The organism is Porphyromonas sp. COT-052 OH4946 (genome assembly GCF_000765965.1).
GTDB classification, from domain to species: domain Bacteria; phylum Bacteroidota; class Bacteroidia; order Bacteroidales; family Porphyromonadaceae; genus Porphyromonas; species Porphyromonas gulae.
In genome coordinates, this window is record NZ_JQZY01000009.1 from 57,672 (window position 1) to 288,357 (window position 230,686).

Below are 230,686 nucleotides of genomic sequence, written 5' to 3' on the forward strand. Positions count from 1 at the left end.
GATGCCGGCTATCCGGACGGTAGCCTTCCTGCCGCTGGAGGATGGCATCGGTATGCACCGACACATCGTGATGGGCATAAGACAGGATCTCGCGAAAAGAGCCGGCCGCCGACTCGCTCCGCTTCTGCACCGTCAGCATCGGCCACAAGAGCAGACAGGTGCGTCTGTCCCAGCCGGCAATCTCTCTCAGCACCCAAATGCTGTCGAAGCCCTCAGGATGAGCATGTCGGTAGAGTAGGAAACGGCGGATCTGAAATTCATTGAGAAAGGGGAACTGCTCCAAGTCCTCCCGAGTAAGCGTATTGATGTCCAGCGGATGCTGCTTCTGCACCATCCACCGCTCCAGAAATTCGGCACCCTCGTCTTCCCCGATTGCACCGGATTCTATCTGCTCTGCTATATATTCATCCCATTCGGGTACGACCGTCTGCCCACCGAGAGGCAAGTAGAGGAGGATAGCGCAAACGACCGTCAGTAGAGGCTTCATACCTTCCGGTAAATCCTACGCTGCTTCTGCTACCACATCAATGCAAGGCCGCCGCGCACGATGTCGGATGTCCCGGTATCGATAAAGACGGCGAAATTGTCTCTCAATGAGCAACTCAGTCCGACCCTAAGGCTAACGTTAAATCCGCCCTTTAGTTCTCTCGATGATGAACCGTTGTTTTCCGGGAAAAAGCTCGCCCCTACTGCACCTCTTGCATAGAGTTCGATATTCGGGTTGAGCCGCTTGTGCACGCCTGCTCCGGCTAAAAATCGAAACCGATTCTGCGCAGAATCATCAGAAAAAGGCAGGGATCTTTTGTCTGATACAGATCTGAATGCCGCCCAATCCAATTCCGCATAGATGGATAGCAGAAGCCCTTCTGCGAGTTGTTTTACGCCTCGTTCGTAGCCGACGGCAAAAGAAGCCGAAGCCCCTTCTACGTTATAATTATCCAGAGAGGGCAATCCGATTCCTGCCGGATAGCCGATGGCAACGTACACCATCTCCTTTTGGGGCGAGAAGATGAAATCCTTCGTCTCGGATTGCTCGGGTGCAGACTGTGCCTCGGCCCGAAGAGCCAAAACGGCAGTAAGAAATAAGAAAACAAGGGTTCGTTTCATAAGATCATTTGTGTGATTTTTCATTCAAAACGGGACAAAAATACGGAGAAACAGGCACTTTTTCCGCCAAATCCCTCGGCCAATCGGGCGACTCCCCCCTCTTTCCTTTTTCGCCGGAGGTTTCATGCTTATACTGCTCCGATCGATAACTTTTTTGGGGCGAATCCTTTCTGAGAAAAAGAAAGCCTGAATTGATATAGTCTGTATCTATGAAGCCATAAAAACATTCGATGATTTTTTCTTTGCCATGAAAAAAGCTGCACATATTTTTGCGGCCGGAATAAACCCAACGGTATCAAATCACTCTTTCATAAAACGCTCCCCAACGGATACCACTGTTGACAGGTAAGTGAGAGCATTCAAATAACAATATAATTTCCTCAGACCATATATTCTTGGATATATAGGGCGGCAATTCTCTACAATTGCCGCCCATGATATTTTTGTACGAGCCTGTTCCTCCCGAAAACGACCGAATTTCCCTTTTCGGACAACCTCCCATTCCAAAGTTCACAGACCGGAAATGCTGCGATCGCGGCGCATCCTGAAAAATTGGCACTCGGAGCAGTCAAAGAAAAACAGTAATGATGTTGAAGCATTTGACCGATTCCGAGCGTTTTTCACATTGTGGAAGAATACTTCGGCAGCACCCGGAGCAAGCATGCCGGCGAAAAGAAGTACAGCATCGCCGGGAAGAAAATTTCCGTTCCGGCCGGAAAAAGTTTTTTCTACAGTCAGGAAAAATCAGAAAGCCGTCCGGCAATTTTTTGTTTCAAGGCTTCGGATATATGAATGAAGGTTTTAGATATATATCCGAAGCTTTTGTTTTTATATCCGATGGCTTCGGATAGAGATTTTCCGGCCGGATTATTTATTTTTGTCGGCTGTCGGGGAGATTTTTCCCGACCTGAAAGAAAACAATCGACCGACGTCGAGTAAACCGATATAGCTGTACAGAAGAAATGGCCAAGTTTGTGATGCGAGAAATGCCTGATATGCAAGGCACGGGCAAGCGGACGATGTACCCGAAAATGATCAGCCGCGGCACGATGGGGCCGGACGAGATAGCCGAACTGATTTCTTCCCAATCGACATTCTCCCCGGGCGAAGTCAAGGGGTTGGTCGCGGCTTTGGCTCGGACGATAGCCTACGGCGTGGCTTCGGGATATACGGTGAAGATTGAGGAGATCGGTTCTTTCTCCGCTTCGCTCGCCCTGCGCAAAGGGGTGGAATCTGAGGAGGCCGAAGGCGGTACGCGCCGCAATGCAGCCAGCGTGACGATAGGAGGGGTCAATTTCCGGCCCGACAAGGCGTTGATTCGCGAAGCCCGCACGCGCGCTCATCTGGAGCGAACGACGGTACGCCGCTCCCGTCGGCCGGATTTGACCCGCGAAGAGCGGTTGGCTCTGGCCCTGCGTCATATCGACGGCAATAGCCTGCTCCGGGTGGCCGATTATTGTAGCCTCACGGGGTTGGGGCGTACAGCTGCCGCGGAAGAATTGCGTGCTTTCGATCGCGAGGGGCGGATCGGCTCCACGGGGCACGGCACGCATAAGGTATATATCAGAAACAAAGCTGAAGATTGACCGGACGGGTGGCACTGTGAGCGACCGCTACGGGCGTTTTGCGTTCTTAAGAATTGCGCTATTTTTGTGTGTACAAAGTAAGATGTATCGGATAGGCGAACCTTGCTCCTGCTCTATTGAGAGTCCGAGTCGTTGCCGGGAGACGAAAAAGGTGTACGCCGATTTTTTTGTGCAGTCTAACCTCATAATATAGATTTAATGGGTATTATCTTTACCGCCATTGTCGTATTTCTTTTCGTCCTTGCTGTATTCGATTTGATCGTGGGTGTCAGCAACGATGCGGTCAACTTCCTCAATTCTGCCATTGGAGCCAAGGCTGCTCCGTTCAAGATTATCATCGGTGTGGCAGCGTTGGGGATTTTTTGTGGCGCGGCCATGAACAACGGTATGATGGAGATCGCCCGACACGGGATCTTCAGGCCGGAACATTACACTTTCAGCGAATTGATGGTCGTATTCCTGTCGGTGGTGATCACCGACGTCGTCCTTATGGATATGTTCAATTCGCTCGGCATGCCTACCTCTACGACCGTCTCGCTCATTTTCGAGCTCTTAGGCGGTTCTTTTTTTATGGCCATGACCAAGGTGGGCGGTACGGTCGGCTTTCAGGATCTTCTCAATACGGAGAAAGCACTTTCCGTCATACTGGGTATCTTCCTTTCGGTGGGTATCGCTTTCTTCTTCGGGATGGTCGTTCAGTATCTGAGTCGATTGCTCTTTACCTTTAATTATAGGAGAAATCTCCGATGGTTGGCCGGCCTTTTCGGTGGGGTAGCGGTTACATCCATTATTTACTTCATGCTCATCAAGGGACTGAAGGGCGTGTCCTTTATGTCCGAGGAGTCCACCGCTTGGGTGGCTGCCAATACGGGACGGCTGGTACTGTACTGTCTGGCTGTCTCCATCGTGCTGATGCAGGTGCTCTACTGGTTGCGGGTCAATGTCTTCAAGGTGATCGTTCTCTTGGGTACCTTCGCTTTGGCAATGGCTTTTGCCGGCAATGACTTGGTGAACTTCATCGGTGTGCCGCTGGCCGGCTATTCCTCTTATCTGGACTTTAATGCCAACGGAAACGGGCAGTACGATACTTATCTGATGGGGGCTTTGAACGAACCGGCTTCTACTCCGGTATATTTCCTCGTGGCTGCTGGTATCGTAATGGTTTATGCGCTGATTACATCGAAGAAGGCTCACAACGTGATCAAGACTTCGGTGGATCTGGCGCGTCAGGAGGAGGGCGAGGAGATGTTCGGCTCCTCCGGTTTGGCTCGGAGTATCGTGCGTTTCAGCACCACGACAGCCAATGCCGTGTCCCGTATAATTCCTCGTCCTGTAGGCCGGTGGATAGACAGCCGCTTCAATCAGGACGAACTGATCATGGCCAAGGGGGCGGCTTTCGATTTGGTGCGCGCTTCGGTCAATCTGGTTCTTGCCGGTCTGCTCATTGCCTTCGGTACTTCGCTCAGGCTTCCCCTCTCCACCACCTATGTGGCATTTATGGTGGCGATGGGTAGTTCTTTGGCGGACAGGGCATGGAGCCGGGAGAGCGCGGTATTCCGTATCACGGGTGTATTCAGTGTGATAGGCGGTTGGTTTATCACTGCCGGTGCAGCCTTTATCCTCTGTTTCCTCGTTACGATGGTGAATCATTTCGGAGGCTATCCGGCGATGGCGGGGATGATCACTCTGGCGATATTCCTGCTTGTCCGTAGTCATATTCGTTTCGATAAGAAGAAAAAGAGCGAAACGAAGGATACCGTCTTTATCGACATGATGGCTTCGCACGACAAAGAAGAGATTTGGCAGCTGCTGGCCAAGCATATTCGTCAGAAGCAGTTGGCTTTGCTCGACTTTGCCGAGAACAACTATATGCAGATGACCGATGGCTTCATCAACGAAGACCTGAAGAAGCTCCGCCGCTCGATCAACGACCAGAACGCAGAACGGCAGATGCTCAAGGTGAACCGCCGAAAAGAAACCCTCGGCATCCGTCGGATCGAAGAGGCCAAGTCCGTGGTCAAGAATACATGGTTCCATCTCGGCTGTAATAGTTGTGAGCAAATCGTATTTTGCCTCAAGCGTATTGCCGAGCCATGCAAGGAGCATGTGGACAACAACTTCAATCCGCTGCCCAAGGTCTGTGTGTCCGAATTTCTTGCTGCACGCGAAAAGCTCATACTCTATATCAAAGAGGCCAAGCTGATCGTATCCAACGAAACGGATGAAATCTTGGATCCGATGACTTACCGCGGCAAGGACATCAAGAAAGAGCTTAAGCAGCTTCGCAAGACGCAGCTCAGCCGTATTCAGCAGGGGGCGAGCAGTCTGAAGATTTCCCTCGTCTATCTCAATCTCTTGCAGGAATCGCAGCAGTTGGTGAACATATTGGACGATCTGATCCACGCCACGGAGAAGCTGTTCGACCCCGTAGCCCAGATCGGCACGGACGAAGAATTCTTCAACTGACGGCAGTCCTCACCGTTTTTTTCTCCTGCACATTCTATCTCGAAATCGCTTGTCGAATACATTTATAAGATGTAATAACGGCGATTTCGGGATAAATAATTCGTAAAAGCTTGTGGGAGAGAAAAAAAATACCTTACTTTGCAACCCGATTATGACCGCTTTATGATGCTACAAGCAGTCCTAAACGAACTGGAACGATAAATAACTAATAACGAAATAGCAATGTCAAAGATTTGTCAGATTACCGGCAAAAAGGCAATGGTTGGCAACAACGTTTCTCACTCCAAGAGAAGGACAAAACGAGTATTCGATGTCAACTTGTTCAGAAAGAAGTTCTATTGGGTAGAACAGGATTGCTGGGTTGTTTTGAGGATATCGGCTGCCGGGCTGCGCCTCATCAACAAAATCGGTCTCGACGCTGCCATCAAGCGCGCAGCCGAGAAGGGCTTCTTAAACGCATAATCAAGGGAGATATTCTGTCATGGCAAAGAAAGTAAAAGGCAATCGGGTGCAGGTTATCCTTGAATGCACCGAGCATAAGGAAAGTGGTATGCCGGGTATTTCTCGTTACATCACCACCAAGAATAGAAAAAATACGACTCAGCGTCTGGAACTCAAGAAGTACAACCCCATCCTGAGACGTATGACCCTTCATAAGGAAATCAAATAATAAAGAGGAGATCAGACAATGGCAAAAAAATCGGTTGCAACATTTAAGAAAGGTGATGGCCGTACCTACTCCAAGGTAATCAAGATGGTCAAGTCTCCTAAGACGGGTGCCTATATCTTCCAGGAAGAGATGGTCCCGAACGAAGCTGTAAAAGACTTCTTTAAGTAAGGATTTTCCTTTTGAATAACATAGAGTGCGATAAGCATTCTCTCTGTGAAGCCCCTTCTATTACACTGTAGGGGCTTTATTTTTTTCTATTGATCAATCAAGATTGACAATGAAAACAAACACTTATTCCCTGCTATTTGTCTCTATCTCTCTTGTCTTTTTGTCTTTCTTTTCAGCAAAGGCACAGACCGTACACCCGAGGATTGAAGCAGGTCTGGGTGGGCATGATCTTCTCCAACTCAACACTTCTTTCGGACTCTATCAGCATCCTCGCCTTTTGCTTGCAGCCGGAGTGGGCTTCCTTCGCATCAAAAATACTGTCGATAAGCCGGGTTTTATTCCTGAGGGAGACAAGCCCAGTGGAGGTGGAGTACAAATATTTGCTGAGGTCTATGGCACTTTCCTCCCGGGCAATATAGCACCGTCATATTCTCTTAAGGGCGGCTTTTTGTTGAAGGAAGGGCTACCTCTTTTCTCTATACCTTCCATAGGCTGTCTTTTTCGAATGACGAGAAAATTCAGTATCGAACCATCGGTCGGCTATTATCTGTGGGTAGCTCCAAAGCATCAGATGTCGGGCGGAACGTGGATGGCAAATTTGGCCTTTCATTTCTGAGCGTTCTTGTTCTTCGCTCTTTTGAGTCGTCCCAAAAGATGTTGTAGAAAGACTTAACATAGCGGGAAAAAGTTATTTTTGTTCCCACTTGAGTGGATTTACCTCTCACCTATCATCCTTTTTAATAAAAATCATTTGTAAGAATATTACTACTATGCAATGGCAAGAACTTTATCGCCGGCGTGTCTGCTCGGCAGACGAGGCTGTCGTGAACTCTCTTAAACCGGGAACGAAAGTCGTATTCGGTCATGCTGCTGCGGCACCCGTCCGTTTCTCTCAGGCTATGTACCGCCAGCGTGAAAAGCTGGAGAATATCACTGTTTTCCACATGTTGTATTTCGGTGATGCACCGCACCTCACTCCGGAAATGCGTCCGCATGTACATCCGACGCTCAACTTCCTTGAGGGCAACTCCCGTCCGGCAAGCCGTGACCGTCGTGTCGATTTCATTCCCTGCCACTTCCACGAGGTGCCGGAACTGTTTCGTCAGGGATTCTTTCCATTGGATGTAGCCGTAGTACAGGTATCTACTCCTAACGAAGAGGGTTATTGCTCTTTCGGAGTTTCCTGCGACTACACAAAGGCTGCCGCCGAGTGCGCTCCGGTAGTCGTAGCCGAGGTGAACAAGCAAATGCCATTCATCGGTGGAGAGAATCTGATTCACGTCTCCAAGCTGACCCATATCATCGAAGTGGACGAGCCGATTGCAGAAGTATTGCCTCCTGCTATCAGCGACCTCGAACTGAGGATAGGTCAGAATTGTGCCTCACTGATCAAAGACGGTGACACCCTCCAGTTGGGTATCGGCGGCATCCCCGATGCTGTGTTGCGTGCGTTGGAAGGGCATAAAGACCTCGGTATTCACACGGAAATGTTTACCGACGGAGTGATGCGTATGATTCGCAAAGGGATTATCAACGGGAAGAAAAAAACATTGCACCCCGAGAAAGTCGTTACCTCGCTGATCTTCGGATCGAAAGAATTGTACGACTTTGTCAATAACAATCCGATGATAGAATGCTATCCGGTGGATTATACCAACAATCCCGATGTTATCGGCAAGAATGATCGCATGGTTTCTATCAATTCCTGCTTGGAGATGGATCTTATGGGGCAGGCAGCTTCTGAGTCGATCGGGTACGAGCAGTTCAGCGGATCCGGAGGACAAGTCGATTTCCTTCGTGGGGCCAAGCGTTCCAAGGGAGGTATCTCCATTATGGCTTTCCCCAGTACGGCCAAGAAAGGGACTGAGAGTCGCATCGTTCCCATCCTGAAAGAAGGTGCTTGTGTCACGACCGGTCGTAACGAAGTGGACTATGTGGTGACGGAATATGGCGTAGCGCGTCTGCGTGGTGCCACGCTTCGTCAGCGTGCTGAAGCCTTGACCGCGATAGCGCATCCTGATTTCCGCCCGGCCCTTGAGGAGGAAATCCGCCGACGTTTCGAGTAATTGGAAAGATCATAAAGGCCTGTAATAGGCTGTTTCGGAGCCATGTACACAGCGTTGTACATGGCTCCGTTGTGTTTAAGTCTAATGGTTGTAGGAAGGACCCCGGGAAGTTGGATTGGATGGATAGCGATAATATCCGATACAACCGGCAGAAGGAACCAGGGCGTCTAACGGCGAATTTTGCCGGTGGCGCGTGCCCAACGAATGGTCTCGGCCAAACCCTGCTCCAGATTATAGCGAGGAGAAAAACCGATTGCCCTGATCGGAGAAGAGTCGCACCGCCAGTTGCGTTGGGCTATGATGGCGTATTTATCAAGGTTGAGCGGTGTCAATGTGCCGCTGAGGTCTGCCCATTTTTGACCGATGTAGCAGGCGGTTTTTACTAAAGGCAGGGGAATGCGCAAATGGCATACGTTTTTTCGGCCGAGCAGGCGTTGGATCATCCGTCCGAACTCTATATCTGTGTATTCTTTTCCGTCCGAAACAATGTACTTCTGCCCTGCTGCATCGGGGTGTTCGGCTGCGGTGAAAACCGCTGAAGCCAGATCCTCTGCGTAAATAAAAGTGAGTGTCTGCGGCGTACTGCCCGTGGAGAAATCGAATCCCTGATCGACGCTGCGGATTGCCATCAGATAGTCTTGGTCGTGAGGACCGTAAACTCCTGTGGGTTGTATTATGGTATAGGGTATTTTGGCAAAGGTTTGCACATATTGCTCTGCCAGCAACTTGCTCTCTCCATAGGCAGTCGTAGGATCGGGGACGGAAGAGGAGGAAAGAGGTTGGCAGTCATCGGGAGGAGCTCCATAGCTGCCCATACTGCTCATCAGGACAAAGCGTTCGGGACAGTGCTTTGCCCCCTGTAATCCTATCAGAAAACGCTTGGTCTGCTCTGCATTGATCTCTCTGAAAAGAGAGGTGTCCCGAGCTTTGGTTATACCCGCATTGTGGATAACCAAGTGCCATGCGGATTCACCTTCGGGAGCCGTCTCGTCAGCCAAGCGAGCAATATCGGACGGATCGTGGTAGTTGATCTCTACAAACCGGATCCGGCTGTCTGTCAGGCGTGAGCGATCGCTGTGGGGACGCACAGCCGCCCACACTTCATATTGACGGCGCAGGGCTTCTTCGACCAAATAGCCGCCGATAAAGCCCGTTGCCCCCGTGATGAGAACTCGCTTGTCCCCCACGTTGTTATTTCCTTATTGCTTGGAATCCTTCCCCATATACCCCTCTCACTACGGATTCGGATACAAAGGCTTTGGGGTCGATCTCCTGAATGATTCTGTGGATGGATAGGCTTTGTGTCTTGCGTGCAACGACCACAAGGACTTTACAAGGTTGGCCGGAATAGCCTCCTGTAGCATCCAGCAGGGTGCACCCCCTTTTAATACGCTCCTGAATGGCATTGCTGAGCTCTTCGTTTTTGAGACTGAAGATGAGGAATTGCACGGACTGTCTATTCGAATTGAGATACCAATCCAAGGCCGTAGATACGAGGATAACCTCTACGGCAGAATAGATAAGCAGGTTGAAAGCGTCGGAAGGTGACTTGCCGGCGATGTAGACATTGACCAGATACGAGCACAAAATAATGGTACAGTCCACCAGTAGAATGGCGCGCCCGAACGACATGTTCTTGTACTTGTTCATGATGGCTACGATAATATCGGTACCGCCCGTACTGGAGTTCACGGAGAACACTACCGCAATCCCCAGACCGCTAAGAATGGAGCCGATCACCAGTGCTAAGGCCGGTTCGTCCGGCAGTAGAAGAGGCGTAAAAACTTTTGCGCCATTGACGATCTCCGTGACGACCAGATACTCTTCACCGATCGGGATGATAATGGCCAGTACGAAAACGCTTATGACCGTCTTGACCATGAAACGCCATCCCAAGAAGATCAGAGCGAGTACTGCTAATCCCACATTGATGATATTGTACGGTATCGCAGCCGGAATACCCGTGGCTATTTTGATCAGAGTGGAGATACCGGCCAATCCTCCCGTGGTGATTCCTTGGGAAAGGATGAAGCCCGTCCACGCAAAAGCATAGATGGAGCATCCCAGAATAATAAGGATGTAGTCGTGGACTTTGTAATAGAGTTTTGAAGTTTTTGTAAGAGCCATAGCGATGATTATTTTCTTGTCTGTATCTTCTATTGGTTGAATCCTGAGTGGAGCGAAGAAGGAGTTCAGTTCCCTTTCCGTGCCGAACGTCGTTTTTTCTTGTAGAACATTATCAGGAGCACTACGACAACGACTCCCATTATGGAGAACCCGATTTCGTGGCTGTATTTATTGACTTTCTCCAAAAGTTGCTCCTGCGTTTCTATGCCGGGCACCTTGGCCAGATTATAGCCTATCGCCGCCAATATACAGTTCCAAATGCCGGCTCCGAGCATGGTGTAAGAGATGAAGGGGAGAAACTTCATGCGTGCCAGCCCTGCCGGTATGGAAATCAACTGTCTGACGGCAGGAATCAGTCGGCCTACCAGCGTGGAGACAGCTCCGTTCTTGTCGAAGTATTGCTCTGCATACCGTACTTTCTCCTCGTTGATCAGACACAAATGCCCGAACTTACTGTTGGCAAATGCGTAGACGATAGGACGGCCGAGCCATAGAGCCAGTACATAGTTCACGGCAGCTCCTATTCCGGCACCGATGGTGGCGAACAGGATCACGAGGAAAACGTTCAGCCCATTCTGCCCCGTGGCGGCCATCCATGCAGCCGGGGGCACAATAATCTCTGACGGGAACGGAATAAACGAACTCTCGATGGCCATCAAAAACATGATAGTCCAATAGTTCAGGTGCGCGAGGCACCACTGAATAAATCCCATAGGTGCGAGTGAGATAAAAGTTCTTTATGCGTTCTTTTGGGCTTTCTGCCAAGAATCTTTCAGCGAAACCGTGCGGTTGAAAACCAATGCCCCCGGACGGCTATCCGGATCCACCGTGAAGTAACCTATGCGCTGGAATTGGAAGTGCGATCCCGGAGCGGCATCTGCGAGGAAAGGCTCCACGCGACAGTTTTTCAGCACCTTGAGAGAATCCGGATTCAGCATCTCGGCCAGAGTCTTGTCTTTGATGTCCGATGGGTTTTCGTCAGTGAAGAGCCGATCGTACAGTCGTACCTCTGCCGGCAGACTGTGCTGTGCCGATACCCAATGGATGGTGCCCTTTACCTTGCGGTTGCTCTCAGGCATACCGGAGAGCGTCAGCGGATCGTACTCGGCATATACTTCCACGACATTTCCTTCCTCGTCCTTTTTGCATCCTGTACAACGAACTATATAAGAGCTCTTCAAGCGTACTTCCTGCCCGGGCGTCATTCGGAAGTATTTCTTGGGAGCATCCTCCATGAAATCCTCCCTCTCTATGTACAGTTCGCGAGCGAAAGTAATCGTATGTACGCCGGCAGACTCATCTTCCGGATTGTTCACTGCCACCATCTCTTCTGTCTTTCCCTCGGGATAGTTCGTGATCACCAGTTTGATTGGATCTATTACACCGGAAACCCTTGTGGCACGCTTATTCAAGTCCTCCCGGACAGCATGCTCCAGAAGGGCTACGTCTATAATACCATCGTATTTGGTATAGCCTATTTTGTCTATGAAGTTGCGGATCGACTCCGGTGTATAGCCCCGGCGGCGATAGCCGCACAAAGTAGGCATACGGGGATCGTCCCAGCCCGATACCAGCCCGTCTTTGACGAGCTGGAGCAGCTTGCGCTTGCTCATCATCGTATAGGTCAGATTCAGGCGGTTGAACTCTATCTGACGCGGAGCATAGCTGTCTTTTCTGAGCAGCTCGATAAAGTAATTGTAAAGGGGACGATGCACCTCGAATTCGAGGGTGCAGATCGAATGCGTGACTCCTTCGAAATAATCGCTCTGGCCATGAGCAAAGTCGTACATCGGGTAGACATTCCATTCGTTGCCCGTACGATGATGTGGATGCTTGATGATGCGATAGATAATCGGATCTCGGAAGTGCATATTGGACGAAGCCATATCGATCTTGGCACGCAGGGTCATGGCACCTTCTTCGAACTCTCCGGCATTCATTCGACGGAAGAGGTCGAGGCTCTCTTCTGCCGGACGATCGCGGAACGGACTGGCCGTGCCGGGCACAGTCGGGCTACCCTTCTGTGCGGCGATCTGCTCGGCAGTCTGCTCATCCACATAAGCGTGTCCCTCGCGAATCAATCGCTCGGCGAAGTCGTACAATTCCTGAAAATAGTCGGAAGCATAGTAGATATTGCCCCAGTGGAAGCCAAGCCATTCTATATCTTCTCTGATGGCATCCACGTACTCCACGTCCTCTTTCACCGGATTGGTGTCGTCGAAGCGCAGGTTGCAGACGCCTCCGTATCGCTGAGCTATACCGAAGTCTATGCAGATAGCTTTGGCATGGCCGATATGGAGATAGCCGTTGGGTTCCGGAGGGAAACGTGTCTGGATTCGACCGTCATTCTTCCCTTCGGACAGGTCCGATTCCACAATTTGTTCGATGAAGTTGAGACTCTTCTTTTCCTCTATGCCACTGTTCTTATTTTCGTTCATATCAATCCGTCTTGCTTGTCCTTATTTACATTAGTGAACAAAGGTAATGATATTGGGACATAAAATAATCACGAGGCAATCCGCAAAGGGGCTGCGCTAAAACCGAATTCTGACACAGCCCCAAACGAATCGGCGTTCAGCGGAGAGAAACTTTTGTGCCCGTGCTAAATCATTTTTCCGCCTTTCGGCTATGCTTTCTAAACAGTCCTTTCCTGGGCACAACCTCTTCATCTTCCTCTCGGATGAACTTGGGATCCTGGATCACATAGCGTTTGTACACGGAGTAAAGCGACATGGTGAGCGGCAGGGCAATGAACAGCCCGAAAAAACCGAGCAGGCTCCCCCAAATGGAAATCGAAAGCAAAATCATCGCTGGAGACATGCCCATCCTTTTGCCCATGATGTTGGGGGTCAGAATCGTGTCTTGAATTACTTGAACGATCATCATCACACCTATACCGAGGGCAAGAACGACGAAGAAATTCTGTCCCGTCTGTGCCGCCTTGAGCACCGACAAGAAAACAATCGGGACCAAACCTACTATCTGCAAGTATGGAATCAGATTCAGCATACCGATAAAGAGACCGAGCGTAACTCCCAGAGGAAAGTCGATAATCTTGTAACCGATGGAAAGAAGGATGCCCACACAAAGGGCGATCAGGGCCTGTCCGCGGAAGTAGCTGTTCATATTCTTGTCCACTTCTTTGAGTATGCTCCTAACACGAATACGGTGTCCGACCGGGAAAAGATTGACAAACCCTTTGCCCAGCTTTTCGAAATCGAACAAGATGAAAATGAAGTATAAGACGCCGATGAAGAAGATAGTGGTGTAGCTGAACAAGCTGATCGTCCCGGAGACGAGCTTATTGAGCTGTCCGAATATCTCCTTGCTATTCTCCATCAACTTCTCGTAAGAGATGCCTTTGAACAGATCCTTCATGCTGCCACTCTCTGACAGGAACTTGCGGATCGGAGCCGGCAGCATCTGTAGCAAATTCTCATCGATGCGGTACTGCTGGAGCAGGGATATTGTTTTGTTTACCTCTTCTTCTACAGCAGGAACCAAAGAGAGAACGGCAAAAAAGATCAATGCCGATATGAGAACCAGCACCGTGATCACCGACAGAAAGCGAAAGCGAAAATGGAGCCGGTACTGGACAAAACGAACCAGAGGCATCAGCACATAGGCAAGAATCCAAGCCATACAAAAAGGTATGAGGATACCTCTCAGACCGATGGCGATGGCCATAATGCCTCCAACCAGCAGGATGATAAATAACAGGCGTGCGGTACGGTCGAACGTAAACTCCCGGTCAAAAAAGCTTTGCATAGGCAGGATCGATTAGAATGTGAGTGAGTTTGGATACCGAAGATAGTCGTTTTTCCTGTTTTCTTTTGCAATTTTCACTATCATCCATGTAGATCGCTTTTTTGAACCGAGGCTTATCCTCCCTGCATGCTCGAGCCGGTAGGCGAGTGTCAGCTGATCTGCTGTCTCGAAAATGCGAATGGGAAATGCTCGGATTGCGGTCTGAGAATCCTGAAAAACAGGCGCGAGAATTTTTTCGTTGTGGCGCGAGAATTTTTTGCTTCCCGAACCAAAACGAAAAATTTCTCGAGCCACGTTTTGCGGACTGTAGAGTGGCTGATTTTTGGCGCGTAAACAGTTTTAATCCGGTCTACAGGATATTGTTCGGAAACTCTTATATTTGTCTGATAGATATGTCGGGAAAGTCGAAGAAGAGTCGCTATCCCCGAATTACGTTTTCCCAATCTTTTAATAACGGAACAGTTATGAGCTACTTAACAGAAGAAAAATTGACCATTGTCGGTGCAGCCGGTATGATTGGTTCCAACATGGCTCAGACGGCTGCAATGATGCGTCTGACCCCTAATTTGTGTTTGTACGATCCCTTCGCAGTAGGCTTGGAGGGTGTGGCAGAGGAAATCCGTCACTGCGGATTCGAAGGCCTGAATCTGACCTTTACATCCGACATCAAAGAGGCTCTTACGGATGCCAAATATATAGTTTCGTCGGGCGGTGCTCCGCGCAAAGAGGGTATGACCCGTGAGGATCTGCTCAAAGGCAATGCCGAAATCGCTGCACAGCTGGGCAAGGACATCAAGAGCTATTGTCCTGACTGTAAGCATGTGATCATCATCTTCAATCCGGCTGACATCACCGGTCTTGTTACGCTTATCTACTCCGGGCTGAAGCCTTCGCAGGTGACTACGTTGGCCGGTCTGGACAGCACACGTCTGCAAAGCGAACTGGCTAAGCACTTCGGCATCAAACAAAGTCTCGTGACCAATACGCGTACTTATGGAGGTCATGGCGAGCAGATGGCTGTTTTCGCCAGCACAGCCAAGGTAAACGGAACGCCTCTGACCGATCTGATCGGTACCGACAAGCTGACCAATGAGCAGTGGGCAGAACTGAAACAGCGCGTCGTGAAAGGTGGGGCCAACATTATCAAACTACGCGGTCGCTCGTCTTTCCAAAGCCCTTCTTACGTGTCTATCGAAATGATTCGTGCTGCCATGGGTGGCGAAGCTTTCCGTTGGCCGGCCGGCTGCTATGTGAACGAGCCGGGCTTCGAGCACATCATGATGGCTATGGAGACTACTCTCACGAAAGATGGCGTGAAGCACAGCGATATCAGCAAACTCGGCAACGAAGCTGAGCGCGCTGAACTCAAGGAAAGCTATAGCCACCTGGCTAAGCTGCGCGACGAAGTGATCGCCATGGGCATCATTCCTGCGATCGCTGACTGGAAGACGGTGAATCCGAATCTGTAAGGTTCATCCTTTTGAATGATAATACTCTTGAGAGAGAGGGTGCATCCGAACGATAGGCGTTTCGGTGCTCCCTCTCTCTTTCTTTTTTCGGCTCATTTGGCTTTTTGGGGCTTGTTGGCGATGTTGGTCAGTCGGTAGCATAAGCCGCTCTCCGCTGCCGGACCTTTCCTTCGCTTGAGCATTTGGACATAAAGGAAAAAGCCGAAACTCTCTTGCATTGAAGAGGGCTTCGGCTTTTCTGTTGTAGGGGGATGACTATCAGAGACTGTCCAGGAAGGAGCAGACTACATCCATAAGCTCCGTGTCCACTGTCCTGTCGAGGAAAGCATACTCATCGGGCGTGCCGAATTCGGCCGTCTGCATGATGTGGTTTACCATAGGCAGGTACACTACCTTGTTGGGCGTATTGCCCGTATCTGTACCGAGGAGGAACTTCATCTTGGACATATTCACCTCCTGCAATACCTGCTTATCCATACCACCATATATAGCCATTGTAGGAGGAAGGGGATGGCTGCCCACTCCGGATGCTACGTCCAGTAGCGGTGCGGGATCGTAGCTAAGGAAGTGCCTCATCCATGGATTGGACAGCTGCTCTGTCATGAGCTTGATACCTTGTTCTTTCATCTCATCGGTCATTGCCTGAGGGAAGAGCACGGAAGCGTTGGAGCGACAGTAGGATTCGATCCGAGCGCGAATATCCGATGCAGTACCGGGAGCAGTGGCCAAGCGGATCAGCTCTTCCATGGCTGCCCGCTTCGCTGCGTTCTGCGGTTGCCCCGTTGCGATTTCATCAATCGCGGCATTTTGCGAAAGCAGTATCTCCGCACCTTTTACAGAGGGTGCCCCTACAAGAACGAGACCCGCAACTCCTCCTACACGGCGAGCGACCATCGGAGCGATGATACCGCCTTCGCTATGACCGAAGAGGAATACTTTGTTGGTTAGTCGGGGATAGTGATGGCGCAGATAGGCCAGTTCACTCTCGATATCGCCGGCCAACGTGTCTGTCGTGGCCTGCGAAGCATCGCCGGCACTCTCACCGAATCCGCGATCATCGCAGCGAAGCACGGCATAGCCATGGCGGGTAAGCTGATCGGCGAGCACAGCGAAAGGTTTGTGGTCGAATATGGTTTCATCCCTGTCCTGCAAGCCACTCCCACTGATCAGGATCACTGTCCCTTTGGTTTGGGCTGCATCTTTGGGGGCAGTGAGTGTACCTGCAATCGTGAAACCATCGGTTTTATGCGGGATCTTCACCTCTATTACATCGTATGGGAAGGGCGGTTGAGGCGTCTGAGGGCGATAAGACTTGGCGGCATCCAGTCCGCGATAGAGGGACATCATCGTGCCGAAACGTCCTTGTCTGAATTCTCCTTGGATAGAGTCGCTCTTGAGCTTGCCTCTGTAGGAGAGAAGGAGATCCTTGACAGCGATGTTGAGGCTGTCGCCGGCGATCGTAACAGAAGAAAGCGGTATGCCGAATGCTTTCTGGTCAGGGCTGTCCATCGTGCCCTGCCAAGTGTCGCCCGTCTGTTTGAGGTGAAAAACCAATGCCAAGGATCCGTTCCCACGAGGAATACGTCCACTCCAGTCGCCGGCAAATTTTTGCGACTTGCAGCTCATTGTAGTCATAAGAAGTACTACTGCATAGATGATAATAATGACTTTATGCTTCATAACGATTGAGAATAATAGTTTTCCTTATAGGGTCCCTCCACCGGCTTTTTTCTGTCCGGCTTTCCTTTTCTGTTCGCGTTCTTTCGCTCGCTCTTTACGTTCTCGCTCGCGCTGACGAAGTTTCTCTTTCCGCTCACGTTCTTTTTCTTTGAGCTTCTGCTTGCGTTCCTTCTGCTTGAGACGTTGCTCCTTGAGCTTGTCACGACGGGCTTTGTCTCGTTCTTTTTCCCGTGCTTTCAGCTCTCGCTTGCGATCGCGCTCCTTCTCACGCTTGGCCTTTTCGAGTGCTTTCTTTTCGTCCTTCTCGTTTTGTGCACGCTCTTTGGCCAGCCGCTGAATCTGCTCTACCGAGACGTCTTTGCCTTCTTGCTGCTTGAGCGATGGCAAAGCAGCAGCATCTGAGATCGTATCGGTTGTGGAAGAATCGGCTGCCACAGGCTTGGCTCCGGAGAGGATCTGCTCTCTATCGATGTCGAAGGTAATGGGAGTAGCAGTCATGATGCTGTCCTTGCGCGGTTTGATGGGGACGAGTGGTTTCCCATCTGTGTGGGTCGTACTATCGCGAGCGGTATCCTCGGTCTCGTCCTTTTCGGACAGGATAGGAGCAGGAGTAGCAGCAGGTTCTATATCCTCCTCCTCTTTGCCGACAGCTTGCGCTCGTCCGGTCATCTGCTGCCAGCGATCGAGGACGAAAGCCGTCTCGGGCACTTCTTCTTTTGCAAGGAAGGTCATGTATTGACCTACGCTTTTACCCTTGACAAGCAGCTGGTAATTGTTCTCCGATATGGGGAACAACAGGCTGCTCTCGCCCATCGCACTCATAAATCCGTTCGGAGCGAAAGCATCTTTGATATACTGCCAGCCCATCCGAGGGGTTGGGAGAGCAGTCATCAGCCACTGGTCGAATGCAGCCACCGTGCTGTGCTCTATTTCCAGCGTTTGCTCCGTGTAGCGGGAGAAATTGAATGAGGCAAGGGCAAAGAGCACCCTGTTTTTGTTCAATACACCGGCCGGAGCAAGAAGGATCAGACGGGTACGCTCGAATGATTTGGGCTTTTCAAAAGGAGGCAAAGAGTCCGGCGATATGCTGGCAGTATCCGAACCGCCCCAACGAATGTCCCAGTCGATACCCGTATAGCCGCCCTGTACGATGGAGCGACCACGGAGCAACTCGGTAAGCATCGAGGAAGCTAATTCGGTGACGTCTGCTTTCGGATAATCCTTCACGAGCTGTTTCAGGGCAGAGGTGAAGCCCTTGGAGTCTGCCTCCAGCACATAACAGAGTGCGTTGAGGAAGTCGAATTTCGGTGCCAGTTCCGATAGGGGGAATCGCTCGCGGCATTCATTTCTGCTCTTCCTGACCGAACCGACCGCTCCTTTGAGGTAAGAGTCGAATGCTTGCTCGTAAAGTTCGTTTTGGCGACGATCCATTGCGGCCAATTCCTTCAGGTAATCGGGGTTGCTCAGGGCCTTTGCCAGATTGTCTTCGGGATAGTATTGTAGAATCAAGGTGCGGCAACGTTCCGCTTCCGGCTTGTTGTTCATTCGGGTGTAGAGCATGAAGAGACGATAGAGCACGTCCATCTTCTTCTCATAGTTCGGATAGCGACGAAGCAGGGTCTCGTAAGTGTCGGCCGATTCGTCGAACTTCTCCATCCGCTCATTGAAGACCGCTCCCATGCCGAACAAACCTTCTGCAATGAGTTTGCCGGCAGCTTCCTTGGCTTCTTCCGTCATTGGCAATTGCGCCAGATAGTATTCGCGGTTCAATGGATCGGAGGATGCGGAATCGGCAGCTGCCGCCTGTAGCTCCTCTTCGGTCATCAAAGCTCCGGGCTGCGTCTCATCCGTCTCTTCTGCAGCAGCAGTATTGTCGGAGGGGATGTCGAAATTGGCCTGTTTGCGGCGACGTCTCCAATCATCCTCCAGTACACGCTTTCCCCATTTGCGTTCGAAAGCCGCTTTGCCCTGAGCAATCAGTTGAGGATTATAGAAGTAGAATTCTCCCGAAGTGCCGCTCATCTGCATGCCGGGCGGAGGATTCTGTGTCTTTCCCATGGGAGAGGGAGCCAATCCATCGCTCTCGGAATTGAAAAGTTCTTGGTTCTGCTGGAGTTTCGCCATCTCCTCCTCTTCGAGTCGTTTCTTCTCCGCTAAGGCATATGCATTGATAACGCTGTCGATAATGGCCAGCCGCTGTTCTTCCGGCATGGCAGCAAGAGTAAGAAGGCTATCCTGTTCGTGCACGACCTTGGCATGACCGACCAATTCATCGAGCTGGGAGGAAAGTTCGGCTACACGTTTGTAGTCGGGATTGAGTCTGTTCAGCACACCGGCTGCAGCAGAGAAGCACGGCTGAGCTTTCAGGTACTGCTTCCTTTGCATATAGATGTCGCCCAAACGAATCTGACAGAGGGCAAAATCGGCTCCACGTGCCGTGCTCTTTTCTATTCCGGTCGTATATGCTTCGATCGCCGCCAGTGTATCGGGAATATCCATGTATATATTGCCTGTTGCATAGAAGATCTGATCCAGTACATCCTTGTATTTGCCTTTCTTGGCCATTCGTTCCAATCGAGCGGCTACTGTACGGGGATTCCGTTCGCTCTCCAGTTCCATCTTCCTGATCCGTGCGGCAAAGTCCAAAGCGAAAGGCGGAGAAGTCCGCAACACTTTGGAATAGGCCTTGCGAGCCTCCTCTGTCCGATTGTTTTCCTGCAAAAGCTGTCCGAGCAGATAATACATGCGAGCACGTTGTCGCTTGTTTTTCTCTTGTCTTGCTGCCTGTTGGAGATAAGGTATGGCTGCGTGCTTGTCTCCCGACAGGATCGAACGCTCTGCCACAGCCAAAGAGTACAAGCCTCTGCGATCGACATGCGGAAGATCCTTGGGAATGCGCTCGAGCAAACGCTCCCCTTCATGCAACCACCCCATCTCACTGTAGCAGCGTACCTGCCAAAGACGAGCTTCATCGCGGATTATCGGTTCATTGCTGTACAAGCGTGCGATATAAGAAAATGTAGCTTGCGCCTGCAGGAAGTCCGCATTATAGAACTGCGATTTGCCCACGAGCATCCATGCATTGTGGAGGAAACGGTTGTATTCTCTTTTGTTCTGGAAAGCCACGGCCTTGGGATCGCTCTGCCAACCTTGCTTGCGCTCCGGTTTGGTACGAATACTATGCAGGTGGATAGCCTTTCTCCCTTTGACAATGGCCTGATCGAAAGCCCCTCCCTCTTTGGTCTTTTGCTGTCCGGACTGAGCCGTGATGGGATCGAGGAATATCTCCTCCGAATAACCCTCCGTGTGGCTTTCGAGCAGTCTGTCATAGGCATCGTTATAAGCATTCTGTCCGTTGTAGAATACATTATAGCGCGTAGTGAAATTGTGATAGAATCGGGATGCCGCCGTATTCTTCGATGTGGAGCAGGACAGCATACCGAATACGACAGCTACCGGGATGAGCAGATAGAATGCGAGGAGGTATAGAAATCTATGGCTACGCATGGACAAAGGACTTAATCGTTTTGGCTAAAAGGAACAAGGCCACCAGCACCAGAATGATGAAGGCTCCGGAAGGGATCCCCAGACTATAACTGCCCCAGAGACCCGTGAAGGCTGCCAAAGTCGCCAAGATTACAGAACCGAACAGGATCGAAGAGAAGCGCGAAGTGAAGAGATTCATGATACTCTGAGGAAGGGTCAGGAGCGACATCAGCAGCATGATGCCCACCAAACGGATGCTGAGTACAATACCCAAAGCCACAGCCACGGACATAAGCATCTCCACGAGGTGAACCCTGACCCCTCGTGTACTGGCAAAATCAGGATCGAAAGCCGTATAGAGGATCGTACGATAGCCGAACACGAATACGGCGATCATCGCCAACGCCATAAGCGCGAGGAGCAACAAATCCGTATGTGAAACGAGCAGGATATTGCCGAAGAGGAAAGAGGATAGTCCCGTACTGTACCCCGGTGTAAGCGCAATGAAAAGGGTACCCAGTGCCATACCCAAAGACCAAAAAGCCGCGATGGCCGAATCCTCTCGCAGCAGCCCGATTCGCGTCACCCCTTGTACACCCAAAGCAGAGAGCACGGCGAAGACGGCAGCTGACAAGAAAGGATTGATCCCCAGATAAAGCCCCATCCCGATGCCACCGAAAGAAGCATGCGTAATCCCCCCACTGACGAATACCATCCGCCGAGCCACCACATAAGAGCCGAGCAGGCCGCACACAATGGCTGTGAGCAGACTGCCCGCAATAGCGTTGCGAAAGAATCCGTACTGTAGTGCTTCAATCATCGTGTCTGTGCTGGATGCGGTGTTCGGATACGATAAAGAGGGCTTGTTCCTTGATGGATACGGGCATTTGTATCTGTCGCATCTGGAGGCTTCGAATCCAAGACGGTACCTCTTCCTCTTGCAGCGTGGAGAGCACCTCTTCGAATTCTTCGACGGCTTCGGTGCTATACTCCTCCGGAAGTACGCCGGCATAGCGATCCAGCTCCTCATCGTCATAGTAGACGATGCCCTTGCTCACGGCTGTCAGCAGGCTGTCCTTCTCGCAAGTGATATGCATACCGCAACACCCCTGCGGCACCACTCGTACAGGCTCCTCCGGAAGCGACTCACCCTTGGCCTCGGCAGCTCTTCGCTTGTACGAATGGCGGATCTCGGTCAGGGCGGCTATAAGCCCCAATACGAGTACGCCGATTATCAATATCAAGATGTTGCTCATCCCTTCTATCCGCTTCTTACTTATATTTCCTCTCCGTCGAATCCCAAAAGGCGGCTCACGCTAAAGAATCCGGGAAAACTCTTGCCGACTACGCCGGCATCCTCTATCATCACACCCTGCTCCGACAATGCGGCAGCCGCTGCAAAGGCCATGGCCATACGGTGATCGTCGTAGACCCTGATGACAGGCAGCTCTTCCGGCATACACCGTTCTCCATCCCAAAGGAGAGTATCCTCATCCGATCGAACAACGTAGCCCAGCTTGCGTGCTTCGGTACAGATAGCCGCCAAGCGGTCGCATTCTTTCAGCCTCAAATGTCCTACACCCTCCAGGCAGAACGGTACCCCCTTCAGCAAACAACATACAGCTAAAGTCGGCACCAGGTCGGGACAATCTCGGACATCTTCCGTACCGAAATCATCAGTACACCTCACCGGCGAATAACTGAGGACTATGCCGCTATCGGTCTTCTCTGTGACGACACCCAGCCGTCCGAACAGAGCTGCTGCGCGACTATCAGCCTGCATACTCTCGTCCGGCGGAAGCAAGTCCGGAAGGCTTACTCTACCGGAAAGCTCTCCCACCGCTACCATATTATATATATAGCCGGCAGCAGACCAATCGGCCGACGGATACCATTCCATCGGAGCAGTGAAAGGCCGTTCTCCAACCGTTATGCTGTCTTCGCTGCGCTCGACTTCTATGCCGAAAGCCGTGAGGAGACGGCAAGTCATACCGGTGTAGGGAGCCGATACCTCCCTGTTCTCCAGCTTGATCGACAGCCCCCCACTGAGCGTAGGAGCGATCAGCAAGAGAGCACTGACGAACTGCGAGCTGACACCTGCATCCACACAGACAGTGCCTCCGCACATAGCAGCCGGCCGTATCAGCAGAGGAGGGAAACCCTCTACTCCTTCGTAGGTGACATCCGCGCCCAAAGAGCGAAGAGCCTCCACCAAAGGACGGATCGGACGTGCATACATCCGCTCCGTACCATACAACCGTACAGGCCGGGAGACAAAGCGCGCCATGTAGGCTGTCAGAAAGCGCATAGCAGTACCCGCATCCCTTACGTTCACCTCATCGGATATATCCGAAGTCAAAATCCGGTGCACCGTCTGTACATCGGAGGGAGCATCTCCTCCCAAAGGAGGCAGCACCTCTCCCGACATGGCACGGAGCAGCAACAGCCGGATCCATTCGCTCTTGGAGAGTGGCAGCCGAAGACTGACATCAGTGGTCCGGCCTTTGGGATTAAACGTACAGTGAAGTCTTTTCATTGCATGAAAGCATTAGTCCGCAGAGAAAAGCTGTGCATTCACTGTCGTACTAACGTACTATTCGTAGCAACAAAGTTAGCAAAAAGCCTTTCGCTCTTATCAATCGCACTCGTGGGGCAACCTGCCGGTAAGCAACCGAACCGAGTGGGCTACGCCCTCCATTTGTCATAACTATATTTGTACACAAGTAAGTGAAATTCGGATGATGCAAACGAACAGCAAAACGAAGAAAGAAACGGAAGGTTCGCACGATAGTGCTTCGAAGAAACAGAAAAACGGGGAGCATGGGCATTCGTCGGATAGAAAGATGGCCAACCCATTGCAGATCCTCATGCTTGCATTGCTCCTATGGTTGGCAATAGAAGATTTGGCTACCTCGGGGCAATGGGGGATGTCTGCCATTGCCGGGCTGGTCTTTTGGGCAATCCTGCGGAAGCGCAGACTACTGCCAAGAAAGATCGACCGGCGGCTGCAATCGCTGCTCTTTCCCCTTCGGATACGAATCCGCGCATTAGAGTTGAGGCTGATACGTGGCAGAGCCACTCCACCGGCAGACCCCTGCGTACATACATGCCAAAACTGCGGAGACGGATATACGGGCAATTTCTGCAATCGCTGCGGACAAACCTCTCGCACCGGACGCTATCACTTCCGGCAGATGGTCCGAAACGTGATAGGCGGCTTCACCAATATCGACAACGGTTTCGGACGTACCATCGTGGAACTACTCTACCGCCCGGGTTATTTGATACGGGACTTTATCGGTGGCAAGAGGGTTGTCTACTTCCGTCCCTTTCAGACCCTTTTCGTGCTGGCCTCTCTGTACATCATCTTTGCACAACTGATCGGACCTGATCCCTCGCAGAAAAAGTCGGCTGGCGAGGAGCTTACACGTCAAGAGTATCGGATGGATCAAAGAGAAATATCCTCCTTGCAAAAGGAGAATGAGGCAGTCGGCAGTGATAGCAGAGAAATGATCGCCGAGCGATACACGGGGAGAAGAGCCTTTTTTTACAAGCAAATGAAGTTCGTCACCGAGCAGAAAAATAAGTTGAACTCCCTCCCTTTCTTTTCAAGAATATGGAGTCTGCTGGTGGAATGGTTTCAAAGCAACAAAGCCGTCAGGATTATCACTATTCTCCCCATCCTTGCCGTTTGTACCAAAGTCGCGTTCGGCCACAAAGGGGCGGCGGCATATAACCTGACCGAGCACATTATCACTCAGGCATACATAGCCTGCCAGCTGTTATTGCTGAACATTCTCGCCCTGCCTTTCTACGGCGATGCCCGGATGGGGTCGCTATACGGGCTGCCTGCATTGCTCCTATTCCTTTTGTTTTGGTGGGACTACAAGCAGCTATTCCTCTGCTCTTGGTGGCGGAGCTTCTGGCGTACACTTCTCGTTATGCTCTATTGCTTGCTCTTCTTGGCTCTGACGGCTTCCCTGATCGCGGTCGTTATTATGGCGATCGAGGCTATCGGTAGAGCTGCATAGAAGCCCCACTCACTCTTGGGCGGATATATTCCGATCGGATTTTCTCGAACCGTAATTGCTCCGATTGCGGCGCGTCTTTTCGGGAAAAGCGGCGCGAGATTTTTTTTTCGCTGTGGCGCGAGAATTTTTTACTTCCCGAGCCACAGCGAAAAATTTTACGCGCCACGTTTTTCGGAGCATGGAGATAGAAAATTATGGCGCGTAAACGCTTTGCAGGGCAGCTGTCCTTTTTCCGTTCCGGTTTCTCTCTTTGGTCTGAATCGTGCTACCTTCGGTATCTCGCGCGTGCGTACATTATTATATGCGGTGCGTTCCTTTTCTGTGGCTGCGCGCTGTATCTCTCTTTTTCGGGCTATTTTTGTATTCTCTTTCTTTTCGGTGCTGACATTCCTCTTTCGATGCGCATCCGCCTTTTCGGATCTCTCGCTTGGGAAGAACCGTTCGGTCTATGGATGTCGGTTGATGCTATTGAGTATTAGAGCGTTGCCGTGAAAAAAAAGCTGTGGGGCTGTTGCGGATTGGGAAAATATATGTACCTTTGCGCCGCTGCTCGTATAGTTGGCAGTGTAATAGATTAGGAAAGAGATAATTATAATCATAGTTTTAAAGAAAGAAGAAATGCCTACAATTCAACAGTTGGTTAGAAAGGGTCGTGAATCTTTCGCGGATAAGAGCAAATCGCCGGCATTGAATTCGTGCCCGCAGCGTCGCGGCGTTTGTGTGCGCGTTTATACGACTACGCCCAAGAAGCCGAATTCGGCTATGCGTAAGGTGGCACGTGTGCGTCTGACGAATTCTAAAGAGGTCAATGCCTACATCCCGGGAGAAGGTCACAACTTGCAGGAGCACAGCATCGTGCTGGTTCGTGGAGGTCGTGTGAAGGACTTGCCCGGTGTGCGCTATCACATTGTCCGTGGTACGCTCGATACAGCAGGTGTGAATGGCCGTACGCAGCGTCGCTCCAAATACGGTGCCAAGCGTCCGAAGCCCGGACAGGCTCCTGCCGCTAAAGGTAAGAAGTAAGAGCCGCTAAGCGGATTCGTCGGCTTCGATGAGCGAGGCCGCAGACCGATAAGGACGAATCACTTCCCCAATCTACAATCGCGCTACGATCAAGGGCGCAACCAACAAATTATTTAAGAACCGGTTTTGAGTTCAATTGGATAGGCTTAAACAGGGTTGAGTAAATGCTCCGGCGGGAGCGTTGAAGACAAAAATGAAACGGCAACCAATCGACAAAAACGAAATTTTTTGAGACAATGAGAAAAGCAAAACCTAAAAAAAGACAGATCCTGCCGGATCCCGTCTATGGTGATGTGAAGGTGACTAAGTTCGTTAATCACCTAATGTATGATGGAAAGAAGAGCACAGCTTTCAGTATCTTCTACGGTGCTTTGGACATCGTGAAGACGAAGCTCTCAAACGAAGAGAAGTCTGCCCTCGAGATTTGGAAGGCGGCCCTCGATAATATCACTCCTCAGGTAGAAGTAAAGAGCCGCCGTATCGGTGGTGCTACCTTTCAGGTGCCGACGGAAATCCGTCCCGAGCGCAAGGAGTCGATCTCTATGAAGAATCTTATCCTTTATGCCCGTAAGCGTGGTGGAAAGACTATGGCCGATAAATTGGCTGCTGAGATAGTAGACGCATTTAACAACCAAGGCGCAGCTTTCAAACGTAAGGAAGATATGCACCGCATGGCCGAGGCTAACCGCGCATTCGCCCACTTCAGATTCTAAAGGAAGACCCCAATGGCAATTGATAAGGAATTACAGTTTACAAGAAATATCGGCATCATGGCTCACATCGATGCCGGAAAGACTACTACATCCGAGCGTATCCTGTTCTATACGGGTCTGACGCACAAGATCGGCGAGGTGCACGATGGTGCAGCTACCATGGACTGGATGGAGCAGGAACAGGAGAGGGGGATCACAATCACTTCTGCTGCTACGACTGCGTTCTGGAACTACAACAACCAAAAGTACAAGATCAACCTGATCGACACTCCGGGGCACGTGGACTTCACGGTGGAAGTGGAGCGTTCTCTCCGTATCTTGGACGGAGCCGTTGCCGCTTTCTGCGCCGTAGGTGGTGTGGAGCCTCAGAGCGAGACCGTGTGGCGTCAGGCTGAGAAATATAATGTACCCCGTATCGGCTATGTGAACAAGATGGACCGTTCGGGTGCTAACTTCTTTGAAGTGGTACGTCAGCTTCGCGAAGTGTTGGGTGCCAATCCTTGCCCCATTCAGATTCCTATCGGAGCAGAGGAGACATTCAAGGGAGTTGTGGACTTGGTGACTATGAAGGCTCTCGTATGGAACGATGAGACCATGGGCTCCAAGTACGATGTAGAGAACATCCCCGCCGAACTTGTGGCTGAGGCCGAAGAGTGGCGCGACAAGATGCTCGAGACATTGGCCGACTGCGATGATACGCTGATGGAAAAGTATTTCGATGATCCTTCTACCATTACGGAGGACGAAATCCTGGCAGCTCTTCGCAAGGGTACACTCGCCATGCAGATCAACCCTATGCTCTGCGGTTCTTCATTCAAGAACAAGGGCGTGCAGACATTGCTCGATGCCGTATGTAAGTTCCTCCCCAGCCCGGTGGATACGCCCACAGTGGAAGGTACGGATCCTTCGGACCCGAACAAGGTGATAGAGCGCAAGACATCTCCGAGCGAGCCTCTCTGTGCTTTGGCTTTTAAGATCGCTACCGACCCGTACGTAGGTCGTCTTTGCTTCTTCCGCGTATATTCCGGTGAATTGCCCGCCGGCTCATACGTTTACAACACGCGTTCTGGCAAGAAGGAGCGTATCTCTCGCCTCTTCCAGATGCACTCGAACAAGCAAAATCCGAAAGATGTGATCGGTTGCGGTGACATCGGTGCCGGTGTAGGCTTCAAGGATATTCGTACGGGCGATACGCTCTGTGATGAGAATCATCCTATCGTTCTCGAATCTATGGACTTCCCCGATCCTGTGATCGGTATCGCCGTAGAACCGAAGACGCAGAAGGACCTCGATCGTTTGGGCGTAGGCTTGGCCAAGTTGGCCGAAGAAGACCCCACATTCCGCGTTCAGACGAACGAAGAGTCCGGACAGACGGTTATCAGTGGTATGGGTGAGCTTCACCTCGATATTATCATAGACCGTCTGCGTCGTGAGTTCAAGGTGGAATGCAACCAGGGACGTCCTCAGGTTTCTTACAAAGAGGCTATCAACGATCCTGTGGAGCTTCGCGAAGTGTACAAGAAGCAGACCGGTGGTCGTGGTAAGTTTGCCGACATTATCTGTCGTGTGGAGCCTGCCGATGCCGACTTCGAAGGCGAATTGCAGTTCGTGGATGAGGTGAAGGGTGGTAATATCCCCAAGGAATTCATCCCTTCTATTCAAAAGGGTTTCCAGCGTGCCATGAAGAATGGTGTATTGGCCGGCTATCCGCTCGATCAGCTGAAGGTAACCGTAATCGACGGTTCTTTCCACCCGGTGGACTCCGACCAGTTGTCATTCGAAATCTGTGCCCTTCAGGCGTTCAAGAATGCTTGTGAAAAAGCCCGTCCTACTCTGATGGAGCCTATCATGAAACTGGAAGTGGTGACCCCCGAAGAGAGTATGGGTGATGTGATCGGCGACTTGAACAAGCGTCGCGGTCAGGTGGAAGGTATGGAAAGCAGCCGTACCGGTGCACGTATCGTAAAGGCTAAGGTGCCTCTGGCTGAGATGTTCGGCTATGTGACGGCTCTCCGTACGATAACGAGCGGTCGTGCTACGAGTACAATGACCTTCTCTCACTATTCAGAAGTGCCCTCTACCATCGCTAAGCAGGTGCTTACCGAAGCTCAGGGTCGCGTTGATTTGATCAAATAAAAGAACAACATAGATATGAGCCAAAAGATTAGAATTAAGCTGAAGTCTTACGATTATATGCTGGTGGACAAGTCTGCCGAGAAGATCGTAAAGACGGTGAAAGCAGCCGGTGCGATGGTTAGCGGTCCTATACCTCTGCCCACGCATAAGCGGATTTTCACAGTGAACCGCTCTACGTTCGTAAACAAGAAGAGCCGTGAGCAGTTCGAACTCTCTTCATACAAGAGATTGATTGATATTTACAACTCTACTGCCAAGACTGTGGATGCTCTGATGAAATTGGAACTCCCCAGCGGTGTGGAAGTGGAAATCAAAGTTTGAGAAACGTTTAATAAAAACTGAAATGCCAGGTTTATTAGGAAAGAAAATCGGAATGACATCCGTATTCAGTGCCGAGGGCAAGAATCTGCCATGCACTGTTATCGAAGTTGGTCCTTGTGTGGTTACGCAAGTAAAGACTTTGGAGAAAGACGGCTATAGCGCATTGCAGCTTGGTTTTGTGGATGCAAAAGAAAAGCATACGACAAAACCTTTGGCCGGCCATTTCAAGAAAGCCAATGTAACCCCCAAGAGACACTTGGCCGAGTTCAAGAATTTCGAAGGCGAGCACAAGCTCGGCGACGTATTGAACGTAGAGTTCTTTAGCGATGCCGACTTTGTCGATGTAGTGGGAACTTCTAAAGGAAAAGGTTTCCAAGGTGTAGTAAAACGCCACGGTTTCGGTGGTGTGGGTCAGGCTACACACGGTCAGCACAATCGTTTGCGTGCTCCCGGTGCAGTCGGAGCCTGTTCGTATCCAGCCAAAGTGTTCAAGGGAACGCGTATGGCCGGTCAGATGGGTAACGAGCGCGTGACCGTGCAGAATCTGGAAGTTATTAAGGTGATGCCCGAGCACAATCTGCTCCTTGTGAAAGGTAGCGTGCCCGGTGCTAAAGGTTCAATCTTGTTAATTGAAAAGTAATGGAACTGAGCGTATATAATATCAAAGGAGAAGATACGGGTAAGAAAGTCGTTCTGGACGACTCGATCTTCGCGATAGAGCCTAACGACCATGCTATCTACTTGGATGTAAAGCAGTACATGGCCAACCAGCGCCAAGGTACGCACAAGGCCAAAGAACGTAGCGAACTTTCCGGTAGTACGCGCAAGCTGATCCGTCAGAAGGGTAGCGGTGGAGCACGTCGTGGTGATATCAACTCACCCCTCCTCAGTGGTGGTGCTCGTGTTTTCGGTCCGCGTCCTCGTAACTACAGCTTCAAGCTGAACAAGAAGCTGAAGGCTTTGGCTCGTCGTTCGGCTCTGAGCTACAAAGCGAAGAACAATGAGATCATCGTAGTGGAGGACTTCAACTTCGATGCTCCCAAGACAAAGGCTTTCAAGGCTATTTCTGCTGCATTGAAGGTGGACGAAAAGAAAGTGCTCTACGTCCTTCCCGAGATGAATAAGAATGTGCACTTGTCTGCTCGCAACCTGCCGAATACGAATTTGATTCTTGCCAATCTGATCAATACTTACGCAGTGTTGGCTTCCAAGAATCTCGTGCTGACAGAGCGTTCTGTTGCCGTTGTTAATGAACTATTTAAAGCATAAGGAGGATTTGGTATATGGGAATCATCATTAAGCCGATTATTTCGGAAAAGATGACCGCTGTTACGGAAAAGATGTCGGAGCGTTATGGCTTCCGCGTTTCTCCTAACGCGAATAAAATAGAGATTAAGAAGGCTGTAGAGGCTATGTATAATGTGAAAGTCGAAGACGTGAACACGATGAGATATGACGGTAAGCGCAAAAACCGCTATACCAAGAGTGGACTGATTCGCGGCAAAGAGGCTTCTTTCAAAAAGGCGATTGTGACGCTTAAGAAAGGAGATACGATCGACTTCTTCAGCAATATCTAAGAAAAAATGGGAATACGTAAACTCAAGCCCACAACCCCGGGGCAAAGACACAAGGTTATTGGTGCGTTTGATAAGATCACTGCAAGCACACCAGAAAAGTCTCTTGTAGTTGGTAAGAAGAAAACGGGTGGCCGTAACAATACCGGTAAGATGACAATGCGTTACATCGGTGGTGGTCACAAGCAAAAGTATCGTTTCATCGACTTCAAGAGAACGAAAGATGGCATTCCTGCTACAGTAAAGACCATCGAGTACGATCCTAATCGTTCGTCTCGTATCGCACTGCTTTACTATGCGGACGGAGCAAAGGCTTATATCATCGCTCCGGACGGCTTGGAAGTCGGCCATACAGTGATGTCAGGAAGCGAAGCTGCTCCAGAAGTCGGCAACGCTCTTCCTCTGGCGAATATACCCGTCGGTACGATTATTCACAACATCGAGCTTCGCCCGGGTCAGGGTGCCAAGATGGTTCGCTCTGCCGGATCATTTGCCCAGCTGACTTCTCGCGAAGGAACCTATGTGGTGATCAAGATGCCTTCAGGCGAAGTTCGTCGTATTTTGTCTACTTGTAAGGCTACGATCGGTAGCGTGGGCAACTCAGACCATGCTCTGGAAAAATCAGGAAAGGCCGGTCGTTCTCGCTGGTTGGGTCGCAGACCTCACAACCGAGGCGTGGTGATGAACCCTGTGGATCACCCCATGGGTGGTGGTGAAGGTCGCCAGTCAGGAGGTCATCCCCGTTCACGCAAGGGCTTGTATGCTAAGGGCTTGAAGACAAGAGCTCCGAAGAAGCATTCTTCTAAGTACATCATTGAGAGAAGGAAAAAGTAATCTGATTTAATCAAAGAAAATTATGAGTCGTTCACTTAAGAAAGGTCCATATATTAATCTCAAGCTGGAAAAGAAGGTCTTGGCGATGAACGAGAGCGGCAAGAAAGCTGTCATTAAGACGTGGGCTCGTGCCTCAATGATTTCTCCCGACTTCGTGGGACATACCATTGCAGTGCATAACGGAAATAAGTTTATTCCTGTTTTTGTTACCGAAAACATGGTGGGTCATAAGTTAGGGGAGTTCTCTCCTACACGTACTTTCCGTGGTCATGCCGGCAACAAGAAGAAGTAATTCGGTTGAATACAAACACTTCAGGAATCTGAACAATTAAAAGTATTAAGAACAATGGGTGCAAGAAAACATAATTCAGCCGAAGCAAGAAAGGAAGCCCTCAAGCAGATGTACTTTGCCAAGCTTCGTAACGTGCCTACTTCTCCCCGCAAGATGAGATTGGTGGCCGATATGATCCGTGGTATGGAAGTGAATCGCGCCTTGGGTGTGCTGAAGTTCTCTAACAAAGAAGCTTCGGCACGTGTAGAGAAGCTGCTGCGTTCTGCAGTGGCAAACTGGGAAGAGAAGAACGAGCGTAAAGCCGAAGAGGGTGAGTTGTTCGTGTCTCGTATTTGTGTAGACGGTGCTTCTACGCTCAAACGCCTTCGCCCTGCACCACAGGGTCGTGGCTATCGGATTCGTAAACGCTCGAATCACGTGACCATTTATGTAGATACGCTTAATAACGATAATAACTAACGAAGGATGGGACAGAAAATAAATCCGGTAAGTAATCGTTTGGGAATCATCCGTGGATGGGATTCCAATTGGTATGGTGGTCGTAAATATGGTGAGACGCTATTGGAAGATAGTCGTATTCGTCAGTATTTGAACGCTCGCCTTGCCAAAGCCAGTGTATCGCGTATCGTTATTGAACGTGCATTGAAGTTGGTAACCATTACCATCTGTACCGCTCGCCCGGGTATGATCATCGGCAAGGCTGGTCAGGAAGTCGATAAGCTGAAAGAAGAGTTGAAGCGCATCACGAAAAAGGATGTCCAGATCAATATCTATGAGATCCGGAAGCCTGAGTTGGATGCTGCTATTGTGGCTGAGAATATCGCTCGCCAGCTGGAAGGAAAGATCGCTTATCGTCGTGCCGTAAAGATGGCTATTGCGTCGGCTATGCGTATGGGTGCAGAAGGCATCAAGATTCAAGTATCCGGCCGTCTGAACGGTGCGGAAATGGCACGTTCTGAAATGTTCAAGGAAGGGCGTACCCCTCTGCATACCCTCCGTGCAGACATTGACTATGCTTTGGCAGAGGCTCTGACCAAGGTCGGCTTGCTCGGAATTAAGGTTTGGATTTGCAAAGGGGAGGTTTATGAGAAACGCGACCTCGCTCCCAATTTTGCAGTGGCCAAAAACCAAAGCCGTCGTCCCAATGCACAAGGCGGCAACAACCGTGGCGGTGATCGCAACCGTAGAAGAAAAGGTAATCGCTAACATTTAGAAAGACAGACAAAATGTTACAACCAAAAAAAACAAAGTTTAGAAGACAGCAGAAAGGTCGCATGAAGGGTTTTGCCCAGAGAGGCAACCAGTTGTCTTTCGGTTCTTTTGGAATCAAGTCTTTGCAGAGCAAGTGGATAACCGGTCGTCAGATTGAGGCCGCTCGTATTGCAGTGACTCGCTATATGCAGCGTCAAGGACAAGTGTGGGTTCGTATTTTCCCTGACAAACCTATTACCAAGAAGGGAGAAGGTGTTCGTATGGGTAAGGGTAAGGGTGCTCCGGAAGGTTTCGTCGCTCCTATTACTCCCGGTCGAATCATTTTCGAAGTGGAAGGTGTGTCTTACGAAATAGCTAAGGAAGCTCTTCGTTTGGCTGCTCAGAAGCTCCCCGTAACGACTAAGTTCGTGGTCCGTCACGACTATGATATCCAAAATCAAAATGCGTAATTGTCATGAAGATTGCCGAAATTAAAGAGCTTGCAACGAAAGAGCTCCAGGAGCGATTGGATGCCGAAGTGGCTGCTTATGACCAAATGCGAATCAACCATGCGGTTTCGCCTTTGGATAGTCCTGCTAAACTAAAGCATCAACGTCGTATGATTGCGCAGATGAAGACAGTGCTGCGCCAACGCGAACTCAATAAATAAATAGAGTGCACACATGGAAAGAAATCTTAGAAAAGAACGTGTGGGTGTTGTCTCAAGCAACAAAATGGATAAGACTATCACGGTTGCTGTGAAGTGGAAAGAGAAGCATCCTATATATGGTAAGTTTGTCAATAAGACAAAAAAATACCACGCACATGACGAGAAGAATGAATGCGGTATCGGCGATACGGTACGTATCATGGAAACGCGTCCTCTGAGTCGTACAAAGAGATGGAGACTAACTGAAATAATCGAAAGGGCAAAATAAGATGATACAACAAGAATCAAGACTCGTTGTCGCTGACAATAGCGGAGCAAAAGAAGCTCTCTGTATTCGTGTTTTGGGCGGCACGCGCAGACGTTATGCCTCTGTGGGTGATATCATCGTGGTTTCGGTCAAGAGTGTTATCCCTTCAAGCGACATCAAGAAAGGTGCTGTCTCCAAAGCAGTAATCGTACGAACGAAGAAAGAGGTTCGTCGCCCCGATGGATCGTACATTCGTTTTGACGACAATGCTTGTGTCTTGCTGAATGCAGCCGGTGATATTCGTGGCAGCCGTATCTTCGGACCGGTCGCACGCGAACTGCGTGGAACAAATATGAAAATTGTTTCTCTCGCTCCCGAAGTATTATAACTTTATAATTAAGCAAGCAGAAATGAGTAAATTACATATAAAGAAAGGTGATACCGTCATGGTGATCAGTGGCGAAGACAAGGGCCACTCTGGTCGCGTTTTGGAGGTATTAGTAAAGGAACAGCGTGCGATCGTCGAAGGGCTGAATATGATCAAAAAGCATGCTAAACCTAGTGCCAAGAATCCTCAGGGTGGAATCATATCAAAGGAAGCTCCTATACATATTTCCAACCTGAATGTTGTTGATCCCAAAACAGGAAAGGCAACTCGCATTGGCCGTCGTCTCAATGAGAATGGCAAATTAGTTCGTTACGCTAAAAAATCAGGAGAGGAGATTAAATAATGAGTGCCACTGCCAATCTGAAGAAAGACTATCAGGAAAGAATCGTTCCTGCCCTGATGAAACAATTCGGTTATACGAGCGTGATGCAAGTCCCTGTGTTGAAGAAAATCGTGATCAACCAAGGTCTTGGTATGGCTACTGGTGACAAGAAGATTATCGATGTTGCAGTAAGCGAATTGACGGCTATTACCGGACAGAAAGCTGTGCCGACAGTATCAAAGAAAGACATCTCGAACTTTAAGTTGAGAAAGAAGATGCCAATCGGTGTTATGGTTACTCTGCGTCGCGAGCAAATGTATGAATTCTTGGAGCGTCTGGTGCGCATCGCTTTGCCTCGAATCCGCGACTTTAAGGGTATCGAAAGCAAGCTCGATGGAAGAGGTAACTATACGTTGGGAATCAATGAACAAATCATTTTCCCCGAGATAAATATCGATGCGATTACGAAGATTCTCGGAATGAATATTACCTTTGTGACTTCGGCGCAATCCGATGAAGAAGGTTATGCCCTTCTGAAAGAATTTGGTTTACCGTTCAAGAACGCTAAAAAACAAAATTGATATGGCTAAAGAATCAATGAAAGCCCGCGAGGTGAAGCGTGCCAAGCTTGTGGCGAAATATGCTGCAAAGAGAGCGGCACTCAAGGCTGAAGGAAATTATGAAGCCTTGCAGTTGCTCCCTAAGAATGCTTCTCCTGTTCGTTTGCACAATCGTTGCTCGATGACTGGGCGTCCGAAGGGCTATATGCGCCAATTTGGTATTTCCCGTATTCAATTTCGTGAAATGGCTTCTGCCGGTCTTATCCCCGGCGTAAAAAAAGCGAGTTGGTAAGAGTTTTAAATATTGTCCGGCTTTCCGGATCAATTTAATTGTAATTCAAAATGACAGATCCTATTGCAGATTATTTGACGCGGTTGCGTAATGCAATTATGGCTGGCCATCGTGTGGTAAGTGTGCCGGCGTCAAATATTAAGAAAGAGATCACAAAGATCCTTTTCGACAAAGGGTATATCCTGAACTATAAGTTTGAGGAGAATGACTCTCAAGGCATAATAAAAGTTGCCTTAAAGTATGATTTGGCACATAAAGTAAATGCCATCAAGAAGTTGAAGCGTGTGTCTCGTCCCGGTCTTCGAAAGTATGTGGGCTATCGTGATATGCCCCGCGTATTGAATGGCCTTGGTATTGCTATTGTTTCTACCCCACGAGGAGTGATGACTGATAAAGAAGCTCGTGAGTTGAAAGTTGGGGGAGAAGTATTGTGTTACGTTTATTGATAAAGGAGGTACAGAATTATGTCAAGAATTGGTAAGTTGCCCATCAGCATACCCGCTGGTGTGACGGTATCTCATAAGGAAGAAATCGTAACAGTAAAAGGTCCTAAGGGCGAGTTGTCACAATATGTAGATCCTCGAATCGCTGTTGTGATAGAAGATGGTGTGATCCATTTAGAGCGTAAGACCGATGACCGTATCGAACGCTCTTTGCATGGTCTCTATCGTTCCTTGATTAATAATATGGTGCAGGGTGTTTCTGCCGGTTTTAAGCGTGAACTCGAACTCGTTGGGGTAGGCTATAGGGCTTCTAATCAAGGGCAGCTCCTTGAGCTTTCCTTGGGCTTTACGCATAGCATTTTCATGCAGCTGCCTAAAGAGGTGACAGTTGAAACCAAGAGCGAGAGAAACAAAAACCCTTTGATTATCCTCGAAAGTGCTGACAAGCAGCTTCTCGGTCAAGTGTGTATGAAGATCCGATCGTTCAGAAAACCTGAACCTTACAAGGGTAAGGGTGTCAAGTTTGTCGGTGAGCAAATTCGCAGGAAGTCTGGTAAATCTGCTGGAAAATAATCGTAACTAAGTATTATCATGGTAACGAAAGAACAAAGAAGACAAAAAATAAAGGCTCGTGTACGCGGCAAGATTAGCGGAACAAAGGAAAGACCACGCTTGACTGTTTTCCGCAGCAATAAGCAGATATATGCGCAATTGGTTGATGATATTGCCGGTAGAACTCTTGCTTCTGCATCATCTTTGAAATTAGAGATGACAGGATCTAAAAAGGAAATTGCGGCCAAGGTTGGTGACGAAATAGCGAAAGCAGCCACTGAGGCAGGTATATCCACTGTAGTGTTTGATCGTAACGGCTATCTTTTCCATGGCCGTATTAAGGAATTGGCTGATGCAGCCCGTAAAGGCGGCCTCAAATTTTAATCGATATGGCTATTGTATATAATCGAGTAAAATCGACAAACGATCTGGAATTGAAGGATCGCTTGGTTGCAATCAATCGTGTGACCAAGGTTACAAAAGGTGGGCGCACCTTTACTTTTGCTGCTATTGTTGTCGTAGGTAATGAAGACGGTGTTATCGGCTGGGGCCTTGGAAAAGCCGGTGAAGTCCCTGCCGCTATAGCAAAAGGGGTTGAGGCTGCTAAAAAGAATTTAATCCGGGTTCCGGTGCATAATGGTACAATCCCTCACGAACAAGCTGCTTCTTATGGTGGAGCCAGCGTGTTTTTGAAGCCCGCGACCACTGGTACCGGAGTAAAGGCTGGGGGTGCCATGCGTGCTGTCTTGGATAGCGTTGGCGTTACTGATGTCCTTGCAAAAAGCAAAGGCTCTTCTAATCCTCACAATCTTGTAAAAGCAACGATTCAAGCCCTCGCAGAGATGCGTAGCCCTTTGATGGTTGCTCAGAATCGCGGTATCTCTGTTGAAAAAGTTTTCAAAGGTTAATTGAGGAGGAAGATTAGTGATGGCTAAAATTAAGATACAACAAGTTCGTAGTAGAATTAGGTGTCCTAAGGATCAGAAGAGAACTTTAGATGCCCTTGGATTAAGAAAATTGAATCAAATTGTCGAGCATGAAGCTACTCCCAGTATATTGGGTATGGTTAATAAGGTGAGACACCTGGTTTTGATCGTTGAATGATTAACGCTAAAAACAAGAAGAACATATGAATTTGTCTAGTTTAAAGCCTGCAGAGGGGGCGGTCAAGTCTCGCAAGAGAATTGGTCGTGGTCCGGGTTCAGGCCTGGGAGGAACCTCTACAAGAGGACATAAAGGAGCGAAATCACGTTCTGGCTATTCTAAGAAGATCGGTTTTGAAGGAGGTCAAATGCCTATTCAGCGCCGTTTGCCTAAGTTTGGCTTCAAGAATATAAATCGAGTAGAATACAAGCCAATCAATCTGTCTGTGCTTCAGGCTTTGTCCGAGGCTAACTCTCTAACGAAGATTTCGGTAGAAGACTTGATTGCTGCAGGGTTTGTTTCTCGAAACTCTTTAGTTAAGATATTGGCCAATGGTACAGTGACTACGGCTTTGACAGTAGAAGCTCATGCTTTCTCTAAGACAGCAGAAGAAGCTATTGTAAAAGCAGGAGGATCTGTTGTAAAACTATAAGCTTATGCGTGCGGTAGAAACAATCAAGAATATATGGAAGATTGAGGATTTGCGTCAACGCATTCTCACGACCATATTGTTCGTCGTCGTTTATCGCTTGGGTTCATTTGTAGTGATCCCCGGTATTGACCCCGCATCGTTGTCAGCACTCAAAGACCAGACGGCTGGAGGACTGATGGCTCTCTTGGATATGTTTTCTGGGGGAGCTTTCTCACATGCATCTATTTTTGCCTTGGGCATTATGCCTTATATCTCTGCTTCGATTGTTATGCAGTTGGCAGCGATTGCTGTACCTGCAATGCAAAAATTGCAGCGAGAAGGTGAGAGTGGGCGCATGAAGATCAATCAGTGGACTCGTTATCTGACAGTTGCTATTTTGATTTTACAGTCTCTTACCTATTTGGTGAACTTGCGAGTACAGATGCAGTCTGTAGGAGCATCGATGCCCGGTGGCCTTTGGTTCCAGATAGTTGCAGTTGCTATTCTTACCGGTGGTAGTATGTTTGTCCTGTGGTTAGGAGAGCGTATTACAGACAAGGGTATCGGTAATGGTATTTCGTTGATCATTCTCATTGGTATTATCGCTCGTTTGCCTCATGCTTTTGTGGCTGAGTTTACTTCTCGTACAACGAGTGCTGTTGGTGGTTTGGTCGCTTTCCTTGCAGAGATTGTATTTCTTCTTTTTGTCATAGCAGGTGCAATCCTGTTGGTACAAGGAACGAGAAAGGTGCCTGTGCAATATGCGAAGCGAGTTGTCGGCAACAAGCAGTATGGGGGAGCACGTCAGTATATCCCCTTGAAGGTAAATGCTGCCAATGTGATGCCTATCATCTTTGCTCAGGCACTGATGTTCATTCCGATCTCTATTTTGGGATTCGCCAATGTTGATCAGTCTTCGGGATTCCTGAGTGCTATGTCTAACAACACAAGTGTTTGGTATAATCTTGTATTTGCTATTTTGATCATTCTCTTTACGTATTTCTATACGGCGATTACGATCAATCCTAAGCAGATGGCCGATGACCTGAAGAGGAACAACGGCTTTATTCCCGGTATTAAGCCTGGAAAACAAACAAAAGATTATATTGACGCGATAATGGACAGAATAACCCTTCCTGGAGCATTGTTTTTGGCGATAGTTGCCATCCTGCCTGCTTTTGCGGAGATGTTCGGTGTTAGTTCGGCTTTTGCACAGTTCTTCGGAGGAACTTCTCTACTGATTTTGGTGGGAGTTGTTTTGGATACCTTGCAGCAGATCGAGAGCCATCTCTTGATGAGACATTATGATGGCTTGTTGAAGAGTGGACGTATCAAAGGTAGAGTTGGCTCTGTTTCCGCGTATTGATGATTTACCTAAAGACGGATGAAGAAATCGCGTTGATGCGCGAAGCAAATCAGTTGGTTGGAAAGACTCTGGCCGAAGTTGCAAAAAATATTCGGCCGGGTGTTTCAACCTTGGTGCTTGATAAGGTCGCAGAGGAATTTATTCGTGACCATGGGGCTGAGCCGGCTTTCCTTGGTTATGGAGGTTTCCCTAATAGTATTTGCGTATCGGTCAATGAGAATGTGGTTCATGGTATCCCTTCTGCTAAAGCTATCCTCGAAGAAGGTGATATTGTATCAGTCGACTGCGGTACTTTCCTGAATGGATTTACGGGAGATTCTGCCTATACGTTTGCTGTAGGAGAAGTTGCCCCGGAAGTATTCCAACTATTGAAAACGACGAAGGAGTCGTTGTACGAAGGGATTGCTGTTGCCATAGAAGGCCATCGAGTAGGAGATATTGGCAGTGTAGTACAGAAGTATTGCGAAAGCCGTGGATACTCTGTTGTTCGCGAATTGGTCGGGCATGGAATAGGTCGGGAGATGCATGAATCACCTGAGGTGCCGAACTATGGTCGGCCAGGTACCGGCCCTTTGTTGAAAAACGGGATGTGTATCTGTATTGAGCCCATGATCAATCTTGGAAGTAAGAATGTAGTTACTGAAAAGGATGGTTGGACTATACGTACAAAAGATCGCAAACCATCAGCCCACTTCGAGCATTGTATTGCAATTCAGGGAGGGAGGGCACAGATCCTCTCCTCTTTCGATTTTATTCAAGACGTTTTAGGTGATAAAGAATTTTAGATATGTCTAAGCAGACAGCGATAGAGCAAGACGGAGTGATATTGGAAGCACTTTCGAATGCTATGTTCAAGGTTGAACTACAGAATGGTCATGTCATTACGGCTCATATCTCCGGAAAGATGAGGATGCATTATATCAAGATTCTGCCGGGGGATAAAGTCAAAGTCGAGATGTCTCCTTATGATTTGACAAAGGGGCGTATTTCTTTTAGGTACAAATAAATTAAAACCCAAGATAATGAAAGTAAGAGCATCAGTAAAGAAGCGTACTCCCGAATGCAAGATTGTCAGGAGAAAAGGACGCTTATATGTAATCAATAAGAAGAATCCCAAATACAAGCAGCGTCAGGGATAATTGTTTAATTAGCTACAAAAAACAAGCATAATATGGCAATAAGAATAGTTGGCGTTGACTTGCCACAAAACAAAAGAGGTTTTATCGCTTTGACTTATATCTATGGTATTGGTCGCAGTAGTGCTATTACCATTTTGGATAAAGCCGGAGTGGACCGTGATATCAAGGTTAAAGATTGGTCGGATGACCAAGCTGCGGCCATTCGTGATGTTATCGGTGCCGGATATAAAGTAGAGGGAGATTTGCGTTCAGAGGTGCAGTTGAATATCAAGCGCCTCATGGATATTGGCTGCTATCGTGGTATTCGCCATCGTATCGGCCTACCCCTGCGTGGTCAGAGCACAAAGAACAATGCCCGTACACGTAAGGGTAAGAAGAAGACTGTTGCTAATAAGAAGAAAGCTACTAAATAATAAAGATTGATATGGCAAAGAAAGCAGTCGCAAAAAAGAAAGTTGTGAGGGTAGAAGCAGTTGGGCAGGCCCATATCCATTCTTCCTTTAACAACATTATTATTTCCTTAGCGAACAACGAAGGTCAGGTTATCAGCTGGTCTTCAGCTGGTAAGATGGGATTCCGTTCTTCAAAGAAGAATACTCCCTATGCAGCCCAAATGGCAGCTCAGGATTGTGCCAAAGTGGCATATGATATGGGCTTGCGCAAGGTAACGGTTTACGTTAAGGGTCCGGGTAATGGTCGTGAATCGGCTATTAGAACAATTCATGGAGCGGGAATCGAGGTTATGGAGATTATTGATGTAACGCCTATGCCTCATAACGGTTGTCGTCCTCCTAAAAAGAGAAGAGTTTAAGAGAGAATATCTTCTAACATTTCGGATGTTTTATTTTGTGGAATCCGAATTCTTTCGGTGTATGGATTGCCTATAAACTATCAATCTCTCACATAGCAATCGCGGCTGTACCGGAAGCATTCTGTTCATAGAAAAGCATCTGACACAAAACAAATAATAATGGCAAGATATACAGGCCCTAAATCCAAGATCGCGCGTAAGTTTGGCGATCCTATCTTTGGTGCAGATAAAGTTCTTTCCAAGAAGAATTATCCTCCAGGTCAGCATGGCAATAACCGTCGTCGCAAGACGAGCGAGTATGGCCTCCAGCTTCGTGAAAAGCAAAAAGCGAAATATACTTATGGTGTATTGGAGAAGCAATTCCGTCATTTGTTCCATCGTGCACAGCGTGCAAAGGGTGTAACGGGTGAGTTGCTTATTCAGTTCTTGGAAGCTCGTTTGGATAATGTGGTATTCCGTTTGGGGATTGCCCCGACACGCTCTGCTGCACGCCAATTGGTTTCCCACCGTCACATTACGGTAGATGGCAGTGTTGTCAACATTCCTTCTTATTCTGTTAAGCCCGGTCAGGTGATCGGCGTTCGTGAGCGTTCTAAGTCCTTAGAGGTTATTGCTGATGCTTTGACAGGTTTCAATCACAGCAAATATCCTTGGATGGAGTGGGATCAGTCTTCATTGTCCGGCAAGCTGCTGCATATGCCGGATCGTACGGACATCCCTGAAAATATTAAAGAACAGCTGATCGTTGAATTGTATTCGAAATAATCCATAGATCACATGGCAATATTAGCATTTCAGAAACCCGAAAATGTATTGATGATGGAGACATCGGACTCGATCGCCAAGTTTGAGTTCAAACCTTTGGAGCCCGGTTATGGCATTACCATTGGCAATGCGCTTCGTCGAATACTCTTGTCTTCGCTTGAAGGTTTTGCGATTACTGCAATCAAGATCGAAGGTGTAGAGCATGAATTTGCTACTATTCCGGGTGTATTGGAGGACGTTACTAATATTATCCTGAATCTCAAACAGGTTCGTTTTAAGCAGATTGTTTCTAATGCCGATGTAGAGAAAGCTACAATTGTTATCTCTAATTCGGAGGTGTTCCGTGCCGGTGATTTGAATGCACAGCTTTCAAACTTTGAAGTATTGAATTCGAATCTTGCCATTTGTCACCTCGATAGATCGGCTACGCTTACTATGGAGTTTTCCATAAATAAGGGGCGTGGCTATGTATCGGCAGAGGAGAATCGCGCAGAGCATAATGAGCTTTCCACGATAGCGATCGACTCGATCTATACGCCTATCCGGAATGTCAAGTATGCGGTAGAGAATTTCCGCGTAGAGCAGAAGACTGACTACGAAAAGCTCCTGATGGAAGTGACCACAGATGGCTCGATCCGTCCTGTAGATGCTCTTCGTGAAGCCGCTCAAATCTTGATATCCCACTTCTCTCTCTTTGCAGAGAATAAGATAGCGATAGAGTATGTGGATATAGCCGATACTGATGAGTTCGATGAAGACTCTCTGCACATGCGTCAGCTATTGAAGTCCAAGCTTTCAGGTCTCGACTTGTCAGTTCGTGCTCTCAATTGTCTGAATGCAGCCGGGGTAGATACATTGGGCGATTTGGTGAGTCTGTCGAAGGGCGATCTGATGAAGATTCGCAACTTCGGAAAGAAGTCTTTGACAGAGCTTGACCAACTGCTGGTTGCACTGAATTTGTCATTTGGGATGGATATCAGTAAGTATAAATTAGATAAAGACTAAGAACGATGAGACATAATAAGAAATTCAATCACTTGGGCCGTAAGGCTGCTCACCGTAAAGCGATGCTGTCCAATATGGCTGCTTCGTTGATCCTGCACAAGCGCATTTTTACAACGGTAGCCAAGGCTAAGGCCTTGCGTATCTATGTGGAGCCTTTGCTGACAAAAACAAAGGAAGACACAACGCACTCTCGCCGAATCGCGTTCTCTTACTTGCAGAATAAATATGCATTGAAGGAACTCTTCGGAGATGTTGCTGCCAAGATTGCAGATCGTCCCGGTGGGTATACTCGTATCTTGAAGACCGGTTATCGTCTGGGAGATAACGCTGCCATGTGTTTTATTGAGCTCGTTGACTACAATGAAAACATGCTGGGCGAAGCAACGAAAAAGGCTACTAAAACGCGCCGTTCTCGTAAGCGTAAAAGTGCAGATGCCACGGAAGCAGCTCCTGCAGTAGAAACTCCTCAAGCAGCAGAAGAATAAGTAGCTGCCTCGGATATAAATACCTTTAGGGCGAGCTAGAACAGGTGTTCTGGCTCGCCCTCTTTTTATGTCCGAAAAATGCAAACTATTTGTGCCCTTAAGGGCAAGGTGCGCAACAACAACGGTCAATCACAACGTGGATTTTTGAACTTAGTACCAGAAGAGATCAATCCGAAATCTTAAACATTCTATTCCTGCACTTTTTGCCCTCCCTTTCGAAGGGCTTTGCCTTGGCTGTTTCATCAAACTTGGAGAAATCATTTCGAAGCAAAAAACATAAACTACATTTGCTCTCATAAAGTAGCGTTTGTTTGTGCGTATCTTGTTGATAGTCATATACTAAGTCACAAAGATATTCTGCCTTTTCAAGTGTAACCCCACAATCCTAGGGTATTAACTTAGTTAGGAAAGATATTAATTGCAGTTTTCTTGCCTCGAACTGACGTAAATTATTCATTATCGAATGGATAAAGCAGAAAATGAGTTCTCTATCTCGCGTAGAGAAAAGGAACTTGCTCGAGTGCAACTCTATGAAATACAGAATTTGGGTTTTTAATCCGTCAGCCAGAACAATTTGGGGGCTTCAGTCAAAGAAGGCTGGTGAGAAATAATCTAATTAGTCATCCCTTAAATAGATCTTTAATCTCTGATATTCGCAAACTAATTTGCTGAATATCAGAGATTAAAAAGAATTTTAAGGGACGACTATGTATGCAGGGGTATAGCCCCCCTTATCTTCAGAGAACGGGAATCGACGAAGCCGGTCGGGGCTATAATCTGCGTCTTCGAGGTGTACCCCTCTGTGATCGTTTCAGCAGAAGAGGGAAGGCGTTTTCTCTATGCTCGATGCGTTTGCAGGAGCCATCCGCATTCAGGATTACGGATATAACGTCGAAGCGTACGGGCAGATCGATGGCATACATACGTACATAGTGATGTGCAGACTCGGAAATCAGTCGCCTTTTGCGCATATCTACAGCCTCTTCGGGGGCCAGTAGAAAACCTTCGGTACGGGTCTTTACTTCCACTACGACCAATTCTCTGGAAGTGGATGCCACTATATCCAGCTCTCGCCTGCCGGATTGCCAGTTGAGAGCCTCTATCCGATAACCTTGCTGCCTGAGATGCTTCAGGGCTATCTCTTCGCCGTGATGTCCGCGGTCATTGTGGTCAGCCATTGGTATTGTCGTGGCCTTCCTTTTCGTTCCGGCTGAGGATAAAGCTTTCTATATGTCTTTGTTTTTTCTCTTCGAGTATCTTGCCCACAGCAATGAATATGCCGGTTTCCTCCACGTCGCCGAAAGCCTCGTTTACTGCAGTGCCGAAAACGCGCATTTCCGGAGACAAAGCTATATATGCACTCACGAGCGGAGGGATATTGATTCCCAGTTTGCGCACTTCTATATTGAGTGTCTTGTAATTGGCACTAAAGTCGGAGGAAGAGAACAAGGCTTCGTCCTCTGGGCTGATCTCTATCGGTAGGGGATGAATAGGCTTGACCAAGCCTTCCGGATCGGAGAAGTGCTTGTGAAGGAAATACAGGATCAGATTGCGAGCTCGCCGATCATAGTCTTTGTACATGGTCACCTTGCCATAGAAATAGAGTGCCTCAGGATTGACTACGGTGAGTGCTCCGATACCGTCCCATAGATTGTCCAGCACAAAAATGGCCTTTGTACCCATCCGTGTCGATTGGTACTGGAGCGACACGAACGAACGTCCCAATTCGACTGTGTAGGGGAGATAATCGCGCAAAAAGGCATCACTGAAGCGAAACATCTCTGCCGTTGCCAGCAAAGGCTTGCCATCGGTATCGAAAGCAACGTCCCGCCCATAGATAAAGCGGTAGCCTCCGAGTATGGCCTTGTTTTGCGGGTCCCATACGATCAGCTGTTTGTAGCCCCCGGGCATGGTGTCGAACTCGTCTATATCGATTGCCTTGTCCGTTCCTCCACCATAATGCCGAAAGGCTTCTTCACGCAGTCGGCCTACTTCTTTCATACAGTGCGGAGCTTCTTCGGCCGTGAAAACATAGATTTCATTGCCGGCTTTGTTCGTCGTCCGCAGAAAACGATCGGCAGTCAGCTCCTGCTCGAGCAATTCGGGTGAGATCGGAGCAATAATGGGTTCGAGGCACATGGGTTTAATGGTTATTTCTTTGAGGCCGACGGGCTGAGGTCATACGCCAGTGAACGGATATGAAGTGCCTGCTCAGCGGTATCTCGGGGGTCAGACGCAAGAGTTTGCCATGGAATAGGTCGGCCTGCGAATACACGAAAACGACGTCCTTTGCTCCGAAACATTTCGTCCGGCAGCAAAGCCATCCCGATATTGAATTTAAGGCCAAGGAGCTGACGGAAACGCTCTATCCGGTAGAAACGCTTCGAATTAAGTCCTTCGAAAAAGAGTGGGACTATATCCCGTTTGTAGGCGTAGGCCTGACGGACAAAGCTCTTCTTCCACGGGGTATCCTGAACTTTACCATCGATCAGACGGGAACAAAAGCCTGCCGGAAAAGTTATTACGGGCAGATCGCTCTCGAAAGCTTCCTGGAGCCGATCTATACTCTCTCGCTTCTGTCTGCCACGGGTATTGACGGGGACGAAAATCTGGCGGAGTGGTCGAAGATGAAAGAGAAGATCATTGACGATATAACGTACATCCGAACAGTAGTGACTACCGATCAGATGACTGAGACAGATACCGTCCAGCCCTCCCAAGGGATGATTGGAAACAAAAAGACACCGTTTGTCGGCCGGCAGTCTGTCTGCTCTATTCCAACCTATATCGACGTGAAAATACCCGACCAAAGCAGTCATAAAGTCCACACCCTCAAGGTGTCCGTACCGGTCGAGTATATCGTTGATCTCGTCCTGATGTATCAGGCACTCGAGCAAACGGATAAGTGGCTGCGGGAGTTTCCTGCCACTCAGCCGTTGGACAATCTCTCCGATATGAATATGCTGCTTCTCTTGCATGGGAAGAGGCGATCCTTTCAAATACCTCTCAGCTCTTTTGCGCCTTGGCGTTTTCCAGACTCAGCTCATATCGCAAGGTAAAGATACCGACCACAGCAGCGAGAATCGAAGCGGCGAAAATGCCGAGCTTAGCTTCATTGAGGAAGTGCATATGCTCAGGCGTTGTGTAAGAAAGAGTAGCGATAAAGAGCGAAACGGTGAAGCCGATGCCCCCGAACAAGGAGACGGCCATCAGGTTGATACGGCTCATTCCTTCGGGCCAAGGGCAGAACTTCATCTTGACAAAGCCATAGGAGAAAAAGTAGATACCCAGAGGTTTTCCAACAAACAATCCCAAGAATACGGCCATCGGCACACCCCATAAGGCATCGGCAGTGACTCCTCCAAGTGTGATGCCGGCATTGGCAAAGGCGAAAAGTGGCAGCACGAAGTAGCCTACTATCGGGCTGAGATACTCCTCCATGAGCTGCATGGGACTGATGGCCTTACGTGCTGTCTTGCGCATGGAGTTGATTACGTTGATTTGGTTATGGCTCAAGATCAAAGAGGTACCCGCTTGTCGAATCTTGTCATTAGGCATCACCTCGAACAGGGAACGCATCTCGGCACGAAGATTCTTGGCATGCAATCCGGGACGAGCCGGAATCATGAAAGCCGCCAGCACACCGGCTATCGTGGTATGGATACCGCTTTGGAGGAAAAAGAGCCAAACAAAGAAGGTGCAAACGAAATAAAGCCCCAAGTTGCTGACATGCATACGCCCCATCAGGTACATGAGCAACAGAATACCAAAAGCAATAACCAGCATCCCTATATTGATATGGGAGCTATAGAAGACTGCAATTATAATGATACCACCTATATCATCCGCAACGGCCAGGGCTGTCAGGAAGACCTTCAGACTCGGCGGTACCCGACTACCCAAAGCTGCCAAAGCCGCCAAGGCAAAAGCTATATCCGTAGCCATAGGGATGGCAGCACCTCTTGCCCCGGGGCCTTCGTGAACGACCATTAGGAATACTAGAATAGGAACAATCATCCCCCCAACGGCCCCTACAATGGGGAGCATGGCTTTTTTGAAAGAAGATAATTCGCCGACCAGTATCTCCTGTTTGATTTCCAGTCCGACGGCAAGGAAGAAAACCACCATCAGCACATCATTGACAAACTGGAGCAACGTCATGGTCTCCCCATGATGAGAGAAGATCTGATGTTTCCCCACGGTCAGGTTGATGGGGTATTCCAGGATTTCATAATAGATAGAACTCAACGAACTATTGGCCATGATGACTGCCAGCACGGAAGCCAAGAAGAGCATCATCGTAGCATTCGGCTTCAGGTGAGTAATTCGTTCAATAGGTTTGATAAAGCGAAAAGTCTGTTTCATATCTTTTTCGATCTAAAAGAAAGACTCAATTAATGATTTGAGCTAATCTGATTTACAGATGCTATTACGCAAAGTTAATTAAAAACTGTACTACCTTTGTAATATATGCATGCTTAACCCACGATTATAATGGAACATCCTTTGGAAATTTATAATACGCTCCATCGCCAGAAAGAGCGCTTCGAACCTATTCATGCACCTCATGTCGGCCTCTATGTGTGTGGTCCTACGGTCTACGGAGATGCCCACTTGGGACATGCCCGTCCGGCTATCACATTCGATCTCCTATACCGCTATCTCCAGCATTTGGGCTATAAGGTACGGTACGTGCGGAATATAACCGATGTAGGCCACCTGGAACACGATGCAGACGAAGGAGAAGACAAAATCGCCAAGAAGGCGCGCCTCGAACAGCTTGAGCCGATGGAAGTAGTGCAGTACTACCTCACGCGTTATCGCCATGCCATGGAAGCTCTCAATGTGTTGCCTCCGAGTATAGAACCGATGGCTTCGGGTCATATCATCGAACAGATCGAACTGGTCAAGCAGATCCTGCAAGCGGGATATGCCTACGAAAGCAGCGGTTCGGTCTATTTCGATGTGGAAAAATACAATCGGGATCATCGCTACGGAGTACTGAGCGGTCGGAACATAGAGGAAATGATCAATAATACTCGCAAGCTCGACGGGCAGGACGAAAAGCGAAACGGAGTGGACTTCGCCCTTTGGAAGGCGGCACAGCCGGAGCACATCATGCGCTGGCCGAGCCCTTGGGGCTCCGGATTTCCCGGGTGGCACTGCGAATGTACCGCTATGGGACGCAAGTATCTGGGTGAAGAATTCGACATACACGGCGGAGGGATGGACCTCGTTTTTCCCCATCACGAATGCGAGATAGCACAGGCAGTTGCCTCACAAGGGCACCCTATCGTACGCTATTGGATGCACAACAACATGATTACCATCAACGGGCAGAAAATGGGTAAAAGCCTGGGCAACTTCATCACACTCGAAGAGTTTTTCTCCGGATCGCATCCGAGTCTTCACAAGGCTTATGCACCCATGACCATACGCTTCTTTATTCTCGGTGCCCACTATCGAGGCACTGTAGACTTCAGCAATGAGGCTCTGGAAGCGGCAGAGAAGGGTTTGGAACGCTTGCTGGATGCAGCAGCCTTGCTCGATGGATTGAAGACTGCCGACACGACCTCCGTGGAGGTGAGCGACCTGCGTAAGCGTTGCTACGATGCCATGAACGATGATCTGAACAGTCCGATGGTAATAGCAGCCCTCTTCGATGCTGCACGTGCAATCAATGCTGTGCACAATGGACAAGGCACCATTACTTCTTCCGACTTGGAGGAACTGCGTACAACATTCCGTCTCTTCCTCTTCGACCTGCTCGGTATGCGCGATGAAAGGGCGTCTTCTGCCGGCGGCAGCGAAGCTTTCGGCAAAGCGATGGATTTGCTCCTAAGTATCCGAGCCGAAGCCAAAGCTCGTAAGGATTGGGCGACAAGCGATAAGATCCGCGACGAACTCACGGCTCTTGGATTTACGATAAAAGATACGAAAGACGGTGCAGAGTGGAAATTGAATTGACCTGCTATCGATAATCCAGTCTAACCCGTTCTTTCCGTAACCTAAATTATTATCCTATGGCTTATTTTTTTAAGAATTTGGTATTCGAAGGGGGCGGAGTGAAAGGCATCGCCTATATCGGTGCACTCGAAGTGTTGCAGGAAGAAAAGATTTTCCCTAAGATCAAACGAGTAGCCGGCACATCGGCCGGTGCCATCATGGCTGTACTCATCGGACTGGGTTATACGCCGGGTGAGGTGAAAGAGATAATGTGGTGTCTCAATTTCAAGAACTTCATGGACGATTCATGGGGTATCATTCAGGATACGAAACGGTTGATAGAGAAGTTCGGTTGGTACAAGGGTGATTTCTTCCGCAACTGGATTGGCGATCTGATCAAGGCCAAAACGGGCAACAGCGAATCCACTTTTGCAGATCTGGCTGCGATGAAAGGAGAAAAGAAATTTCTCGACATTTCTCTCATCGGCACCAATCTTTCTACAGGTTTCTCAGAGATCTTTTCGGCAGAACATACTCCTCGCATCTGTATAGCCGATGCGGCACGTATCTCCATGTCCATTCCACTGTTTTTCGCTGCTAAGCGCAACTTCCGAAACGATGTGTATGTGGACGGCGGTATGCTGAACAACTATCCCGTCAAGGTGTTCGATCGTACCAAGTATGTAACCAAGAACTTTACTCGAACGGACTACTATGAACCTATCAATAGGAAGCTGGAGGAACGCCCCAGGAAGATTGCCGATTACGTATACAACAAGGAGACACTGGGCTTCCGACTCGACAGCAAAGAGAAGATAGCCTTCTTCAGGGACAATGCTGAACCTCCTCATCGAGACATCGACAGCTTCTTCGACTATACCGTGTCGCTATTCGGCTCCCTGCTCTCTGCTCAGGACGATGTACACCTGCACAGTGACGACTGGCAACGCACTATTTACATCGATACGCTGGGAGTAAAGACTACGGATTTTGCCATCAGCGATGCTCAGAAGAAAGCTTTGCTGGAATCCGGCCGCTCTTATACTCAATCATATCTGGAGTGGTACAATAACAGCGAAGAAAAAGCCAACAAATAAATCGGCAGGAATGGATACGACCCCTACAGCCTTCTCTATTATTATCCCCGTTTATAATCGTCCCGACGAAGTACGGGAGCTACTGGAGAGCCTGCTTATACAAACGAATAGCGACTTCGAAGTGATCATCGTCGAAGACGGTTCGTCAGTGTGCTGTGACAAAGAAGTGGATCGTTTCAGAGATCTTCTCCGAATGCAGTATGTAAGAGTGCCTAATGGAGGACCGGCTTCTGCGCGCAACATTGGTGCACGAATGGCAGTGGGGGAATATCTGCTGATATTGGATTCCGATGTAGTATTGCCAAGCGGCTATATAGCCGCAGTAAAAAAAGGAATCGAGCAGACGCAAGTAGATGCTTTCGGTGGCCCTGATGCAGCTGCAGAAGGGTTCTCACCCGTACAGAAAGCCATTAACTATGCGATGACCTCTTTCTTCACCACCGGAGGTATTCGTGGAGGAAGTGGAGTACGACTGGACAAATTCTATCCTCGCAGCTTCAATTTGGGCTGCAAACGCTCGGTCTATCAGCAACTCGGTGGTTTTTCGGAAGAGATGCGCTTCGGTGAGGACATCGATTTCAGTCTGCGTCTTTTCAAGGCCGGATACAAGGTATGCCTGTTTCCGGAAGCCTTTGTATTCCACAAACGGAGGATCGACTTCAAGAAGTTCTTCCGTCAGGTGTACAACTCCGGTATTGCGCGTATCCATTTGCAGAGACGCCATCCCGGGAGTATGAAACCCGTGCACATGCTGCCGGCCCTCTTTACGCTGGGCTGTGCAATACTGGTGATCGGCCTGTTCTTTTGTCCATGGTCATTGCTTCCTTTGTTGCTTTTGGCACTGCTGTTCTTGCTGGATGCCTGGCATACCAATCGCTCCCTACGCATAGCCATTCTTGCCGTACCGGCCTCTTTCGTGCAGCTATGGGGATATGGTAGCGGATTTCTGATTGCTTGCTGGAGATGCTATTTATTGGGACACCGAGAGTTCAGAGCCTTCGACAAAACTTTTTACGACTAATCCTCTCTTTTAATATCAATTTTAACCCAATGCTTACGAAATTAAAATCACTACTACTTGGCTGCTCTTTGGCATGTATTGGATTTTCTTGCTCCAATCATCCGTTACTGACGAATGCCGATGATGTCGAACAACCGCTGGATTCAGGTTATATCTCATTGGATTTGCGATCCAATCTGCATCTCTCCCGAGAGGGCGGTACACATGATCCGCTTCGGTCTATTCGTCGCATTACCTTCTTGTTCTTTCATGAGACTGATTCAAAACTATTGCTAAGTCGAACCGTTGAGCCGACAAGTGACCTCTCTTTCGATCTCAAAATTCCCAAACAGAACTATCGTCTGGCAGTCTTGGTCAATAGTGGTACTTCCTATGCAGCTATTATTCCGGAAATACTATCAGCTACAACAGCCATTCAAGCTACGAATCAGACGCTTTTGGAGTCGTTCGTCGCTTATGAGAGCGGTAACGTTACATCCGGGGCAGAACATTCCGTTACCATGGCCAACGATCAGGGGTTAATCAAATTGCTGTCTACTCAGATTGTGGACAAAAAGAGCCAACTTTCGGAGGTATCGCGATTGTCCGTAAAAGTGGAACCGTGTCTGGCACGTGTATTGGTAGTAGGAAAACCGACAATATCGGGCGGAGAGTACACCGGCGATTTGTCCCGCTATGTCATCGATGTAGTACCACAAAGGATATATCCCTTGCGCCATTTGGCCAAACTTTCGACCGGTGCCGATGAAGAGTATGGAGATAATTCGCCTCTTGCTGACCGTTATGCCTCAAGCTGGGCAGAGGAATCGATAGCCGCCGGTATAGCATACAACAACATCTATGGGTATGCCAAGGCAGAAATGTTTGACAATCCTGTGGCAGCAGCTAAGATGCAGGAGAAAAAGGCGGACTTCAATCTGAATCAAGCAGCGATCTACACAAAAGAATCGACCGTAGGCCCTAAAAACTACTTTACAGCTTACGTGCCGAGAGTAGTCTTGCGTGCAAAATACGTTCCTAATGGTATCCCAGGCGTGAAGCCGGATGAAGGCTGGATTGAATTTCAGGGCAGAAAGATGAGTCTGGAACAGTTCAAAAAATATGTGGACAACCCGGCTTCTGCCGGTACGGCCCTGGCCGACAGCATCAAGAAGGCGAAAGCTGACGATTCACTGGTATATACGGGTGGGTTCGTCAGTCATGGAATACAGTTCTATTACAAATCGCAGAACTATTATGTCATCCCCATTCGCCATTTCGATGACGAGAAAGCTCCTAACAAAGATTCCTACGGGCGTTTCGGCCTCGTACGAAACAATGAGTATGTCCTCTCTGTAAAGTCCATTACAGGAGCCGGTTCGCCGATTGTACCGCCTGTTTCGACTACCGAAGCTGTCGAAAAGGATGGTTATCTACCTACATCCATCACCGTCAATCAGACAACCGGGCACGAACAGGATGTAGATCTGTAAGGAGGATCCGAGAAAACGAGCAACTCTCCTTACCTCCTTTCCGAGCCGATAGCCTTCAGCGAGCGGGTCTGTCTTATCACACGGCATGGATTGCCATAGGCCAGCATACCTGCCGGAATATCGTGCGTGACCACACTTCCCGCTCCTATGACGGCTCCGTCTCCTATGCTTACACCCGGCAGGATGCAGGCATGGGCACCTATCCATACATCATTACCGATCTCTATGGGAAAGGCTGACTCCAAGCCTTCGCGACGAGAGTCTATATCCATCGGATGTGTGGCCGTATAGATACCCACATTAGGGCCTATCAGCACATGGTTACCGATCGTTACACGGGTGCAGTCGAGAATGACGAGATTCATATTGGCAAAACAGTCGTCGCCTATACTGATATTATAGCCGTAGTCGCAGAAAAAAGGACTAAGGATAAGGGTCCGCTGCCCGAGATGGGCGAAGAGATCGCTCAAGATAGCCTTTCGCTCCGATAAATTCGAAGGAGACATTCCGTTGAAGAGGAATAGCTGCTCTTTGCAGTGCAGCAATTCGGCTTTCATCTCAGGATCAGAACCGGGATTATAGAGTAGGCCAAGGGCTGCTTTTTCTTTTTCTGTCATGGTTGGGGATGCGACGGGGCAGTCAAGCCCGGATTAGCAGTAGATCAGCGTAAGCATACTATCAGGATCCAGCACTTCGGCCGCAATCTCACGGAGCCGATCAGAGGTAATGGCATCGATACGATGGAAGATAACCGAAAGGGGATCGTATTTGCCATAGAGAAGCATACTCTTGCCCAGTGAAAGGAATGTGGACTCCTTATTGTCAGCGGACACGATGAGCTGCCCTTTGAACTGTCGCTTGGCGGATTCAAGCTCTATCGGAGAAAGAGGGTGTTCGATCAAATAGCGCAATTCTTTTCTGACAAGCTCCATGGCTGCTTCCGCATGCCGGGGAGCACAGCCGAGGTAGATATTGAAGATTCCCGTATCGGAATAGGGAGTGTAATTGCTCTCTACGTTATAGACATAGCCATGCTCTTCACGCAGTGAGAGATTGAGTCGGGAGTTCATACCCGGCCCTCCGAGGATATTATTAAGCAGACTTAGCGGAATGCGTCTGTCGTCGTGGAGCGAATAGGCCGGACCGCCCATGAGGATGTGATGCTGGTAGGTATCCTTGTGCCGTCTGATGGTACGCGGCAGAAAACCGTCCCTGAGGGTATGGAGAGGAGTGCCATCGGTATTATGGATGGAGACTTTCTCTGCCGGACTAAGAGGCAAATCGGACAAGTCTGCTTCTCCGGCCAGGAAGAAGATCATATTGTCCGGCCGGTAGTGGCGACGGAGGAAGTTACGACCTATTTGTCCCGTGATGCGTGATACAGAAGCCTCTGTGCCGAGAATGTTATGTCCGAGAGGATGATGGCGGAAAAGGATATTCTCGAATTCGTCGAATATGAGTTCAGAGGGATTGTCACGATAAGAATTGATTTCGTCGATAATAACGGTTTTCTCTTTGGTCAATTCTTCTTCCGGGAATCGGCTATGCCGTACAATATCGAAAAGGAGATTGGTGGCACGGTTGAAGTGCGCTTTCGGAAAGATGCAGTACACATAGGTGGATTCTTTCTCGGTGAAAGCATTAAGCTCGGCACCGACCTCTTCCATGCGACGAATGATCTGAAGGCTATTGCGCAGGCTGGTGCCTTTGAAAAGCATGTGTTCTGTCAGATGAGCCAATCCATGGTGCCGCGAACTTTCGTGGCGTGTGCCGACGGCTATGGCAAAGCCGGCATAAGTAACTTCGCCGGCATGCGGTTTATGTACCACATGCAAACCGCTCGGCAGCGTGTATAGTTGATAATCCATTTATAAATTCGGAATATCTGTTACATAGTGCCCTTCCGGCTATCATGCTTTCTGGGCTTTTCTCAATGTTTTAGCTTAATTGCATTTTGCTTAGCCACCCTTCCATTTCCAAATCGAATAAGATTTAGGGCAAAGAAAGTGCCGTAAAAGCATAATATGCAAAATTAAATAAATACTTTTGCAGCGCAATTTATTGAGCATGAAGGCAGAAATACACAATCGAACCATCTCCGAAATACTGGCACATGAAGCCGAAGCCATCCGTACCATCCCTGCAGACAACGACTATAAGGCGGCTATCGACCTCATTGTTCGGCAGGTGCATGGCTCTAACGGTCGGCTGATTACTTCGGGTATGGGCAAGGCCGGACAGATTGCTGCCAACATAGCCACGACTTTCAGTTCCACCGGTACCCCCGCATACTTCCTTCATCCGAGCGAAGCCCAGCATGGCGATTTGGGTTTGGTGCGCAGCGGTGATATTATGCTTCTGATCAGCAATTCGGGGCGAACGCGCGAAGTACTGGAGTTGGTAGAACTGACCAAACGTTTGGTTCCCGATACGAAATTCATCCTCATTACAGGTAACCCCGAGAGCCGGCTTGCGGCAGAGGTGGATGTATGCCTGGCCACCGGTAATCCGGCCGAAGTATGTCCTTTGGGAATGACTCCGACTACCAGTACGACGGTGATGACGGTGATCGGCGATGTCCTGGTCGTAGGTACGATGCAGGAGATCGGTTTCGGTTTCGAGGATTACGCACGTCGCCATCATGGCGGTTATCTTGGCGACAGAAGTCGCGAAATATGTGGGCGATAGACTATCGGCCACACATTATTCAATCCATTTCTTTCCTTTTTCGGAATTATTAGGACGGAAAGGTCCCTCGGAAGGTTATGCACAGAAAGAGAGTTGTTGGTGTGCAATGCCGGCCGTCGGCCATACTAACATCTCACTCAAAACAGAATGAAAACATTTGAAGAATTAGGCATTGCCAAACCGTTTTTGAAGGCAATTGCCGAATTGGGCTTCGAACAGCCCATGCCTGTGCAGGAAGAAGTAATACCTTATCTCCTTGGAGAGGACATTGACCTGATCGCTTTGGCACAGACCGGCACAGGCAAGACTGCCGCTTTCGGCCTTCCTCTGCTCCAGAAGATAGATTTGTCGGGAGGACGACCGCAGGCTTTGGTACTCTGCCCGACTCGCGAACTGTGCCTCCAGATCGCTGACGACTTGAACAGCTATTCCAAGTATTTGTCCGATGTGCATATCCTGCCCGTTTACGGAGGTACGCCTATCGATGCTCAGGTCAGAGCCTTGCGCCGTGGTGTGCAAATCGTCGTGGCAACGCCCGGCCGTCTCCTCGACCTGATGCGCCGCGAGGCCGTCAGTCTGTCGGAAATTCATACAGTGGTCTTGGATGAAGCGGATGAAATGCTCAATATGGGCTTTGCAGAAGATCTGGAGCAAATCCTCGCAGATATTCCATCCGAACGCCATCTGTTGCTGTTTTCGGCTACGATGCCCAAAGAGATCTCCAAGATCGCAGCTTCGTACATGAAGAATCCGAAGGAAATCGTCATTGGCAATAAGAATGAGGGCAATGCCAATATCAAGCATCTGTATTATATGGTATCGGCACGTCACAAATATCTCGCGCTAAAGCGAATTGCCGACTACTATCCCAATATCTATGGCATTGTATTCTGCCGCACTCGCAAGGAAACGCAGGAGATCGCCGATCAACTGATTCAGGACGGTTATAATGCAGATTCTCTTCATGGCGATCTCAGTCAGGCTCAGCGCGACTATGTGATGCAGAAGTTTCGCGTCCGCAATCTCCAACTGCTCGTTGCCACCGATGTGGCTGCCCGCGGATTGGATGTGAACGACCTGACCCATGTGATTCACTTTGGCCTTCCCGATGATGTAGAGAGCTACACCCATCGTAGCGGTCGTACGGCCCGTGCAGGAAAAACAGGTCTTTCGATCGCCATCTGCCACGTCAAGGAGAAAGGCAAAATCAAGAATATAGAGCGCACGATGCAGAAGCAGATCGAACGTGCACGCATCCCTTCCGGAGCGGAGATATGCGAAAAGCAGCTGTTCAATCTGGCTGACCGTATAGAACGTGTAGATATAGAGAACACGGCGGCTATCGACTCTGTCCTGAACGAAGTAAACAAGAAGCTCGAATGGATCGAGAAAGACGAATTGATTCGTCGGGTAATGGCGTTGGAGTTCAATCGTATGCTCGACTATTACCGACGTGCCGAAGATGTGGAAGAGGTGACCGAGAGGAAAAAAGACGAGGCTTCGGCAGATCGCAAAAACCGAAAACGAGGTGCCGGCGAAGCAGAAGAAGGTATGACTCGTCTGTTCATCAACTTTGGAAAGATGGATCAAATGTTTCCCAACCGACTGATCGAGCTGATCAACCGTTGTATCCCGGGGCGTGTCAATATCGGACGGATCGACCTGATGCCCCGATTCGCTTTCTTCGATGTAGACGAGTTCGAAGCCAAGAATGTAGTAGAAACCCTCAATCGGTACGAAGTGGATGGTCGCCGCATCCATGTAGAGTATGCGGATGCCAAGAAAGACTATGCCGGAGGGAAAAAAGGCGGAGAAAAGAACTTTTCCGCTCGTCGCAAAGATTTCGACGGGCGACGTAGCGAAAATCCCACTTCACGCAAAAACAAAGGACGCAAAGAGAAACCGACGGAAGGACGTTTCTACGACAAATTCGACACCAAGCAGCGCAAGCGTCGGAAGTAAAAAACCGGCGCTGAGCTGCTATTCGAAAATAAACAGTCGGGCTGCGTGTGGCGGCAGAACAATTCGTTCCAAGTCGCTCGGCGACACATAAACAGCTTGCGATACGTCCCACGCAGATGATGAGTCGGGGCGCGAAGCGATGCTCGTTGTCGTCGGGTTTTCTTCTGCATTCACAACCAAGACAGCGGTTCCTTTCGTCAGCTGACGCGTCCACAGGTGTGTACCGTCAGCGCGACGTTCCTCCTCGATATTACGAAAAGAAGCATCCTGATCAATAGCGATCAGATCGGGATGCGTCAGCAGTGCTACCGCCTCAGCCGATAGGGAACGCGGATCGGCTGCAAAGACCAGCGGAGCACGCATCATCGCCCACATTTGCATTTGCGCATGGTACTCTTCCGCCGTACAGCCGTTGGAGGGGCTTCCTATCAATAGCAGATCCGGATCGGAGATCGCGCGGCCACGATTGGCATGCTGGGCGTAGCGCAAATTGATCATCGCTGCATCCCAAATACCATTGTCCCGCTTAGAATATCGACCGGCTTTCCACTTGTCTTGAATATCGAAAGAGGTACGCCAGCTACCGGCTCGCACCGTTATACCCCATGACCAAGGCATCAGCTCTCCCCACTCGCATACGGAGAAGAAAGGAGGGCGTTCCGTTGCTGCAAGTGCACGCCCCATGGCACCATAGCGTTGCTGTGCAACGATGGATATAGGAGGTGAGCAGCAGTAGTCGTACTTGATAAAATCCACACCCCACTCGGAGAATGTGGCGGCATCTATCGCCTCTTTCTCAAAGCTGCCGCTCAAACCATGAACGTTAAGAGGAGATGCATTGGAGGAAAGGCCGAGCCGCATACCCCGATGATGCAGTTCATCGGCCAAATGCTTCATTCCTTGGGGAAAACGTGAAGGATCCGCCTTTATTCTCCCCTCGCTGTCGCGCACGGACGTCTGCCAATGGCTTTCTATGATGATATGGTTATATCCGGCGGCAACCAGTCCTTTGCTTTGCATAGCATCGGCCACCTCCAGAATGGTCTGTTCATTTATTTCTTTCTCTTTCAGCAAACGTGTACTCCAGCCCATAACCGGAGCCAATCCATTATACCGGCTTACTTCCACCTGCCAAATGCAACTGTCGGCTCCCGATTCGTTGGCTGCCGATATTTCAAATTCGAATACGACACGAGAAGAAGCCTTGCCGCGGATAATTCCTTCGTGGGAATCGAATGTAAATCCTTCGGGCAAACGCTTGATAGCCCAATGCGTGGGGCGCGATCCCAGATAGGGTATCTTGAAAGTCCATTCCCGATCCATAGGCCAGATAGATCGTGCGGGCAAGAGAATACGCGGACTGCCCTCTGTCGGACTCAGCGCATAGAGGGAGGGAAATACGAGGAAGAGAACCAGAAGAAAGCCGGTCAGTTTTCCGAACAGAAAGAAATCGCACCTTTTCATCAGCAGTGTACTATGGCCAATCCGCCCTGAGAGGTTTCCTTATACAGACTCGGCAAATCCTTGCCCGTCTGACGCATCACTTCCACGACCTGATCGAATGAAATACGGTGTCTGCCGTCGCTGAAGTTGGCATAGGTATTGGCATCCAAAGCTCGTGCTGCCGCAAAGGCGTTTCGCTCGATACAAGGCACCTGCACCAATCCGCACACAGGGTCGCAGGTCAGTCCGAGGTGATGCTCCAAAGCCATCTCTGCAGCATATTCGATTTGGGACAGAGTACCCCCGAATAGCTGGCTGCTGGCTGCTGCTCCCATGGCACAGGCTACGCCCACTTCACCCTGACAGCCGACTTCGGCTCCCGAAATAGAAGCATTGGTGCGTACCACATTGGCAAAAAGGCCGGCCGTAGCCAGTGCACGCAATATACGTTTGTCGCTGAACTCACGAGTCTGTTGGAGGTGGTGGAGTACCGCCGGCACAACGCCGCACGACCCGCATGTAGGAGCCGTCACGATCTTTCCCCCCGATGCATTCTGTTCGCTCACGGCCAAAGCATAGGCATATACATTGCCTCGGCTTCGTACACCCGGCGAATACCCTTGCGCACGAATCAGATAGCTGGCGGCCTTCCGGCGAACGCCCAGTCCGCCCGGCAGCACCCCCTCGGCATCAAGCCCCTCCTGGATGGCGTTTCGCATTACCGACCAGACCTCAGCCAAATAGTCCCATATATCGGGGTCTTCGTTTTCTTCCACATACTCCCAAAAGCTTAGGCCGCGTCTGTTCAGTTCGTCGAGAATATCTGTCATCTTGCTGAGCGGATACACCTCGCGGCCTCGCTGTTCGTTGAAGTGTTCGTTGGCCAAGACTCCGCCGCCGATACTATAGATGAGCCAGTCGTCGAGCTGCTTACCCTCTTTGTCGAAGCTCTCGAAGAGCATGCCGTTGGGGTGAAAACTTTGGAAGATCTCCGGTTTCCAAACGATCTCGGTCGGAGCCTGCGCTTCCAAGACGGCAAGGATAGCTGCATCCGTGAGGTGTCCTTTGCCTGTGGCAGCAAGGCTGCCGTATAGCGTAACGCGGAAAGAGGTCGCCTCGGGGTTCCGATAGAGAAACATCTCGGCAGCCCGACGCGGGCCGATCGTGTGGCTACTGCTCGGGCCGTAGCCGATGCGATATATTTGGGTTATCGATTCCATTGTATTTGTATTGTACTATGCTTCGAGGTGATGAAGAGTGATAATTTTTGAAAGAGCCAACGAAGGCCCGTCAGACGGATCCGTGTGTGTGGGTACTCAGTAATTGAGTCTGTAGGAGAATCCGATACGTGCGAAGACGTTATACATCCGGTAAGGAATAGCCTTGAAGTGTGTACCCGTCAGTGGAATCAGGCCGAATGTGACATCAGCAAACGCACCTATCTGTCGGGCGAAATAATAGTCGGCTCCTATTATGAAACCGAAATCCGCTCCCTTTATCTTGTCCGAGAAGTTCAGTTCGCGCAGATCCATCTGTGCCGTTCCCAGCTTGGGATCGTCATAGACCATCGTACCGTCGATGATCACACGGAAGAAACTCTCCAGCACCAGGGATGTATAGAGACCTCCGCGCAGCTTGAGTCTATCCTTGAGCATATTGTATTCCGCCTGTACGGGTATCGTCAGATAGCCCAGCCGTATCTCCGTATTGTTGTCACCGGTGAATAGTCCCGGATATTCTTCATCAGGATTGCCGGCATAAGGCGAGTCCGACACGATAGCTACTTTCATATCTTTCACTCGTGTGGTAGCTTCCATGCCTTTTTTCTCTACGGCTATACCCACGTTCACAGCCCACGGACTGCCGGCACGCAGACGACGCGAAGCACCCAGTTGCACCATCGGATTCAGCCGCGGATACCATGCGTAGACGTGCTCCATGGCTTTGGGTACGGGTACCGGTGTGGATGCTCCCACATGCATACCCACCCTGCCGGAAAACTCCCAGAGCGACGGCCGGGCAGAAGCGTTCGACTCCTGAGCCGACAGGATGAAAGAGAGGCTCCAAAAGCAAGCAATCAAAAGAAAATATCGTCGGATCATAACGTTTTATTCGGGTAAAGTAGTCAGCGTAAGGGTTACTTCATCGACAAGCAGTTCGCTGTCCACGGAGCCGATATACTCGTCTCCACGCGATGAAGACGAAAAGACCAGAGCCAAGCGATACTGCTTGTTGGCCAAGTCCACGACTTTATTGCCAACGGATCGGAACGTGAGATCGAACGGCTGCCATCCATCCGTATCATCCGCTATCACTTTGGCAATGGATACGATAGACGGTGCCGCATAGAGGTTCTTGCCATTCAGGTAGGGCGTATCTTCAGTTACTTCATAGAATACGCCGGCGATCGTGCATTGGTCTTTGCCTTCCAGCACGGCATCCGGCCCTATGCTGCCATCGATGTATTTGCTTCCGGCCTTGTATCGATAGTAACCTCGCAACCGAATCGGACGCTGGCGGACTCTGTGCCCGAAGTAAGTGGCTTCCAGTGGGGCAGAGATCAGTTTCGACACATCGACCTTACCGGAGAAAAGCGATGCAGCCACCAGATAGCTACCCATGCCATATACCTTGATCCCGGGTCGGGTAAGCATCCGCACGCAACGACCCTGATAACCTTCGTCAGCGAGTGTGACGGGGTACGGCAGTGTGGGATTGGGCATAGCCTTGAATCCCTCGTTGCTGGCAGAAGCCCAAAAAGAGGAGGAAAATCCCCCTTCTCCCAACGGCAGGGCAGGAGTTGTGTCCGACCACTTCTCGAAAGAAAAACGGACATCGAATACCGACTGTCCCTCCGGAGGAGTGGGCGAAGCCTCGTTGCCTCCGTTATTGAGTTCTTCTTTCAGCTTGTTTTGTTTATCCTTGATCGGATCGAATCCGTAACATCCCGACAGCAATGCTCCCAAAACGAATATGAGCGGTATGCCGATAGTCGAAAATCTTTGTTTCATTATGTGGTGATTCTTCCCCTCTACATCGGACGATGATTGCGCAGAGGAGGATATGATGCTTTGTTACTTCTTATTCTTTTTCTTCGATCTGCGAGCCATTCGCTCCTCGTATTCCCTGTTGAGGTCGCGCTTTTGCTTCTCCGCGGGCTTTACCTTTCGGATAGCTTCCGGTTTCTGATCGGCATACTGCTCACGGGTGACTACCCAGTCTTCGACCTGCTGCCAGTTCTTCCTGAGGGTAAACGATTGGCGGTAGTAGAACACCCATTCGGGCTGCTTTGTTGGGTAGTTGCCGGCATCCCAGCGACCGTTGCCATTCTCATCGAGAAACAGGCGCGCATAGTAGACATCGGGCTTGAGGTGCGGGAAGAGGACTTCTCCCCGTTCCGCTTTCTTTGTCGCCACGGGCTCTCCCCCCTTATTCAGCAGTTCCACTACGGCAGTACTGTCAGCCTCTCCCGACAGCTTCAGCAGCAGGCTGCTGAGGTCCTCCTCCGGAAGGAACGAAAACATCTGCTCCACAGGGGCGTTCCACCGGTCGTACACGCTTCGCCAGACGGCCGAGTCGATCCGTATGCGGTAGCTTTGCCCCATCTGCCAGCCGGCATCGATGAAGAACTTCAGTGGATTGAGCGAATCGGGACGGAGCTTGAACGGGACATCGCGCCACAAGCTATCCGCTTGACGTGCTACGGAAACGCCTGCCGTATCCACGAGAGCCAACGGTTGGGACGCTATGATACTGATGGTATCGCCCGGAGTACCCGATGCTATGCTGCTACTATTCTTGATGGATATATTCATAAGAGGAGCAGAAGAGGCTGCTGCTTCGTCTTTCGGACGGCGTTGTACGGAGGGTTTCGGCTTGGCCATCCGCAGGGTGTCCGTCTGTGGTCGTGGAATGTTGAGCGAGTCGCTTTTGGGGTAAGTGACCGAAAAGGCCAAAGTGTCTCGGCTATAGATTTCTTTATCCGTCAGCCAGTAGACGATCTCTTTCTCACCTTTTCTGATAGCCGAATACCAGTTTTTTTCCTTTTGCTCTCCCAGCAGGTGCAGTGCCGGGATGGTGTCAGGTCTTGTATTGAACAGCAGGGATACTTGTACGGAATCGGGACGACTTTTCTTGGATAGATATTCTCGCCGGAAGTCGGAGGTGTAGAATCGGAGCAGAACGTTGTCGGGGCGATACCGGACAGGCTGTTGCCGAAGCGATGTATTCGCTGCCGCCGATTCGGCCGGTGTTTCCTGGAGAGTGGATGTTTTCCCTTTTTCCGCCATTGCCGAATCCACCGGCATAAGGGTATCGGCATTGGCCAAGAGTGTATCCGAAGGCAAGGCATCATCTGCCACCTCGGTACTGTACCAATCCGGAGAAAAAGCAACGCCTTCGGACAACTGGCTATAGGCGTAGTCGCGATCGGCATCCTGAAGGGCAAAGACTTTGTAGCGGCCGTCGTGGAGATTTTTCAACGTGAAGGAGCCGTCCTCTCCCGTCAGCGTAGTACGCAGGAAAGGAGTCTTCGTGAAAGCCGTATCCGCTTCCGAATCGTGAATGCCGACCAAGACACCTGCCACCGGCTCCAACGTCAGGGCATCGATCACCCGGCCGCCGATCTGCATCGAATCGAGTACATCGCCGGTGGAAAAAGCATAGCAGAAGTTTTCCAGGATATTCCCTTCGTTGTTGTCGGCCAAACCGTTGGTAAAGTCGATCGTATAGGTGGTACTGTCGCGAAGATTGTCGCGCAGCTCGATGGTCAGCATGCGGCCATAGACGGATATTTTCGGCTGTTTGATCTGTGGTGGCGAGACGATCACCGTCTCGTTTTGTTTCAATATCTGGATAGCTTCATCGAATAGGAGGGAGATCTTATTGCCTGTTTGCTTCGTGCTACCCATTGCCGGCGTAGCCTTGAGCAAACGCGGGGGCGTCACATCATAAGGCCCCCCCTCCGGCGTACCCATATTGGCACATGCCGAGAGCATCCACAAGCCTATAATGACAGCTGCCACGACGGCAAGCTGCAATCGGCCGAAACGGTTCTTTCTCATAACCCTAAGAAATGTAGGTGCTTTGGCCACAAAAATACTGTTTTCGACCGATACTTCTCCCTCAGCCAAAAGCCGCCCTCGCGGTCTCCTCCGCTCCGACGCGCCACAGGAAGAAGGAACAAAACCTCTTGCGCGGTTTTACTCCTTGACGAACAATACAAAAGCATTGCAGCCATCTCTCCTCGCTCTGCATTCTCGTCCGTGAAAACTATTGTTTGCCATTCCTAAAAACGTGGCGCGAGAAAAATTCCGCTCTCGCGCGAGATTTTTTCAAAACCCGAACCAAAACGAAAAAATTTTGGCGCGACTTTTTCAAGATTCCGGCGCGACTTTCCGACGATTTTTGGCTCGAGATTTGTTATTCTTCTTTTGTCTACAATCTTTCTTATGGTGTATCTTTTGCTCCCTGCAAAGAACGCAAGACTGCTTTTTGTGAGATTTTTTCTCGTTTTTCTTGCTTTTCCGGGCTTGTTAGATAACTTTGCCCTCAAATAATTATTGTGTGAGTTATGTTGGTCAACTTCACTTTTAAGAATTTCCGCTCATTCAGAGATGAAAAAACTTTGAGCATGGAAGCTTCTGCCATCAAAGAACTTTCCAAATCTGTCATTAGGAAAGGAGCTTACAAACTCCTTCCGGCAGCCGTTTTATACGGAGCCAATTCAAGTGGAAAAAGCAATGCTCTTTTTGCTTTGGCCAAAATGCGTAGCATCGTATTGGATTCGGTAAAATTGAACCCTCAGGATACGCTTCGTTTCGACCCGTTTATGTTGGATAGGGAATCTGCCCAAAAACCAACTTCTTTTGAAATACAATTTTTGAAAGACGGTGTAAAATACAGATATGGTTTCGAGTATGATAAAACCCGTATCATTAGTGAGTGGCTATATGAAAAGCAAGAAAAGGAGAGGGAGTTCAATTTGTTTCTTCGTGCCGGAAGCGAGTTCGAAATATCCAAGAAACGATTTCCGGAAGGTGATGGCAAAGCAGATGCTACGCTCGGGAATAGACTTTTTGTGTCCTTGTGTGCGCAGCTAAATGGAAAGAAATCATCTTCTATTTTGGACTGGTTTCAGCACTGCAATCTTATTTCGGGTGTAGAAAAACAGGGTTATGAAGGCTTTACCCTGAAAATGCTCAAAGAAAATCCGGAAGGATGTAATGAAGCCAAAGACTTCTTCCGTCGCACGCAGTTAGGATTCAAAGACTTGATCGTCACAGAGCAACCTCTTTCGAACGATGTACTCAAGGAAGTACCGGATGAACTGAAAGAATTCATATTGAAAGAATTCGATGGCCGAAGCGTATTAGAAATCAAAACTTCTCATTGGGTGTATGACCAAGACGGTAATCAGGTCGAGGAAAAAATTTTCGCCAAGGATGAAATGGAATCGGAAGGGACCAAGAAAGTCATAGAGCTTTCAGGCCCTTTATTCGACACATTGAAAGAAGGTTCTGTTTTGCTGGTAGACGAATTAGATGCCAAACTCCACCCCCTTTTGACCAGAAGTATTCTGAAGTTGTTTATGTCTCCGGAGACAAATCCCAACGGGGCACAGTTGATCTTTAATACTCACGACACAAATCTGCTGAAGGGCGATTATTTACGCCGTGATCAAATCTGGTTCACGGAAAAAGACAGGACAGAATCCTCCGATCTTTATTCATTGATAGAGTTTCGAGATACAGAAGGAATAAAAGTTCGTAAAGATCGGAGTTTTCAAAACGACTATATTAACGGACGTTATGGAGCTATCCCGTTCATTTTTTCAAGTGTAGAGCCATGGGACAACCGCCAAAAAGAGAAATAGAACGACTAAAACGTGAAAAGCGAGAAGCAAAAGCCGCAAAAAAACGCAAAAAGAATACTCGGGACATAATAGTCCGATTCTTGATTGTTTGTGAAGGACAAAAGACGGAACCCAACTATTTTAAGGCTTTGATTGGCAACCACTATTCGGAAGTTCGCGACGCAGAGGCAGAGGCAGAGATTAGGGGACAAGGTTGTTCTACTTGTGCATTAGTCGAACGAGCCAAAGAGATTCGGGATGATCTTGAAAAAGAACGTGAATTAGGCTTTGATCGGATTTGGGTTGTCTTTGATAAAGACGATTTTGATGATTTTAATCGAGCTATCGACCTTGCAAAAAGCTATGGTTTCGGATGCGCTTGGACAAACGAAGCTTTTGAATTGTGGTTCCTTCTCCATTTCCAATATCTGGATGTACCTATCAGCCGTGATGCTTACATTTCCAAACTTGAAAAGTTGATACAAAAGCGACTTAATGATAATTCTTTCCGATACAATAAGAATGATCCTTCCTTTTACAACATATTGAAAGACCATGGAGATGGAATTTTAGCAAAGGAATGTGCAAAAAGACTTCGTTCGAATCACAAGGATAAAGATTATGCCAATCACAACCCTTGCACAAGGGTCGATCTATTGGTTGAGGAATTGGAAAATCCTCTATCCGTATTAAAGAACAAATAAAGAGGGTGTAGATAACCAATCAAACGAATAGAAATGAAAAGGATTTTTACTGTAACCCTTGTGCTACTTGCTTCGGTCACTATGGCCATCGGGCAAAGCCGCCCGGCACTTCGCGTAGATGCCAACTTCGTAGGCAGCAATCAGAGCATGAAAAGAGACGGGTATGTGTGGGATACCAAAATGAATGTCGGCTTGAGGGTCGGAGTAGCTGCCGAATTCAAGATTGGATCAGGTGGATTCTATTTGGCTCCCGGGCTGAACTATACGATGAAGGGCTCCAAAACCGAATGGGATATACCCGAAATGGAGCCTCAAATCAACTATATTACGAAGGTTTCCACTCGCTTGCACTATCTGCAACTGCCGATCAATGCCGGCATACGGTTCGACCTGATGAATGACATGGCTGTTTCGATCGAAGCGGGTCCTTTCCTCGCATACGGTATATATGGTACATATCGGCAGAAGTTTGAAGGTTGGAAGCCGAACAACTACAGCACAGATTTTTTTGGTCCTGCGATTGGTGGCCCAACGAATACCCGCTGGGACATCGGGGCAAACATCATAGCCGCATTCCACTATAAGCGTTATTATGTACAGATAGGCTATGAACATGGATTTGCGGATATTGTATCGGGTGGAGCTTCTGATATTCCCGGGTTGAAAGACAAGAGACAATCCTCTTCGACGACTGCACTGAGAGAAAAGGGGAATAACGAATACGCTTATAATCGTGACTTCTTCGTGGGTATTGGCTACCGCTTTTAGTCATTGCCGGTATCCGGTTTGGTGCCTCATGGGATCGTACTGCCTATCCCATGAGGCTCTTTCTTTTTTAGTACTGACTTGGATTGAGTGCATTATTCCCACTGCTTTCCCGGTCGTGCGCGTATAAAAAGGAGCAATCCGGCTCCCCTCGACAAACGAAATCGACCGAGAAGAAGGCCGAAGACGGCCATAGGATACCACAGGAAGCCGCAGGATGCAGTTCGATTCCCGGGTACAAACGGGCCGTTCTACCTTTGCATCGTCAGCAAAAAGGAACGAAAGCATGGATGGCCATCCGATAGCAACAAACCGAAGTGCCGACAGTATTATTTCATCAATCTATTAAACAACAAAAATTATTATGGCAGTTTCATTCAAAGTAAAAGAACGTAAAGTGATGATCAACGGACAGCCGGCGAAGATTCGATACGCCCAAACGCTGAAAACGGGAGATATGGATTTGTCCGAGATCTGCGATCTGACAAGCAAAATCTCCGCGGTGAGTGAGGGTGATGTCCGCTCTATCATCAATACGGTAACGGGTCTTGTCATCACCGGGCTCAAGCAAGGACGGGCTATCTCGTTGGGAGAATTGGGTCGCTTCCGGATCAGTCTCAGCTCCAAAGCCGCCAAAGAAGGAGAGGAGTTTACCGTGGAAAACATCCGCCGAGCGCGGGTGCTCTTCCTGCCCGGTGGCGATATTCGCCGCGCCTGTCGGCAGATTCGACTGAAAGGGATCAACCTGGTTCGTCCCGGAGAACAGCAAGGAGGTACTCCCACTGTTCCTGATTCTCCCGAGGGTGGCGGTGAGCAAGGCAGCGGAGGCGGCGGTCTCTAATCCTGATCCGTATTCCTCCTGTGTTCAAGCAGGGACGCGAATCTAATTGGAAGGCCGGAGACAGGGAAGTTGCTTTTGTCTCCGGCCTTTATCTTTCTATAATGAGTCTAATTTTTTCATCTATCAACATCCAAAACAATGAATACCATCAAATATATAGTCATCCACTGTTCGGCCACGAGATCCAATATGGCCTACACATCGCTTCAGCTCGATCGCGACCATCGGACACGAGGGTTTCGCTCGGCCGGTTATCACTTCTACATCCGTCGCAACGGGGATACGGAAGCATTACGACCGACGACAGAGCCGGGAGCACATGCCAAAGGGTACAACCTCTGCAGTATAGGTGTCTGCTATGAGGGAGGTCTCAATTCGGCGGCCAAGCCGGCCGATACGCGAACTCCGCAGCAGAAGGCTGCCCTGAGGCGTTTGTTGATGCAGCTGAGAAACCTGTACCCACAGGCAAGAATAGTCGGCCATCGCGACTTGAGCTACGATCGCAATCACGACGGGAGCATTACTCCCGACGAATGGATGAAGGCGTGCCCTTGTTTCGATGTACACGCAGAATACAGTCGGCTATGAAACGAAGGATAAGGATGCACCTCGCCTTGGCCGTTCTCTTGTGTTTGGTCGGGTTGTTACTGCTGTTCATCGGCTTCTTTGTCCCTCCTGTGGGGGAAATCGATTCGAGCGTGCTGATTGCTTACGGAGAAGTGAGCACCTTTGCAGGCAGTCTGCTCGGTATCGATTACCGTTACAGATATAAGTATAGCGGGTACGGGAAGAAGTCGGATCTGTAAGCTAGTCGGCTGACTGCTAGACTTTGACTTGTAGATGGTGAGAAGAGAGGGGGAGATCGGAGGGGGCGTCTATTCGTTGCTGCCGGTATCCCCTTCCGGTTTATAGGTGTTGGGGACTACTGTATGACCATGTGTAAAAAGGGAGTAGCCGCACTGGTCGCAGTAGCGAGCCTTGCGCCTGCGGATGCGTTTGTTGCAGCGCGGACAGCGGATGGGTGTGTCGAATGCGACCATGGAGTCGGCGCGATTGGATTTGGTCATCTCGGCCGAAATGATTCCCGTCGGTACGGCAATAATGGAATAACCCAGCAGCATCACTATCGTAGATACCAACTGACCGACGGCCGTGACGGGGGTAATATCGCCATAGCCTACGGTGGTCAGCGTGACGATAGCCCAGTAGATGGACTTGGGGATGCTGGAAAAATTGGGATTGACCCTCCCTTCGATCAGGTACATGACCGAGCCGAGAATGGTGACGAGCAGGAGAAGAAAAAGCATGAAGACCATAATCTTGGCCATACTGGCACGTATGGATCGCACGAGCATATCACCTGCGGAGACAAGGTTGTTCAGGCTCAGGATACGGAAGATCCTCAGCAGTCGAAGGATACGGAAGACCATCAATACCTGTGCTCCGCTATAGATAAGGCCTATATAGGAGGGAAGGATGGAGATGAGGTCTATGATGCCGTAAAAGGAAAGGATGTAACGCCACGGCTTATGAAGGCAGTAGATGCGCAGGATGTATTCGATGGTGAATACAATGGTGATAACCCACTCGCACCAAAGCAGAAAATCCCTCGTGCTATGGGACAGGCCTACGGTACTCTCGGCAGAAACGACAATGACGCTCAGAAGGATGAGGCATAGCAGGAGAATATCGAAGAGGCGTCCCGTGGGGGTATTCATGCCGAATATGATGGAGCGAACATGTGCCCGATCGGGCAGTTTGCTTGTGAGCCATTCTATCATCTTCATAAGCGTATCGCAGAATCAGGGGTGAGCGGGATCAGTCTTTTATCAAATCGGGGCGCAACCGCTTAGTCCGCTCCACAGCCTGTTCGAGACGCCATTTGGCGATATTGGCTTCATGTCCGCTGAGCAGAATGTCCGGCACTCGCCAACCTCTGTACTCGGCCGGGCGGGTATAGACCGGAGGAGCCAGCAGATTGTCCTGAAAGGTGTCGGACAGTGCGCTGCCGGCATCGTTCAGGACTCCGGGGATGAGCCGAGCGATGGCATCGGTCATCACGGCGGCGGCCAACTCTCCGCCGGTGAGCACGTAGTCGCCGATCGAAATCTCACGAGTGATCAAATGTTCCCTGATACGATAGTCTATCCCCTTATAATGTCCACAAAGAACAATCAAATTGGATAGGAGACTCAGTTCATTCGCCATCGGTTGGTCGAAACGCTCACCGTCGGGAGACGTGAATATCACCTCATCGTATTCTCTCTGGGTTTTCAGTTCGGTGATAATCCGGTCGATCGGTTCTATTTGCATCACCATGCCAGGCTCTCCACCGAATGGATAGTCGTCCACACGTTTCCATTTATCGGTGGAATAGTCGCGAAGCTGGTGCAGCTTCAGTTCCAGCAGTCCTCTTTCTTGTGCCCTCCCGATGATCGAGCAGTTGAGTGTATTTTCGATCATTTCGGGCAGCACGGTGATTATATCAATGCGCATTATGGTGTTTATGCTTACTTATTTACAGACAAAACTACCATATTTATCCGTTTCCCCCGATGGTATTCCCATGTGACTGCCACGCTCCCTTGGCTCTCTAACGGAGGTGTCCTTTTCTTTGTCCTGTCTACTCCCCCCGGATTATTCTTACCTTTGCGACCGAACGCTTCGGTTAGCAGCGGGCAAATGTGACTGTTACTATGAATAAAATCGTATCCAAAGAATACTTCTCGGCTAATGTGATCAAGCTGGAAGTAGAGGCTCCTCGTATAGCCAAATCGCGAAGAGCAGGACATTTTGTAATCATCCGCGTTGGAGAAAAAGGCGAACGCATCCCCCTGACTATTGCACAGGCTGACATAAAGCGCGGTACCATTACCTTAGTGGTTCAGGCCGTGGGCAAATCTTCCAAGAAATTGGCCGAACTCGAAGTCGGCGACTATATCACGGATGTGGTAGGTCCGCTGGGACAGAGTACGCATATCGAAAAGGTCGGCACAGTGGTTTGTGCCGGAGGCGGTGTGGGTGTGGCTCCTTTGCTCCCGATCGTGGAGGCTTTCCACAAAGCAGGCAACCGCGTAATTGTCGTGTTGGCTGCCAGAACTAAAGATCTGGTTATCCTTGAAGAACAGATGCGAGCCAATAGCGATGAAGTGATCATCATGACTGACGATGGGTCTTACGGAACGAAAGGCCTCGTAACGGATGGAGTGGAAAGCGTTATCAAACGGGAAAAGGTAGACCTATGCGTTACGATCGGGCCGGCCGTGATGATGAAGTTCGTTTCTCTCCTGACCAAACGATACGAGATACCGACCATAGCTTCGCTCAATACGATTATGGTGGATGGCACCGGTATGTGTGGGGCGTGCCGCATAAGCGTGGGAGGACAGACGAAATTCGTCTGTGTCGATGGCCCTGAATTCGATGCACACCAAGTGGATTTCGATGAGATGATCATGCGTTTGGGCGCATACCGAGAGATGGAATAACCTTATTTTCTGCCTTATTGATATGACTACAGAAGAACTTATCCGACTGCGCCGCTCCGAGCCATGGAGAGAGGAGCTGCGCAACACGCTCAAAAATAAAGAACGCATGTCGCGTCCACGAGCTGAAATGCCCGAACTCGACCCTCTCTACCGTAGCTCCAAGATCAATGAAGAGGTCAATCGCGGTCTGTCTCGCGAAGCCGCTATGGCTGAAGCCTCTCGCTGTCTCGATTGTCCGCAACCGAGCTGCATGGAGGGTTGTCCCGTGAGTATCAATATCCCGACCTTTATCAAGCAGATAGAAGTAGGCGATATACTGGCTGCGGCATCTACTCTGCGGGAGACAAGCTCTTTGCCTGCGGTGTGCGGACGTGTCTGTCCGCAGGAGAAGCAGTGCGAAAGCCGCTGCATCTATACGAAGATGAACAAACCGGCTGTTGCCATCGGTTTCTTGGAACGCTTTGCCGCAGACTACGAACGCGAACAGGGTGCACTCAAAGTTCCCGAAATGGCTCCTCGCAACGGTATCAAAGTGGCTGTGATCGGAAGCGGTCCGGCCGGACTTTCTTTCTCCGGAGACATGGCCAAGTTGGGCTATGACGTGACCGTATTCGAAGCTCTGCACGAAATCGGAGGAGTGCTCAAGTACGGAATTCCCGAATTTCGTCTCCCGAATAGCATAGTCGATTCGGAGATCAATCTCCTCGAAGAGATGGGCGTACGTTTTGAAACGAATACGATTGTCGGCCGAACGATCGCGTACGATGACCTGCATGAAGCAGGATTTCGCGGTGTATTCGTAGGAAGTGGTGCCGGTCTGCCCAATTTCATGAATATCCCGGGCGAAAACCTTGTAGGTGTCATGTCCTCGAATGAATATCTGACGCGCGTCAATCTGATGCATGCGAGCCAAACCGATAGCGACACACCCGTTTTCAAGGGCAAGAATGTAGCTGTCATCGGGGGCGGCAATACGGCCATGGACTCCGTCCGTACGGCCAAACGCCTCGGAGCCGAGCGTGCCATGATCGTCTATCGACGCAGCGAAGAGGAAATGCCGGCAAGACTGGAAGAGGTGAAGCACGCCAAAGAGGAAGGAATAGAGTTCCTGACGCTGCACAATCCTATCGAATATATCGGCAATGAACGGGGTCGAGTAACTGCGATGCGCCTGCAAAAGATGGAGCTTGGCGAGCCGGATGCAGGTGGTCGTCGTCGTCCTGTTGCGATCACGGGGACTATCGAGGAGATCCCCGTGGACGAAGTGATCGTAAGTATCGGAGTATCGCCCAATCCACTCGTTCCCCGAACTATTTCCGGTCTTGAAGTGACAAGCAAAGGAACCATCGTCGTCAATGAGAGCAATCAGACTGCTCTCCCCGATGTTTTTGCCGGTGGTGACATCGTTCGTGGCGGAGCCACTGTGATATTGGCGATGGGCGATGGACGGAAAGCAGCAGCTGCCATGCACGAATATCTGAAAGCGGAATCATAGCCATGACTCCGAGATGAAAGGGAGAAGATAGCTATGCGCTATGCCGAAGTCCTCATTCCCTTGGCTCTTGAGGGTAGTTTTCACTACCGATTGTCCGAGGAGTTGGCCGAGAAGGCCGTCGTGGGGATGCGTTGCGTAGTACCTTTCGGAGCCAAGCGATACTATACGGGGATTATCATCGGACTGTCCGACAAGCGTCCCAACCTGCAAATTTCATTCAAGGAGGTTCTCCTCCTGCCTGACGATAAGCCGTCAGTCACTGCCTCACAGCTGAGTCTGTGGCAGTGGCTGTCGGCTTATTACATATGTACGCAGGGAGAAGTACTCCGTGCTGCTCTGCCTGCGGCATTACTTCCTGAGAGTCGTACCGTCATCCATTATAATACGGACTTCGAAGCCGACAGCCAGCTTAGTCGCGATGAAGAGGAGCTACTCGATATTTTGGAGTTGGCAAAAGGGCGAACCTACACGCTTGATGCCCTGCAAAAGGCTGTCGGCAAACGAGCGATTCGCGCTTTTACCTCCTTGGTGGAACGAGGAGCCATACGGCTGGAGGAGGAAGTAAAAAACCGGTACAAGGCCAAGACAGAAGCATTCGTTCGTCTGGCAGAGCCTTTCCGGACGGAAGAGGGTTTTGCCTCACTTCTGGATAGTTTGCATCGTGCTCCCAAGCAATCCGCCCTTTTGCTTCGCTGGGCAGAGCTGATAACAGAGCACTCCCTCCCATATTCCTCTCCCATACCGCAAAGGCTACTGGCGGAGTCCGAGCCTCATGCTACAGTTACCCTTTCCGCTCTGAAAAAGAAAGGAATCTTTCTGTCCGAATCTGTTACACACTCGGTCATGTATTCGGCCGGCGGAGGTGAGTACCGCCTGTGGGAGCAGCCCCAAGAGGAAGATAAAGCCATTCGATCGGAAGAGAGTTCTACAGACTCCGCAGTATCGGCTCCCCTGCCTCAAAAACCGCTCTCTCTCCTCTATACGCATGACTTTCGACGCAAAGAAAAACAACTCTTGGCTTGGACGGAAGCAGTTGTCCGTTCAGGAGGTCAAGTCCTGTACCTCTCTCCGGAAGCGAACAAACGAGCAGGAAGCGATACTCTGTCCACACGCATGGCCGAGAGACTGGGCAGTCGTTTGCTATCCTATCATGCCTTTGAAAGCGATGCCAAAAGGGTAGAAGTGTGGAACCGATTGGCCGCAACGGAAGATCCTTGTGTGGTGCTCGGTGTTCGATCGGCTCTTTTCCTGCCATTCCGTCGTTTGCGATTGATCATCGTGGACGAGGAACAGGAATACCTCTACAAGCAGCAGGATCCTGCCCCCCGATTTCATACGCGACAGGTGGCAGCTCGACTCGGCAGACTCCACGAATGTCCCGTTGTGTTGGCTTCGGCCACTCCTTCCGCCGAGGTGCTCCACCAAGTTCGCCACAAAGCCTGTGAACTGATTGCGTGGCCGGACGATTGGGTTCGCCCCCGATTCGATTTGGAAGTCATAGACATGGGCAAGATGCGCCGTCAAAGACAGGTCGGAGCAGGCGACCTGCTTTCTTTCCCCCTCGTCTCAGCGATTGAAGAGACGATTCGGCAAAAAAAAATGGCCGTCATCCTCCAAAATCGCAGAGGCTTCGCTCCGTATATCATTTGCAGCTCTTGTGGAGAAAAGCTCCGTTGCATCCACTGCGACGTGAGTCTCACCTATCACAAGCATTCCGGTATGCTCGTCTGCCATTACTGCGGCTACAGCAGACCCCTTCCGCGCATCTGCCCCTCCTGCAAGGGGGCATCGGGTGCAGGAGGGCCGAGCAGCCTGCAACCCGTGGGGTATGGAGCCGAAAGAATAGAGGAAGAGCTTAAAAGACGTTTCCCTACCGCCTCCATCCTCAGAATGGACAGCGATATGGCCATGAGCCGGACGAAGATGGACGGGGCCCTGGCGCGTCTGGAGGCGAAAGAGGTGGATATACTTGTCGGCACCCAGCTGATCAAAGGACAGCCCTATAACGAGCATGTAGGACTTGTGGCCGTCACGCAGCTGGACAGCATATTGGGTTTCCCGGATTTCCGCGCCTACGAGCGAGCTTATCAGCTGCTCTATCAGCTCATGCTTAGGAGCCGAGCCTCCCGTCTTTATGTACAAACGAATAATCCGGGCAACTCCTTTGCGGATTTATTGCGAGAAGGTGATTATAAGGCTTTTATCGGAGAACAACTGGAGGAGAGGCAAATGCTTTTCTTCCCTCCCTTTAGCCGGCTGATACGAATCGAGTTCCGAGCAGGCGAAGAGAATCTCGCAGAGCGAATCGCTTCCGACTATGCCGCCTCTTTGGCAGCCCATCTGCCGGAGCAGAGTCTCTCCCCCGTTTTAGTGCCCCCCATCTCCCGTCTTAGGAATGCATTCATTCGCGAATTGCTCCTTCGTCTTCCTCTCTCATTCTCCGTATCTGCAGCGCGCAATATACTCGATACCATTCGCACAGCACTTCAGACCCGCACTCAAGAATACAAGCGAGTGCGCATCCTATTCGATGTAGATCCGCTTTAGACAGCCTCCGGATCCTTCGGAGTCAGATCATTCGGGTGCGCCAAGAGAAAGGCGAAGCCTGCTGATCAGATTGTTCCAGAAGTGCTCCATGTCGGCCACTTCTTCCGGAGCAATGTAGTCGATAACCTCCAAAGATTTCCCTCCGGTCAATTCCGAGTGATGAATGACAAATTCGAAACAGGCATTCTGATCCTGTTCTCTATGCCATTGGAAACGGATCCTTTCGCCCTCTCGCTGCTCGAGGACAGAAGCCTTCTCGCCACTATTCTTATCCCATTGGAAATAGAAGTCCCCGTTGTCTTCCAACCTCACATTGTAGGCAAACCATTCCGACAAACCATCCGGTGTACTCAGATAACGCCACAGACTACGTGTCGATACACGGTCGAAAATATACTCCAGCTGTAACTTATTCTTTTCCATAAACAAGTCGTCTCTGAAAAACAGAGGCCAATATAGCATTTTTCGCCGAAACAACAAAGGAACTTTGTTAAATTCTTTTCTCTTCCACTAACAAAACTATTCGTTCCGTCAGGGCATCTTCCGGATTTTTGTCAGGTTCGTAGCGAGTCTTCAAGCTTGCTCCATAGAATCGGGCAAAGAGATTCCACCATCCGGCTTTCCATCCACCGAGAAAGGCCTTGAGCAATTGGTAGCTCGACTGCGCACATTGTCGGTCGATCAGCTTGATCAGGAGCTTGCCCTGTCGCAGAGTCAGCCGTTTCATTTCCGGCATATATTGCTGCTTCATCTCCTTTTCCATGCGCTTGAGATGCTTTTGTCTGCTTTTCTCATCGGGCATCGTTTCCATATATTCGTACGTTTCGATCAGAGTGGCAGCGATCATTTTGGCATAGGGCAAGGTTCGTTTTACGTCCCGAATCAGCCTCCAAAGCTCTTGTCTCTCCTGAGGAGTCAGCTGACGGGATTTGTATTTTTTGTGTTGCACCGACACCTGGGGTAGAGCGATATCGTATACGGTGTCGCCCTTCTCCACGGTGACCACGGTTCCGTGCCGCAGCATGGAATCCGGTATCCCTAAGCGCGGCTCCTGAGTGTACAATCGGCTCAAAGCCAACAACTTCAAACCCAACAAAAGCAAGGCTTTTCTATACATGTCTCAAACTTACAAAAAAACGACTGAGACTGCTTATACAATCGCAGCAAAAAAATACAATCGATTGATTTTCAAAATATTCTATACAAACCCACAACTCCGCATCCATCCCGATATTCTTTGTAGACCGTTTCCGGATATTTCCTCATTATCGCCAAAGAAATCCTTTTGACAATGGCCCTCTCTCCAATTATTTTGACTCCAAAAATTCCCTGTTCTATAGGCTCAAAAACGTGGCGCGGGAATTTTTTCGGTTTGGTTGGGGAAGTAAAAAATTCTCGTTAAGGAACAATTGAAATGGCATGCAACGGCAAGGTTCTCCGTGACGGAGCTAATTTTTAATTTCCGCATGGTGCAATTGAAATTGCAGTCCCTTAACGCCCCCGCCGTTCAGTTCGAGCGTTTTAATTCCTGTATGGTGCAATTGAAATCTAACTGATGAGGTGGAAGAGCTGGAGGTTAAGATGTTTTAATTCCTGTATGGTGCAATTGAAATTGCTCAGCAAAAGGCGGACGCTGCTGGCTCTGCCGGTTTTAATTCCTGTATGGTGCAATTGAAATTTAGTGGGCAACGATATTTGCCATCATGAGTGCTTTCGTTTTAATTCCTGTATGGTGCAATTGAAATGAGGTCAGCCACTTCAACGGGGAGTATATCCCAAGTTTTAATTCCTGTATGGTGCAATTGAAATCATTATAATGGGTATAAACAAATAGTTTGTTTTCGCGTTTTAATTCCTGTATGGTGCAATTGAAATAGGTACCCAGATTGAGGTTAAAGAAGGGAGCCTCTTGTTTTAATTCCTGTATGGTGCAATTGAAATGGTAAAGCGTGTACTGGAGGATCGACCGATGTAGTAGTTTTAATTCCTGTATGGTGCAATTGAAATCTCTGTACCTGTATGCTCAGCGACTGAAAAAGGCTTGTTTTAATTCCTGTATGGTGCAATTGAAATTAGAACTCCAGCATCTATCAACCTGTCCGCTATACGTTTTAATTCCTGTATGGTGCAATTGAAATTTGCGTATCTCTAATACAGATACAGACATACAATTCTGTTTTAATTCCTGTATGGTGCAATTGAAATATACAGATACAGACGTTCAGTTTTTAGAGTTATCAGTTTTAATTCCTGTATGGTGCAATTGAAATCTGCTGGCATTATTATGGTGTCATTCAGCATAGCAGGGTGTGTTTTAATTCCTGTATGGTGCAATTGAAATCACCATCTGCCCCCCGTGCGATCCGTCTTTTGCTCTGTTTTAATTCCTGTATGGTGCAATTGAAATTCATGCTGACCTACTCACGTGCTTGGGGTTTCCAAGGTTTTAATTCCTGTATGGTGCAATTGAAATTCGATTCGCCCCGTGTGAGCGTGAGACAGAGTGGTATGTTTTAATTCCTGTATGGTGCAATTGAAATGGGGATAAGTATGTTGTGTACAACTACGACCCAAGAAGTTTTAATTCCTGTATGGTGCAATTGAAATTCTTTATTAATACAGATATTAAACAATATCAAATGTGTTTTAATTCCTGTATGGTGCAATTGAAATAGTTATGATCAAGAAATCATCTATGAATTGACAGAGTTTTAATTCCTGTATGGTGCAATTGAAATGAGGAAAATATGAAAATAACCAAAGACGGCTTCGTTGTTTTAATTCCTGTATGGTGCAATTGAAATCCGTCATTTGATGAAACCACCTTAAATCTGTCAGTAGTTTTAATTCCTGTATGGTGCAATTGAAATGCCTCCTTCTTCTCTCCGTTGTATGTGCCTTTCTTGTTTTAATTCCTGTATGGTGCAATTGAAATGTACCAACGACCTCTCTGCATCCGTCCGCGAACGTTTTAATTCCTGTATGGTGCAATTGAAATGGGCGGGTATGGAGTATTTGTCGTGCAGGAAGGACTGGTTTTAATTCCTGTATGGTGCAATTGAAATGCTCGTCCGTCTCTCGCTGAGCTGAAGGATGACCACCGTTTTAATTCCTGTATGGTGCAATTGAAATTCTCGCTATATAGATATAGTTTATCGATTGTTTTGTTTTAATTCCTGTATGGTGCAATTGAAATTTCGATATTATAAAGGATAAACCGAAAGACCATGAGGTTTTAATTCCTGTATGGTGCAATTGAAATTTTGTCGATAGCATCCTCGACCAATTCTTTGAATGTTTTAATTCCTGTATGGTGCAATTGAAATCCTGTCGTAATCGAGTCATTCACGAGGGATATCAGCGTTTTAATTCCTGTATGGTGCAATTGAAATGTGAAGCAGGACGATATACAAAGCTGGCTGGAGAGCGTTTTAATTCCTGTATGGTGCAATTGAAATAACTAATCCCTTTATTAGTCCGAAGGTTGGTGAAACGTTTTAATTCCTGTATGGTGCAATTGAAATTCATCTCCTCGACTGCCTCCCCGTTTGCATCCTGAAGTTTTAATTCCTGTATGGTGCAATTGAAATACAGGGAGGCTCAGGCCTTCTTCGCGCAGGCTGACGGTTTTAATTCCTGTATGGTGCAATTGAAATCAAACGCAGCATCGCAAACGCGGACTACACCTACAAGTTTTAATTCCTGTATGGTGCAATTGAAATAATACTCACCAATTTTTTATTATCATCCCAAAATTGTTTTAATTCCTGTATGGTGCAATTGAAATTAACTTATAACAAAGAGATCATCTCTGAATTGACAGAGTTTTAATTCCTGTATGGTGCAATTGAAATTATGATGATATAGAATCAGAAGAGCAGTTATTAGTGTTTTAATTCCTGTATGGTGCAATTGAAATGAGAATATAACAGTATTAAATTCTTAGTAGCTCAGGTTTTAATTCCTGTATGGTGCAATTGAAATTAAAAACAAAACAATAAAACAATAAAAAATTATGAACTGTTTTAATTCCTGTATGGTGCAATTGAAATATAACAAAAAAACCTGCCCACGTGCTAACAGTGCGGTTTTAATTCCTGTATGGTGCAATTGAAATCGAGCGCCATCAGAACATGAAAATCTCCAATCCAAATGTTTTAATTCCTGTATGGTGCAATTGAAATTCCGCTATGCGGAAAAAAAGAGACGAGGGTATACGTGTTTTAATTCCTGTATGGTGCAATTGAAATAAGATAGTTTCTAAACTCTTATCATTTATTATTTCAAGTTTTAATTCCTGTATGGTGCAATTGAAATAGGGATCGGCGAAGCGAGAAGACTTTTCGGGATGAGGTTTTAATTCCTGTATGGTGCAATTGAAATTCGAGAAACAAATAACAACCAACAAGAAATCCAAAAGTTTTAATTCCTGTATGGTGCAATTGAAATAGAAGACGCAGAAAACATTTATATCGACCTCCGCACGTTTTAATTCCTGTATGGTGCAATTGAAATTTGTTGTCTTCAAGCCATTCTGCAACCTCATCATAGTTTTAATTCCTGTATGGTGCAATTGAAATAGGATTGTTCTGTCTGCCCAATCTCTGCCGTATTTGTTTTAATTCCTGTATGGTGCAATTGAAATTGACGAACGGAAATGCGGTAAAACGACGCGATTGCCGTTTTAATTCCTGTATGGTGCAATTGAAATAACGAAATGAAAAAGACAACAAACAGAAAACCCTCGTTTTAATTCCTGTATGGTGCAATTGAAATGAAATCGCCCTGCCTGTCGCAGAAGCTATCTGCAACGTTTTAATTCCTGTATGGTGCAATTGAAATTATGCTTGAAGGCCCGTTTGATGGTCACCTCGTGCGTTTTAATTCCTGTATGGTGCAATTGAAATAACAGAATGGTATTTGTTAGGGCTGTAAAAAAGCGAGTTTTAATTCCTGTATGGTGCAATTGAAATGGAGGTTGACAGGTGGCAGCTCATTGATCTTCAGACGTTTTAATTCCTGTATGGTGCAATTGAAATTTTCTTTTTGCTCAACACCAACTGTTTGTAATAACAGTTTTAATTCCTGTATGGTGCAATTGAAATTCCCAATTGGAATAGCTCCTAATGTCCCAAAAGCAAGTTTTAATTCCTGTATGGTGCAATTGAAATTGCACCAAAATATTTTCTTCATAACAGTAAGGAGCCGTTTTAATTCCTGTATGGTGCAATTGAAATCACAGCGCACCACTATCTCGACGTCCGCCGCTGCGAGTTTTAATTCCTGTATGGTGCAATTGAAATGGGCCTTGGAGACTGCAAAGAGGCTTCGGATATTATCGTTTTAATTCCTGTATGGTGCAATTGAAATTGATTACGCCAATGCCACGATAAAAAGAGAGGTGTTGTTTTAATTCCTGTATGGTGCAATTGAAATGAGACGTTGAGAACGGCATGCAACAGCTTTATATCGTTTTAATTCCTGTATGGTGCAATTGAAATGCGAATCTGAGAACTTCAACACCGCGAAATCGTAAGTTTTAATTCCTGTATGGTGCAATTGAAATAACTGCTTAAATAATTTATCCCTCTATATCTTTCAGTTTTAATTCCTGTATGGTGCAATTGAAATCGTCACCTACTATCCACGTGACCGCTGCATTTTCCTGGTTTTAATTCCTGTATGGTGCAATTGAAATAGAACGCGGAGGCCATCACAGCGTCCACTAATACTGGTTTTAATTCCTGTATGGTGCAATTGAAATAAGAAATACAAACAAAAGAAGGAAATGAAAGTATTGCGTTTTAATTCCTGTATGGTGCAATTGAAATTGACTGTGAAAGGTCACGACTTCCCGATGAAGGTAGTGTTTTAATTCCTGTATGGTGCAATTGAAATTACCAACTTGGCTCGCGCCTCGTCGTTAAACTTCGGTTTTAATTCCTGTATGGTGCAATTGAAATAGGGTATCGGATATTCCGTCATCCCGTTTGTTATTCGTTTTAATTCCTGTATGGTGCAATTGAAATAATATAGCCCTGACTGCCCTAACAGGGAGCATGATGTTTTAATTCCTGTATGGTGCAATTGAAATGCCCCTCTTCGGGGAAACTTTGCTTGTCGAAAATAGTTTTAATTCCTGTATGGTGCAATTGAAATTTCATTTTACCGTTCATTTTACCGTTCATTCTCATCGTTTTAATTCCTGTATGGTGCAATTGAAATGCAATCCGACTATCCGTAAATTCGTCTCGATTTATGGTTTTAATTCCTGTATGGTGCAATTGAAATGCAATGAGTATAAAAAGCTGCTATCTGACAAAGACGTTTTAATTCCTGTATGGTGCAATTGAAATATGCTGGAGGTAGGGATGTCCTTGGGGCTGTGGTGCGTTTTAATTCCTGTATGGTGCAATTGAAATCTCCTGAGTCTGATTATATGACTGTACAGGTGAATTGTTTTAATTCCTGTATGGTGCAATTGAAATTTTAGCAACATGTTCTATATTTGCAATGTGTTTCGTTGTTTTAATTCCTGTATGGTGCAATTGAAATAGCGTGCTAAAACTCTTGAAGAAATTTCATATGATAGTTTTAATTCCTGTATGGTGCAATTGAAATGTTGCCAGAAAACAAGAAACTCTTTGAACTTCTCATCGTTTTAATTCCTGTATGGTGCAATTGAAATGTCGATTCATTGCAACGCCGCCGGTGCAGGTGGTGCGGTTTTAATTCCTGTATGGTGCAATTGAAATCGAGATCGATATAAATCGAAACTTTTTTATGCTTGCGTTTTAATTCCTGTATGGTGCAATTGAAATACATTTCTCAGCTTCTCTATTTCTTTTTCGTTCTTTGTTTTAATTCCTGTATGGTGCAATTGAAATAATATATGATGATATAGAAGAAGACGAGATACTGTTGTTTTAATTCCTGTATGGTGCAATTGAAATCGTTTGATATTCTCAGATAACACAAATTATCGCTTGTTTTAATTCCTGTATGGTGCAATTGAAATTCAGTGGTTAGTAGCACAATTCTTGTGCTACTACAACGTTTTAATTCCTGTATGGTGCAATTGAAATTATTTAGATTCTTCACAGAAGCTGACATTGAACCTTGTTTTAATTCCTGTATGGTGCAATTGAAATTGATTACACTTTCCGGTCTGGTTGTTACAATACCAGTTTTAATTCCTGTATGGTGCAATTGAAATCGTAGTATCAAGGCTTATGCATAAAAAAGGCCTATGTTTTAATTCCTGTATGGTGCAATTGAAATTTATTATGCAGGGACAAGAGGAATTTTACTTGCCCGTTTTAATTCCTGTATGGTGCAATTGAAATTACATTGAGCTAGTAAACTTCTATGACCGCCCTGAGGTTTTAATTCCTGTATGGTGCAATTGAAATCTCCCGCCATTTCGCCCTTTCATTCTGAAATTATAAAGTTTTAATTCCTGTATGGTGCAATTGAAATTATCAGAAATGCAAGAAGAAAAATAATTAAAAATTTGTTTTAATTCCTGTATGGTGCAATTGAAATCTGACTATTTCGATACAATTACAAAAGAAGAGATAATGTTTTAATTCCTGTATGGTGCAATTGAAATGATTCTTTACACAATCTGATATTGAATCATTAAAAGAGTTTTAATTCCTGTATGGTGCAATTGAAATAATATCTTCACTAACTAATCAAAGTATTCAAAATTTGTTTTAATTCCTGTATGGTGCAATTGAAATTAATATCTTCACTAACTAATCAAAGTATTCAAAATTTGTTTTAATTCCTGTATGGTGCAATTGAAATTTTAGTTAGTAGCTTTCTGATCTTCTAAATGATGAGTTTTAATTCCTGTATGGTGCAATTGAAATCCAATCCTGACAGCTTCTTCGAAGAGAACCTTAAGGAGTTTTAATTCCTGTATGGTGCAATTGAAATTTGCCAATTCCGAAAGACCGACGAATGTCCAGATGTTTTAATTCCTGTATGGTGCAATTGAAATGACATAAAAGGGCGTGTATTCTTAGAACCTTCTGCGTTTTAATTCCTGTATGGTGCAATTGAAATATATATGATGATATAGAAGAAAACGAGATACTTACGTTTTAATTCCTGTATGGTGCAATTGAAATTATTAATCATCAACTGTTTATAGTAATACCCAAGTTGTTTTAATTCCTGTATGGTGCAATTGAAATCAGAGAAAAGAGAGTATAATAGCATTAAGTTTATATGTTTTAATTCCTGTATGGTGCAATTGAAATAATTCAGATACTGAGATTCAAGTATTAGAAATAACGGTTTTAATTCCTGTATGGTGCAATTGAAATAAGCTGAAAAAACTATAATCTACTCCCTAAGGCCGTTTTAATTCCTGTATGGTGCAATTGAAATCCGTCACAAATATAGGTTTTTCGGTTTGAATGTGAGAGGGTTACGAGAAAGCGAAACCCAATATTCAGACATTATAGTTGTCGATGTCCGATTCTATGAAAAACCAAGGGGTGTGACGACTGATATATTTTATTGATTATCAATCATTTCAAAGATCGCCAAGGGTTAATCATGACAAAAGGCTGGACGAATTTGTTCAAATCGACGCTTCAAAAGATAGATGAAGGGAACTGTATCGTGCTGTATTATAGGAATATATCTGTCGCAGCTCGCTCTTTGCCGATTATTTCTTTTTCCAACCAACGTTCTTGTCTGGAAGAAAATATGATCAGACTATCTTCCTCTTTTTCCATGATTCTGGCAGCTCTGCTTTTCAGTTCTAAGAGTTTGACATCGGAGATTTCTCCCTCGAACACAGAGTTCTGAATCCAATTCAGATACTTTCTGCACAGTTTTAGCATTTTGCCAACGCGCTTTTCCCCGATATCGTACACTAAAATAATATACATTACCAATACATCTTAAAGGGTTGATACTCTTCGATCCCAAGTATGTCTTTGGCTATTTTGTAGCATTCGAGCTTGACCAGGTGCCTGAAACTGACAGAGCGATTGAGCTTGCGATGTCGAATCGTTTCAGAAAGTCTTTCTTCGAAGGCTTGTACGAAAAGCTTCTTTCCCGATGGATTTAGGACACATTTATTGAGTTGCTTGTCGAAGTGTTTGGCCTGTATGATTCGCTTGTTCATGACTTTGAAAATCGTGCGATCTACCAATATGGGTTTAAACACTTCCGATATATCCAAGCATAGAGAATATCGCCTCTCCCCGGGCGTATGCAGGAAGCTGATCGTGGGATTCAGTTGGCTTTGATGGATTGCCTTCAGGCACAGGGTGTAGCACATCATATTGCCGAAAGAGATGAGTGCATTTACCTCATTTTTAGGGGGTTGTTTGCTCCGCGCGCCCATTTCGAAAGGATCGATAATAAGATTGAAAGCATCATAGTATGCTTGCCGGATATTGCCTTCGATACCCATAAGAGCCTCTATCGTTGTCGTTTCCTCCAGACGCGACGAATACTTGTCGATTAGCTCCATCATCGGTTGCATATCTTTTCCCCGATTGTTGTAGTAGGCTAAGTTTTTCTGCATATTGAAGGCTGCACCTTCAATGAACTTTCTGGCCAGAAACAATCGTTTCTTCTTGTTCTTATACGCCGAAGCCTGTGCCAGGAGCATCTTCCCTGATAGCAAGAAGTCGCGAGGCATAAAAGAACCGGTGTAATTTTCGTAATAATCGAAAAAATGGACTGCGATGTCGTTGCTTCCAAGGAAATTGTATAAGCTGCTATTGGCCCTCAAAGAGCCAAACACATAGAAATCGCTAATTCCTTCAACGGGAATGTAGCGAGCTTGTCCTGCTTGTTCCTGTCCGTTTTCTCCCTCTTGGATCGGGACAAAGCGGATGGTATTGTCTTTTCGGGACAATTCGCCGGGGTTAAATAGATAATATGTCTTTTTCATTGCTCTTCTCCCGAGAAACAGAATTCGTAATAGCTACAGTTTTTACAGATCCCGGAGTCGATAACAGGAGGACAATCCTCGTGACTGATAATCTGTAGGATCTCCTGCTCGATCTCTCTGATCCGTTCGCGATCTATGTCAGAAAGAATCACTTCTTCCTTTTTTCGTAGAGTCGGATACTCCAATATCCCCGTTGCTCCCGATACCCCATTACGCTCCAATACATATAAGTAATAGAGTAGTTGGAGTCTGTGGGCAGGCGATATTTTGTTAGACTTTTTGACCTCGTGAACCACTCTGTTTTTTGCGTCATAAAAGTCTATCTTGATGCCGTCCAACTCCAATTCTTGGTATCGCTCCGGTCGTTGCTGGTACGTTGTCTCATGGATCAATTTCCCTTCGTACACCAAATCAGATGTATGCTCCATCGTAATACCTGCAGAGAAAAGCCATAGCTTTCTCCTACAAACCTGATAATAGTTGAAGTGCGTGCCGGTGATAATCATAAAAACTCAAGTCCTTATTTCTTTTATTCAGCCATAATAAAGAGTATAACTTTTTGTTCTTTGGGAGAACCCAAGCAGAGACACGGAAAAGGAGTATCTCTGCTTGAGTCAATATGTGGTTATAGCTGATTTTCGTAATCGAAAGCCTGCATCATCTCAATAAGACGTTTTTCTGCGGCATCGAGGGCATCGGCACTTTCGTTTTCCACTACTACATGTGCTGCGCAGGGAAGAGTAATGAAAAGCTCGGCTCCGGCCTTTTCGTCCACGATCGGTCTGGCTTTAGGCTTCTCGCTACCGTCATCTATGAGTTTGGCTCGGATTGCTCCTGCCTGCGCGTTGGCTTTGTCACTGATTGCGATAGCAAGAGTCTCCATCAAACTGAATGTACGCGCTTGATTGGATGTGATACGCCAGTGAATAAGGGCATGTGCCAGTGCAGGAATAATCTTATCTCGTTCTGCCTTGGGAAGGACTAAGCATTTGCCAAAAACAGTTTCGCTCTCCACCCATCCATTTGCTCGCAGCTTCTCTATCGTTTCAGGATCTATTTCCGGATCATGCTGATTGAGCGATACAGAAAACAGTGTACGCAAATCGATCGCAATATCGTAGACGAAGAGACCGGAGGCTCGTTTATTGTCCGGGATCCAATGCCGACGCGTCAGAGTACTTTTGGTATTATGCAAGAACGACTCTATTTCCTCTTCCGAAAGTAAATTGCTTTGCCCTGCCCAACGGACATTGACGGGGTGATTGTCCGGCCTGTCACTGCGATCGAATGTCAGATTCTCTTTGCTCACACCGCAAAGCAATGGATGTAATGGGCGCATAGCCGATACGGAGAGAGGGCTACGACGTTTTTTCGTGATCCCGTCTCCTGCACGCATCCAACCGCCGATGAGCTGATCGGCATATTCAGGATCACATGGTGACCAAGGTTCTTTTTGTGTGAGTTCTTTTTTTGAAGAAATCTCATAGTTGAATGTAATGGGAGCCATTTGCACATTGAGACAGTCGGTGAAGGCTTCCAACACGGATCGCTTTACTTGCTGTCCGCTCGAATATGCTAAAGAACGGTCGTATTGGGCATCGTAATAGGTTTTTTGTCCGTCTTGTACGCAAAACACGGTGTGCTCTGCTCTTTTGAGACCTCTGAGATAAATGTATGGTTTCATATCTTGAAAAAATTATTGATTTATTGTTTGTTAATTACCGCGTAATGGAATCGTATCAAGGTGAGAAAATAAGGAACATTATCCGAAGGCATAAGATGGACAATCGATGCCATCTCTTCCAATTTCTTTGCAACTTCGGATTCTTCTACAATAGCGGTCAATCGTTCGATAAAAACCTTCTTGTTCGTTGCTTCCAATAGCAGTTTGATCGCATTGGTGCGACCGGTCCTTCCGGCTTTACCTCCGGATCCAAAGAGCTGCAATGCTTGGGCAAATTCTTTGGATTTTCCCCATAATTCTTCGTTGTTGAGCATAGCTAATAACCAAATTTGATATGTATTATATTGTATTATTTGTTCTTCATTTCCTGCTTTGCAAACCGGCATCTTTCCTTTTCGCATATAATCGCTCAGCCCTTTCGGCTCCATGGCTTTTAGTCCGACAGAGCCTTCGCTGCAGGCTTTGGCAAAGCCGATGGCCGTACCGAACAACTTCACGGCACCCTCATATTTATCTGCGCCAAAGTATCGATCGAACAGCTCATTTGCCTTACGAATAGGCCATAGGACGAAAGGAATAAAGCCGATAGTCGTATTTGTTTGGCCTATGTTGTATATGTATCCCATCATCTTAGGGTCTTCGAAACGTTTGCTTATCGACACCAGAAGTTGTGCCCACGGCAAAATCGAGACTTCCATGATACCGTCTTTCGTGCTGTATACATCGGAGAAGTCGAGTGAGCAGTCCTTGGAATCATATAGTTTTTTTATCCATTGTCCATTCCACGTATTGATTTGGTTGCCACGCATACTCGGTGTCTTGTCAAGGTGTCGTCTGTATTCCTTCCACCCCTCGAAAATGTCCAATAGAAGCTCCGGCTTATTGAAAAGAATAGTCATTCCTCCTTGTACACCGACTCCTAAACCGGCCCCGATCCATGACAAATAACTTTCCGATGCATCTATTTCATTACGAGGAATAGATACCTGTCCGGATGTCGTGGATAGAGGGTCGATAGAGGGATAACCAATGGCAATACTCGCATCGGCTATTCCCGAATCAATTTTTTCAACGAACTTCTCCAGACGTTCGGCTCGCCTTTCTGCTGTCTCGAAATGCTTTTTGCCTAAGATCATGTCTTTCCATGATATTTTGGGGTTTTCGAAAGGAGAATTACCCGCCGTCATCAAGTACTTTTCTTGTCCGAAGAAAAGAGGATAGTAAATATCCAAAAAGAATCCTTTGGGGGCATAATCGGTGTTGTTCCTTTCATTGTATGCCTTCAAGAATATCTTTCCTATAACTGAAGTAACCATGTCTTTTTATTTAGAATATCTCAAAACTTTTGTAGTATCGCGAGTCTGCAAATTCTTCCACAAAGCCCAATTTCGAATCGTATGCTCTGTCAGGGATGACGAAAGGATGTGCACCACAGTTCGTAGCGACTAATTGCTTGAAACGAATACTCTGTGGAACAGGAATTTCCAAGGGTGTTCGAGTGATGTAGTTGCCGTTTTCGTACTCTTCCCGATCGCTTTCCATGATGCAGCAGGCCGAGTTTATATCCAGTATTTTGAATAGGGCTGATTTCGAATTGTGTTTTAGTTCTTTCATAACCCATTTACCATCCTGAAAAATGGTGTGCATATCAATATCGAGAGCCATCACCTCCGGATAGACCGCATCCAATAACTGTTGTACATCAGCCTCATGAAGCACTTCGCTGTGGGGAAGTGAACTGTAGCTTCGCTGCAGAATTTCAAGCTCATAGGGCAAAGCTTCCTTTTCGTTTTCGGGAGGAGCTATTACGTAAATAGGCTTCGTTTGCCCGATCGTTTCCAAAGAACGTTTTCGATTGATGCGGCCAAATCGTTGGATAAGAGCATCGATGGGAGCACATTCGGTAAGCATCAAATCGAAGCTGATATCCAAACTAACTTCCACCACCTGAGTGGAAACCACGATGCAAGGCCCCTGACACTGATTGTATCGCTCTTTCAGTTCCAGCTCCAGCTGAGCACGATGCCCCCTTTTGAAACGGCTATGGACAAGAAGAGTCGGGATGGCAGGATACTTCCTAATGACCTCTTGGTATAGCTGCTGAGCTCTTTTGACCTGATTGCAAACCATCAGAATTTTCTGACCCTGTTCTACGGCTTTTTGTATGACCGGTCCGACAACTTCCATAGAGCCGACCTTGTGAATGGTGTGCCGGTCAAATCCCTTTAGGACTTCTTTCGGCAGCTTCACCTCGTACACGGCAGTTTCACCGCCTAATAGTCGGAGCAGTCCGGTATATAAATCCGTGGGCATTGTAGCTGTCCCAATGTGGATCCTGCATCCGAGTGCAACCAGTATCTCCACTATTTTGAGTACCATGGCTTGGGTCTCTTTCCGGTAGGTATGTATTTCGTCCAAAATCACATCACATCCTCGAATATCCAATGCCGTGACTTCATATCCTTTAAGTCCGAAGGCCAGTGCTGCAATCTGATGAGGCGTCAAGACCTTGATCGAGGCACCCACGTGACGGGAAAGTATTCGCTCGTAGCCTCCATTCAATTTTAGAATAGAAGCTGCATGTAGCGGATAGATCTGAGCATCCGTATCCTGAAGATCGGCTTTCAGCCGATCGTACATGGCATTGATGGAGGCTTGGAAAGGAAGTGTATAGAACACTCTGCCACGGCAACGCCGCAGTAGGAAGTCGGTCTTGCCTGCTCCTGTAGGGGCTGTCACTAAGGTGTGTTGTCGTTCGTCATCAGCAGACAGAAGAGAGAGGGGATATAATTCGCTCCTCCTATTCCTGTAATAGGAAAGATCCGGAATGATAAACAATTTTCTCAGTGTATCTTCCGTCTGTCCGTCCAAGCCGGAGGCAAAATGATCGGCAGCCATTAACAGCCCTTTCCACTGCGAACAGTTACGCCCCAATGAGCTGCAGTAGTCTACCGCCTCTTGGTAATTGCTTCTGGCTTCATCCATCGTGATGGGATGAGTCTCCCATCCGAGTTCATGAAGAATGCCCAAAGCTTCTTGGCTCCATTGTTCAAATCCTTTGCTATGAAGTTTGAAGCATCGACTCTCATTTTCATCCAGATCCAATAAGCCAAGTTCTCGGCTGTCATTGCAGATGGACTTATGGTGGGCTGCTATCATTTCGATGACAGCCCGGCGATCTACTTCATCAGGCAGTAAGGAAATGAAGAATATAGAAGCGATTTCGTGACGAAAAACATCACCGCCAAGATTGTCTTCTGCCTTCAATCTGCTTTGGAAGATCGGGCTTGCTTTGCCTATGTCATGCAGATGTGCGCCTTTGTGAGCCATGTCCGTCGAAAGGCCCCAATGCTGCGCCATGACTTCGGCCGCTTTGGCTACATCTTGCAGGTGTTGTAAGAGCGGAGTACCATCGCTTTTGGCAAATATGTGTTCGTATCGGCTCATCCCTCGTTCGCTTGAGTCATTGTAGGATGGCCTCTCCTCCGATTTCTATCCTGCCGTACATGGGTGTATTTTCATCGAATCGGTTGAACCCCACCATAAAGGCATCCGGATAATCCTTCCCAAAACGAAGCTCAAACCCCGATAGGGCATTGAAGGTCTCTTCGTCCATCTTCAGTATCTCTGTGTCCGGCAGTACAACGTCTTCATTACGACATAGACAAAGATGCTGCCGAGCTGCAATCAGAGCATCTTCTTCTGACGTAAAGGCGAGGTAAAGAGACGGGTGTAGCATCACGCCGCGTTTGAGAATGGACTGCGGACGGGTGTACGTTCGGCCCTTCCCTTTGCCTTTGCCCTCCCATGCCTGAGTTTGCGTTTTTTCTTGTTGCACACTCATACTCATACATGAGAGTTTATGACGGGCAATCTTGTGTATACCTTTCTTTGTGAGCATTTCCGGGAAAAGCTTCTTCTCCATACCCTCTATGATGGATGGTGTCAGAAACTGTTGGCTATACGTCTCTCCATCACGTACTGCAGACCAAGGTTTTATATACCCGAAAGGCCCTGTATAGTGTACCACGAAAAATATCTTGTTTTCCATGCTCTCTCATTTTATGGCACCGAAGCCGATGCCGGTCGAGTTGCCGATGCCTGCATTCCATGCGAACAGCTTGGTCTCGGCATTCCCTATTATGCGGATGGGACACCAACTGGCTTTGTTTTTCACTCCCCGGTAATCGATAAGCATCACCTTGGCTTTCCCCTGATCCGGGACAAAGGATGCGGTGGCAGTAGGGTCATCGATTCCTACCGCCTGAAGTTTTTTGCGAAGATTTTCTGTCAGTAGGGCATTGGCTGCTTCGTCCGTATAGACTATATGGTCGAACCCATTGTCCTTGCGCCAACGCTTCAGCAGGATAGGGCTGGCAGGAAAGAAAATTTCGCGATCGGTCATGTCGGGATCTTCGATAACGGTCACTTCCCGGACACAGAGGCTTTTGAACATTGTGGGATCTCGACGGATCCCTGTCAGCATGCGTCTGATAAGTTCCGGATCATGAGCACTGACAAACATATTGGCCCAATCGGTAAAGAGAATACTGTTGAGTTCTGACACGAATTTGCCCCCATTGAGACGGGAAAATGAGTAGGAGATGCTTTTGCCGTGCATATCGTTTTCTCCGAGCCATTTTTGAAGAGTGCCGACGAGCAAATGTTGGTGAGAAAAAGAGACTAAAGAATCGTCTGCCTGGATAGTTAGTTCTATTCGCATGGGTTATAGGTTATAATACATTTAATGGCCTAAAGTTACTATAAAAGCTGTAATCAACACATATTTTTTATGCTTATTTGCGAGGAAATCGGATATATAGGATCCATAGCTACGGGCAATTTTGAGAAAACCACACTGAAAAAGAGAGAGGGGGCGAGGGCAGGGGTATAGAATACGAACCGAAAACGCTCCGATTGTGGCGCGTGTTTTCCGGAAAAGTGGCGCGAGATTTTTTTCGCTGTGGCGCGGGAAGTGAAAAAATCTCGCGCCACAGCGAAAATTTTCTCGAACCACATTTTTTTGGGCGTAAACACGAAAAAAATGAGTTCGTGAATGAACCGGATATAACGAGGTGTGTCTTATCGTTTTGTACGAACCTTTAGTGGGAGATCAAGACAGCCGTTGCAAGTCTGTCTTTCAGGTATTTCATCTTGAGAATAGAGAGGGGATAATATCCTCTTTCGGAGTGTTCGATAAGAGGGTGATTCGAGCAGCTTTGATCACAAGCTGCTATGATTGGAGTTGCTTCGGTCTTGAGATCATGTCAGCAGAGTCCCGAATAGAGCCGATCATGTATAAGAGGCTTATCCCAAGCCGGATACCCTGAGGTGAAACTCGTATCTGATTACGATGGAAAGGGATGGTTATTAACGCGATAGCATATCCTTCATCACCGATTGCAGCATCACTTTGGCCGCTATGGTGCGTTGCTCGGCAAGGGGGACTTCGTGTCCATAGACAATCTTGTCGCCGGCAAAATCATAGATGGTAGTTCCTTCAGAAGTTGCCAAGCCGACTAAACCGGGGAAAGAGAAATAAGCGAAATGGGGACTACTGCTCCGAAAAACATCTTTGGAGAATACGAATTCATCATGAGCAAGCCCTAATTGGGCCAGCAGCGTAGCAGGCAGATCGGACTGCGATACTACTTCTTCGAAGCGTATCGGTCGCAAGATAGCTCCTCCTGTCCACAACATCACGATCCCATATCGGCCGGGCTGGTCGGGCATAGCTTGGTCGGCAGGATAGGGGTAGCCATGATCGGAAACGGCTATGATGAGTGTATTTTTCCATTCAGGAGACTGCTGCATGCTGCGGACATAGTCGCCAAAACAGCTGTCCGTATAGAAGACGCTATTGAGATACGGATCCGGATGATGCAGAGAAGGGACATCGAACGGCTCATGGCTGGAAAGTGTGAGGAAGCTGTAGAAGTAAGGCTTTTTTTCTTTCTCCAATCGCCGACAATCATCCAATAGGCGTGGAAAGCTGATATGATCCGGCGTACCCCATTTGCTTAACCTCGTTTTGATCGGGAAGCTGCTGACGTCGGTTACCTCGTCATATCCTGTGGCATATAGGTAGCTACGGACATTTGTAAAGTCGGCATCTCCTCCGTACAGATGGTGGGTGCTATAGCCGGCGGCACGCAATGAAGCAGCTATGCCCGGCAGATTGCGCACCTTATTGGGGTATTTGATGATGGATGAATTTGGCTGCGAAGGGTAGCCGCTGAGTGTGGCCACTGTGCCTCTGTCCGTTCGAAAGCTGCTTGCGAAGGTTCGGCTAAAGAGTATTCCATTCTGTGCCAGCGAATCAATGCAGGGTGTATGCCCCGGGGTACCACCGAGGCATCCCACGGCATTAGCCGAGAAGCTCTCCAGCAGGATCAGTACAATGTTCGGCCTATCTGTACTCAATATCCTCTCTGTGCTATCAGAAGCCGATTCTCTTACTTCGCTTCCATCCGAACAACCGTATAAACGAAGTTGCTCGAAAGCTTTGATACAGTCTTCTTCCGACAAAAATTGATAGTTCGAATAGTCTTCTTCGCTATGCATGCAGGTATATAGAAAACTGAAAACAGGATTGACGGCAGCCTGATTGTGTAGCTGCTTGGGACTGTGAAAGACGGATCCGACATTGAGCGTAGCCACTCCCACTCCTCCTCTGATCAGGAGGAATAGGAAAGCTCCACCCACAACCGGTTTCCATATGCCGGCGATATGCGGATGTGCAGCTACTTTTGTCGGAAAGTACCTACGGTGAAATCGATGTAGAACGAAAGCCGGTATGCAAACGAATACAACCGTGATCAAGAGACCGATCAAGAGTTGCGGTGCTGTAGCACTGGCCATGGCTTCCTGTGGCTGGCGTAGATAGAAAAGGGGGGTGGCATCGAGGCGGAAACCCCAATACCCGAAAAGCATCAGATCCGCCGTGTAGATCAGCCCGATAAAGAAGCTTATAAGTGTGTAATAATGCTTAAGAATTTGTCTCTGTATTCGCCCGATTTTCTTTTCTCCCCAGCTGGCAATGGCATTGATGCCGGCGAACAATAGAGGAAGTACTGTCAGGTAAGCTGCTACGGCTGCATCGTGCCTGAGTCCATACAGGAAAATGGCCGCAATATCTCCGCTGGAAGTGCCTATCCCGGCAAGCCGGCCAGAGTAGACGAGCAGGAATATGACTTTCTGAAAGAGGAAATAGAGCAGAAATAGAACAAATACTCCTATTACGTAGCAGAAACCACTTCTTTTCGGAAACAAAAGCTCTCCTCGTTCGAACAACGTCTTCATATGTCAGGCTGTCGGACGCTTTCCGCGCAAGAAGAAGGGGCGTGCTATCGCCCACACAATCCCCAGCAGGAGTAGTGCCAGAGCTGTCTTGGCTATAGCTTCTGTGATGTGCAGGCTCTTCGGATCAAAACGAAATTCTATTTTATGACGCCCGGCAGGAACCTCCAGTGCACGGAGTATATAGTTGGCACGAATGATCGGTACAGCTTGGTTATCGATAGTCGCTGTCCAGCCATGAGGATAGTATATCTCGGAAAATATGCCCAGCATGGGTTGTGTGCTCACAGCTTCGTACACCTGTCTGTTCGGAGCATATTCTTTCAGACTTATAGAGGCAGTGCTATCGGTCAGAGCCGGTAGCCTTTTGAGTGATTCGGAAGAGAATCGCTCGTCCACCACAGCGACGTCACGCGTCAGTCGATTGCTGTCCAAAGCCATCATTTCCTCATTGGCATTTCCTACCCAACGGATACTGCCGGCCGGCCATGCCGGACCGTAAGCGTCCGGATTCAACATGGGAGTGGGCTGGTTGTTTTCTCCGGGGACTATGATATACTTGGTGTTGAGCATATTGACTACTTCGCGATTGCCTTTGCTCAGTTGGTGTTCGATCAAATCCTGATAACGCTGGAGTTTGGCAGCGTGGTATCCACCGATGCTCCGGTGCCAGCGGCTCGTGGTGGCATCATTATAGGTGTCCACGGTAAGATTCAGAACGCGGTGCCCGAGCGACTTGTCTGCAAGGATTTGCTTGTCTGCCTCTGTCAGAGGTGCAGCACGTTGGCTGACGAGTTCGGGATCTATGAAATGCTCGTCGTTCAGATAGCGTTTGTCCACCGTCCATAGATCGACCAGCGTGATCACGGCCAAAGATACCAGTAGAGCAGTTGCTTTGAGTCTCTTTTGAAAGAAGAGCCACAACAGGATGCCGCATACAGCCAATATGCCGAAGCTACGCCATGCATCAGAAGCTAATATGCCCGAGCGAACATTCACGAGGGTAGTCTTGATAGCTGCTGCTTCAGGGTGACCTGCTGCTTCTTGGAACATAGCTTCCTCCTGCCCGCTCAGCAAACCGAGCAGGGAGGGCACAAGGGCAAAAAGAAGCGATGCCCCAAGGGTCAGAAGTGTAGCTGCAACCCAAGCAGTACGTTCGCGCTTAAGGAGGGGTTTTCCCTCTTTGATTATTTCCACCAAAGCCATAACGGCCAAAGCCGGAATCGTAAATTCGGCGATCACAAGGATGGACGATACCGTGCGAAACTTATCGTACAGAGGAAAATGGTCGATGAAGAAGCTCGTCAGCCACATCATATTATGCCCCCAAGAGAGTAGAATAGACAGGATGGTGGCTGCCAGCAAAGCCCACTTGACAGGCCCTTTGACGATAAAACAACCCAAGACAAAGAGAAAGAGAACGAAAGCTCCTACATATACAGGCCCTGCCGTGAATGGTTGGTCTCCCCAGTAGCGATTCATACGAGCTATCGCCTGAGCATAGGATGGATTCACGGTTTCCATCACCTTTTCGTCATAACCCAAGTAACCGGAGGATCCTCCTTTAATATCGGGGATAAGGAGCGACCAAGTCTCGCCTATACCATAACTCCATTGTGTGATATAGGCCTTGTCCAGTCCGCTTTTATTCTCATGCGTCACTTGATCCGTGAGTGCTCCGCTCTGCTTGAGCGTCAGTTCGCTACCTCCACGCATGGTCTCTTTGCCGTATTGGTAGGTGTGGAAGAGGTTGGTACTATTCACAGCTACACCCACCAGACCTGCTATGACGACTACTGCCGAGGAAAGGAAGAAGTGTCGGATTCGTTTTGTTCGAATGGCTTCTGCCAGAAATGCCAACACCAAGAAAAACATGACGAACAGGAAGTAATAGCTCATCTGCACATGATTGGCCAGGACTTGCAGGGCTGTGAAAAAAGCCATCACGCTACCCCCTGCCAACCACTTCCCATTGTAAATCCAGATCATACCGGCAAGTGTGGGAGGGATGAAACACAGGGCTGTCAGCTTCCATATATGTCCGGCCATAATCAGAATCAGGAAGTAGGAAGAAAAGGCCCATGCGATGGAGCCTATGAGTGCCGGCAATATCCTGATACGGAGCGATCTAAGAAAAAGGAAGAATCCTCCCATCATGGCAAAAAGCATCCAGGCATAGGTGCCCAATAGATAGAAAGGTTTGCGCAGGGTCAGAACATCCTGTATGGTTTGGAGCGTATGGGTAGAGGGATAGCTTGGTGAAATCTGATACATGGGCATCCCTCCGAAGAGACTGTTGGTCCAATAGGAGCGTTCTCCTGTCTGCGTCTCCCAATCGCGCACATCCTGAGCCGTACCACTGGCTCCGGCCACGTCGCCCTGGAACAGTACACGCCCGTCGAATGTGGCCGGATAGAAATAGGCCAAAGCGAGGGCTATGAAAAGGAGTATGACCGCAGCATAAGGCAGGATTTTGCGCCAATCAGGCTTTCTCCCCTTTGTCGTGGATGCAGTCCCGGCTGTCTCAGCACCGGCTGTAGGCTTTTCGTTTTGTTTCATGATGTCGTTTGTTTTTCGGTTACAAAGTTAAAAAACCATATGATTGGCTCAGCCTACAATCAATTGCAGCTCTGAGTATTGCGCAGAGAAGTATCCTCTTGCACATCGACATTGTGTGCAAGAGGTGAAAAATATGAAGAAACCAACCCTTCGAGCCGGGCTCGTCTTTCTATTCTATATACATATCTGAGGACAAGGCGAAGCCATTGAGGAAAGAGGCTGCATCCATCTGCTTTTTGCCGGGCATTTGGAGAGAGAGTATGCGTACCACCCCTTTGCGCGTCATCACGTCGAGGTTTTTCTTATCCCATATGATGGTGCCGAATCGGCCTCTGTGGCGAGGTTCGCGTTCGATAACTCGGGTGCGGTAGATTTTCAGAACGATGGATTCCATCCCCGGCCTGTGGAGCTTGGTCCAAGCCGTAGGAACAGGCGATATGCTACGGATGAAATTGTGTACCTCCTCAGCCGGTTTATTCCAGTCGATACGACAGTCGTCCTTGAAAATCTTCGGAGCCGGTCGAGCATCGGCATAGCCCGGAAGCTGTTCTTGCGGCGTAGAGATGGGTTCCCCATCAAGGAACAAACTCACTGTGCGTACCAATACGGAGGCTCCGAGAGTAGCCATGCGCTCGTATAATTCGCCGAAAGTTTCTTCATCTCCAATCGAGAGTTTCTCTTGTAGAAGCACTTCACCCGTATCAATTTCGTGCCGGAGCCGAAAAGTGGTCACCCCCGTTTCGGTCTCTCCGTGGCGTATAGCATAATTAATGGGAGCCGCTCCGCGATATTGGGGAAGGAGGGAGCCGTGCAGATTGATTGTTCCCATGGATGGCATTTGCCATACGGAGCGAGGAAGCATACGGAAAGCCACTACGATTTGCAAGTGCGGCTGATAAGTCCGTAGTTCATCGAGAAAAGTCTCTTCGTTCAGATTGACCGGCTGGAGAATAGGCAAACCTAATTCCTGGGCACAGAGTTTGACCGCGCTCGGACTCACCTTGTGCCCTCGGCCCATAGGCTTGTCCGGCATAGTAACCACAGCCTTGACTTGGTATCCATTCTCGACCAATGCTCGCAGCGGCGGAACAGCAAAATCGGCCGTTCCCATAAAAATCAATCGTAATTCTTCTTTCTTCATCTGATCGGCCGGGCTACTTTAATGTACCGCCCTTCTTGCAATAGTACTAATTTAATCCCTATGCCCCAAGCAAATCGTACAAAGCCAAACTCTTCATCCTCTCTCATTTTGAAAAAGTCTCATAATACGGGTAATTAGTGTTACACAATCATTGATAATGCAAGAGAGAAGGCAGCAGGGCCCTACGGACAAGAGTCCCCATCTTCATGAATCACCCTCCAGCATCGGTTTGGCGGGGCCAATGTATACAAATAGACATAACAACCTTTCTTATTTCCTGAGAAATTACGGTTCGAAGATCAGCCGCGAAAATCAATTAGGCAGAAAGGTTCGCACAATCTCCGTCATATCGCGATGAAACCGAATGAGAGCATCACGAAACGGGATTAGTATGCTACAGTAGCATAAAAGGCAAAAAGGCTACCCGAAATATGATTTTCGAGACAGCCTCTTTGTTTTAGCTGTTGGGAAAAGCGTTTGCTTTATCTCACTTGTATTTTGGATAGGTGGGGTTTATTACCCACATCGAAGCGTACGGCATAGAAGCCTGTTTGGGCGGTATATTCCAATCGGTCGGACGCCACTGCTACAGTACGCCCGCTGATATCATACAGCGTAATCACACCATTTGTCTCAGCTATGATCTTCTTGCCTTCTACTCGCAACGTGTAAGGCACTTGACCTTCTACATTGTTCAACGAGCTATTGGTCACGGTCACGGTTACTGCTACCTTCGGAGATACGCCATCGGGATACTTTACTTCCACTTCGTAAATGTATGTACCGTTAGCCACGCCGGTCTCCACATAATGAGTCTCGACTGTATTACCGATCAAAGTCCCATTCTTATAGACATTGTAGCTGACTGCTTTTTCTTTCGCCGGCTCTTCTGCTTTTTCTTCCACACCGTCCCAGTCCAAAGTAACTTCGTCATTGGAAGCGGTTCCGGTCAGATTGGTAACCGGCTTGAAGTCCTTCACTTCTACATCCACACAGACTTTATCGGACACACCTTCTTCATACTGTACCTCTACACAGTAGGTGTGGTCGCCGGCAGGAACATCTTCGTCAATAAATGTAGGCTCAGTAAGCCCGGAAGCGATCTTCACACCATCGCGATAGACCGTGTAGGTATAAGAACGGACAGCCTGATCTACAATCTCTTCAGCACTGGCGGCTTCCAACGGAGCCTCTACCTCTGACTCTCCAATTTCAACATCCTCAGCCGGCACAACGAAAGCCAATGACTCCGCTTCTTCGCTTGGAATAGCATCTTGAGCTGCCGACTGTAATGGAAGGATGAGCATCGGCACAACCAAACAAAGCAGTGAGCAGACTCTCTTGAAGTAGTTCTGTTTCATAGTAATTCTCTTTTGTGTGTAAGTTTATTTTCTTGCTAACCTCCCACTCTTAACAGGGTGACATACAAAGATAAAAATATATTTCTTCTAAAAAGAATTCTTCAGCCCAAGACTTTGAGTGGACATGCAGAAATGAATGTCCACTCAAAGGATCTCTGTTTTACTTGCCTTTGTAATACTTCATTGCCTCGGGCATATATTGACGAATGGCAGCTATCCGATTGGCATCGCTCGGGTGCGTGCTCAGAAACTCTACCTGTCCGCTCCCCTGGGCTGCCATCTTCTGCCAAAAAGTAATGGCAGCATTCGGGTTATAACCGGCCATCGCCATGAAGACAAGCCCCATTTTGTCGGCTTCATATTCTTGCTTCCGATTATACGGTAGAGCAACCAGCACCTGCGACCCAACGCCATAAGCCTGACCGATAATTGTCTGCAAAGCGGCCGACTTATTGGAGACAGCAGCACCCAACAGATTGCCCCCCATCTGACGCAAGTATTCCTGGCTGATACGTTCGTTGGAATGCCTTGCCACAGCATGGCTGACTTCATGGCTAATCACTGTGGCCAACTCGGCATCCGAGCCAACCAACTTGAGCAGTCCGGTATAGACCACAATCTTTCCACCCGGCATACAGAAAGCATTCACAGCCTTGTCTTCCACGACATTGAATTCCCATTTCATCTGTGAGGCCATGTCTCCCAATCCGTTTTGCTTCAGATAGTGCATCGTGGCAGCTGCCACCTTTTGTCCCACTCGTCGCACCTGTGCCGTGGATGTCGCATTCTTGGAGATTTTCACCTTGCTGAGAAACTGCTTGTACTGCAAGGCACTGGAGGACAGGATCTCCGAGTCCTGTACCAGCATGATCTGAGTGCGTCCCGTGATCGGCACGGTGCTGCATCCGGCCAATAGGAGGCCTAAGACACAGGCTAAAATCACATTCATTATTTTCATAAGATCTTCTTTTTTTGTTCGTTACTATTACTATTTCATTAGTTACGAGCCAAAGATACAAGGAGTTGTGAACAAACAGCAATACTCCGGCAAACAGGTCAAATAAGTGAAAGCTCCATGATCTTCCATTTCTTCTTCCAATCGGCTCTTTCGGTTGTAGCATATTCAAGTATTTTACAATGAGTCTGCTGTGGTGCCAAAAATCCATTTGCCTACAAGAAATACGTATATTTGCGTGGTATGAAACAGTATTTGGATCTGCTTCGCCGCATCCTCGACGAGGGAGTACGGAAAGAAGACCGCACGGGTACGGGTACGATCAGCGTATTCGGCCATCAGATGTGCTTTGACCTTGAAGAGGGATTTCCCCTGCTTACGACCAAGCGATTGCACTTGAAGTCCATTATATACGAACTGCTTTGGTTCCTCCGAGGTGACACGAATGTGCACTACTTGCAGGAGCATGGCGTACGTATTTGGAATGAATGGGCTGACGAGAACGGCGATTTGGGGCCTATATATGGCTACCAGTGGCGCAGTTGGCCGGACTATCGGGGAGGGCATATAGACCAAATACAGGAGGTACTGCGCCAGCTGCGCGAGGAACCGGACAGCCGACGCATTATCGTATGCTCGTGGAATGTAGGCCAGCTTGCCGATATGCATCTGCCTCCATGCCACTGTTTCATGCAGTTCTATGTCGCTGATGGCCGGCTGAGCCTGCAACTCTATCAGCGCAGTGCCGATTCTTTTCTGGGCATACCGTTCAACATAGCTTCGTATGCCCTGCTGCTACAGATGATCGCTCATGTCACAGGGCTGAAACCCGGACGATTCGTACATACATTGGGCGATGCCCATATCTATCTCAACCACCTCGAACAGGTACAGCTACAACTGAGTCGTGAGCCGAGAGTATTGCCCCGAATGATTCTCAATCCGGATGTATCCGATCTCTTCGACTTCCGGTACGAAGACTTCCGACTCGAAGGGTATGATCCGCATCCGCACATTGCGGGCGTTGTAGCAGTCTGACGGAATGTTTTCCACCGATATTCAGTTTTTCCTCACCTATCCAATATGATTTCAATCGTCGTTGCCATAGCCGAGAATGGGGCTATCGGATACAAAAATGACCTCCTCTGGCATCTGCCGGCCGATCTGAAGCGATTCAAGGAAACGACCACAGGACACAGCATTATCATGGGCAGCCACACATTCCGCTCCCTGCCCAAAGGAGCTTTGCCCAACAGACGCAATATCGTCCTAAGCAGGACGCAGCAGGATTTTCCCGGAGCCGAATGGGCAGCCTCGCCCGAAGCGGCACTGAAGCTGGTGGGCAATGAGGAAGAGGCCTTTGTCATCGGCGGAGCACAAGTATATGAGCAGATGCTACCCTACACGGACAAAATCTATCTGACACGCGTGCATGCCGACTTTCCCGAAGCTGACACTTTTTTCCCGGAATTAGACATGAGCGAATGGGTGGAGCTGAGCCGCACGGAATATCCGGCCGACGAGAAAAACCGATATGCCACCACCCTGCTGGAGCTTATCCGCGATTATTGATATGGAGACTCCCCTCCCTCTGTTTTTGTAACCGATCATTCACCAACTAATACATACGTAATGCAAAAGCCTTCTATACCCAAAGGGATGCGCGATTTCAGTCCGGTCGAAATGAGCCGGCGCAACTACATATTCGACACCATACGCGAAGTGTACGAACTCTTCGGATTCAGCCAAATAGAAACCCCAACGATGGAGATGCTCTCCACGCTGATGGGCAAGTACGGAGAGGAGGGAGACCGCCTGCTCTTCAAGGTACTCAACTCCGGCGATGTCTTGGCAGACTTCTGTGCGGAGGAACTGGCGGAGAAAAATTCTCTCCGGTTTGCAGCCAAAGCCTGCGAGAAAGGGCTTCGCTACGACCTGACCGTACCCTTTGCTCGCTACGTGGTGATGCACCGCAATGAGATCAATTTCCCTTTCAAACGGTATCAGATTCAACCCGTATGGCGTGCCGACAGACCGCAGAAGGGTCGCTACCGCGAGTTTTACCAGTGCGATGGAGACGTCATCGGATCGGATTCGCTCATGAACGAGGTCGAACTCATTCAGATCATCAGCGAAGTCTTCCGCAGATTGGGTATCAGGACTCGTATCCTGCTGAACAACCGCAAGATCCTCTCCGGCATCGCCGAAGTGGTAGGCGAAGCCGACAGACTGACGGACATCACCGTGGCGATAGACAAACTCGACAAGATCGGCCTCGACAAGGTGAACGATGAGCTGCGCTCCAAAGGCTTCGGCGAAGAGGCTATCGAACGCCTGCGCCCCTTTATCGAGATGAAAGGGGACAATCGGGAGAAGCTCGACCAGCTCAAATCAGCTCTTGCCTCCTCCGAAACGGGGCTGAAGGGAATAGAGGAGCTGACCTATATCTTGGACAAAGTGGAGCGCGTGCAGCTCCATTCCGAACTGATGGTAGATATTTCTCTGGCTCGTGGCCTTTCCTACTATACCGGAGCCATTCTCGAAGTGAAAGCACTCGACGCCGAGATGGGCAGCATTACCGGCGGTGGTCGCTACGACAACCTCACCGGCATATTCGGTCTGGAAGGCATGTCCGGTGTGGGCATTTCTTTCGGTGCAGACCGCATATACGACGTGATGATGCAGCTGGATCTCTTCCCTGCCGAGAAGCTGACCGGTACGCAGCTGCTCTTTGTCAATTTCAGCGAAGAGGATGCCGACAGCCTGCTCCCACTGATCCAAAAGCTCAGGGAGCAAGGCCTCCGCACAGAGCTGTATCCTGAGCCTGCCAAGATCAAGAAACAGATGAGCTATGCCAATGCAGCCAACATTCCATATGTGGCACTCGTAGGAGAAAACGAACGCGCGACCGGCCAAGTGAATCTGAAAAACATGCTGACGGGAGAGCAGCAAATGCTATCGGCCGATGCAGCAGCCATTGTAGCGGCTATCGTCTGATACTTCACCGGCGCGCACAGATCCGGAGAGCAAGACTACTATCGAATACTATCATAAGGGTGAGAGGGGCTGAGATCCGCAGAGAATTTCAGCCCCTCTCTTATCGGCTCTGTGCAGAGTGTCCGATCTTTCGCCCCCTGCTCACAGGAGTTTTTTCGGCGCACTGCACCTTTCTCGTCGTTCGGGAGTTTACAGCCCAAAATTTTCTCATTCCACACTCGTAAAAACGTGGCGCGAGAATTTTTTCGTTTTGGTTCGGGAAGTAAAAAATTGACGTGCCACAGCGAAAAAAATCTCGCGCCACTTTTTCAGAAAAAACGCGCCACAATCCGCCGACTTTTGGTTCGTGTTTCTGTTTTTACGCTCTCTCTCGTTTCCTTTTCTTACGTCCCTGCTATCCGGAGATCAAGCTCGGGAAGCACCGATACCCACTCCTTGCATGTACACGTATCCTCTTCATCGCACCAATCCCATCGAGAGAGAAATGGGAGGGCTTAGCATGGGATGTATTACCTTTGTATAGAGAGGAGTACATCCGAGGATCGGTCTGATCGTCGCCGAATCCCCGACGGATGAGAAAGAAGAAGATGAAGCTCCTTCTTGTGGTTACATTATAATATAGAGTGGTGAAGTGAAGCAACAGACAGAGACCGGAAAGAGAGCTGTGCTTTTGGGCATGACGCTCGAAGAGCTGACCGCAGTGGCTCTCCGGATGGGTATGCCGCGGTTTGCAGGCAAGCAGTTGGCCGAATGGATCTATGTGCGGCGTGCTACCGATTTTGCCGAGATGACGAATATATCGCAGGCCAATCGGCAGAAGTTGGCAGAGGCCTACGACCTCGGACGCTACCCGTGGTCGGATGTCCAATGTTCGGTGGACGGGACCAAGAAGTATCTCTTCCCCGTAGGAGAAGGGCGTTTCGTGGAATCTGTGTTTATCCCCGATGGCGACAGATCCACGCTTTGTATCTCCTCGCAGGTCGGCTGTAAGATGGACTGCCTCTTCTGTATGACCGGCAAACAGGGATGGAACGGTAATCTCTCCGCAGCCGAGATCCTGAACCAAATCTTCTCCGTGGAAGAGGCGGCCGAGCTGACCAATCTCGTCTATATGGGCATGGGCGAACCCCTCGATAATACGGACGAAGTGCTTCGCAGTCTCAATGCCCTGACCGAGCCGTGGGGTATGGGCTGGAGTCCGAAGCGCATCACAGTGTCTACGATCGGAGCCAAAGGCTTGGAGCGCTTCCTCGCAGAGAGCCTGTGCCATCTGGCAGTCAGCCTGCACAGCCCTTTCCCCGAAGAGAGGAGGACGCTGATGCCCGGAGAAAAGGCTTTCCCCATTTTGCAGACGCTCGACCGGATCAAGGCTTACGACTTCAGCGGACAAAGACGAGTGTCGTTCGAATACATCGTCTTCGATGGTCTGAACGACGATATGCGCCATGCCGACGAACTGGCCGCCATCCTCCGCGGCATCCCCTGCAGGATCAATCTGATCCGCTTCCACAAAATCCCTGCCGTATCGCTCCGCTCGTCGGACAGCACTCGCATGGAGGCTTTTCGCAAGCGAATGGAATCGCATGGCTATACCTGCACCATCCGTGCATCGCGAGGGGAAGATATATTCGCGGCCTGCGGTATGCTATCCACGAGCAAAGCGGAGTCCTCCCGGCCCAAAAGCCCATAAAGGCGAAGGGCAAGCTCCATAGCGACAACTATTATTACTACCTTTGGACTTGTATTCAGGATGAAAAACTCAAAAAAGCGAATAGGCTCAATGAAACCCAATATCCGTTTATTGTTCGGTCTGCCGACTTTCTTCGCCGCATTTGCTATGTTCTTTGCCTGCAATGGAGGCGGAACGGCCGGCAAGTCGTTCACCAATTCCACAGGCTCTCCGGGAGAAATGATGCTGGTGATGGACGACCAACATCTGAGTTCGCCCGTCGGCGAAGCCATCTACGAGGTCATGACCGAGGTAGCTCCGGCACTCAACCAGAACGAGCCGATCATGGCCGTTTCCCGTGTGTCGGAAAAGGATTTTACGGGATTCCTTCGCTACATCCGCAATGTACTGCAGATCGACATCAACCCTGATATATTCACCAAGACTTCGCTCAAATACGGCTATGACCAGTGGGCTAACGGGCAGTTGGTCGTACTGATCAACAGTCCTGCGGCAGACTCTCTGGCAGCCTACATCGAATCCAACAAATCGGCCATACAGAATCTCTTTATCCGTCACGAACTATTCCTCTTCGGTCAGCTATGGCAGAAGGACTGCAGTGCGGATGCCGACCAACGCGTGCAGCGTATGTTCGGACACCATATCAATGTGCCCGCCGACATCCTCAGTCACAAGGAGGGCAAGGACTTCCTGTGGATGTCCAACAATCAGATGCGCCGCCGGAAAGACCTCTTGGTCTACACCTACCCCTATCGCGGAGCATCGGATCTGGGGCTGGACCGTATGGTAGAGGTGCGCGACTCCGTGCTCAAAGCCAATATAGAAGGTTCGGATGCAGGGTCCTATCCCGTCACGGAGCGGATGCTGCTGAAGCATCGCTACGTCTACCCGGGCGATCAAAAGCGAGGCGAAGTGCACGGCATCTGGCGTATGGAGGGAGGGCAGATGATGTCCGGTCCTTTCGTGGCACAAGCCTTTGTGGATGGAGACAGGGTAGTAGTGGTAGAGGGCTTCGTATATCACCCCAACGAGAAAAAACGCGATCTGATGCGGCAGATGGAGGCAGCTCTGTATAGTATGCGCCCCAAAGCCCAGAAAGAGTTCGATCCGGCTATCATCAGAAAGGCACGCTGGACTGCACTCAAATAAATATCCGAAACGACTGCCGAACTTACACGAAGACTCAACGTAATGGAGAATAAGAAGCTGAAAGTGGCCATTTCTCATGGCGACATCAATGGCATTGGATATGAAATCCTACTAAAGACCTTTACCGAAGCCTCGATACTGGACCTCTTCACACCTGTCATATACGGATCAGCTAAGGTCGCAGCCTATTACAGGAAGACCTTGGAACTCGAACTGGAGAGCTGGCACCAGGTATCCTCTGCTGCCGAAGCCGTAGAGGGACGGGTGAATCTGGTGAACTGCGTGCCGGAAGATGCCAAAGTGGAGATGGGCGTCTGCTCGCCACAGGCCGGAGCCTATGCGGCAATGGCACTCAGCATGGCAGTCCAAGCCGTGAAGCAAGGCGATGCGGACGTGCTCGTGACTATGCCGATCAACAAAGCTGCCATGCCACAGGACATCTTCCCCTACAAAGGCCATACGGAATATCTGCAAGCCGAAGCCGGCATAGAGGGCGAAGATGCGCTGATGATCCTGGCACAGGACAAGCTCCGCACGGCTTTGGTGACGATGCACGAGCCGATAGCACGCGTGCCATCGCTTATCACTCGGGAGCAAATACTGGACAAGCTGAAGGCTTTCGATCGCAGTCTGCGCATGGATTTCGGTATAGTACGTCCGCGGATAGCCGTCATGGCTCTGAATCCGCATGCCGGCGACAGCGGACTGATCGGCACCGAGGAAAGCGATACGATCCGGCCGGCAGTACAGGAGGCCGAAGAGCAGGGATTGTTAGTGTTCGGCCCTTATGCCGCGGACGGCTTTTGGGGATCGGATATGGCTATGCATTTCGATGGCATTCTGTCCATGTATCATGATCAGGGGCTGATCCCATTCAAGACTCTCTGCATGGATAGAGGGGTCAATGTGACGGCAGGGCTTTCCATCGTACGCACTTCGCCGGATCATGGTACAGGCTTCGACATCGTGGGCAAAGGCGAGGCTTCGCCCGATTCTTTCCGCGCAGCCGTCTATCAGGCGATCGACATCTATCGCGCCCGTGCATCGTGGCGTTTGGCTACGCGCAATCCGCTCCGGAAGAGTTATTTCGAGCGAGGCAATGACAATGAAAAGTTGCCGCAAACAGATGATGAGCATTAATTTTAATACCCTATAGACTCTATGTTTAAGGATAAGACTATTGTTTACACTTCCGGGACATTCGACATGTTCCACTACAATCACTTGCGCATGATCAACTATGCGCGTAGTTTGGCAGACATCCTTATCGTTGGCGTCAGCACGGACGAACTGGTCGCTTCATACAAGGCACCGCCCATTATTCCTTTCATCGAGCGTTTGCAAATCCTGGAAGCCCTGAAGACACCGGACATCGTGATTCCGCAGCATACGTTGGATCACACGGAGATCGTCAAAAAGCTGAATATAGACGCTTTCGTAGTGGGGGATGACTGGAATGGCAAATACGACTATCTGAAAGATCTCGGCGTTCAGGTCTTTTATTTCCCCTACGGGACGGGCGTTTCTTCTACCAAAATCAAGGAGACCATACACGATAGCTATGCCAAGACGCTGAACGAAGAGCGTCAGCATAAGCCCAAGTCTGTCCAAAACATGTAGGAACTATGGCGGTCGGATACGCATTGATTACGGGAGGAACCAAGGGGATCGGTCTGGCAGTAGCCCGCCTCTTGGCAAGCAAAGGGTACTCCCTCATCCTCACATACGGACACGATCAGGACAGGGCGCGCACAGTGGCGGCCGAATTGGCAGAGACAGCTCCCTCGGTTGAGCTGCTGCAAGCCGATGCTACCGATGCGAAAGGTATCGACCTGATAGCGGAAGCCCTTGAGCAGAGGGATATTACCCTGCAAGCTCTTATCATGAATGCCGGTATCACATGCCGCACGCCTTTCGAGGAGATGACCCTCGACGAATGGCAGCGCGTATTCTTCGCCAATGTCCATTTCCCCACATTCCTGATCCAACGCCTCCTGCCGCGTATCGAGCGCAACAAGGGATGTATCATCTTTACCGGATCGCTTATGGGAATCCAGCCACATGGCATGGCTCTGCCGTATGGGGTGAGCAAGTCTGCTGTACACGCCCTGACTCGCAATCTGGTGAAGCACTTAGAACCCTATGGCATCCGTGTGAATGCCGTGGCACCGGGATTCGTCGATACGGAGTGGCAGAAGAACAAACCGGCCGAAATACGCCGAAATATCGAGAATAAGGTTGCTTTGCATCGCTTTGCGACACCGGACGAAGTAGCCGAAGCATTTCTATTTTTGCTCACCAACGCATATTGCAATGGTGAGGTCTTGACTCTTGATGGAGGCTACAGCTTCCGCTGAACAGCTCAGATATGAACGAAAACGATAAGGAGTACCAAGCCTCTCTCAAATCACTGGAGACGGAAAATATAATTGACCGGAAATTCTACCGTCCGATAGGTTTTTACTTTGCCAAGCTTCTCAGTCGGACAAGGGTAACGCCCAATATGGTTACGATCCTGTCCATCTTTGTCGGATTGGGCGGTGGGCTGTGCTTCGTACATACCCCTTACGATCTCCGTTGGACTGTGGCCGGTATTCTATGTATGATAGTGGCCAATATCATGGACTGCATCGACGGACAGCTGGCTCGTCTGACCGGAATCAAGAGCGAGATCGGGCGTATTCTCGATGGCATCGCCGGAGACATTTGGTTCGCGTGCATCTATATCTGCTTCATCATTCGCTTGACGGCAGAGCATCCCGATGCCTTAGGTCCGATGACCACCGTTATCCTGATTGCCGTGGGTCTACTCTCGGGAATCAGCCATTTGGTTCAAGCAGCCGTTACGGACTACTACAAAACGCTCCATCTCTTTTTCATCAGTCCTGAGAAGGGAAAAGAGTTCGAACGATCCTCATCCATACGCCGCCGTGTAAAGGTGATGCCACGAGGAGCGAATCGTTTTTTCAGCTCACTGTACTATTATTATACATTGATACAGGAGCGTGCGACACCCCGACTGCAAAGACTTCTCGACCAATTGGAAGCGGATTATCCGCAGAATACCATCCCCGAAACGCTCCGTCAGGACTTGCGCAGGGATAGTCGCCGAATCATGAATATCGTGGACTTCCTTACGTTCAACGGGCGCACCATTCCTCTTTTTCTTATCGTCTTGAGCGGTCACGTTTGGCTCTATTTCGTATTCGAGATACTGATCCTGAATATTGTACTCATCCTCGGTATCAGACGCCACGAAGCCATGTGCAGACAGCATCTGAAGGAGAGGCGGTAATCATATGTTCAGGCAACTCGAATATCCTTAATTCCCGATCGCTCATGTCAGACTCACGTCCGGAAGTCCTTACCGAAGAAGATGTACTTCGTCTTTTTCCCGTACTGGGAGGGGAGCGACGACTGACACGCAGGTTGCTGAAAGCCCTCAAGATAACGGACATCAATGCCGTTCATGCCCGTCATATCAATCTGCGTGGAGCAGAGTTTGCCCATGCTGCACTGACTGACCCTGCCATCAATGTCAGCTACAGGCTGCACGGGGCGGAGCATTTGGAAGAGATGCGCAAGGGCGGTGCTTTCACAACGGTATCCAATCACCCGTTCGGCTCTCTGGATGGCATTATGTTGATCGATATTATCGGATCGGTGCGTCCCGATTATAGCGTATTGGTCAATGGTTTTCTGTCCATGATCAGCTGCCTGCGCGACAGCTTCATACCGGTGGCTCCACTCAAAGGAATGGCCGGAGGACTTGACAGCAAGCACAATGTATCCGGAGTGAAGGAAGTCCTGAGCCGTCTTCAAAAAGGTCAGCCCGTCGGCTTCTTCCCGGCCGGAGGAATATCCGTCTATAAAGGCAATCGCAATCGAGTGATGGACAGCGAATGGCAAGCCAGTTGTGCCAAGATGATCCTCGTCAGTCAGGTGCCCGTTTATCCGATTTTCTTCAGCGGCCGCAATTCCTGGTACTTCCACTTCCTCGGATGGCTGAGCTGGGCTATTCGGACTCCACGCATCCCGGCTGAACTGTTCAACAAGCGAGGGCATATTTTCGATGTCTATATCGGCGATCCGATCCCACTGGAGACCATTGCTCGCTTCGAGAAGAATCCGCGCGAGCTGGCTCTCTTCCTCTACGACCGAACCTATCGTCTTGCTCCCGGACACAAGAAAAACAAATGAAACGCTCCAAGCAGCTTCGTATTTATACAGCTTCGGCAGGTTCCGGCAAGACTCATACACTTACCGGCGAATACCTTCGTTTAGCCCTGCGTACGCGCGGGGCTTTCCGTTATATACAGGCTGTCACATTCACGAACAAAGCCACCGCCGAAATGAAGGAGCGTATTCTCGAGGAGCTATACGGTCTGGCAGTGGATGGATCATCCCCTTTCGCCGAGGAGCTGATGCAGGAGTTGGCTCTGACTACCGAGCAGCTACAAGTCAGAGCACAGGAAGTCCTGACCGAAATACTAAACGACTACTCTTGTTTGCGAGTCAAGACCATCGACTCCTTCTTTCAGGAAGTGATGCGTGCTTTCTCGCATGAATTGGGACTGCCGGGAGGTTTCCGCATCGAGATGGAGCAGAAGGCCGTGCTCGAACAGGCTGTCGTCCGCCTGCTGCACAGCTTGGGAGAAAAAGATACTTCCGACGTCGAGAATTGGATCAGGCGTCTGGCTGAAGACCTGATCGAAGAGGGGCGTGGACATAACATCCGTAGGGAGATCGTCAGCTTGGGCGACGAGCTTTTCAAAGAACAGCTACTCCTGCTATCCGAGGAGGGCAAACTACCGACTAAAGCTGCCATTCATCGCTACCAAACCGAGATGAACAAGCTGATGGAAGGCTTCGAATGGCGACGTCTGTCTATTGCACGCCGAGCGGAAGAGATCGTCACCGCAGCCGGAATCAGCTTCTACGATTTCAAAGGAGGTACCAAAGGAGGTATCTTGGAGTTTGCCAAAGTGCTCAAAGGCGGAGAAGTCAAGCCGCCCACAAAGACCTTTATGTCGATGGCAGAAGGTGATCCGGAAGCCACCCTCTACGCCAAATCCACTCCTGCCACTACCCAAGCAGCCATTCTCTCGGCCTACCAATCCGGCCTCAAAGAGTCTCTGAACGAAATGGCAGGACTCTATCTCGGCAGGGAATGGCAAGAGTATTCCACGGCCAAGCAGTCACTTCCCTTTCTCAACCGGCTTGGTATCATCTCCGATCTCTGGCGACAAATCGAAGGGATCAGACAAGAAGAGAACAAAATGCTGATTTCCGATGCTCCGTCTCTATTGCACAGGATCATCGACGGGAGCGAGACCCCCTTTGTCTATGACAAGATCGGGGTACGAATCGAGCACGAAATGATCGATGAATTTCAAGATACCAGCCGCTTACAGTACGAAAACTTCAAGCCTCTGCTGGCTGAGAGTCTGGCTCACGGCAAGTACAACCTCCTCGTCGGCGATGCCAAACAGAGCATATACCGCTTCCGCAATGCCGATCGGCGACTGCTCACAGAGGTCGTCAGTCGGGATTTTGCCGAAACATCGGAGAGGGTCAATCTACCATATAATTGGCGAAGCACTCCCGAAATAATCGAGTTCAACAACTCCCTCTACAAGCACCTGCCACAAATCCTCTGTGAGGCTATGACTCGCGAAACCGAGGCGATGGCAATGCCCGATCCGAAGTTGCCGGAGGAGATCAACCGCACATTCATGCAGACCTACGCCGATGTGGAGCAGCTTGTACCACCGGCCAAAGCTGACCGGCATGGAAACGTCTGCATTTATCTTCCACCGCCGGCATCATCAGATGAAGCGGAAGCCGAGCTTTCGTGGGAGGAGCGCATCTTGCAGGATCTTCCCCGTTTTATCATCGGTCTGCAAAAAAGAGGATATGCTCCCTCAGACATTGCGATTCTGGTACGCAAAACCTATCAGGCACGAGAGATAGCCCGTGCCATGCTCTCATATCAACCGGAAGAGGATGAAGTAGATTATCCACTTATCCCGATGTCGGACGAATCCTTGTCGTTAAGCGGAGCTGCGTCTATTCGTTTCTTTTCTAACCTGCTCAAGTTTATATCCCACCCCCAATCCGACGCTTTGTGGCAGATTGCCTACTTGTCGTATGAAGAACTTCGCAAAGAGAAAGGCTTAACCCCTACTGAGGGGGGCAACTTCAGTGCCACAGAGCTTGCAGAGTTTGCCGACCTTCGGCGTCGCTCCCTGTACGAATTGGCAGAAGGATTAGTCTCTCTTTTCCATTCATACCTGCCTGAAAGAGAGATGCCCTATCTAATTGCTTGGCTGGATTTGATCAATGATTTCGGTCATGAACGATCTGCCGATCTGCACTCTTTCCTGCAATGGTGGGACGAAACGGGCTATGCCAAAAGCCGTATTTCCTCTGCTCCCAACAGTCAGGCCGTCACACTAATGACCATTCACAAGGCCAAAGGCCTGGGCTTCCGCGTTGTTCTTATTCCTTTCTTGGACTGGAATCTGGACGACCAAGCTGCACATCGGCACATCCTCTGGTGCAAGATCGATCCGGCCCGCAGTCCTTTCAATATCCTGCCCGTAGTGCCGATCAGATATAAGAAGGAGATGGCACAAACAATATTTGCCACAGATTATTTCAGAGAAAGAGCCGATATTCTCCTTGACAACCTCAATCTTCTTTATGTGGCTACGACACGAGCCAAGGACGAGATGCATCTGTGGTTACCTCCTTCCCCAAAGCCCGAATCGCTCTCTACCGTGGGAGATCTTATGCATTTGGCTCTCGCCTCCTTGGACGAGAATAAGACGGAGTCCGGTATGTACTGCTGGGGAAGTCCGGGCATATCCACGAGACAAAAAACGACAGATTACCCCTCTTCGGGCTTACCTTTTACCCTACCCAAAGGAAGCTTCTCGGCTGTAGCCGACCGGTTGGCTATCCGGCCTGAAGGCAGTGAATTTTATCACAGGCACAAACCGCTTTACCACGGCCATGTGATGCACAGAATCCTTGCCGACATCGTTCTCGCCAAGGACATCGAGCCTGCTCTTGAGCGTTATGTGTCGGAAGGAATCGTCACGAGAGATGAGGCGATCGAATTGGCCGATCGTCTATCTGTTATCTCTTCGGACAGTCGGTTGTCTCGTTGGTTCGATGGGAGCGGACGAGTTCTCAATGAACAGGATATTCTCCTTCCACAAGGGGGGCAGCGTCGTCCCGATCGGATCATTCTCTACGACGATCACACAGACATCGTAGACTATAAGTTCGGAGCAGTGCGCAAAATTCATCATGCACAGATGGAGAATTATATCCGGCTGCTCGTCTCGATGGGCTATCCATCCGTCCGCGGCTACCTGTGGTACCTGCCGAACAACGAGGTGCTTTCGGTGGATGGAGCATAGCGGACCGGAACCTCATAGCTCCATATTCCTCCGTCTCTTCCTTCTTACTCATTATTCCTTCCGGTATCGCCGCATTGCACTTTTGAAAAATAAGCCTAAAAGATCGGCGAAACGATGTCAGCTAAGAAAAAACACCCCTCTGGACTGTGAATCAATTTAGGAGCCACAAGTACGATTTTCTTGGGACATGGCGTTATTATTTTGAGTAGCTTTGTGTAAGAACTTAAAAACAGAATAATGACTATGACTGTGAAAGACAATTATTGCGTCATTATGGGAGGGGGAATAGGAAGTCGGTTTTGGCCCTTTAGCCGCGAATCCCATCCCAAACAGTTCCTCGATTTCTTCGGTACAGGACGTTCGCTCCTGCAGATGACATACGATCGTTTCACACGATTCATCCCCCGGGAAAATATTCTGGTCGTCACCAATGAACTTTATGCCGGCAAGGTACGCGAACAGCTCCCCGAGATCGGAGCAGATCAGATCCTATGCGAGCCTACCCGCCGCAATACAGCTCCCTGCATCGCATACGCCAGCTATCATATCTATGCGCGCAATCCCAAAGCCAATATAATCGTAGCACCCTCCGACCACCTGATCCTGCGCGAGGACGAATTCGTGCGCGCAGCATCGGAAGCATTGGAGTTCGTAGCCGATCATCCCAATCTCATCACACTCGGCATCCGCCCTTCCCGTCCGGAGACAGGCTATGGATATATCCAAATGGCAGAGGAAAAGAAAGGAAACTTCATCCGGGTAAAAACCTTTACGGAGAAGCCTAATGCCGAGATGGCAAGCATCTTCCTCGCCAGCGGTGAGTTCCTCTGGAACAGCGGAATGTTCGTCTGGAATGTGGAGAGCATCCTCGCCGCTTTCCGCAAGCATCTACCGGAAGTAACCTCTGCCCTCGAAAACGGATTGGCACACTTCAATACACCCGACGAACGACGCTTCATCGATCAGGCTTTCCCCTATTGTCCCAGCATCTCTATCGACTTCGGCGTGATGGAGAAAGCGGATAATGTGCTGGTCATGCCCGTGGATTTCGGTTGGGCAGATCTCGGCACGTGGGGCTCTCTGTACGAGCTGGCAGAGAAAGACGATGCGGGAAATGCATCGCTCAAGACGCGGACCATTTTCTACGAAGCCGAACGCAACATTGTCACCACGGACAACCCGCAGAAGCTTGTCGTCGTACAGGGTATTAGCGACTGTATCGTGGCCGAAAGCGGGAATGTCTTGCTCATTTGTCGGGCCGAGGAGGAACAGCGCATCAAGCACTTCGTGGCCGATGCCGCTCTGAAATACGACAAAGAGTACAACTGATATAACTGTATAGAGGGGCTTCGACAAGGTTGTGGAGCATTTCTTACAATACATATGGCTGCACCGCCTCTATAGCTCGTTGAGCTATGGGGCGGACGCTTTCTTTTTGGAGCCTGAGGTCATCGATCCGGGGATGCTCAATCGGGATAGCGGCCCCGATTTCTTCAATGCCAAAGTGAAAGTGGGCGATCTCCTCTGGGCCGGCAATGTAGAGATTCATCGCAAGGCCTCGGACTGGATTCGCCACGGGCATCATCTCGATCCCGCTTATGACAATGTAGTACTCCATGTGGTGGAGACGGATGACCTCCCGATACGGCACCGAATCAGTGGTGAACCTGTCCCCGTTTGCGTTATGTATGTAGACGAACGGCTTAGGGCAAACGCCGACTTTATGCTCCGAACATCCCTTTTGCCGGGCTGTAAGGACAGATTCCATGAACTCGATAGCCTCGAAGTCCACGACTGGCTGGATACGCTCGTCGTAGAACGATTGGAGCGCAAGGCTGCCGAGGTGGATCGGCTCTACCTGTCCACCTCCATGGATTGGAATGCAACGGCCTACATACTGCTGTCCCGTCACTTCGGATTCGGGCTGAACAACGATGCCCTCGAACGGCTTGCTCGCAGCCTGCCCTTTGCCGCCATTGCCAAGCACCGCAGCAGTCTCTTGCAAGTGGAGGCTCTCCTGCTGGGACAAGCCGGCCTTCTGGCCGATCCTACGGACGAGTACGCAGAGAAGCTGGCTGCTGAATACGCATTTTTGCAACATAAATTCGCTTTGCAGCCTCTCGACTCCTCGGTCTTTCGTCTGCTTCGCACCCGTCCGTCCTCTTTTGTCCATCGCCGACTGGGACAGTTGGCCGCCATCCTGCACCGTTGCGAGTTTCTGTTTTCTTCATTTGTGGAGACTGCGTCGGCCAAGGAACTGGTGCACAAACTTAGTGTGGAGGTATCGCCTTATTGGGCTTCGCACTATCGCTTCGGCAAGCCTGCCTCTACTGCCTCCGCCAATTCACTCGCTGCAATGTCTGCGGACTCGCTGCTCATCAATGTAGCAGCTCCACTCCGTTACGCTTGGTTGAGACGGCAGAACGTAGCGGACTACCGCGAGCTGACAATAGACTTCTTGCGAGGCATCAAACCCGAAAACAACAGGTTGGTTCGCGCTTTCTCTCAAGCCTGCCGACCCACCGATGCTGCCGAAAGTCAAGGCCTCATCCAGCTCTATCGCGAATACTGTGAGCGACGCAAATGCTTCTTTTGCCGCTGGGGCTATCGTTTCCTGAGCCACTGCAAAGGCTAAAGGGAAGTTGGTACCGCGAAGCAGGCCAAGACGCAGCTGTTCATCATTCACAGGCGATCCGGGAAGCGAGATTCGCTCACGGGAAAATGCGAATCATCTTACTTTCTCATGAGAGGTCTCTTGTGAGTTTTATCGCTTTGCCATAGCGCGTTACATCCTGCTGCATATACGTTTTCATAGACACTGTCTATCGGTGCATAGATGAAAAAGTGGATTGTTTTTGTAATTTTGAAACGTTTTCAAAGCATAGTAACAAACGACGATTTATTACAACAGAAGAATTATGTCACAGCAAGATGAAATTATCTGCCACTGCAACGAAATTACACGTGGGGAGATTGAAAATGCAATTAGAGAAAAAGGATTGAAGACCGTGGACGAAGTAGGCGAAGCTACAGAAGCAGGAACTGTATGTGGCTCATGCCAGGACGATATCCAAGCTATCTTGGACGAGATCAACGGTTAATGCAGGGGCGGCGAAGCCCTGTCCTTTCTGATCCGATCTACGCCCGTCTGCTATAGGCTTTTCAGCCTAAGCCGACGGGCGTTCCGTATTCATAGAACAGTCGTGTACAGATTGCCGGCACATATATTTTCGGCAAGGGAACGATGATTAGCGTTCTCGCCCACCTCCCCTCTACCTGCTTCTTTTTACACTTCTCGGAACATGATCTTTTTTTTCGTGCGTGTTTCGATAGATCTATGGTTCGTGTTTCTGTGAGAAATGGAGCGAGATTTTTTTCGTTTTGGCGCGTAAAAATTTTAATTCCCGCGCCAAAAGAAAAACTTTCCCGCACCACGTTTTTCGAGACGTGAAACAAAGAAAAAAACGAGCATAAACCGGCTACGAAAGAAAGACCCGTCTATGCTCGTTTTTTCTATGACTATGGTATATGCTTCTTCTCGGGGAAAAGCGTCAGTGTGCCTCCAGCCAGTTGGTACCTTCGCCGATCTCGGCTATCAGAGGAACGCGCAAAGAGGGCATCACGCCCTCCATACACGAGCGAACCAGCTCGCGGACTTCTGCAGCTTCGGGACGGAGCACGTTGAAGTTCAGTTCGTCATGCACTTGCAGGATCATCCGGCTCTGTAGCCTACGGGCAATGATTTCCTCGTGTATCCTGATCATCGCCAGCTTGATCAGGTCGGCAGCAGAGCCTTGTATGGGAGCATTGATCGCATTTCGCTCTGCATAGCCGCGGACTACGGCATTGGCACTGTTTATGTCCCGAAGGAATCGCTTGCGACCGAACAGTGTGGTGACGTAGCCCTGTCGCTTGGCTTCGGCAATACTCCGATCCATATACGCTTTAACCCCCGGGTAAGAGGCAAAGTAACCTTCGATCAAAGCCTTGGCTTCGGTTCGGGAGATATTGAGCCGCTCGCTAAGCCCGAAAGCAGAGATACCGTAGATGATCCCGAAGTTGGCCGTCTTGGCATGGCGACGCATGTCGTCCGTAACTTCTGCAAGTGGCAGGCCGTATATTTTGGCTGCCGTGGCTCGGTGAATGTCTTCCCCATGGAGGAAAGCCTGTATCAAGCTCTCATCTTCACTTAGATGCGCCATCAGTCGCAGCTCGATCTGAGAGTAGTCCGCACTCATGAAAATACATTCGTCATTGTCCGGCACGAAAGCAGCCCTCAGCCCCCTCCCGACTTCGGTACGGATCGGAATGTTTTGCAGATTGGGATTGCTGCTGGAGAGACGTCCCGTGGTGGCGACGGTCTGATTGAACGAGGTATGCAGCTTGCCATCGGGGTAGCGCATCTCCGGCAGGGCTTCCACATAGGTACTGAGCAATTTCTTGATTCCTCTATAGTCGAGGATAAGTCGCACGATGGGATGCTTTTCCTGTAGCTTGACCAGAATTTCTTCGTTGGTAGAGTAGCTGCCGGACTTCGTTTTCTTAGGTTTTTCTGTGATTTGCAGTTCCTCGAAGAGCACGGTTCCGACTTGTGAAGGGCTGTTGATGTTGAATGAGTGTCCGGCCAAACGGTAGATTTCGTCTTCTATCCGCTGCATCTCCTCGCCAAGACCCGATGCCGTGCGCCGGAGGACTTCCGTGTCCAGCTTTACTCCGGAGCATTCCATATCGGCAAGTACCGGTACGAGCGGCATCTCTATGCTTTCAAACAAGGAGGTCATCCCTTCCTCGGAGAGCATCGTATCGAGGCGTTCGTATAGCTGCCATGTGACGTCGGCATCCTCCATGGCATAGTCCGCCAGATTCTGCAATGGCACCTGACGGATGTGCATCTCTTGCTTGTCGCTGCCGACCAGATCCGAATAGCGAATGGTGCGATAGCCCAAAAGCGTCTCTGCCATCTCGTCCATATTGTGCCGGAGATCTGGAAAGAGGAGATAGTGGGCTATCATCGTATCGAACAGCTGTCCGCGTACTTCGATACCGTATCGGGAGAGCACTTGGATGTCGTACTTCATATTCTGGCCGACTTTGCCGATAGCAGCATCGGCAAAAAGCGGACGCAAGAGGTCTAACCTGCGCCTTCCGGCTTCTTCGCCTTCCGGTAGGGGTATGAAGAAAGCCCGTCCCGATTCGGCACATAGCGTGACGGCAACGATATTGGCCCGAAGTGCATCTTTCGAGTCGGTCTCTGTGTCGAATGAGAAACGAGGCGTGGCAGAGAATATTCGGATGCAATCCGCTATCTCTTCCTCGGTTTCGAGAATCGTATATTCGTGTGGTACATCAAGCAACGTTTTCAGTGGATGCCCGGTATCGTCAGCACCATCTCCGAACAAATCCGTGGGCGGCTCTTGATCCTGTACTACGCCGGCAAACAGATCTGTAGCAGGAGCATCGGCCCGTGCTCCTTCCAACCGTTTTAGCAAGGTGCGAAATTCCAGTGCGGCGAAGCACTCGCGAACGGCTGCCATATCCGGCGAAGTACGTCGATAGGCTTCGGCATCGAAGGCGATGGGAGCATCCGTGCGGATGGTGGCCAAGTATCGCGAGAAGCGCGTTTGCTCTTCTCCCTCCTGAATTTTCTTGGCCACAGCTCCTTTCAATTCATCTTGGTGGGCGTATATGCCGTCTATGCTTCCATACTCGGCCAGTAGCTTCTCAGCCGTTTTCGCTCCGATGCCTTTACATCCGGGTATATTGTCCGAGCTGTCCCCTACGAGGCCGAGGTAATCTATCATTTGCTCGGGGGCGGAGAGTCCGAACTTTTCGCAGACTTCTGCCGGCCCCCACGTTTCATAGCCTCCTCCCGTCTTAGGCCGATAGATCTTGATGCGCTCGGACACCAGCTGGCCGAAGTCTTTATCGGGTGTTACCATCCTGACGGCAAGCCCTTTCTCTTCGGCTTGTTTGGCCAAAGTACCTATCGTGTCGTCCGCTTCGAAGTCCGGCACTTCAACAACAGGAATACGGAAAGCTGCCAACATCTCTTTAATTAAAGGGACGGCGATACGAATACCTTCCGGCGTTTCCTCTCGTTGAGCCTTGTACTCTGCATACTCGCGATGACGGAAACTGCCTCCCGGAGGATCGAATACCACGGCGATATGCTCCGGCGACTCCTTCTCCAGTATATCCAATAAGGTCAGGGCAAAGCCGAACACGGCTCCGGTGTCACGACCTGTAGAATCGATCCGCGGGCTACGGATGAAAGCATAATAGGCACGAAAGATGAGGGCATAAGCATCAAGAAGAAAAAGTCGCTCAGTCATATCGAATCTTAGTTAGAGGGAGGGATTTGAAAAAAGGAGAGGGCAAGCTGTCAGTCGGCAAGCTTCAGGACGAGAGCAGAGCGAGCCGGCAGATAGAGGTTCAGATGCTGTCCATGGGTAAGCCGATCTTTACTCCCATCCGGAAGGGTAAAGTGCTCCACCCATTCGTCCACACGGCCGAAGCCTTCGTACTTCCGTGCATCGGTACTCATCGCTACCGAATACTTACCGGCCGGAAGAGGGATGGGATAATCCGAATAAGAACGTTCGGGGTGAAAATTGAAAACGAAGAAGAAATCGCCTCGACCGAAGCAGATCACCTGCTCTTCACTCTTGAGCCAGTATTCGCGCAAAGGGAGCTTGTGAAAGCTCTCTACCGATTGTATCATGGCTATCATATCCTGATCAAACAAGTGCAGACCTGCATAGCGCAAGAAAGGGCTATCGGCCAGACTCCACTGCCTGCGGGCGTACTTATAAGACCAGCCATTCCCTTCGCGAGGGAAGTCGATCCATTCGGGATGCCCGAATTCGTTGCCCATGAAATTGAGATAACCACCATTCATCGTCGTGGCGGTGAAGAGACGGATCATCTTCAGCAGTGCGATGCCTCTGTCCACGCTATGTACACAACTCTGCTTGTTCATATACCAATACATATCGGCATCGATCAGGCGAAATATGATTGTCTTGTCCCCGACCAAAGCCTGGTCGTGACTCTCGGCATAGCTGATCGTCTTTTCCTCCTGACGGCGATTGGTCAATTGATACCAGATGTCGCCGGGATTCCAGTCTTCGTCACGATGCTCTTTGATGAGTTTGATCCAGAAATCAGGGATATTCATGGCCAAACGGTAGTCAAAGCCATATCCGCCATCTGCCAAGGGAAGAGCTAATCCGGGCATGCCGCTTACCTCTTCGGCTATCGTGATTGCATCGGGGCGAAGTTCGTGAATAAGTTTATTGGCCAGGATCAGATAAGCAATGGCATCGTCGTCCTGATGGCCGTTGTAATAGCTGTCGTAATTGTCGAACGTATCGCCGAGTCCATGGCTATAGTAGAGCATCGAGGTCACACCATCGAAACGGAAGCCATCGAATCCAAATTCTGTCAGCCAGTATTTGCAGTTGGAGAGGAGGAAGTGCAGTACGTTGTCCTTACCGTAGTCGAAACAATACGAATCCCATGCCGGATGAAGTCCGCGATTGCCTTCATGGAAGAAAAGGGTATGCGTGCCGTCATACAAACCCAAGCCTTCGACCTCGTTCTTGACCGCATGCGAATGTATCAGATCCATGATCACGTACAAACCGAGGCCATGGGCGTCATCGATCAGACGCTTGAGATCTTCGGGCGTCCCGAAACGACTGCTCGGAGCGAAAAAGCTCGACACATGATAGCCGAACGATGCGTAATAAGGATGTTCCTGTACTGCCATGAGCTGTATGGCGTTGTAGCCGTCCTTGCAGATACGGGGGAGGACATCGCGCCGAAACTCTTCGTATGTGCTGACCTTCTCCTCCTCGGACGACATCCCGATATGGCATTCATAAATCAGCAGCGGCTCGTCTTTACGGTTGGGACGAGGGTGTTTCATTTCGTAGGGAAGACCCGGCATCCACACTTGGGCGTAGAAGAGATAAGTTTCAGGATCCTGTACTACACGGTTGCACCAAGCCGGTATCCTCTCTCCTTCACCGCCGGGCCATTCGAAGAAGAGCCTGTAACGAGAGCCGTGAGGAAGCAGTCGGTTTGGAATCCGTAATTCCCATGAACCCACTTCGTCCACAGGAGCAAACCGAAACTGCGGCAATCTACGCCAGCGCGAAAGTTCGCCGATCAGATATACGGCGGTGGCTTCGGGAGCGAACTCACGAATCACCCACGAATCCCCCTCCTGATGAAGTCCGTAATAAAGATGTCCATTGGCGAAGTCGCTCAATCCACCGGATCTTCCTCCGGTCAAATCCGTCTCTCGTTTGCGAGCGTATTTCAGTCTGCTTTCTATTACTGATTCGTACGGGCGCAGCCAAGGATCTTGTTCGATTATTCTCATGCCATTGCAGCTTTCAATGTCGAAGAGGGGTTATTTCGATGATGGATAATAATAGTGGAGGGCAAGTGCTCGATCACGCTCGGACACTCATCGGCAAAGCGCAACCAATAGCGGTAGCTGACGAGCATAAAGTGGTAGCTACTGATATTGATTGTCGATGGCAATCCGGCTTTCAGTCTGTTTTCTCCCGTGGATAGAGCCGGCAGCAAACCGTCGGTCTCGGGCAGCACATCGAGCACACTGCTATTGTTGCGAGCCAATGAACGGGCATAGACGAGGAGTTCGTCGTCACCTTCGTTCTCCATCAGGAGCAAGACCTTACCCGCATGCTTGAATCCACGATGAATAAAAATACCCACACTGCATTGCGTCTGCTCGATGAAGTAATGCATTTTATCCCTCAGCATCTCATGCGCATTCAACAGGGCTTCGGGAGGAGCAATGGAGATAGGGCCTATTTTCTTCTGCAACTTTCTGCGGAAATACAACAACTCCTTGTCGCTCTTTCGGTCGGACAAATTGATACCCGCACCGACCAGCAGGAAGCTGTAGCCACCGTCATTGACCGTACGAACCACTTCTGCTTCAGGATGCTCGAAAATATGGTGGTGCAGAGTTCTGATCGGGAGCTTCCTCCGATCGCTTTCTTCAAGAATAGGGGCAAAAGCTCTTTCCTCATACACTTCCGAAGAGGTCAGATTCGTGTCGCTTCCGACCGTGATATGAAGAGCCGTAACAGAGGGTTTCTCATCATTCTGATGCATCAAAAGATCTGTAGCATGGAGCAGATGGGCACCGCTCGAAGCTCGTCCGAACGAAAGCAATACCGCTCCGCTGTTTTCTTTCTGGAGTGCTGCATTCTCAAGCTGGGTCTCACGCTTGAAGAAAAGATCTATAAGTCGGAGCAAAGGAGTGGTCATGAAAGTGGTGATCAGTGTCATCATCACCAGAATAGTGAAGATAACCGGAGGGAGGATACCCAACTCGCGTCCGATAGCCAGCACGACAAGCTCCATCAAGCCACGCGTATTCATAAACGCTCCTAAGTAAAGCGATGCTTTCTTCCTCTCTCCACAGATCCTCGCTGCCACATAGGTACCGCCGAACTTACCGATGATCGCCACCAAGGTGAACGCGCCGGTGAGCAGCCAGAGGGAAGCACTATCGAGCAATCCCAATTTCGTCTGCAAACCGGAACTAACGAAAAATAAGGGGAGGAACAGGGTAAGGGAGACATCTTCAACCTTCTCTGTCAGAATCTTCCGGAATTTGAGGTTTTCCGGCATCACCAAGCCGAGCATAAAAGCACCGAACAGGGCATGCATACTCAATAGTTCGGTGGCATAGGCACTAGCCAACAGCAAAACGAAAATAAAGCCGATCATCGTTTTGCTCACGACCTCCTGATTGTCATAGAGCCGTCCGATTACTTTGAAGAAAGGCCGTATGAGTCCGAATATAACCAAGAGGTAGAGTATGAGGAAGAGGAAGTTGTATATGGCACTGAGAAAGCTACCGCTTTGGGTAATAGCCATTACTCCGGCGAGCATCAACCAAGCCGAAATGTCTCCTGCCGCAGCTGTGCTGATAGAAAGCATCCCGAGGTGACTCTTCCCCAATTGGCGCTCCTGTATGATTCTGGCCAATACGGGAAAAGCCGTGATACTCATCGAGATACCGATAAAGAGGCCGTAAGGGAGGAAGGTTGTGGTGTCGGCAGCATAATCCTTGTATGTCATGTAGCTGATCAGCAAACCTAAGAGAAAGGGGATAAAGATACCCGCATGGCTGATGATCATCGACTGGCTGAAGCGAGGCTTGATATCATTTATATTGAGCTCCATACCGATGACAAACATAAACAAGATGAGGCCGAACTGACTGAGCAGTTCCAGATTGGCCAAACTGGACAAAGGGAAAAGAGCTTCATAAGCTTGAGGCCAAACGGCTCCCAAAAGAGATGGGCCAAGCAATATACCGGCCACGATTTCTCCGATTACAGTAGGCTGGCCGACTTTTCCGAAGAACCAAGCTACGAGCCTCGCCACCGTAAGAATAACGATGATCTGCAATAACAGGATACCGATAGTACCGGTGAAATGATGGTGTACGGACTCGCTGAAAGAATCGAATGCACCCGACAATCCGCCTCGCCCATGGACAGACACAACCTGATCAGCCATATTGGGTTCAAGCTCTTTCCCGATAGTGGCGAAAAGCCAAAGTCCGATCAAAAAGAAAAGAAGCATACCGACATAGAATATCGTTAGCTTGCGTGCAGTCGTCCCCGATTGTTTCATGTAGCAGATCTGAATGTTATCACAGCCTAAAGGTACTAAAAAGCTAAGATTCTCGGACGTAATTTTTATTTTGGCATCTACTCTCCTAACGAAGTCAATCCAAGCAAAAACATCAAAGGCTGCGACCATCCTTTGCAGGCAGTCGCAGCCTTCGCTGTCAGAAATTGAGATTCTTTATTTAGAAAGTGTACGCAACACCCACGCCTACAACTTCCTTGAACTGGATTTTCGGACCATCGTTGATCTTCACGTCATCGTCGTAGATAAGGTTGGTGGCTACCGTAGCTGTGAGGAACTTGTTGATCTTCATTGCCAGCATAGCCTCCCAGTTGATGTCGATGTTGCCGAAGTCATGTGTATAAGCCGTGAAGAACGAAGCCTTGGTTATCAGGCTGACATTCTCCATTAGATTGATGTTGGCCGAACCAACTACCAAGGCACCAAGCTCGAACAGGGTCTTTTCACCGGCTTTCACACCGAAAGCACCCAAGCCGGACAGGTAGTCGTCAGCCACTACCGTCAGCTTACCTGTTGCAGGAGAGAGGTAGAGAGAAAACTTCTCATTGGGTTTGTAGTCCGCACCGGCACCAAGAGTGAAATAAGCTGGAGCAAAGAAATTAGAGATATGCTTTACTCCTGTCAGGTGATCAGAGGGCTTCTCATATCCTTTAGCATACTGTGAAAGGAAAGTGAAAAGAGCACTACCGTACCAATTGCGGCCGATCTCATAGCCACCCTTCGTGAAGAGTTCGATCTTGTCTACACTCTTGTTCCATTTATTGGCCGTCGTATAGGTCAGACCGAAATCTGTGCGAAGACCGTTGTCCCAACTCCATTTGCCTTTCAGGTAGTTGGCATCTATATTCAAATAGAGGTTCCCCGCCACCGTGTTTTCTCCACCGGCAGCCCAATTCGTCAAAGAGGTTTGGGAGGCATTGAGTCCGGTCACACCTTTTATAGTCCAGTCCTTTTGGGGAGCGTCTGATGCAGTGTTTGCTACTTGTGCTTTCGCAAGGGTGAACAGCGAGCCACCCATTGCCAGAAAAATAATCAGTCGTTTCATCTGTTTTTTCTTCTTTTTTAGTTAAAACAAAAAAGCCGCACAAGAATCATCGATGCTTGCACGGCTTGAAAAAAAGGTGGGCCCAATAGGATTCGAACCTATGACCCTCTGCTTGTAAGGCAGATGCTCTAAACCAGCTGAGCTATAGGCCCCTTTATCATCTTTCTCGGTCATCGTTGCTTTGTTTGCCATCGAGTGGGCCCAATAGGATTCGAACCTATGACCCTCTGCTTGTAAGGCAGATGCTCTAAACCAGCTGAGCTATAGGCCCTCTTGGCAATGTCTCTGCAAAGAAAAATCCATTGACTTCCTGAAAGACAGCGCAAAGATAAAGGATATTTTTAACTGTACAACAAATTCTCGTTTTTACCTCATCTTTTTTCGTCTCAAGCCCCCGCTTACCCGATTAAAGCAGGACTATATTAGGAATAGATGCAGGCGTACCCTGATACCGAACGGACGCCGGACGAAGCTTGATGGGGATCCCCGACTTTCCGGCTTTCACCAATGGAAACCCTTCAATGGGCAATATATAGCGAGTGTATGACTTAGGCCAGCTGATGCCTCGTATCAATTCTTCTCCGAATCTGTTCATAAACTTCACGGCCAACCGATTTTTCCCTTTTTGCAATGGCAGGCAGACAGTTAGCTCATGAGGCACACCGGTCTCCCGAATCAGTTCGGCAGTGATTTGCTTGCCATTGAGCGTCACATATACGCCATTGCCGAAAGTGAGGTGGCAGGGCACAGTCTGCTCCTTATCGGACACAATATCCTGCACCAGCAGGCAGGAGCTGATCTCTCCCCAAGGCTTTTTCTCCACTTGTCCTATAGGCATTTCTTCCCACCCTTTGGGTAAGGGTAGAGGGATGGAATCGTCTCGGAGGATATTGTCAGGAATCATTCCGAATACCCCACCCACTCGCCGAACATAGGGCTTGCCCCATGACAGGCTGTCGTGCGAAGCCGTTACAACCTCGGACTTTCCACCAGCCAACGTGATCTCTCGGTCTTGAGATCCTACCGAGAGGCGTAGTGTCTTGCCGGCTTCCTTGTCCGTATATATAATCATATGGGGAGCAGAAACCGCCTGCCACTTCATACCCGTTACACTCTTGAATCCCGTATAGTAGTCCCAGCAGCTATACCCGTATATTCGAGAGCTATTGGCCGTATGCAAGGGATAGCTCTGCGGGCGGTCTGCCAGTACAAAATCGTTTCTATTGAATGCCAGAGCCAGCACAAGGAAAGACTTTGGCATGCTTGCAGGCATCCGGATACGAACACCGGTCTTGCGAATGTTCATATCGAGCGGTGAAGCGTTGGTCAAATTGCTCACCTCTTCCAGATACTCTCCATTTACCGGAATGAGTATCTCCTTGCCGGCCATGTCCGGACGGACAAACAGATAGAGCATGGAATCGCGAACCGAAACCTCGCCAAAGGGCAAAAGTTCGGGAAAAGGAGAGCGTTCCGTGCCGTAAATACCTTCTCCATACATATCGAGATATTCGCCCATGGCCAGCAACACCTCCGATTCGTATGGCAAGACGGATCCGTCACCTTCAGGGCCTATATTCAGCAGATAATTGCCCCCACGGCACACCACTCGCACCAGATCTTCGAACTTCTCACGCGCTTTGTCCCGAATAGTGCCTCTCTCCTGCCATGAACGATAGCCCCATGTCTCGGGGAACATGGATGCCGCCGTCTGCCAAGGGATGGCAATCGGCTCGGTAGGAAGTTCATTGTCTCCCATGACGGCAAAGTCCGCTCGGTCATTGCCTAAGCGTCCGCTGACCATACAGTCGGGCTGCAGCTCATGCACCAGACGATACAGCTCTTCACTCTGCTCGGGCGTAAGCGATCCCATATCGAACCACAATTCGCTGACGGGGCCGTAACCTGTGAGGATCTCTCTCACCTGACGCATATTGTATTGGTGATGTGCCGGGGTAATCCGGTCTGCGTTGTGATCGCTGATCGGATTGGCTTCCGGAAAATGCCAATCGATAAGAGAAAAGTAAACGCCGAACTTCATACCCGAACGCTGACAAGCATCGCTCAATTCTTTCATTACATCGCGACGCGAAGGTGTGGCTTCCACGATATTGAATGGAGTCTCAGCCGAGCCATACATGCAGAAGCCATCGTGATGCTTGGAAGTAAACACGATACTCCTCATCCCTGCTTTCCGAGCCAAAGCCACTATGGCATCGGCATCCCATCTGCTGGGGCGGAACCGCTTGGCCACCGGCTCGTATTGCTTCATATCGCGTATTCCGAAAGAGTAGATCTGTTCGCTATATCCGTTCTTCACAGGTTTGCCTTGCCAAACTCCTCCAAGTTCACTGTAGAGACCGTAATGGATGAAAAGGCTGAATTTGTCGTGATGCCAACGCTCGAAGGCCGCCGAATGTCGTTGTGCCACGAGCGATAGAGACAAGGAGCAGATAGCTGTCAGCGACAGCAAGGCACGAAGGAAGAATGTCTTGTTCATCATTTATTTTGCAGCAGGTGTGGCGTCTTCTTTTTCTTTGAGATAGCGATAGATGGCCGCCTGTGCGCGAACCGGTTTCTCATCGCTATTGTGTTTGTAAATGTTGTTGAGTGAAGAATCGATCCGACAAGCCTTGATATTGTCGCGAAGCTGAATCTCCAATATATCGATAATCTCTCTTCGTAGAGCAGAATCCAACACCGGGCATGCGGTCTCGATGCGGTTGTAAAGATTGCGCTTCATCCAGTCGGCCGAAGAGATGAATACCTCTTCTTTCCCTCCGTTGTGGAAGCACCAGATACGGCTGTGCTCCAAATACATATCCACCAATCGGGTGACACGTATATTGCGACTCTGTGGCATATCAGGTACCAAACAGCAGATGCCTCGCACGATCAGATTGATCTCCACACCGGCCTCGGAAGCCCGATAAAGCTGTGTGATGACGTTTTTGTCCTGTAGGCCGTTCATCTTCAGAAGCATATAGCCACGCTTGCCACGTTTCACGTTTTCTATCTCGCGTTCGATCAGATTGGTAATGGCCTCGCTCATGTTGTAGCGAGCCACAAGCAGGCGACTGAATCGTGCCGGCTCGGGATCCCCATCCAAAATACGGAAGAGACGGTACACATCGTGCACGATGTCCGTATTGGCAGTCATCAGCGTAGTGTCGGAGTAAATACGAGCAGTGGTCTCATTAAAATTCCCCGTAGAGAGTAAAGCGATGCCTTGCGGACGTTCGCCCGCAGGCGTATGATAAAGGATGAGAGCCGTCTTGGCATGAACTTTCAGCCCGGGCATACTATAAACGATCCGAATCCCGGAACGGCGCATACGCTCTGACAAACGCAGATTGTTTTCCTCATCGAATCGGGCTTTCAGCTCCACGAAGACAGATACCTTCTTTCCACTCTGTGCAGCCGCTTCCAACGCACTGATAATGGACGAATTTTCCGCTACGCGATACTGCGTAAGGCGTATTTCCGACACATCCGGTGAGATGGCCGCTTCCATCAGCAGACGCACGACATAGTCGTACGTATAGTAAGGAACATGAATCAGGTAGTCCTTCCTACGAATGCCTTCCATCAGAGAAGGGGCCTGCTCCAAATGTTTCGAGAGGAGAGGCTCCGGCGTGAGTGTCTCCAGTCTGGGGGCAAACGGATTGGGCAGCATAGCCAGATCTTGCAGATTGACGTAGTTTCCACTCCGAATCGCCTCCTCCGGATCGATGTCGCACGAACTGCAGATGTATCGCAGCACCTCGTCGGGCATGCGCCCGTCATACATAAATCGCGTAGGAGCACCGAGCTTGCGGGTCTTCACCTTCTTGCGAATCTCTCCGGGCAAATCTTCAGGGCGCTGTGCATCCAACAGCAAATCGGCATCGCGGGATACTTTGATCGAATAGCTGTCCATCACCTCATATCCGGGGAAGACTACATCCAGATGCTCTTTGATAATATCTTCCAGAAAAGAGTAGTAATAAAACGTGTCGGTCTGGAGCCGCGGCAACTCTACGAAGCGAGGAAGGCCATCGGAAGGCACATTGAGCAGTGCATAGCTGTAGGCCTCGTCCGTCTCTTTTTCTTTGAGCCGAACAGCCAGATACACCCTACCCGAACGGATAAACGTACGTACCTTGCTCGGCAGCAACAGCATCGGATAGAGCAGAGGGAAAATCTCCTCGTGGAAGAAACGACGCAGGTAGGCTTTATGATCCGGATGAGTGGGGGCATGCGTACGCAATCGGATACCGTGTTCCTCCAAGGTGGGCAGGATCTGATCGTAGAAAACACGATAATACAGCTCGTCCTGTCTGATTACAGTCTCTCGAATAGCTTGCAGGATATGAGCATCCGCATCGGAATCCTCTTCGGCCTCACTCCTGTCGCGCCGTTTCTGTAGTACGGCCTGATGATAGGCCACCCGTACGGTATAGAACTCCTCCAGATTTGAAGAGAAGATGGATAGGAACTTTATCCTGTCATAAACAGGCAGTGTCCGGTCGGCCGCCTCCATCAACACGCGTTCGTTGAAGGAGAGCCAACTCATATCGCGACGAAAAAAAGGATATGCAGATACGTCCACAGTGCAACTGATCGTTTATTGTTATTAATGATCGAAAAGGTTGATACGCAGAGCCGCAAAATTTTCACGGTCTTAAAACCAACAATTTATCAAAGGTAGAGAATTTTGCAAGCCGATGGAGAGGTATCGGCTTATTCCATCTCCTCGGAATAGTCCTGAAACAGGAAGTCATTGTAGGGGAAGCGCGTAATGTGGATCGCCTTGGCTCTTTCATAGAGCAGTGCTTTCAGAGCATCCATCCCGGTGCCTTTCTTCGCTGAGACGAACAGGCAGTCATTCCCAAGCTTGGCCATCCAGGTCTGCTGCAGCTCCTCGGCACTTATGTTCTCTTTCGTTCGGGGAGTAAGATCGTCTTCGTCTTTGGGAGTGAAAGAGAATGCATCGATCTTGTTGAAGAGAAGAAGCATCGGCTTTTCCTCTCCGGCCGTTATCTCCGCCAGAGTTTGGTTCACCACTTCTATTTGTTCCTCGAATGCCGGATGGGACATATCCACTACGTGCACCAACAAGTCTGCCTCGCGCACCTCATCAAGCGTACTTTTGAAGGATTCGACCAGCTGTGTGGGCAGTTTGCGGATAAACCCGACTGTATCGCTCAGCAGGAAGGGCAAATTGTCTATGATCACCTTGCGCACCGTCGTATCCAACGTGGCAAACAGCTTGTTTTCGGCGAAGACCTCACTTTTGGAGAGGACATTCATCAGCGTACTCTTCCCGACGTTCGTATAGCCTACCAAAGCAACGCGTACCATCTTGCCACGGTTCTTGCGCTGCACGGATTTCTGCTTGTCGATGTCCCTGAGTTCTTCTTTGAGCCGAGCTATTTTGTCCAAGACGATACGGCGGTCGGTTTCCAACTGCTTTTCACCCGGGCCCCTCATACCGACACCGCCACGCTGTCTTTCGAGGTGAGTCCACAGCCCCGTCAGTCGAGGCAGCATGTACTGGTACTGAGCCAGCTCTACCTGCGTTTTGGCATGAGCCGTCTGTGCCCGACGGGCGAATATATCGAGGATAAGACCTGTACGATCGAGGATCTTGGTCTGAAGCTCTTTTTCGATGTTGCGCAGTTGCTTGGGCGACAGTTCGTCGTCGAACACCACCATACCGATCTCGTTCTCCTGCACATAGGCACGTATCTCATCCAATTTGCCCTTGCCTACAAAGGTTACGGAATTGGGCTGATCCAGTTTCTGGGTGAAGCGGGCTATCGGCTGCGCTCCGGCTGTTTCGCACAAGAAGGCCAACTCATCCAGATATTCCCGTACCTGAGTTTCCGATTGCTGAGGAGTAATGAGTCCGACAAGGACGGTAGGCTCGGTTCGTGCCTCGGATATGATAAATTCTTTCATGGACACAAACTTACGGAAAAGGCCGCAAAGGATAATCTGTATATTTGTTCCTCATAACTAAGGAAATGACATTTTTCCGATGCTGATTGACATCGATTTTTTCTTATCCAACCGCTCCGACTCTCTCGTTTTGGACGTCCGCTCTCCGGAAGAATACCGCCGCGGACATATTCCGGGTGCAGAGAGTTTCCCCCTGTTTGCAGATGCGGAACGAGCCGAGGTAGGTACGCTCTATGTCAGACATAGTCGCCAGGCGGCCATAGAGCGAGGATTGGAGTTCGTTGGGCCGCGTATGGCCGAGATGGTGCGTGAAGCTCGCTCCCTTGCTGCCGGCAGAGACATCATCCTCTACTGCTGGAGAGGAGGTATGCGAAGCGAGAGTGTCGCTTGGCTGCTATCCGTAGCCGGACTTCGCATCCGTCGTCTCCGTGGCGGATACAAAGCATACCGTCGGCATTTCCCCGACATTCTGAATCTTTGCCCTTGGCGTTTCATCGTCTTAGGCGGTTATACGGGATCAGGAAAAACGCCCATCCTGAACGAACTCTCCCAAATGGGGGAGCAGGTGATCGATCTGGAAGGATTGGCCCACCACAAAGGGTCTGCCTTCGGAGCCTTGGGGCAAGAGCAGCAGCCGACCACCGAACATTTCATGAATCTCTTGCACGATGCTCTCTCCGCTTGTGATCCGAATCGTCCGATATGGATGGAAAGCGAGAGCAAGACTATCGGACGCGTATTTCTTCCGGACGATTTCTACAAAATCATGCGTCAGGCCCCTTTGATCGAGCTGTCTGTTCCTCGTCCCGTACGCATCGCCCATATTGCCAAAGAGTACGGCGTGTACGATGCAGAGGCTCTGACAAGCTCTTTCGAGCATATCGCTCGCCGGATGGGAGGAGCCGCTACGACACAGGCCATAACAGCCCTCAAGGAAGGACGACTGGAAGAGGCCGTATCCTTGGCTCTCGATTACTATGACAAAGCCTATGCACACTCGCTGGCCGAATTCAGGGAAAGCCCCGCTGCCCAACTGGTGGCAGAAACGGATACACCTCACGAAACAGCCATCAAACTACTGGAACTATCTCATATAAAAGGTTTACAATCATGAAAGTGGTAGATACTCGGGGGAAACTCTGCCCCCTCCCCCTTATTTTACTCAAGAAAGCCATTGACGGCACCCCCGTTGGAGAGGAAATCTCCGTAATGACTGACAATGAAACGGCAAAATGCAACCTCCGAGATTATATCGGCGAATTGGGAGCCATCGCCATCGAATCCGAAGAGAGCGACTATACAACGCTCACCTTTCGGGTATCGACCCATATCGAAGAACCGGCCCCGACTTCCTGCCCGACCGAGCATCCGCATGCGGTGGCACAGGGCGACTATCTCATCGTGGCCAAAAGCAATCGGATGGGCTCCGGGGGCGATGAGTTAGGCTCCATCCTGATGCGCGCTTTCGTCAATGCCATCGGCGAGCTGGATCGGCTTCCTTCGCATATCATTCTCTACAATACGGGTGTGCTGCTGGCCGTCGAGGGCACGGACACGGCCGAAACACTGGCCGAACTGAACAAGAAGTACGGTATCCCCATCATCGTATGCGGCACCTGCGCCGACTACTATGAGGTGAAAGACAAACTACGCATCGGTACCATCTCCAATATGTACCGCATCATGCAGCTTCAAGTAGCCACACGCCACATTATCTATCCTTGAGAAACCGCAGGGCAACCGCTCATCGAACAATTGCTATATCTTTGTTCGCGGACATTCTCGATCCATGCAGACTCAATCCCCCATGACTCTCAAGGAGAATGTCACATGAAGAAAAGGACAAGAACACTCACAAAAAACGAATAACAGCTTATGTTACGAATTGGAAAAACGATCTTCGGACTCATAGCACTGACCATTCTCTTGGGATCATGCTGGTCTAAGAAGAACGACTTGGGTCATGACATCCCGTCTCAATTGGTTTGTCGCTTCACGGAAGGAGTACTTACCGAACCGGCAGATAACAGTATAAACGTAAGTCCAACAGCATTCTTCTCCAAAGATACCGTAAGTATTTACCACATGGTCTCCAATGCTTTTGGCTCTTTTGCAGCCCTACCCGGTAGCCAGAAACCAAAGCTTAAGAAGGGAATATGGTATAAAATGGAGATTTATCTTTTCGACAAGGAGAACAACCGACTAAACCAACAATTCTTTCAGCCTGATCAGATCGAGATACATCAGTTTTTCTTCAACCTGATGAGCAACGAAACAGAAGTTCCAAAAGGGATCTCCTATTACTACTCAGATGTCATTAATGGCCAATTGCTTGAAACCCCCGTTGGATTTACCGGCTATATCCGGGTAAACAAAGAATTGGAGGCCCCTGAGCTACGCCTAATGCTTGTACATTTGAAAACAGGTAACAAATACGAAGCTGATGGGAAGCCGAACCCCTTCGACAAGCCAAGTCCACGTGTACTTGAATTTGGAGATTTTGCCGCCTTCATAGGCATTGAAATAAAAAAATAAACAATTTTTGTTGTTTAACAAATAAGGAGTAACTCTCTTTCGCTCCTATCCTATACGACACCCGCCAGGTTCTGTCACGAACCTGACGGGTGTCTTTCTTTATTATCAAGCCCCGAAAAGGCCTTTTGGGGCATGCGTTTTATATATAAACCGTTTACGATCTATATATTTATTGAAAACGATTTATATATAAATTGGAAACGATCTATATATAAATCGAAAATGGTTTATATACAGATCGTCAGACAGAATCCTGGAAAGCAAATATCGATCTGCAAAAGTCCGTTTTCTCCTCTTTTTCACCTCGCGTCCTCCTCTCTTTCAGCTGCTTATTTAGAATGATTCTAAGCTTGTCTTCATTCTTGAAAACTTTTTTGGGCTGTCTTTTTCCCTAAAAACTCATTCTTTCCACACCCATCACAGGATGACATTCAGGCCGTTATCACAGAGCGACATAAAAAGCTTACAAGAAAAATGCCAAGAATAAAAGGATCCCAAAACACACAAAATCAAGACGATCTCGCTTGTAATAATGAAAAATATATTTCCTTTGCAGCAAAATATCATTAATAATTGGCTATGAAACATTTATTGCTCACGCTTTTTCTTTCTCTTCTGGGGTGCTTGGGAGCGAAAGCTCAGCAGACACTCTCTTTTGTTTATGATGCATCCGGCAATCGGGTTGCAAGAGTTATCATTATAAATTCCATAATTGCGACAGGTGAAGAGCCGAGCGAAGAAGAAAGAGACGAACCTAAAGAGTTCAATGAGATTTTGGGAGACACACAGATAAGACTGTATCCGAACCCGGTAGAATCTGTTTTGACCATATCCATCAGCTCTCTCGAGGATAAAGGGAAGTACGCTATCTTCAATATGCATGGCTCCTTAGTCCTACAGGGATCGTTCAATCATCGAGATACGAAAGTTGAGTGGAATAATTGATAAGTTTTATGATCCTCAATATTGATCCTCTGGATTTGGTGCACATTCAGTAGTTGGTAATAGTGCACTTTTTAATGATCCAACTATGTATCCACACGAACTGCACCACTTATGGCAATCACGTGCTTTTGGCGATACGTTCCTGCTAAATTATGGTTTACACGGAGTAGGAGCTATTCTAATGGGTGGTTCTTTTATTAAAAGTTATAACTATTTTGAAGACCAAGCCTACGGAGGTTTTTGGTGGTAAAATGACAGCATTATGAAAACAAAAGTATTTATTTTATTACTATTTTTTGTCGGTTGTGTTTCCTGTGATATATCCACCCCATTTATTATTGATGGGCAAAAGGAATATGTAATATCCGGCGAATGTGGAACAATAAAAATAAGAGGTTCTTCACTTCCTACACACTCAATACCTATAACTTGTACCTTTAATGGGAGTTATCATATCAATACAGATTCTTTGAAAATTGAAGCAGATCCTAACGGAGTTATTGTTACAAACGTCCGTTTTCGATTAAATGGAGAAGTTTTTGCCGGAACAGAAATAGAAACAAAGACAGGAGAAACGCTATCAATTTGGTTTGATGTAAAATCAGAAACCTCTTATAAGAGGTCGGAAGTAACAGTGTTGATTTTACCCTCAAATTTTATCACTTGCGAGGGAAAATCTATCATAAGCGATACGATACGAATACAGTTAAAGAATTAGTGTGGCAGTGCTACTTATCCGGCGCAAGTTTCGAACTTCCCGAAAGCATTCGGGACAAGTATCTCCTCGCAAGGTGCTGGTTTTTAACCAGCGCCTTGCTATAAGGAAAGCCTCGTCAGAACAGGTCAGAGACCTGCACCAGCTGGGAGACACTTTCTTACTTCATTGTGGGCTACAAGGAATCGTAGCCTCAATACAGGGTAAAAGTTTCATTGATTTCATTTTGAAGAGGAACTATTTTGAGGCTCAAGCTTATGATTATCATTGGTTTAACCGTTAAATATTAAAAATATGAAAATGATTTTTCGCTCTCATTGTTTACGATACTTTTTGTGTCTTGTGATCCTTATGTCTATAATGTAGAGATTGATGATAATGGATTTAAAAAAGAAATTGTTTTTGATTGCTGTAAAGTTGATATATCTGCCCATGTGCTTGGGTTTTCACAGATTACTATATTTCAAAAATTCAAACCAAGCTGTCCAATTTCAATTAACCCTAATGAATTAACAGTATCATATAAAAACCAAATACTGTCAACGACAGTTTCTTTAAATGGAGATATTATGAAAAATACAATGGATGTTTTAGAAGAAAGCGCCATTAGTATAGTGATTAATCTTCCAAAAATAAATAATGGAGATACTATCAAGCTTAATGTCGATAAATTCATTAATTGCAGAGAAAATACATTGAAAATTAGCGATATAAATCTTATTGTTGTTAGTAGAAAATAGTTGCGTTTAATGTTCAAAAAACATAATTATTTGAATGCCAATTTTATAGAAATTTCTGGCGTAACATAAAACAGTTATAATTGTGAAAACAAAAGCGTTAGTGTTGTTATTTTTCACCTTTTTCTGTATTTCTTGTGATGTGTCGACACCTTTTGTAGTACAAGGAGAAAGGGAGTATATTTTATCTAATGAGTGTGGAACAATGACAATAAGAGGCTCTTCATTCTCTACGGGAGTGCTTATAGGTTGTGAATTTAATGGTAATTATGTTGTTAATACAGAGTTGTTGAAAATAGAACCAACTTCCGGTGAAGACACAATTACAAATATTCGTTTACGGCTAAACAGCGTAGAATTAACAGGAAAGGAAATCAAAACCAAAAGAGGAGATATAATAACTCTTTCGTGCAATTTACAATCAACTATACCATATCAAAAAACAAGAGGGATGATATTAATTTTACCCTCAAATTTCATCACTTGTGAGGAAAAATCTATCATAAGCGATACGATACGAATACAGTTAAAGAATTAGTAAATAGTCATTCCGCAAGGGGCTTTTTAAGGGATGGCTATATCGAAATTCAAACTTTCTGCGCACAACACAGGCAGAGATTCAGATCGATATAAAGCGGTATCACAGAGTAGCATAAAATGCCAACGAGCAAAATCCAAAAAGAAATGAATCTCCAAAACAAAAAATCAAGATTATCAGCCTTGCAAAAAAGCAAAAAATTGTTTCCTTTGCAGGAAGCTATAATCATAACAAAAAAACAGCAAAGAATCGAAGAGAGGGCAATAAAATTCCATTGCCTTTAGTTTGAAAAGATATGGAGACCGTGGTAGCAAAGATTATTTTTGGAGTAGGTGAAGATGGTTTCGTCTATGGTTCGAAAGACCGGCCGGATGTCTGCCCTGTTTGTGGGAACAGGATCAAAGATGTCTACGATCTACACTATAGGCTGAACAGGAAGTCGACCTTTATGTACACGTATGACGGCTACAATATAGTATCGCAACCCTTCAAGGATTTTTGCGACGCAAATGGCTATCAGGGACTGTCCTTTACCGAACTAACGCATTATCCCGGCTATTACTTCTTTTCTGTAGAGAATGTATTTGAACTGGATCCCGATAAGATAAACTTCAAAAAGTTTTTTCTTATCATTGTCGGCCTCGAGACAGAAAAGAAGATGAAGCAGTACAGACTGAAGAAAATACACTACGTCAAAGTAGTAAAATGATTTATAAGAGAGAACAATGAAAAGCATATTGATTTCACTTTTTGTGATTTTTTCAAGCACAAGTGCTGTGGCGCAAATATACCATATGACAAACAAGTATAGTGATATTCCACAGGCAGTGCTGAATAATATTGATAAAATGGGCATTGACGAATCTCCCTTATTGAGTCCACAAGAAGCTGAGTATATTCGTTCTCTTTTGAGCGAAGAAATAGATATGAGTGGAAAAAAGCTTGCATTTTTAACAGGCAACACGGGTGGCATAAGAGGCAATGAAAAAGATTTTTTTGATATAATAAGAAAAAACCTAAAAGGAGGGGATTGTTCGAGGTTGCGCTATTTTGGGACTTTATATGTTTTTACTCCGTCTCAAAAAAAAGAATTAGGTGGTTATGATGCTGCAGTCGTATACGGAAGCAAGAAGCTGAATACCATGCAGGAAGTAACGAGAAAAATTAAAAACAACACAAAAAAAACAGAATCGGGAGTAACCAGTGCCCCCAATTCGGCAGTTTCTTGCCAAATTCATGCGAGTAGCTAATAGCTTTTCATAGCATTTTTTCGCTTTATCGATAGATGGAAATGAGATGGAGACCGTGGTAGCAAAGATTATTTATGGAGTAGATGAAGATGGCTTCATCTATGGTTCGAAAGATCGGCTGGATGTCTGCCCTGTTTGTGGGAATAGGATCAAAGATGTTTACGACCTTGATTATAGACTGAAAAGGAAATCGACACTCATGGTCACCTATGATGGCTATACTATCGTATCGCAGCCCTTCAAGGATTTTTGCGATGCAAATGGCTATCCGGGGCTGTCCTTTACCGAATTAACGCATTATCCCGGCTAAAAAGTTTTTTCTTATCATTGTCGGCCTCGAGACAGAAAAGAAGATGAAGCAGTACAGACTGAAGAAAATACACTACGTCAAAGTAGTAAAATGATTTTATAAGAGAGGGGGATTCATCGTGGCAGTACTTTTTGCACAAATGGGAAATTACCGGCATATGTGATTGCATTCTATATTGACAAAAAAAGAAGACGACATGAAGAAGTTATTTTTAATAGCATGCTTAGAAATGTTTATGTTCGGTTGTTCTCCTATTCTCAAAAGCAATTCTAATGATATAGGACAGAAAGCAATTAGTGATAATTTTCTGTTGAGTGAAACTGAGAGTGCATATCTCAATAGCATTTTTGAGGCTACTCGCAAAGATTTTGACTTTGCCAATAAGCAAGTGGGATTTGTTAAAATTAGTGGAGAAAGAGGTAAAAATCATTACTTTGATATGCAAGAAAAACATTCTGCCGATCCAAACTACCCCTGCGATAATGGCACATTGTATATTTTCAATGCTGCCCAAAAAGCCGAGAGCGGTGGTTATGATGCTGCGATTGTATATTGGTGTAAATTTTCACTCCGGACTGAAGACGTAGTCAAGAGGTTGAGAACGAAGCATTAAGTCAGATTTTTCTTAATAAATTCCCTAACAGGCGATTACGTATTTATGAATGAAATGGAGACTGTGGTAGCAAAGATTATTTTTGGAGTAGATGAAGATGGCTTCGTCTATGGATCGAAAGACCGGCCGGATGTCTGCCCTGTTTGTGGGAACAGGATCAAAGATGTTTACGATCTACACTATAGACTGAATAGGAAGTCTACCTTTATGTACACGTATGATGGCTACAATATCGTGTCGCAGCCCTTCAAGGATTTTTGCGATGCAAATGGATATACGGGGCTGTCCTTTACCGAACTAACACATTATCCCGGCTATTACTTCTTTTCTGCGGAGAATGTATTCGAACTGGATCCTGATAAGATGGATTGCAGTGGCCATCATGATTGCTGTGACTCCGCTGATTCTCTTGCGCTACCATTGAAGAAAAAAAAGAAGATTTTCAGATAGGATCCAACGACTTCATCTGCCGATCGGATGTCAGATTCGGGGATAAGGGCAAAAAGTTTTTTCTTATCATTGTCGGACTGGAGACAGAAAAGAAGATGAAGCTGTTCGGACTGAAGAAAATACACTACGTCAAAGTAGTAAAATGATTTTATAAGCACTGCTTAAAATATTTTCTTCAAGTTAAATACTGATGTTGGGAAAGGATCTTGCAATGATAGATATGAGGTAAAAGAATAAGAGCATGGCAAAGCGAATAATCACAAGGATAGGGGACGTTTTTGAAGTCCAATTGGATAATTGCAAGAAATACTTTCAGTACATCGCAAATGACATGACACAGCTCAACAGTAGTGTAATACGTGCTTTTGTGGAAGAATATCCCTTAGACTATTCTCCGATTTTAGAAAATATTACCGCGGGTAAGGTTGATTTTTATGCACACACAGTCCTTCGATGGGGTATTCAGTCGGGTTTGTGGTATAAAGTTGGTCGGATCAGTTTCGAAGAAGACGTGAATGTCCTTTTTAGAACCTACGATGAAGATGCTTATGTCCCTGTATCCAAACGTTGGTTGGTGTGGAAAATTAACCAGCCAATGAAGTTTGTCGGTGAGCTCAGAGGAGAAAATCGGAATGCAGAAATAGGCCTTGTGATAAACCCTGATGAAATCTTTGAGAGGATAAAGAGTGGAGTATACAAAACTCGCTTTCCATGTTTTTAATAAGTAGTATAAATATCATCTATTTTACTCATAAAACGATAATTCATTGACGAAAAAAACAGCATGAAAAGGTTATATTTCATTTTAGCGTTGTCCGTTTTATCTCTTGCGAGTTGTTACGGACTGCATACAACAGCAGATTTAAAAAAGACCGAAGTACAAAGAGAGTTGCTCAAAGAATATTTCCTTTGTGCATGTATTACAGAAGGCTTCAAGGACAAACAAATTGCCGAATACGATATATCGCAAAGCGTGTACTCCGATATTCTCCGATACAGTTCGGAGGCTTTTCAAGAGGTTAATAACTACGCAAAAAATTTTGTTGAAACGACAGCTCCCTCTCCGATTGCAGATTTAGGCAATAAAAGAGCAGTTATTTTAAGTTGTATCGAAAAATACAAGAGTAAGGAGTTAGGCAAATTTATTAAGTCTATGGATAAGCAGCTATCAGCAGACAGTCAATCGCTTCAAACGACGATTATTAACGGTGATGTTTATATTTACGAATATGCCATGAAGAAGCCCAATCAGGCACATATCGGATTTATCATCATAAACAATGATTTGATTGTTCAAGATATTTATTTTACCGTAAACTTTTCAAAAGAGCAGGTAAAAAATATTTCCAGAAGGGACAATGCGATAACAAATACTGTTCAATATTCAAAAAGAGAAGATGGCAATATATTGATTGATAGAAACAAGTTTTTGTGCTATGATAGTGAAAATTTTGTCAGCAGACAAAAACTAATATCGGACAATATTTATAAAATGATTCACCCATCTTTTTTCGAAATGACGAATAAGGAACGATTGAAAATATTAAATGAACTTTCAATGTAAAATCCCTATCCGGTGCGAGGTTGCAATTTGCACCTAAAACATTAGCTGTTTTTAACGGCAACAAATTAAAATCAACAACTATCCAATGGAGTAATGGTATCAGACCTTGGACATTTTCTTGTTTCTCAAATCAATAAAAGAATGAAACAATTGTTTTTAATATTATGTATGCCTTTGATTTTTAATAATTGCTTAATAGGGCAAGAAAAGTTGAAGGAAAATATATCCAAAGACATTTTGGATTGTCTTACAGAAGTGGGAAAGGATGCTGTGTCTACACTGAATGTTTGCGAAAGTAAGTACTTGAATTGTCGTTTTCAAAAAGACAAAAACACATTTGATTTTTATAGTAAAAAAGTAGCATTTCTCAAAGGCAATGCAGGTACAATAAAGAGCACAAAGAAAGATTTTTTTGATAAAGAAAAATATTTTATAGAAACAAAAGGTTTTTTCCCTACAGGTTCGGTTCAGTTGATAATTTTTAATGACGATGAAGTAAGGCAGGTTGGATATGATGCTGTTATTGTTTCTTCAAGTAAAAGATTACTCACTAAAGAAGAGGTTGTTAAAAGATTGAAGAAAAAACATTAAACGTTGCGGTTTCAACGAGCATTAGTATTGCATTATTTAATTTTACTACCGGCTCCTTTGATTATCTCGGCAAAAAAGGTAATAAGTGGTATGAAAACTTGGGGTATGGATTAGGGGTTCTGGCAAATTTATCTGATGGCGTTTCGCTTTTCAGAGGTGGTGGACAAAATATTAAAGTCAATTCCGCAAGTACAAAAGGCGACGATGAATGGTGGGACACAGTTCTATAACCGATGAGAAAGGCAATTCATTGCTATCAGTTGGCCCGGATAGTCAAGTTCAAAAAGCCACAAGTTTATCAGAAACTTGGAAAAATTCTATAAAAGGGGCAGATTTAAGTTGGGATACATATTTAGGCAAAGAAGGCACTTGGAGTGTGGAACTGAATAATGTTAGTGCAACAGCCATAAGCAAATATGCGTCAGGTGTAACTCGCTGGGATTTGCTTCTTAATAGTTGTGTAGGACACACTTCGAGGGCTTTATGGGGAGCAGGAGTTCCCAACATATATTTGTTTCACCCACATTTTTTAAATGCACAATTACTCATCAGGCAATTAGGGATTTACTCAAGCCCGTACCTTTATCAAATTCCGTAAAAATTGGAACAATATGAGGAAGTTATTCACAATAGTGTGCTTAGAAATGTTTATGTTCGGTTGTTCCTCTACTCATAAATATAATTCTAATGATCATAATATGAGTTTGGGACAAATACACGAACTTCAAGTGCGTAATTTTTCGGAAATTCCAAAAGATTTGCTGGAAAATATGGATAAAATGGGCGTAGACAATTCGTCAATACTCAATGACTATGAAGGGAGATATTTGAATTTTATTTTCAAAATAGACCCTCAGGATTTTAATCTAGTCGGGAAAAAAGTCGGCTTTTTGGGAAGCAAAATAGATTATTTCAACGACACACGATCCACTGACCGTAATTTTACAACCGTTGGCGGTAGTAGTCTATATATTTTCGATGCTACTCAAAAAGTGGAAAGTGGCGGATATGATGCTGCCATTACTTATTGGAATAAATTTTTACTTCCGACAGAAGAAGTCGTTAAAAGACTGAGCAAGAAGCATTAAGTCAGTTTTTTGCTTAATAAATGACAGATGATTACATATTTATGAATGATACGGAAACCGTGGCAGCAAAAATTATTTAGTCATCCCTTACCCTCCCCTTTATGGGACGACTATATATTTACAATGAAGAGAAAAGAAGGGTTCATCAATTATAATGCCTGTAATAAATAAGACAAAAAGATGAAACAACTATTTTTTACTCTGCTTTTTGCAGTTTCTGCCCTTTCCTCTCTGTATGGGAAGTCCGGCATTTCCGTTGCGTGCTTCCATTCACAGATAGACACGAAGCAAACAACTGTTATGCAAGCGATTCCTGACACGATGATAACGGCAGACTATACAAAAGTCAAGTATTGCCTGCGAGTAAACTCCCAAACGAAACCTCCGGTTTGTGTCATAACTCAGACAAGCAAAGGGATTAACATTAAGGTAAGGACTGTTGATGCTGTTGATGCAGTCGATGATGAAAACCTAAACGGACGAATAATAGAGGATTTTTACCCCAATGATACACTTGGCTCCGAATCGGAAGAGAAACTAAAAAGGTTGGGAGTTTTACTCTCCAAAGCTTCCGAAGACTTTGATCTTCGCCAAACCAATTCAATGTTCATCATTTTATCTGTTTTCGAGGATTTGTCTATTTCAATCACCGAAAAATATTGGGATTTATATGGTGAGACAATCGGCGATCAGATTGCTTCTCTTCTCATGGAATCCGACGTTTTCAAGGGCATAAGCCGGCTTCTTGAAAAATACTCACTCAAAGTGGATGAGGTATATGTCGATGGTTTTATGGATATACCTTCCGATGGATACAACGAGAGGTTCAATGGAGTGAACAAGAAAGGGATCCCGTATATCTTCGATGCCTTTATAATTGTTACTATTATCCCGGCTCATTAGTTTTGAGGGTCTTATCAATCATAATTTCCACAACAAATAAGGCCAAAAGATGAAACGACTACTTTTCACTCTGCTTTTTGTTATTGCGACCCTTTCCTATCTGTACGGGAAAGCCGGTATTCCTCTTGCTTATTCCTATTCGCACATAGATACGAAGCAAACACTCGTCACGCAAGCCTCCCCTGACACCATCATAACGGCAGATGAAAAAGAAGTTGAGTATTGTCTGAGGATAAACCATAAAGCCATGTCTCCGGTTTGCACTATAACCCACACAAGAAAGGGAATTGCTATCGATACAAGGACTGTTTATTCTCTCGATGATGAAAATGCAAAGGGACTAATAGCGGAGGATTCTAATCACAATGGCATGCTTGGCTCAGAATCGGAAGAGAAACTAAAGATATTGGGACTCATACTCGCGAAGGCTTCCGATGACTTTGATCTTCGCCAAACCAATGAAATCTCCATCGACTTATCTGTTTTCAAAGATTTGGCTGTTTCAATCACCGAAAAGTATTGTGATTTATACGGTGAGACAATCTCTGACAAGACCAACGATCGAGTTGTTTCGCTTTTCAAAGAGTCGGATGTATTCAAGGGAATAAGTAGGCTCCTTGAACAATACGCTCTCAAAGTGGATGAAGTATATGTCGATGGTTTTGTGAATGTGCTTTTTGACGGAGACTACAAGATGCTTCAGGATACCCACTATGTCTTCGGAGCCTTTATAATTGTTACCGTCATCCTGACTCGTTCTATTGAAGGGTTCAAATATCCTGTAGATCCTTCCACATCAGGCAAGAACAGGAAATCATAGATATGTGAGATAAACGCCATCGTGTCGGACATTGTAGTCCTGAGATGGGGAAAGGAGGAGAGAGCCGATATTTTTCCGCTTATGGGGATTTCCTGCGCCAAAAGCTATATCTTTGTGGTGAACCAATCAGCGTGGAAGGATTTGTAATGCTTGCAACCACGAGAAAAAATGCTAAAACATTTCTTCTTAGAAAGCTCATCGACAGCTATTCTCCAATGGAGTGTGCAAGCCCTTCTGTGCGAAGGAAGTTTTACAACTAAAAACAAAAAGATATGAGCTATCTATTCACATCCGAATCGGTTTCAGAGGGTCATCCTGACAAAGTATCCGACCAAATATCCGACGCCATCCTCGACCAATTTCTGGCTGCAGACCCCGACTCCAAAGTGGCCTGCGAGACGCTTGTAACCACCGGACAGGTGGTCTTGGCCGGCGAAGTCAAAAGCCGTTCGTATGTAGACGTACAGGAGACCGCGCGAGGCGTCATCGAAAGAATCGGCTACACGAAAAGCGAATACGGCTTCGATGCTCGCAGCTGCGGGATCTTCTCCAGTATTCACGAGCAGAGTGCGGACATCAATCGCGGAGTCGATCGCTCGGATCGATCCGAGCAAGGAGCCGGAGACCAAGGTATGATGTTCGGTTATGCCACGAACGAGACGGAGAACTACATGCCCCTGACGCTGGATCTGGCGCACCACCTCCTCTATGAACTGGCAGCTATTCGCAAGGAGCCTTCTTCACCGATGCCTTATTTGCGCCCTGATGCCAAGAGTCAAGTGACGATCGAACATGACGATGAGGGCAGACCCATCCGGATAGACACGATCGTGATTTCCACCCAGCATGACGAATTCGTCCAAGCATCGGACAGCATCTCCGAAGCAAAAGCCGACCGGATGATGCAGGAGCGCATCCACCATGACATTGCTACCATCCTGATCCCCCGAGTGAAAATGCTATACAAACCGGAGATCGCCGCCCTATTCGATGAAAAGGTACGCCTCTTCGTCAATCCTACGGGTAAGTTTGTAATCGGAGGGCCGCATGGAGACACGGGACTGACGGGGCGAAAGATCATAGTAGATACTTATGGAGGCAGGGCCTCTCATGGCGGTGGAGCTTTTTCCGGCAAGGATCCATCCAAGGTAGACCGCTCTGCGGCTTATGCAGCCCGACATATAGCCAAGAACATGGTGGCAGCCGGCGTAGCCGACGAAATGCTTGTACAGGTGGCCTATGCCATCGGAGTGGCAGAGCCGGTAAGCATATACGTTAATACGAAAGGCCGCAGTCATGTGGCGCTATCGGATGGACAAATAGCGGAGAAGATCAAGAAGCTCTTCGATATGCGTCCTTATGCTATCGAGCAACGACTGAAGCTCCGCAATCCGATATACGAAGAGACCGCAGCATACGGCCACTTCGGACGGGAATCCTACGAAGCATACAAAACCTTCGTCGATGAGCAGGGAACGGAACAGATGCGAATCGTGGAGCTGTTCACTTGGGAAAAGTTGGATTACGTAGATAAGATCAGGGCCGAGTTCGGTCTGTCGTAATCGCAGTCTGCACTCCTTTTATTGCAAGACAAAGGCTCTGCCATAGACTTCGCTTTCTTGCTTCACTAAAGCTTGGCAGGCAGAAGTCGTTTGTCCCTTTCCTTAAGGGATCAAAGAGGTAGTTTATTCTACCGATTTTTCACTTCATCAGCCACAAAGACGACCAACGGGGCAGCAGAGGATAGATAGATCGTATCGCTCACTGCCTCGTTGAGCGTTCCGCACCACAACTCCGGCAGAGTGGTATTGCTAAGTGGCCACTTCAGGCCTTCGGCCGTGACGGCTGATCCGCTGAAGCTGAATATAGAGATTTGTCTCCCTCGCTCCACTTCTATGCGAGCCTCCCCGTTAAAAGCCAAAAAACATCCGTAATCCGTAGGCATCACGATCTTTTCGAAAAAGCGGGTATATCCGGGCAGAAGTGCCAGATTGCCGACAAAATGATCTTCACGACGACCCGATGTCCCCAGCAGACAGACCTCGCGTGGAGAATAGGTCTTGGCCGAGAACATAACAGCCTTCGTCAGGTCATTGGTATCCTGCTCGTCTATGCGATGTAGTTTTTCTGCAGGCAAAATATGTCGTGAGCCTGTAAAAGAATCCAAGTCGCCCACTACTGCATCCGGCTCTGCACCATAGTCCAGCAAGTTCTGTATGGCACCATCACAACAGACAATAGTACCTTCAGGATGCTCCGATGCCCGCCGGAGGATAGCAAGGGGGAGGGTTTTACGAGGAAATTCACCCTTGGCCAGAATAACAAAAAGCGGAGCTGTCTCCGGAGTAAGCGAGGGGAAGAATATCATAGGTCGATACTGATTGCGGCCTGTCGTTGCATCTTGCGCCACCGGAAATATCCCAGAACGGACATAACGGTATTGACGGCAAAGACGACAGTGGTGATATGGTCGCCGGATTTATAGAAAAGGGATAAGCTGATGATATTGGCTACGAACCAGCACACCCAGTGCTGACGGATGCGACGTGCCAGCCAAATCATCCCGACAAAGCTGATTACAGTGGCAAGCGTATCGGCCCACGGCACAAGACTATCCGTATAGTGGGACAACACATAGAACATCGGGAGAAAAGCCACCGTAGCCGCAGCAAGGCTGATCCACAGCACACGCGGGGAGATGGATACGATGGCACCCTCTTCTGTCCCTTCGCGGTGGCGAAGCCACATCACCCAGCCGATAATACTGGTGATCAGGTAGTAGACATTGATGAGCACATTGCCATAGAACTGTGCCTCGACCGAGAGATAAATGTAGAAGAGCGGCAGGACGATCCCCACAGGCCACAGCCAGACACTCGCCTTATATTCGAGATAGACCCAAATAAAATTGACGAGTGCTGCTGCCAGCTCGATGGGATGAGCCACGATGAATTGGGTCACCGCTGTCATCATCGGATTAGAAATCGATCGTCAGACTACCCAGTGCATTGAATCCGGCCTGAGGATAATAGCGCAGGTCGGCATATGCACTTTGTCCTCCGGCCGACTGTACGTAACCGGCATCGTAGACGTAGGCGTTGGATGCATACATGAGGTTGAAGAGGTTGTTGAGCTGTACGCCCAATGCCACTCTCTTAACGAAGTGAACCGGCAGCACATAGCCGAGACGGAGGTCGTTCACCCAATAGGAGGGGAGCATGCGATCGCTGCGCTGCGTATTGTCCAGATATTGCTTGCTGACGAAGCGGCTCGTCCAAGCCATTTCGAAACCGGCATGAGAGAGGGTAAGCATGCTACCGGCAATGACATTGGGCGAGTAGGCTATATCCGTATTCTCGAGGGTCTCCTCCTTGAGTTCGAGCCAGTTGTAGTCGGCATCATATACGGATGTATATTGCACGTAGCGATCGATTTTGTTGCGGCTCACGGTGAAAGAAGCATCCCAACGCAGCAAACGCGGAAGAATCTGCCAACCGAGAGTCAGCTCCAGTCCCATACGGTAGCTGTCGGGGACGTTGCTTGTGAGCATCTGTCCCACATCGCTCAAACGGCCATCCAGCACGAGCTGATCCTTGTATTGCATATAATAGAGACCTACTCCGGCCGACAAGAGAGGCGAAGCATAGCGGTAGCCCAGCTCATAATCGATCAGTCGTTCAGGTGTAGGATACTGTCCTATTCCGGCCTCGGTGTAATTGGTTCTGTTAGGCTCGCGGTGTGCCACCGCTACAGAAGCATAGGCAGTATGAGCATCGTCGAAACTATAGGTAAGACCTGCTTTCGGATTGAGGAAGCGGAAGGTCTTGTCCAAATCGATATGCTGCATACTTCCCTGTACCTCATCGTATTCGTCCGTGATGCCGTTTATCGTGTAACCGATGGTACGATATTGGAGGTCGGCATACATATTCAGATCCGGAGTGATCTGCCAGTTGGCTTTGGCAAAGGCCGCCCCCTCTCTTTTGTCTGCCCTGTTCCGATAATATTCGAAGTCGGGAGCTAAGGGCTGGTTGTACTTTTTGATGTAAGTGATACGGCCGAAGTGGTCTCCTTTATAGATATTGCCCGAGGCCCCGAACTGCAAATCCCATGCACCGGTACGCCAGTTAAGCGAACCGATGAGTCCTCCGAAGTCATTGTCCAGATACTTCTGACGGATGAGATCCGTTTTCTTCACGGTCACGCCGTTTTCCACGTAGGGTTGCAGTGCATATTCCTTTAGTTTACGTCCGGTACGATATTCGTCCGTATAGCCATATCCGGCCGTATAGTGTGCCGTGAGGTTGAGGATAACAGCACGAGAGAAGCTGTGCGTCATGATGGCATGGTAGTGACGCTGCTCGTAATTGTCTGTATTGTGGTAGTAGTGCGGTACTCCTTGCGCATCCACGTACATAAGACCGGCACTGTTGTATCGGCGGCCATATTTGGCTTCATCCTCCTTGGAAAGACCGTTCCATGCGATACCCGTAACTTCTTTTCCTCCGAAAGTGATGAACTTGAGAGCCGTGTTGCCGCCGAAATAGCCCACTTGTGCAAAATAGGATTTCAGGTCCACGCTTCCTCTATCCACGTAGCCGTCCGATCCGATCTTGGACAGGCGAGCATCCACTGCCCAGTGGCGGCCGATGCGTCCGCTACCGAGTTTGACCGAGCGACGGAATGTGCCGAACGAACCTCCGCTCAAATCGACACGACCATAAGGAGCCAGTCCCAGATTCTCCGTACGCATATTGACGCTTGCCCCGAAAGCTCCGGCACCATTGGTGGAAGTACCCACACCTCGCTGCACCTGAAGGTCTTCGATCGAAGAGGCGAAGTCGGGCATATTCACCCAAAAGACGGACTGAGATTCGGAGTCGTTGAGAGGTACTCCGTTGGTCGTTATGTTGATGCGATTGGCATCGGTGCCACGCACGCGAAAGCCGGAATATCCGATCCCCGTACCGGCATCGCTGGTGGCTACCACGGAGGGAGTCAGCATCAGCAGATAGGGGATGTCACGACCATAATTGGATTTGGCAAGTTCGGCCTTGCGCACGTTAGTGTAAGCGACAGGTGTTTTCGCCGTGGCGCGAGTAGTTACGACCTGTACGGTCTGGAGCTGTATATTGCTAAGACTATCTATCTCGCTGTCGGAGACGGGTGCTTGTGCCGTCAGGCAGAAAGGCAAGACGGCTAAGGCGGCAATCATGTGAAGTTTTTTCATAAATCTCTTATCATTGAAGTTGGACAAAGAAGAGAGAGGGGGAATGATTGCTTCGCCGTGAAGATAGTCGGACGGAGAGTTTCCTACGCCGGTATTGTCCGGTTCAGGTGATGAGGGTTTGTTCTCAGCCATCCACGCATTCCGATTGCTACAGGAAGCACCCCTTCTCCCAATTTTATGGGACAAAGATAAGAAAACGTTCGTCCGTCAGTATTCGGGACGATACCGCTCGGCATTTTCGTCTTCGAGAATGCTCAAGTAGCTGATATAGCGACTCTCGGCTATCTCTCCCCTCCGAAGAGCTTCCAGAACGGCACAGCCCGGCTCGTGCGTATGCGTGCAGTTGCCGAACCGACAGCCCTCGCTCGCAGCGAATATCTCCGGGAAATAATGAGAGACTTCATACTCGCCCATTTCCAGCGTACCGAAGCCTTTGATCCCGGGCGTATCGATAAGAGCCGACCCGGGGGAGAGATCGGGAAAGTCGATCATTTGTGAGAAGGTGGTCGTATGCATGCCGGTATGATGGGCTTGGGATATGGCCCCTGTACGCAAATCGGCATGAGGGATCAGGGCATTGATCAAGGTGCTTTTGCCTACGCCTGAATGGCCGGCCAGGAGTGTCAGCTTGCCATCGAGCAGGGTCTTGAGTGCCGGGAGACCTTCGCCCGTAGTCGCCGACACGTGGCAGCAGGGGTAGCCTATGGCGGTGTAGACAGCCGACAGCCGGCCCAACTGCAAGCGATCTTCTTGCGTATAACAGTCTATTTTGTTGAATACAAGAATAACCGGTACGCGATAGGCTTCTGCCGTAGCGAGGAAACGATCGATAAAGACGGTGGTAGTCACCGGATCGTTGATGGTACAGACCAGCATGGCAGCATCCAAGTTGGCTCCCAGTATATGGGATTCTTTCGAGAGGTTGCTGGCTCGCCTGATGATATAATTGCGTCGGGGATGGATTCGCTTGATATAGGCCGGCTGTCCTTGCTGAGAGGCGGGGACGATCTCCACGCGATCGCCTACGGCTACGGGATTGGTGGAGCGGATACCTTTCAGACGCAAGTTGCCTTTCGCCATGCAGTATAACTCCGTGCCATCCGTGCAACGCACCAGATACTGACTACCCGTATTCTTAACTACGACTCCATCCATAAACGGCTTTGCGGTGTAATAAAACAGCGATGAGGCAGAATCAAGAAACTCTGCTTCATCGCTGAGGGGATAGATTTTTCACGCTTACACGGTCATGATTTCCTTTTCCTTTTCGGCAAAGAGTTCGTCGATCTTCTTGATATAACGATCGTGAACCTTCTGCATCTCTGCCTCTGCATCTTTGGCTACATCCTCAGGAGTTCCATCGGTCTTGACGCTTTTCTTGATCGCATCGATGGCATCGCGGCGAGCATTGCGTACACTCACCTTGGCGTCCTCGGCATCTCCTTTGGTCTGCTTCACCAACTGGCGGCGGCGTTCTTCCGTCAGAGGAGGAAGGCCCAGACGGATCAGCTCACCGTTGTTCTCGGGCGTGATGCCGAGCGGAGAGTCCATGATAGCCTTCTCGATGTCCTTGATCAGAGAACGCTCCCACGGGGTGACTACGATGGTCTTCGCATCGGGCGTATTGACGGATGCCACCTGTGTCAGAGGAGTGGCACTGCCGTAGTACATGACCATGATACCATCGAGGAGTTTGGGGCTGGCCTTTCCCGCACGCACATGAGACAGCTGCTCGTCCAGATACTCCACTGCCTTCTCCATATTAGCCGTTGCTTTGGCTATCAGTTCTTTTATTTCCATATCTCTATATGTATTTGTTTTGTCTTGCTATTCCTTCAGCCACTCGTATTTGAAACGTATGTGCCGATCTTCTCTCCTCTCAACACCTTGAGGAGGTTCCCCGGCGTATCCATATCGAAGACGACGATGGGCAGGTTATTCTCCATACACATGGCCGTGGCAGTCAGATCCATTACTTTCAGACCTCGGGCATAAATCTCATCGTAGGTGATCCTGTCGAACTTCGTAGCCGAAGGATCCTTCTCCGGATCTGCCGTGTAGATACCATCCACGCGCGTTCCCTTGAGCATGGCATCGGCTTCTATCTCGATACCGCGAAGCGATGAGCCGGTATCCGTGGTGAAGAAAGGATTGCCTGTGCCACAAGAGAAAATGGTCACATAACCCTGTTCGAGCAATTCTATGGCATGCCATTTGTTGTAGAACTCCCCTATCGGCTCCATGCGTACGGCCGTAAGCACTTTGGTCTTAACCCCGATCCCCTCAAGAGCAGAACTGAGGGCCAGACTGTTGATTACCGTGGCCAGCATGCCCATCTGATCCCCTTTGACACGGTCGAACCCTTTGGCGGCACCGCTCACTCCACGGAAGATATTGCCTCCTCCGATGACGATGCCGATCTGTACGCCCATGGCACAAGCTTCCTTGATGTCCGAAGCATAATCGGCCAACCGATTCGGGTCGATGCCGTATTGCTGAGCACCCATGAGCGACTCGCCGCTCAGTTTGAGCAGCACTCGTTTATATGCAGTCATTATTCTTTTCTATCAGTTTATTACAAAGAAAAGCATATTTTCCATACCCTCATTCGTCGAAAGACGCGGCCGAATGGCTGTTTTCACTCCAGACGAGAGAGCATCTCTTCGCCGAGAGCACGCTTTTTCCGGATGTGCTCCACCACCTCGACGATGAAGGGATTGCTTTCGAAATCGCCCCGTACCTCATCGAAATCGCGGTGCTTCATCTCCCCTACCAAGTCTATTCCGAAGCCCACCTGACTGTGCATTTGGAATTCCTTCTTGGCATCCTCATAGAGCATCTCGTCCAGGCGGATCACCGAACGCATCCATGTATGCACCAGTTCGGCTACTTTGGATCGGGTGAGATCCTCGGGGTTCAGCTCGTACCATTCGAGCAGAGCATTGTATGCCCAGCACCATTCATAGTCGTAGTATCGGCTATGAATATCCTTCATCCGCTCATTCACCTCCGCAAGGCTCTTGATCCGGCCTTCTTTGATCAAGGAAGTAAGGCGGTGGATCTGTTGTTGCGGAGCGATCATACCGCAGATGTCCACCCAGCTGCCATCTCCCTCATTATGGGTGGGTTTGAGGGCGGCCAATACCTCCTCGTCCGTACGGCAAGGACAATCTTCAAGGCGTTTGATGATGGAGTTGCCGAAAAACTTGTTCAGCCCCATCTCATAGAACATCAACCCCTTGTCCAAGGCAGAGGAGCGTATGCGCATATCGTGATAGACATAGGTTTGTCCCTCGCTGCCCAGTATCTTGCGTAGCTTCTTCAGCTTCCGACTGCCTCGCATCATCTTACCGGCAGTGAAAGGACTCAAGAGGTTGAAGTTGATATTGTCCAGCAAATCCGGATCTTTACGCTTATCTCTCGCCGGCCACTTCTTGGCGTCACGAATGGTCCCGACACTGCGCAGATTGATACCCGGCACCAAATAGGATTCGTTTCGGTCCTCTATGATATAAGAGAAGGGGAAGGCCGAGCTGTCGATATGGTGTACGTGTCGTCCCATCACCAATGTGAAAGGCCCTATCCTGGAAGGCCAGAGGATGTAAGAGTCGCTCGTGGTCTTCGATCCGCGCTCCACGATGCCCTGATGGATGGGGCCGAGCTTGTAGAGGTGATTGCTCTGGTTGGAGCCGCTACCGGCATTGAGGAAAGAGTATAGACCGGCGATGAGCAGGCTCGACTTGTGCATCGACACCGTGTAAGGCCCGGCAAAGACGGCACAGGCTTCGCCGTTTTCGCCCTGGCAGTTGGCAAAGAAGAGCGAATCATGTGCAGAGAAAAGGTGCCCCAAATGGGTACCCTGCCCCACAAAACAGTGCGAAACGGTGACTCCATCCGTAACGCTGCTGCCCGAACAGAGGATGAAATCGCGGCAGACGACATTATAGCCCACCGACACGGGAGCTTCTTTCTTGCTGTTGATACTGCCGTTGCAGAGGTGCGAGGCACCGGTGATCTCGGTATAATCTCCGATACAAACATTCTCTATCGTATTGCATCCGTGGATAACCACATGAGAGCCTATTGCTCCCATATCCGACCGGCGCGACTCGGCATAAGCTTTGGCCATGGCAGCGAGCGATTCGGTCAGCACCTTGTCATGCCTGTACATGGCCATCAGATAGGCCGTCTGGGCAGTCAGGTTGTCAGTGATCGTAACCTCGCGTCCGCCGGTTTCGTTCAGCACGGTTACCTCCACGCCGTTGCCGAAGGTGGTGGATTCCGTTACGGCTATGGTATCAATGTTTTCGATTCGGGTATAATCGCCTATCCTGTAATTAGCCAAATAGCTATTGACATGGAAGATGACGACTTCATCTCCGATGATACAGTTGTGCAGGCGTGCGATATTGATACCCGTAGGCACGTGGAGGCCTCCCGGCAACAGGTGACTTCCTCGCGTGGATCCGATCCGGATCTGTCCGCTGAACATGACGTGCAGACAACGATTCGCATCGAAGCCTTCTGCCACCTCCACCATCGTCCAATCGGCGCACTGGCAGTAGTTGCCTTCCAGCACGGATATTTCTTCTTCGGTCAAATGCCTGTATATTTTCCCATTTTCTTTCATAAATGCACTTTTTGCAGTCAGGTCTCTAATCTCCCTCTATCGGATACAGAAAGGTGTAGATCGGACAACTCTCCTTTCCGCGCCTTGTGTTTTCTATAGTCGAGGGGGGGGGTATTCTTTTTTGTTGGTCTCAAAAATAAAAAAATCCTATCGTTCCCTCGCATAGAAGGCCAGGGCAATCGCATTTGAAAGTTTATACTGTATCCTTGGCCTCTTTCTTCTAAATTTGGGACTCTAGTACATTAATTCGTACTTGTTTTGATAACCGAACGTAGCAATCGTTAGGTTTATAAGTGTGTTAACAGTTCAAATGCGATTGCCCTGCATAGAAGGCTGTATTGCAGAGCGAAAAGAGGTGGATTCCACATGAGACACAATCACTTGGATTTGGAAGTAAGGTACGGGAGAGGCCGAATGTGTTTTGCCAAGATTAGTTTCACTACGATGCGAGGGGAAGGATGCCTGCAAGCATACTCCTCACGAATTTGGTTCGAGAATTGGCCGGACTGTGGTTCGTGTTTTCTGAAATTTAGGAGCGACTTTTTTTCCGTTGTGGCGCGAGAATTTTTTACTTCCCGAACCAAAACGAAAAAATTCTCACGCCACGTTTTTCCAAACGTGGAACCGCCATTTTTACGAACCGGAATCATCCGGAAGCGAAAAAAGGCAGTCCGGGCGAAAGAATGCGCCAGATTGTCAGTTCCGAACTCTGTGGCACCGGATTTGTCGTTCCTTTCGTCGGAATAGAAACAAACAAAACATTAACATAATAACACACTATGAGTAAGAAAGGAACTATCGGGGTAACGAGTGACAATATATTCCCCGTCATCAAAAAATTCCTGTACAGCGACCATGAGATATTCCTGCGTGAGATCGTATCCAATGCCGTGGACGCTACGCAGAAGCTGAAAACGCTTGCATCCGTCGGCGAATTCAAAGGCGAGACGGGTGACCTCCGCGTAACGGTCAGCGTGGACGAAGTGGCACGCACGATCACGGTCAGCGACCGCGGCGTGGGGATGACCGAAGAGGAGGTGGAGAAGTACATCAATCAGATTGCTTTCTCCAGCGCAGAAGAGTTTCTCGAAAAGTACAAAGACGACAAGGCTGCCATTATCGGCCACTTCGGACTCGGATTTTACTCGGCTTTCATGGTGTCCGAGCGAGTGGATGTGATCACGCGTTCTTTCCGGGAAGATGCTGCGGCGGTGAAGTGGAGCTGCGACGGATCGCCCGAATACACGCTCGAACCGGTGGACAAGGCTGACCGCGGCACCGACATCGTGATGCACATCGATGAGGAGAATAGCGAGTTCCTCAAAAAAGAAAAGATAGAGGGGCTCCTCGGCAAATACTGTAAGTTCCTTACCGTGCCGATCATTTTCGGCAAGAAGCAGGAATGGAAAGACGGCAAGATGCAAGACACGGACGAGGATAATCAGATCAACGACACGCATCCGGCCTGGACCAAAAAGCCTGCCGACCTCAAGGACGAAGACTATAAGGAATTTTACCGTTCGCTCTATCCTACATCCGAAGAGCCTCTCTTCTGGATCCACCTCAACGTGGACTATCCGTTCAATCTGACGGGTATCCTCTATTTCCCGAAGATCAAAAACAACTTGGATCTGCAGCGCAACAAGATTCAGCTCTACTGCAATCAGGTTTACGTCACCGATGAGGTACAGGGTATCGTGCCGGACTTCCTCACCCTCCTGCATGGGGTCATCGATTCGCCGGATATTCCCCTCAACGTATCGCGTTCCTATCTGCAGAGTGATGCCAATGTGAAGAAGATTTCCTCTCATATCACCAAAAAGGTGGCAGACCGTCTGGAGGAAATTTTCAAAAACGACCGCCCCACATTCGAGGAGAAATGGGATAGTCTGAAGCTCTTCGTCGAATACGGTATGCTGACGGACGAGAAGTTCTATGAGCGTGCAGCCAAGTTCTTCCTCTTCACCGATATGGACGGACACAAGTACACGTTCGACGAATACCGTACGCTCGTCGAGGGTGTACAGACGGACAAGGACGGACAGGTGGTGTATCTCTACGCTACGGACAAGTACGGACAGTACAGCCACGTGAAGCGTGCAGCCGACAAGGGCTACAGCGTGATGCTGTTAGACGGTCAGTTGGATCCGCATATCGTGAGCCTGCTGGAGCAAAAGTTGGAGAAGACACACTTTGTCCGCGTCGATAGCGACACGATCAACAACCTGATCCGCAAAGAAGAAAAGGCAGAAGTGAAGCTGTCCGACACGGAGCGCACCACCCTCGTGAAGCTGTTCGAAGCACGCCTGCCACGGGACGAGAAGAAGCACTTCAACGTAGCTTTCGAATCGCTCGGAGCAGAAGGCGAAGCCATCCTCATCACGCAAGCCGAATTCATGCGCCGTATGCGCGATATGGCACAGCTGCAGCCGGGTATGAGCTTCTACGGCGAACTCCCCGATTCGTACAATCTGGTACTCAATACCGACCATCCGCTCATCGACAGGGTGCTCTCCGGGGAGAAGGAATCGGTAGAGCCTTCGCTCACAGAGCTTAGAGCGAAAATCGCCGAATTGAAAGCGGAAGAGGCCAAACTGCTCGAAGAGGAAAAAGGGAAGAAACCGGAGGAAATCCCTGCTGCCACGAAGGAAGCCAAGGAGAACAATGCCATCGAACAGGCCAAAACCGAAGGCAGCATCAACGAACAACTGACCCAATATGCTCAGGACAACGAGCTGATAGGTCAGCTCATCGACTTGGCTCTGCTCGGAAGCGGTCTGCTGACTGGAGAGGCTTTGGCCGAATTCATTCGCCGCAGCCAGCGTCTGCTCTGAGAAGTGAATAGCGAGTTGTGCTGAGATCCCGATTTTTCCACTCTCCTTGCCATGTCATCGGCAGGGAGAGTGAGGATATAAAACAAGCACCCCCCGAAAGCCGTGGCTTTTGGGGGGTGCTTGTTTTTAGAGCTTCCTCCGGTCTCTTTTCCTCATCGGAACGGATGGCCGGAAAAGATGCTTACAATCCGAAGATCAGAATGAAAAGATAGACGGCCGGGAATACGAAGAAAGCACTGTCCAGCCGGTCCAGTATGCCTCCATGTCCGGGAATGATATGACCGGAATCCTTCACTCCTGCATTGCGTTTGAGGTTGGATTCATACAGATCGCCCCAAGTGGCCATGGCCGTTACCAGTAGGGCAAAGAGAGCCAGCTCAGCCGGATGCTTGTCCGAACCGGAATAGTGACCGGCCAATAATGCTCCGGCTATGGTGAATAGCAATCCTCCGATGAAGCCCTCCCACGTTTTCTTGGGGGAAATAGCCTTAAAGAGGGTATGCCTGCCGAAAAGCGAACCGGCGATGAATGCTCCCGTATCGTTCAGCCATATCAGGACAAAAACGAAGAGGAAGTAGTGAGGAGTGATGTCGGCTGATTGTCCGACAGCCAGCTCCCTCCCGATACTTTCGGGAACGAGCAGGAGACTCCCCAAACCAAGCGTAGCCGCTATATACAGATGCCCCATGAAAGTGCGGCTATTATCCGATCCGGCCTTATGACGATCCGAATACAGACTGCGCACCATGGTGTAGAGGACATAGAAGATATACGGGATAAATATCGTGACATCCATTCGGTCACTGCCATATAGGAAGATGGCCGCAAAGAGGAAGGCACCGAAGAGTCCGTCCATGAATGCCCGAAGGGGACGTGTGCGATTCAGATTGACCAGCGAGGCGAACTCCCGCAGTCCCAACACGATGAAAACGGCAAAAACCGCTATGAACAAAGCCGGTTCCCTTAGTACAACGGGAAGGATGATCAGGGCCATATAGACCAGACCGCTGAGGCTGCGAATCAAAACTGCTTTCATAATGTAAGCTCGATAGTCTCTTTATATTTTATTCGGAATGCTCTTCCGTCTTCTCTTCTCCCTCGACGGGAATGGACGTTTCGGCATCCACTGTTGTCTCTTCTGTGGCGGTAGCCGGTGCATTCAGCCCAAGCAACTCTTCTGTACGCGAAGCCCATGGGCGTTTGCCAAATATCCGCTCTACGTCATCGGCCAGAATCACTTCGCGCTTGAGTAGCAGATCTGCCAGTTCGTGGTGTCCGGCTTCATGCTCGCGAAGAATACTCTTGGCGCGTTCGTATTGTTCGGATATTATTCTGTTTACTTCGGCATCGATAACCTCGGCCGTAGTATCGCTGTACGGCTTTGTCAGATTCCAGCCGTCATTCTGCATTTCGTAGTAGTTGATGTTGGGCAGCTTGTGGCTCATGCCATAATAGGTAACCATAGCATAAGCCAACTTCGTAACGCGCTCCAAGTCATTGGCAGCACCGGTGGATACACGTCCGAGGAAGAGATCTTCGGCAGCACGTCCACCCAAAAGGGCACAAAGCTGATCCTGCAGGGCCTCCGTTGTTGTGATCTGACGTTCCTCCGGCAGGTACCAGGCCGCACCGAGTGCCTTGCCACGCGGTACGATGGTGACCTTGACGAGAGGATTGGCATAGCGTAGCATCCAACTGATGGTAGCGTGTCCCGCTTCGTGAATGGCGATACTGCGACGCTCCTCCTCCGTGGTGATTTTGTTCTTTTTCTCCAATCCGCCTACGATCCGATCCACGGCATTCATGAAGTCTTCCTTGTCGACGAAGTTTTTGTTGCTTCGAGCAGCGATCAATGCCGCTTCGTTACAAACGTTGGCGATGTCTGCTCCGGAGAAGCCGGGCGTTTGGCGCGACAGGAATTCCACGTCCACGCTTTTGTCGGTCTTCAACGGCTTGAGGTGTACAAGGAAGATCTCTTTGCGGTCATTCAGGTCAGGAAGATCCACATAGATCTGGCGGTCGAAGCGTCCGGCACGCAGCAGAGCGCTATCCAGCACATCGGCACGGTTGGTAGCTGCCAGAATGATCACACCGCTATTGGATCCGAAGCCATCCATTTCGGTAAGCAACTGGTTGAGTGTATTCTCACGCTCATCATTGCCGGAGAAGTTGTTGCCCTTGCCACGAGCACGTCCTACGGCGTCGATCTCGTCGATGAAGATGATACACGGGGCTTTTTCCTTGGCTTGTCTGAAGAGGTCGCGAACACGGGAGGCTCCTACACCGACAAACATCTCTACGAAGTCCGAACCGGACAAAGAGAAGAAAGGAACGTGTGCCTCTCCGGCCACAGCCTTGGCCAATAGGGTCTTACCCGTTCCCGGAGGGCCTACGAGCAAAGCTCCTTTAGGGATCTTTCCTCCCAGTTCGGTGTATTTGGACGGATTCTTGAGGAAGTGAACGATCTCTTCCACCTCCTGCTTGGCTTCATGCAGACCTGCTACATCGCTGAATGTGACGTGGATATTGGTCTTATCATAGAGCTTGGCTTTGGATTTGCCTACGTTGAAGACACCGCCTCCACCGCCACTTCCTCCACCGCCACCACTCATTCGGCGCATCATCCAAAACCAGAAAACGAGTAAAAGGATGAGTGGGCCCCATGCAATGAGGATAGAGGTGAAGCTGAACTTGCTGTCTTCATACTTCACCTTGGCCGTAATTTGGTTTTGGTCGTAGAAGTCGGAGAATTTGTCTACCGATGGTATCTGTGTGTTGATATAGTAGTCCGAGATATTTCCTCTGTCCTGAAAGGACGGGATGTCGCCTTTCTTGAATACCGAATCGACCTTGGCTGGATCCACCCTCGCCTTGAGGGTATTCTCTTTCCTATTGACTACGATGTCCGTAAAGGCTTGCTTTTTGGCGATACTCTGAAACTCATTCCAGCTGAGTTCTTTCTGAGATGTAATATCCCGATCGACAAAGAAGAGGGTGGCCAATATCAGAAACACAGGGGCATAGAGCCATATCGGGTTAAAACGCATCGGTTTGCCGGGTTTCTTGTTATTCCCATTGTTCGCCATATTGTTTGCGCAGTTTTATTTTCTACTTAGTAAGGATGCAGGAGCATTTGTTCGATACTCGTTGAAATCCTGAACCATAACTTTGCAAAAGAACAGCCGACCCGCTCTTTTGGTTTATGTTTCTTCCGCCGGATATACGGTTATTCCGAATACCGCACTGTGTTTTTGTTATAGGGAAAGATAAGGAATGAGCTTGATTCGAAAGAATGGGTTCAGACATTGAAGCGGAAATGCATGATGTCGCCATCCTGCACAACGTATTCTTTCCCTTCGACGCTCATCTTGCCGGCTTCCTTCACAGCTTGCTCGCTGCCAAGGCTGACAAAGTCATTGTACTTGATAACCTCGGCACGGATAAATCCTTTTTCAAAATCGGTGTGGATGATACCGGCACACTGAGGAGCTTTGCTCCCGCGGAGGAATGTCCAAGCCCTGACCTCGTCGCTCCCGGCCGTAAAGTAGGTTTGGAGATTCAGCAAGTGATAAGCGGCTTTGATCAGACGGCTCACGCCGGATTCTTTCAGACCGATCTCTTCAAGGAACATTTGCCGCTCTTCGTATGTCTCCAGCTCGGCGATCTCACTCTCTATCTTGGCAGCTACGACGAGGATTTCGGCATCTTCGTCTTTGACAGCTTCGCGCACGGCCTCCACATACTTATTGCCACTGAGAGCGGATGCTTCGTCCACGTTGCAAACGTACATGACCGGCTTGGCCGTCAGCAGAAAGAGTTCGCGTGCTATCTGCTGCTCATCTTTGGTGTCGAAGCTGACACTACGGGCATTCCTGCCTTCGTCAAGAGCTTTTTTGAATTTGGAAAGGACCTGATAAGCCAACTTGGCTTGTTTGTCTCCTCCGGTCTGTGCCTGTTTCTGCACTTTCTGTATGCGGCTTTCTATCGTCTCAAGATCCTTGAGCTGTAGCTCGGTGTCGATGATTTCCTTGTCGCGTACAGGATCTACGGATCCGTCCACGTGTGTGATATTGTCATCATCGAAGCAACGAAGTACGTGGAGTATCGCATCCGTTTCTCGGATATTGGCCAGGAATTTATTCCCCAACCCTTCGCCCTTGCTGGCACCTTTGACAAGTCCGGCAATATCCACGATCTCTACCGTGGTTGGGATCAGCCGCTGCGGTTTGCACAGATCGGCGAGCACATTCAGTCGCTCATCAGGCACTGTGATCACGCCGACATTCGGATCAATGGTACAGAAAGGGAAATTGGCAGACTGCGCCTTCGCATTGGACAAGCAATTAAAAAGAGTCGATTTCCCTACATTGGGCAGGCCGACGATACCGCATTGCAAACTCATATTGTCGTTTTTCGTTTTTGATTCAAGGGGAAGTCACGTGAAAAGATTTTTTCGACCCGGAAATCCCATTATTCTTGGTCGCAAAGATAGCGAATCTTGTCCAGCTAAGGCTTGGACAAAAGTACACACACACACAGCTCCCCACGAACTTCTCCCCACGACCATCAACTGCCCATCAGCATACACTCGCAACAAACCAATGCCGCTCCGCCTCATCGCCCCGGCCAAGGAATAACGAACAAACATCTGTCGGAAAAAAAGAAAAGAGACCGTACCATAACGATTGTGGTGCAGTCTCTTTTCTTTCGTGAATCGCCTGGGGTTCGAACCCAGGACCCCATCCTTAAAAGGGATGTGCTCTACCTGCTGAGCTAGCGATTCAGCCTTAAAAGCATTTCTTGGTTTGAAATGCGGTGCAAATGTATGTAATTATTCCATACCATCCAACACCTTGTGTGTTTTTCTCGTTTTTTAGGCTCCAAAATCAAGTGAGACACATTGAGAATAGAGAACGACAAATGATAATGCGAGGCATAAGCTCCGAAATCCGTAATCGGAATGCTCATACTACTTATAAATAACTATCGTATATTTGTAAAGCCTCGATGGAAAGTTGAGAACCTATTTCCACCTTTACATTGAGGATGATGTTAAATAATATCTTATAAAGTTATGAAGAAAATGATTTTAGCGGCTACTATGCTGCTTGCTTCGATCGGTTTTGCAAATGCTCAGAATCGTCCCACTCTCAGAGTAGACGCCAACTTTGTTGGCAGCAACATGACCGCAAAGGAAAAAAGCATTTCGGTGAACGGAACTATGTTGGCAGGCTTGCGAATTGGGGGAGCTGCTGAATTTGCTTTAGGCAAGGATGGAGTCTATCTGACCCCGGGATTCGCTTACACAATGAGAGGCATGAAAATGGAAAGCGAAGAAACTTTGAGATTGCACTACCTACAAATACCGGTGAATATCGGCTACAGGATTCCTTTTGGAAATGAGATGAACGTCTCTTTGGAGGCCGGACCTTATCTGGCATATGGCATTGCCGGCACCCTATCGAAAAAAGGGGTCTCAGGATCAGTTAATGTCTTTGACAGCAAAGGCCTATTGAATCGCTTTGACATGGGCTTAGGTCTCTCTGCTGCTCTTGGATATAGCCGCTATTACTTTCAGATAGGATATGAGGCCGGCTTGCTCAATGTCGCGAAAGATGCTCCTTCCGGAACGTCTTTGCGCAACAATAATTTTTACGCAGGCTTTGGTGTACGTTTCTAAATAGTCATCCCTTAAAAAGCATTTGCAAGCGAGAAGTCATTCATCGATGGTCTCTCGCTTAGCTTTTCGCTTATTATTTTGAGCAGGTGCAAAAGAGCCTTCATGGCTCTTTTGAAGTTGTAAGCAGCNTCTCTCGCTTAGCTTTTCGCTTATTATTTTGAGCAGGTGCAAAAGAGCCTTCATGGCTCTTTTGAAGTTGTAAGCAGCAGCTGCCAATAGTATGTTCAGAGCATCCCCTGCCAATCCCTTGTAAAAGTTGCGGCCTAAACGATGATCTGATTTCAAGTGTCCAATGGTAGGTTCGATGCCTGCTCGCTTGCGGAATAGTTTGTGTTTCTTGCGCTTCTGATACCTGCTATCTGAGGGCTTGGGAACATCCGGTATTAAAATCTGAGTGCCATTNTTGTGTTTCTTGCGCTTCTGATACCTGCTATCTGAGGGCTTGGGAACATCCGGTATTAAAATCTGAGTGCCATTAACCTCTTTCTTACCCCGATAGCCTCTGTCGCCTGCCAGTATCTTGATCTTTCTCCGTGTGAGACGTTCTACTTGTGCCAACGAGGCTGCTATCGTGTGTCCATCATACTCATTACCAAATGATTGGGCACCAAGAATAAGCCCCGTAGCCGAGCGGATGATGGAGACCTTATTGCCGAATTCGTACNTTGCGAAAGTGTACCAATTCAGAAGAGGCACAGGGCGCACCAGGGATGAACTCTTGCATGCCACAAAAGTATTGGTAATAAGCATTTTCACTCCATTGTTCCACAACGGATTCATCTGAGAGATTACGAAGGTGTTTGAGAATCAACAAGCCACACATCAGACGAATAGGTTTAGCAGGGCGACCATTGTTTTGGCAATACAAAGGTTTGAAGGCCGTATCGAATTTGGCCCAATCTATTTTGTCAGCTAATTTATAGAGTGGGTGCGATTGGTTCAGCATGTCTGATAGACTGCTGAATAATGAAGGGGTANCTGCTATGAAGATAAGAAAACTTGCAGATTTAGCAAAGATATTCGCAAACTAATTTGCTGAATATCAGAGATTAAAAAGAATTTTAAGGGACGACTAAGTAGTGCCTTGATTCTATACGCTAATCTTTTAATGACCAATCTGGTTCAAAGGATAAAAAGGAGAAGCAAGAAGCAATGGGGGTGCATCGGGGCGCTTAAGGCTTGGGTGTCGGGTTGGTAAAAGGGAAAGTAAGGGGCAATAGCCAGGCGTAATAAATGGCAGCCGAAGAATTCTCGATGAAGGGTGAAAGAGAGAGGTCTTCCCCAAACAATCTTTCAGTTGCTTTTTTTGTCTGTTATTTTTCCACTTCCCACTCTCTATACTCCATCGTGGAGCGGAGAAAAATTGCACAAGACTGATCTGCGGCGGAATGTTTACGGCAATATATCCGCAAAATTCCTGAGCCCGCTAATATGACGAAATTTATGTGCTGTTTCTGTAGCTAATGAGAAGAGCGGGCGTCGGGCGGAGTTTAGAGCTTGAGACCACCGGGGAGTTTGTGCGTTAGGAAAACGGCATCGCCGTCGGTGGAGTATTGCCAGGACTCTTTCATGATGAAACGTATTGCCTTCAGTATTACATCCGGATGGTGCTGCAGCTTTTGGCAGATGTCTGCAATTAGTACATAGGGGTTGCTTTCTGTCAGGCGTTCTTCGAGGAAGTGTAGTAAGTCGTCCACTTCGTAGTGGTGTAGTTCCCCCTCTTTCCTCCTTAGACATACGTCGCATAGCTTGCAGTTGTGAGATTGCTCCTCTCCGAAGTAGGCCAAAAGCATTCGGCTGCGGCAAGTGTTTTCTTCCTCTATGTAGCGGAGCGATTGATCGATCCGCGCTTTGAGCCGATCGCGACGCTCTTCGTAAGCCGAACGAGGTATTCGAAGCAATTCTGCATCCTCACGTCTTGTGAGGAAATAAATCCGTGGCAGATTCTTCTGTGGAATATAGTTCACTATACCGGCTTTGTTCAGAATGAGGAGTTGCTGGTAGACCTGATCCACACTAAGCCCAGTCTTCTCGGCCAATTCGCTTTCCACTATGGAAACATAATCTGCAAACAGCCCGTCATATGTCCTCATCAGGGCTGCCAGTATGCTGTCCGACACCTGTTCGCTTCTCATTCGGTACAGTTCATCGCGCCGAACCTGCATGGTCAGGCGTGAGCGCGATTTTTCCTCCTTATATTCCCAAATTCCGGCTACATCGAGGATACGAATCGCAGCCAAAACCTGTGTCGGAAACATCTTGAAATTCCTACAAAAAGCATCGATGTCGAAGTCGAAAGACCGCTCGAAGCCTTCCCCTTCTCCCACATGCAGATAGTTGCAAATCCGATTATACACAGTGGAGATATATTCCCTCGGAGGAAACTCGTTGCTCACTCGTCTTTTCAGGTTGAACAAATCGTCATCCCCGGCCAATAACACGGCATAAGCCCTCTCCCCATCGCGACCGGCTCGGCCTGCCTCTTGGAAATATTCTTCGAGAGAAGAAGGCATCTCTGTGTGAACTACCAATCTGACATCGGGCTTGTTTATACCCATCCCGAAAGCATTCGTGCAGACGATGATGCGCGTTTCTCCCTCCATCCAACTCTTTTGCCGGATCTCTCGCGTTACGTGGTTCAGACCCGCGTGATAGAAGTCAGCCGAAAATCCGTTTTCACAGAGGAAGCGAGCTAAATCGCGCGTTTTGTCGCGATTCCGACAGTAGACAATAGCCGAACCGTCCACGCGGCTCAGGATATGGAGGAGCATTGTCTCTTTGTCGGCTGTCCTGCGGATGGAGTATGAGAGGTTGGGACGGAAAAAACTTTTCCTCAGCACATTCGACTCCGGAAATTGAAGGATGCGCTGTATATCCTCGATCACCGGCAGTGTCGCTGTGGCAGTCAGTGCCAAAACGGGAACTTCCGGCAAAGCCGTCCTGATATCCGATATCGTGAGGTAAGCCGGACGGAAGTCGTATCCCCACTGTGATATGCAGTGGCATTCATCTACGACCAGCAGACTCACCCTGAGAGCATGCAGCCGGCTGAGGAAAAGATCCGAGCTCAGACGTTCGGGCGATACGTATAGGAACTTGTAGCGACCATAAATACAATTGTCGAGCGTGGTGATGATCTTCTCCCGTGTCATTCCTGCATGCACGGCCGCTGCCTTGATACCCTTTTGGCGCAGTCCCATGACCTGATCTCGCATCAGTGCGATCAGAGGAGTTACCACGAGAGTCAGCCCCGGCAGTAGCAGCCCGGGTACCTGAAACGTGATGCTCTTGCCGCCCCCCGTGGGTAGTATTCCCAGAGTGTCTTGCCCAGCCAGAACGGATTCGATGATCGGGAGCTGCATCGGTCTGAACGAAGCATAGCCCCAATAGTGCTGTAGGATCGCCTCCGGTGTATGTAGGGATGGTATATCGGTCTCATTAGAAAGATCCTCCGGCATCGGAGGAAGGAGAACTTCATCGTTGCCTTCTTGGATTTCGTAGCTACACTCATGGTCGTATACCTCCCCTTGCCAATAAGGTTCGGATGCTCCCTCCGTATCGTCAGGGAGGAACGGGTGGAGATCTTCGTCCTGAGGCAAATGCTGCAGCTCTTCTTTCATCTTTCTTTTCCTATTCCTATTGCTACTTCCTTTGTCCAATTAAGGGTCTGCGGTCTATCCCTCGGATCATGTCCCGACAGAGCACACGAAATTCATGCACGAAAATACGAATAATAAGCCCACTGTTCGTCTCTTTCCGTAAGGTTGCTTTCAGGAATTTTGGAACGATAAAAGCTGCGATTGTGGTTCGTGTTTTTGTGAAAAGTGGAGTGAGAACTTTTTCGTTCTGGCTGGATATTTTTTCTTCTCCCGAACCAAAAGAAAAACTTTTACGCCCCACGTTTTTCGGGGCGGTAAATCGTCGTGACGTGTACTGAAAAAGTTGATACAGGGATAGGTTTGGATCGAGATTCAAATTACAGCGTTTTGCAAAGGTCTCGTCGGGGGAATACCGTGCGAGAGTCTCTGTATAGGAGAGAGGAAACTGTATGAAGGATCCTTTTATACTCAAAATCCTCGGAGTATAAACAAAAGAGGCTGTCCTCATAAAGTCAGGGGACAGCCTCTTTTGGCTCAGTATAATGTGTCTCTAATTATTCGGGACGAGTGCAACGGCTATAGAGCGAGAGTTCTTCCGGACGGAAAGCGCGTACATAGCTGTCGATCTTTTCCTGTTCGGACTGACCATAACGGAGGTATACCTCTGCTGACTGACGGAATGAATCGTCGTCATTGGCCGCCAACATCAGCAAGTGTCCGAAGACTGCATGGGCAGTCATTTCAACGAGTCGGCGCGCTTGGAAATCGAGCAGCTCCTGATCTTTCTGTTCGGTTACAAATGCTACTAGTGCTTCTGCACGGTCGGTCATACGAGCCAGAGCCTCTTTCATCGGTTGCAATTCGGGCTTAACCTCTGTCTGCTGGTACTCTTCACGGATATGAGTGATGTAAGTGCCTGTCGTAATATGGCGAATAGCTGCTACAACCTGCAACTGTGTGGTACCTTCGTAGATGTTCGTGATACGTACATCGCGGTAGAGACGCTCGCAGGTGTAGTCCTTCATGAAGCCGCTACCGCCATGGATCTGAACACAGTCATAGACATTCTGATTGGCAAACTCAGAGGTCATTCCCTTTCCCATAGGGGTATAGGCATCAGCCAAACGGCTGAAATGCTTCATTTCCGTACGCTCTTCGGGTGTCAATTTGCGCTCGCGGCTGATGTCTTCCAGCACCTTGTACATATCGACAAAGCGACTGGTTTCGTACAGCATGGCACGCGAAGCATCTGCCTTGGCGCGAATGAGAGAGAGCATCTCATAAACGGGAGCAAAAGCAATAATAGGCTTACCGAATTGCTTACGATCGAGAGCATAGGAGTGAGCTTCACGGAAAGCTGCTTCCGACAGGCCTACCGACTGTGCCATGATACCCAGACGGGCACCATTCATCAAAGCCATTACGTACTTGATTAGCCCCATCTTACGGTCTCCGCAAAGTTCTGCCTTGGCATTCTTGAAGACCAGCTCGCAAGTAGGAGCACCTTTAATACCCATTTTGTTTTCCGTACGACGTACCGTCACTCCGCCATCACGATGATCATAAATGAACATAGAGAGACCACGGGCGTCAGTGGTACCGTCTTCGCTTCGTGCCAATACGAGGTGGATATGTGAGTCGCCATTTGTGATGAAGCGCTTTACCCCATTCAGATACCAGCATCCGTCTGCTTCGGAATAGGTGGCTTTCAGCATGACGGCTTGCAGGTCGGATCCGGCATCCGGCTCGGTCAGGTCCATTGACATGGTTTCACCGGCACAAACACGAGGAATGAAACGCTTGCGCTGATCTTCATTGCCGAATTCGTAGAGTGTCTCAGCACAGTCCTGCAATCCCCAGATATTTTCAAAGCCTGCGTCGGCACGTGATACGATGTCTGCAGCCATGATATAAGGGGTGATGGGGAAATTGAGACCGCCATAACGGCGAGGCATGGAGATACCCATGAGGCCCGCATCTGTGATGGCCTTGAGATTCTGCTTTGTGCCGGCTGCATATGTAACGCGGCCATCATGGAGCGTAGGGCCTTCGCGATCTACGCTTTCAGCGTTGGGCGCGATGATATCGCCACAGATCTCGCCAACGATTTCGAGCACCTGCTCGTAGCTGTCCATGGCATCTTCGAAATTGAGCGGAGCGTAGTCGAACTCTTCTTTCTGCGTATAGCCTCTCTCTTTCAACTCCACGATGCGACGCATCAGCGGGTGATTCAGGTGGTACCTGAGCTGCGGGGTGTCTGTATAATAATTAGCCATAATTTTCTCTGTTACTTGCTGTTCTTCTTGTAATAAGTAATCATTTTGGGAATCACTTCTTCGATGGCTCCCGTAATCACGTAGTCGGCAATCGCATTGATAGGAGCATTCGGATCATTGTTGATGGCAATAATGATAGAGCTTTCCTGCATACCGGCGATGTGCTGGATTTGTCCGCTGATACCGCAAGCGATATAGAGCTTGGGACGAACGGTAATACCTGTCTGTCCGATTTGCATGTCATGATCGGCAAAACCGGCATCTACCGCTGCACGAGAAGCTCCGACTTCCCCACCCAATACGGATGCAAGATCATGTAAGAGGGCAAAATTTTCCTTGCTTCCCACTCCATAGCCACCGGCAACGACAATGGGTGATGCCTTGAGGTTGGATTTGCTTGCTTCTATATGACGCTCGATAATGCTTACAGCGAAGTCTTCGGCTTTGACATAATCAGCTACAGAATGACGAACAACTTCGCCTTTGTAATCCGCCGAAAGAATTTCTTTCTTCATTACACCTTCCCGTACTGTAGCCATCTGAGGACGGCAATCGGGATTGATGATAGTGGCTACGATATTTCCACCGAATGCGGGACGGATCTGATAGAGCAGGTTCTCGTAAACCTTTCCTTCTTTTTTATCTTCATGATCGCCTATTTCAAGGGAAGTACAGTCCGCTGTAAGACCGCTACCCAATGCGGATGAAACACGGGGGCCGAGGTCACGTCCAACGGAGGTGGCACCAAGCAAAGCGATTTGGGGTTTTTCCTCTTCGAAGAACTTCGTTACGATAGAAGTAAAAGGGAGTGTCATATAATGTTCCAAACGATCATCTTCGAACACATGCAGTTTGTCCACTCCGTAAGGAAATACCTGTTCGGCAACGCCATCGACACACTGGCCGATAGCAATGGCTTCCAGTTGGCAGCCTAAGGTAGAAGCCAATGAGCGGCCTTTGGTCAGCAATTCGAGGCTTACGTCTTGAACGGTGCCTGCCTCTATTTCGAGATATACAAAAAGATTGTTCATGATCTATCTTATCCGATTGTATGATTAGCAATAAGTTCCTGCATCAGGGCCTCGATCTCTCCATCTTCGGGGAGCATTCGTTTGGCCTCTTTGGCTTGGAACACAACACTCTCAATATGTTTCACCTTCGTGGGCGAACCTGACAGACCGCATTGAGAAAGGTCTGCCCCTACTTCCGCTGCACTCAACTCTACAATATGCAAGCCTGCACGTTTGTCTAAGAGAGCTTTGATTTCCTCTGTCGCATCTTTGGATTCGGAGGCTGTACGCGCATATTTATATCGTTGGAGCAACTTGGCATTGCGCGGACGACACGGAGCTGAGGAGCCGTTTACCGTTACGACCAAAGGCATTGAAGCGACAACGGTCTCTACACCACGCTCAAGACGGCGCTTGATTTCGATGCTCTTGGCGTCTACTTTCAGAATATCTTCAGCATAGGTCACTTGCGGAAGTCCGAGCTTCTCTGCCACCTGTGGTCCCACTTGGGCTGTATCGCCATCGATAGCCTGACGGCCGGAGATGATCAGATCGGGTGATCCGATATGGCGAATAGCTGTAGCAAGGGCATAGCTGGTAGCCAAAGTATCGGCACCGGCAAAAGCTCTGTCTGTAAGCAAGTAGCCACCATCGGCACCACGATACATGGCTTCGCGTATGATGTCTGCTGCACGAGGAGGTCCCATCGTGAGAATATGAACGGTCGTACCAGGCATGGCTTCCTTGACACGCAGAGCCTGTTCCAAAGCATTGAGGTCTTCGGGATTGAAGATAGCCGGCAAGACGGAACGATTTACGGTACCGTCGGCTTTCATGGCATCCTTACCCACATTACGGGTATCAGGCACCTGTTTAGCAAGAACGATAATCTTCATGAGTGTTTATTTTCGTTTTGAGTTTGAGTATTATCTAGTTTGATTGTAACCTTTCGCTATTCTGTATGATCTTTCTTGATAGGCTTTATAATGTTTCAGTAGTCGGGATTACTTTGTTTTTAGCTACGGTGGCCACAAACTCTTTCAAGTAGAAGGGCTGCCAATAGGCTACATCCTCATAAGCCGATGCCTCGATACGTAATAATGCCGGACGAAGCATATGTGAGGCGAGAGGATGGATGACCTCTTCCGTGAAATGAGCGTTAGGATGTGAAAGAATAGGACGACACTTTTCTGCTCCATCTCCGACGAATAGGATATTGCGCTGTTGGAGTTCTTGGGAAAAAGAGTTTTTATCTATCACCAGAGGCTGGGTATCGGTAAGTGCTTTGCCACTCGAGTCGAAAAGAGCCGTGTAAACCTCCATGCGTCTGGCATCGATCATTGGGCAAATCAACCAATCGGATTGAGATACTGGGCGCGCAGCCTCTGCTATCAACTCCAGAGTAGGAACAGAGACGAGGGGTATTCCCATGCCGAAGCATATTCCCTTGGCAATGGACGATCCTATGCGTAGGCCGGTGTAGGATCCCGGACCCGAACTTAGGGCCACTACGGAAGGCTTTACACCTAAGCCTGCTGCCTCTGTCAAAACCTCCTGTACGAATACACCGATATTAGCAGCGTGCGCATTCCCCACATGGCTAACCCGTTGTGAGATGATAGCACCTGTGGCAGCGACCGCCACTGAGCAAACACGCGTGGAGGTATCGATGAGGAGGAGGGGCGGATGGATATCTGTCATAAGCCTTTTTCTGTGCCAAAGTTATCCGCTTTTGCGTTACACAACAAATTTTCGGGCTGATTTTTGCACAAAAAACCCGTTTTCGTGTATTTTTTTGTTCGCCAGAGTCTGAAAAACATTCTTACACTTGCTAAGAAACTTTATGACAGAGAGGTAAAGAAAAAGGCTGTGTCGTAAGTTTCCTCACATGACACAGCCTTTTTATAAAGGTGTTTATTCTTCTACGAAGGTCCTATTTGGTATCCTTACGAGCCGAATAGTTGATATTCAAAGCATCAGCGCGGCGAAGCTCATATTTTACTTGTTCGAAGATATGCATCTTGGTATCTCTGTCTCCCTTGATGGATATCGTCATAAGTTTCTTGCGCTCATCTTTAATCTTGCTTTCCTCTTGCTTAACGTATGTGTACACAGCACCTGGATCCTGCGTAATCTGATCATTCAGCTGAATACAGGGCTTGGTTCCGTACATAGCCTGATAGGCCTCATTCGGTTTACCGATATATACGAATGTAACCAATGACTTTTCTTCGAGCTTTGTCAATTCAGTCGCTTTGGGGAGGTTGCTGTACGACACCTTGGGCGTCACCTCACGAATCGTCGTTACCATCATGATAAAGAAGAGGAACGCGAACACCAAGTCAGGTAGTGACGAGGTATTGAGTTCGGGCATCTCGCGCCCGCCGGACTTATTAAACTTTCCCATTTTGTTCCTTATTCTTTACTTGAGATTAGACAACGGCATTTCTGAAATGTGCAACGGATATGCTTCTAAAACAGCTTTCTGCTTGGAAGGAGTAAGCTCCTTGTATGGCTTGCGGAAATGCTTCTGCGCAAATTCGTCCCATACCTCATTATATGCAGCAATGAGTTCGTTTTGTACACTGATGTACATCTGATAGCTAGTTTCAATCTGGTTTTTGATTGAAATAGCATAAGATGAAGTAACCAGCTCCATTGTTCCAAGTCCTGTCACTTCGCGCATTTCCTTTTCAGGAAGATCGGCACGGTTAGAAGGGTTGGCAATGAACTCTTTGGTAATCCGTCTTAAATCATTCAGCTTTACGGGGATAATCTGATCCTGTGATCCCGTAGCTCCCTTTTTCAACAATATGATCTCGTCATTCTTATTGACCAATATACGCATGATATTGCGATCATTGATCTCGATGTCGGGTTGTTTTTCTTTGTTGGGAGAGAGCGGTGGCAAACGACGAGTAAGCCCCATATCCGTATCCATTGATGTGGTAATCAAAAAGAAGATAAGCAACATAAAAGCGATATCGGCCGATGATGATCCGTTAATGCCGGGCGTTTTTCTTTTCTTTCTTGCCATAGAGCTTTCTGTTTTCTTTTATAATTGATTACACGATCAACGCTTCAGTGACTTGCGGGCTGCACCCCAAATTGTTGCCAAAATTACAAGAATACCTAAGGTGTAGATGGCGTAAAGCCACATATCCGTAACCTTCAACCAACCCGGTGTGTTGTATTGGGCAGAATCTGCATTGAGGCTGGTCATAGCCTCAGTACTACCCGCTGCATAGCCGATAAGCAACACGACAACCAAGAGAATGAAAGATACAAGTGACATCATAGCTCTCTTGGGGTTGTTCTTGAAGCCCTTGGCAAAAGAGCCAAAGGAAAAGAACAAAGTGGCCAATACGGCAGCCCCGAATAGAATATATGACCAAGTAAGTAGCATGCCGGTCTGGTGATAGATCGTCCTCTCTCCCTCCACGTGATTTCCTCCGAAGAAGAATGCCAAAACAACGATAACGCTGATGGTCACAATGGAAATGAGAGTCCAGCTGGATACTTTTCTTATTTTAGTAACAGCCATATCTGTTATTATTTTTTGAATTTCACGTTGTACTTGATGATGGAGTCGAGCAATGTGATAGATGCATCTTCCATCTTGTTGAGGATAGTTTCTACCTTAGAAAGGATATAGTTGTAGAATACTTGAAGGATCAAAGCTACGATAAGACCACCGATAGTAGTGATCAAAGCCACTTTCATACCACCGGCTACAACCGTCGGGCTGATATCACCTACGCGCTCGATCTTGTCGAATGCCATCACCATACCTACTACCGTACCCAAGAATCCAAGTGAAGGAGCCATGGCGATAAAGAGAGTAATCCAAGAGAGATTCTTTTCGAGCAAACCACTCTGAACACCACCATAAGAAACGATAGAGCGTTCTACAATATCTACTCCCTGATCGATACGCATCAGACCTTGGTAAGCGATTGATGCTACAGGACCGCGAGTATCACGAGCAATCGTCTTGGCTCCTTCTACATCACCGCGCTCAAGAGCTTTGTCAATATCAGCAAGCAGTTTTTCGTTGTTGGTATCAGCCAAATTCAGATAGATGATACGCTCAAGGCAAATAGCCAAACCAAGAATAAGAGCAATTGCTACAGTGGACATAAACTCGGGGCCACCTTCGATAAATTTTTTCTTCAATGCTTGGTGGAAAGAAGCTTCTTCAGCTGCAGGGAGTGTTTCAACTGCAGGAGCTTCCTCTTCTACTGCAGTAGTCTCTATAGCTGCTGAAGTGACCGAATCAGCTGCTGCATCTTGAGCGAAAGCTTGAGTCATGAAGCCTACTGACATAAAGGCCACACATGCAATTGTTGCAAATAACTTTTTCATCGCGAGTCTTTGTTTAGATTAGTACTTTTCGTTTTTATTGTTTGTTACTTATTGATCTTCTGTGCGGAGAGAGCGGGATTCGAACCCGCGAAACGCTTTCGGCGTTTACACACTTTCCAGGCGTGCCTCTTCAACCACTCGAGCACCTCTCCTTGTCATTCCAGCAAAAACTCCCTCCCCATGAACTTGGGCGTGGCTATAGCCTTATGCATCAGCCTCATAACCTCGAATTATGGGTGGGAGGATTATCGATCACTACAATGTAGTTATCGGATTCATCCGCAAATCTATGTTTTTTTCGTCATTCTATCCCTATTTTGGCGCACATTTTTTCTGTCAGAACGTTTAGCCCTGTTTTATTATTTTCTCTTTCACAAGCTCTAAGCCCAAGAAACTGCATGTGTTCCGAGTAGTCTTCTTTGCCAAATACTCAGGATCTAGTCCGAGGACATGGGCAATAAATGTAGCAGTATGCGCCAGGTAGGCCGGCTCATTGCGTCGACCTCTTTTGGGTACAGGTGCTAAGTACGGAGAGTCAGTTTCAAGTAGAAGACGATCTAGCGGGATCTGAGGCAATAGGGTGGGGAGGACGTTTTTTTTGAATGTTATAGTTCCATTGATGCCTATATAAAAATGTGGATATGATAGAGCTCGTTGGAGGTTTGCCTCGTCTCCTGAGAAGCTGTGAAAAACACCTCGAATCTTATCGGATGGGAACTTCTCCAAACACGCAAACACGACATCCCATGCTTCCCGGGAGTGAATAATGATCGGCAAGTCATAGAGCATACTCCATTCTATCTGCGTCAGGAAAGCTTCTGTCTGCTCTGCTTGGAATGTTTTGTCCCAATACAAATCAATCCCGATTTCTCCTATAGCCACAAACCGACGCTTGTCCAATTCTTGTCGGATGCGGGCGAGTTGCTCCCTGTAATCCTCCCGAACAGAAGTCGGATGTAGTCCCATCGCTTCGGATACGTAAGTGGGATACAGGGCGAGTATCCGCTGCATACGGGGAATGCTTTCCACATCGATATTTGGCATGACGAGATGGACTACGCCCGCTTCTTTCGCAGATAGAATTACTTGCTCAATATCATCATCGAACTGCGACTCATATACATGAGTATGGGTATCTATGAGCATCATAGGCCGAGGCCTAATTTTGTTTTAGGTGTGTCTCCTTCACAAAATCAGACTCATGTATTAAATGATTTGGGGGGATTTCTCATGATTTTCTACTACGAAGGGTGCTAATCAGTTCTCGCAACGGCTTTGTTTTGCTGTCATCGAGTCCGAGTTCATCCAAAGCCTTTTCGGCTAAGCCATTGTGATAGTCTATCAGATCTTCCACTATCGGACGAATCCCCAGGCGATTATAAGTACCTGTTACGGCTCTGATCTTTTCTTCGCGTTGTGAATCCGACATTAAAAGAGCTTCTTTGAGACGATTCAGTTCTTCGTCTTGTGCCATCTTAAGGGCTTTGATCAGAAGCATGGTTTTCTTGTTGCAGGCTATGTCATCACCGATTTTCTTCCCCAGAATAATCGGATCCCCATATACGTCGAGAAGATCGTCCTCCAATTGGAACGACAGTCCGATATGTATGCCATAGCGGTAGAGAATATCTGCTTTTTCGATCGAGGCCCTACCTGCTATCGCCCCCATCTTCAGCGCTGTGGCCAAAAGGACTGCAGTCTTCAGTCGAATCATCTCCAAGTATTCGTCTTCTGTTACAAAGTCACGCCGTTCGAACTCCATGTCGTATTGCTGTCCTTGGCAAATTTCTATAGCCATCCTGTTGAATAGGGGTAACAGAATCGGCAGTAGCACACTATCTACTTTTGCTAAATGCTCATAGGCGGCAATAGTCATGGCGTCTCCGGATAGAATGGCCGTATTTTCACCCCACCGATGGTGTACTGTTTCTTTGCCTCTTCTCATAGAGGATTTATCCATGAGATCGTCATGTAGCAGGGTGAAGTTATGATATGTTTCGATGGCCATAGCTACTTCAAGTGCCGGTTTATAATCTCCGCCGAACATTTCGCAGGCAATACATGCAAGTGTTGGGCGTACACGTTTGCCTCCAAGTTTCAAAATATATGATATTGGTTGGAATAGCCCGTCAGGTTTTCTCTGATCGTATGGTTGTGATGCTATCTCCTGTTCTATTATTTCTCTAAGGTCTTCGAATGTATGCATAGGGCAATAGGTTGGTTTAATAGGAAAAAACTAAAAATAAAAAAGACTTCCTGTCCAAGATCAAGGACAGGGAGCCTTTTGTATTCTCTAATAAGAGATTGAGCTATAGGGATAAAAGCTCACGTTAATGTCTTTTTCGCTCGAGCACAGATCCCGCAAGCCTGCTTATTGCAGCTTGAACTGAACAGGTTGGGTGCAGCGTACACGCACTGCTCTTCCTTGCTGCATACCGGGCTTCCATTTGGGCATCGCCTGTATCACGCGGAGAGCTTCTTTGTCAAGAGCGGGGTCAATACCTTTAACCACAGTTGCCTGGGTTACAGATCCATCTTTTTCGACTACAAAGCGAACGATCACTTTGCCCTGAACACCCATCTCGGCAGCTTGCTCCGGATAGACCAAATTCTTACTAAGCCATTTAGAGAGAGCTGTATAACCACCCGGAAACTCTGCCGGACTTTCTACTACCTCGTGGATTTTGTCTTCTTCTTCTTCAACCTTTACAGGGGCAACTTGCGTAGGCGGAGGCAAAGGCTTGCTTTCATCGACAGAAACCAAAGCAATTTTCTCTACTTTCTGTGTATTGTCCACTACTTTGAATTCTTCAGGCAGCTGCACTTCCTGTTGTTGTGGCTGTTCCGGTTCCGGTTGTTCGGGCTCCGGTTCATTTTCTTCCAGCAGGATGGTTTCCTCCATGTCTGCAATATCCACTTTATCACGTGTATAAGTCTCTATCTTATCGTAGGTACGATATTCCAAAGCAACATACACGATCGCGAGTGCTACGACAAGGCCCAAAAGGAAATTTAAGCCTTTTCCTTTTTCCAAGTCGGCCTTAGGCGATTTTTTGATTTCCATATTCGATAGTATTGTTTTTGATTTCTTGCTTTGGGGCAAAAATACAAAGTTTTTTTATCCCCGATTCGTTTTGAGAGAAAAAATCAGGGCAATCGCATCAAAATAGAGTTATCTTCGGGTTATGGATGTACAAGGTTATTTTTCTAAGGTAGAAGATCCACGTGTAGTGGGTCGTTGCAAGCATAAGTTAAGCGATATTCTAGTTAGTCGTCCCTTAAAGAACGTTTTTAAGGGACGACTACTTAATCGTAAACAGTGGATAAACAAATCCCTCAGCAGGTCGGCCTTGCTGAGGGATTTGTTTTAATTGTCCTAAGGACAGGAATGCTTTTGTAGGGGGAGAGCTTATTGCTCGGGGGCAAACATGGGATCCCATGCGGGCAGACGTATGGGCGTGGTCTTCAGGATGTCGAGCACCTTGGCCGGTACGTACCTCTTGTTTACAACCAAACGGAATGTATAGGCATCGAACCATTCATCGGTGATGATCAGGTGACCCTGTGCACCGTTGTTGGCTCCCCAACTGTTCTCTACCATCCATTTGGTGGGCTTACCGGTTGCGTCCAAATCCACAGCCATAAGTGTCATGGCATGCGTAGAACCGCTATCGAATGTCTGTATGCGTTCCTTCTTGTTGAGCGTGAACTCTTCGCCGAGCAGTGAGGCATAGTCGTTATTGTCCATAGCCAATATGCCACGAGTACGATCCAACTCCTTGCCAACATCGCAAGAGTAGTACATCATGGTACTGTCTTTGATGGATGCGATAGCCATCTGCTTGAGGTCTTCCATCGGTACATTCACGTATGTCCAGTTCTTGCCGTCGTAGTTGTGGCGGTCGTAGTCGATCTCAAAGAGTTTGTAGTAAGGGCGGCTGGGATCGTTCATGACCATGACGTAATCCTCGCGCATATCTTCATGCACAAACTGCTTGAAGAAGCTCTGCGGTGTGTATTTCTGTGTAGAGATCACCTTGCCGGATGCATCGCGCATGCTCCATGTAAACTCCGTGGGAGGCTCCCCGAGGTTCATGACGAGCAGACGATAGACACGCTTGAGAATGTCTTTCTTCTGTGCTTCCAGCTTCGCCTCACCGGCTCCCTTTTCGGCAGCCTGACGCAAGCGCATACCACCTTGGCGCAGTACTTTGGAGAGGATGCGGTTGAGGGATGTGGTATTGTTGCTATTGCGAGTCTCGGGCATCACCTCGGCAGGTACGAGACCGTACTTCATCAGATTCTCCGATACACCGGTGTATTGTCCGCCGTCGCCAATCGGATTTTTGAAGAGCCATTCCACCATTTTGTCGTCAATCGGTTTGTTTCTGGTGTCGATGATCCCTTGCAAGAAGAGGTTGGATTTCTCCAATTGATCCCAAAAGAACGAATAGTTGTGGGAGAAGAAGAAAGAATCCATATTGTTGTCCGTTATCATCCTTGATCGCAGGACATTCATGCCGGTGAAGAGCCAGCAACGGCCACTTTGGTGCTGATCGGATATGCCTTTGCTTTGGACACGATGGCTAAACTGAGCATCGGGAAAATCCGTCTTGGCACTGTTTGTAAAGGTCATACCGTTAGCTATGACAGCATTGCGCAAAGCTCTATCGGCCGGTGTGCCGGCATAAGATGAGCGGATCTCTTCGAGCACTTTGGGTGTGAGAGCTCCTTTTGCATTCTGAGCCTGCATCGATCCTGCTACGGAAGCAGCAGCAAACGCAAGCGATGCAACAAAAATCTTTTTGTTCATTACCTATTAGTTTGGATTAAAATGTTGTTTGCGAGAGAAAAGGCTGTGTGTCAGCGAATCACTGCGAAGCGAATTAGTTTGGACTTTTTCGATGCCGGATCGTACACTGCAACGGCATATACGCCCGAAGCTACCCTATTGCCATCGGCACCTCGAGCATTCCATTTGACTTCGGTGGTTACGCTCTCAGTCTGGTATAGCAGTCTGCCGGTGGTATCGGTGATTTTGACACTACAGCCGGCTTGCAGTCCGGCAATGGTGACGCCATCGGGATATTCCGGTCTTAGCGGATTGGGGTATACATAGACGCCGTCCAGTTCGGAAGCTGATCCACTCCCCGTACCTGTTTGGAAGGTCATCAGTCCGTCCGCCGTGCCGATGTACAGCAGTCCGTTATCGTCATTCAGGGCGATAGAGAGGATATTGTTAGAAAGCAAAGGACTGTTTTCTACGGTATATTGTGCCAGGATCTTGCTGCAGTCTTCCGAAAGTAGATAGAGTCCAGTCCCTTGGGTGGCAACCCATTTGTGGTTGAGTTTGTCCACAACGATGTCCGTCACCGTCACCTTGTCCAGGACATAGTACAAATTGGGTTCTTCTCCTCCGACCGGTCGAACAGCGATAGGGGTAGAATTCGAAGATAAGGCTCCGGCTGCATTGTAGACGCCGAAAATACCTATATCCGATCCCATCCAGACAGAGCCGTTATGATCGACGGCCATTGCATAGATGGTCTTATGTCCTATGGCAGCCCCGAGGCGATTGACAAACTGCTCGACGTAAAGATGGCTGTCGTCCGAAGTCGTTTCCGGCGTACCCCGATCGTTGAAGATGAGGACACCTTTGCGCGTGGATCCGCCACTGCGGTGGAGGATGTTTACCCATTTGTCTCCGTTGGGAAGGATAATCATATTGCCGAATGAGGCCAAATTGGCTACATCCGGATAGCTGAAAGAATGCCACGTGCTACTCTGCGGATCGTACATGAAGATGTTCTTGCCTACGGCACCGAGTGTCCCCCAGAGGTTGCCCTTGTTGTCGAAGGCAATCGCTTTCACACGGGCATCTCCGGGATTACATTCTGCGATAGCGGTTTCGTTTCCCGAATAGCGAGCTATCACTTTGCCATCCTTGAATTCGAACAGACCGTTTCCCCATGTACCGACAAAAAAGTGATCGAGATCTCCGCTGGAAACAGCTATATCGACGGCATCATTGAAATTGAATCCGCCACCCAACTGCTCCTGTACGGTCTCCTTGTCGAAGTTGGTCCATCGGTTGCCGTCGTATAACTTCACCATACCGGCATGTCCCATCAGGTTCGTCCCCCATAGTCCGCTAGCCGCGTACAGGCGTCCATGACGAAACCGCATCTCGTAGAAGTCATTGTCCCCCGGTCCGTCGAATGTTACAGGCATAGCTTCGGCTGTGCTTCCTTCTGTGAGAAGAAGTGAAGCCAAGCCTTCTTCTCCCAATGCTATGTATGCCGTATTGCTTTCGCCCATGGCACCGACACCCAGGACGTTGGCTATAGGAAATTGTGTCGTTTTACGACCTTTTTCTATGAAATAAATCCGATTTTCAGCAGAGACGAACAGACCGCGATCCGTCACATGCAGTCGCGAGTTGGCAGAGGAGGAGAGCAATAGCTCCGGCTCTAACGACTGGTTTGCAGCGACATATACTCGGCCATCGGCAAACAGGAAACAGATGTCTTCCCCGACAATACCCAAACCGGTGACCGAAGCCATCGGCAAATCCAAAGACAGGGCTGTCCATGCGGCCGGATCTTGCAGGTTATCGGTCTCCTTTCCGATGAAGAGTTGCCCTTCTTTCAGCATCAGCAAGCGATCATTGTCCAGCTTAGCCACATCGGTGACCTTAGTTCCCTTGGCGTAGGTAGCCGGTATGCGAGCCTCGGCGACATCCAGAACGGAGAGGCCGAATCCTCCTGCCAAATAAGCCCTGTTGCCTACGATCAAAAGGCGATTGAGCGTTTTGTCTATCAGATCGATATTGTCTTTCAGTGCAGGTATGTTGGTCACACGGCCTGCTTCGTCCATGATGTCGATATTGCCCGATGCATAGTATATGACCAAGGATCTCAGCTGCTCGGAGTAGGCTATGCTGCTCACCGATGTGTCACTGAGTCCGCTGATACGGTCGAAGATCTTTACCTCATGGGGAGCTTCTTTGCCCACCGAGTAAAGTACTCCGTTGGCTACGGCAAAGACTTTCTTGGGCGTTTCTACGGCTTTTTCTGTCTTGTGGATAGCCAAGAGGGTATTCCAAATGCCTTCCTCTTGGGCTTGGAGAGAAAAAGAGGTGAATAATAAGCAGGCGAAAAGGGCCTGCAAGAAGCTGAACCTTATTTTGCACATAATAAAAAGTCGCGGAGCTGTGCCACTGCCAAAGCACGATGGCTGATTTGATTTTTGGTTTCTTCTCCCATTTCTGCAAAGCTGAGCGTGTGTCCCTCCGGGATGAAAATGGGGTCATAGCCGAAGCCACCCGATCCTCGGCGTTCGGATGCTATGGTGCCATCGATCTTACCTTCGAAAAAGTGTTTTCCATGATCATCGATCAGGACGATCACCGTACGGAAGCATGCTTTTCTGGGATGTGGTACACTGCTCAATGCTTCGAGTAGTTTCCTTACATTGGCATCGGCATTGGTCGGTTCTCCTGCGTACCGTGCAGAGTGCACGCCGGGTGCTCCGTCGAGAGCTTCTACTTCCAATCCCGTATCGTCGGCAAAGCAAGGTAAACCATATCGTTTGTGAACAAATTCTGCTTTGAGCAAAGCATTTCCCTGTAGTGTGTCGGCCGTTTCGGGAATATCCTCCCGACAACCTATTTCATCCAATCCGACAATCTCCACCTTTCCCTCAAGAATATGACGAATCTCGTTGAGCTTATGTGGATTGTTTGTGGCAAAAATGAGTTTTTCCATTATTTTTGTTAGACCGTGCCCCAAGCAAAAGTGGAGCGAAATTCATAACGTAGCAAAAATAAAATAATATATGGACATAGAGCAAGCTCGAGAGCTATGCTTGTCGCTGCCGCAGGTGGAGGAGAGTTTCCCGTTCGATGATGTTACGTTGGTTATGAAAGTAGCCGGCAAAATGTTCGCTCTGTTACCCCTTGATTCCGAAAAGAAAATCATCGCGCTCAAATGCGATCCCGATAAGTCCGAACATTTGAGGATGCACTATGAGGGTATCATGGGGGCTTTCCATATGAACAAACGGCATTGGAACAGCGTAGCTTTGGATTCGGATGTCCCTGCCGATCTGATTGCACGGCTCATCCGGCATTCGTATGCTCTGGTCGTATCCAAACTGCCCAAATACATTCGCACACAACCGCCTTTCGATGGAGTCCAAGAAGAACAGCTGGTCTGAAGAGTATCTGATCCATCTGCCCGAAACGGCCAGCACCAACTCCTATCTGTCCGATCTTTTGGTGCAGGATCCCGACCTGCCTGCGTGGACGGTGGTCATGACAGACAATCAGACTGCGGGACGAGGACAGCAGGGTAATAGCTGGTTCGCTTCTCCGGGCTTGAACCTGACCTTTTCCGTTCTGCTGAGGCCGACCATGGTCCATGCACAGCAGCAATTCGATCTCTCCCGACTGTGTGCGCTCTCCGCACTCCATACACTCGCCGACATACTTCCCTCTGCCGAGATGCTCAGCATCAAATGGCCGAACGATATATACTATGGAGACAGGAAAATAGCAGGCATACTGATCGAACATAGCCTGACGGGCAGCAGTCTCGACTACAGTATTTTGGGAGTCGGTCTCAATATCAACGAAAGCGACTATCCGAGCTATCTCCCCAATCCTACATCGGTTCGGATCATTCTGGGGCATCCGGTAGATCGTATGGAGATATTCCGCTCTTTCGTGCAGGAGATGCGTTTGCTCTACAGGCACATTGAGGAGCATACTGCCGACCGGCTTCACTCTCGTTATATGCAGTGTCTTTACAGGAGGGTAGGGTACCACCCCTTCCAAGACAAGGAAGGGCGTTTCGATGCCATGATTGCCGATGTATTGGCTTCGGGAGAGCTGTTATTGGTGCGTGCCGATGGCCGAAAGTCCTCATATGCTTTCAAAGAAATTGCCTATATCCTTTGTTGATTAGATTTCCCATTACCTGTTTCTGACTTCCTTATGAGAAAATCCGATCGTCTCGACATACTCTTTCTCCAACTCGTAGCTGTTACCTCTCTCGTGTTGTGCCATGCAGCTCCTCGCCAGCTGGACAACTTACCGTCGTGGTTCCCTTTCTACATAGAGCATTTCTATATGAGAGTTCCCCTCTTCTTTTTTATTTCCGGTTTTCTGTGGGCTTTGGGAGAAAGAAAGAGGGTCGGGAAAACCGCTTTTCAGGTGATCAGAAAAAAAGCCAAGCGTCTGCTCCTTCCATACTTCTTCATGGGGACGGTGGCGTTCCTGCCTAAAGTCCTACTGAGTGCCTACACATACCATCCGATGGAGGCCTCCCTCTCCGGATATGTCAGCAGCTTTCTTTTTCCGGCAACGAATGCTATTCGCTTTCTGTGGTTTTTGCCCTGCTTGTTCAGTCTCTTTTGCCTGATTGTTTTTTATCCTCGGAAGTGGATGGAGGGCCCGAAGATTTTCGGGGCTTACCTCATCGCCTGCCTTCTGTATATAATCACCGAATACGTCCCTGTGGCATTCGAGGATGATCCTTTCTGTATTATAGCAGCCCTTAACAATCTTCACTACTTTGTCCTGGGTATGGTGCTATACCGCTATTCCGATCATATAGTTTCCCGATGGGTATCGGTAATTCTGCTTATCGCCTTCCATGTGGTACTTTTCTCTCGTTTCTTTATGCCCGAGCAGTCGTCGTTCTTGGGGGTGTTGAACTGGACATATTATACCCTCTTCATCGTTGTACTTTATGGTGTATCGGTAAAAATCGGAGACAAGGTGATGCCCGCTCCATTGCTTCACGGTATAGGGTTGTACAGCTATCCCATATTCATTTTTTCCTGGTTCGTTCTGGTCGCATTGAGAATAGTCCTTTATGACCGCTATGAGCTGAACACCATGATGATCAATGGAGCCATTGCAGTCAGTTTCATAGCCGGTTTGTTCATACCACTCTACCTGTCCAAGTTCTTGGACAGGAAGCTTCCGGTTTCACTGAAGCCGTTGGTCGGATTGTAAGCAGACGCAGAGGAACTGCGCCAGAAGGAAAGAAAGCTAGTGTTCGAACTTGCGAAGGGAAAAACTGTCGATAACGAACGGACTTGACGACATGATTCCCGTCGAATCGGGGAGACCTCGCAAATAGCCGTAGACACGGCTCACGCTTGCAGAGTCCGGCACCGAAGTCGTCAGCATGTTTATCCCCGGATTCACAGGTCGGCTGACCGTAAGGATGGTATTGTCGGTGCAAACCAATTGGAGGTACATCTCCATCGTTGCATTAGGACGAAGCTGTAGACCTCTCAGCCTCGTAACAAATTCCAATCGGGTGCCTCCGTTATAAGCTGTACCTGGTGTGATGACGAAAGACCTGTTCAGGAATGGTATATCCGGTCGGTAGAAGCAGGCACTATCTCCGGCCAGCATATTGATCGAATCCAACTCGTAGAAGGAACCATCGAGCATAGCCATCCCTTTCTTCTCACGCTCCATCGTAATCTGCTTGTCCAGATCGATTCGCTGCTTTTCCAGTTCGTCCCGAACGCTTTGGCAGATGGTGATATATTCTTCCAAATCATGGCGGCCATACCATATCAGCGTGCTGTCGTAATCCCTGCGAGTGGTGCCGTACTTGGCAAACAGATTGGTGTAAACGGCTTCACGAACGCTGTCGGTCAAGGTCGGATCATATATATTGGCGAAGTAACCATCAGCCACATAAAGCTCGACCATCAGATCTCTCAATCGCTTTTTGGGGATCTTTTTATAGTCGTTTCGGCTACAGCCTCCCAGTAGTGCAAGGGAGGCCAAGCCGACAATCAATATGACGTGCAAACGTCTCATTCGCTTTTGGTTGGCTCGGAATCGTCAGTGGCACCGTCAGCTCGCGTCTTTTTCCCATCGAGTAGGACGCTCAACGTACGCGGATAACACGCCAGCAGCAGTATCAACCCGACGGAAATGCAGGAATCGGCAAAGTTGAAGACCGGATGGAAAAAGACAAAATCTTCGCCACCCCAGAAAGGAAGCCACGAAGGAAAGACTCCCTCTATCAAAGGGAAGTAAAACATATCCACTACTCGACCGTGAAACCACGTCTCATAGCCACCTCCTGAAGGAAATAGCTGTGCAATCTGGCCGTGGCTGTCGGAAAAGATGACTCCATAGAAAATAGAATCGATAATATTCCCGATACCGCCGGCGATGATCAGAGACAAACAAGAGAGAAATGCGAGTGTATGCTCTCGCTTTCGTACCAATTTGGCTAATAAATAGATACAAAAGCCCATGGCAACGATGCGAAAGAGACTCAGGAAGAGTTTGCTCCCCAACTCTATTCCGAAAGCCATCCCCGGGTTTTCGACGAAATGAATCAGAAACCACGGGGCGACAACGTGCGACTGCCCCAGTACCATAGTCGTCTTCACCCATATCTTGATCACCTGATCTACGACCAGAAGCAAGACAATGAGAGCTGCGACTACTTTTCCCTGAGACAGACGGGAGAGAAAAGAAGCCATCTACTATTTCTTCTCGTTCATTTTGGCCTCTATGCTCAGCGTAGCATGAGGTACGGCGCGAAGTCGTTCTTTGGGAATAAGTTTGCCCGTTTCGCGGCAAACACCGTAAGTCTTATTCTCGATACGTATCAGAGCAGCCTGCAAGTTCTGGATAAACTTCATCAGTCGCTGTGCCAAACGTCCGGATTCCTCTTTCGACAGTGTGGCTGCACCCTCCTCCAGTACCTTGAACGTAGGAGAGGTATCCGACACATCATTACCCTCTGAATTGCTGACGCCCGCACGCAACTGCTCGTAGTCCTTGCGAGCCTGATCCAATTTGGCCAGAATTATTTGCTTGAATTCTTCCAACTCCTCGTCGGTGTAGCGTGTTTTTTCTACCATTTGTATCTAAATAATCGTTAGCGGGACGGATTCTCGGCAGATAGAAAATTCATCTCTGCCTCGGAACTCTATCCCTGATGTTTAACAACTTGTATGCTAAGGACAAAATCATCGAAATCCAGCTCCGCTCCATCGCTGACAGCGTCGCTGATTTCCAACGATTCGGCCTGGATTTGTTGGGCGATATAGTCATGGTGTTCTGCCACCACTTTATCCATAATATCGTTAGACAAGAGGAGGACATCCACCTTGTCCGACACTTCGAAACCGCTTTGCTTGCGGATATTCTGCACACGATTCACAAGTTCGCGAGCCAATCCTTCGGAGCGAAGCTCATCCGTCACTGTAATATCGAGGGCTACGGTCAGATTGCCTTCGTTGGCTACGAGCCATCCCGGAATATCTTCCGAGACGATCTCCACATCGGCCAATTCAAGCTCTACCGAAGTCCCTGCCACTTCCATCCGGAAAGTGCCGGCCTTCTCGAGAGAGCGTATCTCTTCCTGCGTCATAGCCGTTACAGCTTCTGCCAAAGCCTTCATTACTTTGCCGTAGCGTGGGCCGAGTCGCTTGAAGTCGGGTTTGATTCGTTTTACCAGAATACCCATGCTGTCATCCACAAACCGAAGCTCCTTCACATTCACTTCACTAAGGATCAGCGGCTGCACGGATTCGATACACCTGCGCTGCTCATCGTCTATAGGCGGTATCATCAGTGCAGCCAATGGCTGACGTACTTTCAGATTCACTCTGCGGCGAAGTGCCAGTACCATAGACGAAATATGCTGAGCCATTTGCATGCTTTGCTCCAGTGCTCTGTCCACCTGACTTTGATCCGGCTGAGGGAAGAGTGCCAAGTGCACGCTTTCGTCTTTGCCCGTCAGATCTCGGTACAGTCGGTCAGCATAGAAAGGACTGATCGGAGCCATCAGCCGGGCCACGGTAAGCAAGCAGGTATAAAGCGTCTGGTAGGCTGAGAGCTTATCTTCGGTCATATCTCCTGCCCAGAAGCGACGGCGGCTGAGACGCACATACCAGTTGCTCAGATTCTCAGAGACAAAATCGCTGATAGCACGACCGGCACGCGTCGGCTCGTAGTCGGTCAGTTGCTCGTCCACCTCGCGGATCAATGTGTTCAGTTCGGAAAGTATCCAGCGGTCTATCTCCGGTCTTTTGCTGAAAGGTACATGCTCCTCTGTTCCCGTAAAGCCGTCCAAATTGGCATAGAGGGCAAAGAACTGATACGTATTATATAAGGTGCCGAAGAATTTCCTCCGTACCTCTTCCACTCCGTCCGTGTCGAATTTGAGATTGTCCCACGGTGAAGAATTGGTGATCATATACCAGCGAAGAGGATCAGAACCGTATTTCTTGATGGTTTCGAAAGGATCTACGGCATTGCCGAGACGCTTGCTCATCTTATTGCCTTTCTTGTCCAGTACCAAACCGTTGGATACTACAGCTTTGAACGAACTCGTTCCCGATATCATCGTGGCTATGGCGTGAAGGGTGAAGAACCATCCACGCGTCTGATCCACCCCTTCGGCTATGAAGTCGGCCGGGAAGACGGAACCGTCCTCCACTCGCTCGCGATTCTCGAAAGGATAGTGCATCTGGGCATAAGGCATAGCCCCTGAGTCGAACCACACATCGATCAAATCCAGTTCGCGGTGCATGGGCTGACCCGAAGGTGAGCAGAGCGTGATGTCGTCCACGAAAGGCCTGTGCAGATCGATCTTGGCATAGTTCTCCTCAGTGTAGACACCGGGCTTGAAGCCGGCCCAGGGATTACGCTCCATCATACCGGCTTTGACGGCCTTCTCGATCTCGTTGTATAGCTCTTCGACCGAGCCGATACAGATCTCTTCGGAACCATCCTCCGTGCGCCAAATGGGCAATGGTGTTCCCCAGTAGCGACTGCGAGAAAGGTTCCAATCTTGAAGATTCTCCAGCCATTTGCCGAAGCGTCCCGTGCCGGTGCTTTCGGGTTTCCAATATATCTTACCATTGTTGGCTATCATCTCCTCTTTGCAGGCTGTCGTGCGGATAAACCAGCTATCGAGCGGATAGTAAAGAACGGGCTTGTCCGTCCTCCAACAGTGTGGGTAGTTGTGTGTCATCTTTTCGATGCGGAAAACGCGATTCTGCATCTTCAGCATCACGCAGAGTTCGACGTCGAGAGTCTCGTCTTTCTCCGTCTTTCCGGCATCGTACGCATTCTTCACGTAGCGGCCGGCATATACGTCATAGAGAGGCAGATCCATGTGCTTCTCTACAAAGACAGGATCCAAATCCGTCGTTGGGAAATAGCGGCCGGCCAGATCCACCATAGGGCGCATATTCCCCTCTTTGTCACGAAGCATCAAGGGAGGTACGCCGTTTTTCTTGGCCACGCGGTCGTCGTCCGCACCGAACGTAGGTGCTATGTGCACGATGCCGGTACCGTCTTCCGTAGTCACGAAATCGCCCGTGATCACCCGGAAAGCACCTTCGCCCGGATTCACCCACGGTATCAGCTGTTCGTACCGCATACCTTCCAACTCCTTCCCTTTCCATGATGCAATCACCTTGTAGGGGAGCAGCTTCTGCGCCGGATCGTAAGAAGCGGGTATCTCCTCGCATTCGCCCTTCGGGTTGAAGAGGGTGTGGAGTAGTGGCTTGCCCAATACGACTGTGATGGGAATACCGTTATAAGGATTGAATGTCTGTACAGCCAAGTACTCGATTTCAGGTCCCACGCAAAGGGCTGTATTGGAGGGAAGTGTCCACGGCGTGGTAGTCCATGCAAGGAAGAAGGCATCGCCGTGCAACTGCATTTCCGGCTTAGGATCCACGATCTTGAACTGGGCTACGCAGGTCGTATCTTTCACATCGCGATAGCAACCCGGCTGATTCAGCTCGTGCGTGCTCAGACCGGTACCTGCTGCAGGCGAATAGGGCTGGATCGTATAGCCTTTGTAGAGCAGGCCTTTCTTGTATAGCTCGGCCAGTAGCCACCAAAGCGTCTCGATATAGCGGTTGTCGTACGTGATGTAGGGGTGCTCCATATCTACCCAGTAGCCCATCTTGTGCGTGAGGTCTTCCCACTCTTTGGTGAACTTCATCACATCGCGCCGGCAGGCAGCATTGTACTCCTCCACGGAGATCGATTTGCCGATGTCCTCTTTCGTTATGCCCAGACTTTTTTCCACTCCCAGCTCTACGGGCAGGCCGTGAGTATCCCAGCCGGCTTTCCTGTCCACTCGGAAACCTTTCATCGTCTTGTAGCGACAAATAGTGTCCTTGATGGCACGAGCCATTACGTGGTGGATGCCGGGCATCCCATTGGCAGAGGGAGGTCCCTCATAAAAAACGAACGAGGGGGCACCCTCGCGACTTTTCAGACTTTCTTCAAAAAGACGGTGTTGCATCCAATCGGCCAACACCTCCTCATTGACACGGGACAAATCCAAGCTCTCGTATTCGGCAAATCTGCGACTCATAAATTTCAACTTCGCTAACAGAGTATCTATAAGAATGGGAGCAAAGATAATCTTTCCGCCCGAAACATTGTTCAACGAGCTTCGCTCGACTATAACTTCGATCCATTGACGAAGATGGCGACCGGGGGAGCCTTTGTCACTTTTATGCCTGATTGGTCATTAAGATTTGTTTTCTAATGAAGTTCAATTAGTTTATCGTCTTTTTATTTCTTGCTGTTCGGAAGTTTTTGCGAGGCTTGTTCTATCTTTTTCTCATCTTGGACAACCTTGCGTTCGACCTTCTTGATGTCCTCGGCCTGCGGCAATTCTTCCCGTTTGATGCCACGATCTCCCAACATAGCACGCACACTCTGATTATTTTGTATGTGCTCCCGGGTAATGGATGGTTCTCCATGCAAGTCTTTATTCTCTACGTTGTAGTTGGTCATCTTCGTGGCAAGGTTCTTGGCCGCAATGGTAAGAGTGAGTAGAAAGTCCGCCAATGGTCCATTGGATTTCACGCCCAACCGTTTTTCATATCCTCTGTGGTATGCCCTCCGAAAAGAGCCGTGTCGCCTTTGGAGCGTATGTGCCCGGAACCTTTGTCATCGACACCTCGTTCGTAAATGTTTTGTGACAATTGTTTTTCTGCTGCTCTCAATTTATCGCGAGTCTCCAAGCCAGAAAGTACGTTCAGTCGCTCTTCTATTAACTCCGCTTTCCGTGTCTGTAAGGCAAAATAGCTTTGAGCAAAGGCAATTTCTTCTTTCTTCGGATCTCCGTTTTGGGCTATAAGATAGCAAGGATATAATTCGACCATTTTCGTGACCTCACGAAAATGGTCATCCACGTTGATACCCTGCGACTTGCAGGAAGTGACCGCCCGATGTATGGCAATGAGAAAATTCTCCCAACGGGCATAACCCGATATCGTTTGCAGTTCGCGAGCAAACCAAACTTCGATTTGTTCTTTGGCATCATCGTTTTCTATATATCGGACGATGTCGTCGAATGATGAATTATATTGCAGTATGGTATTTTATCCATATGCAGATTCCGGTTATAAGTGCAGCACTAAGGCAAATTTAGCAAGAAGCATTCGAAAGGGGGGATATTCAAATTTCTTTCTTGGTGTCCAAATTCCAATCACAAGTGTAATGGATCTCTCTGATGACCAATTGTAGCTTAATAGTGTGGGGGAAGGAAGTTCTATTCGGTTGTGTGGTTCCGGAATTTTCTCGTTTTGCAGTCTGCAAAACGTGGCGTGAGAAAGTTTTTGTTTTGGTTCGGAAAATTATTTTTTTTCGAACCAAAACGAAAAAAAATACGCCTGACTTTTTCTGTTTTTAGGAACGACAATTTCATCATTTTTGGTTCGTAAATCTATTTTTCCCAGACTCCTTCGAAATAGAAGATGCGTCTATCTGTGTCTTCCTATCTTATTGCAGAAATCCAGCGTTGGCACAGAGCACTCCGCCGATTTTCCTGTCAGTCTCGCCAATCTATATCCATCGGGCAATCGACTGGGTCAGCAAGTTTGAACCATATACTTTACTTTTGTTCTTATTACGAAACTATTTTCGGACAGAGATATGAGCCAAAAATCGACAAATGATCGGAGAATCATCCTCATTACCGGCGGACAACGCTCAGGCAAAAGTCTCTATTCCGAGCAGATGGCACTTGCGCTCTCTGCTCATCCTATCTATTTGGCTACGGCGCGGATTTGGGATGATGAGTTCGCTCGGCGTGTGGCTGTGCACCGTGAGAGACGTGGCTCGGAGTGGATCAATATAGAGGAAGAGAAGGTGCTGAGCCGCCACGATCCGCAGGGCGAAGTGACCCTGATCGATTGTCTGACGCTGTGGGCTACCAATTTTTTCTTTGACAACGACTCCGATGTGGAGCTTGCATATGCGGCTCTCTGTGCGGAGTTCGACTCCTTCACATCGTATTCGGGTACGTTCATCTTCGTTACCAACGAGATCGGACTGGGCGGAGTGGCGGAGAATACTGTCCAGAGACATTTTGCCGATCTGCTGGGACGGCTCAATCAGTATGTAGCTGCGCGAGCCGATCGTGTAGTCTTGATGATCAGCGGCATTCCCATGGTCATCAAAGGAGACTAAAAAGCTGTGTCTGCCGAGAATAATTTAATAAGGAAAGGAAACGATACTGCCGGATGAAAACATTCAATATCAAACGCCCCGATCAAGCAATTCGCCAAGACCTGATCGATCGGATCAACAACCTCGCGAAGCCTAAAGGTTCGTTGGGGATGCTCGAAGAACTTGCCCTACAGATAGGGCTTATACAGCAAACCCTCTCTCCGCAGCTTCATAATCCTCACAACATAATCTTTGCTGCCGATCATGGCATTGCGGACGAAGGTGTCAGTTTTTCTCCCAAGGAAGTCACTTGGCAGGTAATCAATAATTTTCTGGGTGGCGGTGCCGGTATCAACTTCCTGTGCCGTCAGCATGGATTCGAACTGGTGCTGGTGGATGGAGGTATTGACTTCGATTTTCCCGAAGGATTGGATATCATCGATCGTAAGGTGCGGAAAGGTACGCGGAACTACCTGTACGAAGCGGCACTGACCGAAGAAGAGATGGAGCAAGCTGTGACAGCCGGAGCGGAAGTCGTTCGCGACTGTCACCACCGAGGCTGCAATGTGGTGAGCTTCGGTGAGATGGGCGTGGCCAATACTTCTACCTCTTCCATGTGGATGAGCTTCTTCACGGGAATCGACCTGAAGGATTGTGTGGGTGCCGGCAGCGGATTGGATTCGGAGGGAGTCAGACATAAGTACAACGTCCTGCGACGTGCCAAGGAAAACTATACCGGCAATGGATCGGCCGAGGACATCGTCACTTATTTCGGGGGGCTGGAGATGCTCATGGCCGTCGGGGGAATGCTTCAGGCGGCAGAGTTAGGGATGCTGATCATCGTGGACGGATTCATCATGACCAATTGTCTCCTCGCGGCATCGCAATTCTATCCCGAAGTCCGCGACTATGCTGTATTCGGACATTGCGGCGATGAAGCCGGGCATGCTCGCTTGCTGAAGTATATGCAGGCCAAGCCTCTCCTGAACTTGGGACTTCGCTTGGGTGAAGGCTCCGGAGCGGTATGCTCATATCCTATCATCGTATCGGCCGTCAGCATGATCAACGAAATGCATACATTTGCTCAAGCAGCAGTAACCAAATACTTCTGAAAGTGTATGGGGAAAGAGCAGACTAAAGCATACCAGCGCGTATTGGCGGCATTCATGTTGCTGACACGTTTGCCGCTATGGCGCGTAGTCTGCGTGCCCAATATGGCCTTTAAGCGTGCCACCGATTATTGGAGTCTGGTGGGGTGGATCACGGCAGGACTGATGGCCTTGGTCTATTGGTTGTGTCTGTTGATCGATCTTCCTGCTGTTATTGCCGTTTCTTTTGCATTGCTCTCGCGCATTCTCCTGACCGGGGCTTTCCATGAGGACGGGCTGGGGGACTTTATCGATGGATTCGGGGCCGGACGAACCAAGGAGCGCATTTTGGCTATTATGAAAGATTCGCATGTAGGTACCTATGGTATTCTCTCCTTCATCTTTTACTTCATGATAGGGATCTATTCTCTGTCTTCTCTCCCGCCGAGCCTGACGCTTCTTGCATTGGCTGTGGGTGATCCCCTGTGCAAAATGGTGGCCTCCCAACTCATCAATACACTCCCGTATGCCCGTTCCGAAGGCGACAGCAAGGTGCAGGCCATATACAGTCCGATGGGTGCCTTGACCTTCATGATCTCACTGGCTGCCGGAGCTTTGCCCTTAGTCCTCTTTCTTCCACTCTCTTATTGGCCGGCTGTTTCGCTTCCGATTTTGGCATTTCTCCTGTTGCACAGCCTGATGAAGTGGAAAATAGGTGGCTATACGGGGGATTGCTGCGGAGCTACTTTCCTCTTGTGCGAGCTGTCTTTCTGGGTAGGGATACTTATTGTGGATAGGATTATAGGATCGTAAGATGCAGATTACTCTCGTCCGCCACACGACTCCGGATGTTCCTGTCGGCACATGCTACGGGCAATCCGATGTACCCCTGCGTGCTTCCTTTGAAGAAGAGGCCGAGGTCGTACGCCGGCAGCTATCGGGCATGGACTTCGATGCTGTCTATACGAGTCCGCTCAGCCGCTGTGCACGTTTGGCACATTTTTGCGGTTATCCTGATGCCATACAAGACGGACGACTGATGGAGATCAATTTCGGTTCGTGGGAGATGCAGCGATATGACCATATAGACGATCCTCGCCTACAAGATTATTATGCGGATTATCTACGAACGCCTGCAACGGGAGGCGAGAGTTTCGTCATGCAACTGGAACGTGTAAGCGATTTTCTGGAAGAAGTAACGGCCATGCCGTTCGGGCATATAGCTATCTTCACGCATGGGGGTACTATTCTCTGTGCTCAGGTTTATGCAGGCTTATATGAGCTTGAGACTTGCTTCGAGCACCAAACTCCGTACGGAGGTGTCGTTACGCTGGTCGTTTCTGATAAAAAATAACGGAGTGGAATGTACTGGTGGCCCAATTATTGGTACCTTTACCTCCAGTAAAAGCATCAACATGAACACATCCATCGGCATATTCGACTCCGGTTATGGAGGACTTACCATCCTGAGTGAGATCCGCAAACTCATGCCGGAGTATAACTTTGTTTACTTGGGCGATAATGCCCGCTCTCCCTATGGCAACCGCTCTTATGAAGTGGTCTACAAATTCACGCTTCAGGCAGTGAGGAAGCTCTTCGAACTCGGCTGTCCGCTGGTTATTCTCGCTTGTAATACGGCATCAGCCAAAGCCTTGCGAACCATTCAGCAGCGTGATCTGCCCAATATGGAGGATCCCACTCGTCGTGTGCTCGGTATCATTCGTCCTACGGTTGAAGCCGTAGATGAGATTACACGCACCAAGCACGTAGGAGTTTTGGCTACACAGGGTACGGTCAGTTCGCATAGCTACCAGCTTGAAATAGCGAAGTTGTTCCCCGAAATATCAGTTACTGAAGAGGCCTGTCCGATGTGGGTGCCACTCGTAGAAACGGGTGAAAGCGATAGCCCGGGGGCTGACTATTTCATCCGCAAGCATCTGGATAGTATCATTGCCAAGGACGATACCATCGATACGATTATATTGGCGTGTACACACTATCCTCTATTGCGCCCCAAGATGAAACGTTTGCTTACTCCTACTATCAAGCTTATAGCACAGGGCGAACTCGTGGCGCATTCTTTGAAGGACTATCTCAGACGCCACCCCGAAATGGACAGACGCATTGATAAAGACGGCAAAATGTCCTATTACACGACGGAGAGTCCGGACAAATTTGGAGAATTGGCTTCTCTTTTCCTCAGGGAAGAAGTGGAGGCCGAGCATGTAACCATCGATTAAACCATAACAGCAACATTATGAATAGAGGACAGTATCTTATAGCATTAGTCATAGCCGCCATCTTTTCGGCTTGTGGCGTCAAAAACAATACCCAAGAACATCAGGAGAATCTTGACGGTAAGTGGGAGGTGAAGCTTTCAGAATCAGAAGACAATGCTTCGGCTGAAGATTTGAAAATGACATTGGAATTTAATCTTTCCGAAAAACGGTTCGGGGGCAAAGGCATCTGTAATATGTATGGAGGGGATATTGAAGCTCTGAATTCAGCCGAAGGAAAGATACGCCTCAGCGATGTTACGTCCACGCTTGCTGCCTGTGACAATATGGCTTATGAGAGGGCATTGTTCGATCGTCTTCCCGAGGTTAGGCGTTTCCAAATGAAAGACGGCAAGTGCTATCTCTATGGAGAAGAAGGAGAGATACCTCTCCTCATCCTCATTCGTCGATAGACGTAAGACAAACATTTTCGTTATTCTTTTCTTAAATGGCGGAGGCTATATCTGACACATTCGGTCGATATAGCCTCCGCGTCTGTTTGTCGGACACTGATGTCCCCTGATATTGCTTATCTGAAGGACGAAAGGATATGGTGAAGGAAAAACAAAGAGGCCGAATGCTTCTCACCCAAAACGGATGAAGAGCCATTCGGCCTCTCTCTTAGAAATATCTTGGTTAAAGAGTTCCTGTTATTTGATTAGAACTTCACCACCAAGCCCATATAGCCTGTACGCGGCTGCGTAGGACCATAGATATATCCGCTGTCACGTGCAGCACCGCGATCGAAGTCCTTTTGGAAGGAGTTGAAGATATTGTTCATACCTACATAGAGTTGGACCTCGGTAGCCTGGAATACGTGGAAGTCATAACCCACCTTCAAGCCCAAGTCGAAGAATGCAGGTGTCTTCTTCAGCTCATCGATACGAGGAGCCATGCCTGTTTCGTCGGTGAGCTCAGGGTTGTTCTGCATAATATCCAGTTCGGCTGACTTCACCCCATATTCGATGGCGTGAGGTACATACATCTGACCGGTATATGCTCCCGTAAGAGCTACGCTCCATGAGTGTGTGGGGTTGTAAGCCAGCGTGAAGTAACCGTATACGCTGGGGGTACGGGTGATCTGCGTATCCGTCATGGATTCGTTCTTGTACTCCTGTTGTCCATCTGCATTGGCCTCGGTAACGAAAGCTCCGTTCGTATCTTTCACCGTATTCAGGCCCCACTCCTGTGCTTCATCGTATTTGTTGCTGGCCAGAGTAAGACCGGCTTGGAGCTGGAAGGACTTGTATGCGACCTTACCTTCCAGATTGAGACCGAATACTTTGGCTCCACTACCGTTGATACGCGTGTAACGTTTGATGCCATCGTGTTGATCTGGCTGCTCCTCGTTGGTGAATACATCCAGCAAACGAGTATAGAAACCTTCCACAAGGAAGTTGGTCTGGACGCTACCGAAACGATGATACATATCAGCACTCAAACTGAATGCATGAGAAATTTCAGGCTTCAGGTTCGGATCGTTGAATACTTTCTGCGCTTCACCGCCTACAACTCCTACGTGTAAGTCTTCATCGAATACCTGCGGCGCACGGAACCCTTTTGCATAGGTGGCGCGCAGGTTGATGTCCGGATTCACATTGAAACGCAGTGTAGTACGCGGGCTGAGGATCATGTCCTTAACTTCGCTATGCTTGTCCAGACGGGCACCAAGCAAGATGCTCCATTTGTCATTTTTCCATTCGTTCTGACCAAACAGGCTGTAGTTGTTGATGTTCTGATCCAATTCTGGATAAAGGGGAATGGTATTCCCATTGGCATCCTCGCCGGTCTGCCATGAAAGGATGGGCATCACGTCATTGAGTTCGTCACGCGTATATTCGGCACCGAACAAAAGCTGCGAAGGCATGAAGAGGAATTTGTCCAAGTCGTAGCTATACTGGATACCACCCATGTATGTCTTGCCTTTCGTTACACCATAATTATTGCCGTACTGGTCTTGAGGAATAGGGTAGCCTTCCGTACCACCGGGGTGGCCATTGATGTCAATCTCTCCGATACCTCCATAATAGCTCTTGCGATTTACGATCTGTCCCGAGGTATAAGCCTGGAAGTGGTGTTTATAGTTGGAAGAGAAGAGATCGTATTTCAAGTTTCCGCTAAATACGCTATGGTCAGTCTGTTCAGCTACACCTACTACATGAGGAGGCAAATCGATACGATCACCACCGCGGCGGAATTCATTGATCGTGTGAAACTCTCCCGTCAGCTTGCTGTAGTCGCTCAAGCGCAAATAAGAATGGGCTCCCAGCGAGCGAGCATCTATTTTGCCCAATTCAGAATAGCCGTCATCGTTAGCATCCCAAGGGTTGCGATAGCGAGCCTGTCCGAATACCATGGCACCGGCACGGTTGTCATCGCTGACGATGGAGGCATTGAAGTTCGTGTTGTTGTCTATCTTACTGAAGTCTGTAAAACTCAGGGACTCATTGAAAGTAAAGGAATTGCGAGAAGGTTCCTTGGTAATGATATTCACTACTCCGGCAATAGCAGAAGAACCGTACAAGGCCGATCCTCCACCACGTACTACCTCCACGCGTTCGATCATATTGGCAGGGATCTGCTCCAGACCGTAGACACCGGCAAGAGCACTCATAATGGGGCGGCTGTCGATAAGAATCTGTGCATAACGGCCATCCAAACCATTGATTCGCACCTGATTGAAACCACAGTTCTGACAGTTGTTCTCTACACGAACTCCCGGCTGGAATGACAAGCCTTGAGCGAGGTTAGAAGCATTGACTTGCGAGAAAACCTTTTCGTTCAGTACATTTACAAGAGTAGGAGCAAGGCGGCGAAGCGTCAGTTCGCGGTTAGCCGAAATCACGACTTCGTCCAGATTGATGGCATCCTCTTCCGCTTCGAAATTCACTTCGATAGTCTTGTCCTTTTCTACGCGAACTACGCGCTCTTGGCTCTTATAGCCCATGCCACGCATAATCAAAGTGATCTCACCCGGACGCAGGTTGCGAAGATAATAGTGTCCGGTTGCATCTGTAGAAGTGCCGAAGGTAGTACCTTTGATAGCAATAGTGATACCGACAAGGTGTTCACCCGTCTTGCTGTCTTTGACGTGACCGATGATATTGGCATCGGTCGGGTACTTGAACTCAGTGTCTGTCGCTGCGTTCAGCCCGCTAAACGCAATGAGCGCAAGCAGGGCGAAAAAGAATTTTTTACTGATCATGTTTTTATTGTATAAGGTGGGAATAGTTTCCCTAAAGCGTTTCTTCCGATTCCGTCAAAAAGGAAAAGAGTATCTCGAATAGAATCTGCTCATCATATAAAAGAGAGGCGACACTCATATTGTTCGCCTCTCTTCGTATTCTTAGTTTATTCTTTTGTATTTTCTCTTACTTTTTGCCAGGCTTGATCCCGATAAGTTCCATCTCGAATGTCAGGGTAGAGAACGGTTCGATGCTATAGTTACCGGTCTCTCCATAAGCCAACTCCTGTGGGATTACCACACGAACTTTCTGACCGACTTTCATGAGTTGGAGCATCTCTGTCCAACCTTTAATCACACCGGTAACGGCAAATTCGATTCCTTCTTCGTTTTTGTCGAACTCCTTACCATCGACCAGAGTCCCCACATACTTGACACGTACGGTATCGGTCAAAGAGGGAGTAGCTCCCGTACCTTCCTGAAGAGTTTTGTATGCCAGACCACTTGTCGTAACAGTCACGCCGTCTTCTTTCTTAAAGGTATCGATGTATTCGTTACCCTTTTCTATGTTCTTGCCGAACTGCTTCATATTGTTTTCACGCTGTTTCTTGGCTTGGAAGCGTTGCATGAAAGCCTGAGCTTCTGCAAGTTTCAAGGATACTGACATAGTATCCTTCAGCAAAGAGGCACGCATAGCGGCATAGAATTTGTCCATCGCTATGGTGTCATGAGCCAACTGACGAGCTATATTGGAAGCATAGATAGCACCAAGGTTGTATGAGAAGCGCGTAGTGTCCATACCATATTTGAAGCCATCCAGGAAGGCTACTGAGTCGATAGGCTGACCTTGCAAGCGGGACATCTCGAACTGATTGGCAAAATCCTGTCCATACAGAATACCCATGGACAAGGATAAGCTATCCTTTTCACTGACAGCGGTAGTGTCAGCACTTTTCTTACAGCCGACAGCTCCTAAAGCCAAGAGGGCTGAGGCGATAATTGCAATTGTTTTTTTCATTGGAGTTTACCTTATTTTTTTGTCGTTAGTTTTTCTTCTTTGGAGCAGGCTTTGCCGGAACAGGTTTTGCCTGCTTCTCTACGAAAGGTTTGATTTCGAGTAGTTCTACTTCGAAGAAGAGCGTAGAGTTCGGCTTGAGAAGTTCGCCCATACTGCGCTCGCCATATCCCAGTTCGGTCGGGATAACAAATTCGTACTTGGCACCCTTTTGCATCAGACAAACTCCCTCAGTCCATCCCGGGATCACTTGCAGGAGACTGAATTTCGCCGGCTCGTTGCGAGAATAAGAACTGTCGAACTCTTTCCCTTCGATGTTCTTTCCTACATAATGAACAACGACCGTATCCTGAACTGTCGGACGAGGTCCTTCCCCTTCCTTCAAGACACGATACAACAAGCCGCTTTCGGTAGCCTTAACGCCCGGCTGCTTGCGGTATTCTTCCTGATAGGTCCTGCCTGCTGCCAAGTTCTCGGCTTTGAGTCTGTCCTGTACTTCCTTGAAGTATTTCTTGATCATTTCGTCCGCATCTTGGGGAGAGATCGCTGTGCTTTTTCCGGTGAGTATCTCTTCGAATGCTCGGAGAATCAGGGCACGATCCAGCGAATCGCCCGGCATCCGTCCGGTATAGTCATTGAAATTTACTGCACCGCTTATACCGAAAGCGTATGCCACAGAGTCAGCAGAAGTCACGATAGGCTTCACGGTTTGCACCTCACCCTTTTTGGGTGGTTTTTTTGCAAAGGCAGATAATCCGGCCACTAAAAAAGCCAAGCCGGCAATGATCATTACTCTCTTCATAGTGATTTGTCTTCTGATTATTTGTTGATACCCAATAATTCGATTATAAAAATGAGCGTACTACCCGGTTTGATATGCTCGCCGGCACCACGATCTCCATACGCCAGATCGCTCGGTATGGTTACTTTCCACTTGGATCCTACCGGCATCAGTTGGAGAATCTCCGTCCAGCCGGCTATAACTCCTTTTAGAGGGAAGCTGGCCGGTTCTCCCCTGTCCATAGAGCTATCGAAGACGACACCGTTGATGAGCGTACCATGATAATGACAGGTCACCGTGTCCGAAAGGGTAGGTTTCGGGCCCTCTCCCATCTTAATGACTTCGTATTGCAAGCCACTCGGTAAGGTCATTACGCCTTCCTTGTGCGCATTTATCTTGAGAAATTCTTCTCCGGCCTCTTTGTTCAGCTTCACAGCTCTCTGCTGCAAATCCATGAAATACGCCTCTATTTCGCGCTTGGCCTCGTCATACGAGAGCTGAGGGGCTTTTTCTTCCAGCACATCAGACAGACCTTGCATGAAATCATCCATAACGACGCTGTCGATGCCCGAAGACTTAAAATTATTACCGATGCTCAATCCCAGAGCATAGCTTACTTTGTCCATGTAACTCTTACTTAGTTCTTAATATGCGCGCAAAAATATAAATTTTACTCCGATTCCTCATACAACCGTACCGCATATCTTTTGCCTTTGGGGAGAGGTTTGCCAGATGTTTATCTTGAAAGATAATCTGAAGTGCATCGAACCGAAACTTTTCCTCCTTACACTCTCTTGATACGTCCTTGAAAACATGCAAAGCGAATAGTCCCGATTCCAACAGGTGCCGAAATTTGCCCACTTAAATTGAGATCCGTTTGCCGAATTTTGGATTCTTCTTACTTTTATAAGGCTTAAATGAAACCCACCTTTTTCAATACTCAAAAATATGAATATCGATACAGCTTATTACAGACATCGGACGTGTCTCCGGTTTATCCTTTCGTTTATTGTATGGCTGATTCCCATGTTGGCGCATGCACAAATTTCCCCCCAAAAGGCCGAACGGTTGGCTTGGGATTTTCTTGTTTCGCGCTTTAGTGACCGGCCTTTGCCCGGACTCTATCGAACCGATATGCCTGAGGAATATGGTGTTCATGTATTTAATATAGGAGAGGATAACGGTTTTGTGCTCGTCTCCAAAAGTGAAGGAGCCGATATACCTGTCATAGGATATAGTACGAGTGGCAGATTCGATTATAGTCGTATGCCTCCTGCCTTGAAAGCATTGCTTCTGACTCTCAAGTCCAATGCCTCCGAAACGGCTCCGTTGCTTCCCGGAACCTATAAAACCGTAGCCCCGATCCTGACCACCAAGTGGGGGCAAGGGAAACCTTACAACCAGACAATACCGCAAATAGACGGCCAGCCCACATGGACCGGATGCGGAGCTACAGCTATGGCACAGCTGGTAAAGTACTACCGTCATCCGAAAAGAGCAACAGGTAGCGTCTCTTACACCACCTACACCACAAACCTGCATTTGGAGGAGAATCTGGCCAATATTACGTTGGACTATGACCATCTCAAAGATGACTACACCTTATCTTACACCGCGGAGGAAGCCATCGCTGTAGCCGAACTGATGCGTGCCTGCGGCTTGGCCATGAAGATGGACTACGGATTAGATGGAAGCGGTGCATATATAGACGACGTGAAAATAGCTCTTCACCGGCATTTTCAGTACGATTGTGAGCTGATCGTCAAGGATGATTATTGGGACCCTTACGACAATGAGGAATGGATGTCTCGGATTTACGAAGAATTGCAGGCTCTTCGCCCGATCCTCTATTTAGCTCAGAGTGCCGACAACGGAGGACATTTCTTCCTGCTCGACGGCAATGACGAAGCAGGGATGGTGCATATCAACTGGGGATGGGATGGCTACTGCGACGGCTTCTTTGCTTTCGGTGCTTTTAACCCCGATGATGAAGAGATCAGTCCCGATGGGTTCAACTTCGAGCACATGATGCTCGTAGGCATAGAACCATACGACACCTTCCTGCCCGAAGACATCCTTACGTGGAGCGGTACTCCATCGCCCACGCATTTCGTTGGGATCAATGGCTCTGCCGTATTGTATGCGGCACATCATTTCGCCCCAAGCGAACTCTCATTGATGGGAGGCAATAGTATCCGTAGCATAGAATTTGCCCCCGGTGCCGAACAAGGCAAGTACACGCTCTGTATTTGGAGGGACAAAGAGCGAAAGCATCTGCTGATGCAGCAGGCTGTGGCGAATTTCCAACCGGGTATTCCTAATCGTATTGTCTTGGACGAGCCGTTCACAATCCCATTCGGAGAGGATCTCTATATCGGTTACAAAGTAGAGGATGCTCAGTACGGCCATCCACTCGGATGCGACGATGGGCCGGCCAATGCCGGTAAGGGGAATTTGGTTGGTTATAATGATCAGGCATTCGAGTCCCTTGTCAATCTCGTAGATGTAAATTACAATTTCTATATCCGCGCTTATACCGAAAAAGCAGAGCACATCACCTATACGTTAAAGTATGAACAACCGGCCAACGGTAGCCTGAGCATATTCACGCCCGAGGGTACACCCGTGGCCTCGAACACAACGCTCCGGCAGGGAACGATCCTGCAAATAAAAGTCCAACCTCACGAAAATTATCAACTAAATGAACTGACGGTCAATGGAGAAAGCATCCCGATCGAAGCATACTTCTCTTTGGATGACAATACGACCGTGGCAGCCTCCATGACCCCTGTAGCCTATACCGTCACATTCGATCAGCCGGCTAACGGAAGCCTTTCGCTCACCGCTAACGGACAGGGCATAAGCAGCGGCGAAGAACTGGGCTACGGCACTTCCATCACAGTGGTACCCTTGCCGGATACCGGCTACGAGGTAGATCGGGTAACCGTAAACGGGCAAGAACTGAGCCAGCCGTATATCTTCACGTTGGAGGCCCAAAGTGTGGTCAGTGCACTGATGAAAGTAAAAGCCGGTCACTGCTGTGCAGCACCTCCTGCGGCATCATACAAAGTCTATCCTAATCCCACGACATCCGGACTGACGATAGAAGTACCGGAGGAAATGGTCGGACAGACGGCCCGACTATGCGATTTGGCCGGAAAGGTCATCCTATCTCACCGGCTACAGGCGACGACGGATTGTATCCATATCGGCACAGTTCCTGTGGGTACCTATCTCCTCAGAGTAGGCCAATTCGTACTAAAAGTCGAAAAACGCTGACCCCGAAGCTCTGTTTTTCGGAAGAGAGGCCTGTACAAAGGATGCTTCCGAATCATTGAAAACGAAAGGATGGAAAATAAAAAACTGTTTGGGGCTGCTCCCGAACAGTTTTTTTATTTCCAAGCCTTCCGTATCATATCTGCACCCTAATCACACGAATGGCAGTATCAATTCAATGCGCTTATTTACAGGTAGTTATATTTTTCAAAAAAAGAGGCAAAACAACCCCCGAACCAAACTATATACTTTGGTCAAACTAAACTATATACTTTGGTCGAACCAAACTATATACTTTGATGAAACCAAACTATATACTTTGGTTTTGCCCTTTGTAAACCTTACAAAATCTCTATCACGGCAAGCCTTCCGGAGAAGTCTTTGTTGAATACGCAAGATTGGGTTACAAACTTTCTTTTATCCCAAAGTACATCGGTCGAACCTTAATGCTTGCTATCTCAAGGGCGTATAGACTCGTGATCATACTCCTTCCCCTTTATGCCGGTATCCCTCAATCCCAATCAAATTTTATTTGTGATTTTCGTCGTGGTTTCTGCCTGTAAATATCTGATCATGGATAATGGATACAGTTATATCTGAATACTAACTGTCGTTTGAGGAGCCGTTTCCCGATAGTATCGGGTCAAGAGATGTTTATGAAGTCTCGTGGTTCTGTTTTATCTATTCAGCCGGCCAAACCTGCAAATTGTTAATATGTTTTTGTCATCGGATTGATTGTTTTGTATATTTAGGACGGATTTTATTGGCGAGCAAGAGATGCGGCCGGATCTGAAAGGCTGTAGTCCAATATATAAAACAACAATCAAAAAAGAATCAAGATGAAAGAGTTAGCTAAAACAGTAAGAATTATTTTGGCATTGTTCTTCTTTACAATGCTCGCCTATGGTCAAGAACCAAAAGGGGAAACAGGAAATGTACCTGCCGAAAAACAGGCCTCTTATGTGGAAAATGAATTTATAATATGGTTGAATCAAGGGGTAGATGCCGCAGTATTTGCAGTCGATTGTAACGAGCCTGTCGTGCCGAAACGCCTTTTGTCCAAGAGATTGAATATCTGGCTCTTCGAGATCAAGGACAATGTAGAGAAAAGGTCTATGATCATGGCCAATCTCTCCCGGAATGGAGATATCAGGCATATCCAAAACAACCATACCAACGTTACGTTGCGAGACATTACACCCAATGACACTCATTATAATAAGCAGTGGGCGCCGGCCAAAATATCGCTTCCGAAAGCATGGGACGAGTACTCCACCGGCGGCAATACTGCAATGAACGATGCTATTGTGGTGGCCGTTATCGACGGCGGAGCTTTCCTGAACCATGAAGATCTAAGTTTTTTCAAAAACACTCACGAAATCCCAAACAATGGAATAGATGATGACGGTAATGGCTATAAAGACGATTACAATGGTTGGAATGCGTTCTTGCATAACGGCAATATCAACTCGGATCCGCATGGGACTCACGTCAGTGGCATAGTAGGCGCAGTCGGGAATAATGCCAAAGGAGTATGTGGGGTGAACTGGAATGTCAAAGTAATGCCCATTCGTGGCAGCTCCGGATCTGAAGCGATAGTCGTAGAAGCCTATTCCTACGCTATGGAGATGCGGGCACTTTACAACGAAACGAATGGAGCGAAAGGAGCTTTTGTCGTAGCTACCAATTCGTCCTTCGGTATTGATTATGGCAATCCCAACAACTATCCCATCTGGTGTTCGATGTACGATGAGATGGGCAAGGTGGGGATCCTGAGTTGCGGAGCCGGCCCCAATATGAATGTAAATGTGGACAACGTAGGAGATGTTCCTTCCACCTGTCCGAGCAACTATTTGATCGGCGTCACCAACACTACACAGGCGGACATAAAAAATCCGGGCGCGGGCTATGGCATCAATAATATAGATATCGGTGCACCCGGTACAGCTATTTATTCTACGACGCCGAACAACACCTATCAGTATATGACCGGCACGTCCATGGCAACGCCTCAGGTGGCAGGCGTCATTGCACTGATGTATGCCTCTATGCCTAAGGAGATGATACAGTCTTGCAAGGAAGACCCCGCCGAATTTGCTTTGATGGTGAAAAAATCTTTGCTCGATGGTGCGGACAATCTCTCTTCTCTCAATGGCCTCGTGGCTTCGGGCAGAAGATTGAATGCCTATGGCGCGATAAAAACAGTGCTCGAGAATAATCCGAAACCCGTATTGGGCGGTACTGTCCAGATCGAAGGTAATGCCGTCTTCGGACAGACATTAACGGCTAATACTACGGGATTGACCTCTACACCGGTTGTTTCGGACTTGGGACAGCTTAGCTATCAATGGAGACGCGGTACCGCAAATATCGAAGGAGCCGTTTCCGCCACTTATTCTTTGGTAGAAGCTGACATCAATCAGGTGATCAATGTCCAAGTAACGGCTACCAACTGTACGGGTACGATCACTTCTCCTGATACGCAACCGGTTGTAAAAGCCGACCAAACAGCACCTGCTGCTCCTGTCATGGAGAGCAATACTGTTTCCGGTATTACCCTTGCAGCCTTGGCAGGATGCGAATACAATATCAACGGAGGGGCATGGCAGGCGTCTCCAACGTTTGAAGGCCTGACGGCAAATACATCGTACACTTTCAGGCAGCGTAAAGCTGAAACGTCCACCCATTTTGCTTCGCCGGCAAGCCCTGAGGCTGTATTCAGCACAGCAGAAGACACCGGCATAGCAGAAGTATTGGCGCAAAGTATAGCCCTCTATCCTAATCCGACGAACGGCGAATTGAAAATTAAGAGTGGCGACCTGAGTGTAAATCGGGCTGAACTTCTCGATGTCCATGGCAAAACTCTTGAGCTTTTTGATTTCTCCGGTAAAGATGCAGGAGCTAATGCTTCAAAGCCTAACGGCCCCGCACTCGAGAGAGTGATCAACCTGTCTCACCTGCCGGCTGGAATTTACTTCTTAAGAATAAAAACCAATGTAGGAGAAGTAGTAAAGAAAGTGGTGAAAGAGTAGTGGCTCATCTGTTTGGCCTATGGCCATGATCCATAGGAAATGAAGAGGGTGTTGCAAGACAAAAGTTGCAACACCCTCTTGGCTTTTATCGGAAATGAGTAATGCTCTCTATAAATAAGGGATCTCAATCATTTGCCGGCTTCGGTGTACGAATCTTGTGATCCATTTCGAAAGGGATCACCATCGACAGCTCCAAGAAGCCCATATATTCCCCCTTTTCATACCAGGGGATCTGATAGATCAGCTTCTTTCGCCCGTTCTTCTCTATCGTATAGACGTGCTTTCGCTCCTGACGCATCATCTCTTCGAGCATGGAGCGAGCCGGTTCGGGATGACAGTCCAATACATTCGAGCCGATCAGCTCCTGACCTGGCTTGAGGTTTACCTGACGGGACTGTTCGTTCATATCAATGATTTTGCCCGTTTTGTCACAAACGGTCACGGCAATATCTGCCTCTTGGAAATACTTCATTTTTCGGATTATGTGATAGGATTATGTTTTTCGGATTTGTGATGCTATGTCCAGCCAGTTCCGGATCAGTCGTTCTCCACAATCGGATATAATGCTTTCGGGATGGAACTGAACGCCATAGTGCGGCAGTAGCTTGTGGCGCATGGCCATCAGCACACCGTCATCATCGCTCCAAGCCGTGGGGATCAGGCAGTCCGGCAAGTCGGTATCCTGCACCGCCCAGCTATGATAACGCCCGACAACGGCATTGTTCGGTACACCTTTCCAAAAAGGCTCGTCCGGCTCGGTCAGTCGTATTCGAGAGTCATGCCCATGGAAAGGATGTTCGATTCGCCGTAGTCGGCCGCCGAAAAACTCTGCCAGAGCCTGATGTCCCAAGCAGACACCCAAGATGGAGTGCGTGCTTGCTGCGGCTTGGATCAGCTCCATTTGGCCGCAAGCTTCGGAAGGCAACCCCGGCCCGGGGCTTAACAGGATACCTTGATAATCCGACAAATTGTCCCAAGGGATAGCGTCTCCTCGGACTACATCGAACCGACAGTTCGGAGATTCTCGAAGCAGCTGTACCAGATTGTAAACGAACGAATCGCGGTTGTCAAGAACTAATACTCGTAACATCGGGGGCAAAGGTATTCATTTGTCCTTGCAGAGACATCCCAAGGATAAGGCTTTGGCCAAGTGCGCAGGCTCAAAATCCGTTTTTGGTTTGATTTACACAGCGCAAACGACGTCCGAATTCTTTTTTGACCCTTTTTACAGGCTTGAGAGGGGGTATTTCTCTTTTATAAGGTATTTATATTCCGTGTAATATCTCGACAGCCTGACGAACCATGTCGGCCGATGTCTCGGGACGGCTGTATTCATCTATTTTCACCATACCGCCCATACTGACTTCAGGCCGCCGAAATCGCATGCTACTCGGAATATCATGGCGCAAGGAGCTGTGGAATTGGGTGATTCCGGTATGGCGAGCCAACGCTTCTATATTGCCCAATCGTATACCGCAGCCGGCCATGATGCCGATTCGACCGGCAGCTTGTCTGTTTAGTGCTCTGATCATGTCCTTACCCTCCAATGCCGTAGGGGCACAGCCGGACGTAAGTACACGGTGGAAGCCTGCGGCAATCAGCTTTTCGAGCATCTCAAACGGAGCAGCACAGACATCGAAAGCCCGGTGAAAAGTGAGCTGCATCCCTTGCGCCTCTTTCAAAAGACGTGAATTTGCTTCCTCATCATAGTCCCCCTCCGGTGTGAGACATCCAAAGACAACGCCTTCCATACCGAGGCTGCGAGCTACACGAATGTCGTAGCACATGGCTTCTATTTCCTCCGAAGAGTAAAAAAAATCCCCTGCACGCGGACGTATTATGACATGGATAGGAATGGCTATCAGACTGCGAGCCACGGCCATCTCTCCGGCCGAAGGCGTAGTACCGCCCTCAGGAATACCGGCACAAAGCTCTACACGAGTAGCCCCACCCAACTCAGCCTGCCGACAGCTGGCAGCCGAATTGGCACAAATTTCTAATTGCATCGCCATATTGTTAGAACCATTTTATTTTTCTGAAAACGACAAAGGCTATTATCGAAAGCAGGACGGACACGCCCACAATGATGAAGAAAGAATACTGAAACTCACTGCCGGCAATGGGCACATTCATCCCATAGAAACTGGCGATCAGCGTAGGGAGCATCAGTACAATAGAGATCGTAGTCATGCGTTTCATGATTGTATTCAGGTTATTCGAAATCACTCCGCTCAGAGCTTCCGTCGTTCCGGAAAGGATGTCGCTATAGATATTCACCGTATTATAGGCCTGTCGCAACTCTATTCGTACATCTTCCACCAGCTCTTCGTCGATCCGATTTTCTCCCGAAGTCCTTATTTTGCCGAGTACGGCTTCATTGCCGCGAATGGAAGTGCTGAAGTATACGAGAGTCTTCTGAAGCATCATCAGGTGAATGAGGTCTTCATTGCGAATACTGCGTTCGAGTTCTCGCTCGGAAATGGTCACCTCATTGTTGATCTGTTTCAGGTACTTGAGGAACCACACGGCAGAAGAATAGATGAGCCTTAGTACCAGTTCTGTCCGGTTGAGGACTTTGATTCGTTTGCGTCGGGTATGAAGCAGAAAGTCGGCAAGCATGGGAGCACGATGGTAACATACGCTCACCGTTACATCCGATCGGGTAGCTATCCCCATCGGTACGGTTACGTAGGGTACACCGCTCAGGCGACTTTCGACCGGAATCCGCAAGATCGTCAGATGCCAGTCGCCATCATGCTCTACGCGAGGGCGTTCATCAGCATCGGCTATATCGGACAAAAAATCTTCGGGAACATTGAGCGTGTCGATCAGAAACTTCATATCCTCTGCATCGGGAGTTTCGACACATACCCAGCAGTCTGTTCCGAAATCGGGCTTTTCCACAAAACCCTGTTCGGCGAAAAGGTATTTTCTCATTGCTGTACTTCCTCTTCTTTATGTGTTACGGCATTGCGCCGTACCTCCTCCGTCTATCGGGTAGCACAGCAATGCCTGTCAGTTAATCTTTCTACGGCTCGACGGAGGGAATGGGTCTTCCATTGACTATGATTTGATGAAATTAAAATCCGGCCAACCGATCGGTAATGCCGGAAAAATGACTCCACAAAGGTAAGATTATCACGCAAACGAAAAAGATGCTTTGCCTTCAGAGACCACTGTTTTTGCGCTGAAGCTATCGGCAAGTGTACTCATCCGGCCAAAAAGAAGAGGGCGACCCAAGAATAATTTGGATCACCCTCTGTTCTTTATGCTAACCTCGTTCAGGGCTGTCGGCCACTGAAAGAAGCGTCGTCAGAGATCATATAACTTTATTTTTTGTCATCCAGACTCGCACTGATGAAATTGCCTTGTGCGTTGAACAGCAGGTCATACTCCCTGTTGTTGTAGACAATCTCTGCCTCGTATCTGCCATTGGACTTTCTTTCGATGTCCTTAATAATGGCACCGGGATAGTTCTGGTTGATGTAATTGATGATCTTAGCCTTGATGTGAGCAGGAATGTTGTCATCATCATCCTCATAACCATCGATGTGTGCGCTTACAAAGTTACCCTGAGCATTGAACAGCAGGTCGTACTCAGTATTGTTGTAGACGATCTCTGCCTTGTATGTGCCGTTGGACTTTCTTTCTATGTCTTTGATAAAGGCACCGGGATAGTTCTGCTTGATGTAATTTACGATNCCGTTGGACTTTCTTTCTATGTCTTTGATAAAGGCACCGGGATAGTTCTGCTTGATGTAATTTACGATCTTAGCCTTGATGTGAGCAGGGATATTGTCGTCATCATCCTGATTATCTACATTTCCGCTCACGAAGTTACCCTGAGCATCGAACAGCAAGTCATACTCCTTGTTGTTGTAGACGATCTCTGCCTTGTACATGCCGTTGGACTTTCTTTCTATGTCTTTGATAAAGGCACCGGGATAGTTCTGCTTGATGTAATTTACGATCTTAGCCTTGATGTGAGCAGGGATATTGTCATCATCATCCTGATTATCTACATTTCCGCTCACGAAGTTACCCTGAGCATCGAACAGCAAGTCATACTCCTTATTGTTGTAATAAATTTCTACATCATAAGTACCATTGGAGTTACGCTCGATACTGTGAATGATAGCTCCCGGGTAATTCTGATTGACATAGCTGATGATCAGAGCCTTGATGTTGGCAGGAATGTTGTTTTCGTATGCATCATCATCGTAGTCATAGTCGTCATCTCCATCATCCACATGGCTATTTACCCACTCGCCCTGAAGCGTGAAAATAAGAACTCGATGTACCGTACCATCCAGAATATCCACCTCTATGTAGCCATCTTCTATTTCATATTCCAGAATGGTGGCATTGGGATAATTGGCTGCTATATATGCCTTGATGGTGTTCAATACTCCGGTCGGAATAGTCGGATTGGCATATTGGCCCGGCGATACGGAATGAGGAGCCTTTACCGTTTTGATCAGTTTGCCATTAGGCATATAATACAGATCAACCTCCTGTTCGCCCTTTTCGACTTCTATGACATAGAATACTTCGGTGCCATTGCGCTCCACCATATCTACGTCTTCTACCTTCCACTTGGCATATTCACTTGCCTCAAAAGCAGTTCGGACTGCTTTAGGTAGAGCACTATAGGGAATGTCTGTCTCCGTGTATTGCCAGATTCTTCGCAAGAACCACGCTTCAGACTGAACGCCTTCGTTCATGAATTCTGCCACACGAAATTCGCCTTCTTGTTCCCATCTTACATTCTGAGCATTGGGATACATCGTAGCTAAAACGGCCGCTTCATCCGAAGTTGAATTGATGAGATTGTTGTCTTCCTTGTTACATGCAGCAAATAAGCCTGCAAACAGCACCATCGATGCTAAAAACTTGAATACTTTCATTTCTCTAAATTTTTGATTTGATTATTGAATAGAATGCTTGTCAATCATGAAACCGCTTGAAAACCCCTTTGAGAGAGAATACGAGTTCCATGCCGTTGTTTAGTTCCACTTCATAATCTCTGCTATCCCGATCGATTTGAACGATATAGAGATCGGGATGCTGAGATGATATATGGCGCAATATCGGGACAGGGACCAAATCGCTGGGTACGCGCGAGTACTTGCAGTCTATTTCTTTCCAATTTCCTTTTTTGTCGAATTCGATTTTATTGCCATCGGCAAAGACAACATCATAGGTCTTGCTGAACAAGTCGTTGTCCATCTTTACGTATGCTACCTTAGCACTTGCAAAGTGTTTTGCCACGACTGCCTGTGCCTTTTGGGGAATGCGATTGAGAGGGATGATACGATCGCCGGCCGCAAATGCCTTTATTCCAGCCAGTACAATTATTAGAAGAAAAATTTTCAGTCTTTTCATTGCTCTAAATTCTTTATTATCCTTGATTGTGTATAACAAAGAACTTATATGAATCTGAAAAGAAACTGAAATGACGAAAGATTTTGAGAAAAATTTTTCCTGACCGGCCCGTCAAGCACCTTCTTATACTTCCTTGTCGATGGAAAAAGTGTGTTTGCCGTTCTCGAAGCGATAAGAAAGCCGGAGTCCGTACAGTTGGCATATAGAGCGTGCAATGGGAAGCCCTAAGCCGGAAGAATGAGCCTGTTTCATATCGTGATAGAAACGCTCGAATATCAAGGTCTCGTCCAAAGCGTCCTTCACTCCCGTATTCGCTATGCTGCAATGCTTAGAGGTAAGATCGATATGGATCTCTCCGTCTCTTTCAAGATTGTGCAAGTATGCGTTCTTGAGCAGGTTGCTTAGCAAGACTTTGGCCAAGGTCGGGTTCATCGATAGAACCATCGCTTCACTGTTGCCCCACACGATGCGAATACCTCGATTGGCAAAAATCGCTTCATACTCCTCCACCAAATTGCGTAGCAGCTCATTCACATCTATGCTCTCCACCTCAGGGAACTGATGGTTTTCGATTTTGCTATAGAGAAGGAGGGTTTTATTGAGCTGTACAATATGGTTGATAGACTGTATGGCCTTATAAATCTGCTCGAGCTGCTGTTCGTTCAAAGAAGGATCTTGCAGTAGCATTTCCAATTTGTTACGGCTTATGGCCAGAGGCGTTTGCAGCTCGTGTGAGGCATGCGAGATAAATTCTTTCTGCTGCTCGAAAACCTCCACGTTATGGTGGGCAGTACGCAGCATGGCCTCACTGAGCTTGCGGAATTCCGTCACATCCGTTTTTGCCATTACCAATTCTTGAACAGGTTCGTTCACGCGGAAGCGATCTATCCAGTCGATCAGTCGGTACAGTGGCCGGAAACTACGGGATATGATCCACATGGTGACGCCGATGGTAACGATCAGAAGGAGGATATAGAGATAAATGATAAACTCTAACAGCGTTTCGCGCAAATCCCTCTTTTCGATGGTCGGCATGGAAACCTTGAGTTCATAGTATTTGCCATGGCCGTCGCCGAATACCGTATGCATCGTACGGCAGGGCTCCATTTCACGGCGAGCTTTCACGTACACCATCTCATCGTAGTAAATGTCATGAGCGAAGCGCATAGCTTCCTGTGGGGTAATCTCCCGAATCGAGTAGGAGTTGTTGAGGTCGTTTTCGGCCGGTGGAAGAGGGTTGTCGGAGAGAATGTTGCGGATGACGTGTTCGGAGTAGTTCTCCAACGAATCATTCGTCTCGTCGTTTATTTCATCGACGATTACATAATAGAAAGCTATCACCCAAGCGGTAAATACCACGAGGAAGACAGCAGACAAACGCAGTACTATTCGATAAGATAGTTTCAACGCTCTTCGTCCCTTTCTATGAGTTTATAACCGAACCCATATACAGATTTGATCTCGATAGTGGCCCCTGCATCGTTCATCTGCTTGCGCAGATTTTTGATTTGAGCATAGACGAAGTCATAATTATCCGCTTGGTCTATATAGTCTCCCCAGACAGCCTCGGCCAGAGCCGCTTTGTCCACCAATCGGTTAGGACGGGTCATCAGGTGGTGCAGGATGTCGTATTCTTTGCGTTTCAATTCCAGTGGATGGCCATCGACCAAGACTTCGAACTTGTCCGGTACCAAAGATACATTTCCGAGTTTGATTTCCATAGCTCCATGAGCTGTCTTGCGTCGGATAAGTCCTTTAATTCTGGCATTCAACTCTAAGAGGTGGAAAGGTTTGGTCAGGTAGTCATCGGCTCCCAGATCTATTCCTTCTACCTTGTCTTCGATGGAATCTTTGGCAGAGATAATGATCAGATTCTCCGTTTTCCCCCTTTTTTTGAGTTCTTTCAAGAGAGTAAGCCCATTACCGTCCGGCAGCATGATGTCCAGCAGGATACAGTCGTAGTCGTACACGAGTACCTTGTCCAAGCCTTCGTTCATCGTTGCAGCAGTCTCTACCACGTACCTCTCCCCGAGCAGAAACTTTTGGATCGTTTCGCGCAGTTCCGGTTCGTCTTCGATAATGAGGATTTTCATCTGGATAGCCCTGTTTCGATTGATCTTCTTTTACAAATATAACATGGTAAAACTGAATTTTTTCTGAAATAGCCTCTCTCGCCCTGCAGTCCTGTGATGTGCGGATATTTTACGACTGCGTTTTGGCGCGCGGCGCTAATCTTTTTTTACTTTTTATATATCTTTGTTTGAAAGCGATTTGCTGGAATCTTGGCAAATAAAGTCTTTTAGTCACTTAAAAACAGATAGTTATGACAATAAAGCGCGCAGTGCGAATAGCACTTCTCACGCTGATCGGCATCCTTTTTTTCTCCCCTTCGCATATTCAGGCGCAGAGTCCGTTCTGTACCGAACATATCCTGCAGCTATATAACAAGATTCTCAGAGGAGAGTCCCCGGCAGACTCCCTCGCAGCTCAAACAGCGGACAAGGCTGCATTTCCCTTTATAGACAAACTCATCAATCTCGGTCGCACCTTTCTTGGCAAGCCATACCGCTATCGCGGACCCTCTCCATGGCCGATGGACTGCTCCGGCTATGTATCCTACCTCTACTCCAAGTTCGATGTCAGGCTCCCTCGCAGTGCAGCTGCACAAAGCTTGTACACGGACCGTATCAGACGCGAAGATCTGCAGCCGGGCGACCTCATCTTTTTCAAGGGTCGCAATGCGCGCAGCAGCCGTGTAGGGCATGTCGCTTTGGTCGTATCCGTCGATGGTGATGATATTACCATGATGCACAGTCGCAATTCGAGAGGGATCGTAATAGAGAAGCTCAGTCGCAGTGCCTACTTCTCCCGCCGATTGGTCGGCTATGGCAGGGTACCCGGAGAACGGAAAACAACTCCGCGAAAAAGTTGATCGGACCATACTGAAACGACTATGGGGGCTATCCCCCCATGGGGCTGTGCAGCAATCACCGGATTTGTGCACAGTCCTTTTCTCATACAGCCCGATGGGTTTGGAAGGAGAGGTATGGCGAGGTAGTCAAAGAGGAGAAAAGCGGTATACGTTCCAGTTCTTATTTTCCTCTATTCGAGAATGTAAAAAACGATCGAGCTGAGACTTGCCGGCAAAAAGATTTATCGTTCATAAAATTAGATGGAAGTGGTTTGAAAAAACGTGGCGCGGGAAAGTTTTTCTTTTGGTGCGGGAAGTGAAAATTTTTGGAACCAAAACGAAAAACTTCTCGCGCGTCTTTTTCAGGAAAATACGCACCACGATCAGAACATTTTTGGACCGTATCGTAGAGATAGTAGCATGTTGAGCCATTGGCTTGCCGCACCGATAGCGATTGTATCAATGGCGACATGCAGGCCATATGCTCTGTCCGACGAACATGACTCCCTTCATAGATCAAATTCTCGTTAAAAGGGAGGATAACGAGTTTCTTTCGTATTTTCGTTCCACAATAAAATGTAATACAAGTAATAAATCACCACAATGAACAAAAAAATCTTTTCGATGATGGCCGCAAGCATCATTGGTTCGGCTGCTATGACCCCATCAGCCGGAGCCGGCACCGGAGAGCATCTGACGCCGGAGCTATTTATGACCCTGTCGCGAGTGAGCGAAATGGCTTTGTCGCCCGATGGCAAAACGGCTGTTTATGCCGTCAGTTTCCCCGATGTCAAAACGAATAAGGCTACTCGCGAGCTATTTACTGTCAATCTCGATGGTTCGGGACGCAAGCAGATAACCGATACCGAGTCCAACGAATACGCTCCTGCCTGGATGGCCGACGGTAAGCGCATCGCTTTTATGAGCAACGAAGGCGGCAGCATGCAGCTTTGGGTTATGAATGCCGATGGTACGGGACGCCGCCAACTCAGTAATATCGAAGGCGGTATTACAGGATTTCTTTTCTCTCCGGACGAGAAACAGGTGCTTTTCACCAAGGACATCAAATTTGGCAAGCGCACCAAAGATATTTATCCCGACTTGGACAAAGCTACCGGGCGCATCGTCACCGATCTGATGTACAAGCATTGGGACGAATGGGTGGAGACCATACCGCATCCCTTTATCGCGAACGTAACGGATGGGATGATCACCACCGGCAAGGATATTATGGAGGGCGAGCCCTACGAAGCCCCAATGAAGCCGTGGGCCGGTATCGAAGATTTCAGCTGGAGCCCCGACGGACAGAACATAGCCTATGCCAGTCGTAAGAAAACGGGCATGGCATATTCTCTATCTACCAACTCAGACATATATATCTACAATCTGGCTTCCGGCCGCACACACAATATTTCCGAGGGGATGATGGGCTACGACACATATCCGAAGTTCAGCCCCGACGGCAAGAGCATCGCATGGATCAGTATGGAGCGCGATGGATATGAAAGCGATCTGAAGCGTCTTTTCGTGGCGGATCTTGCCACAGGAAAGCGCAACTACGTAAACCCCACATTCGATTACAATGTGGATATGATCCAGTGGACGCCTGACAGCAAGGGTATCTATTTCCTTGCCTGTAAGGAGGCGGAGACCAATCTGTGGGAGATTACGCTCCGAACCGGTAAGATCCGTCAGATCACACAAGGACAGCACGACTATGCGGACTTCTCCGTGCGCAACAACGTTATGCTTGCCAAACGCCATTCTTTCGAACTTCCTGACGATCTCTATCGAGTGAATCTGAAGAACGGTGCAGCACAGGCGATCACGGCAGAGAACAAAGCCATCCTCGATCGTCTCGCGCCGATCACCTGCGAAAAGCGCTGGATGAAGACTACCGACGGAGGCAATATGCTTACGTGGGTAGTGCTGCCGCCCAACTTCGACAAGAACAAGAAATATCCTGCTATACTCTATTGTCAGGGTGGTCCGCAGAACACTGTTAGCCAGTTCTGGTCCTTCCGTTGGAATCTCCGACTGATGGCTGAGCAGGGTTACATTGTCATTGCTCCCAACCGTCATGGCGTACCTGGATTCGGACAGAAATGGAACGAGCAGATCAGTGGCGACTATGGTGGCCAGAATATGCGTGACTATCTGACGGCCGTGGATGAAATGAAGAAAGAGCCGTACGTCGATGGCGATCGTATCGGAGCAGTGGGGGCCAGCTACGGAGGCTTCTCCGTCTATTGGTTGGCCGGCCATCATGACAAGCGATTTGCTGCTTTTATCGCTCATGCCGGTATCTTCAATCTGGAGATGCAGTACGCCACGACGGAAGAGATGTGGTTTGCCAATTGGGACATAGGCGGTCCTTTCTGGGAGAAAGATAACGTAGTGGCTCAGCGTACCTATGCAACTTCGCCGCACAAGTTCGTGCAGAATTGGGATACACCTATCCTCATGATCCATGGCGAACTGGACTTCCGCATTCTCGCTTCACAGGCTATGGCTGCTTTCGATGCGGCACAGCTTCGGGGTGTCCCGAGCGAGATGCTGATCTATCCGGATGAAAACCATTGGGTACTCCAACCGCAGAATGCACTGCTATTCCATCGTACATTCTTCGGCTGGCTGGATCGTTGGCTGAAGAAGTAATTACATTCCCGTCATACAACGAAGGGGGCGGGCAGACACGATAACGTCAGCCCGCCCTCTCCATTTCAATAATAGCGCACATTTATGATTAGAAACATCGTATTCGATCTCGGCGGAGTTCTTATCCATCTCAACCGCGGAGAATGTATCCGACGATTCAAAGCCATTGGCGTAGCACACATAGAAGAGATGCTCGACCCTTATCTGCAAAAGGGGCTCTTCCTCGATTTGGAGTCCGGGCGCAAGAGTGAGGAGGAATTTCGGGACGACCTTTCCCGACACATCGGCAAAGAATTGACTTATCAGGAGGTGTACGACGCCCTTCTGGGCTTCCTTGAGGAAGTTTCGGCCGAGAAGTTCGACTATATCGCTTCGCTACGATCCGATTATCGGCTCTTCCTCCTCTCCAATACCAATCCTTATGTCCTCGATCTGGCTATGAGCCCCTGTTTTCTCCCCTCGGGACGAACGTTGGATAGCTTCTTTGATAAGGTGTATGCCAGTTGTCGGATGGGCAAGTGCAAACCCAACGAAGATATTTTCCTCGAAATGATAGCCGACAGCGGTATGAAGCCTGAGGAAACTCTTTTCATCGACGATGGACCGGCCAACGTAGCCATGGGTAAGCGTCTCGGCTTCCATACCTTTTGCCCCGATAATGGGGAAGATTGGATTCCTACCGTTCGCCAACTCCTCCACGAACAGAAATAAAGAAGGGCTGTACCGCGAATCTTTTCGCTCTGTACAGCCCTTTTCGTATAGAAAAAACGTTTGCTTATTTTGTAGGCTCTTGCATGGTGAAGTCCACGTTCAGCTTATTCTGATCCAGCCCGTACCAGTTGCCTGTAATGGCATCGATAGCCACGGGAAGAAGACCGCCCAGTACATCCAATACCACCCACTTAGCTTCTACGCGGTTGTTGATTACACGTATGATCGGTTGTTTGCCCGGAATACGAAACTCCACGGTGTAGGATTTGTCAGCCTTGAGCGAGAGCTGCAAAGGCGTTTGTCCCATCCTGTCCCCATTGACATAAACTTCGGCACCCTGTGGGTTGGAAACCATTTCCACTGCATGCGTCTGTTTGCCGAAAAGAGTGGCGCAGCCGGTGATCGCAGTCAAGCATATGGCACCGCACGCTAAGCATAGTAATGCTTTTTTCATTGTCTTGTTTTTTTATTGCTTTTCTGCCCCCATGGTTAGATCTGTATGGAAAGACGATGGAGGCGTAGACATCTTTCTCATACTGAATGATATTTTTTTCTTTTGACAACTCAGAAAGGAGAATGTCAATTTTTTTAGAAAGCAAAAGTAGCATAAACTCCAAATCGATACCATCTGCCTGCTAAAATGATAGTACGGGGGTTCGGGCGAGAGGAGGGTGTCGATGTCGAATTATGTATTCTGTGGCTCACGAGCGGCATAATAGGCCTTTGCCGGATTGGCATACATGGTCAGGATCAGTCGTTTCAATTCCTCTTCGTCCTTATCCTGCATCTCCACTTTGGCGATTTGTGCAGACAGATAGTTTACAAAGGTTTCTTTTTCTTCCTCGCTATAATGCGTACCGGCGTGGTCGCATCCGTCCAGAAGATCCCATGCTACATAATTGCCCGGATAGAGACGGTAGCGACGATGGATTTCTGCATCGATCAGTTTGCCTGCTTCTGTGAACTGCCGGGCGTGCGGTATGTCTGTTGGGATGCTTTCGGCCAATTCTCTCAGAGGAGTACCTATGGCAAAGTGAACACGTCCTTTGTAGCCGAAAATACCTGTCTGCATATTGAGCAGATCCTCCCCGACGGGTTTCTTATATGACGGATCGCGTTGCTTGCAGAGCATTTCGCGTGCTTTCAGGTAATCGCAGGGATCATACTCATAGCTCAAAGAGAGCGGCACGATGTTGAGGTCGAGCAGACTCTTGATCCCTCCGTCCTCACCACTCATGGCAAGCATTTTGAGCACACTGCTCTGTGTGCGATCGTCGGCATCTTTGGCCCGTCCTTCGCGTTGGGCTATCCAGATGGAGTCTTTCGTATGGGTGATCGTATGCCGGATGTATGCCGATAGTCTCTGCGACTGTGCTATCAGCTCGCGCATATTGATTCCGCGGCGTACGATAAAGCTCCCGTTGAGCCGTACGAAGTCTTCTATCCAAGGCTTCACGAGCAGATTGTCCCCGATGGCTATCTGCGGCATATTGTAGTCGATCTCGGCCAGCAGCAGGTTGAGGAAAGCCGAGTCCAATACGATGTCGCGGTGGTTGGAGATAAAAACGTAGGCTCCATTGTCAGGGATACGACTCCTGCCACTCAGCGAGAGGCTGAAGGTCGTTTTCTCACCCACCGCCTTAACGGCTGTATAGCCGAAGATGTGTTTGAATTCGCCGGCCGATTTGCAGCCCAACATCATTTGTTCGAACTCTTGCGGCTTTAGGTCCGGCATCATTTTGCCGAACACATACCGATATTCGGCTGAACTCAGCAGGCGTTCGATTACGGCCGGAGCCTCCTGATCGCAGTATGGCCTGATGTCCTCAAATAGTGTCGTATCCATAGTTATTGGTTGTGAAGTTGTCCGTTACTGCTGTCGTTCAGTCCATCCCGAATGATAGTGCAAAGCACCTCTTTCATATCCATTCCGGCAGCCCGAATCTGCTGGGGAATAAAACTTGTAGGGGTCATGCCCGGTGTCGTGTTTACTTCCAGCAGCGTAGGGATACCGTCTGCTTCGATGATATAGTCCACGCGTATGATGCCCCGAGCGTTGAGAAGTTCGTATATGCGCGCTGTCATGGTTTGTATCAACTGAGTGGCTTCATCACTGATTCTTGCCGGTGTGATTTCTTCGACGGCACCGTTGTATTTGGCATCGAAGTCGAAAAACTCATTATGTGCGACAACTTCCGTAACAGGCAATGAAACGACTTCTTTGCCTCTGAGGAATGTTCCGCAGGTAACTTCGGTACCGCATATCAGACGCTCTATCATCACTTCTTCACCCTCAGAGAAGGCTTGTTCTATTGCCGGATGGAGCTGTGCTGCTTCCACCACCTTGGTAGTGGCGATGCTGGACCCTCCCACATTGGGTTTCACGAAAAGAGGAAGCCCCATACGTGCTGTCAGACTCGCTACATCGGGCAGAGGATCCCGCCGAGTCAGTCGGACAGAATCGGCAATGCGTATACCGAAGCCGGAGAGAAAACGATTGCAGACGTATTTGTTGAACGTCAGCGATTCGACAAGCGTGTCGCCCGTATTGTACGGAATGCCGATCATATCGAGATACCCTTGAAGCAGACCGTTCTCGCCCGGAGTCCCGTGTATGGTGATAAAAGCATAGTCAAACCGTACTCGTTCGCCGTCAAGATCAAAGCTGAAATCATTCTTGTCCAAGGGAACCGCTCTTTGCTCCGATACCCGCACCGACCAGCGATCGCGCTCGATCAGCACAAGAAAGGTGGAGAAAGGCTCGCTTCCAAGCCAGGAAAGAATGCCGGCAGCACTCTTGAGCGAAACGGAATGTTCGCCCGAATAACCGCCAGCAACGACAGCTACAATTGGTTTTTTCATCATTCTGTTTATTTAATATGTAGGGGAAAAGCTATTGCACTATTAGTAATGGGGGATCGGTCGAATCGGTTCAGATATAATCCTGTCCTGCGGATATGCAGGTGATAAACGTACGCCAACGCTCAAGCAAAGCAGTAAGATCGGCAGGCAGATCGGAGTCGAACAGCATTTCTACACCTGTTACAGGATGGCGGAAGCCTAATGTCTTGGCATGCAGTGCCTGTCGCGGGCAGATAGCCAGACAGTTCTGCACGAATCGGCGGTAATTGGCCGTATTGTTTCCTCTCAGGATTTGATCGCCGCCATAACGCTCGTCAGCAAACAGCGTATGGCCTATGTGCTTCATATGTGCCCTGATCTGATGAGTACGTCCCGTCTCCAGACGGCATTCTATCCAGCTGACGTATGCCAGCTCTTCCAAGACCTGATAATGCGTTACGGCCGGTTTGCCAATATCTTCATTGGGAGGGAATACAGCCATTTGCAGGCGGTCTTTCAGGTCGCGTCCTATATTGCCGGTAATGGTCCCGATCGGGTAGTCGAAACGCCCCCATACCAGTGCACGATAGGAGCGATGCGTCGTCTTATAATAGAATTGCTTGCACAAATCCGATTTGGCTTCGGCTCTCTTGGCAACGACCAGAAGGCCGCTCGTGTCCTTGTCTATACGATGTACGAGTCCCAGACTTGGATCCATGGGGTCGTATTCGGGATCCTCTCGGAGGTAGTAGGCCAGTGCATTGACCAGCGTGCCCGTATAATTGCCATGGCCGGGGTGTACCACTAATCCGGCAGGCTTATTGATCACGAGCAATACATCGTCCTCATACACTATATCGAGTGGGATTTCTTCGGGTATGATCTCCAATTCCCGTCGCGGCCGTAGGAGTTCCAGCGTGACCACGTCGCCCGGTTTGATCCGGTAGTTGCTCTTTACAGGCCGCCCGTTGACGAATATGGCACCGGCCTCGGCCGCCTGCTGGATACGGCTGCGTGTGGCATTGTTCATCCTGTCGACGAGGAATTTGTCGATACGAATAAGCGTCTGCCCCGGATCCGCTACAGTCCTGAAATGTTCGTATCTGTCCTCTTCCGGATCTAACCCGCCGTCTGAGATGTCCTCTGCATCGTCTTCTTCGAATAGGTCCGCCATCTCGGGGGTCATCGGATACAGCTGTTTTTCCTCCATAAGGCGTACTTGGTTACCACCACGATTCGCTATTCTCCTCTTCGGCCTTTCCCGAAGCTGTGTCCGCCGATGAGCTGTAGGTGATAGGCTCGTCGATCAGTGACGAATCCGGAGAAAGCGGTGCATAACCGTTGATCACCCGTAGTACCAACGGAGTCGTTATCGGCAGACGGGTGCCGGCCAGTACGTTCCTGCCATCGGCCAGTTCTACTCCGTCCGTCAGATTGATAAAATCGCCTGAGATATACCGCTCCGTGACCTGTTCGAAGCCCAATCCTTTCAAAATAGCGTGAGCCTGACGGCTGGACATGTCTTTCAGATCGGGTACGATTCCTTTCCGAGCCGATCTTGCATTGATCGAAAGAAAGATGATACGCCCGGGCTTGACCGTATTGCCACTGCGTGGAACCATTTCCACTACGACACCCGGAGCCAGAGATTTGTCATAAACGGAATCGACCAGTTCGTAGCGAAGATCGTGGCTCGAGAGCAAACGCTCAGCCTCTTTCAAATCTTTGCCGCGCAACTCCGGCATTACGATAGAACTGTTGTGCCTCGTGTAAATATCCAGTCCGAACATAATACCCATGAGGATAAGCCCTGAAGCCAAAATCATCAATAGCAGGTGAAATAGGACAGGATATTTATGACGAAAATTCTTTAGTTGCATGCCAACGGAATATTATTTTGTTCCAAAATACAGTTCAAAGTACGGAAAAAACCTGCAAACAGAAAAACAGAAGCAAGTACCGGAAAGGGTTGGCAGTCGGGAGCGGTTTGTTCCGGTTTTACTCCCCGGTCTGTCGCCTTCATCGGGAATGAAGGCCTTATCATCGATCTCCACCGGCTTATTAACCTGAGTTCGTCCTAAGACGAGCGATGTGGGTAGAGTGCACCCATCATGGAGGTGTCGATCTTACGCCGTGGCTCAGATTGGCCAATCGCTATAGCCGGCTATTTCTCAAATACGAACCAAAAATGCTCCGATTGTGGCGCGTGTTTCCCCGAAAAGTGGCGCGAGAATTCTTTCGTTCCGGCGCGTAAAATTTTTACTTCCCACGCCAAAACGAAAAACTTCCCGCGCCACGTTTTTTGGAGAGGCAAACGAGAAAATTCTCGCGCCTAAATCCATCGGATGCCAGACATCGCTACACTTCATTTCCATATATGTTCGATTCGTGGGGGAGCATTGTACCCCTTGCCAATGACTCTTTTATGTATTTGTTCTGTATGGATAAATGGTGGCGGATTTTGCGCTTCGATCAAGCATTTGCTCTGCAGTATGATGAGGGGCGTTTATTCGAGGAGGATTCTACCGGTGAAAAAGCCCCTTTTTGAAAGAAATGCCTGGTACACAGATTGGTATCGACAGCCGTTTTGCCGATTTGTTGTTAGATTTTGATCGCTTTTGTGTCGATTTTACCTAAAAATCGGGATTGTGAACACTGTTCAGGCTTTGTTCCTTTGTCATGTGCCAATAGCGATATCAAATTGACAAGGACAAAAAACGAGACGGATGCCCGTGCCAGAATCTTGCGAGCTGCACGAGAGGAATTCATGGTTAATGGATTCCGAGATGCTTCTTTGCGTACCATCGCTCGCGAATCGGGAGTAGCCGTGAGCAATATATACAACTACTTCGAACACAAGGACAGCCTCTTCAGGGCTGTGCTTCAGCCTCTCTTGGATGAATTCGGACGGATAATGGAAGATCACAACAGTGAGCACAATATGGATGTCTATATGCTCATGCCTGAAAAGTTCCGTGAAGAGACGACAAAGGAGTTCATGCAGTTTGCCCGACAGTTTCGGGCGGAGCTGAAGCTCCTCCTCTCGCAGTCCGGCGGTTCGTCGTTGGAGCACTTCAAGGACCAGGTCATCAGCAAGCAAATGCGATCAGGTGAGAACTATCTAAGGCTCTTCAAGGAGAAATACCCCCATGCCAATACTGAGGTAAGTCCCTTTTTCATTCGATTGGGGGCTACATGGTGGGTCAATGTCTTCATTGAGATCATAACGAACGAGACCCATACCGATGAGGAGATCAGCCAAGGCTTGTCCGAGTATATCGCTTTCGGCACGGCCGGCTGGCGAGCACTGATGCAGATATAATACAGAACATAAAAAACACAAATGAGACAAAGCAATGAAAATAGAACGCATTAACAGGTGGTTTCGCCATCGTGGCGAATGGATTATCCGCAGGCGTTGGATTGTATTGGGAGGTTTTTTCCTCTTTCTCTTTCTCGGATTCAATGGATTGCGTTTCCTCAATATCAAATCCTCATGGGAAGACTATTTCCTCGAAGACGATCCCATGATCATCAAGACGGAGGAGTTCAAATCCGTTTTCGGCAATGATAACTATGCCGCTGTATTGACCCGCTGTGACAATATTTTCACGAAAGAAAATCTGGAGCTGATCCGTCGTCTTTCCAACGAGATGCTGGACAGCATTTCCTATGCCGATAAGATTACTTCGCTTACGGACATCGAGTTCATGATCGGGAATGAGGAGGGGATGACCATCGAGCAGATCGTACCCGAAGAGATTCCTTCCGACTCTGCCGGACTGGCGGAGATCCGACACAAAGCATTCCTCAAATCATATATAGCCAACCGTCTGGTGTCCCGGGACGGTACCCTTACGTGGATTCTCCTCAAGCTGAATCCCTTCCCGGCCGATTCTGTATGGAACAAAGGGAAAGGCACCATCGCCCCCGAAATGGTGGTAGGACGCGAATTGGAAAACATTATCCGCAAGCCCGAATATGCCGCCTTGCACCCCAAAGGGGCCGGTATGCCCTATCTGACGGATAGGAAGATGGCTTGGGTGAATAGAGAGTTGCCTCTTGTAATGGGTATTGCCATTCTGCTGGCTATCATTGTGCTCGCATTATCTACCCGTTCTTTACGCGGAGTGGTAGTGCCCCTAATCACGGCCTTGTCCTCCATCGTCATGGCCTATGGACTGACGGGTTATCTCCGCTTGGGTATCGACAGTGGTATGATGATGATACCGATGCTCTTGGCCTTTGCCGTAGCCGTGGCGTACAACATCCATATCCATTCCTATTTCCGACGGCGGATGATGATACATGGCAAGCGCAAGGAAGCCGCTGTGGAGACCATCGAAGAGACGGGGTGGCCCGTACTCTTCAGTGCCCTCACCACCTTTGCCGCCCTTCTTTCTTTCCTGGCTATTCCCGTCGTACCGATGCACTTTATCGGCATCGCTACTTCTACCAGTGTCCTCTTCTCCTTTATGATTGCCATTACGGTGATGCCCACTACTTTGAGTTTCGGTAAAGACCGCCGGCCTAAAGCCTCCGTGGGAAAAGAAGGCAAGCATCGGCTGGACCGATGGCTCGAAGCCTTCGGTGCCTGGGTATTGGATCATGAGAAGTCCGTCTGGTCTGCTTTTATCATCATGACTGTGGTGATGATCCTCGGATTCCTGAAAATGGAGACGGCATTCGATATCGAACGGACGATGGGAAGACGGATAGAATACGTTAGTAATATCCTCTCCGTGAGCGAAAGCGAATTGGGGTCTCTTTACTCCTACGACATTATGATCGATTTGGGCGAGGAGGGGAAGGCCAAGACTCCCGAAGCTCTCCATGCTCTGGACAGCATCGCTCGTCATGCCGAGGCGTATCCCCTGACCAAGCGCACGACTTCTATCCTGAATATCCTCAAGGATCTGAACGAGACCCTGCACGATGGGAATGAGGTCTACTATCGCGTTCCCGATGATGCGGAAGAGGTGGCACAGCAGCTTCTCCTCTACGAAAACGCAGGTGGCAGCGAAGCCGAAAACTGGATAGACTACGAATACAAACGGCTGCGTCTGAAAGTGGAGATGAATTCCTACAATTCGGGTGAGGCCGAGTGGGAATTGCAGGACATTACCGACTATGCCCGTAAGCTTTTCCCCGAAGCAGAGATTACACCGGTGGGCAGCCTGCCGCAGTTCACCACGATGATGCAGTATGTGGTGCGCGGACAGATCGCCTCCTTCCTTATCTCGCTGCTTGTGATCGGGCTATTGATGTCCATCGTCTTCGGTAGCATTCGTGTAGGGCTTATAGGTCTTATCCCCAATATCATGCCCGCCATTGTGGTGGGCGGTCTGATGGGCATTCTGGATTATCCGCTGGATATGATGACTGCTACGATCATGCCTATGATATTGGGTTTGGCTGTGGACGATACCATCCACTTCTTCAACCACGGACACTTGGAGTTCGACCGCCAGCGCGATTATCGCGGAGCCATACTCAAATCGTTCCGGATCGTCGGCACGCCCATTTTGCTCACCAGTCTTATCGTCTCGGCCAACTTTGCCGCTTACACCATTTCCAAAGGGCACTCCTTCGTACATATGGGTATTCTATCGGTTGCGGGGATGTTCACAGCCCTTTTGGCAGACCTCTGCATCACGCCGCTCCTGTTCCGACGATTCCGAATATTCGGGAAAGAAGATTCTGCCGTGTCGGCATCCGGAGAGACTGAGCACGGACCTCAGTCGAATATCCCCAACGGTTAGGCGTATAAGGTAAAATGCCTATGAATTTTTGCCCACCGCAAGGGTCGGGGAAGACTAATAAGTAGAACAGCTAACAAAAACGAAAAAACGATGAAACGATTGGCAAAGACCTCCCTCCTGACAGCCATGGCGGCGATGGTCTCTTTCAGCATCTCAGCCCAGACCGGGCGCGACATAGCACAGCGCGTAAAAGACCGCCCCGACGGTGACACGCGCCGCTCCGAACTCACGATGAAACTCATCAACAAGCGAGGTGCCGTACGAGAGCGCAAGCTCATTTCCTACTCCATCGATACGGGCAAGGATAAGAAAGACAGGAAGACTATCATGTTTTTCCTCTATCCGGGCGATGTCAAAGGAACCGGTTTCCTCACATGGGATTATGATCAGATCGGCAAGGACGATGACAAATGGCTCTACCTGCCGGCGATGAAGAAGACTCGTCGCATCAGTGGAGCATCTGCCAAGAAGGACTACTTCATGGGCAGTGACTTCACCTACGACGACATGGGCAGCCGCAATGTGGACGAGGATACGCACAAGCTCCTCGGCGAAGAGACTTTCGGCGGGCATAAATGCTGGAAGTTGGAGTCCACGTCCAAGGATCAGCGCGATGTTTTCTCCAAGAAAATCGCTTGGATCAGGCAGGATTGCCTGATACCCGTCAGGGTGGAGTATTACGATAAAATGAACAAGCTGCATCGTCTCTTGGAGCTTTCCGAGATCACGAAGGTCGATGGCTTTTGGCTGGCACAGAAGATGGATATGTCCAATGTGCAGACGGGACATCGGACTGTACTGGAGATCAGGACGCCGGAGTTCAACCGCCCGATCGACGAATCCAAGTTTAGCGTTACCTCTCTCGAAAAAGGCTCTCTCTAAACCATGAAACCGCAGACAAACACGGTGCTACGCCTCCTGCTTTCGCTGGTAAGCATCCTCATCTTCCTCCCTTCTCGGATGTGGGGACAGGAAGAAGAGCGAAGCTCCCGATACGAGTTCAAAGGATTCGTGGACACCTACCATGCCGTACGCAGTACTTCTCCCTTCGATTTCATGAGTTCGCGTACGAGAGTGAGGGGCGAGTTGGAGAGATCGTTCGGCAATTCGAAAGTAGCCGTATCGGTCAATGCCACCTACAACGCTCTGCTGAAAGACGAGACCGGCTTACGCTTGCGTGAGGCCTTCTTCGAACATCAGGAAGACCATTGGGGCTTGCGCCTCGGACGGCAGATTGTCATCTGGGGGGCTGCCGATGGTGTGCGCATCACGGATCTGATTTCGCCGATGGATATGACTGAATTTCTGGCACAGGATTACGATGATATTCGCATGCCGGTCAATGCTTTGCGCTTTTCTGTCTTCAACGAGTCTATGAAACTGGAAGCCGTGGTGCTGCCCGTATTTGAGGGATACCGCCTGCCGGTGGATCCTCGCAATCCTTGGAATATCTTCACACACACATCCATTGCTCAGGGGATGAATATCGTCTGGAACGAAGAAGCCGGCAAACCGGCCATGAAGGTCGCTAATATCGAATACGGTGCACGATGGAGTGCTACGCTCTCCGGTATCGACTTCTCTTTGGCTGCTCTGCATACATGGAACAAGATGCCCGTCATCGAAGTACAGAGTATCGTGCCGATGGAGATTGTCGTCAGTCCTCGTTATTATCGTATGGGATTTGTCGGTGGCGACCTCTCCGTACCCATCGGACAGTTTGTTCTCAGGGGAGAGGCTGCATTCAACATAGACAAACACTTCACCTATAAGAGCTATGCCGAACAGCAGGGTTTCCAGACGATCAACTGGCTGGCCGGAGCCGATTGGTATGCTTCCGGCGAATGGATGATCTCGGGACAATTCTCGATGGAAAGCATATTCGGGTATAGGGATTTCATTTCTCAAAGGCAACACTCCGCCCTGCTTACCCTCAACGTTTCCAAAAAGCTCCTTGGTAGCATGCTCCAGCTCTCGAACTTCACCTACTACGACCTCACGAGCAAAGGGTGGTTCAGTCGTTTTGCTGCCGACTATGCGCTGAACGACCAGATACATCTGATGGCCGGATACGACTGGTTCGGCAGCAAGGGCAGCGGTATTTTCGATCGCTACAAAGACAATTCCGAACTCTGGTTCAAAGCCCGCTATAGCTTCTAATAACAACAGAAACGACCAATACAAATGAACGACACAATCAAAAAAACAAAAGCCTATATGGGCAACCGAGCCATCCTCTTGCCCGTTTCATTAGTGCTTTCGGGTCTCAACGGGCTTGTCTCCTTGGTACCGTTCGTGTTGATATGGCTGATCGTGCGCACGCTCCTTGGAGGAGAGGGCACCATCGAGGATAATCAGGTATTTGTCTATGCCTGGTGGGCAGTCGGCATAGCTGCATTCGGTGTCTTGGCCTATTTCCTCTCCCTTTCCCTTTCGCATCTTGCTGCTTTCAGAGTAGAGGTCAATATGCGTCGGGAAGCCATGCGCCGTGTAGTGCGTATGCCATTGGGTTACTTCGACAAACGCCTGAGCGGAAAGATGCGTAAGGTCATTGATGAGGACTCTTCGCAGACGCATACATTCATTGCTCATATCTTGCCCGATGTTATAGGCAGCATGATGGCTCCCGTCGGGGTGCTGGTACTGATCTTCGTGTTCGATTGGCGGTTGGGTATTGCCTGCCTGCTCCCGATTGCTTTTGCCGTGGGAGCCATGTCTTTTATGTTGAATCCGAAGCAAAATAAGTTCCAGCGAAGGTATCTCGATGCACAGGAGAAGATGGGGAGTGAAGCCGTAGAGTATGTGCGTGGCATACCGGTAGTAAAGGTCTTCCAGCAGAGCGTTTATTCCTTCAAGCGTTTCTACCAAAGTATCATCGAGTACAAGAAATTGGTGACCGAATACACTTTGGGATGGCAGAAACCGATGGCTTTCTATGTCATGTTCACCAATAGCTTTGCTTTTTTCCTCGTTCCTGTAGCCGTTTGGCTTATAGCCCAAACCGGCAATACGGCGAACATAATAGCCGATATGTTTCTGTACTTGCTGATTACACCCGTTTTCACGACCAATATCATGAAGATGGCCTACCTGAATCAGAACCTCTTTTTACTGAATGAGACAATAACCAGACTGGAAAATTTGACATGGGAAGAACCCCTTGCCACGCCCGAAAGGCCGCAAATTCCCGTCTCGAATGAGGTCTCTTTCGATCATGTTACTTTTCGCTATGCCGGTACAGTGCAGGATGCTGTCAGCGATGTCAGTTTTTCCATTCCTTCGGGACAAACCTATGCACTGGTCGGACCTTCCGGAGGAGGTAAGACCACTATAGCCCGACTCATCCCCCGCTTTTGGGATGCTACCGAAGGTAGTGTGCGAATCGGTGGAGTAGATGTAAGGGATATAGCCAAAGAAGAACTGATGGACAGGATCTCTTTCGTCTTTCAGAATGCCAAACTCTTCAAAACGACCATTCGTGAGAATATTACCTATGGCACCCCGGATGCTTCCGAGGGGGCTTTGTATCGTGCCATCGATCTCTCTCAGAGCCGTGAGATTATAGAGCGTTTGCCCGATGGGTTGCAAACGAAGATAGGGGCCGAAGGCACGTATCTCTCCGGAGGGGAGCAGCAGCGCATAGCTTTGGCTCGTGCCATACTCAAGGATGCTCCTATTGTGGTGCTTGATGAAGCAACAGCCTTTGCCGATCCTGAAAATGAGCAGCTGATACAGCAGGCTTTGCACGAACTGACGAAAGGGAAGACGGTGCTGATGATTGCCCATCGGCTGACGAGTGTGCAGCATGTGGATCGTATCCTTGTGATTGAGAAGGGACGAATCGTCGAACAGGGTACCCACGAAGAACTCCTATCACAAGGTGGTCTTTACAAATCCATGTGGGAGGAATACCGGCGATCCGTTTCTTGGACATTATGAAAGAAGAAATACACATAATTACCTCTAATCGAAACGAAACAAATCTATGATACGATATTTCCAACGCCGATTCGCTCTCTCTCGTAAGGGTGCACAGGATCTTGCCAAAGGCATTGCATGGACTACGGTTTTGAATGTCGGATTTATGTTGCC

At 48.5% G+C, this 230,686-nt stretch carries 221 protein-coding genes, 4 tRNA genes, 5 pseudogenes, 1 CRISPR repeat array and 1 riboswitch (2 of these 232 only partly in view); of the genes and pseudogenes, 121 read left to right on the forward strand and 109 right to left on the reverse strand.

Features of this window, described 5'->3' with window-relative positions; genetic code table 11:
• A protein-coding gene (locus tag HQ50_RS02495) for a hypothetical protein (RefSeq protein WP_039428148.1) crosses the window boundary here: on the reverse strand, nucleotides 1-487 show its 5' end (the start). It extends 1,517 nt beyond the left edge of the window; 487 of the gene's 2,004 nt are visible here — the first part of the coding sequence; its start codon is at nucleotides 485-487; the stop codon falls past the left edge of the window.
• 29 nt (nucleotides 488-516) lie between these two features.
• Entirely contained in the window at nucleotides 517-1,107 is a 591-nt protein-coding gene (locus HQ50_RS02500; RefSeq protein WP_026292128.1) for a hypothetical protein, read from the reverse strand.
• A gap of 962 nt (nucleotides 1,108-2,069) precedes the next feature.
• Between HQ50_RS02500 and HQ50_RS02510 the strand changes: the two genes are divergently transcribed.
• The 7 genes from HQ50_RS02510 to HQ50_RS02535 all read left to right on the forward strand — a co-directional run bounded on the left by HQ50_RS02510 (nucleotide 2,070) and on the right by HQ50_RS02535 (nucleotide 8,063).
• Entirely contained in the window at nucleotides 2,070-2,693 is a 624-nt protein-coding gene (locus HQ50_RS02510) for an HU family DNA-binding protein (protein ID WP_018964693.1), read from the forward strand.
• Nucleotides 2,694-2,891: 198 nt separating this feature from the next.
• A complete protein-coding gene (locus HQ50_RS02515) occupies nucleotides 2,892-5,159 on the forward strand; it encodes an inorganic phosphate transporter (RefSeq protein WP_039418686.1) in 2,268 nt (755 codons plus the stop codon).
• A 222-nt stretch (nucleotides 5,160-5,381) separates the two neighbouring features.
• The gene (rpmB, locus tag HQ50_RS02520) at nucleotides 5,382-5,621 is read left to right on the forward strand and encodes a 50S ribosomal protein L28 (RefSeq protein WP_004583624.1); all 240 of its coding nucleotides are present in this window, start codon (nucleotides 5,382-5,384) and stop codon (nucleotides 5,619-5,621) included.
• Between the two features lie 19 nt (nucleotides 5,622-5,640).
• Nucleotides 5,641-5,829, forward strand: coding sequence for a 50S ribosomal protein L33 (rpmG, locus tag HQ50_RS02525; RefSeq protein ID WP_004583623.1), 189 nt, complete (start codon nucleotides 5,641-5,643; stop codon nucleotides 5,827-5,829).
• 18 nt (nucleotides 5,830-5,847) lie between these two features.
• On the forward strand, nucleotides 5,848-5,997 hold the full coding sequence (locus HQ50_RS10575; RefSeq protein WP_018964696.1) for a DUF4295 domain-containing protein: 150 nt from the start codon (nucleotides 5,848-5,850) through the stop codon (nucleotides 5,995-5,997).
• Between the two features lie 109 nt (nucleotides 5,998-6,106).
• A complete protein-coding gene (locus HQ50_RS11680) occupies nucleotides 6,107-6,613 on the forward strand; it encodes a hypothetical protein (protein WP_039428149.1) in 507 nt (168 codons plus the stop codon).
• Nucleotides 6,614-6,767: 154 nt separating this feature from the next.
• The gene (locus HQ50_RS02535; protein WP_039421736.1) at nucleotides 6,768-8,063 is read left to right on the forward strand and encodes an acetyl-CoA hydrolase/transferase family protein; all 1,296 of its coding nucleotides are present in this window, start codon (nucleotides 6,768-6,770) and stop codon (nucleotides 8,061-8,063) included.
• 167 nt (nucleotides 8,064-8,230) lie between these two features.
• Here HQ50_RS02535 and HQ50_RS02540 read toward each other — a convergent pair whose 3' ends face one another.
• The 6 genes from HQ50_RS02540 to HQ50_RS10580 all read right to left on the reverse strand — a co-directional run bounded on the left by HQ50_RS02540 (nucleotide 8,231) and on the right by HQ50_RS10580 (nucleotide 14,230).
• Nucleotides 8,231-9,250 carry an NAD(P)-dependent oxidoreductase gene (locus HQ50_RS02540; RefSeq protein WP_039418681.1) on the reverse strand — a complete coding sequence of 340 codons (1,020 nt, stop codon included), beginning with the start codon at nucleotides 9,248-9,250 and terminating at the stop codon, nucleotides 8,231-8,233.
• A 4-nt stretch (nucleotides 9,251-9,254) separates the two neighbouring features.
• A complete protein-coding gene (locus tag HQ50_RS02545; protein WP_039428150.1) occupies nucleotides 9,255-10,190 on the reverse strand; it encodes a YitT family protein in 936 nt (311 codons plus the stop codon).
• 65 nt (nucleotides 10,191-10,255) lie between these two features.
• A complete protein-coding gene (locus tag HQ50_RS02550; RefSeq protein ID WP_026292129.1) occupies nucleotides 10,256-10,903 on the reverse strand; it encodes a DedA family protein in 648 nt (215 codons plus the stop codon).
• Nucleotides 10,904-10,927: 24 nt separating this feature from the next.
• Complete coding sequence (locus tag HQ50_RS02555) at nucleotides 10,928-12,628, reverse strand: glutamine--tRNA ligase/YqeY domain fusion protein (protein WP_039418677.1); 1,701 nt, start codon at nucleotides 12,626-12,628, stop codon at nucleotides 10,928-10,930.
• Between the two features lie 169 nt (nucleotides 12,629-12,797).
• Nucleotides 12,798-13,958, reverse strand: coding sequence for an AI-2E family transporter (locus HQ50_RS02560; protein ID WP_018964702.1), 1,161 nt, complete (start codon nucleotides 13,956-13,958; stop codon nucleotides 12,798-12,800).
• Nucleotides 13,959-14,107: 149 nt separating this feature from the next.
• Nucleotides 14,108-14,230: a DUF1661 domain-containing protein gene (locus HQ50_RS10580; RefSeq protein WP_152566867.1), complete on the reverse strand. Its 123-nt coding sequence runs from the start codon at nucleotides 14,228-14,230 to the stop codon at nucleotides 14,108-14,110.
• Between HQ50_RS10580 and HQ50_RS11685 the strand changes: the two genes are divergently transcribed.
• Together HQ50_RS11685 and HQ50_RS02570 are read left to right on the forward strand one after the other, a co-directional pair.
• Nucleotides 14,199-14,291: a DUF1661 domain-containing protein gene (locus tag HQ50_RS11685; RefSeq protein WP_160224171.1), complete on the forward strand. Its 93-nt coding sequence runs from the start codon at nucleotides 14,199-14,201 to the stop codon at nucleotides 14,289-14,291. The genes HQ50_RS10580 and HQ50_RS11685 overlap by 32 nt on opposite strands.
• A gap of 131 nt (nucleotides 14,292-14,422) precedes the next feature.
• The gene (locus tag HQ50_RS02570; protein WP_026292130.1) at nucleotides 14,423-15,427 is read left to right on the forward strand and encodes a malate dehydrogenase; all 1,005 of its coding nucleotides are present in this window, start codon (nucleotides 14,423-14,425) and stop codon (nucleotides 15,425-15,427) included.
• A gap of 258 nt (nucleotides 15,428-15,685) precedes the next feature.
• Here HQ50_RS02570 and HQ50_RS02575 read toward each other — a convergent pair whose 3' ends face one another.
• Genes HQ50_RS02575 through HQ50_RS02595 form a run of 5 tightly spaced genes read right to left on the reverse strand, consistent with a single transcriptional unit; the run spans nucleotide 15,686 to nucleotide 23,129 of the window.
• Nucleotides 15,686-17,107, reverse strand: coding sequence for an alpha/beta hydrolase (locus HQ50_RS02575; protein ID WP_018964706.1), 1,422 nt, complete (start codon nucleotides 17,105-17,107; stop codon nucleotides 15,686-15,688).
• 24 nt (nucleotides 17,108-17,131) lie between these two features.
• A complete protein-coding gene (locus HQ50_RS02580) occupies nucleotides 17,132-20,614 on the reverse strand; it encodes a tetratricopeptide repeat protein (RefSeq protein WP_039428151.1) in 3,483 nt (1,160 codons plus the stop codon).
• Nucleotides 20,607-21,413 (reverse strand): metal ABC transporter permease, encoded by an 807-nt coding sequence (locus tag HQ50_RS02585; RefSeq protein WP_080737630.1) that lies wholly within the window; start codon nucleotides 21,411-21,413, stop codon nucleotides 20,607-20,609. Before HQ50_RS02585 ends, HQ50_RS02580 begins: the two co-directional genes overlap by 8 nt.
• Nucleotides 21,406-21,849 carry a hypothetical protein gene (locus tag HQ50_RS02590; protein ID WP_018964709.1) on the reverse strand — a complete coding sequence of 148 codons (444 nt, stop codon included), beginning with the start codon at nucleotides 21,847-21,849 and terminating at the stop codon, nucleotides 21,406-21,408. Before HQ50_RS02590 ends, HQ50_RS02585 begins: the two co-directional genes overlap by 8 nt.
• A 20-nt stretch (nucleotides 21,850-21,869) precedes the next feature.
• Nucleotides 21,870-23,129 carry a 3-phosphoshikimate 1-carboxyvinyltransferase gene (locus HQ50_RS02595; RefSeq protein ID WP_039428153.1) on the reverse strand — a complete coding sequence of 420 codons (1,260 nt, stop codon included), beginning with the start codon at nucleotides 23,127-23,129 and terminating at the stop codon, nucleotides 21,870-21,872.
• A 202-nt stretch (nucleotides 23,130-23,331) separates the two neighbouring features.
• Here HQ50_RS02595 and HQ50_RS02600 point away from each other — a divergent pair, with 202 nt between their 5' ends.
• The 35 genes from HQ50_RS02600 to rplQ all read left to right on the forward strand — a co-directional run bounded on the left by HQ50_RS02600 (nucleotide 23,332) and on the right by rplQ (nucleotide 43,308).
• Complete coding sequence (locus HQ50_RS02600) at nucleotides 23,332-24,624, forward strand: DUF3667 domain-containing protein (protein ID WP_235317919.1); 1,293 nt, start codon at nucleotides 23,332-23,334, stop codon at nucleotides 24,622-24,624.
• Nucleotides 24,625-24,736: 112 nt separating this feature from the next.
• Nucleotides 24,737-24,829 (forward strand): DUF1661 domain-containing protein, encoded by a 93-nt coding sequence (locus HQ50_RS12025; protein WP_160216970.1) that lies wholly within the window; start codon nucleotides 24,737-24,739, stop codon nucleotides 24,827-24,829.
• A 413-nt stretch (nucleotides 24,830-25,242) separates the two neighbouring features.
• A complete protein-coding gene (gene rpsL / locus HQ50_RS02610; RefSeq protein ID WP_004583602.1) occupies nucleotides 25,243-25,647 on the forward strand; it encodes a 30S ribosomal protein S12 in 405 nt (134 codons plus the stop codon).
• 236 nt (nucleotides 25,648-25,883) lie between these two features.
• Entirely contained in the window at nucleotides 25,884-26,360 is a 477-nt protein-coding gene (rpsG, locus tag HQ50_RS02615) for a 30S ribosomal protein S7 (protein WP_018964714.1), read from the forward strand.
• 12 nt (nucleotides 26,361-26,372) lie between these two features.
• On the forward strand, nucleotides 26,373-28,496 hold the full coding sequence (fusA, locus tag HQ50_RS02620; protein ID WP_039421720.1) for an elongation factor G: 2,124 nt from the start codon (nucleotides 26,373-26,375) through the stop codon (nucleotides 28,494-28,496).
• Nucleotides 28,497-28,511: 15 nt separating this feature from the next.
• Nucleotides 28,512-28,817: a 30S ribosomal protein S10 gene (rpsJ, locus tag HQ50_RS02625; protein ID WP_004583599.1), complete on the forward strand. Its 306-nt coding sequence runs from the start codon at nucleotides 28,512-28,514 to the stop codon at nucleotides 28,815-28,817.
• Nucleotides 28,818-28,839: 22 nt separating this feature from the next.
• Nucleotides 28,840-29,457, forward strand: a complete 618-nt coding sequence (gene rplC / locus HQ50_RS02630) for a 50S ribosomal protein L3 (RefSeq protein ID WP_039428157.1) — start codon at nucleotides 28,840-28,842, stop codon at nucleotides 29,455-29,457.
• Nucleotides 29,457-30,086, forward strand: coding sequence for a 50S ribosomal protein L4 (rplD, locus tag HQ50_RS02635; RefSeq protein ID WP_018964717.1), 630 nt, complete (start codon nucleotides 29,457-29,459; stop codon nucleotides 30,084-30,086). The genes rplC and rplD overlap by 1 nt, the downstream gene beginning before the upstream one ends.
• Before the next feature lie 14 nt (nucleotides 30,087-30,100).
• Nucleotides 30,101-30,394, forward strand: coding sequence for a 50S ribosomal protein L23 (rplW, locus tag HQ50_RS02640; RefSeq protein WP_018964718.1), 294 nt, complete (start codon nucleotides 30,101-30,103; stop codon nucleotides 30,392-30,394).
• Between the two features lie 6 nt (nucleotides 30,395-30,400).
• Nucleotides 30,401-31,225, forward strand: coding sequence for a 50S ribosomal protein L2 (rplB, locus tag HQ50_RS02645; protein ID WP_010956448.1), 825 nt, complete (start codon nucleotides 30,401-30,403; stop codon nucleotides 31,223-31,225).
• Between the two features lie 22 nt (nucleotides 31,226-31,247).
• The gene (gene rpsS / locus HQ50_RS02650) at nucleotides 31,248-31,517 is read left to right on the forward strand and encodes a 30S ribosomal protein S19 (RefSeq protein ID WP_010956447.1); all 270 of its coding nucleotides are present in this window, start codon (nucleotides 31,248-31,250) and stop codon (nucleotides 31,515-31,517) included.
• Nucleotides 31,518-31,571: 54 nt separating this feature from the next.
• Entirely contained in the window at nucleotides 31,572-31,976 is a 405-nt protein-coding gene (gene rplV / locus HQ50_RS02655) for a 50S ribosomal protein L22 (protein WP_004583593.1), read from the forward strand.
• Between the two features lie 6 nt (nucleotides 31,977-31,982).
• On the forward strand, nucleotides 31,983-32,723 hold the full coding sequence (gene rpsC / locus HQ50_RS02660) for a 30S ribosomal protein S3 (RefSeq protein WP_004583592.1): 741 nt from the start codon (nucleotides 31,983-31,985) through the stop codon (nucleotides 32,721-32,723).
• Nucleotides 32,724-32,743: 20 nt separating this feature from the next.
• Nucleotides 32,744-33,178, forward strand: coding sequence for a 50S ribosomal protein L16 (gene rplP, locus HQ50_RS02665; RefSeq protein WP_026292133.1), 435 nt, complete (start codon nucleotides 32,744-32,746; stop codon nucleotides 33,176-33,178).
• 5 nt (nucleotides 33,179-33,183) lie between these two features.
• Nucleotides 33,184-33,378, forward strand: a complete 195-nt coding sequence (gene rpmC / locus HQ50_RS02670; RefSeq protein WP_004583590.1) for a 50S ribosomal protein L29 — start codon at nucleotides 33,184-33,186, stop codon at nucleotides 33,376-33,378.
• Between the two features lie 13 nt (nucleotides 33,379-33,391).
• Nucleotides 33,392-33,646, forward strand: a complete 255-nt coding sequence (rpsQ, locus tag HQ50_RS02675; RefSeq protein WP_004583589.1) for a 30S ribosomal protein S17 — start codon at nucleotides 33,392-33,394, stop codon at nucleotides 33,644-33,646.
• Between the two features lies 1 nt (nucleotide 33,647).
• On the forward strand, nucleotides 33,648-34,013 hold the full coding sequence (gene rplN, locus HQ50_RS02680) for a 50S ribosomal protein L14 (RefSeq protein WP_004583588.1): 366 nt from the start codon (nucleotides 33,648-33,650) through the stop codon (nucleotides 34,011-34,013).
• A 22-nt stretch (nucleotides 34,014-34,035) separates the two neighbouring features.
• Entirely contained in the window at nucleotides 34,036-34,356 is a 321-nt protein-coding gene (rplX, locus tag HQ50_RS02685) for a 50S ribosomal protein L24 (protein ID WP_004583587.1), read from the forward strand.
• Nucleotides 34,356-34,916 (forward strand): 50S ribosomal protein L5, encoded by a 561-nt coding sequence (gene rplE / locus HQ50_RS02690; protein WP_004583586.1) that lies wholly within the window; start codon nucleotides 34,356-34,358, stop codon nucleotides 34,914-34,916. Before rplX ends, rplE begins: the two co-directional genes overlap by 1 nt.
• A 1-nt stretch (nucleotide 34,917) precedes the next feature.
• Nucleotides 34,918-35,187, forward strand: coding sequence for a 30S ribosomal protein S14 (rpsN, locus tag HQ50_RS02695; protein ID WP_004583585.1), 270 nt, complete (start codon nucleotides 34,918-34,920; stop codon nucleotides 35,185-35,187).
• Nucleotides 35,188-35,237: 50 nt separating this feature from the next.
• Nucleotides 35,238-35,633, forward strand: coding sequence for a 30S ribosomal protein S8 (gene rpsH / locus HQ50_RS02700; protein ID WP_010956444.1), 396 nt, complete (start codon nucleotides 35,238-35,240; stop codon nucleotides 35,631-35,633).
• A gap of 18 nt (nucleotides 35,634-35,651) precedes the next feature.
• Complete coding sequence (gene rplF / locus HQ50_RS02705; RefSeq protein ID WP_018964723.1) at nucleotides 35,652-36,203, forward strand: 50S ribosomal protein L6; 552 nt, start codon at nucleotides 35,652-35,654, stop codon at nucleotides 36,201-36,203.
• A gap of 18 nt (nucleotides 36,204-36,221) precedes the next feature.
• Nucleotides 36,222-36,566, forward strand: a complete 345-nt coding sequence (gene rplR / locus HQ50_RS02710; protein ID WP_018964724.1) for a 50S ribosomal protein L18 — start codon at nucleotides 36,222-36,224, stop codon at nucleotides 36,564-36,566.
• 5 nt (nucleotides 36,567-36,571) lie between these two features.
• Nucleotides 36,572-37,090, forward strand: coding sequence for a 30S ribosomal protein S5 (gene rpsE / locus HQ50_RS02715; RefSeq protein ID WP_004583581.1), 519 nt, complete (start codon nucleotides 36,572-36,574; stop codon nucleotides 37,088-37,090).
• Between the two features lie 19 nt (nucleotides 37,091-37,109).
• Nucleotides 37,110-37,286 carry a 50S ribosomal protein L30 gene (rpmD, locus tag HQ50_RS02720; RefSeq protein ID WP_010956442.1) on the forward strand — a complete coding sequence of 59 codons (177 nt, stop codon included), beginning with the start codon at nucleotides 37,110-37,112 and terminating at the stop codon, nucleotides 37,284-37,286.
• Between the two features lie 25 nt (nucleotides 37,287-37,311).
• Nucleotides 37,312-37,758 (forward strand): 50S ribosomal protein L15, encoded by a 447-nt coding sequence (gene rplO / locus HQ50_RS02725; protein ID WP_026292135.1) that lies wholly within the window; start codon nucleotides 37,312-37,314, stop codon nucleotides 37,756-37,758.
• Nucleotides 37,759-37,762: 4 nt separating this feature from the next.
• Entirely contained in the window at nucleotides 37,763-39,103 is a 1,341-nt protein-coding gene (secY, locus tag HQ50_RS02730; RefSeq protein WP_005873886.1) for a preprotein translocase subunit SecY, read from the forward strand.
• On the forward strand, nucleotides 39,103-39,888 hold the full coding sequence (map, locus tag HQ50_RS02735) for a type I methionyl aminopeptidase (protein ID WP_039428159.1): 786 nt from the start codon (nucleotides 39,103-39,105) through the stop codon (nucleotides 39,886-39,888). The genes secY and map overlap by 1 nt, the downstream gene beginning before the upstream one ends.
• 2 nt (nucleotides 39,889-39,890) lie before the next feature.
• Nucleotides 39,891-40,109 carry a translation initiation factor IF-1 gene (infA, locus tag HQ50_RS02740; protein ID WP_004583577.1) on the forward strand — a complete coding sequence of 73 codons (219 nt, stop codon included), beginning with the start codon at nucleotides 39,891-39,893 and terminating at the stop codon, nucleotides 40,107-40,109.
• 16 nt (nucleotides 40,110-40,125) lie between these two features.
• The gene (gene ykgO, locus HQ50_RS10585; protein ID WP_004583576.1) at nucleotides 40,126-40,242 is read left to right on the forward strand and encodes a type B 50S ribosomal protein L36; all 117 of its coding nucleotides are present in this window, start codon (nucleotides 40,126-40,128) and stop codon (nucleotides 40,240-40,242) included.
• Between the two features lie 32 nt (nucleotides 40,243-40,274).
• A complete protein-coding gene (gene rpsM / locus HQ50_RS02745; RefSeq protein ID WP_004583575.1) occupies nucleotides 40,275-40,655 on the forward strand; it encodes a 30S ribosomal protein S13 in 381 nt (126 codons plus the stop codon).
• An 11-nt stretch (nucleotides 40,656-40,666) separates the two neighbouring features.
• Entirely contained in the window at nucleotides 40,667-41,053 is a 387-nt protein-coding gene (gene rpsK / locus HQ50_RS02750; protein ID WP_018964727.1) for a 30S ribosomal protein S11, read from the forward strand.
• A gap of 159 nt (nucleotides 41,054-41,212) precedes the next feature.
• Complete coding sequence (gene rpsD / locus HQ50_RS02755) at nucleotides 41,213-41,818, forward strand: 30S ribosomal protein S4 (RefSeq protein ID WP_004583573.1); 606 nt, start codon at nucleotides 41,213-41,215, stop codon at nucleotides 41,816-41,818.
• Nucleotides 41,819-41,830: 12 nt separating this feature from the next.
• The gene (locus HQ50_RS02760) at nucleotides 41,831-42,823 is read left to right on the forward strand and encodes a DNA-directed RNA polymerase subunit alpha (RefSeq protein ID WP_039428160.1); all 993 of its coding nucleotides are present in this window, start codon (nucleotides 41,831-41,833) and stop codon (nucleotides 42,821-42,823) included.
• 5 nt (nucleotides 42,824-42,828) lie between these two features.
• The gene (rplQ, locus tag HQ50_RS02765; protein ID WP_039423630.1) at nucleotides 42,829-43,308 is read left to right on the forward strand and encodes a 50S ribosomal protein L17; all 480 of its coding nucleotides are present in this window, start codon (nucleotides 42,829-42,831) and stop codon (nucleotides 43,306-43,308) included.
• 770 nt (nucleotides 43,309-44,078) lie between these two features.
• Here rplQ and HQ50_RS02770 read toward each other — a convergent pair.
• The 4 genes from HQ50_RS02770 to nhaA are packed head-to-tail and all read right to left on the reverse strand — an operon-like array spanning nucleotide 44,079 to nucleotide 47,673.
• Nucleotides 44,079-44,486 (reverse strand): YraN family protein, encoded by a 408-nt coding sequence (locus tag HQ50_RS02770; RefSeq protein WP_039428161.1) that lies wholly within the window; start codon nucleotides 44,484-44,486, stop codon nucleotides 44,079-44,081.
• Nucleotides 44,479-45,447 carry a GNAT family N-acetyltransferase gene (locus HQ50_RS02775; protein ID WP_039428163.1) on the reverse strand — a complete coding sequence of 323 codons (969 nt, stop codon included), beginning with the start codon at nucleotides 45,445-45,447 and terminating at the stop codon, nucleotides 44,479-44,481. The genes HQ50_RS02770 and HQ50_RS02775 overlap by 8 nt, the downstream gene beginning before the upstream one ends.
• A gap of 11 nt (nucleotides 45,448-45,458) precedes the next feature.
• Nucleotides 45,459-46,286 carry a 1-acyl-sn-glycerol-3-phosphate acyltransferase gene (locus tag HQ50_RS02780; protein ID WP_039428165.1) on the reverse strand — a complete coding sequence of 276 codons (828 nt, stop codon included), beginning with the start codon at nucleotides 46,284-46,286 and terminating at the stop codon, nucleotides 45,459-45,461.
• Nucleotides 46,287-46,314: 28 nt separating this feature from the next.
• Nucleotides 46,315-47,673 carry a Na+/H+ antiporter NhaA gene (gene nhaA, locus HQ50_RS02785; protein ID WP_039428167.1) on the reverse strand — a complete coding sequence of 453 codons (1,359 nt, stop codon included), beginning with the start codon at nucleotides 47,671-47,673 and terminating at the stop codon, nucleotides 46,315-46,317.
• A gap of 129 nt (nucleotides 47,674-47,802) precedes the next feature.
• On the opposite strand from nhaA, the gene cysS reads away from it, so the two are divergent.
• The 4 genes from cysS to HQ50_RS02805 are packed head-to-tail and all read left to right on the forward strand — an operon-like array spanning nucleotide 47,803 to nucleotide 52,844.
• Nucleotides 47,803-49,275: a cysteine--tRNA ligase gene (cysS, locus tag HQ50_RS02790; protein ID WP_039428168.1), complete on the forward strand. Its 1,473-nt coding sequence runs from the start codon at nucleotides 47,803-47,805 to the stop codon at nucleotides 49,273-49,275.
• A gap of 56 nt (nucleotides 49,276-49,331) precedes the next feature.
• A complete protein-coding gene (locus tag HQ50_RS02795; RefSeq protein WP_039428169.1) occupies nucleotides 49,332-50,351 on the forward strand; it encodes a patatin-like phospholipase family protein in 1,020 nt (339 codons plus the stop codon).
• Between the two features lie 10 nt (nucleotides 50,352-50,361).
• Nucleotides 50,362-51,372: a glycosyltransferase gene (locus HQ50_RS02800; RefSeq protein ID WP_039428171.1), complete on the forward strand. Its 1,011-nt coding sequence runs from the start codon at nucleotides 50,362-50,364 to the stop codon at nucleotides 51,370-51,372.
• Nucleotides 51,373-51,401: 29 nt separating this feature from the next.
• Nucleotides 51,402-52,844, forward strand: a complete 1,443-nt coding sequence (locus HQ50_RS02805; protein ID WP_039428173.1) for a PGN_1808 family fimbria major subunit — start codon at nucleotides 51,402-51,404, stop codon at nucleotides 52,842-52,844.
• Between the two features lie 29 nt (nucleotides 52,845-52,873).
• On the opposite strand, the gene HQ50_RS02810 is transcribed toward HQ50_RS02805, so the two are convergent.
• Nucleotides 52,874-53,461, reverse strand: a complete 588-nt coding sequence (locus HQ50_RS02810; protein ID WP_039428174.1) for a sugar O-acetyltransferase — start codon at nucleotides 53,459-53,461, stop codon at nucleotides 52,874-52,876.
• Between the two features lie 33 nt (nucleotides 53,462-53,494).
• Nucleotides 53,495-54,712 carry a pitrilysin family protein gene (locus HQ50_RS02815; protein ID WP_039418774.1) on the reverse strand — a complete coding sequence of 406 codons (1,218 nt, stop codon included), beginning with the start codon at nucleotides 54,710-54,712 and terminating at the stop codon, nucleotides 53,495-53,497.
• Between the two features lie 199 nt (nucleotides 54,713-54,911).
• Here HQ50_RS02815 and HQ50_RS02820 point away from each other — a divergent pair, with 199 nt between their 5' ends.
• A complete protein-coding gene (locus tag HQ50_RS02820) occupies nucleotides 54,912-55,532 on the forward strand; it encodes an SIS domain-containing protein (protein ID WP_080732403.1) in 621 nt (206 codons plus the stop codon).
• 147 nt (nucleotides 55,533-55,679) lie between these two features.
• Nucleotides 55,680-57,494 (forward strand): DEAD/DEAH box helicase, encoded by a 1,815-nt coding sequence (locus HQ50_RS02825; protein WP_039428175.1) that lies wholly within the window; start codon nucleotides 55,680-55,682, stop codon nucleotides 57,492-57,494.
• Between the two features lie 18 nt (nucleotides 57,495-57,512).
• Here HQ50_RS02825 and HQ50_RS02830 read toward each other — a convergent pair whose 3' ends face one another.
• From HQ50_RS02830 to HQ50_RS12475, 6 genes are all read right to left on the reverse strand, one after another.
• Nucleotides 57,513-58,958 carry a glycoside hydrolase family 27 protein gene (locus HQ50_RS02830; RefSeq protein ID WP_039428177.1) on the reverse strand — a complete coding sequence of 482 codons (1,446 nt, stop codon included), beginning with the start codon at nucleotides 58,956-58,958 and terminating at the stop codon, nucleotides 57,513-57,515.
• A complete protein-coding gene (locus HQ50_RS02835) occupies nucleotides 58,958-60,157 on the reverse strand; it encodes an L-serine ammonia-lyase (protein ID WP_018964505.1) in 1,200 nt (399 codons plus the stop codon). The genes HQ50_RS02830 and HQ50_RS02835 overlap by 1 nt, the downstream gene beginning before the upstream one ends.
• Before the next feature lie 96 nt (nucleotides 60,158-60,253).
• Nucleotides 60,254-61,039, reverse strand: coding sequence for a porin family protein (locus tag HQ50_RS02840; RefSeq protein ID WP_039428179.1), 786 nt, complete (start codon nucleotides 61,037-61,039; stop codon nucleotides 60,254-60,256).
• A gap of 6 nt (nucleotides 61,040-61,045) precedes the next feature.
• A complete protein-coding gene (locus tag HQ50_RS02845) occupies nucleotides 61,046-61,948 on the reverse strand; it encodes a PCMD domain-containing protein (protein WP_039418779.1) in 903 nt (300 codons plus the stop codon).
• Nucleotides 61,949-62,011: 63 nt separating this feature from the next.
• Complete coding sequence (locus HQ50_RS02850; RefSeq protein ID WP_039428180.1) at nucleotides 62,012-64,000, reverse strand: Ig-like domain-containing protein; 1,989 nt, start codon at nucleotides 63,998-64,000, stop codon at nucleotides 62,012-62,014.
• 208 nt (nucleotides 64,001-64,208) lie between these two features.
• Complete coding sequence (locus HQ50_RS12475) at nucleotides 64,209-64,316, reverse strand: DUF1661 domain-containing protein (protein WP_369794162.1); 108 nt, start codon at nucleotides 64,314-64,316, stop codon at nucleotides 64,209-64,211.
• Between HQ50_RS12475 and HQ50_RS10595 the strand changes: the two are divergent.
• From HQ50_RS10595 to HQ50_RS02880, 7 genes and pseudogenes are all read left to right on the forward strand, one after another.
• Nucleotides 64,297-64,479: pseudogene (locus tag HQ50_RS10595) on the forward strand (hypothetical protein); the annotation flags it as partial. The gene HQ50_RS12475 and the pseudogene HQ50_RS10595 sit on opposite strands and share 20 nt — an antisense overlap.
• A 30-nt stretch (nucleotides 64,480-64,509) precedes the next feature.
• Nucleotides 64,510-65,811, forward strand: coding sequence for an ATP/GTP-binding protein (locus tag HQ50_RS02855; RefSeq protein WP_018964500.1), 1,302 nt, complete (start codon nucleotides 64,510-64,512; stop codon nucleotides 65,809-65,811).
• On the forward strand, nucleotides 65,784-66,494 hold the full coding sequence (locus tag HQ50_RS02860) for an RloB family protein (RefSeq protein WP_018964499.1): 711 nt from the start codon (nucleotides 65,784-65,786) through the stop codon (nucleotides 66,492-66,494). Before HQ50_RS02855 ends, HQ50_RS02860 begins: the two co-directional genes overlap by 28 nt.
• A 33-nt stretch (nucleotides 66,495-66,527) precedes the next feature.
• Nucleotides 66,528-67,262 (forward strand): outer membrane beta-barrel protein, encoded by a 735-nt coding sequence (locus HQ50_RS02865; protein ID WP_039428182.1) that lies wholly within the window; start codon nucleotides 66,528-66,530, stop codon nucleotides 67,260-67,262.
• Between the two features lie 361 nt (nucleotides 67,263-67,623).
• Nucleotides 67,624-68,100 carry an HU family DNA-binding protein gene (locus HQ50_RS02870; protein ID WP_039418786.1) on the forward strand — a complete coding sequence of 159 codons (477 nt, stop codon included), beginning with the start codon at nucleotides 67,624-67,626 and terminating at the stop codon, nucleotides 68,098-68,100.
• A gap of 138 nt (nucleotides 68,101-68,238) precedes the next feature.
• Entirely contained in the window at nucleotides 68,239-68,688 is a 450-nt protein-coding gene (locus HQ50_RS02875) for an N-acetylmuramoyl-L-alanine amidase (RefSeq protein WP_018964496.1), read from the forward strand.
• On the forward strand, nucleotides 68,685-68,906 hold the full coding sequence (locus HQ50_RS02880) for a hypothetical protein (protein WP_018964495.1): 222 nt from the start codon (nucleotides 68,685-68,687) through the stop codon (nucleotides 68,904-68,906). The genes HQ50_RS02875 and HQ50_RS02880 overlap by 4 nt, the downstream gene beginning before the upstream one ends.
• A gap of 69 nt (nucleotides 68,907-68,975) precedes the next feature.
• Here the strand turns inward: HQ50_RS02880 and HQ50_RS02885 are convergent, their stop codons facing one another.
• Nucleotides 68,976-69,887: an ion transporter gene (locus tag HQ50_RS02885; protein ID WP_018964494.1), complete on the reverse strand. Its 912-nt coding sequence runs from the start codon at nucleotides 69,885-69,887 to the stop codon at nucleotides 68,976-68,978.
• Nucleotides 69,888-69,918: 31 nt separating this feature from the next.
• The gene (trmD, locus tag HQ50_RS02890) at nucleotides 69,919-70,596 is read right to left on the reverse strand and encodes a tRNA (guanosine(37)-N1)-methyltransferase TrmD (protein WP_039428183.1); all 678 of its coding nucleotides are present in this window, start codon (nucleotides 70,594-70,596) and stop codon (nucleotides 69,919-69,921) included.
• 200 nt (nucleotides 70,597-70,796) lie between these two features.
• Between trmD and HQ50_RS02895 the strand changes: the two genes are divergently transcribed.
• From HQ50_RS02895 to priA, 3 genes are read left to right on the forward strand one after another with little or no spacing between them, the layout of a single operon-like run.
• Entirely contained in the window at nucleotides 70,797-71,588 is a 792-nt protein-coding gene (locus tag HQ50_RS02895; RefSeq protein ID WP_039428185.1) for a sulfide/dihydroorotate dehydrogenase-like FAD/NAD-binding protein, read from the forward strand.
• Between the two features lie 22 nt (nucleotides 71,589-71,610).
• Nucleotides 71,611-73,083, forward strand: a complete 1,473-nt coding sequence (gene gltA, locus HQ50_RS02900) for an NADPH-dependent glutamate synthase (protein ID WP_039428187.1) — start codon at nucleotides 71,611-71,613, stop codon at nucleotides 73,081-73,083.
• A 33-nt stretch (nucleotides 73,084-73,116) separates the two neighbouring features.
• A complete protein-coding gene (priA, locus tag HQ50_RS02905; protein WP_039428188.1) occupies nucleotides 73,117-75,630 on the forward strand; it encodes a primosomal protein N' in 2,514 nt (837 codons plus the stop codon).
• Between the two features lie 27 nt (nucleotides 75,631-75,657).
• Here priA and HQ50_RS02910 read toward each other — a convergent pair whose 3' ends face one another.
• The 12 genes and pseudogenes from HQ50_RS02910 to HQ50_RS02965 all read right to left on the reverse strand — a co-directional run bounded on the left by HQ50_RS02910 (nucleotide 75,658) and on the right by HQ50_RS02965 (nucleotide 92,234).
• A complete protein-coding gene (locus HQ50_RS02910) occupies nucleotides 75,658-76,053 on the reverse strand; it encodes an START-like domain-containing protein (protein WP_026292092.1) in 396 nt (131 codons plus the stop codon).
• Between the two features lie 67 nt (nucleotides 76,054-76,120).
• Complete coding sequence (locus tag HQ50_RS02915) at nucleotides 76,121-76,747, reverse strand: DUF4294 domain-containing protein (protein WP_052074878.1); 627 nt, start codon at nucleotides 76,745-76,747, stop codon at nucleotides 76,121-76,123.
• A 71-nt stretch (nucleotides 76,748-76,818) separates the two neighbouring features.
• Nucleotides 76,819-77,004, reverse strand: a pseudogene (locus HQ50_RS12480) (hypothetical protein); the annotation flags it as partial.
• A gap of 12 nt (nucleotides 77,005-77,016) precedes the next feature.
• Nucleotides 77,017-84,030: a CRISPR direct-repeat array (repeat unit 30 nt; unit sequence GTTTTAATTCCTGTATGGTGCAATTGAAAT).
• A gap of 245 nt (nucleotides 84,031-84,275) precedes the next feature.
• On the reverse strand, nucleotides 84,276-84,539 hold the full coding sequence (gene cas2 / locus HQ50_RS02925; protein ID WP_039418793.1) for a CRISPR-associated endonuclease Cas2: 264 nt from the start codon (nucleotides 84,537-84,539) through the stop codon (nucleotides 84,276-84,278).
• The gene (cas1b, locus tag HQ50_RS02930; protein ID WP_039418794.1) at nucleotides 84,539-85,555 is read right to left on the reverse strand and encodes a type I-B CRISPR-associated endonuclease Cas1b; all 1,017 of its coding nucleotides are present in this window, start codon (nucleotides 85,553-85,555) and stop codon (nucleotides 84,539-84,541) included. The genes cas2 and cas1b overlap by 1 nt, the downstream gene beginning before the upstream one ends.
• Complete coding sequence (gene cas4, locus HQ50_RS02935) at nucleotides 85,552-86,061, reverse strand: CRISPR-associated protein Cas4 (RefSeq protein WP_039428190.1); 510 nt, start codon at nucleotides 86,059-86,061, stop codon at nucleotides 85,552-85,554. The genes cas1b and cas4 overlap by 4 nt, the downstream gene beginning before the upstream one ends.
• A 119-nt stretch (nucleotides 86,062-86,180) precedes the next feature.
• Nucleotides 86,181-87,239, reverse strand: a complete 1,059-nt coding sequence (locus HQ50_RS02940) for a CRISPR-associated protein Cas7/Cst2/DevR, subtype I-B/TNEAP (protein WP_039428192.1) — start codon at nucleotides 87,237-87,239, stop codon at nucleotides 86,181-86,183.
• A 20-nt stretch (nucleotides 87,240-87,259) separates the two neighbouring features.
• Complete coding sequence (locus HQ50_RS02945; RefSeq protein WP_039428193.1) at nucleotides 87,260-88,555, reverse strand: hypothetical protein; 1,296 nt, start codon at nucleotides 88,553-88,555, stop codon at nucleotides 87,260-87,262.
• A gap of 10 nt (nucleotides 88,556-88,565) precedes the next feature.
• Entirely contained in the window at nucleotides 88,566-90,686 is a 2,121-nt protein-coding gene (locus tag HQ50_RS02950; protein WP_039428194.1) for a CRISPR-associated helicase/endonuclease Cas3, read from the reverse strand.
• Nucleotides 90,687-90,702: 16 nt separating this feature from the next.
• Nucleotides 90,703-91,290, reverse strand: coding sequence for a hypothetical protein (locus HQ50_RS02955; protein WP_039428197.1), 588 nt, complete (start codon nucleotides 91,288-91,290; stop codon nucleotides 90,703-90,705).
• A 6-nt stretch (nucleotides 91,291-91,296) separates the two neighbouring features.
• On the reverse strand, nucleotides 91,297-91,860 hold the full coding sequence (gene cas6 / locus HQ50_RS02960) for a CRISPR-associated endoribonuclease Cas6 (protein ID WP_235317920.1): 564 nt from the start codon (nucleotides 91,858-91,860) through the stop codon (nucleotides 91,297-91,299).
• Between the two features lie 155 nt (nucleotides 91,861-92,015).
• Complete coding sequence (locus HQ50_RS02965) at nucleotides 92,016-92,234, reverse strand: DUF1661 domain-containing protein (protein WP_369794163.1); 219 nt, start codon at nucleotides 92,232-92,234, stop codon at nucleotides 92,016-92,018.
• Between HQ50_RS02965 and HQ50_RS12485 the strand changes: the two genes are divergently transcribed.
• Nucleotides 92,215-92,295, forward strand: coding sequence for a hypothetical protein (locus HQ50_RS12485; RefSeq protein WP_369684655.1), 81 nt, complete (start codon nucleotides 92,215-92,217; stop codon nucleotides 92,293-92,295). The genes HQ50_RS02965 and HQ50_RS12485 overlap by 20 nt on opposite strands.
• Before the next feature lie 314 nt (nucleotides 92,296-92,609).
• Here the strand turns inward: HQ50_RS12485 and HQ50_RS02970 are convergent, their stop codons facing one another.
• From HQ50_RS02970 to HQ50_RS02990, 5 genes are all read right to left on the reverse strand, one after another.
• Nucleotides 92,610-94,541 carry an LTA synthase family protein gene (locus HQ50_RS02970; protein WP_039428206.1) on the reverse strand — a complete coding sequence of 644 codons (1,932 nt, stop codon included), beginning with the start codon at nucleotides 94,539-94,541 and terminating at the stop codon, nucleotides 92,610-92,612.
• 3 nt (nucleotides 94,542-94,544) lie between these two features.
• Nucleotides 94,545-97,097, reverse strand: a complete 2,553-nt coding sequence (locus HQ50_RS02975) for a membrane protein (RefSeq protein ID WP_039428208.1) — start codon at nucleotides 97,095-97,097, stop codon at nucleotides 94,545-94,547.
• 169 nt (nucleotides 97,098-97,266) lie between these two features.
• Nucleotides 97,267-98,238, reverse strand: coding sequence for a methionyl-tRNA formyltransferase (fmt, locus tag HQ50_RS02980; protein ID WP_039428211.1), 972 nt, complete (start codon nucleotides 98,236-98,238; stop codon nucleotides 97,267-97,269).
• 482 nt (nucleotides 98,239-98,720) lie between these two features.
• Complete coding sequence (locus tag HQ50_RS02985; RefSeq protein WP_039428212.1) at nucleotides 98,721-99,599, reverse strand: hypothetical protein; 879 nt, start codon at nucleotides 99,597-99,599, stop codon at nucleotides 98,721-98,723.
• A 160-nt stretch (nucleotides 99,600-99,759) separates the two neighbouring features.
• On the reverse strand, nucleotides 99,760-100,557 hold the full coding sequence (locus tag HQ50_RS02990) for a M48 family metallopeptidase (protein WP_039419015.1): 798 nt from the start codon (nucleotides 100,555-100,557) through the stop codon (nucleotides 99,760-99,762).
• Between the two features lie 240 nt (nucleotides 100,558-100,797).
• Between HQ50_RS02990 and HQ50_RS02995 the strand changes: the two genes are divergently transcribed.
• Genes HQ50_RS02995 through hisS form a run of 3 tightly spaced genes read left to right on the forward strand, consistent with a single transcriptional unit; the run spans nucleotide 100,798 to nucleotide 103,551 of the window.
• Nucleotides 100,798-101,592 carry a thymidylate synthase gene (locus HQ50_RS02995; protein WP_039428213.1) on the forward strand — a complete coding sequence of 265 codons (795 nt, stop codon included), beginning with the start codon at nucleotides 100,798-100,800 and terminating at the stop codon, nucleotides 101,590-101,592.
• Nucleotides 101,593-101,637: 45 nt separating this feature from the next.
• The gene (locus HQ50_RS03000; protein WP_039428215.1) at nucleotides 101,638-102,126 is read left to right on the forward strand and encodes a dihydrofolate reductase; all 489 of its coding nucleotides are present in this window, start codon (nucleotides 101,638-101,640) and stop codon (nucleotides 102,124-102,126) included.
• A gap of 60 nt (nucleotides 102,127-102,186) precedes the next feature.
• A complete protein-coding gene (hisS, locus tag HQ50_RS03005) occupies nucleotides 102,187-103,551 on the forward strand; it encodes a histidine--tRNA ligase (RefSeq protein WP_039428217.1) in 1,365 nt (454 codons plus the stop codon).
• A gap of 207 nt (nucleotides 103,552-103,758) precedes the next feature.
• On the opposite strand, the gene HQ50_RS12490 is transcribed toward hisS, so the two are convergent.
• Nucleotides 103,759-103,833, reverse strand: a complete 75-nt coding sequence (locus tag HQ50_RS12490) for a DUF1661 domain-containing protein (RefSeq protein ID WP_230587954.1) — start codon at nucleotides 103,831-103,833, stop codon at nucleotides 103,759-103,761.
• On the opposite strand from HQ50_RS12490, the pseudogene HQ50_RS12030 reads away from it, so the two are divergent.
• The 12 genes and pseudogenes from HQ50_RS12030 to HQ50_RS03060 all read left to right on the forward strand — a co-directional run.
• Nucleotides 103,832-104,074: pseudogene (locus tag HQ50_RS12030) on the forward strand (DUF1661 domain-containing protein); the annotation flags it as partial. The gene HQ50_RS12490 and the pseudogene HQ50_RS12030 overlap by 2 nt on opposite strands.
• A 108-nt stretch (nucleotides 104,075-104,182) precedes the next feature.
• Entirely contained in the window at nucleotides 104,183-105,241 is a 1,059-nt protein-coding gene (gene rlmN / locus HQ50_RS03010) for a 23S rRNA (adenine(2503)-C(2))-methyltransferase RlmN (protein ID WP_081960033.1), read from the forward strand.
• Nucleotides 105,242-105,331: 90 nt separating this feature from the next.
• Nucleotides 105,332-106,390, forward strand: coding sequence for a DUF4837 family protein (locus HQ50_RS03015; protein ID WP_018964753.1), 1,059 nt, complete (start codon nucleotides 105,332-105,334; stop codon nucleotides 106,388-106,390).
• A gap of 42 nt (nucleotides 106,391-106,432) precedes the next feature.
• Nucleotides 106,433-107,530: a 4-hydroxythreonine-4-phosphate dehydrogenase PdxA gene (gene pdxA, locus HQ50_RS03020; protein WP_039424425.1), complete on the forward strand. Its 1,098-nt coding sequence runs from the start codon at nucleotides 106,433-106,435 to the stop codon at nucleotides 107,528-107,530.
• A gap of 21 nt (nucleotides 107,531-107,551) precedes the next feature.
• On the forward strand, nucleotides 107,552-108,010 hold the full coding sequence (locus HQ50_RS03025; RefSeq protein ID WP_004585592.1) for an adenylyltransferase/cytidyltransferase family protein: 459 nt from the start codon (nucleotides 107,552-107,554) through the stop codon (nucleotides 108,008-108,010).
• Between the two features lie 5 nt (nucleotides 108,011-108,015).
• A complete protein-coding gene (locus tag HQ50_RS03030; RefSeq protein WP_039428219.1) occupies nucleotides 108,016-108,747 on the forward strand; it encodes an SDR family NAD(P)-dependent oxidoreductase in 732 nt (243 codons plus the stop codon).
• A gap of 11 nt (nucleotides 108,748-108,758) precedes the next feature.
• The gene (locus HQ50_RS03035; protein ID WP_039428221.1) at nucleotides 108,759-109,685 is read left to right on the forward strand and encodes a CDP-alcohol phosphatidyltransferase family protein; all 927 of its coding nucleotides are present in this window, start codon (nucleotides 108,759-108,761) and stop codon (nucleotides 109,683-109,685) included.
• A 44-nt stretch (nucleotides 109,686-109,729) separates the two neighbouring features.
• On the forward strand, nucleotides 109,730-110,590 hold the full coding sequence (locus tag HQ50_RS03040; RefSeq protein ID WP_039428223.1) for a lysophospholipid acyltransferase family protein: 861 nt from the start codon (nucleotides 109,730-109,732) through the stop codon (nucleotides 110,588-110,590).
• Nucleotides 110,587-113,820 (forward strand): exodeoxyribonuclease V subunit beta, encoded by a 3,234-nt coding sequence (locus tag HQ50_RS03045; protein ID WP_039428224.1) that lies wholly within the window; start codon nucleotides 110,587-110,589, stop codon nucleotides 113,818-113,820. Before HQ50_RS03040 ends, HQ50_RS03045 begins: the two co-directional genes overlap by 4 nt.
• 243 nt (nucleotides 113,821-114,063) lie before the next feature.
• The gene (locus HQ50_RS03050) at nucleotides 114,064-115,149 is read left to right on the forward strand and encodes a mannose-1-phosphate guanylyltransferase (protein ID WP_039428225.1); all 1,086 of its coding nucleotides are present in this window, start codon (nucleotides 114,064-114,066) and stop codon (nucleotides 115,147-115,149) included.
• Nucleotides 115,150-115,180: 31 nt separating this feature from the next.
• On the forward strand, nucleotides 115,181-116,455 hold the full coding sequence (locus tag HQ50_RS03055; RefSeq protein ID WP_039428227.1) for a DUF2851 family protein: 1,275 nt from the start codon (nucleotides 115,181-115,183) through the stop codon (nucleotides 116,453-116,455).
• Between the two features lie 283 nt (nucleotides 116,456-116,738).
• Complete coding sequence (locus tag HQ50_RS03060) at nucleotides 116,739-116,921, forward strand: (2Fe-2S)-binding protein (RefSeq protein WP_018964744.1); 183 nt, start codon at nucleotides 116,739-116,741, stop codon at nucleotides 116,919-116,921.
• A 234-nt stretch (nucleotides 116,922-117,155) separates the two neighbouring features.
• Here the strand turns inward: HQ50_RS03060 and HQ50_RS12495 are convergent, their stop codons facing one another.
• Complete coding sequence (locus tag HQ50_RS12495) at nucleotides 117,156-117,233, reverse strand: DUF1661 domain-containing protein (protein ID WP_152566869.1); 78 nt, start codon at nucleotides 117,231-117,233, stop codon at nucleotides 117,156-117,158.
• Between HQ50_RS12495 and HQ50_RS12040 the strand changes: the two genes are divergently transcribed.
• On the forward strand, nucleotides 117,202-117,294 hold the full coding sequence (locus HQ50_RS12040) for a DUF1661 domain-containing protein (protein ID WP_230587251.1): 93 nt from the start codon (nucleotides 117,202-117,204) through the stop codon (nucleotides 117,292-117,294). The genes HQ50_RS12495 and HQ50_RS12040 overlap by 32 nt on opposite strands.
• Nucleotides 117,295-117,371: 77 nt before the next feature.
• On the opposite strand, the gene polA is transcribed toward HQ50_RS12040, so the two are convergent.
• From polA to hflX, 9 genes are all read right to left on the reverse strand, one after another.
• The gene (gene polA, locus HQ50_RS03065) at nucleotides 117,372-120,152 is read right to left on the reverse strand and encodes a DNA polymerase I (protein WP_039428229.1); all 2,781 of its coding nucleotides are present in this window, start codon (nucleotides 120,150-120,152) and stop codon (nucleotides 117,372-117,374) included.
• A 50-nt stretch (nucleotides 120,153-120,202) separates the two neighbouring features.
• The gene (locus HQ50_RS03070; RefSeq protein WP_039428230.1) at nucleotides 120,203-122,209 is read right to left on the reverse strand and encodes an alpha amylase C-terminal domain-containing protein; all 2,007 of its coding nucleotides are present in this window, start codon (nucleotides 122,207-122,209) and stop codon (nucleotides 120,203-120,205) included.
• Complete coding sequence (locus HQ50_RS03075; RefSeq protein WP_039428231.1) at nucleotides 122,206-124,509, reverse strand: cation:proton antiporter; 2,304 nt, start codon at nucleotides 124,507-124,509, stop codon at nucleotides 122,206-122,208. The genes HQ50_RS03070 and HQ50_RS03075 overlap by 4 nt, the downstream gene beginning before the upstream one ends.
• Before the next feature lie 178 nt (nucleotides 124,510-124,687).
• On the reverse strand, nucleotides 124,688-125,572 hold the full coding sequence (locus HQ50_RS03080) for a DUF3078 domain-containing protein (protein WP_018964739.1): 885 nt from the start codon (nucleotides 125,570-125,572) through the stop codon (nucleotides 124,688-124,690).
• A 77-nt stretch (nucleotides 125,573-125,649) separates the two neighbouring features.
• Nucleotides 125,650-125,724, reverse strand: a tRNA-Val gene (locus HQ50_RS03085).
• 44 nt (nucleotides 125,725-125,768) lie between these two features.
• Nucleotides 125,769-125,843 (reverse strand) — tRNA-Val (locus HQ50_RS03090).
• A gap of 135 nt (nucleotides 125,844-125,978) precedes the next feature.
• A complete protein-coding gene (locus tag HQ50_RS03095) occupies nucleotides 125,979-128,072 on the reverse strand; it encodes an alpha-L-fucosidase (protein ID WP_039428603.1) in 2,094 nt (697 codons plus the stop codon).
• A 3-nt stretch (nucleotides 128,073-128,075) separates the two neighbouring features.
• Nucleotides 128,076-130,163 carry an RNA degradosome polyphosphate kinase gene (locus HQ50_RS03100; protein WP_081960034.1) on the reverse strand — a complete coding sequence of 696 codons (2,088 nt, stop codon included), beginning with the start codon at nucleotides 130,161-130,163 and terminating at the stop codon, nucleotides 128,076-128,078.
• A gap of 131 nt (nucleotides 130,164-130,294) precedes the next feature.
• Entirely contained in the window at nucleotides 130,295-131,515 is a 1,221-nt protein-coding gene (gene hflX / locus HQ50_RS03105; protein ID WP_004583549.1) for a GTPase HflX, read from the reverse strand.
• Between the two features lie 79 nt (nucleotides 131,516-131,594).
• On the opposite strand from hflX, the gene mnmH reads away from it, so the two are divergent.
• The 20 genes from mnmH to metK all read left to right on the forward strand — a co-directional run bounded on the left by mnmH (nucleotide 131,595) and on the right by metK (nucleotide 146,136).
• Nucleotides 131,595-132,629, forward strand: coding sequence for a tRNA 2-selenouridine(34) synthase MnmH (gene mnmH / locus HQ50_RS03110; RefSeq protein WP_039428232.1), 1,035 nt, complete (start codon nucleotides 131,595-131,597; stop codon nucleotides 132,627-132,629).
• Nucleotides 132,626-133,240: a sulfurtransferase-like selenium metabolism protein YedF gene (yedF, locus tag HQ50_RS03115; protein ID WP_039418832.1), complete on the forward strand. Its 615-nt coding sequence runs from the start codon at nucleotides 132,626-132,628 to the stop codon at nucleotides 133,238-133,240. Before mnmH ends, yedF begins: the two co-directional genes overlap by 4 nt.
• Before the next feature lie 150 nt (nucleotides 133,241-133,390).
• On the forward strand, nucleotides 133,391-134,050 hold the full coding sequence (locus tag HQ50_RS03120; protein WP_039418833.1) for a hypothetical protein: 660 nt from the start codon (nucleotides 133,391-133,393) through the stop codon (nucleotides 134,048-134,050).
• A gap of 579 nt (nucleotides 134,051-134,629) precedes the next feature.
• Nucleotides 134,630-134,995 (forward strand): T9SS type A sorting domain-containing protein, encoded by a 366-nt coding sequence (locus tag HQ50_RS03125; protein ID WP_235317922.1) that lies wholly within the window; start codon nucleotides 134,630-134,632, stop codon nucleotides 134,993-134,995.
• A gap of 262 nt (nucleotides 134,996-135,257) precedes the next feature.
• Nucleotides 135,258-135,713: a hypothetical protein gene (locus HQ50_RS03130; RefSeq protein ID WP_013815212.1), complete on the forward strand. Its 456-nt coding sequence runs from the start codon at nucleotides 135,258-135,260 to the stop codon at nucleotides 135,711-135,713.
• Between the two features lie 332 nt (nucleotides 135,714-136,045).
• Complete coding sequence (locus tag HQ50_RS03135; RefSeq protein WP_039420792.1) at nucleotides 136,046-136,450, forward strand: hypothetical protein; 405 nt, start codon at nucleotides 136,046-136,048, stop codon at nucleotides 136,448-136,450.
• Nucleotides 136,451-136,532: 82 nt separating this feature from the next.
• The gene (locus HQ50_RS10615) at nucleotides 136,533-136,985 is read left to right on the forward strand and encodes a hypothetical protein (protein ID WP_235316815.1); all 453 of its coding nucleotides are present in this window, start codon (nucleotides 136,533-136,535) and stop codon (nucleotides 136,983-136,985) included.
• 295 nt (nucleotides 136,986-137,280) lie between these two features.
• Complete coding sequence (locus HQ50_RS03140) at nucleotides 137,281-137,694, forward strand: hypothetical protein (protein ID WP_039428236.1); 414 nt, start codon at nucleotides 137,281-137,283, stop codon at nucleotides 137,692-137,694.
• A gap of 16 nt (nucleotides 137,695-137,710) precedes the next feature.
• Complete coding sequence (locus tag HQ50_RS03145; protein ID WP_152566853.1) at nucleotides 137,711-138,235, forward strand: hypothetical protein; 525 nt, start codon at nucleotides 137,711-137,713, stop codon at nucleotides 138,233-138,235.
• A 46-nt stretch (nucleotides 138,236-138,281) separates the two neighbouring features.
• Nucleotides 138,282-138,545 (forward strand): hypothetical protein, encoded by a 264-nt coding sequence (locus HQ50_RS03150; protein WP_235317923.1) that lies wholly within the window; start codon nucleotides 138,282-138,284, stop codon nucleotides 138,543-138,545.
• A gap of 196 nt (nucleotides 138,546-138,741) precedes the next feature.
• Nucleotides 138,742-139,158 carry a hypothetical protein gene (locus tag HQ50_RS03155; protein WP_039420981.1) on the forward strand — a complete coding sequence of 139 codons (417 nt, stop codon included), beginning with the start codon at nucleotides 138,742-138,744 and terminating at the stop codon, nucleotides 139,156-139,158.
• 54 nt (nucleotides 139,159-139,212) lie between these two features.
• Nucleotides 139,213-139,608 carry a hypothetical protein gene (locus HQ50_RS03160; protein WP_235317924.1) on the forward strand — a complete coding sequence of 132 codons (396 nt, stop codon included), beginning with the start codon at nucleotides 139,213-139,215 and terminating at the stop codon, nucleotides 139,606-139,608.
• A 241-nt stretch (nucleotides 139,609-139,849) separates the two neighbouring features.
• Nucleotides 139,850-140,329 (forward strand): hypothetical protein, encoded by a 480-nt coding sequence (locus HQ50_RS03165; RefSeq protein WP_039428238.1) that lies wholly within the window; start codon nucleotides 139,850-139,852, stop codon nucleotides 140,327-140,329.
• 63 nt (nucleotides 140,330-140,392) lie between these two features.
• Nucleotides 140,393-141,172: a hypothetical protein gene (locus tag HQ50_RS03170; protein WP_039420967.1), complete on the forward strand. Its 780-nt coding sequence runs from the start codon at nucleotides 140,393-140,395 to the stop codon at nucleotides 141,170-141,172.
• Between the two features lie 141 nt (nucleotides 141,173-141,313).
• Entirely contained in the window at nucleotides 141,314-141,763 is a 450-nt protein-coding gene (locus HQ50_RS03175) for a hypothetical protein (protein WP_039420965.1), read from the forward strand.
• 208 nt (nucleotides 141,764-141,971) lie between these two features.
• On the forward strand, nucleotides 141,972-142,361 hold the full coding sequence (locus HQ50_RS11135; RefSeq protein ID WP_152566854.1) for a hypothetical protein: 390 nt from the start codon (nucleotides 141,972-141,974) through the stop codon (nucleotides 142,359-142,361).
• A gap of 13 nt (nucleotides 142,362-142,374) precedes the next feature.
• Entirely contained in the window at nucleotides 142,375-142,851 is a 477-nt protein-coding gene (locus tag HQ50_RS03180; protein ID WP_052074879.1) for a hypothetical protein, read from the forward strand.
• Nucleotides 142,852-143,172: 321 nt separating this feature from the next.
• Nucleotides 143,173-143,754 carry a hypothetical protein gene (locus tag HQ50_RS12045; RefSeq protein ID WP_235317925.1) on the forward strand — a complete coding sequence of 194 codons (582 nt, stop codon included), beginning with the start codon at nucleotides 143,173-143,175 and terminating at the stop codon, nucleotides 143,752-143,754.
• 49 nt (nucleotides 143,755-143,803) lie between these two features.
• Nucleotides 143,804-144,574 (forward strand): hypothetical protein, encoded by a 771-nt coding sequence (locus HQ50_RS03190; protein ID WP_152566855.1) that lies wholly within the window; start codon nucleotides 143,804-143,806, stop codon nucleotides 144,572-144,574.
• A 272-nt stretch (nucleotides 144,575-144,846) separates the two neighbouring features.
• Complete coding sequence (gene metK / locus HQ50_RS03195; protein WP_039428241.1) at nucleotides 144,847-146,136, forward strand: methionine adenosyltransferase; 1,290 nt, start codon at nucleotides 144,847-144,849, stop codon at nucleotides 146,134-146,136.
• Between the two features lie 128 nt (nucleotides 146,137-146,264).
• Here the strand turns inward: metK and HQ50_RS03200 are convergent, their stop codons facing one another.
• From HQ50_RS03200 to HQ50_RS03235, 8 genes are all read right to left on the reverse strand, one after another.
• On the reverse strand, nucleotides 146,265-146,942 hold the full coding sequence (locus tag HQ50_RS03200) for a thiamine diphosphokinase (RefSeq protein WP_018965726.1): 678 nt from the start codon (nucleotides 146,940-146,942) through the stop codon (nucleotides 146,265-146,267).
• Entirely contained in the window at nucleotides 146,939-147,547 is a 609-nt protein-coding gene (gene pnuC, locus HQ50_RS03205) for a nicotinamide riboside transporter PnuC (protein ID WP_039418846.1), read from the reverse strand. Before pnuC ends, HQ50_RS03200 begins: the two co-directional genes overlap by 4 nt.
• A gap of 4 nt (nucleotides 147,548-147,551) precedes the next feature.
• On the reverse strand, nucleotides 147,552-149,789 hold the full coding sequence (locus HQ50_RS03210; RefSeq protein ID WP_080733572.1) for a TonB-dependent receptor domain-containing protein: 2,238 nt from the start codon (nucleotides 149,787-149,789) through the stop codon (nucleotides 147,552-147,554).
• Between the two features lie 76 nt (nucleotides 149,790-149,865).
• Nucleotides 149,866-149,979: riboswitch (TPP riboswitch) on the reverse strand.
• A gap of 32 nt (nucleotides 149,980-150,011) precedes the next feature.
• Nucleotides 150,012-150,959 carry a ribosome small subunit-dependent GTPase A gene (gene rsgA / locus HQ50_RS03215; RefSeq protein ID WP_039425102.1) on the reverse strand — a complete coding sequence of 316 codons (948 nt, stop codon included), beginning with the start codon at nucleotides 150,957-150,959 and terminating at the stop codon, nucleotides 150,012-150,014.
• Between the two features lie 84 nt (nucleotides 150,960-151,043).
• The gene (gene frr / locus HQ50_RS03220; RefSeq protein ID WP_018965730.1) at nucleotides 151,044-151,604 is read right to left on the reverse strand and encodes a ribosome recycling factor; all 561 of its coding nucleotides are present in this window, start codon (nucleotides 151,602-151,604) and stop codon (nucleotides 151,044-151,046) included.
• Nucleotides 151,605-151,639: 35 nt separating this feature from the next.
• Entirely contained in the window at nucleotides 151,640-152,359 is a 720-nt protein-coding gene (gene pyrH / locus HQ50_RS03225) for a UMP kinase (protein ID WP_039428243.1), read from the reverse strand.
• 83 nt (nucleotides 152,360-152,442) lie between these two features.
• Nucleotides 152,443-154,434 (reverse strand): DUF4954 family protein, encoded by a 1,992-nt coding sequence (locus HQ50_RS03230; protein WP_039420955.1) that lies wholly within the window; start codon nucleotides 154,432-154,434, stop codon nucleotides 152,443-152,445.
• Between the two features lie 377 nt (nucleotides 154,435-154,811).
• Nucleotides 154,812-155,018, reverse strand: a complete 207-nt coding sequence (locus HQ50_RS03235) for a DUF1661 domain-containing protein (protein WP_369794164.1) — start codon at nucleotides 155,016-155,018, stop codon at nucleotides 154,812-154,814.
• Here HQ50_RS03235 and HQ50_RS12500 point away from each other — a divergent pair.
• Nucleotides 154,987-155,181 (forward strand): DUF1661 domain-containing protein, encoded by a 195-nt coding sequence (locus HQ50_RS12500; protein ID WP_235317541.1) that lies wholly within the window; start codon nucleotides 154,987-154,989, stop codon nucleotides 155,179-155,181. The genes HQ50_RS03235 and HQ50_RS12500 overlap by 32 nt on opposite strands.
• A 32-nt stretch (nucleotides 155,182-155,213) precedes the next feature.
• Nucleotides 155,214-157,268, forward strand: coding sequence for a molecular chaperone HtpG (gene htpG / locus HQ50_RS03240; RefSeq protein WP_039428247.1), 2,055 nt, complete (start codon nucleotides 155,214-155,216; stop codon nucleotides 157,266-157,268).
• Between the two features lie 181 nt (nucleotides 157,269-157,449).
• Here the strand turns inward: htpG and HQ50_RS03245 are convergent, their stop codons facing one another.
• From HQ50_RS03245 to HQ50_RS03260, 4 genes are all read right to left on the reverse strand, one after another.
• Entirely contained in the window at nucleotides 157,450-158,304 is an 855-nt protein-coding gene (locus HQ50_RS03245; protein WP_039428249.1) for a phosphatidate cytidylyltransferase, read from the reverse strand.
• Between the two features lie 28 nt (nucleotides 158,305-158,332).
• Nucleotides 158,333-160,354 (reverse strand): ATP-dependent zinc metalloprotease FtsH, encoded by a 2,022-nt coding sequence (ftsH, locus tag HQ50_RS03250; protein ID WP_039428251.1) that lies wholly within the window; start codon nucleotides 160,352-160,354, stop codon nucleotides 158,333-158,335.
• A 212-nt stretch (nucleotides 160,355-160,566) separates the two neighbouring features.
• Nucleotides 160,567-161,670: a redox-regulated ATPase YchF gene (ychF, locus tag HQ50_RS03255; protein ID WP_039428252.1), complete on the reverse strand. Its 1,104-nt coding sequence runs from the start codon at nucleotides 161,668-161,670 to the stop codon at nucleotides 160,567-160,569.
• Nucleotides 161,671-161,978: 308 nt separating this feature from the next.
• Nucleotides 161,979-162,051 (reverse strand) — tRNA-Lys (locus HQ50_RS03260).
• Between the two features lie 291 nt (nucleotides 162,052-162,342).
• Here HQ50_RS03260 and HQ50_RS03265 point away from each other — a divergent pair.
• Entirely contained in the window at nucleotides 162,343-162,948 is a 606-nt protein-coding gene (locus tag HQ50_RS03265) for a porin family protein (RefSeq protein WP_039421891.1), read from the forward strand.
• Between the two features lie 36 nt (nucleotides 162,949-162,984).
• Here HQ50_RS03265 and HQ50_RS03270 read toward each other — a convergent pair.
• From HQ50_RS03270 to HQ50_RS03355, 18 genes and pseudogenes are all read right to left on the reverse strand, one after another.
• Nucleotides 162,985-163,894, reverse strand: a pseudogene (locus tag HQ50_RS03270) (transposase).
• Between the two features lie 544 nt (nucleotides 163,895-164,438).
• Complete coding sequence (locus HQ50_RS03275; protein ID WP_039428253.1) at nucleotides 164,439-166,568, reverse strand: RecQ family ATP-dependent DNA helicase; 2,130 nt, start codon at nucleotides 166,566-166,568, stop codon at nucleotides 164,439-164,441.
• A 150-nt stretch (nucleotides 166,569-166,718) separates the two neighbouring features.
• Nucleotides 166,719-166,826, reverse strand: a complete 108-nt coding sequence (locus HQ50_RS12505; RefSeq protein WP_160216978.1) for a DUF1661 domain-containing protein — start codon at nucleotides 166,824-166,826, stop codon at nucleotides 166,719-166,721.
• Between the two features lie 275 nt (nucleotides 166,827-167,101).
• Nucleotides 167,102-168,823, reverse strand: coding sequence for an acyl-CoA dehydrogenase family protein (locus HQ50_RS03285; protein WP_039428254.1), 1,722 nt, complete (start codon nucleotides 168,821-168,823; stop codon nucleotides 167,102-167,104).
• Nucleotides 168,824-168,834: 11 nt separating this feature from the next.
• Nucleotides 168,835-169,854 (reverse strand): electron transfer flavoprotein subunit alpha/FixB family protein, encoded by a 1,020-nt coding sequence (locus HQ50_RS03290; protein WP_039425807.1) that lies wholly within the window; start codon nucleotides 169,852-169,854, stop codon nucleotides 168,835-168,837.
• Nucleotides 169,855-169,862: 8 nt separating this feature from the next.
• On the reverse strand, nucleotides 169,863-170,729 hold the full coding sequence (locus HQ50_RS03295; RefSeq protein WP_018965602.1) for an electron transfer flavoprotein subunit beta/FixA family protein: 867 nt from the start codon (nucleotides 170,727-170,729) through the stop codon (nucleotides 169,863-169,865).
• Between the two features lie 85 nt (nucleotides 170,730-170,814).
• Nucleotides 170,815-171,534, reverse strand: coding sequence for a tRNA (adenosine(37)-N6)-threonylcarbamoyltransferase complex dimerization subunit type 1 TsaB (tsaB, locus tag HQ50_RS03300; protein ID WP_039425797.1), 720 nt, complete (start codon nucleotides 171,532-171,534; stop codon nucleotides 170,815-170,817).
• Nucleotides 171,535-171,766: 232 nt separating this feature from the next.
• Complete coding sequence (locus HQ50_RS03305) at nucleotides 171,767-172,240, reverse strand: biopolymer transporter ExbD (protein WP_026292292.1); 474 nt, start codon at nucleotides 172,238-172,240, stop codon at nucleotides 171,767-171,769.
• A gap of 15 nt (nucleotides 172,241-172,255) precedes the next feature.
• Nucleotides 172,256-172,870 (reverse strand): biopolymer transporter ExbD, encoded by a 615-nt coding sequence (locus HQ50_RS03310; protein WP_026292291.1) that lies wholly within the window; start codon nucleotides 172,868-172,870, stop codon nucleotides 172,256-172,258.
• A gap of 36 nt (nucleotides 172,871-172,906) precedes the next feature.
• Nucleotides 172,907-173,377 (reverse strand): hypothetical protein, encoded by a 471-nt coding sequence (locus HQ50_RS03315; RefSeq protein ID WP_039428256.1) that lies wholly within the window; start codon nucleotides 173,375-173,377, stop codon nucleotides 172,907-172,909.
• Between the two features lie 8 nt (nucleotides 173,378-173,385).
• Nucleotides 173,386-174,198, reverse strand: coding sequence for a MotA/TolQ/ExbB proton channel family protein (locus HQ50_RS03320; protein ID WP_039428258.1), 813 nt, complete (start codon nucleotides 174,196-174,198; stop codon nucleotides 173,386-173,388).
• Nucleotides 174,199-174,262: 64 nt separating this feature from the next.
• Nucleotides 174,263-174,350 (reverse strand) — tRNA-Ser (locus tag HQ50_RS03325).
• A gap of 193 nt (nucleotides 174,351-174,543) precedes the next feature.
• Nucleotides 174,544-175,347 carry a TatD family hydrolase gene (locus tag HQ50_RS03330; protein WP_052074883.1) on the reverse strand — a complete coding sequence of 268 codons (804 nt, stop codon included), beginning with the start codon at nucleotides 175,345-175,347 and terminating at the stop codon, nucleotides 174,544-174,546.
• Between the two features lie 79 nt (nucleotides 175,348-175,426).
• A complete protein-coding gene (locus tag HQ50_RS03335) occupies nucleotides 175,427-176,404 on the reverse strand; it encodes a polyprenyl synthetase family protein (RefSeq protein ID WP_039428259.1) in 978 nt (325 codons plus the stop codon).
• A gap of 165 nt (nucleotides 176,405-176,569) precedes the next feature.
• A complete protein-coding gene (locus HQ50_RS03340) occupies nucleotides 176,570-177,262 on the reverse strand; it encodes an energy transducer TonB (RefSeq protein WP_039428260.1) in 693 nt (230 codons plus the stop codon).
• A 345-nt stretch (nucleotides 177,263-177,607) separates the two neighbouring features.
• Complete coding sequence (locus HQ50_RS03345) at nucleotides 177,608-179,011, reverse strand: C1 family peptidase (protein WP_039428263.1); 1,404 nt, start codon at nucleotides 179,009-179,011, stop codon at nucleotides 177,608-177,610.
• Nucleotides 179,012-179,061: 50 nt separating this feature from the next.
• Nucleotides 179,062-181,392, reverse strand: a complete 2,331-nt coding sequence (locus HQ50_RS03350; RefSeq protein ID WP_039428265.1) for a hypothetical protein — start codon at nucleotides 181,390-181,392, stop codon at nucleotides 179,062-179,064.
• Complete coding sequence (locus HQ50_RS03355) at nucleotides 181,380-181,964, reverse strand: non-canonical purine NTP diphosphatase (protein WP_039419066.1); 585 nt, start codon at nucleotides 181,962-181,964, stop codon at nucleotides 181,380-181,382. Before HQ50_RS03355 ends, HQ50_RS03350 begins: the two co-directional genes overlap by 13 nt.
• A gap of 70 nt (nucleotides 181,965-182,034) precedes the next feature.
• On the opposite strand from HQ50_RS03355, the gene HQ50_RS03360 reads away from it, so the two are divergent.
• From HQ50_RS03360 to HQ50_RS03370, 3 genes are read left to right on the forward strand one after another with little or no spacing between them, the layout of a single operon-like run.
• A complete protein-coding gene (locus HQ50_RS03360) occupies nucleotides 182,035-182,415 on the forward strand; it encodes an MmcQ/YjbR family DNA-binding protein (protein WP_018965590.1) in 381 nt (126 codons plus the stop codon).
• Complete coding sequence (locus tag HQ50_RS03365; protein ID WP_052074884.1) at nucleotides 182,387-183,160, forward strand: biotin--[acetyl-CoA-carboxylase] ligase; 774 nt, start codon at nucleotides 182,387-182,389, stop codon at nucleotides 183,158-183,160. The genes HQ50_RS03360 and HQ50_RS03365 overlap by 29 nt, the downstream gene beginning before the upstream one ends.
• Nucleotides 183,161-183,193: 33 nt before the next feature.
• Nucleotides 183,194-184,219 (forward strand): acyltransferase, encoded by a 1,026-nt coding sequence (locus HQ50_RS03370; protein WP_039419068.1) that lies wholly within the window; start codon nucleotides 183,194-183,196, stop codon nucleotides 184,217-184,219.
• A 36-nt stretch (nucleotides 184,220-184,255) separates the two neighbouring features.
• Here HQ50_RS03370 and HQ50_RS03375 read toward each other — a convergent pair whose 3' ends face one another.
• From HQ50_RS03375 to HQ50_RS12510, 6 genes and pseudogenes are all read right to left on the reverse strand, one after another.
• A complete protein-coding gene (locus tag HQ50_RS03375; protein ID WP_039428266.1) occupies nucleotides 184,256-185,044 on the reverse strand; it encodes a DUF4296 domain-containing protein in 789 nt (262 codons plus the stop codon).
• Entirely contained in the window at nucleotides 185,041-185,721 is a 681-nt protein-coding gene (locus tag HQ50_RS03380; protein ID WP_039428267.1) for a lipoprotein signal peptidase, read from the reverse strand. The genes HQ50_RS03375 and HQ50_RS03380 overlap by 4 nt, the downstream gene beginning before the upstream one ends.
• Before the next feature lie 3 nt (nucleotides 185,722-185,724).
• On the reverse strand, nucleotides 185,725-186,105 hold the full coding sequence (locus HQ50_RS03385; protein ID WP_004584055.1) for a TraR/DksA C4-type zinc finger protein: 381 nt from the start codon (nucleotides 186,103-186,105) through the stop codon (nucleotides 185,725-185,727).
• 68 nt (nucleotides 186,106-186,173) lie between these two features.
• A complete protein-coding gene (gene ileS, locus HQ50_RS03390; RefSeq protein WP_039428623.1) occupies nucleotides 186,174-189,587 on the reverse strand; it encodes an isoleucine--tRNA ligase in 3,414 nt (1,137 codons plus the stop codon).
• Between the two features lie 203 nt (nucleotides 189,588-189,790).
• Nucleotides 189,791-190,599 (reverse strand): annotated as a pseudogene (gene dinD, locus HQ50_RS03395) (DNA damage-inducible protein D).
• An 82-nt stretch (nucleotides 190,600-190,681) separates the two neighbouring features.
• A complete protein-coding gene (locus HQ50_RS12510) occupies nucleotides 190,682-190,879 on the reverse strand; it encodes a DUF1661 domain-containing protein (RefSeq protein ID WP_152566856.1) in 198 nt (65 codons plus the stop codon).
• Nucleotides 190,880-191,158: 279 nt separating this feature from the next.
• On the opposite strand from HQ50_RS12510, the gene HQ50_RS03400 reads away from it, so the two are divergent.
• From HQ50_RS03400 to HQ50_RS03425, 6 genes are all read left to right on the forward strand, one after another.
• Nucleotides 191,159-191,695 carry a bifunctional adenosylcobinamide kinase/adenosylcobinamide-phosphate guanylyltransferase gene (locus HQ50_RS03400; protein ID WP_039428269.1) on the forward strand — a complete coding sequence of 179 codons (537 nt, stop codon included), beginning with the start codon at nucleotides 191,159-191,161 and terminating at the stop codon, nucleotides 191,693-191,695.
• A gap of 53 nt (nucleotides 191,696-191,748) precedes the next feature.
• Nucleotides 191,749-192,786, forward strand: coding sequence for a nicotinate-nucleotide--dimethylbenzimidazole phosphoribosyltransferase (cobT, locus tag HQ50_RS03405; protein ID WP_039428271.1), 1,038 nt, complete (start codon nucleotides 191,749-191,751; stop codon nucleotides 192,784-192,786).
• A gap of 6 nt (nucleotides 192,787-192,792) precedes the next feature.
• Nucleotides 192,793-193,575 (forward strand): adenosylcobinamide-GDP ribazoletransferase, encoded by a 783-nt coding sequence (locus HQ50_RS03410; protein WP_039422411.1) that lies wholly within the window; start codon nucleotides 192,793-192,795, stop codon nucleotides 193,573-193,575.
• A 1-nt stretch (nucleotide 193,576) separates the two neighbouring features.
• Nucleotides 193,577-194,116, forward strand: coding sequence for an alpha-ribazole phosphatase (cobC, locus tag HQ50_RS03415; RefSeq protein WP_039428273.1), 540 nt, complete (start codon nucleotides 193,577-193,579; stop codon nucleotides 194,114-194,116).
• A gap of 61 nt (nucleotides 194,117-194,177) precedes the next feature.
• Nucleotides 194,178-195,002: a glutamate racemase gene (gene murI, locus HQ50_RS03420; RefSeq protein ID WP_018965580.1), complete on the forward strand. Its 825-nt coding sequence runs from the start codon at nucleotides 194,178-194,180 to the stop codon at nucleotides 195,000-195,002.
• Nucleotides 195,003-195,019: 17 nt separating this feature from the next.
• On the forward strand, nucleotides 195,020-195,451 hold the full coding sequence (locus HQ50_RS03425) for an META domain-containing protein (protein WP_018965579.1): 432 nt from the start codon (nucleotides 195,020-195,022) through the stop codon (nucleotides 195,449-195,451).
• Between the two features lie 245 nt (nucleotides 195,452-195,696).
• Here the strand turns inward: HQ50_RS03425 and HQ50_RS03430 are convergent, their stop codons facing one another.
• The 4 genes from HQ50_RS03430 to HQ50_RS03445 all read right to left on the reverse strand — a co-directional run bounded on the left by HQ50_RS03430 (nucleotide 195,697) and on the right by HQ50_RS03445 (nucleotide 200,644).
• Nucleotides 195,697-198,243 (reverse strand): TonB-dependent receptor, encoded by a 2,547-nt coding sequence (locus HQ50_RS03430; protein WP_039428274.1) that lies wholly within the window; start codon nucleotides 198,241-198,243, stop codon nucleotides 195,697-195,699.
• A gap of 166 nt (nucleotides 198,244-198,409) precedes the next feature.
• Nucleotides 198,410-199,240 carry an FKBP-type peptidyl-prolyl cis-trans isomerase gene (locus tag HQ50_RS03435; RefSeq protein ID WP_026292289.1) on the reverse strand — a complete coding sequence of 277 codons (831 nt, stop codon included), beginning with the start codon at nucleotides 199,238-199,240 and terminating at the stop codon, nucleotides 198,410-198,412.
• A gap of 25 nt (nucleotides 199,241-199,265) precedes the next feature.
• The gene (locus tag HQ50_RS03440) at nucleotides 199,266-200,039 is read right to left on the reverse strand and encodes an FKBP-type peptidyl-prolyl cis-trans isomerase (protein WP_018965576.1); all 774 of its coding nucleotides are present in this window, start codon (nucleotides 200,037-200,039) and stop codon (nucleotides 199,266-199,268) included.
• Between the two features lie 17 nt (nucleotides 200,040-200,056).
• Nucleotides 200,057-200,644: an FKBP-type peptidyl-prolyl cis-trans isomerase gene (locus HQ50_RS03445; RefSeq protein WP_018965575.1), complete on the reverse strand. Its 588-nt coding sequence runs from the start codon at nucleotides 200,642-200,644 to the stop codon at nucleotides 200,057-200,059.
• Nucleotides 200,645-200,966: 322 nt separating this feature from the next.
• On the opposite strand from HQ50_RS03445, the gene HQ50_RS03450 reads away from it, so the two are divergent.
• Nucleotides 200,967-203,297 (forward strand): thiol protease/hemagglutinin PrtT, encoded by a 2,331-nt coding sequence (locus HQ50_RS03450; RefSeq protein ID WP_039428275.1) that lies wholly within the window; start codon nucleotides 200,967-200,969, stop codon nucleotides 203,295-203,297.
• A gap of 836 nt (nucleotides 203,298-204,133) precedes the next feature.
• Nucleotides 204,134-206,326: a S8 family serine peptidase gene (locus HQ50_RS10345; RefSeq protein WP_081960036.1), complete on the forward strand. Its 2,193-nt coding sequence runs from the start codon at nucleotides 204,134-204,136 to the stop codon at nucleotides 206,324-206,326.
• A 124-nt stretch (nucleotides 206,327-206,450) separates the two neighbouring features.
• Here the strand turns inward: HQ50_RS10345 and HQ50_RS03460 are convergent, their stop codons facing one another.
• From HQ50_RS03460 to HQ50_RS03495, 8 genes are all read right to left on the reverse strand, one after another.
• Nucleotides 206,451-206,798, reverse strand: a complete 348-nt coding sequence (locus HQ50_RS03460) for a PAS domain-containing protein (protein WP_018965572.1) — start codon at nucleotides 206,796-206,798, stop codon at nucleotides 206,451-206,453.
• Nucleotides 206,799-206,819: 21 nt separating this feature from the next.
• Nucleotides 206,820-207,416: an aminodeoxychorismate/anthranilate synthase component II gene (locus tag HQ50_RS03465; protein ID WP_039428277.1), complete on the reverse strand. Its 597-nt coding sequence runs from the start codon at nucleotides 207,414-207,416 to the stop codon at nucleotides 206,820-206,822.
• A 175-nt stretch (nucleotides 207,417-207,591) separates the two neighbouring features.
• Nucleotides 207,592-208,338, reverse strand: a complete 747-nt coding sequence (locus HQ50_RS03470) for a copper homeostasis protein CutC (protein WP_039428278.1) — start codon at nucleotides 208,336-208,338, stop codon at nucleotides 207,592-207,594.
• Nucleotides 208,339-208,342: 4 nt separating this feature from the next.
• Entirely contained in the window at nucleotides 208,343-209,263 is a 921-nt protein-coding gene (locus tag HQ50_RS03475) for a magnesium transporter CorA family protein (protein WP_039419089.1), read from the reverse strand.
• Nucleotides 209,264-209,655: 392 nt separating this feature from the next.
• A complete protein-coding gene (locus HQ50_RS10350; RefSeq protein ID WP_081960037.1) occupies nucleotides 209,656-211,233 on the reverse strand; it encodes a PepSY-like domain-containing protein in 1,578 nt (525 codons plus the stop codon).
• 40 nt (nucleotides 211,234-211,273) lie between these two features.
• A complete protein-coding gene (locus HQ50_RS03485; RefSeq protein WP_018965359.1) occupies nucleotides 211,274-211,711 on the reverse strand; it encodes a PepSY-like domain-containing protein in 438 nt (145 codons plus the stop codon).
• Between the two features lie 123 nt (nucleotides 211,712-211,834).
• Nucleotides 211,835-213,118, reverse strand: coding sequence for a HAMP domain-containing sensor histidine kinase (locus HQ50_RS03490; RefSeq protein WP_039428281.1), 1,284 nt, complete (start codon nucleotides 213,116-213,118; stop codon nucleotides 211,835-211,837).
• Complete coding sequence (locus tag HQ50_RS03495) at nucleotides 213,115-213,804, reverse strand: response regulator transcription factor (protein WP_018965361.1); 690 nt, start codon at nucleotides 213,802-213,804, stop codon at nucleotides 213,115-213,117. The genes HQ50_RS03490 and HQ50_RS03495 overlap by 4 nt, the downstream gene beginning before the upstream one ends.
• A 230-nt stretch (nucleotides 213,805-214,034) precedes the next feature.
• Here HQ50_RS03495 and HQ50_RS03500 point away from each other — a divergent pair, with 230 nt between their 5' ends.
• The 4 genes from HQ50_RS03500 to HQ50_RS03510 all read left to right on the forward strand — a co-directional run bounded on the left by HQ50_RS03500 (nucleotide 214,035) and on the right by HQ50_RS03510 (nucleotide 217,991).
• The gene (locus HQ50_RS03500) at nucleotides 214,035-214,643 is read left to right on the forward strand and encodes a C40 family peptidase (protein WP_039428284.1); all 609 of its coding nucleotides are present in this window, start codon (nucleotides 214,035-214,037) and stop codon (nucleotides 214,641-214,643) included.
• A gap of 286 nt (nucleotides 214,644-214,929) precedes the next feature.
• Nucleotides 214,930-215,049 (forward strand): hypothetical protein, encoded by a 120-nt coding sequence (locus HQ50_RS12055; protein ID WP_369794168.1) that lies wholly within the window; start codon nucleotides 214,930-214,932, stop codon nucleotides 215,047-215,049.
• 176 nt (nucleotides 215,050-215,225) lie between these two features.
• Nucleotides 215,226-217,280, forward strand: a complete 2,055-nt coding sequence (locus HQ50_RS03505; RefSeq protein ID WP_039428287.1) for a S9 family peptidase — start codon at nucleotides 215,226-215,228, stop codon at nucleotides 217,278-217,280.
• Nucleotides 217,281-217,364: 84 nt separating this feature from the next.
• On the forward strand, nucleotides 217,365-217,991 hold the full coding sequence (locus HQ50_RS03510) for an HAD family phosphatase (RefSeq protein ID WP_039428290.1): 627 nt from the start codon (nucleotides 217,365-217,367) through the stop codon (nucleotides 217,989-217,991).
• 64 nt (nucleotides 217,992-218,055) lie between these two features.
• On the opposite strand, the gene HQ50_RS03515 is transcribed toward HQ50_RS03510, so the two are convergent.
• The 6 genes from HQ50_RS03515 to HQ50_RS11165 all read right to left on the reverse strand — a co-directional run bounded on the left by HQ50_RS03515 (nucleotide 218,056) and on the right by HQ50_RS11165 (nucleotide 223,146).
• Nucleotides 218,056-218,445 carry a PEGA domain-containing protein gene (locus HQ50_RS03515; RefSeq protein ID WP_039419096.1) on the reverse strand — a complete coding sequence of 130 codons (390 nt, stop codon included), beginning with the start codon at nucleotides 218,443-218,445 and terminating at the stop codon, nucleotides 218,056-218,058.
• Nucleotides 218,446-218,676: 231 nt separating this feature from the next.
• Nucleotides 218,677-219,837 carry a 1-acyl-sn-glycerol-3-phosphate acyltransferase gene (locus HQ50_RS03520; protein ID WP_039428294.1) on the reverse strand — a complete coding sequence of 387 codons (1,161 nt, stop codon included), beginning with the start codon at nucleotides 219,835-219,837 and terminating at the stop codon, nucleotides 218,677-218,679.
• Nucleotides 219,838-219,839: 2 nt separating this feature from the next.
• Entirely contained in the window at nucleotides 219,840-220,853 is a 1,014-nt protein-coding gene (locus tag HQ50_RS03525) for a D-alanine--D-alanine ligase (protein ID WP_039419162.1), read from the reverse strand.
• 70 nt (nucleotides 220,854-220,923) lie between these two features.
• Nucleotides 220,924-222,042 (reverse strand): RluA family pseudouridine synthase, encoded by a 1,119-nt coding sequence (locus HQ50_RS03530; RefSeq protein ID WP_369794166.1) that lies wholly within the window; start codon nucleotides 222,040-222,042, stop codon nucleotides 220,924-220,926.
• 13 nt (nucleotides 222,043-222,055) lie between these two features.
• On the reverse strand, nucleotides 222,056-222,712 hold the full coding sequence (locus tag HQ50_RS03535; protein ID WP_026292253.1) for a PASTA domain-containing protein: 657 nt from the start codon (nucleotides 222,710-222,712) through the stop codon (nucleotides 222,056-222,058).
• 284 nt (nucleotides 222,713-222,996) lie between these two features.
• Nucleotides 222,997-223,146, reverse strand: a complete 150-nt coding sequence (locus HQ50_RS11165; RefSeq protein ID WP_369794167.1) for a DUF1661 domain-containing protein — start codon at nucleotides 223,144-223,146, stop codon at nucleotides 222,997-222,999.
• Between the two features lie 387 nt (nucleotides 223,147-223,533).
• On the opposite strand from HQ50_RS11165, the gene HQ50_RS03540 reads away from it, so the two are divergent.
• The 6 genes in view from HQ50_RS03540 to HQ50_RS03565 are tightly spaced (at most 57 nt apart) and all read left to right on the forward strand, a layout consistent with a single transcriptional unit that may run on beyond the window.
• The gene (locus HQ50_RS03540; protein WP_039428629.1) at nucleotides 223,534-224,154 is read left to right on the forward strand and encodes a TetR/AcrR family transcriptional regulator; all 621 of its coding nucleotides are present in this window, start codon (nucleotides 223,534-223,536) and stop codon (nucleotides 224,152-224,154) included.
• A gap of 34 nt (nucleotides 224,155-224,188) precedes the next feature.
• Nucleotides 224,189-226,594 carry an RND family transporter gene (locus tag HQ50_RS03545; RefSeq protein ID WP_039428297.1) on the forward strand — a complete coding sequence of 802 codons (2,406 nt, stop codon included), beginning with the start codon at nucleotides 224,189-224,191 and terminating at the stop codon, nucleotides 226,592-226,594.
• 57 nt (nucleotides 226,595-226,651) lie between these two features.
• Entirely contained in the window at nucleotides 226,652-227,476 is an 825-nt protein-coding gene (locus tag HQ50_RS03550; RefSeq protein WP_080637697.1) for an outer membrane lipoprotein-sorting protein, read from the forward strand.
• Nucleotides 227,477-227,479: 3 nt separating this feature from the next.
• Nucleotides 227,480-228,754 carry a DUF1302 family protein gene (locus tag HQ50_RS03555; protein ID WP_052074887.1) on the forward strand — a complete coding sequence of 425 codons (1,275 nt, stop codon included), beginning with the start codon at nucleotides 227,480-227,482 and terminating at the stop codon, nucleotides 228,752-228,754.
• 24 nt (nucleotides 228,755-228,778) lie between these two features.
• Complete coding sequence (locus HQ50_RS03560) at nucleotides 228,779-230,533, forward strand: ABC transporter ATP-binding protein (RefSeq protein ID WP_039428299.1); 1,755 nt, start codon at nucleotides 228,779-228,781, stop codon at nucleotides 230,531-230,533.
• A gap of 46 nt (nucleotides 230,534-230,579) precedes the next feature.
• Nucleotides 230,580-230,686 carry the 5' portion of an ABC transporter ATP-binding protein gene (locus tag HQ50_RS03565; protein ID WP_039428302.1) on the forward strand. The gene runs 1,600 nt beyond the window's last position, so the window shows 107 of its 1,707 coding nt (coding positions 1-107); it begins with the start codon at nucleotides 230,580-230,582; the stop codon falls past the right edge of the window.

Excerpts from the sequence above, each read along its gene's own strand:
- HQ50_RS02500 (WP_026292128.1), bottom strand. The coding sequence starts at position 1,107 with ATGAAACGAACCCTTGTTTTCTTATTTCTTACTGCCGTTTTGGCTCTT.
- HQ50_RS02510 (WP_018964693.1), top strand. The coding sequence starts at position 2,070 with ATGGCCAAGTTTGTGATGCGAGAAATGCCTGATATGCAAGGCACGGGC.
- HQ50_RS02515 (WP_039418686.1), top strand. The coding sequence starts at position 2,892 with ATGGGTATTATCTTTACCGCCATTGTCGTATTTCTTTTCGTCCTTGCT.
- rpmB (WP_004583624.1), top strand. The coding sequence starts at position 5,382 with ATGTCAAAGATTTGTCAGATTACCGGCAAAAAGGCAATGGTTGGCAAC.
- rpmG (WP_004583623.1), top strand. The coding sequence starts at position 5,641 with ATGGCAAAGAAAGTAAAAGGCAATCGGGTGCAGGTTATCCTTGAATGC.
- HQ50_RS10575 (WP_018964696.1), top strand. The coding sequence starts at position 5,848 with ATGGCAAAAAAATCGGTTGCAACATTTAAGAAAGGTGATGGCCGTACC.
- HQ50_RS11680 (WP_039428149.1), top strand. The coding sequence starts at position 6,107 with ATGAAAACAAACACTTATTCCCTGCTATTTGTCTCTATCTCTCTTGTC.
- HQ50_RS02535 (WP_039421736.1), top strand. The coding sequence starts at position 6,768 with ATGCAATGGCAAGAACTTTATCGCCGGCGTGTCTGCTCGGCAGACGAG.
- HQ50_RS02545 (WP_039428150.1), bottom strand. The coding sequence starts at position 10,190 with ATGGCTCTTACAAAAACTTCAAAACTCTATTACAAAGTCCACGACTAC.
- HQ50_RS02550 (WP_026292129.1), bottom strand. The coding sequence starts at position 10,903 with ATGGGATTTATTCAGTGGTGCCTCGCGCACCTGAACTATTGGACTATC.
- HQ50_RS02555 (WP_039418677.1), bottom strand. The coding sequence starts at position 12,628 with ATGAACGAAAATAAGAACAGTGGCATAGAGGAAAAGAAGAGTCTCAAC.
- HQ50_RS02560 (WP_018964702.1), bottom strand. The coding sequence starts at position 13,958 with ATGCAAAGCTTTTTTGACCGGGAGTTTACGTTCGACCGTACCGCACGC.
- HQ50_RS02570 (WP_026292130.1), top strand. The coding sequence starts at position 14,423 with ATGAGCTACTTAACAGAAGAAAAATTGACCATTGTCGGTGCAGCCGGT.
- HQ50_RS02575 (WP_018964706.1), bottom strand. The coding sequence starts at position 17,107 with ATGAAGCATAAAGTCATTATTATCATCTATGCAGTAGTACTTCTTATG.
- HQ50_RS02580 (WP_039428151.1), bottom strand. The coding sequence starts at position 20,614 with ATGCGTAGCCATAGATTTCTATACCTCCTCGCATTCTATCTGCTCATC.
- HQ50_RS02585 (WP_080737630.1), bottom strand. The coding sequence starts at position 21,413 with ATGATTGAAGCACTACAGTACGGATTCTTTCGCAACGCTATTGCGGGC.
- HQ50_RS02590 (WP_018964709.1), bottom strand. The coding sequence starts at position 21,849 with ATGAGCAACATCTTGATATTGATAATCGGCGTACTCGTATTGGGGCTT.
- HQ50_RS02595 (WP_039428153.1), bottom strand. The coding sequence starts at position 23,129 with ATGAAAAGACTTCACTGTACGTTTAATCCCAAAGGCCGGACCACTGAT.
- HQ50_RS02600 (WP_235317919.1), top strand. The coding sequence starts at position 23,332 with ATGATGCAAACGAACAGCAAAACGAAGAAAGAAACGGAAGGTTCGCAC.
- rpsL (WP_004583602.1), top strand. The coding sequence starts at position 25,243 with ATGCCTACAATTCAACAGTTGGTTAGAAAGGGTCGTGAATCTTTCGCG.
- rpsG (WP_018964714.1), top strand. The coding sequence starts at position 25,884 with ATGAGAAAAGCAAAACCTAAAAAAAGACAGATCCTGCCGGATCCCGTC.
- fusA (WP_039421720.1), top strand. The coding sequence starts at position 26,373 with ATGGCAATTGATAAGGAATTACAGTTTACAAGAAATATCGGCATCATG.
- rpsJ (WP_004583599.1), top strand. The coding sequence starts at position 28,512 with ATGAGCCAAAAGATTAGAATTAAGCTGAAGTCTTACGATTATATGCTG.
- rplC (WP_039428157.1), top strand. The coding sequence starts at position 28,840 with ATGCCAGGTTTATTAGGAAAGAAAATCGGAATGACATCCGTATTCAGT.
- rplD (WP_018964717.1), top strand. The coding sequence starts at position 29,457 with ATGGAACTGAGCGTATATAATATCAAAGGAGAAGATACGGGTAAGAAA.
- rplW (WP_018964718.1), top strand. The coding sequence starts at position 30,101 with ATGGGAATCATCATTAAGCCGATTATTTCGGAAAAGATGACCGCTGTT.
- rplB (WP_010956448.1), top strand. The coding sequence starts at position 30,401 with ATGGGAATACGTAAACTCAAGCCCACAACCCCGGGGCAAAGACACAAG.
- rpsS (WP_010956447.1), top strand. The coding sequence starts at position 31,248 with ATGAGTCGTTCACTTAAGAAAGGTCCATATATTAATCTCAAGCTGGAA.
- rplV (WP_004583593.1), top strand. The coding sequence starts at position 31,572 with ATGGGTGCAAGAAAACATAATTCAGCCGAAGCAAGAAAGGAAGCCCTC.
- rpsC (WP_004583592.1), top strand. The coding sequence starts at position 31,983 with ATGGGACAGAAAATAAATCCGGTAAGTAATCGTTTGGGAATCATCCGT.
- rplP (WP_026292133.1), top strand. The coding sequence starts at position 32,744 with ATGTTACAACCAAAAAAAACAAAGTTTAGAAGACAGCAGAAAGGTCGC.
- rpmC (WP_004583590.1), top strand. The coding sequence starts at position 33,184 with ATGAAGATTGCCGAAATTAAAGAGCTTGCAACGAAAGAGCTCCAGGAG.
- rpsQ (WP_004583589.1), top strand. The coding sequence starts at position 33,392 with ATGGAAAGAAATCTTAGAAAAGAACGTGTGGGTGTTGTCTCAAGCAAC.
- rplN (WP_004583588.1), top strand. The coding sequence starts at position 33,648 with ATGATACAACAAGAATCAAGACTCGTTGTCGCTGACAATAGCGGAGCA.
- rplX (WP_004583587.1), top strand. The coding sequence starts at position 34,036 with ATGAGTAAATTACATATAAAGAAAGGTGATACCGTCATGGTGATCAGT.
- rplE (WP_004583586.1), top strand. The coding sequence starts at position 34,356 with ATGAGTGCCACTGCCAATCTGAAGAAAGACTATCAGGAAAGAATCGTT.
- rpsN (WP_004583585.1), top strand. The coding sequence starts at position 34,918 with ATGGCTAAAGAATCAATGAAAGCCCGCGAGGTGAAGCGTGCCAAGCTT.
- rpsH (WP_010956444.1), top strand. The coding sequence starts at position 35,238 with ATGACAGATCCTATTGCAGATTATTTGACGCGGTTGCGTAATGCAATT.
- rplF (WP_018964723.1), top strand. The coding sequence starts at position 35,652 with ATGTCAAGAATTGGTAAGTTGCCCATCAGCATACCCGCTGGTGTGACG.
- rplR (WP_018964724.1), top strand. The coding sequence starts at position 36,222 with ATGGTAACGAAAGAACAAAGAAGACAAAAAATAAAGGCTCGTGTACGC.
- rpsE (WP_004583581.1), top strand. The coding sequence starts at position 36,572 with ATGGCTATTGTATATAATCGAGTAAAATCGACAAACGATCTGGAATTG.
- rpmD (WP_010956442.1), top strand. The coding sequence starts at position 37,110 with ATGGCTAAAATTAAGATACAACAAGTTCGTAGTAGAATTAGGTGTCCT.
- rplO (WP_026292135.1), top strand. The coding sequence starts at position 37,312 with ATGAATTTGTCTAGTTTAAAGCCTGCAGAGGGGGCGGTCAAGTCTCGC.
- secY (WP_005873886.1), top strand. The coding sequence starts at position 37,763 with ATGCGTGCGGTAGAAACAATCAAGAATATATGGAAGATTGAGGATTTG.
- map (WP_039428159.1), top strand. The coding sequence starts at position 39,103 with ATGATTTACCTAAAGACGGATGAAGAAATCGCGTTGATGCGCGAAGCA.
- infA (WP_004583577.1), top strand. The coding sequence starts at position 39,891 with ATGTCTAAGCAGACAGCGATAGAGCAAGACGGAGTGATATTGGAAGCA.
- ykgO (WP_004583576.1), top strand. The coding sequence starts at position 40,126 with ATGAAAGTAAGAGCATCAGTAAAGAAGCGTACTCCCGAATGCAAGATT.
- rpsM (WP_004583575.1), top strand. The coding sequence starts at position 40,275 with ATGGCAATAAGAATAGTTGGCGTTGACTTGCCACAAAACAAAAGAGGT.
- rpsK (WP_018964727.1), top strand. The coding sequence starts at position 40,667 with ATGGCAAAGAAAGCAGTCGCAAAAAAGAAAGTTGTGAGGGTAGAAGCA.
- rpsD (WP_004583573.1), top strand. The coding sequence starts at position 41,213 with ATGGCAAGATATACAGGCCCTAAATCCAAGATCGCGCGTAAGTTTGGC.
- HQ50_RS02760 (WP_039428160.1), top strand. The coding sequence starts at position 41,831 with ATGGCAATATTAGCATTTCAGAAACCCGAAAATGTATTGATGATGGAG.
- rplQ (WP_039423630.1), top strand. The coding sequence starts at position 42,829 with ATGAGACATAATAAGAAATTCAATCACTTGGGCCGTAAGGCTGCTCAC.
- HQ50_RS02770 (WP_039428161.1), bottom strand. The coding sequence starts at position 44,486 with ATGGCTGACCACAATGACCGCGGACATCACGGCGAAGAGATAGCCCTG.
- HQ50_RS02775 (WP_039428163.1), bottom strand. The coding sequence starts at position 45,447 with ATGTGCCTCGAACCCATTATTGCTCCGATCTCACCCGAATTGCTCGAG.
- HQ50_RS02780 (WP_039428165.1), bottom strand. The coding sequence starts at position 46,286 with ATGCAAGAGAAGCAGCATATTCATATCGGAGAGATTGTCCAACGGCTG.
- nhaA (WP_039428167.1), bottom strand. The coding sequence starts at position 47,673 with ATGAAACAGACTTTTCGCTTTATCAAACCTATTGAACGAATTACTCAC.
- cysS (WP_039428168.1), top strand. The coding sequence starts at position 47,803 with ATGGAACATCCTTTGGAAATTTATAATACGCTCCATCGCCAGAAAGAG.
- HQ50_RS02795 (WP_039428169.1), top strand. The coding sequence starts at position 49,332 with ATGGCTTATTTTTTTAAGAATTTGGTATTCGAAGGGGGCGGAGTGAAA.
- HQ50_RS02800 (WP_039428171.1), top strand. The coding sequence starts at position 50,362 with ATGGATACGACCCCTACAGCCTTCTCTATTATTATCCCCGTTTATAAT.
- HQ50_RS02805 (WP_039428173.1), top strand. The coding sequence starts at position 51,402 with ATGCTTACGAAATTAAAATCACTACTACTTGGCTGCTCTTTGGCATGT.
- HQ50_RS02810 (WP_039428174.1), bottom strand. The coding sequence starts at position 53,461 with ATGACAGAAAAAGAAAAAGCAGCCCTTGGCCTACTCTATAATCCCGGT.
- HQ50_RS02815 (WP_039418774.1), bottom strand. The coding sequence starts at position 54,712 with ATGGATTATCAACTATACACGCTGCCGAGCGGTTTGCATGTGGTACAT.
- HQ50_RS02820 (WP_080732403.1), top strand. The coding sequence starts at position 54,912 with ATGAAGGCAGAAATACACAATCGAACCATCTCCGAAATACTGGCACAT.
- HQ50_RS02825 (WP_039428175.1), top strand. The coding sequence starts at position 55,680 with ATGAAAACATTTGAAGAATTAGGCATTGCCAAACCGTTTTTGAAGGCA.
- HQ50_RS02830 (WP_039428177.1), bottom strand. The coding sequence starts at position 58,958 with ATGAAAAGGTGCGATTTCTTTCTGTTCGGAAAACTGACCGGCTTTCTT.
- HQ50_RS02835 (WP_018964505.1), bottom strand. The coding sequence starts at position 60,157 with ATGGAATCGATAACCCAAATATATCGCATCGGCTACGGCCCGAGCAGT.
- HQ50_RS02840 (WP_039428179.1), bottom strand. The coding sequence starts at position 61,039 with ATGATCCGACGATATTTTCTTTTGATTGCTTGCTTTTGGAGCCTCTCT.
- HQ50_RS02845 (WP_039418779.1), bottom strand. The coding sequence starts at position 61,948 with ATGAAACAAAGATTTTCGACTATCGGCATACCGCTCATATTCGTTTTG.
- HQ50_RS02850 (WP_039428180.1), bottom strand. The coding sequence starts at position 64,000 with ATGAGAAAGAACCGTTTCGGCCGATTGCAGCTTGCCGTCGTGGCAGCT.
- HQ50_RS02855 (WP_018964500.1), top strand. The coding sequence starts at position 64,510 with ATGTTGGTCAACTTCACTTTTAAGAATTTCCGCTCATTCAGAGATGAA.
- HQ50_RS02860 (WP_018964499.1), top strand. The coding sequence starts at position 65,784 with ATGGGACAACCGCCAAAAAGAGAAATAGAACGACTAAAACGTGAAAAG.
- HQ50_RS02865 (WP_039428182.1), top strand. The coding sequence starts at position 66,528 with ATGAAAAGGATTTTTACTGTAACCCTTGTGCTACTTGCTTCGGTCACT.
- HQ50_RS02870 (WP_039418786.1), top strand. The coding sequence starts at position 67,624 with ATGGCAGTTTCATTCAAAGTAAAAGAACGTAAAGTGATGATCAACGGA.
- HQ50_RS02875 (WP_018964496.1), top strand. The coding sequence starts at position 68,239 with ATGAATACCATCAAATATATAGTCATCCACTGTTCGGCCACGAGATCC.
- HQ50_RS02880 (WP_018964495.1), top strand. The coding sequence starts at position 68,685 with ATGAAACGAAGGATAAGGATGCACCTCGCCTTGGCCGTTCTCTTGTGT.
- HQ50_RS02885 (WP_018964494.1), bottom strand. The coding sequence starts at position 69,887 with ATGAAGATGATAGAATGGCTCACAAGCAAACTGCCCGATCGGGCACAT.
- trmD (WP_039428183.1), bottom strand. The coding sequence starts at position 70,596 with ATGCGCATTGATATAATCACCGTGCTGCCCGAAATGATCGAAAATACA.
- HQ50_RS02895 (WP_039428185.1), top strand. The coding sequence starts at position 70,797 with ATGAATAAAATCGTATCCAAAGAATACTTCTCGGCTAATGTGATCAAG.
- gltA (WP_039428187.1), top strand. The coding sequence starts at position 71,611 with ATGACTACAGAAGAACTTATCCGACTGCGCCGCTCCGAGCCATGGAGA.
- priA (WP_039428188.1), top strand. The coding sequence starts at position 73,117 with ATGCGCTATGCCGAAGTCCTCATTCCCTTGGCTCTTGAGGGTAGTTTT.
- HQ50_RS02910 (WP_026292092.1), bottom strand. The coding sequence starts at position 76,053 with ATGGAAAAGAATAAGTTACAGCTGGAGTATATTTTCGACCGTGTATCG.
- HQ50_RS02915 (WP_052074878.1), bottom strand. The coding sequence starts at position 76,747 with ATGTATAGAAAAGCCTTGCTTTTGTTGGGTTTGAAGTTGTTGGCTTTG.
- cas2 (WP_039418793.1), bottom strand. The coding sequence starts at position 84,539 with ATGTATATTATTTTAGTGTACGATATCGGGGAAAAGCGCGTTGGCAAA.
- cas1b (WP_039418794.1), bottom strand. The coding sequence starts at position 85,555 with ATGAAAAAGACATATTATCTATTTAACCCCGGCGAATTGTCCCGAAAA.
- cas4 (WP_039428190.1), bottom strand. The coding sequence starts at position 86,061 with ATGATTATCACCGGCACGCACTTCAACTATTATCAGGTTTGTAGGAGA.
- HQ50_RS02940 (WP_039428192.1), bottom strand. The coding sequence starts at position 87,239 with ATGAAACCATACATTTATCTCAGAGGTCTCAAAAGAGCAGAGCACACC.
- HQ50_RS02945 (WP_039428193.1), bottom strand. The coding sequence starts at position 88,555 with ATGGTTACTTCAGTTATAGGAAAGATATTCTTGAAGGCATACAATGAA.
- HQ50_RS02950 (WP_039428194.1), bottom strand. The coding sequence starts at position 90,686 with ATGAGCCGATACGAACACATATTTGCCAAAAGCGATGGTACTCCGCTC.
- HQ50_RS02955 (WP_039428197.1), bottom strand. The coding sequence starts at position 91,290 with ATGGAAAACAAGATATTTTTCGTGGTACACTATACAGGGCCTTTCGGG.
- cas6 (WP_235317920.1), bottom strand. The coding sequence starts at position 91,860 with ATGCACGGCAAAAGCATCTCCTACTCATTTTCCCGTCTCAATGGGGGC.
- HQ50_RS02970 (WP_039428206.1), bottom strand. The coding sequence starts at position 94,541 with ATGAAGACGTTGTTCGAACGAGGAGAGCTTTTGTTTCCGAAAAGAAGT.
- HQ50_RS02975 (WP_039428208.1), bottom strand. The coding sequence starts at position 97,097 with ATGAAACAAAACGAAAAGCCTACAGCCGGTGCTGAGACAGCCGGGACT.
- fmt (WP_039428211.1), bottom strand. The coding sequence starts at position 98,238 with ATGAAGAAAGAAGAATTACGATTGATTTTTATGGGAACGGCCGATTTT.
- HQ50_RS02985 (WP_039428212.1), bottom strand. The coding sequence starts at position 99,599 with ATGAAACAGAACTACTTCAAGAGAGTCTGCTCACTGCTTTGTTTGGTT.
- HQ50_RS02990 (WP_039419015.1), bottom strand. The coding sequence starts at position 100,557 with ATGAAAATAATGAATGTGATTTTAGCCTGTGTCTTAGGCCTCCTATTG.
- HQ50_RS02995 (WP_039428213.1), top strand. The coding sequence starts at position 100,798 with ATGAAACAGTATTTGGATCTGCTTCGCCGCATCCTCGACGAGGGAGTA.
- HQ50_RS03000 (WP_039428215.1), top strand. The coding sequence starts at position 101,638 with ATGATTTCAATCGTCGTTGCCATAGCCGAGAATGGGGCTATCGGATAC.
- hisS (WP_039428217.1), top strand. The coding sequence starts at position 102,187 with ATGCAAAAGCCTTCTATACCCAAAGGGATGCGCGATTTCAGTCCGGTC.
- HQ50_RS03015 (WP_018964753.1), top strand. The coding sequence starts at position 105,332 with ATGAAACCCAATATCCGTTTATTGTTCGGTCTGCCGACTTTCTTCGCC.
- pdxA (WP_039424425.1), top strand. The coding sequence starts at position 106,433 with ATGGAGAATAAGAAGCTGAAAGTGGCCATTTCTCATGGCGACATCAAT.
- HQ50_RS03025 (WP_004585592.1), top strand. The coding sequence starts at position 107,552 with ATGTTTAAGGATAAGACTATTGTTTACACTTCCGGGACATTCGACATG.
- HQ50_RS03030 (WP_039428219.1), top strand. The coding sequence starts at position 108,016 with ATGGCGGTCGGATACGCATTGATTACGGGAGGAACCAAGGGGATCGGT.
- HQ50_RS03035 (WP_039428221.1), top strand. The coding sequence starts at position 108,759 with ATGAACGAAAACGATAAGGAGTACCAAGCCTCTCTCAAATCACTGGAG.
- HQ50_RS03040 (WP_039428223.1), top strand. The coding sequence starts at position 109,730 with ATGTCAGACTCACGTCCGGAAGTCCTTACCGAAGAAGATGTACTTCGT.
- HQ50_RS03045 (WP_039428224.1), top strand. The coding sequence starts at position 110,587 with ATGAAACGCTCCAAGCAGCTTCGTATTTATACAGCTTCGGCAGGTTCC.
- HQ50_RS03050 (WP_039428225.1), top strand. The coding sequence starts at position 114,064 with ATGACTGTGAAAGACAATTATTGCGTCATTATGGGAGGGGGAATAGGA.
- HQ50_RS03060 (WP_018964744.1), top strand. The coding sequence starts at position 116,739 with ATGTCACAGCAAGATGAAATTATCTGCCACTGCAACGAAATTACACGT.
- polA (WP_039428229.1), bottom strand. The coding sequence starts at position 120,152 with ATGACTGAGCGACTTTTTCTTCTTGATGCTTATGCCCTCATCTTTCGT.
- HQ50_RS03070 (WP_039428230.1), bottom strand. The coding sequence starts at position 122,209 with ATGAGAATAATCGAACAAGATCCTTGGCTGCGCCCGTACGAATCAGTA.
- HQ50_RS03075 (WP_039428231.1), bottom strand. The coding sequence starts at position 124,509 with ATGAAACAATCGGGGACGACTGCACGCAAGCTAACGATATTCTATGTC.
- HQ50_RS03080 (WP_018964739.1), bottom strand. The coding sequence starts at position 125,572 with ATGAAACGACTGATTATTTTTCTGGCAATGGGTGGCTCGCTGTTCACC.
- HQ50_RS03095 (WP_039428603.1), bottom strand. The coding sequence starts at position 128,072 with ATGAACAAGACATTCTTCCTTCGTGCCTTGCTGTCGCTGACAGCTATC.
- hflX (WP_004583549.1), bottom strand. The coding sequence starts at position 131,515 with ATGAAAGAATTTATCATATCCGAGGCACGAACCGAGCCTACCGTCCTT.
- mnmH (WP_039428232.1), top strand. The coding sequence starts at position 131,595 with ATGCTGATTGACATCGATTTTTTCTTATCCAACCGCTCCGACTCTCTC.
- yedF (WP_039418832.1), top strand. The coding sequence starts at position 132,626 with ATGAAAGTGGTAGATACTCGGGGGAAACTCTGCCCCCTCCCCCTTATT.
- HQ50_RS03120 (WP_039418833.1), top strand. The coding sequence starts at position 133,391 with ATGTTACGAATTGGAAAAACGATCTTCGGACTCATAGCACTGACCATT.
- HQ50_RS03125 (WP_235317922.1), top strand. The coding sequence starts at position 134,630 with ATGAAACATTTATTGCTCACGCTTTTTCTTTCTCTTCTGGGGTGCTTG.
- HQ50_RS03130 (WP_013815212.1), top strand. The coding sequence starts at position 135,258 with ATGAAAACAAAAGTATTTATTTTATTACTATTTTTTGTCGGTTGTGTT.
- HQ50_RS03140 (WP_039428236.1), top strand. The coding sequence starts at position 137,281 with ATGGAGACCGTGGTAGCAAAGATTATTTTTGGAGTAGGTGAAGATGGT.
- HQ50_RS03145 (WP_152566853.1), top strand. The coding sequence starts at position 137,711 with ATGAAAAGCATATTGATTTCACTTTTTGTGATTTTTTCAAGCACAAGT.
- HQ50_RS03150 (WP_235317923.1), top strand. The coding sequence starts at position 138,282 with ATGGAGACCGTGGTAGCAAAGATTATTTATGGAGTAGATGAAGATGGC.
- HQ50_RS03155 (WP_039420981.1), top strand. The coding sequence starts at position 138,742 with ATGAAGAAGTTATTTTTAATAGCATGCTTAGAAATGTTTATGTTCGGT.
- HQ50_RS03160 (WP_235317924.1), top strand. The coding sequence starts at position 139,213 with ATGGAGACTGTGGTAGCAAAGATTATTTTTGGAGTAGATGAAGATGGC.
- HQ50_RS03165 (WP_039428238.1), top strand. The coding sequence starts at position 139,850 with ATGGCAAAGCGAATAATCACAAGGATAGGGGACGTTTTTGAAGTCCAA.
- HQ50_RS03170 (WP_039420967.1), top strand. The coding sequence starts at position 140,393 with ATGAAAAGGTTATATTTCATTTTAGCGTTGTCCGTTTTATCTCTTGCG.
- HQ50_RS03175 (WP_039420965.1), top strand. The coding sequence starts at position 141,314 with ATGAAACAATTGTTTTTAATATTATGTATGCCTTTGATTTTTAATAAT.
- HQ50_RS11135 (WP_152566854.1), top strand. The coding sequence starts at position 141,972 with ATGGTGGGACACAGTTCTATAACCGATGAGAAAGGCAATTCATTGCTA.
- HQ50_RS03180 (WP_052074879.1), top strand. The coding sequence starts at position 142,375 with ATGAGGAAGTTATTCACAATAGTGTGCTTAGAAATGTTTATGTTCGGT.
- HQ50_RS12045 (WP_235317925.1), top strand. The coding sequence starts at position 143,173 with ATGATAACGGCAGACTATACAAAAGTCAAGTATTGCCTGCGAGTAAAC.
- HQ50_RS03190 (WP_152566855.1), top strand. The coding sequence starts at position 143,804 with ATGAAACGACTACTTTTCACTCTGCTTTTTGTTATTGCGACCCTTTCC.
- metK (WP_039428241.1), top strand. The coding sequence starts at position 144,847 with ATGAGCTATCTATTCACATCCGAATCGGTTTCAGAGGGTCATCCTGAC.
- HQ50_RS03200 (WP_018965726.1), bottom strand. The coding sequence starts at position 146,942 with ATGATATTCTTCCCCTCGCTTACTCCGGAGACAGCTCCGCTTTTTGTT.
- pnuC (WP_039418846.1), bottom strand. The coding sequence starts at position 147,547 with ATGATGACAGCGGTGACCCAATTCATCGTGGCTCATCCCATCGAGCTG.
- HQ50_RS03210 (WP_080733572.1), bottom strand. The coding sequence starts at position 149,789 with ATGATTGCCGCCTTAGCCGTCTTGCCTTTCTGCCTGACGGCACAAGCA.
- rsgA (WP_039425102.1), bottom strand. The coding sequence starts at position 150,959 with ATGGATGGAGTCGTAGTTAAGAATACGGGTAGTCAGTATCTGGTGCGT.
- frr (WP_018965730.1), bottom strand. The coding sequence starts at position 151,604 with ATGGAAATAAAAGAACTGATAGCCAAAGCAACGGCTAATATGGAGAAG.
- pyrH (WP_039428243.1), bottom strand. The coding sequence starts at position 152,359 with ATGACTGCATATAAACGAGTGCTGCTCAAACTGAGCGGCGAGTCGCTC.
- HQ50_RS03230 (WP_039420955.1), bottom strand. The coding sequence starts at position 154,434 with ATGAAAGAAAATGGGAAAATATACAGGCATTTGACCGAAGAAGAAATA.
- htpG (WP_039428247.1), top strand. The coding sequence starts at position 155,214 with ATGAGTAAGAAAGGAACTATCGGGGTAACGAGTGACAATATATTCCCC.
- HQ50_RS03245 (WP_039428249.1), bottom strand. The coding sequence starts at position 158,304 with ATGAAAGCAGTTTTGATTCGCAGCCTCAGCGGTCTGGTCTATATGGCC.
- ftsH (WP_039428251.1), bottom strand. The coding sequence starts at position 160,354 with ATGGCGAACAATGGGAATAACAAGAAACCCGGCAAACCGATGCGTTTT.
- ychF (WP_039428252.1), bottom strand. The coding sequence starts at position 161,670 with ATGAGTTTGCAATGCGGTATCGTCGGCCTGCCCAATGTAGGGAAATCG.
- HQ50_RS03265 (WP_039421891.1), top strand. The coding sequence starts at position 162,343 with ATGAAGAAAATGATTTTAGCGGCTACTATGCTGCTTGCTTCGATCGGT.
- HQ50_RS03275 (WP_039428253.1), bottom strand. The coding sequence starts at position 166,568 with ATGAAAGAAGAGCTGCAGCATTTGCCTCAGGACGAAGATCTCCACCCG.
- HQ50_RS03285 (WP_039428254.1), bottom strand. The coding sequence starts at position 168,823 with ATGGCTAATTATTATACAGACACCCCGCAGCTCAGGTACCACCTGAAT.
- HQ50_RS03290 (WP_039425807.1), bottom strand. The coding sequence starts at position 169,854 with ATGAACAATCTTTTTGTATATCTCGAAATAGAGGCAGGCACCGTTCAA.
- HQ50_RS03295 (WP_018965602.1), bottom strand. The coding sequence starts at position 170,729 with ATGAAGATTATCGTTCTTGCTAAACAGGTGCCTGATACCCGTAATGTG.
- tsaB (WP_039425797.1), bottom strand. The coding sequence starts at position 171,534 with ATGACAGATATCCATCCGCCCCTCCTCCTCATCGATACCTCCACGCGT.
- HQ50_RS03305 (WP_026292292.1), bottom strand. The coding sequence starts at position 172,240 with ATGGGAAAGTTTAATAAGTCCGGCGGGCGCGAGATGCCCGAACTCAAT.
- HQ50_RS03310 (WP_026292291.1), bottom strand. The coding sequence starts at position 172,870 with ATGGCAAGAAAGAAAAGAAAAACGCCCGGCATTAACGGATCATCATCG.
- HQ50_RS03315 (WP_039428256.1), bottom strand. The coding sequence starts at position 173,377 with ATGGCTGTTACTAAAATAAGAAAAGTATCCAGCTGGACTCTCATTTCC.
- HQ50_RS03320 (WP_039428258.1), bottom strand. The coding sequence starts at position 174,198 with ATGAAAAAGTTATTTGCAACAATTGCATGTGTGGCCTTTATGTCAGTA.
- HQ50_RS03330 (WP_052074883.1), bottom strand. The coding sequence starts at position 175,347 with ATGATGCTCATAGATACCCATACTCATGTATATGAGTCGCAGTTCGAT.
- HQ50_RS03335 (WP_039428259.1), bottom strand. The coding sequence starts at position 176,404 with ATGCATACATTCGAAGACCTTAGAGAAATAATAGAACAGGAGATAGCA.
- HQ50_RS03340 (WP_039428260.1), bottom strand. The coding sequence starts at position 177,262 with ATGGAAATCAAAAAATCGCCTAAGGCCGACTTGGAAAAAGGAAAAGGC.
- HQ50_RS03345 (WP_039428263.1), bottom strand. The coding sequence starts at position 179,011 with ATGAACAAAAAGATTTTTGTTGCATCGCTTGCGTTTGCTGCTGCTTCC.
- HQ50_RS03350 (WP_039428265.1), bottom strand. The coding sequence starts at position 181,392 with ATGTGCAAAATAAGGTTCAGCTTCTTGCAGGCCCTTTTCGCCTGCTTA.
- HQ50_RS03355 (WP_039419066.1), bottom strand. The coding sequence starts at position 181,964 with ATGGAAAAACTCATTTTTGCCACAAACAATCCACATAAGCTCAACGAG.
- HQ50_RS03360 (WP_018965590.1), top strand. The coding sequence starts at position 182,035 with ATGGACATAGAGCAAGCTCGAGAGCTATGCTTGTCGCTGCCGCAGGTG.
- HQ50_RS03365 (WP_052074884.1), top strand. The coding sequence starts at position 182,387 with ATGGAGTCCAAGAAGAACAGCTGGTCTGAAGAGTATCTGATCCATCTG.
- HQ50_RS03370 (WP_039419068.1), top strand. The coding sequence starts at position 183,194 with ATGAGAAAATCCGATCGTCTCGACATACTCTTTCTCCAACTCGTAGCT.
- HQ50_RS03375 (WP_039428266.1), bottom strand. The coding sequence starts at position 185,044 with ATGAGACGTTTGCACGTCATATTGATTGTCGGCTTGGCCTCCCTTGCA.
- HQ50_RS03380 (WP_039428267.1), bottom strand. The coding sequence starts at position 185,721 with ATGGCTTCTTTTCTCTCCCGTCTGTCTCAGGGAAAAGTAGTCGCAGCT.
- HQ50_RS03385 (WP_004584055.1), bottom strand. The coding sequence starts at position 186,105 with ATGGTAGAAAAAACACGCTACACCGACGAGGAGTTGGAAGAATTCAAG.
- ileS (WP_039428623.1), bottom strand. The coding sequence starts at position 189,587 with ATGAGTCGCAGATTTGCCGAATACGAGAGCTTGGATTTGTCCCGTGTC.
- HQ50_RS03400 (WP_039428269.1), top strand. The coding sequence starts at position 191,159 with ATGAGCCAAAAATCGACAAATGATCGGAGAATCATCCTCATTACCGGC.
- cobT (WP_039428271.1), top strand. The coding sequence starts at position 191,749 with ATGAAAACATTCAATATCAAACGCCCCGATCAAGCAATTCGCCAAGAC.
- HQ50_RS03410 (WP_039422411.1), top strand. The coding sequence starts at position 192,793 with ATGGGGAAAGAGCAGACTAAAGCATACCAGCGCGTATTGGCGGCATTC.
- cobC (WP_039428273.1), top strand. The coding sequence starts at position 193,577 with ATGCAGATTACTCTCGTCCGCCACACGACTCCGGATGTTCCTGTCGGC.
- murI (WP_018965580.1), top strand. The coding sequence starts at position 194,178 with ATGAACACATCCATCGGCATATTCGACTCCGGTTATGGAGGACTTACC.
- HQ50_RS03425 (WP_018965579.1), top strand. The coding sequence starts at position 195,020 with ATGAATAGAGGACAGTATCTTATAGCATTAGTCATAGCCGCCATCTTT.
- HQ50_RS03430 (WP_039428274.1), bottom strand. The coding sequence starts at position 198,243 with ATGATCAGTAAAAAATTCTTTTTCGCCCTGCTTGCGCTCATTGCGTTT.
- HQ50_RS03435 (WP_026292289.1), bottom strand. The coding sequence starts at position 199,240 with ATGAAAAAAACAATTGCAATTATCGCCTCAGCCCTCTTGGCTTTAGGA.
- HQ50_RS03440 (WP_018965576.1), bottom strand. The coding sequence starts at position 200,039 with ATGAAGAGAGTAATGATCATTGCCGGCTTGGCTTTTTTAGTGGCCGGA.
- HQ50_RS03445 (WP_018965575.1), bottom strand. The coding sequence starts at position 200,644 with ATGGACAAAGTAAGCTATGCTCTGGGATTGAGCATCGGTAATAATTTT.
- HQ50_RS03450 (WP_039428275.1), top strand. The coding sequence starts at position 200,967 with ATGAATATCGATACAGCTTATTACAGACATCGGACGTGTCTCCGGTTT.
- HQ50_RS10345 (WP_081960036.1), top strand. The coding sequence starts at position 204,134 with ATGAAAGAGTTAGCTAAAACAGTAAGAATTATTTTGGCATTGTTCTTC.
- HQ50_RS03460 (WP_018965572.1), bottom strand. The coding sequence starts at position 206,798 with ATGAAGTATTTCCAAGAGGCAGATATTGCCGTGACCGTTTGTGACAAA.
- HQ50_RS03465 (WP_039428277.1), bottom strand. The coding sequence starts at position 207,416 with ATGTTACGAGTATTAGTTCTTGACAACCGCGATTCGTTCGTTTACAAT.
- HQ50_RS03470 (WP_039428278.1), bottom strand. The coding sequence starts at position 208,338 with ATGGCGATGCAATTAGAAATTTGTGCCAATTCGGCTGCCAGCTGTCGG.
- HQ50_RS03475 (WP_039419089.1), bottom strand. The coding sequence starts at position 209,263 with ATGAGAAAATACCTTTTCGCCGAACAGGGTTTTGTGGAAAAGCCCGAT.
- HQ50_RS03485 (WP_018965359.1), bottom strand. The coding sequence starts at position 211,711 with ATGAAAAGACTGAAAATTTTTCTTCTAATAATTGTACTGGCTGGAATA.
- HQ50_RS03495 (WP_018965361.1), bottom strand. The coding sequence starts at position 213,804 with ATGAAAATCCTCATTATCGAAGACGAACCGGAACTGCGCGAAACGATC.
- HQ50_RS03500 (WP_039428284.1), top strand. The coding sequence starts at position 214,035 with ATGACAATAAAGCGCGCAGTGCGAATAGCACTTCTCACGCTGATCGGC.
- HQ50_RS03505 (WP_039428287.1), top strand. The coding sequence starts at position 215,226 with ATGAACAAAAAAATCTTTTCGATGATGGCCGCAAGCATCATTGGTTCG.
- HQ50_RS03510 (WP_039428290.1), top strand. The coding sequence starts at position 217,365 with ATGATTAGAAACATCGTATTCGATCTCGGCGGAGTTCTTATCCATCTC.
- HQ50_RS03515 (WP_039419096.1), bottom strand. The coding sequence starts at position 218,445 with ATGAAAAAAGCATTACTATGCTTAGCGTGCGGTGCCATATGCTTGACT.
- HQ50_RS03520 (WP_039428294.1), bottom strand. The coding sequence starts at position 219,837 with ATGGATACGACACTATTTGAGGACATCAGGCCATACTGCGATCAGGAG.
- HQ50_RS03525 (WP_039419162.1), bottom strand. The coding sequence starts at position 220,853 with ATGAAAAAACCAATTGTAGCTGTCGTTGCTGGCGGTTATTCGGGCGAA.
- HQ50_RS03530 (WP_369794166.1), bottom strand. The coding sequence starts at position 222,042 with ATGGAGGAAAAACAGCTGTATCCGATGACCCCCGAGATGGCGGACCTA.
- HQ50_RS03535 (WP_026292253.1), bottom strand. The coding sequence starts at position 222,712 with ATGCAACTAAAGAATTTTCGTCATAAATATCCTGTCCTATTTCACCTG.
- HQ50_RS03545 (WP_039428297.1), top strand. The coding sequence starts at position 224,189 with ATGAAAATAGAACGCATTAACAGGTGGTTTCGCCATCGTGGCGAATGG.
- HQ50_RS03555 (WP_052074887.1), top strand. The coding sequence starts at position 227,480 with ATGAAACCGCAGACAAACACGGTGCTACGCCTCCTGCTTTCGCTGGTA.
- HQ50_RS03560 (WP_039428299.1), top strand. The coding sequence starts at position 228,779 with ATGAACGACACAATCAAAAAAACAAAAGCCTATATGGGCAACCGAGCC.